Here is a 211,572-nt window from a genome sequence, read left to right on the forward strand (position 1 = left end):
TTCCAGCGCTGCCGCCGCTTCACAGTCTCCGGAAAGGCCGAGCGGCCGCGAGAAGCGGGGATCGTTGGCGCGGCTCCGCGGCCGCCGAAGGCGTCGAGCATCGCGGGCATGCCACAGCGGGTCGTCTCGTCCGGCGGCTCGCCGGCCGGCGGAGGATCCGAGCGTCGTGCGCCGAGACGTCGGTCACCGGTGGACGGCGAAATTCACGACCAAGCTGCGGCTAATCACACGGACGGCGAAAACGGCCAGGCAAAGGGGGCGGAAAATTAGCTCTGCGATCGAAGTCTGCCAAGAATGCACTTGGTGAAGATGGCCACCGAACCATACGCCTGCGGAATGGGCCACGGCAATTTGTTTGGCGGCGTCGAATGGAGTCACATCAGCGGGCTCGTGCTCGCTGGCCGGGGGCCTGGGCCAGCAGGCGCAAGGCATAGGGGGCGTCGTGTCGTAAGTAGCGGCCGGCCAAGCGGCGGGGCTCGGTGCCGAGGCGGTGAGCCCACTCGAGGCCGGTGCGCTGCATCCAGCGTGGGGCCCGTTCGATGTCGCCGGCTACGAAGTTGACGGCGGCGCCGCAACCGATGAACCAGGCCTGGGGCAGCAGGGCGCGGAGGCGGGTGATCATGCGTTCTTGTTTGGGGTAGCCGAGGCCCACGAAGACCAGGTCGGGGTCGGCGCCGGCGATTTTGGTGCAGTAGTCCTCGTACAGCAACGGGTCCCGGTCGAAGCCGAACGGCGGGCAGAGCGTGCCCGCTACGCGCAAGCCCGGGCATTCGCCGGCCAGCTTGTCGGCGGCCCGGGTGGCTCCGTCCTTCTCGTTGCCTTCGGCGGGGGCGCCGCCGATCACGTAGATCGAGCGGTGGTCGCGGCCCAAACCCTCCGACAGCGACCAGATCAGGCTGCTGCCGGCCACCCGCTCGGGGAGCGGCTGCCCTCCGAGGCGGCTGGCCCACACCAGGGGCATGCCGTCGGCGACGATCAGGTCGGCGTCGTTGAGGTGGCGGCGGCATTCGGGGTCGCCTTGGGCGCGGCGCAGGATGTCGATGTTCGGCGTGATGATCCGGCCGCCTCGGCCCCGGGCCAGGCAGTCGCGTACGACCGCCACGACCTCCGCCTCCGTGATCCGGTCGATGCCCGTCCCGTCCAGGTGGACGCGGTCGAATGCCTCGATTGTCACGCAACGCCTCCTTCGCGCTTGTTCGCTCGTTATAGGAGCGAAACGAGCGAAGGTGGGCAAGAGTGGCACGCGTGGTATTTCTGGGTGGATTAGGACGAAGTGGGACAACGCTCGTCGAACGTCTGCTCGGTCAACTGCCCGGGGTGTGCGCGCTCGGTGAGGTCGTCCACCTCTGGCAGCGCGACATCCGCGACGACGAGCGGTGCGGCTGCGGCGCCCGGTTCTCGGGCTGCGCGTTCTGGCGCCGGGTCGGCGAGCGGGCCTTCGGCGGGTGGAACCACGTCGACGTCGACCGGGTGCACGCCCTGCGCGACGCCGTCGAGCGCACCCGGCACATCCCCCGGCTCGCCACCGCCGCCGAGGCACCGCCGGAGGTGCACGAGTACGCGGACTTCTACGCCCGCGTCTATGCCGCCGCGGCCGAGGTGTCCGGGGCCGAGGTCGTGGTCGACTCCTCCAAGCATTCGGCCCTCGCCCACGTGCTGCGCTGGGCCGGCGACATCGACCTGCGGGTGGTGCACGTCGTTCGCGATGCGCGCGGGGTGGCGTACTCCTGGACCAAAAGGGTCTCCCGGCCGGAGACCGACGGCGCCGAGGAGATGACCCGCTACTCCCCCGGCCGCTCGGCGATGCTCTGGAACGCCCACAACGCCGCGTTCGGGCTGCTCGCCAAGCGTGGCGTGGCCGTGCACCGGCTGCGCTACGAGGAGTTCCTCGCCCACCCGCGCTCGGAGCTGCTGAAGATCGGCGACTTCGCCGGGCTCCGGCTCCGCCCCGGCGATCTGGCGTTCCTGGGCAACGGCTACGCCGATCTGGGCGTCGGGCACAGCGCGGCCGGCAACCCGATGCGCTTCACCGTCGGGCGCCTGGAGCTGCGCCGCGACGACGCGTGGGTGAGCTCCCTGCCCGCCAAACAGCGTCGCCTGGTCGGAGCGGTGTGTGCGCCGATGCTCCGGGCGTACGGATATCCGCTTCTGAAAGAGGAGAGTCGATGAACTGGCCGTCCGTCGGTGTCGTCATCCCCACCCGGAACCGGCCCGAGCTGGTCCGCAAGGCCATCGCCTCGGTGCGCGACCAGCGCTATCCGGGCGAAATCAAAGTCTTGGTGGTGTACGACCAGACCGAGCCCGACTACCTGCTCGCCGCGACCGAGGGCGTGCAGGTCCTGGTGCTGACCAACTGGCGTACGTCCGGCCTGGCCGGCGCCCGCAACACCGGCATCCTGGCCCTGGACACCGAGTACGTGGCCTTCTGCGACGACGACGACCAGTGGCGCCCGGACAAGCTGCGCCGTCAGGTGGCCGCGCTGCTGGCCGACCCGGACGCCGAGTTCGCGACGTGTGCGATCGAGGTCGAGTACGAGGGAAAGACCACCGCCCGGCTGGCCGGGCGCAGCCGGGTCACGGTCGACGAGCTGGCCCGCTCGCGGATGGCCATGCTGCACTCGTCGTCGTTCCTGATCCGCCGTACGGCGCTGGCCGAGGACGCGATCGGCCTGGTCGCCGAGGACGCGCCGGGCAGCCAGAACGAGGACTGGGATCTGCTGCTGCGGGCCGCCCGCCGGGCGCCGATCGTGCATCTGGACGAGCCCCTGGTCCGGGTGTTGTGGGGCCGGACCTCGCATTATGCGTACGAGTACGCGACGAAGATCAGCTCTCTGCGCTGGATGATGCAGCGGCACCCGGAGATCAGCGGCTGCCGTCCGGGCGCGGCCCGCGTCTACGGCCAGCTCGCCTGCTGGTCGGCCGCGACCGGCAATCGCAGTCAGGCGTGGCAGTTCAGCAAGGAAGCCGTGCGGGCGAACTGGAAGGAGCCACGCACCGCGATCGCTCTCGCGGCCATGACCGGTGCGGTCAAGGTCGAGAACGTCCTCTCGGCTCTGCACAAGCGCGGCCGAGGTATCTAGCAACACTCTTTCGGTCACGCCCGATCACAAGGTAGTGTTCGGGCGTGTTCGAATTAGTGCGGATCCTCTGATGCTGGCGCAGCAGCGCCAGGCCGCCATCCTCGACCGGGTCCGGGCCGCCGGCGGCGTGCGGGTCAGCGAGCTGGCCTCCGAGTACGGCGTGTCCGACATGACGATCCGCCGTGACCTGGAGTCGCTGGCCGATCGCGGCCTGCTCGCGAAGGTACACGGCGGGGCGACCACGGTCAGTCCCGGCTCCGCGCACGAGCCCGGCTTCGCCGCCAAGAGCGTGCGCCAGCGCGCCGAGAAATCCGCCATGGCCATGCGCGCCGCCGCCATGGTCTCCCCCGGCGACGCCATCGCGCTGTCCGCCGGCACCACGACGGCCGAGCTGGCGCAGCGCCTCGTCGACGTGCCGGAGCTGACCGTGGTCACCAATTCGATCCCGGTCGCCGACGTCTTCTACCGCGCCGGCCGCCCCGACCAGGCGGTGATCCTGACCGGCGGCACCCGCACCCCCTCGGATGCCCTCGTCGGCCCGGTCGCGGTGGCCGCGATCGGCGCCCTCCACCTCGACATGCTCTTCCTGGGCGTGCACGGGATGAGCGAGCGCGCCGGATATACGACGCCGAACCTCATGGAGGCCGACGTCAACAAGGCCCTCGTCAAGGCGGCCGAGCGTCTCATCGTGCTCGCCGACCACACGAAGTGGGGCACCGTCGGCATCAGCTCGATCGTCCCGCTGGAACGGGCCCACGTGCTGATCACCGACGACGGGCTGGACGAGGAGGCCCGTGCATTGCTGAGCGAAACAGTTCCAGAACTTGTGATGGTGAGTGGCCAGTGACCTTCAAGAGCCGCACGGCGATCCGTCTCTCCGACGGCCGTGAGCTGATCTACTTCAACGAGGGGGAGGGCTCGTACCGGGCCGAGCACCCGGACACCCGCACCCTTCCGGCGCCGCCGCACACCTCGCATTTGCGCTACGACCCGCTGGTCGACGAGTGGATCGCGATCGCCGCCCACCGGCAGACCCGCACCTTCCTGCCGCCGAGCGACGCCTGCCCGCTCTGCCCGACCACGCCGTCGTTCGCCAGCGAGATCCCGGCTCCCGACTACGACGTGGTGGTCTTCGAGAACCAGTTCCCGTCGTTCAGCGACCGGGTCTCCCCGGACGAGGTTCAAGAGATCAACCCCATGGTTCCCGTACGCCCTGGCGTGGGCCGTTGTGAGGTCGTGTGCTTCACCAGCGACCACAACAGCTACTTCGGCGCGCTCACACCGGCCCGCGTTCGCACGGTCGTGGACGTGCTCGCCGACCGTACGGCCGAAATCTCGAAGTTGCCCGGTGTGGCCCAGGTCTTCCCGTTCGAAAATCGGGGCGTCGAGATCGGCGTGACGCTGCACCACCCGCACGGGCAGATCTACGCGTACCCGACCGTGCCGCCGCGCACGAAGCTGATGCTGGCGGCGGCCGCCAAGCACCTCTCCAGCACGGGAAATGATCTCTACACCGACGTGCTGGCGGCCGAGCGCGAGCAGGGCACGCGGATCGTCGGCGCCAACGAGCACTGGACGGCGTTCGTGCCGGCCGCGGCCCGCTGGCCGTTCGAGGTGCAGATCGCGCCGAACCGCAAGGTGGCCGACATCCCGGCCCTGTCGGACGCCGAGCGCGATGCCTTCGGCCCGCTCTACCTGGAGATGCTGAAGCGCTTCGACGGTCTGTTCGGCAAGCCGATGCCGTACATCTCGGCCTGGCACCAGGCGGTCGTCGGCGAGGGCCGCGACCTGGGATATCTGCACCTTCAGCTGTTCAGCATCCGGCGCGCCGCCGACAAGCTGAAGTACCTGGCCGGCTCCGAGTCGGCGATGGGCTACTTCGTCAACGACATCGTCCCCGAGAGGGCCGCGCAGCTGCTGCGCGAGGCCGCGTAAGTCTTCCCTTCCTCGCTCTCGCCTTCTCGTCTTCACAGGAGAACGAGGCCTTCGGGGCGGGAGAAGAGGGGCGGGGGTCCCGGGACAATGGGACCCCCGCTGGGAAGGGACGGCAGGCGCAAAGGTGGGTGCGCCTACGTGGCCGCATCGCCGACGAGAGAACCGATCGGCGCCCGGGACAAGGCAGCCGGATCGGTGGGCGACCCCTCGGCGTCGCGCGGCCCATCCGTTCTGTCAAGAGAAACGACGCCCGTACCCACTGGTTACGGATCTAAACATCACAGGGCCGCCCGCGTTTTGCAAAACGCGGGCGGCCCTGTGATGATGCGAGATCAGGCGAGCTTGCGGGCCAGGTTCTCGTCGAGCGCGTTCATGAACTCGTCGGTCGAGAGCCACGGCGCGTCCCGCGAGATGAGCAGCGCCAGGTCCTTGGTCATCTGACCGCCCTCGACGGTCTCGACACAGACCTTCTCCAGCGTCTCGGCGAACTGGGTCACCTCGGGGGTGCCGTCCAGCTTGCCGCGGTGCTTGAGGCCACCGGTCCAGGCGAAGATCGACGCGATCGGGTTCGTCGACGTCTTCTCGCCCTTCTGCCACTGCCGGTAGTGCCGGGTGACCGTGCCGTGCGCGGCCTCGGCCTCGACGGTGTTGCCGTCCGGGGTCATCAGCACGGAGGTCATCAGGCCGAGCGAGCCGAAGCCCTGGGCCACGGTGTCGGACTGCACGTCACCGTCGTAGTTCTTGCAGGCCCAGACGTAGCCGCCCTCCCACTTGAGCGCGGCCGCGACCATGTCGTCGATCAGCCGGTGCTCGTAGGTGAGGCCGGCCGCCTTGAACTGGTCGGCGAACTCGGTCTCGAAAATCTCCGCGAAAAGATCTTTGAAACGGCCGTCGTACGCCTTGAGGATCGTGTTCTTGGTGGACAGGTAGACCGGGTAGTTGCGAGCCAGGCCGTACCGGAACGAGGCGCGCGCGAAGTCGCGGATCGACTCGTCGTAGTTGTACATCGCCATCGCGACGCCACCACCCGGGTAGTCGGCGACGTGGAACTCCATCGGCGCCGAGCCGTCCTCGGGGGTGAACGTGACGGTCAGCTTGCCGGCGCTGGGCACCACGAAGTCGGTGGCCTTGTACTGGTCGCCGTGGGCGTGACGGCCGATGATGATCGGCTTGGTCCAGCCCGGCACCAGCCGCGGCACGTTCTTCATGATGATCGGCTCACGGAAGACGACGCCGCCGAGGATGTTGCGGATGGTGCCGTTGGGCGACCGCCACATCTTCTTGAGGCCGAACTCCTCGACGCGGGCCTCGTCCGGGGTGATCGTCGCGCACTTGACGCCGACGCCGTGACGCTTGATGGCGTTGGCCGCGTCGATGGTCACCTGGTCGTCGGTCTCGTCGCGGTACTGGATCGACAGGTCGTAGTACTCGAGGGGGACATCGAGGTAGGGCAGGATCAGCTGCTCCCGGATCTGCTTCCAGATGATCCGGGTCATCTCGTCGCCGTCGAGCTCCACCACCGGGTTAGTGACCTTGATTTTCGCCATTCGGCCGGCGCTCCTCTCCCATGTTTTTAGCAGTACGAGCGTACTGCAGGGCCGTCGAAGATCATCTGTCGCCCCCGGACCGGGATTTACCCCGATCGCCCCAACCAGTTTGCCCGCTTGTCGGCGGCCTGTATCGCAAACCCGGTGGCATCGAAGAATGTCATTGAATCAGCCGATCGGCCGTCGACTGCTCCTCTCCGCCGCTGCGGGCGCCGTCGCCACCGGACCACTTCTGGTCAACCCCACGGCGGGGTACGCCCACACGAGCACCACGCTTCCTTCGGACGTCTTCGGGCTCGGCGTGGCCTCGGGCGACCCGCTTCCGGACGCGGTGGTGCTGTGGACCCGCCTGCACGGCGCCATCCCCGACCGCGCCGTGCCGGTCGAATGGGAGATCGCGGCCGACCCGCTCTTCCGCCGGTCGCGCCGCTCCGGGGTCACCGCCGCCCGGCCCGCGCTGGGCCACTCGGTGCACGTGGACGTACGCGGGCTGCGGCCGGACACCGAATATCACTACCGCTTCCGCGTCGCCGGCCAGATCTCGCCGACCGGGCGCACACGCACCGCGCCCGCCGCGGCCTCGAAGCTGCGACACCTGCGGTTCGCCTTCGCCAGCTGCCAGGACTACCAGGCCGGCTTCTACACCGCCTATCAGCACCTCGCGGCCGAGGACCTGGCGTTCGTCGCGTTCCTGGGCGATTACATCTACGAGGGACCGAGCAACCCGGCCGCGGTGCGCCAACACGAGGGCAGCGACGAGCCGTACACATTGGAGCAATACCGCAACCGCCACGCCCAGTACAAGACCGACCCGGACCTTCAGGCGGCGCACGCCGCCTTCCCGTGGATCGTCACCTTCGACGACCACGAGGTCGACAACAACTGGGCCGACGAGATCCCGCAGGACCCCGCGCTGCAGACGCCGTCCGCGTTCCGAGCTCGGCGGATCGCCGCCTTCCAGGCCTATTACGAGCACATGCCGCTGCGCCGCTCGTCGCTGCCGCACGGGCTCGACATGCAGATCTACCGCCGGTTCCGGTTCGGATCGCTGGCCAGTGTGCACGTGGTCGACACCCGGCAGTACCGCAGCGACCAGCCGGCCACGCTCGAGGCGGCCCAGGACCCGGCGCTGAGCATGACCGGCCCCGAGCAGGAGAGCTGGCTGGTCAACGGGCTGCGCCACTCCGGCGCCCGGTGGAACCTGCTCGCCAACCAGGTGATGTGGGCCCAGAACGACCGCAAGGCCGGCCCCGAGCAGGTCTTCGACTTCGACAACTGGGACGGGTACCGCGCCCAGCGCACGCGGCTGCTCAAGCTTTTCCGCGAGGTCGGCAACCCGGTCGTGCTGACCGGCGACCGGCACTGCACGTGGGTGAGCGACCTGCGGCCGAACTTCGACGATCCGTCGACACCGGTCGTCGGCGCCGAGATCACCGGCACGTCGATCACCTCGGGCGGCAACGCGAACACGGCGTCGTTCCATGCCACCTACGACCCGATCATGGCGGAGAGCCCACACTGGCGCTACATCGACAACCAGCGCGGATACGTGGTCTGCGACGTCACTCGCGAGCGCATGGTGAGCAGCCTCCGGCTCGTGGACACCGTCTGGGCCCCGACCGCCACGGTCCGCACAGCAGCGGATTTCGTGGTGGAGTCGGGCCGCCCGGGCATCGCCGAAGTGATCGAATCCGCGACCTCCACGCCAAGGGCCGCCTCCTCCCCCACCCAGGGTGGGACACCGCGCGCCTTCGACGTTACCGACGACCAGGGCCTCGATCGCTAGCTGTCCACAGGGCCGGAAGTTATCCACAGAGGGGGCGCGGGCCGGCCCGCGTCCCCGGCAGAATCGCGGGCATGCCTGTCACCCACGCCGTCGGACGGCTCACTGTCATCGCCCTCGAGGACGCTGAAGGGCCCTTCTTCATGCCCCGGGCCGAGGCGTTTCCCGATGCCACGGCCGAGCAGTGGGCGGCGGCCGACGCGGCCGATCCGGCCGCGGTGACGGCTGAGGGCGAGTGGTGGCTGCGCTTTCGGAGTTATGCGGTGCGGGCCGGGGACGGGCCGGTCACGCTGGTCGACGCGGGCATCGGGCCGGCCGGGTCGCTGGCGGCCGACTGGGCGCCGGTGCCGGGGCGGCTGCCCGGCGAGCTGGCCGCGGCCGGCATCGATCCGGCCGAGGTCGAGACGATCGTGCTGACCCATCTGCACAACGACCACATGGGCTGGGCCGTCCCACGCGACTCGCCGTTCACGGCGGCGCGGGTGGTCGTGCAGCGGGCCGACGTCGCTCTCTACGAGGCCAACCGCGACCAGGCCGGCCAGTTCGACCTGCTGGTCGAGCCCCTGCGAGCCGAGGGTCGCCTCCACGAGCTCGACGGCGACCTGGCCCTGGCCCCGGGCATCCGGGTGGTGGCGACACCCGGCCACACCCCGGGCCACCAGTCCGTCCTGGTCGAGGACGGCGACGACAGCCTGCTCGTCGCCGGCGACATGCTCGTCCACGCCATCCAGCTCCTGCATCCGGAGCTGGCCTACGCCAGCGACTTCGACCCGGCCCAGGCCCGAGCCACCCGTCAGCGTGCCTTGAAGGCGGTGAAAGCGGTCGCCGTGTCGCACTTGGGCGAGGCGTTCCGGCAGGCGTGAGCGCGCCCAGGTCCGCGCGGTCGAAGCCCGAGCGGCAGCGACCGTGAGTGGACCGCTCGGGTCGGACCACTGTTGCTCGCGCGCCAGGGGCGGCGCCGGTGCGGTTGGGCCGGTCAGACGCGCGTACAAGAAAAAGCCGGGACCAAAGACGGCCCCGGCTTTATCGCAACGATGGATCAGAGGGTGGCGACGTCCGCCTGCTTGGCGCGAACGGCCTCGGCGGCCTCCTTGAGGCCGGCGATCTCGGAGTCGGTGAGCTTCTCCTCGACGACCTGCTTGATGCCCTCGGCGCCGATCTTGGCCTCGACGCCCAGGTAGACGCCGGAGATGCCGTACTCGCCGTCGACCCAGGCGCAGACCGGGAGGACCTCGCCGGAGTCCTCGACGACGGCCTTGGCCATGCGGGCGGCGGCGGCCGACGGGGCGTAGTAGGCCGAGCCGGTCTTGAGCAGGGCGACTACCTCGGCGCCGCCGTTGCGGGTGCGGACGACGAGCTCCTCGATCTTGTCCGCCGGGAGCAGGTCGGACAGCGGCTTGCCGTCGACCGTGCAGCGCGACGGGACCGGGACCATGGTGTCGCCGTGCGAGCCGAGGGTGAGCGCCTTGACGCTCTTCACCGGCACGGCCAGCGTCTCGGCGATCGAGTTGGTGAAGCGGGCGGTGTCGAGCACGCCGGCCTGGCCGAAGACCCGGTTCTTGGGGAACTGAGTGGCGAGCTGGGCCAGCGCGGTCATCTCGTCGACCGGGTTCGAGACCACGATGACGACGGCGTTCGGCGCGTACTTGGCGATGTTCTCGGCCACCTGGCGCACGATCTTGGCGTTGACCTCGAGGAGGTCCATGCGGCTCATGCCGGGCTTGCGGGGCAGGCCGGCGGTGACCACGACGACGTCCGAGCCCTCGATGGCCTCGTAACCCTCGCCGTTGGGGCCGGTGGTGACGCCGACGACCTTGGTCTCGAAGCCCTCGATCGGCCGCGACTGGTTCATGTCGAGCGCCAGACCGGCCGGCTTGCCGTCGATGATGTCGGTGAGCACCACGGTGTCGAAGATGTCGTACTCGGCCAGACGCTGTGCAGTCGTGGACCCGTAGAACCCGGCACCTACGACGGTTACCTTCTTGCCCATAGCTCTATCCACTCCCAATGAGGATTGTTCGCGACGGTGGAGACCAGGGAGTCTCACCTACGCACGTAGAGGGTTGCGGTGGGTCGCGAACAACCCTCAGTCTCGGGACACTTTTTGCGAACGTATCAGTCGGTTAACGCCACGTTTCGGCCTGGTCGGCTTAACGCGAAGTAAGCCACTCTTCTCATTCCCCCACCACGGCGCCGTACGCGGCGGCGAACTGGACCGCCTGCGCGATATCGATCTTGGCGCCGGTGAGGTCGACGCCTCTGAGCTGCACGCCGTCGAGGTCGGCGCCGCGCAGGTCGGCGCCCTTGAGCACGGCGTCGGTGAGCCGGGCGTTGGACAGGTCGCAGCCGCGCAGGTCGGCCCGGGTCAGGTCGGCGCCCATCAGGTCGGCCTCCCGCAACCGTAAGCCGGACAGGCCGGCGCCGGTGAGGTTCTGGCCGCGCAGGTTGACGAACCCCCAGTCGCCGCCCTCGACCCTGATCGGCCGCAGGCCGCAGTCGATGAACTGGGTGCCGGTCAGCTTGCAGCCGGTCAGCGTCGCGTCGAAGAACGAGCAGCGCCGCGCCGTCGACTGCATGATGGCCACGCTGTCGAGCACGGCCGCGTTGAAGCGCACGTTGCCGAAGGTGCAATTGGTGAAGACGCAGCCGACCAGGCGCGCCTCCGACCAGTCGACGTCGTGGAAGGCGCAATCCTCGTACCGGACGCCGACGACCTCCTCGAGCGCCCAGTCGGCGCCCGAGAAGGTCCGGTCCTGCACGAGGTCCGTCACGAAGACTCAGCCGTGGTAGAAGTGCCGCGTCCCGGTCAGGTAGACGGTCATCCCGGCCTTCTCAGCGGCCTCGATGACCAGGTTGTCGCGGATGGAGCCGCCCGGCTGCACAACCGCCTTGACGCCGGCCGCGATCAGCACCTCGAGCCCGTCCGGGAACGGGAAGAAGGCGTCGGAGGCGGCCAGACTGCCCTTGGCCCGGTCGGCGCCGGCCCGGTTGACCGCGAGGTGGGCCGAGTCGACCCGGTTGACCTGGCCCATGCCGACGCCGACGGTGGCGCCGTCCTTGGCCAGCAGGATCGCGTTGCTCTTGACGCTGCGGATCGCCCGCCAGGCGAACGCCAGGTCGGCCAGCTCGTCCGCGGACAGCGCGGCGCCGGTCGCGAGCTCCCAGTTGGCCGGGTCGTCGCCGGGCGCGTCGATGCGGTCGGGCTGCTGCACGAGCGCGCCGCCGCCGACCAGCTTGACCTCGGCCGGCGCCGGGCTCCAGGCCGGGGCGACCAGCACGCGCAGCTTCTTCTTGCCCTTGAAGATCTCGAGGGCGCCCGCCTCGTACGACGGCGCGACGATCACCTCGGTGAAGATGCCGTCGAGCTGCTTGGCCATCGCCTCGGTGACCTCGCGGTTGACCGCGATGACGCCGCCGAACGCCGAGACCGGGTCGCAGTCGTTGGCCTTGCGGTGAGCCTCGGCCACGTCGGCGCCGACCGCGATGCCGCACGGGTTGGCGTGCTTGATGATGGCCACGCACGGCTGGTCGAAGTCGTTGGCGCTGCGCCAGGCGGCGTCCGCGTCGACGTAGTTGTTGAACGACAGCTCGCCGCCGTGCACGAGCTCGGCCTGGGCCAGCCCGGCCGGGGCGCCCGCGTCGACGTAGAGGGCCGCCTGCTGGTGCGGGTTCTCGCCGTAGCGCAGGGTGTTCTGCTTCTTCAGCGCGATGCCGGTGAACTCCGGCCAGCCGGTCTCGCCGACCAGGGTCGTCGCGGTCCAGTTGGCCACCGCCACGTCGTACTCCGCGATGTCGGCGAAGGCCCGCGCCGCCAGCGCCTTGCGCTGCGTCAGGGTGAAGCCGCCGACTTCAAGAGCTTCGACAATGAGGGGGTACGCCTCGACGGCCGTCACGACCGCGACGGACGGGTGGTTCTTGGCCGCGGAGCGGACCATGGCCGGGCCGCCGATGTCGATCTGCTCCACGCACTCGTCGACGCTCGCGCCCGAGGCCACCGTCTGCGTGAACGGGTAGAGGTTGCTGACGAGCAGGTCGAACGGCTCGATCTCGAACTCGGCCAGTTGATGCTCGTGTGACGGCAGACGCAGGTCGGCCAGCAGGCCGGCGTGCACCCGCGGGTGCAGCGTCTTGACCCGGCCGTCCAGGCACTCGGGGAAACCGGTCAGCTCCTCGACCCGGGTCACCGGCACGCCGGCGCCCTCGACGGTCGAGGCGGTCGAGCCGGTGGAGACGATCTGCACCCCGGCCGCGTGCAGCGCCTGGGCGAGCTCGACCAGCCCGGTCTTGTCGTACACGCTCAGCAGCGCGCGACGGATCGGGCGGCGCCCCTCGGCAGTCGAACTCATGGAATGCGTACCTTCCTGTCCTGGATGGTCCAGCCCTCGCGAACCAGTCGGCCGACCCACTCGACGAGCTGGGCCCGCTCGGCCACCTTGATGCGCTCGGTCAGCGCCTCCTCGGTGTCGCCGTCGAGCACGGGCACCGCGACCTGGGCGATGATCGGGCCGGTGTCGACGCCGGCGTCGACGAAGAAGAGGGTCGCCCCGGCGATCTTCACGCCGTAGGCGAGCGCGTCGCGCGGGCCGTGGATGCCGGGGAACGACGGCAGCAGCGCGTTGTGCGTGTTGATGTAGCGGTCGCCGAAAGCGGCCAGGAACGCCGGGCCGACCAGCTTGAGGAAGCCGGCGGAGACGACCAGGTCGGGCTTGAACTCGGCGACATGGCTGGCGAGGGCCGCGTCCCAGTCGTCACGCGTCTCGTACGCCTTCACCGAGTCGACGAACGTCGGCACACCGGCGGCGGCCGCACGGTCGAGGCCGGCGATGCCGTCACGGTCGGCGCCCACCGCGACGACCTGCGCGCCGTAGGCGGGATCGGCGGTGGCCTCGAGCAGAGCCTGAAGGTTGCTGCCCGAACCGGAGACGAGGACGACCAGGCGGGCGGGCGCGGGGTCGGTCACCCGAGGAGCCTATCTCCGTGGTTGGTGCGCACCGACAACGGGTAGTGCCACCGGCACACGAAACCCCTGATCATCGGTTACGCTGCCGATTCTCAGGAATGCGAATCCGTCGCTTGCCAGCGCCATCTGTGACACTGGAGGACGCGTGACAACCCCACCCCCCTACTACGGCCCCCCGGCCGGTGACCCGGTCGGACCGCCGGCCGGCAACCAGAACACTCAGGGTCTCGTCGGCATGATTCTCGGGATCGTCGCGATCCCCCTGGTCTGCTGCGTATATCTCGGCATCCCGCTCGGCATCGCCGCCGCCATCGTGAGCTGGCTCGGCCTGCAGAAGGCGAACGCGGGCCGCGCCACCAACCGCAGCCAGGCGCTGACCGGGCTGATCTGCGGCGCCGTGGCCGCCGTGCTCGGCATCGGCCTGCTGATCTGGGCGCTCACCGCCGGTCAGAACATCAACTGGGAAGACTTCCAGAACAGCAACAACTGACCGTCGTACGAGAAAGGGCGCCCCGTGGGGCGCCCTTTGTCATGCCTCGGATCGTTTGAAGCGCCGGGCCGCGGCCGCGCCGATCGCCGCCGAGACGCCGACCACGGCCGTCGCGACCAGGCCGACCTGCCACGCGTCGGGCCCGATGGTGGCCATCCGGCCGTCGCCGAGCGGGCCGCCGGAGAAGTCGGCCAGCACGCCCAGCACGATTCCGGCGGCGGGACCGGCGATCAGGCCACCGCCGAGCAGGAGCGACCACGGAATGTCGGGGGTCTTCGGCTTGGGGGCGGGGCGGGTCGATCCGGGGCGGCGGCGGGCCTCGGGCGGCGGGGTCTGGTCGGCCTCGCGGTAGACCCGCAGGGTCAGCATCCAGCCGGCGGCCAGGCCGGCCAGCACGGGAATCGAGAGCAGGAGGGCGCCGACCGCGCCCATCGGGCCGTTCGGCAGGCCGGCCAGCAGCGGCAGGGTGGGCAGCGGCCCGACGGTCACCTCGGTCAGCCGCACCACCGATCCGGTGCCCAGGGCGAAGCCGGGACCGAGCAGATAAGCGGCCGCCCAGACCACGCCGTTGACCCCGTAGGCCAGGCTCACCAGGGTGATGCCGGCCTGACCGGCCACGCCGGTGTTGTACGCGGAGATCATGTCGGCCGCCTGACCGCCGCCGACCGCGACGGCGAGGCCGGTGACCGCGGCGCCGGCCGCGAGGATCAACAGCGCCGCGAGGACGCCTGTACGCAGCCCCTGCCGGAGAACCGCGGGCATGCCCCGCGCCCAGCGGGCCAGCGCCCCGGTGCCGCGCACGGAACCGGCGAAGGCGGCCAGGCCGCCGAGGACGAAGAAGTTGATCGCGGCCCGGCCGGGCGTGACCTCGGTGCCGCGGCCGTCGACCGCGAGCGCGGCCAGCGAGCCCAGCAGCGAATAGGTCAGGGCGATGGCGAACGCGACCGACAGGGCGCCGGCCGTGGAACCCGAGCGGCGGGCGCCGACGGCCCGGGTGACGTGCAGCCCGGCGCGCTCGAGCCGCCACAGGATCAGCGCGGTGAGCAGCAGCGGGGCCAGGCCGAGCGATCCGATCGAGGTGCCGATCGGCACGCCGTGCCCGAGCATCCAGCCGGCCAGGCCGGCGTGCGCGGCGCCGGCCAGGCCACCGGAGCCCTCGAGGGTGCGGGCGAGACCGATCACGGCGGCGACCGGCAGGTACGAGATCAGCGCGGCCCAGATCGTGGCGAAGCCGGCGGCCACCGGCAGCGGGGCCCGGCGGACCCGCTCGGGCGGCGGGCGGCGCTGGGTGGGCAGCTTGACGGTCTCGCGGTTGCCGAGCGCCTTCTCGTCGACCAGGACGGTTTTCTGCTCGACCGGCTCGGCGTGCTCGTCGTCTTCGCGCGCCGGATCGAAAGCTTCCGTGTGCCGCTCGATCGGCTCCGTGCTCCGCAGGATCGGGGCGTCCTGAACCGCCTCGGCGACCTTCGGGTCGTCCGAGTTCTCCGGGCGGTCGGGTGGCGTCGACATCGCGAACTACTTTTCCACGCCGGAGGCGGACCAGCGCTGTAGATACGACGGCGCGCCGTCAATCAATTGACGGCGCGCCAACATGCGTACAGAAAAATCAGCTCATGACTTCGCGCATGAGGCGGGCGGTCTCGCTCGGCGTCTTGCCGACCTTGACCCCCGCGGCCTCGAGCGCGGCCTTCTTGGCGTCCGCCGTGCCGGCCGAACCCGAGATGATCGCGCCGGCGTGACCCATGGTCTTGCCGGGAGGCGCGGTGAAGCCGGCGATGTAGCCGACGACCGGCTTGGTGACGTTCGCCTTGATGAACTCGGCGGCCCGCTCCTCGGCGTCGCCACCGATCTCACCGATCATGACGATGGCGTCGGTCTCCGGGTCGTCCTGGAACGCCTTGAGAGCGTCGATGTGCGTGGTCCCGATGATCGGGTCGCCACCGATGCCGACGGCGGTCGAGAAGCCGAAATCGCGCAGCTCGTACATGAGCTGGTAGGTCAGCGTGCCGCTCTTGCTGACCAGGCCGATGCGGCCGCCCGGGGTGATGTCGGCCGGGATGATGCCGGCGTTCGAGGCGCCGGGCGACGCGATGCCGGGGCAGTTCGGCCCGATGATCCGGGTCTTCTGGCCACGGTCGATGTTGTACGCCCAGAAGGCGGCCGAGTCCTGCACCGGCACACCCTCGGTGATCACCACGGCGAGCGGGATCTCGGCGTCGATCGCCTCGACCACGGCCGACTTGGTGAACGCCGGCGGGACGAAGATGACCGACACGTCGGCACCGGTCTCCTTCATCGCCTCGGCCACCGTCGCGAAGACGGGGAGCTCGGTGCCGTCGAAGTCGACCTTGGTGCCGGCCTTGCGCGGGTTGACACCGCCGACCACCTGGGTGCCGGCGGCGAGCATCCGCTTGGTGTGCTTGGAGCCCTCCGAGCCGGTGATGCCCTGGACGATGACCTTCGAGTCCTTGGTAAGCCAGATCGCCATTACGTCACTTCCCCGCAGCCGCGAGCTCGGCGGCGCGCTCGGCCGCTCCGTCCATCGTGTCCACCCGCTGCACCAGCGGGTTGTTCGCTCCGTCGAGGATGGCCCGGCCGGCCTCGGCGTTGTTGCCGTCGAGGCGCACCACGAGCGGCTTGGTGACGGTCTCGCCGCGCTCGGCGAGCAGGGCCAGGGCCTGGATGATGCCGTTGGCGACCGCGTCGCAGGCGGTGATGCCACCGAAGACGTTCACGAAGACCGACTTGACGGCCGGGTCGCCGAGGACGATCTCGAGGCCGTTCGCCATCACCTGGGCGCTGGCGCCGCCGCCGATGTCGAGGAAGTTGGCCGGCTTGACGTTGCCGTGCTTCTCACCCGCGTAGGCCACCACGTCGAGGGTGGACATGACCAGGCCGGCGCCGTTGCCGATGATGCCGACCTCGCCGTCCAGCTTGACGTAGTTGAGGTTCTTGGCCTTGGCCGCCTGCTCCAGCGGGTCGACCGCGGACTGGTCGACCAGCGCCTCGTGGTCGGGGTGCCGGAACCCGGCGTTCTCGTCCAGGGTGATCTTGGCGTCGAGCAGGAGCACCCGGCCGTCGCCCACCTTGGCCAGCGGGTTGACCTCGACCAGGGTGGCGTCCTCGGCCACGAAGGCCTGCCACAGCTTCACCGCGATGTCGACGATCTGCTCGGCGACCTCGGCCGGGTACTGGGCCGCGGCGACGATCTCACGGGCCTTGGCCTCGTCGACACCCTTGCTGGCGTCGATCGCGATCTTGGCGACCCGCTCGGGCTGCTCCTCGGCGACCGTCTCGATCTCCATGCCGCCGGCGACGCTGGCGATGCAGAGGAAGGTGCGGTTGGCCCGGTCGAGCAGGTAGGAGAGGTAGTACTCCTCCTTGATGTCGGCCGTCTCGGCCAGCATCACCTTTCCGACCGTGTGGCCCTTGATGTCCATGCCCAGGATGTCGGTCGCCCGGGCCTCGGCCTCGTCCGCGCCGTCGGCCAGCTTGACGCCGCCCGCCTTGCCGCGGCCGCCGACCTTGACCTGCGCCTTGACGACGACCTTGCCGCCGAGCCGCTCGGCGATCGCCCGGGCCTCCTGCGGGGTCTCGGCGACGCCGCCGCCCAGCACGGGCAAACCGTGCCGTTCGAACAGGTCACGCCCCTGATACTCGAACAGGTCCACGTGTCTCCTTTCGCTCGCGACGCCAAGCGCCGGCAAGCCGCACCGTTGCGTCCCGACCTGTGTGCGCGCGGCGAACTTCTCGACGTCGCCGGCGTGAAGAATGTCCGGCCCTGCGGGGCCTTCATTCGCAGACTAGCGACCTGAACGGGTGCTCCGAAGGCGCGGGTGCGCGGTGTGCAAGACCACACACCCGGGGCACGAGTGGCTTGTGTTACGCAGTCATGCCAGCGGTACCCGTTGGTTCGCGAAATAGGCGACCGCCCGGAGGATCTCGGCCTCTTTCTTGTCCGCGAAGGTCAGCGTGGCGGTGAGCCCGCTGCCGAAGAACAGGTTCAGCTGGCTCGCGTCCACCGCCGTGAACGAGCCCAGGCGGTCGTTCAGGCGCGGATCACGTGGGTGCACGACCAGCATCTTCTCGAGGAACCAGCGCCGCCGGCTGATCAGCCCGATGTGTTCCCAAGGCAGCCAGACGGCCTGCCCCCGGGTCGGCCGGGTCTTGATCCAGAGGCCGGCCGGTCCGGCCGCGAGCACCGGGCCGCCGCTGGCGACGAGCCAGACGATGCCGCCGACCAGGAGGAAGTAGAGGATCCCGATCACGACCGGGACGGCGACCAAGGCCCCCCAGTTGACGTCGTCCTCGCCGAGACCCGCCAGTCCGAACAAGCAGAGCGTGAACAGCCAGATGAAGACGCTGGAGGCGCCGGCGAGGCCGAGGCGCTTGGCGAGATGAGGGCGGACGACGAAGGGCTGGTCGTCGGGGATGCGCTTGACGACGGGGTACGGGGTGGTCACACGAGCCTCTTGGAGCGGGAGCGGGGTGGGGCCGCGACAGGCTAGACCACTCGGGTGACGCCGGCGTGATTTCCCCCGTAACCCCCTTTTGGGGGCGTCGTTGATTGTGGTGTCGGAGCGCTACGGCGCACCGGCGCGAAGGCGGCCGATGCCCTGTCGGTCGAGGGGTGGCGGCGGGGCATCGTGCATAGAGAGGCCGGACGTGTGAGGGGTGCGTCCGGCCTCTCCCCTTGCCTTGGCTGCTGCTACCATTCCCCCTGGTCAAGCCACCGGGGATGAGACATTGGCGCGTACCCATTCGACGATGGACGCGGTAGTGGCTCCCGGAGTGAAGATGTGCGCCACTCCCAGCTTTTCCAATTCGGTGATGTCATCGGCCGGAATGATGCCTCCGCCGAATACGACGACATCGCTTGCGTCACGCTCCGCCAGCAGTTCGATTACGCGGCGGAACAATGTCATGTGCGCGCCGGACAGAACGGACAAACCGATCGCGTCGGCGTCCTCCTGAATGGCGGTCTCGACGATCTGCTCCGGCGTCTGGTGCAGGCCGGTGTAGACCACTTCCATGCCCGCGTCGCGCAGCGCGCGAGCCACCACCTTGGCCCCGCGGTCGTGCCCGTCCAGCCCGGGCTTCGCTACGACGACCCTGATCCGTGCCTGCATCCTGACCCTCCGTGCCGCTGACCGCGATGTCACCTGAACGAACGGTAACCCGCGCCGGGGCCGCGGGGTAGCGGCGGTCACATAACGATGATCACCCGGCGTGATGGGAAATGTATTCTGCGTCACCTTACTTTGTGCTTCTCAATCAATCACACCGCGTGTGCGAACAGTTCACCAGGGAAAGACCACGAATTCGGACATTCGCTGCGCAATACGGACCGGGAACTGTCAGCGAATTGGCGCTGCGACTTGTGACACGGCTGCCGTTTGGCTACCGTGGCTCCCGGCTGTCAACCGGTTAACGCCGATCCGACAGCACGGAAGACCTGGCCCACCGGCAATTAGGTGGGCACCGGGACGCCGACGTTTTGCCACCGACGGAGGGTTGTTCGTGCGCCAGCGCTTGTCGTCTGAGCCCGATCGCTATCGCGGCCGACGCCGCGTACCCACCCCTCCCCGCAGCCGCTACGCCGTCGCCGTCACCTCGGCCTTCGTCGGGGCCGGAGTCGTGGCCCTGGGCGCCGCGGCCAACATGCCGGACACCAAGCAGGTCGACACCGAGGTTCTCAAGAGCCTCCAGAGCGCGCAGGTCGCCGACGCCGTGGCCGACCGCGCCGCCGACGAGACCGCCGCCTCGCGAAGCGACAGCCGCGACTCGGCCGCCAAGCAGAACGTCAGCGCCGAGCAGGCCGCCGAGGACGTGTGGCTGCTCCCCCTCGACGACTACGTCTTCACCTCGCCCTACGGCGTCCGGTGGGGCAAGCTGCACGCCGGCATCGACCTGACCGCCCCCGAGGGCATGCCCTACAAGTCGGTGCACGCCGGCGAGGTCACGCAGGCGGGCTACAACGGCGGCTACGGCTACTCGGTCACGGTCAAGAACGACGACGGCACCGAGGTCATCTACGCGCACTCGCGCCGCGTCCTGGTCAAGGCGGGCGACAAGGTCAAGGCGGGCCAGGTGCTGGGCGAGGTCGGCAACACCGGCGCCTCGTACGGCGTGCACCTGCACCTCGAGATCCACGTGGGCGGCGCCCCGACCGACCCGATCCCGTTCCTGCGCGAGCGCGGCGTCGACATCAAGCTCCAGGTCGAGTCGGTATATGCCGGCATGGCCGCAGCCTCCTGAGGTTCTGACCTCCTACCCCGGAGTCACTCTCCTTAACGTCCAGGTGCCGTGTGGTTGCCGGCCGGTAGGCGTTGCGTTCCCAATCAGCACGGCGGCTCAGTGCCCGCCCCGGTGGGCCGACAGGCAGATGTCGGTCACCAACTGGGGAGGTCTTGCCGCGTGCCGAATCGAGCTGAGTCCCTCGGCGGACGTCACCGCCGGGAGACGGTCCGCCGGCACGTCGCCCTGCCCCTCGCCCTCGCCAGCCGCCGTACGCGCAACGCGGCCCTGACCGTGGCCCTGGGCGTCGCCCTCGCCACCGGCATCACCGGCGGGGTGGCCGCCGCGGCCTCGTCCTGGCAGGACAAGCCGGCCGACCGGGTCTCAGCCGCCGACTTCGGCAGCGGCGACCTCGTCACCGGCGACCTCGGCAGCGGCGACCTCGTCACCGGCGACCTCGGCAGCGGCGATCTCGGTAGTGGAGACCTCGGTAGCGGCGATCTCCTCGCCGGCGACCTCGGCAGCGGTGACGATTACGCGCCGGGCGACATCGCTGTGCAGTCGGCCGGGCAGAAGACGCGGCCCAAGCCGGTCGTCGTGGCCGCCGCGGCCCCGAAGGTGGCCGCCGCGCCCGGCGCGGCCTGGGTCAACCCGAACCCGGCGGGCCGGGTGACCTCCTGCTACGGCCAGCGCTGGGGCCGGCTGCACGCGGGCGTCGACATCGCGGGCCCGCACGGCTCACCCATCCTCGCCGCCGGCGCCGGCGTGGTAGTGCGCGCGGGCGCGGCCGCCGGATACGGCAACGCCGTGCTCATCGACCACGGCAACGGCTATCTCACCCACTACGGGCACATGTCCGTGATCGCCGTGCGGGCCGGCCAGCACGTCGCAGCCGGCGAGCGGATCGGCGACGAAGGCTCGACCGGGCACTCCACCGGCCCCCACCTGCACTTCGAGGTGCACGCGGGCAGCTACAAGAACCCGATCGAGCCCACCCGCTGGCTGCACGAGCACGGCGTACAGCTGCCCGGCTGTTAGATCTTCTCGATCGGGGCGTGCCGGAGCACGAGCCACATCACCTGGTCGCCGAAGTCGATCTGGGCCCGGGCGCCCGGGCCCTGCCCCTCGACGGTGACGACCCGGCCGAGGCCGTAGCGCTGGTGGTTGACCCGGTCGCCGGCCGACACCTTGGGCGCCTGGGGCAGCTCGCTCGCGGTCGAGAGCTTGCTGCCGTCGATGCCGAGGCGGCTCGCGAGCTGCTGTGCCTTCGGGGTGCCACCGGAGAAGCCGCCACCGCGGGAGCGGTCGCCACCGGACCGGCCGCCCACGCCGCCGCCCGTGCCGGACCATGAGGTGTAGTTGCCGGCGGTGCGCTCCCAGCGGATCAGCTCGGGCGGAAGCTCGGCCGTGAAACGCGACGGCGGGTTGTACTGCGGCTGGCCCCACGCGCCGCGGGTGACCGCGCGGGAGAGGTAGAGCCGCTGGCGGGCGCGGGTGATACCCACGTACGCCAAACGCCGCTCCTCCTCGAGCTCGTTGTTGTCGCCCAGGGCCCGGGTGTGCGGGAAGACGCCGTCCTCGAGGCCGGTCAGGAAGACCACCGGGAACTCGAGGCCCTTGGCCGTGTGCAGCGTCATCAGCGTGACCACGCCCTGATGGTCGGGGTCGTCGCTGGGGATCTGGTCGGCGTCGGCCACCAGCGCGACCTGCTCGAGGAAGCCGGCCAGGGTCGCCGCCGGGGCCTCACCCTCCTCCGCGTCCTCGGCCTGGGCCTCGACGCGCTCGGTGTACTCGCGGGCGACGCTGACGAGCTCCTGAAGGTTTTCCACCCGGCCCTGATCCTGCGGGTCGAGGCTCTCCTCCAGCTCGGAGAGCAGGCCGGAGCGCTGGAGCACCGACTCGAGCACCTCCTCGGGCGGCGCCGTGCGCGACAGCTCACGCAGGTCGTCGAGGAGCTGGACGAAGTCGCCGATGCTGTTGGCGGCGCGGGTCGAGATGCCCGGCGCGTCCTTGGCGTGGCGCAGCGCCTGGCCGAACGAGATGCGGTCGCGGGCCGACAGCGCCTCGACGCAGGCCTCGGCGCGGTCGCCGATGCCGCGCTTGGGGGTGTTGAGGACGCGGCGGATGCTCACCGTGTCGTCGTCGTTGACCACCGCGCGCAGATATCCCAGCGCGTCGCGGACCTCCTTGCGCTCGTAGAAACGCACCCCGCCGACCACCTTGTAGGGCAGGCCGACCCGGATGAACACCTCCTCGAACACACGCGACTGCGCGTTGGTGCGGTAGAAGACGGCGACGTCGCCCGGGCGGGCCTCGCCGCGGTCGGTGAGGCGGTCGATCTCGCGGGCCACCCAGTCGGCCTCGGCGTGCTCGGTGTCGGCGACGTAGCCGACGATCTGCTCGCCCGCGCCCTGGTCGCTCCAGAGCCGCTTGGGCTTGCGCGACGTGTTGCGGTCGATCACCGCGTTGGCCGCCGACAGGATCGTCTGGGTGGAGCGGTAGTTCTGCTCCAGCAGGATCGTGCGGGCGTCGGGGTAGTCACGCTCGAACTCGAGGATGTTGCGGATGGTGGCGCCGCGGAACGCGTAGATCGACTGGTCGGCGTCACCGACCACGCACAGCTCCCCGGGCGGGACGTCCCCGTCCTTCTCACCGACGAGAGCCTTCACCAACATGTACTGCGCGTGGTTGGTGTCCTGGTATTCGTCGACGAGCACGTGGCGGAAGCGGCGGCGGTAGGTCTCGACGACGTGCGGGTGCGACTGGAACAGGTGCACGGTCGCCATGATGATGTCGTCGAAGTCGAGCGCGTGCGCCTCGCGGAGACGGCGCTGATAGAGCTCGTACGCCTCGGCGATCGCTCTTTCGTTGGGGCCCTTGGCCTTCTCCTTGAACTCCTCGGGCTCGATCAGCTCGTTCTTGAGGTTGGAGACCTGGGCGGCCAGGCCGCGGGCCGTGTACCTCTTCGGGTCGAGGTCGAGCTCGCGGACCACGAGCTGCATGAGCCGGCGCGAGTCGTCGGCGTCGTAGATGGAGAAGGTGCTCTTGAGCCCGGCGTGCTCGTGCTCGGCGCGCAGGATGCGGACGCACGCGGAGTGGAAGGTCGAGACCCACATCAACCGGGCACGTGGGCCGACGAGGTGGGCGACCCGCTCTTTCATCTCGCCGGCGGCCTTGTTGGTGAAGGTGATCGCGATGATCTCGCCGGGGTGCACGTCGCGCGCGGCCAGCAGATAGGCGATGCGATGGGTCAGCACCCGGGTCTTGCCCGAGCCGGCGCCGGCCACGATCAGCAGCGGCGAGCCGGCGTGGGTCACGGCGTCGCGCTGAGGGCCGTTGAGGCCGGTCAGCAGCGACTCGGGGTCGAGCCCGCGCGGTTTGGGGCGCGGGGGTCTCGGCGCCTCGGGCTCCCGCACAGCGGGCATCGCGAACAGGGCACCGTCGGAGGTTTCAGAGGAAGGTCGCATCGCGGGGGCAAGTCTATGCCGACCCACCGACAAGAATCGCCGTCGTCCACCGGGGGCCCGAGTTATCCACAGGTTTCGGCGAAGCGGTAGCGCGCACGACCGTCGATGCACCAGGCTGTCGGGGTCGGCCGCCTCTCACCTTGATCGGGAGTTGAGCACTATGGACCGTTTACGCCATCTCGCCATCCCGGCCCTGGCGCTCGCCGTCGTCGCCGGCCTGCCCCTCGCGCGGCCCACACCGAGCGCCGCCGCGCCGCCGGAGTTCGCCCCGGTGAGCGTCTCGACCGGCCTGCACAAGGGCGCGGCCGTCAAGGGACAGTTCCTCAGCTACAACGACTTCCACGGCGCGATCGACCCGCCGAGCGGGAGCGGCGCCGTGGTCAACGCGTCCGGCACGAGCACGCCCGCCGGCGGCGTCGAATATCTGGCGACCTATCTCAAGAAGCTGCGCGCCGAGGCCAAGGCCGAGGGCCGCCAGACGCTGACCGTCGGCGCGGGCGACCTGATCGGCGCCTCGCCGCTGGTGAGCGCGGCCTTCCACGACGAGCCGACGATCGAGCTGATGAACCAGGTCGGCCTCCAGGTCAGCTCGGTCGGCAACCACGAGTTCGACGAGGGCGTCGACGAGCTGATCCGCATGCAGCGCGGCGGCTGCCACCCGGTCGACGGCTGCCAGGACGGCGACGGCTTCGGCGGGGCCAAGTTCACCTATCTCGCGGCCAACACCATCGACAACAAGACCGGCCTGCCGATCCTCCCGCCGATCGACATCAAGCTGGTCAACGGCGTGCCGGTCGGCTTCGTCGGCATGACCCTCGAGGGCACGCCCGGCATCGTCAACCCGGCCGGCATCAAAAACGTGCACTTCACCGACGAGATCCAGACCGCCAACAAGTGGGGCAACGTCCTCAAGCTGTTCGGCGTGAAGGCCCAGGTGCTGCTCGTGCACGAGGGCGGCTCGCAGGGCACGGCCACTCCGGCGCCGGGCGTCTCCGACTGCACCAACTTCTCCGGGCCGATCGTGCCGATCGTGGCCGGGCTCAACCCCGAGTTCGGCCTGGTCGTCTCCGGGCACACGCACCGCTTCTACTCGTGCACGCTGCCCAACAAGAACGGCACGTCGGTGGTGACCAGCGCCGGCACCAACGGCCAGCTGATCACCGACATCGACTACACGCTCGACAAGCGCAGCGGCCGGTTCGCCGAGATCACCGCGAAGAACGTGATCGTCGAGAACGGTGTGGCCGACGGGCAGGGCGGCTGGAAGAAGGACGCGAACGGCGTCTATCTGAAGAACCCCGACACGGTCGACCCGGGCGCCAAGAAGATCGCCGACAAATACCGTACGGCGGTCGCGCCGATCGCCAACCGCGTCGTCGGCTCGATCACGGCCGACATCACCCGGGCCGCGACGCCGGCCGGTGAGAGCCCGCTCGGCGACGTGATCGCCGACGGTCAGCTGGCGTACACCAAGGCGGCCGGCGCGCAGATCGCGCTGATGAACCCGGGTGGCATCCGGGCCGACTTCGACGCCGAGGCGTCGAGTGGGGGCGAGGCCAACGGCCAGGTGACGTATGGCGAGGCGTTCACCGTCCAGCCGTTCAACAACCTGGTGGTGACGCAGACCTTCACCGGCGCCCAGATCAAGACGGTGCTGGAGCAGCAGTTCGCCGGCTTCCAGGGGCAGACGACGAACAAGATCCTGCAGGTGTCGGCCGGCTTCACGTATACGTGGAGCGCCTCGGCCGCGCTCGGCTCGAAGGTCTCGAACCTGGCCCTCAACGGCACGCCGATCGACCCCGCCGCCTCCTACCAGGTCACCACGAACGACTTCCTGGCCAACGGTGGCGACGGCTTCAGCGCCCTGACCGCCGGCACCGGCCGCACGACCGCCCCCGGCTTCGACATCGACGCCCTGGTCGCCTACCTGGGAGCGGCCCCGGTCGCCCCCGGCCCGGCCAACCGCATCAGCACCACGGCCTGACCCGGGCCGGTCAGAAGAGCTCGAGGCCGCCGCCGGCGGTGGTGGCCTCGAGCTGGGGCTGGGCGGGGGCCAGCTGGTCGATCTGGGCGATGGCCGCCTGGACCTGGGAGATCAGGCCGCTGATGCTGTGCTGCTGGTCGTCGGCGACCGAGCGGACCTGGTCGATGGCGGCGCGGACGCTGGCGATGCCGTCGGTCATGGTGGCCACGGCGCTCGAGACGTCGGTGGCGCTCGTGGTCAGGGCGCCCAGGGTGGTCGTGATGCGCTCGGCCGAGGTGGACGTGTCGTCGGCCAGCTTGCGGACCTCGTCGGCCACGACCGCGAAGCCCTCGCCCGCCCGGCCGGCGCGGGCGGCCTCGATCGTGGCGTTCAGGGCGAGCATGCGGGTCTGGCCGGCGATCTGCGCGATCACCGCCACCATCTCGGCCGCGGCGGGCAGGCTGACGCCGAGCGCCTCGGCCGCCCGGTCGGCCTGCGCCGCGTGATCGGCCATCTGCTCGGTCGCCGAGTGGGCGGCGGCCGCGCCCGCGTTGATGTTCTGCACCGACTCGCGGACCGTGTCGACCTCGTGGACGGCGTCGCCGAGCTGATAGGCGATGCCGCCGATGATCTGTTCCGACTCGGCCTGGACCCGGTGGAGCGTCTGGTCCCGGGCCTCCTCTTCGGCCGACTGCTGCCGCCGCCGCTGCTCCTCGGCCCGCTCGCGCTCCCCGGCCAGCTCGGCCTGCTGCGACTCGAAAGCGGCGAGCATGCCGTTGGCCGCCGCGCTCAGCGCCCGCAGGTCGGGATGGGCCGAGTCGGGAAGCCGCTCGCTCACGTCACGGGACTCCATGATCCGCTCGGCGGCCTGGCGCAACGGCAGGACCTGCTCGCGCACGCTGCCGCGCACCACCCGGCCGATCGCCACCTTCAGGAAGATCATCATGACCACGACGGCGACCGCGATCGCGGTCAGCGCCCGGACCGCCGCGTTGTGCACCGGCCGTTCCTCGAGGTTCTCGAGAGTGACCTGCACCCCGTCCACGCCGGTCACCGTCGTCTGCACGGCCACTTGGGTCCCGGCCACCGCGGTGTTCACCACGAGCGTGCCGATCAGGCTCGACATGTCGTCGTGGCGCACGCTGCCCTCGCGTGGGGCGCCGAGCAGCCGGGTCGTGTCGTCGGTGTTCTGATTGATCAGGCCCAACCCGGCCGCGTCCAGAGTGCGAAGCATGACGAGCGAACCGGACGACGTGCCACCGCCGCCACGCTTGTAGACGGCCAGACTGCAGAACATGGTGGGCGCCCCGACGGCCGAGGTGACGCCGCACGTCGCCGAGCCGGGGGTGGCGCCGGTGTCGATCAGGGTGTTCAGCACGGTCGTGTCGCGCAGCTCGTCCGGCAGGCTTTCGTAACCGGTCGGACCGAGCTTGCCGCCGACCTGCTTCTTCCCGTCGCGGCTCACGCCGACCACGCCGGACAGCCCGTAGAAGGCCCGCAGCTGCTCGGCCGGGAAGTCCGCCTCGAAGCCCGCCTGGTCGCCCCTGGCCACATCGGTGTAGGCGCTGGTCCGCATCGAGTTGGTGATCCCGAAATCGACCATGCTCGCGGCGTGGTCGCTGAGCGCGGTCCGTAACTCTTCCGCCTCTTTGGTCAACATGCGCTGCTCGGCGCTGCCGAAAGCCCGCAAGGTGATCACCCAGACGGGCACCATCAGGACCACGAGCACCGTCGCCAGCAGGGCGAGGATGCGCAGCCGGCCCGGCTCACGCAGCCAGCTCCGCTTCACATGATCACGTTAGGCGGCCGTTTCCCCTGGCGAGGGGCGTCCCACGGATCGGGCGCTTTTCTTGCGGAGTCGTTGCAGGCGGGGGCATACTCGGCAGCGTGATCCAGCAGGCGCGATTTTTCTATGGCAGCGGGTGCCCCGCGGCCGTAGGACGCGTCTGAACGACAGACCTCCATCAAGCCCCGGGCCTCACCGCCCGGGGCTTGATGCTGCCCGGGCCGGGTCGACCGGGGCGCAAGCACCCGAGGAGCACGACATGACCGCCGACGTGGTGGACAACAAGACCGGTGACAGCGCTGCCCAGGCGAGCGCGGCCGGGATGGACCTCAAGACCGGCGCCGCCGAGCCGCTGGCCGCGCACGAGATCAGCGCGATGCGCGAGCGGATCGACGAGATCGACCAGGCCATCATCGACCTGTGGCTGGAACGGGCCCGCCTCTCGCAGGAGGTCGGCCGCACCCGCATGGCCAGCGGCGGCACCCGCCTCGTCCTCTCCCGCGAGCGCGAGATCGTCGAGCGCTTCCGCGAGGCCCTCGGCGCCGACGGCGCCCAGGTCGCCCTGATGATCCTGCGCGCCGGGCGCGGCCCTCTCTAGTAACGCCGCGCCAGGTCGAGCGTCTCCGCGAAATGGCAGGCGCTGGGGTGCGGGGAACGCTCGCGGACCTCCAGGGTCGGCTCGTGGTCGGCGCAGCCGGGCTGCGCCTTCCAACAGCGCGTGCGGAAACGGCACCCCGACGGCGGGTCCGCCGGTGACGGCACGTCGCCCTCCAGGACGATGTGCCGGCGGTGACCTCGCAGGCGGGGGTCCGGCACCGGGACCGCCGAGAGCAGGGCCTGGGTGTACGGGTGGGTCGGCTGGTCGTAGATGGCCACGTGACTGCCCGTCTCGACCACCTTGCCCAGGTACATCACGGCGATGCGGTCGGAGATGTGCCGGACCACCGACAGGTCGTGGGCGATGAAGACGTACGAGAGGCCGAAGTCGCGCTGGAGGCGCTCCAGCAGGTTGATCACCTGGGCCTGGATCGAGACGTCGAGGGCGGAGACCGGCTCGTCGCAGACGATGATCTCGGGGCGGAGGGCCAGCGCGCGGGCGATGCCGATGCGCTGGCGCTGACCGCCCGAGAACTGGTGCGGATAGCGGTTGATGTGGTCGGGGTTGAGGCCGACCGTGTCGAGCAGCTCCTGCACCGCGCGCTCGCGGCCCTGCCGGGGCACCGCGTCCGGGTGGATCTCGTACGGCTCACCGACGATGTCGCCCACGGTCATGCGCGGGTTCAGCGACGTGTACGGGTCCTGCATGACCATCTGGATGTTGCGGCGGGCCTGGCGCAGCGCCGGACCGCGCAGGCGGATCATGTCGTCACCGCGTACCCGGATCTCGCCGCTCGTGGGTTTCTCCAGGCCGACCAGCATCTTGGCCAGCGTCGACTTGCCGCAGCCGGACTCGCCGACGATGCCGAGGGTCTCGCCGCGGCGCAGGTGCAGGTCGACGCCGTCGACCGCCCGCACGGCGCCGGTCTTCTTCCGGACGACGACGCCCTGGGTGATCGGGAAGTGCTTGACCAGGCCCCGCGCCTCGAGAACGACGTCAGACACCGAGGACCTCCCGGATGAAGTGGCAGCTGGCGATGCGCCGCGGCGCGATCTGATAGGCGGGCGGCGGCGGATCCTGCCGGCAGACATCGCGGGCGTAGGCGCACCGCGGGTGGAACGGGCAGCCCCGCGGCACGTCGGTCAGGGCCGGCGGCAGCCCGCGGATCACGTTGAGCCCGCGGCCCTTGAAGTCGAGGCGCGGGATCGATTCGAGCAGCGCCTTCGTGTACGGGTGGGCCGGGTGCGCGTAGATGTCGTAGACCGGCGCGTATTCGACGACCTTGCCCGCGTACATCACCGCGATCGTGTCGGCGACGTCCGCGACCACGCCCATGTCGTGCGTGATCAGCACCAGGCCCATGTTGCGCTCGCGCTGGACCTCGGCCAGCAGCCCCATGATCTGGGCCTGGACGGTGACGTCGAGGGCCGTGGTCGGCTCGTCGGCGATCAGCACGTCCGGGTCGAGGGCGAGCGCCATCGCGATCATGACGCGCTGGCGCATGCCGCCGGAGAACTGGTGCGGATAGTCGTCGACCCGGTTCTTGGCGTCGGGGATGCGTACCTGGTCGAGGAGGTCGACGGCGCGGCGCTTGGCCTCCTGGCGGGACAGGCCCCGATGCGTACGGAAAAGCTCGCCGATCTGATATCCGACGCTGTAGACCGGGTTCAGGGCGCTCAGCGCGTCCTGGAAGATCATCGCGATCCGGTTGGCGCGGACCTGGCGGCGCTCGTCCTCCGGCAGCTTCAGCAGGTCGACGCCGCGGTAGAGCACCTCACCCTTGGTCACGTGAGCCGGCGGCGTGTCCAGAATGCCCATGATCGCCTGCGCGGTGACCGACTTGCCGCAGCCGGACTCGCCCAGCACGGCGAGCGTCTCGCCGGGCCGCAGGATCAGGTTGACGCCGGTCACCGCGCGGGCCACGCCGTCGCGCGTGCGGAACTCGACGTGCATGTCGTTGACCTGCAACAACGGGGCGTTCGGGTCGAAGTTCATCTCGGTCACCGCAGCTTCGGGTCGAAGGCGTCGCGGATGGCGTCGCCGAGCATGATGAAGGCGAGCACCGTCACCGCGAGGAAGACCGAGGGCCAGATCAAAGGCGCCGCGGTCGTACGGATGTAGGGCCCGGCCTCGGCGATCGCGATGCCCCAGCTGATCGCGTCGCCCTTGAGCCCCACGCCGAGGTACGACAGCGTCGACTCGCTGGCGATGTTGATGCCGAGCAGGATCGTCAGCACCACCAGGAACGGGCCGATCGAGTTGGGCAGGATGTGCCGGAACATCTGCCGGGACGGGCTCGCACCGAGCATGCGGGCCGCGGCCACGTAGTCCTGGCCCTTGGCCGAGATGACGGCCGAGCGCATCACCCGGGCCGAGGTCGTCCAGCCGAGCAGCCCGAGGGTCAGGATCACCGGGACGATGTTCGTGGCGTCCGGATCCGTGGAGAACCGGTTGGCCAGCACGATCGCCGCGAGCAGGAACGGGACGCCGAGCACCACGTCGATGAAGCGGGACAGCACCGCGTCGAGCCAGCCGCCGTAGTAGCCGGCGGTGAGGCCGAACAGCAGGCCGATCACGCCGGCGAGAAGGGTGGCGAACAGGCCGACGATCAGCGAGTCGCGCGCGCCGTAGATGGTCTTGGCGTAGACGTTGCAGCCCTGGAAGTCGAATCCGAAGGGCGCCCCACTGGCCGCGCCGGCGTTCTTGTTGGCCAGCACGCAGTCGCGCGGGTCGGCCGAGGTGAACAGCGACGGCCAGACCGCCATCAGCAGGATGACCGCGACCAGCACCACCGCCACCCAGAAGATCTTGCTGGAGCGCAGGTCGAGCCAGGCGTCACCGGCCAGGCTGCGCGGCTTGGCCGGCGAGCCGCCGTGGCGAGGCCCGGTCGGGGCCGGGCCGGGCGCCTCGACCGCGCTGACGGCGTTGAGGTCACTCATAGCGGATCCTGGGGTCGAGGGCGGCGTACAGCAGGTCGACGATCAGGTTGATCACCAGGAAGACGATCACCAGAACGCTCACGAAGCCGACCACCAGCGGGCCGTCCTCGGCCCGGATGCCGCGGAACAGGTTGAAGCCGACACCGGGGATGTTGAAGACGCCCTCGGTGATGATCGCGCCCGACATGAGGGCGCCGATGTCCACGCCGATCAGCGTGATCACCGGGATCAGCGAGTTGCGCAGCACGTGCGCGCCGATCACCCGTTTGTTCGTCAAACCCTTGGCCCGGGCCGTACGCACGTAGTCGGCCCGCATGTTCTCGGCCACCGAGGAGCGGGTGACCCGCAGCTCGGTGGCGATCACCAAAGTGCCCAGCACCAGGGCGGGCAGCAACAGATCCCACAGGCCGGCGTCGCGGGTGACGGTCACCGGGAACCAGCCGAGCTGGACGCCGAAGACCACCTGGGCCACCGGAGCCAGCACCACGACCGGCATGGCCAGCACGATCAGGGTGATCACCAGCGTGACGTTGTCGAACACGCCGCCGCGGCGGATGCCGGAGAGCACGCCGGCCGAGACGGCGATGACGGCCGCGATCAGGACCGCCAGCAGCGCCAGCTTGATCGTGATGGGCCAGGCCTCGGCCAGCATCTCGCTGATCGGGCGGCGCTGGGTCAGCGAGGTGCCGAGATCGCCGGTGAGCAGGCCGCGCACGTAGTGCCAGTACTGGACGAGGAAGGGGTCGTCGAGGTGGTACTGCGCGTTCAGGGCGATGCGCTGGCTCTCGCTGAGCGGGCGCTCGCCGACCAGGGCCTGGTAGGGGTCGTCCTGGTTGGCGAACATCAGCGCGTACACGAGGAACGTGGCCCCGAAGAAGGTGAGCACCATCTGGAGCAGGCGCCGCACGATGTAGCGGAACATGTGGGTGAAGCCTCTTGGGCCGAAGGGGTGGAACACAGCGGTGGCGCCACGGTTTCACCTTGATCCGTGGCGCCACAACCGTAGAAATGGTCAGACTAGCTGGCGATATCGATCTGGTAGATGTCCACCTTGGCGAACAGGTCCATGGTCACGTCGGTGACGCGCTCCGAGTGGCCGAAGAGGTTCTGACTGAACCGCAGCGGCAGCACCGGCATGTCCTGGGCCAGGATGTCCTCGGCGTTCTGCCAGTACTTCGTGGCCTGCGCGACGGTCGGCGCCTCGGAGCCCTGCTTGACCAGGCTGTCGAACGTCGCGTTCTTGTAGCCGCCGTAGTTCGAGGAGCCGTCGCTGGTGTAGAGCGGGCCGAGGTAGTTCTCCATCAGCGGGTAGTCCATCGACCAGGCGAGCCGGTACATGCCGACGTCCTCGTGGGCGCGGACCTTGGCCAGCAGGTCGGTCAGCTTGGGCACGGTCGCGCCGACGCAGTTGACGCCGAGGGACGACTTGATCTGGTTGCACATCGCGTCGATCCAGGGCTTGTGGCCGCCGTCCGCGTTGTACGTGATCTTGATTTCGGACGGGCCGCCCGCCGCGTCGTACATCTGCCTGGCCTTGACGGGGTTGTACTCGCAGTTCTGCTTGCAGGTGTCCTTGCGCGCGGCCTGCAGCACCGGCGAGACGAACGAGGTCGCGGCGGTCTCGGAGCCGAGGAAGATCTGCTCGGTCATCTCCTGGCGGTTGATCGCCATGGAGATGGCCCGGCGCACCTGCGGGCTCTTGTACTTGTCGTCGTACATCGGGAAGGCGACGAACGCGAAACCCGAGCTCGGGCTCTTGAGGAAGCGGTCGCCCAGGTCACCGGAGGCCTGCGAGAGGCTCTCGACGGGGATCTGGGTCTCGACGTCGAGGTTGCCCGCGACCAGGTCGTTGTACTGCGTGGTCAGGTCCTGGTAGATCCGCCACGTGATGCCGTTGACCTTGGGGACGGTGCCCTTGAAGTCGGCGACCTTCTCGACCTGGATCTGCTGGTCGTGCTGCCACTTGCCCTTGATCTTGAAGGGCCCGTTGCCGATCGGCGCGTCGGCGAAGTCCTTCTTGAGCACACCCTCGCTCTCCCACGCCGCCTTGGGCAGCGGGAGGAAGGCGTCGTAGCCCATGACCGACTCCCAGCCGGCGAAGCCCGCGGAGAGCGTGACCGTGAAGGTCGTGTTGTTGACCTTCTTGAGGCCGCTCAGCGCCTTGGCCTTGGGCTCGGGCGCCTCGGCCGGGCCGTCGTCGTCCGGGTCCTTGGACTGGAGGTCGGCGAAGCCCTGGATCCGGCTGTAGAAGTACGACGCGAGCTGGCCGTTCGGGCCGTACGCACCGTAGTTCCAGGCGCTGATGTAGTTGTCCGCCGTGACCGGTTCGCCGTTGCTGAAGGTGAAGCCCGGCTTGAGCTTGATCGTCCAGACCCGGTTGGCCTTGTCATGCGTGATCGACTGAGCGGCGACCACGTAGGGCTCGCTGTTCTTGTTGAACCGCACGAGCGGGTAGTACAGCGACGCCAGCACCTGCGAGCCGCCCGTTTCCACCACATTGGACGGGATCAGGCTCGTCGGCTCGACGATGCCGATGCTGATGCTGTTCGGCAGAGCTTCGGCGTCGTCCGAGGAACTACCGCTGCAGCCGGACGCCAACAAGACGATGGCGGCCGCTCCGGCCGCCATCTTCCATGGCATTTTCCCAGGCATGGGGTGGGTGCCTCCTTCAGGGGCGCTCACGGGGGTCGTGTGAGTCGCCAGCAACTGTGACACAGAGCCAACGACAGCCAAGGCCCCGTTACCAAGCCGATATTAGACAGGCCCGGTGCCACGCTTGCTCCCCGACCGGTTCTTCGATATAAGCAACCGGCCCTACCAGGGAAAACGCCGTTCGGTACGCACACGACAACCCACCGCAGCGCCCGCGTGAAGATCAATCAGACGAGCCTGCGGTCGGCCGCCCAACGTGACAATTCGTAACGGTTGCTCATCTGGAGCTTCCTCAGGACGTTCGAGACATGCGTCTCGACGGTCTTGATCGAGATGAACAATTCCTTGGCGATCTCCTTGTACGCGTACCCGCGCGCCAACAACCGCAGGACCTCGCGCTCGCGGTTGGTGAGCTGGTCGAGCTCCGGGTCGGCGACCGGCACGTCGGGCCGCGAGGCGAAGGCGTCCAGCACGAAACCGGCCAGGCGGGGGCTGAAGACGGCGTCGCCGTCGGCCACCCGGCGGATCGCCGCGGCCAGCTCGTCCGGTGAGATCGTCTTGGTCACATAGCCCCGGGCGCCGGCCCGGATCAGGCCGATCACGTCCTCGGCCGCGTCGGAGACGGACAGCGCCAGGAAGCGCACGTGCGGGTGGGTGCGGCGCATCGCGTCGAGCACCGCGCGGCCGCCGCCGTCGGGCATGTGCACGTCGAGCAGCACGACGTCGGGCTCGGCGGCCGCGATCTTGGTGACCGCCTCGGCCACCGTGCTGGCCTCGCCGATGACGTCGACATGCGCGCCCAGCTCGGCGCGCACCCCCGCGCGGAACATCGCGTGGTCGTCCACCAGGAAGACGGTGAGCCGCCGGCTCTCGCTCGCGGGCTCGGTCATCGTGCTGCCTCCTTACCGGCCGTCACGCTGTCCCGCGACACGGGAAGCGTCAGCCGGACCTCTGTGCCGTCGCCGACGGCACTGCGGATCTCCGCCTTGCCGTCGTGACGCTGCATCCGTCCGATGATCGAGCCTCGCACGCCGTGCCGCGACTCCTGCACACCCTGCAGGTCGAATCCGGCGCCGCGGTCGCGGACGAAGACGCTCAGCTCGTCCGGCTCGACCTCGGCGTAGAGCGACACCGTCTGCACGCCGGCGTGGCGGGCCGCGTTGACCAGGGCCTCGCGCGCCGCCGCGACCAGGGCCGCCACCCGCTCGTCGCACTCGGTGTCGCCGACCACCACGGTCTCGACACTGATCGCATAGGTGTCCTCGACCTCGGCCGCGGCCTGCTCGAGGGCGGCCGCGAAGCGCTCGGTGGGCGACGCCGTCGGCTTGTAGAGCCAGTTGCGCAGGCTGCGCTCCTGGCCGCGGGCCAGCCGCTGCACCTCTTTGATGTCGGCCGAGTTGCGCTGGATCAGGGCCAGCGTGTGCAGCACCTGGTCGTGGATCATGGCGGCCACCTCGGCCCGCTCCTGCTCACGGATGCGGCCCTCGCGCTCGGCCCGGAGCTGGTTGAACATGCGCCAGAGCAGCGGCGCGGCCACCACGCCGACGCCGAGCAGGCCGACCAGCGCGAAGATCACGCCGTTGATGACCGAGGTGAGGCTGCCGGCCGGCGCATAGACGGCGACCACACCGATGACGCCGGTCGCGACCAGCACGCCACCGCCGATGAAGCGCAGCAGGAAGAAACGCCTGTCGCTCTCGGCCACCACGGCGGCCAGCCAGGGCGTCTGCGGCATGTTGGCGCCCCACTGGCGCCGCGTCGGGTCGGCCTGATGCCAGATGATGCCGGCGCCGACCGCGACCACGGCGATCAGCCAGCCGACCGTGCCGGCCACGTTGTCCTTGAAGACCAGGGCCTGCAGGAGAATGACACCGAGGCCGATGGCGCCGAACGGCAGCAGCATGGCCAGGTCGCGCCGCTTGGCCGGCTCGCCGGCGGCGGGCACCTGCTGCGGCAGGACGGCCCAGAAGGCCGCGTAGAGAAGCAGGCCGAGGCCGTTGAAGCCGAGCAGGACGACGAGGGCGATGCGCACGGCCAGCACGGACACGCCGAGGTGCTGCGCGAGCCCGGACGCGACGCCCGCGATGATGCGGTGGTCGCGCGGCCTGGACAGGCGGCGGGTGGGCGGTGCGGCGGCGGCGCTGATGGCTCCTCCTCGGTTGTGTCCTTCGATCGTCACACGTTCCGGCCGCGCGGACCACGGGGAACTTCCCCTGGTATCCGGCGGCCCGGATCTCAGGGTGGCCTCAGGGTCGCCGCCGGAAGCGTCTCGGGTGCACGAGGGGCGAGGATCGATGCCATGAACGAGGAAGCTGCCGAACCGCAGGGCACCCAACAGGCGCCCCCCGCTGCGGAGAGGAACGCCCCACCGTGGGCCGGTGGGCCGCCCTTCTCCCGTGACAAGCTGGTCCGCCCGCGCCAGGGCCGCTACCTGGCCGGCGTCTCCGGCGCGCTGGCCCGGGCCACCAACACCGACCCGGTGCTGTGGCGCGTGCTGTTCGCCGTGCTGGGCGTGATCAGCGGTGTCGGTGTGCTGCTCTACCTCATCGGCTGGCTGATCATCCCGGCCGAGGGCGACACCGCCTCGCCGATCGAGTCGCTGCTCGGCAAGGGCCGGGCCGGCATGACCCCGCTCTCGGTGGTGGTCCTCGGTGGCGCGGCCGTGCTGTCGTTCGCCTTCATCGTGCAGGACGGGGTGCGGGCCAGCCTGCTGGCGTGCGCGGTCATCTTCGGCGCGATCATCCTGATCAAGCGGTCGAACTCCCACCCGGGCCCCACGCCGCCGCCGGACGCCTTCCCCACCGCCGAGTTCGCCACGGCGCCCACGCCCGGACCGGCCGCGACCTCGACCACCCCGGCCACCGAGCCGCCGGTCGAGCCGGTGACGGCTCCCTTCGAGCCGGTGACGGCTCCCCTCGAGGCGGCCTCCGCCCCGCCTTCCGCCCCGCCTTCCGCCCCGCCTTCCGAGCCGCCGACGGCTCCGTTCGCCCCGCCGCCGGCAGCCCCGTTCGCCCCGCCGCCCGGTGCCTACCGGCCGCCGTTCGCGCCGCACGGGCCGTTCGCCCGGCCCACGCCGGCCACCTATCCGCCGGCGCCGCCCGCCCCGCCCGCGGCCAAGCCGCCGAAGAAGCCGAAGGAGCGCTCCAAGCTGGGCCGCCTCACCTTCTTCGCGCTGATCGTGGTGATGGGCGTGATGGCCGCGATCGACACGGCCGGCGCGAGCATCGCCGTCTCGGCCTACTTCGCGGCGGCGCTGGCCACCATCGCGGCCGGCCTGATCGTCGGCACCTGGCTCGGCCGGGCCCGCGGCCTGATCGCGCTCGGCCTGATCGCCACTCTCGGCCTGTTCGCCGCGACCGGCTCCGAGCGCTGGGGCGACGACGTGGCCAACAGCGTCTACCGGCCGACCACCCTGGCCCAGGTCGCGGACCGCTACGACTTCACCCTCGGCGACGCCACGATCGACCTGCGCCAGATCGATTTCGCCGGCCAGCAGCAGACGATCACCGTCAACATGAAGTTCGGCCAGGTGCGGGTGCTCCTGCCGCCGACTGTCGACACGACCGCCTCCCTGCAGGTCCAGAACGGCCGGGCCGAGATCCTCGGCAAGACCTTCGAGGGCGAGTCGCTGAACAACGAGAATCTGACCGACCTCGGCCCGGACGGCGCCGGAGGCGGCACGCTCAAGCTCGACCTGCGGCTCGACGCGGGCAACCTGGAGGTGCACCGATGAGGCCACACCGCGCCGACGGCGTCTCGCTCAGCTTCGGCATCCTGTTCCTGCTGGTGGTCGCCTGGTGGGCGGTCTCGGCGGTGGTCAACGTCCACCTGCCCGCGGTGGGCTGGCTGGTCGCCGGCGGCCTGATCGTCTTCGGCGTGATCGGCCTGCTCGGCGCGCTCCGGTCGGCCCGGGGCGGCACCCCCGAGCCGGCCATGGCGACCGCCGTGCCCGCTCCGGCCCCCGACCCGGAGATCCCCGGCGACCTCCCGCCGGAGATGCACGCGTCGATCGTCCGGGAGCTCCTGGAGGAGCCGTCCGAGCGGTTCACCAAGGAGCACCCCGCGTCACCGGAGAAGTAGCCCCATATGCTCGTGGCCATGACGTACCCCGTGGTGTCCAACGCTCCGATCGCCGGGGTCGGCCCCGTCGCCGCCCGGGCCCTGACCGCCGAGTTCGCCCGGCACAACGCGCCCACCACCGCCCTGGTGTTCGCCGCCGACCACGCCACCGAGGTGGTGGCGGCCGCCGTCGAGGCCCTGCTGCCGGCCGACAAGCTCACCCTGGTGGCCGGCGAGCGCAGCACGGCCGACCTGCTGCGCGACCACATCACCGGGCTGGGCAGCTGGATCGCCGACCGGGTGCGGGTGGTCGACGCGCTCGAAGAGGCCGAGCCGGCCGACGTGGTGATCGTGGGCGAGCCGCTGACCGGCACCGCCGACGAGGTCCGGGTCCTGCTCGACCGCCTGGGGAAATATCTGAACGAGGGCGCCGTGCTCACCGTGGCCACCCCGGCCACGCCGGGCCGCACCGGTGGCGCCGCGGCCGAGCTGTTCCGGCAGGGCGCGCTGTTCGGCGTCGGCTCCGACCTGGTGCTGCGCAACCAGCCGCCGCTGCGGGTGCACAAGCTGCGGTTCACCGCGGCCGACCCGCGGGTGGCGGCCACCCTGGCCCCGGCCTACCGGCCGTCCAGCGTGCCGGTGACCCGCTCGATGCACATCGACTCCAACGGCGTGGCCGCCGCGGGCATCGCGCTCGGGCTGGCCGCGCTGGCCCGCCGGGCCCGGCCCAAGTCGAAGCTGTGGCTGCTGCCGGCGCTGGCCGCGGCGCCGGTCGCGGCGTTCTTCCGTGACCCCGAGCGTGACGTGCCCAGCGACCCGTCGGCCGTGGTGGCGGCGTCCGACGGCCGGGTGCTGTCGGTCGAGCGGATGACCGACGAGCGTTTCGGCAGCGGCGAGTTCCTGCGGATCGCGGTCTTCCTGTCGGTCCTCGACGTGCACGTCAACCGGGTGCCGGTGGCGGGCCGGGTGTCCGACCACTTCGTCGAGGAGGGCGGCTACGCGAACGCGATGACGGCCGCCGCCGAGCACAACGTGGCCGCCTACACGGTGCTCGACACCGAGCACGGCACGGTCGTGGTGGCCCAGCGGACCGGTCTGATCGCCCGCCGCATCGTGCAGCGCACGCCGGTCGGCACGCTGGTCGCCAAGGGCGAGCGGATGGGCCTGATCCGGTTCGGCTCGCGCACCGACGTCTACCTGCCGGCCGGGGCGGCCGAGCCGCTGGTGGCCGTCAACGACAAGGTCATCGGCGGTTCCTCAGTGATCGCCCGCTGGCTTTAGACAAAAATGGCCGCCCCCACCGGGGCGGCCATTTTCTTTCGCTTACGCGGTTCGCCTCTCGCGCATCCAGAGGACCGGGCCGCTGAGCAGGTACGTCACCACGACCATCACGAAGGTCAGGCGGGCGTCGACCAGGGCGCCGACGATCGGGAGCAGCCACAGCCAGGCCGGGAGCCGCACGAGGCGGGCCAGCTTCGCGTACGGGAAGCTCGAGACCATGGCGAAGGCCAGCAGGGCCACACCGCCGAGCAGGGCCAGGCCGGGAAGCGGCAGGCCGATCAGCACGGACACCGCGAGGACCGCGGCCACCATCGTGGTCGGCACGCCGCAGAAGAACTTGCCGTCCTTGGGTGAGACGTTGAAGCGGGCCAGCCGGATCGCGGCGCAGGCCGCGACGAGCACGCAGGCCACCGCGGCGGCCGGGGTCGGCACCGAGTGGGCCAGCGAGGCGTAGACCACGACCGGCGCGGCCAGGCCGAACGAGCACATGTCGGCCAGCGAGTCCATTTGGGCGCCGAACGGGCTGGAGACGCCGAGCTTGCGGGCCAGAGCCCCGTCGAGGCCGTCGAACGCGACGCAGGCGACCAGGCAGGCCGCGGCCAGGCGGACGTCGCCGTGCATGGCCAGGAAGATCGCCGTGAGGCCGAGGGCCAGGCTGGCGATGGTGCAGCCGTTGACGATCGCGAAGCGCACCTTGCGGGCCGCGGTGTGCTCACCGGGCAGCAGGGAGGCCGGCGCGGCCTCTTCGACGACGGCTGGGATCGCCAGATGCGGAACGGAGGGGCCGAGGGCCCGACCGTGCTCGGCACCGGTGTAGATGACTTCTGCCCTGGTCGCGGTGGCGGCCCGGCCGGACTCAGCGTTCCGGCGGCCGACCCGCACCATCAGGGCCTGCCGCGCGATGGTTCCTCCGCGGCGCAGACGGCCTGCCCAACGACGACCGGCGGGACGGGGGCTATCCGTCGATCGACGCCGGCGCCAAGGGGTTCTCGGCACGTGCTTCCTCCATGGGATGAGATGGCCCACCTGCACGTTTGCGGTGGGTTAGGTCCCGGTAGCCCGCCGCACACGCGGACCGGGGAAATTCGCGGTGTACACCATCGCACAGCCGGACGACCTTGGCGAGAAGTCGATCGACCGTCGTTGGCAGGTGCTCCTCCGGGTCTTTCCTTGGCCGGGCGGTCGGGACGGGGCCATCAGAACTCCCCTCCCGCGTAACGATTCTAACTCGCCCGTTCCGCCCCGATTCGGGCTACGGCGACGGCCGCCGGCTCGGTGAGCGCCAGCCGCCCGGCCTCGGCCAGCGTGAACCACCGCGCCTCGGCGGTCGAGCCGTCCACCTCTTTGACCACGGGCTCGGTCGGCGTGTCGACCTCCACCCGGAACAGGACACGAATGACATGCCAGTCGATCGGCGTCCCTTCGGGCCCCACAGCCGCCGGGTCGTACCGGTGCGAGATCTCCACCAGCCCAGTCACCCGCCCGTGTTGCCCGGTCTCCTCAAAAACCTCCCGAGCCAGCGCCGCCTCCGGCGTCTCCCCATGATCGGTCCCCCCACCGGGCACGTGCCACCGCCCGGCCCCGGGATAGCCCGAGGCGATCCGGGTGAGCAGAACCCGCCCCGAGGAGTCCGAGGCCACCGCATACGCCCCAAACCGCTGCACCGGCCCCCGCGGCGCGGTCTCCCCGCCCTCCGCAGAGCGCTGCACCACCTCCGCCCGCGCAGTCTCTCCGCCCTCTTCCGAGCGCTGCACCGCCTCGGCCCGCGCGGTCTCCCCGCCCACCTCCGAACGCTGCACCACCTCCGGCCGCGCAGTCTCGCCACCGTCACCAGAGCGCTGCAACGCCTCGGCCCGCGCAGTCTCCGAGCCCACCACACCACCACCCTTTTCGCCTGACTTTTCGGAAATGTCAGGTGAGGAGGAGGGGGAGCGTCCTAAGACGGCTGCGGCCTCGGAGGAGGGGAAGGACTGGGAGGCGGGGCGAGAAGGCTCGGAGGCGAGGCGAGAAGGCTCGGAGGCAGCGCCGGAGGCGGGGTGAGGCTCGGAGACGGCGCCGGGCGCAGGGTGGGCGCCGCGCGCGGAGTGAGGCTCAGAGACGGCGCCGCGCGCGGGGCGAGGCTCAGAGACGACGCCGCGCGCGGGGCGAGGCTCAGAGACGGCGCCGCGCGCGAGGTGAGGCTCAGAGACGGCGCCGGGCGCGGAGTGAGGCTCGGAGGCGGCGCTGGAGGTGGGGTGGGGCTGGGAGGCGGCGCTGGAGGTGGGGGCATTGGGGGTGAGGTTGAGGGCGGCGGCGGTGAAAGGCATCAGTGGGAGGGCGGCCGGGTCGGCTACCCACTCGACGAGCTCTGTGGTGCCCTCGGCTTCGTTTCGCAAAGTGCCGGCAAGAGCCGTGACGTCGTAGATGATTCGGTCGGTGTGCTCCAGGGCGCCGCTCGACAGGGGGAAGACGTCGGCGGTGACGGTGTTGAGGCCGTCGATCCGTACGGCCAGGCCCGTCTCCTCGGCGAACTCGCGCACCACCGCGTCGTTCGGGTGTTCGCCCCGCTCGACGCCGCCGCCGGGCAGGGTCCACAGGCCGGGGAACTCGCTGCGTGGCGAGTTCCGGGCGAGCAGCACCCGCCCGGTCTCGTCGCGACAGATTCCGTAGGCCCCGACGCGTCTGATCTTCACCAGATCAGATTAGCCGCGCCTTTCGCAGCGCCTCGGCCGTCACTTCGGTCAGCTGGTCCTCGGGGAGGTCGGCGACCTCCTTGACCGGCATCCAGCGCGCCTCGGAGGTGGAGCCGCCCACATCCTTGACGATCACCTCGGTCGGGGCGTCGACGATCACCCGGTAGAAGGCACGCACGCCGTGCCAGTCGATCGGGTAGCCCTCGGGGCCGAGCGAGGCCGCGTCGCGGTGGCTGGCCACGCCGAGCAGCTCGACCAGCCGGCCCTCCTGGCCGGTCTCCTCGACCAGCTCGCGGATCAGCGCCGTGCCCGGCTGCTCGCCGTAGTCGGTGCCGCCGCCGGGCAGGTGCCAGCGGCCCTCGCCCGGATAGCCGGGGGCGATGCGGGTCAGCAGCAGGCTCGTGTCGTGCGGGTCGGTGGCGATCGCGTACGCCGCGAAGCGCTGCGCCCGGTGCAGCCCGTCCGGACCCGGATAGGCGTAGAAGGACGGGAAGGTGGGCGCCGGCTCGGGCCGCAGGTCGGCCGAGGCGCTGCCCAGCCCGAGCGCGTCCGCCGTGAACTGGCGCAGTTTGAGGCGCCCGGCCTCCTCCAGCGTGTGCCAGCGGGCCAGGTCGGTGGGGTGGCCGATGCGGTCGACCAGCGTGCCGCCCCGTATCGACACCTCGTAGATGAGGCGGTCGGTGTGGATGGTGACGCCTCGGTGCGGCAGGGAGCGCATGTCGGCCAGGACGTCCTGCAGGCCGGTGACGGCCACGGAAAGGCCGGTCTCGGCGGCCGTCTCGCGGACGACGGTGTGGTTGGGATCTTCGCCGTGGTCGACGGCGCCACCGGGCAGGGACCAGACGCCCGGCGTGCCGGAGCTGGTGGAGGCCCGGACCAGCAGCACGCGGCCCTCGTCGTCGCGGGCGACGGCGTAGGCGGCGATCCGGCGGAGCGGTTCGAGTGCGGGGGTCACGGGCGGCATTCTGCCCGGAATATGTTAACTGCAGAAAACATCTGTCGGATTCCTGACAGGGTGCTCGCGCTGCGTAATCCCTGATCAGAGCGTTGCCAGGGACAACGTGCACTAGATCGACCACGGCCCGTAACCATCATTTCAGGGTACGTATCCGGGCCTTCACCGAGGTCGTAGGGCCCCGCCCAGTCCCACCATAGAGACATGAACGAGGCACCCTACAAGCTCCTCCGCCGCCCCAAGGACGACCGTGTCGGGGCCGGCGTCTGCAGCGGCATCGGCCGCTACTTCGGCATCGACCCGGTGCTGGTCCGGGTCGCCTTCGTCGTGCTGGCCGCCGCCACCTGGGGCGCGGCCCTGCTCGCCTATCCCCTGATGTGGTTCCTCATGCCGGAAGAGTGGTGAGCGGTCACTCCCACTCGATGGTGCCCGGCGGCTTGCTCGTCACGTCGAGCACGACCCGGTTGACCTCGCGGACCTCGTTCGTGATCCGGGTCGAGATCTTGGCGATCACGTCGTAGGGCAGGCGCGACCAGTCGGCGGTCATCGCGTCCTCGCTCGACACCGGCCGCAGCACCACGGGGTGACCGTACGTGCGGCCGTCGCCCTGCACGCCCACGCTGCGCACGTCGGCCAGCAGCACCACCGGGAACTGCCAGACGTCGCGGTCGAGACCGGCCGCGGTCAGCTCCTCGCGCGCGATCAGGTCGGCCGCGCGGAGCAGGTCGAGCCGCTCCCGGTCGACCGCGCCGATGATGCGGATGGCCAGGCCCGGCCCGGGGAACGGGTGCCGCTGGACCATCTCGTCGGGCAGGCCCAACTCCGTACCCAGAGCCCGCACCTCGTCCTTGAACAGCGTGCGCAGCGGCTCGATGAGCGCGAACTGGAGGTCGTCGGGCAGACCGCCCACGTTGTGGTGCGACTTGATGTTGGCGGTGCCGGTGCCGCCGCCGGACTCCACCACGTCGGGGTAGAGCGTGCCCTGCACGAGGAACTCGATGTGCCGCTCGGCGTCGAGCTCGCGGGCCGCGGCCTCGAACGTACGGATGAACTCGCGTCCGATGATCTTGCGCTTCTGCTCGGGGTCGGTGACCCCGGCCAGGTGCCCCAGGAACGACTCGGCCGCGTCGACCACCTTGAGCCGGATGCCGGTGGCGGCCACGTAGTCTTTCTCGACCTGCTCCGCCTCGCCCGCGCGCAGCAGGCCGTGGTCGACGAAGATGCAGGTCAGCTGGTCGCCGATGGCCTTGTGCACGAGGGCGGCGGCAACCGCCGAGTCGACACCGCCGGACAGACCGCAGATCACCTGCTTGTCGCCGACCTGCTCGCGGATGGCCGCGACCTGCTCCTCGATGATGTTCGACGACGTCCAGGTCGGCTCGAGGCCCGCGATGTCGTACAGGAAGCGCTTGAGCATCTCCTGTCCCTGCTCGGTGTGCGCCACCTCGGGGTGGAACTGCACGCCGGCCCGCTTGGCCGTGAGGTCTTCGAACGCGGCCACCGGAGCGCCCGGCGTCGACGCGGTCACCGCGAAGCCCTGCGGGGCCACGGCCACGCTGTCGCCGTGGCTCATCCAGACCGGCAGGTCGTCGGGGAGCTCGCGCAGCAGGGTGCCGCCCTGGGCGCTGAGCAGGGTGCGCCCGTACTCCCGGGAGCCGGTGTGCGCGACCGTGCCGCCCAGCGCCTGCGCCATGGCCTGGAAGCCGTAGCAGATGCCGAAGACGGGCACGTCGTTGTCGAACAGGCTCGGGTCGAGCACGGGCGCGCCCGGCTCGTAGACGCTGGACGGGCCGCCGGACAGGATGATCGCGGCCGGGTCTTTGGCCAGCATCTCGGCGACCGGCATCGAATGCGGGACGATCTCCGAGTAGACCCGCGCCTCGCGGACGCGGCGGGCGATCAGCTGGGCGTACTGGGCGCCGAAATCGACGACGAGGACGGGTCGGGGAGTACTCACCGGCAAAGTTTACCGGAGGGCCTGGAGGGCCTTCAGAGCGTCGACCCGGCCCGACGGCGACGACTTGGTGCCGACGATGGCGGCCCGGATCTCACCCGCGGTGGGCTGCAGAGGGCTGGAGGCGAGCAGGCCGGCCACGCCGGCGATGAACGGGGCGGCCGACGAGGTGCCGCAGTACTGGCCGATCGCGCCGGACGGGCCCTGGGCCGGGTTGCAGCCGGGCGCGGTCACGTCGACCCACGAGCCGTAGTTGGACCAGCTGTAGCGGGCGCCGGTGGAGGTGACACCGCCGACGGCCAGCACCGACGGGATGGCCGCCGGGTAGTGCGGGGCGGAGACGCCCTTGTTGCCGGCCGCGGCGACGATCAGGGCGCCCTTGGCCTCGGCGTACGTCACGGCGTCGCGCAGGACGCCGCTGTCGGCGTTGCCGCCCAGCGACAGGCTGATGACGCGCGCGCCGCGGTCGGCCGCGAACCGGATGCCCTGGGCGATGGCGGTGTAGCTGCCGCTGCCCTTGGCGTTGAGCACCTTGACCGGCAGGATGCGGCAGTTCCAGCAGATGCCGGCGATGCCGGTGCGGTTGGCGCCGCCCGCGGCGACCACGCCGGCCGCCATCGTGCCGTGGCCGTTGTCGTCGGCCGGGTTGCTGTCGCCGTTGACGAAGTCGTAGCCGGGCAGCATGCGGGTGCGCAGGTCGGGCAACGGGTTCACGCCGGTGTCGAGCACGGCGACGATCACCCGGGTGTTGCCGCGCAGCGTGTTCCACACCTGGTCGACGCGGGTCTGCTTGAGGCCCCACTGGGTCGAGAAGCCGGGGTCGTTCGGCTTCGACCAGCCGTCGGCCGAGGCCATCGCGGCGTCACCGGTGGGCGCCACGAACATCGCGGCACCGGCCAGCAGACCTGCGAAGAGCTTTCCGACCCGACCGAGCACGCGAGGACCTCCAAAGCGAAAAGGAGCCGGCCAGAGTGGCCGGCTCCCTTCACTTCGGTTCGCTCACTGACCGTTCCGGTCCCTCCCGGTTGCGGTCAGGTTGTTCACCTTTTGTACGTGTACTTCGCCGACAGGCCCGCGTTGCCGGCCTTGTCGTACGTCCGCAGCTGCACCGTGGTGTTGTTCGGCACCGAGGTCGCCTTGAACGTGAACGGCGTGGTCGTCGACCGCACCTGCGACACCTTGCCGTTGATCAGCAGCTGGGTCACCTTGACGCCGCGGGCGTCCGAGGCGGCGAACTTGACCGTCACCGTGCCGGTGATCTTCGAGCCGCTCTTCGGGGCCGAGGTGATCTTCACGACCGGTGCGATGTTGTCGACGATCACCGTGCGCTCGGACGGCTGGAACGAGTTGCCGGCCTTGTCCCAGACGACCATCCGGACCTTGATCGGGCCGTTGTACGCGTTCGTCTTGAGCGCGACGCTCCACGGCGCCTTGGCCGCGTAGCCCTTGTTCACGCCGTTGACGAAGAGCTGGACCAGCCGGACGCCCGACTTGTTGTCGCTGGCGCCGCCCGCGGTGAAGGTGGCCGTGCCGCGGACCAGCGCGTTCTGCGACGGGATGATGCCGGTCGACTTCGGCTTGACCGTGTCGGTGGCGTAGGTCAGCGCGTGCGGAGCGTCGATCTTGCCGTAGTTGACGCCGGTGCCGCTGATCTTGTGCTGCGCGGCCGAGTTCTGCAGCGCGTTCATCAGCGACCAGCCGGTGAAGCTCGGGTTCTTGGCCTTGATCAGGCCGGCGATGCCGGACACGATCGGCGCCGCGAACGACGTGCCGTCGACCTTGTTGTTGTAGTTGCCGTACCGGTCCATGGCCGTCACGGTGCCGGGCGCCGCGAGGTCGACCCAGGTGTCGCCGGCCTTGTTCCGGTAGGAGTACGAGGCGAGCGCGTTCGACCGCTGGGCGGTGGCGGCCACGGACACCACGTCGCCGTAGGCGGCCGGGTACGAGCGGTTGGTCAGCGGGTCGCCGGCGCTGACCCGGTTGCCGGCCGCGGCCACGACCAGCACGGCGTTCGTGTTGGCGTAGGCCACCGCGTCGGAGAGCACCTTGGAGGAGGTGGGGCCGCCGAGCGACAGGTTGATGATCTTGGCGCCGTGCTGGACGGCCCAGGTGATGCCGGCCGCCACGTCGCTGTCCCAGCCGCTGCCCTGGCTGTCGAGCACCTTGACCGGGATGATCTGGCAGGTCCAGCACAGGCCGGCCATGCCCCTGGTGTTGTTGCCGCGAGCGGCGATCAGGGAGGCGACCTCGGTGCCGTGGCCCGCGTCGTCGGCCGGGGACGCGTCGCCGTTGACGAAGTCGTAGCCGGCCAGCACCGCGCCGCCGGCCAGGTCGCCGACCGCGTTCACGCCGGTGTCGACGACCGCGATCTTGACGGGCGAGGCGCCGCCGGTCGTCTGGTCCCACGCCAGCGGCGCGCGGACCTCGTCGATCTCGGGCTGCTCGCCCTCCTGGTAGGCCTCGTCGTTCGGGACCAGCGTCGCCTTGCGCTGCTGGTCGACCTCGACGTAGGCCACGTTCGGGTCGTTGCGCAGGGCGGCGATCGTGGCGGCGCTGCGCGCGGCCGGCACCTGCACGGTCGACGCGCGGATCTGGTCGAGGGCCGCGCTGTCGGCGGCCGCGTCGAGCTTGCGCGCTCCGGCCGCGGAAAGAGTGTTGGTGGCCGCGACCCGGTTGGCGCCGTCCTTGTAGCCGACGACCAGCCGCACGGGCGAGCCGGACTGCGGAGTCGTCGCCTTGGTGTCGGCCAGGGCCCAGGTGGTCACGCTCGTCATCGCCACGACGACGGCCGTGGACAGTGCGCCGACGGTGATCCGTCGTTTGGTGAGCTTCATCGAAGCTGCCTCCCCCGTTGATGGCGGCGGCCAGCGTACGGCCGTTCGGGTGAATCGCAATGACCTGTTTCACACTGCGGGAAAGGGCCCTCGTTGAGCTGGTGATCATCCTCAATTAGTGTTCCGGCATGCGGAACAGCAGGCTTGGTCTATGGATCGGCGCGGCGGTCGTGCTGATCCTGCTCGTCGGCGGGGGCATCGCCTGGGCGGTCCGATCCGATGACGAGCCCGAGGCCGCACCGGCCCCGCCGGCCTCGGCCCCGCCCACGACCGCGCCGCCCACGACCGCGCCCACCACCGCGCCGCCGTCGCCCGGGGCCGACATCACCGGCCCGCTCGACCTGCTGCTGATCGGTGTGGACACCCGGGTCAGCATCCCCGACTGGCAGCCGCACGCCGACGCGATCATGCTGCTGCACGTCGAGCCCGGGCTGAAGAAGGCCTACCTCTACTCCCTGCCCCGCGATCTGCGGGTCAGCTACAGCGGCGGCACCCACAAGCTCACCGAGGCGATGAGCCGGGGCGCCGGCGACAGCCGCGACGTCAAGAAGGGCTACGCGCTTCTCTCGAAGACGATCAGCCAGTACACCGGCATCAAGGAGTTCCAGGCCGGCGCCGTCCTCAACTTCGGCGGCCTGGAGCGGCTCACCGCCCGGCTCGGCGGGGTCGACCTGGTGATCGACCAGACGGTCAAGTCGCGACACCGCAAGCCGGACGGCACCCTGCGGCCGCTCTCCGGCGGCGACTACATCGGGCCGCAGGCCGTCTATCAGGCCGGCAAGCGGCACCTGAACGGCTGGCAGGCGATCGACTACGCCCGCCAGCGCTACGGCCTGCCCAACGGCGACTACGACCGGCAGCGCCACCAGCGGCAGCTGGTCTCGGCCCTGTTCGACAAGGCGCTGAGCCGCGACCTGGCCGACGACCCGGCCGCGCTGGAGGGCATCGTCGAAGCGCTCGGCGACACGCTGGTCTATCTGGGCGGACGGCGGCCGGTCGAATACGCGTACGCGCTGAGGAATTTGACCGCGAAGAACATCACTCGGGTCACCCTGCCCGGAGACGGGGTCTCCGGCGGCAGCGGCTATCTGGGTGAGCGGCTGACCTCCGAGGGCAAGGGTTTCGTCACCGCCGTCGCCCAGGGCAAGGCCGCCGGGTATCTGGCGAGTCACCCCAAATTGGTGGACAAGTAGGACCTACGGCTTCGGCGGCTTGGCCTTCTCGTAGAGCCACTTCTGGAAGAAGGCGTCGAGCTGCTTGCCCGAGACCTGCTCGGCCAGCGCGATCAGATCGTCGGTGGTGGCGTTGCCGTCGCGGTGCTCGGAGGTCCACTGCTTGAGCAGCTTGTCGAACGCGGCGTCCCCGATGGTCTTGCGCAGCGCGTAGACGGTCATGCCGCCACGCTGGTAGACGGCGTCGCCGAAGATCCGGTTGGCGCCCGGGTCGCCGGTCGTCTCGTTCGTCTGGAGCCAGCCGTAGTTCTCGTAGGTGTCGTCGAAGGCCTGCTCGACGGTCTGCACCTTCTCGTGCTCGTCCCACAGCCACTCGGCGTACGTGGCGAAGCCCTCGTTGAGCCAGATGTCCTGCCAGCGGTCGAGGGCCACGCTGTCGCCGAACCACTGATGGGCCAGCTCGTGGGCGACGACGGTCTCGTTCTCGCCGCCGTTGAAGAACGACGGCCCGTACACCGGCCGGGACTGCGTCTCCAGCGCGTAGCCGATGCGCTGCTCGTCGACGACCACACCGCCGTTGGCGTCGAACGGGTACGGACCGAACTTGGTGGCCAGGAAGTCGGTGATCTCGCCGGTCCTGGCGATCGACACCGCGGCCGGCCCGTCCGCCGGCAGCGAGTCGGCGACCGCGGTGATCATCGGTTTGCCGCCGTGCGTGGCCGTGGTGATCCGGTACTGGCCGATCACCACGTAGGACAGATAGCTGGCCATCGGCGACCTCTCGGTCCAGGTCCAGGTGGTCCAGTCGCCCTCGTCGCGGGTCGCGCCCCGCACGCCGTTGCTGATCACCTCGAGGCCGGACGGCACGGTCATCTCGAGGTGCCAGGTCGCCTTGTCCGACGGGTGGTCGTTCACCGGGTACCAGGTGCTCGCCGACTCGGGCTGGCCCAGCGCGATCGCCCCGGTCGGCGTCTCGAGCCAGCCGCCCTCGCCGAGTGTGGAGTTCGCCAGACGGGACGGCTGACCGCCGTACTGGATGACCGTGGTGAACTCGCGCCCGCGGGCGATGCCGCCGGACGGCTTGACGGTCAGCTCGGCCCCGGAGACCGAGGACGTCGCCTTGGCGCCGTCGACCGTCACGTCGCTCACGGCCAGCTTGGAGAGGTCGAGGTTGAACGACGACAGATCCTGCGTGGCGGTCGCGCTGATGGTGGCCGTGCCGGTGAGCTGATCCGTCTTCGGGTCGAACTTCACCTTCAGGTCGTACGCGGCGACGTCGTACCCGCCGTTGCCGTATTTCGGGAAGTACGGGTCGCCGGCACCGTCGGCCCCGGCGGTGAACGAAGAACTCGCCGCCGGCGCGGCTTTGCCGCCGTCGTCGCCCGAACACCCGCTCGCGGCCACCAGGGTGACCGCGAGCACCATCGCTGCACGCCTCATGGCGCGAGGTTAGCGGTCGAGGACCAGCGCGACTTTCTGGAACTCCTTGACGTCGCTGTAGCCGCACTTGGCCATCGCGCGCCGGAGCCCGCCGAACAGATTGAGCTGGCCGTCGGGACGGTCGGCCGGGCCGAACAGCAGCTCATCGAGGGTGCCGTCAGGCTCACCGGCGATGCAGAAGCCGCCCCGCGGCAGCTGCGGGTGGCTCGCCGAGGAGTGCCACCAGGCCCCTCCGGCGGGTGCTCCCTCGGCCAGCGAGAGGGGCTCACCGAGCATCACGGCGTCGGCGCCGCACCCGATCGCCTTAGCGATATCACCCGAAGTGGAGATGCCACCGTCCGCGATCAGGTGAACGTAGCGGCCGCCGGTCTCGTCCAGATAGTCGCGGCGGGCGGCCGCGGCGTCGGCGATCGCGGACGCCATCGGCACCCGGATGCCGAGGACGGTGTCGGTGGTGGACCACTCGTCCGCGCCGACGCCGACGATCACACCGGCGGCGCCGGTGCGCATCAGGTGCAGGGCGGTCTTGTAGTCGGTGCAGCCGCCGACGATGACCGGCAGGTCGAGGTCGGCGATGAACTCCTTGAGGTTGAGCGGCTCGTCCGTGGTGGACACGTGCTCGGCGCTGACCAGGGTGCCCTGGATGACGAGCAGGTCGACACCGGCGTCGAGCACCACCGGGGCCAGCGCCAGCGTGTGCTGCGGCGACACCCGGACGGCGACGGTGATGCCACCCTCGCGCATGGTCCGCACCCGCTCGGCGATCAGCTCGGGCCGGATCGGCTCGGAGTAGACCTCCTGGAGCCGCTTGGTGGCGTCGGCGTCCTCATCGAGCGAGGCCAGCTCCTCCAGGATCTTGGTCGGGTCCTCGTACCTGGTCCAGAGGCCCTCGGCGTTGAGCACGCCGAGGCCGCCGAGGCGGCCCAGGGCGACCGCGGCCTCCGGGCTCATGGTGGCGTCGGACGGATGCGCGACGCAGGGGATCTTGAAGGGGTACGCGTCGAGGCGCCACTCGGTGGACACGTCGTCCACGTCGCGCGTGCGCCGGCTCGGGACGATCGCGATGTCGTCCAGGTGATACCCCCGCTGGGCGGTCTTTCCGAGACCGATCTCCACTACGTCGCGCATGCTCTGACTTCCTTAACGGGAGTGGTAGTTAGGGGCCTCTACCGTCATCTGGATGTCGTGCGGGTGGCTCTCCTTGAGGCCGGCCGCGGTGATCCGGATGAGCTGGCCGCGCTCCTGCAGGTCAGGGATCGTCTCGGCGCCCGCGTAGCCCATGGCCAGGCGAACACCGCCGACGAGCTGGCTGACCACCCGCGACAGCGGCCCACGATACGGCACCTGACCCTCGACGCCCTCGGGAACCAGCTTCTCCTCCGGCACGTCGTGCTGGAAATAGCGGTCCTTGGAGTACGACTTGGCCTGCCCCCGCGACTGCATGGCGCCGAGCGAGCCCATCCCCCGGTACGACTTGTACTGCTTGCCGTTCACGAAGATCAGGTCGCCCGGGCTCTCCTCGGAGCCGGCCAGCAGGCCGCCCAGCATGACCGTCTCGGCCCCGGCCACCAGGGCCTTGGCGATGTCGCCGCTGTACTGGATGCCGCCGTCGGCGATCACCGGGACGCCGGCCGGGCCACAGGCCCGCGCCGCCTCCATGATGGCGGTGATCTGCGGGACGCCCACGCCCGCGACGATGCGCGTCGTGCAGATCGCGCCCGGGCCCACGCCCACCTTGACCGCGTCGGCGCCGGCCTCGGCCATCGCCTTGGCGCCGGCGAAGGTGGCCACGTTGCCGCCGATGATGTCGGTCGCGGTGTCGCGCTTGAGCCGCGCGATCATGTCGAGCACCTGGCGCTGGTGACCGTGCGAGGTGTCCACGATGATCACGTCGACGCCGGCGTCGATCAGGCCGCGGGCCCTCTTGTACGACTCGTCGCCGACACCGACGGCCGCGGCGACCCGCAGCCGGCCCTGGTCGTCCTTGGTCGCGTCGGGGAACTGCTCGCTCTTGGTGAAGTCCTTCACCGTGATCAGACCGCGCAGGCGGCCGCTCTCGTCGACCAGCGGCAGCTTCTCGATCTTGTGCTTCTGCAGGAGGCCGAGAGCCTCGTCCTTGCTCACCCCGACCGGCGCGGTGATCAGCGGCGACTTGGTCATCACGTCGCGGACCTTGGCGTCCTGGTCGGTGACGAAGCGCATGTCACGGTTGGTGACGATGCCGACCAGCGTGCCGTCGGCGTCGGTCACCGGCACGCCGGAGATGCGGTAGCGCCCGCAGAGCTGGTCGACCTCACGCAGTGTGGCGTCGGGGCTGCAGGTGACCGGGTTGGTGATCATGCCGGACTCGGACCGCTTCACCAGGTCGACCTGGGCCGCCTGGTCCTCGGGCGAGAGGTTGCGGTGCAGCACGCCGATGCCGCCCTGGCGGGCCATCGCGATGGCCATGCGCGCCTCGGTGACGGTGTCCATCGCGGCCGAGAGCAGCGGGATGGTCAACTCGATGTTCCGGGTCAGGCGGGTCTTCGTGTTCACCCGGCTGGGCACGATGTCCGACTCACCGGGCTGGAGCAGCACGTCGTCGAAAGTCAGACCGAGCGGAACCGTACGAGCGGAATCTGTCTCCACGGAAAGCATCCCTAACTGCAAGAGGACGGATGGTTCATCGTACCTATCCACCTCGCGACACCCGGGCGGACGGACCGGCCGTGCGGGCCAGCACACATCTACCGAAGGTGAGTACGGTATGGGGGTGCAAGAAGAGCCGATCGACCCGTTCAACGGCGACCCCACCGACCCGGCCGCCGAGCTCGACGACCTCAGCGAGGACGCCGAGCCCGAGCCGCTGTCCGAGGCCGAACGGCAGGACGTCCTCGAGGACCTCTCCGACCTGGAGATCTACCAGGCGCTGCTGAGTCCGACCGGCATCCGTGGCCTGGTCATCGAGTGTGAGGACTGCCACGAGCCGCACTACTTCGACTGGGATCTGCTGCGCGGAAACCTGCGGCATCTGCTGACCAACGGGCGCCCGCGCGTGCACGAGCCGGCCTACGACCCGGACCCCGATCACTACGTCACATGGGAGTACGCCCGCGGTTACGCCGACGGCGTACACGACACCTTGACCGAGGGAACCGACGAAGGCAAAGAATAAGCCGGGGGTTTAAGGCCCCCGGCTCAGATCTTTAAGCAACCAACCCGGCTCTGAAGCCGGCCGCCACCGCATGGGCCCTGTCCCGGGCCCCCAGCTTGCGGAAGAGCCGCCGCGCGTGGGTCTTGACGGTGTCCTCCGAGACGAAGAGCTCCCGCCCGATCTCGGCGTTGCTCTTGCCGTCGGCCATCCCCCGCAACACCTGCAACTCCCGCTCGGTGAGCGTGAGCCGCCGTCCGGCGGGCGCCGGGTCGGCCACGCCGACCTGGGTCTCGTTGCCCGGCCAGGCCACCATCGGCCGGCCGGTCGCGGGGTCGATCGGGGCATCACCACGCTGCGCCGGCACCATCGGCGAGTTCGGCAGCATGGCCGGCACGGCCGCCGCGTTGGGCGAGCCCACGCTGAGACCGTTCTGATAGGCGGCCCGGGCCGCTGTCGAGTTGGTGTTGCGAGCGCCGCCGGCGACGGTGGCCGGCTGGGCGTTCGCCCCGTTCATCGGCATGCCCTGCGGGCGCACCGGGAGCAGGAGCAGTAGCAGCGCCTTGGCGACCACACTGACCAGGTCGTGCTCCACGCCGCGGATGACTCCGCGGGCGCCGGCGGCCACGGCCGCGGCGGCGACGCGCGGGTCCTCGGCACCGAAGAGGACGACCTGTGCCTGCGGGGCACGGGCGAGGACGCGCCGGGTGAAGCCGACGCTGTCGGGACGGGTCACGGCGGTGTCAGCCAGGACCACTTCAGCCGGCCGTTCAGCCAGGCGGATCATGGCCTCGGTCTCGCTGACCGCCGTCCGGACGACGCCAGTCATGCCGAGCCGGGCCGCGGTGGACGCGACGGTCTGGGCCGCCAACGGGGTACGGACGCACACGAGGACGGTACGCACAGTGATCCTCCTTCTCTCTCAGAGGAGATCACGCGAGGGCCGCAGCATTACGCGCTTTAGATGGAAAAAATGGGAAAGATCGGTATGAGTTGCTCGACCGATGTCATGCGGCTTCAGAAGACATCGACATGGTGCGTGTGAGTCAGGGATCACCGGGGTAACACCGCGGCAGGCCTGAGCAAGGGCCCTCATGACCGCACTCCGCGTGGCCACGCGGGAGGAGGGTGTTTCATGTCGAACGTTCGTAGACTGCCCGGGCCCATCGCCGATCTCTGGGATTGGCAGAGACTGGGACTGTGCCGAGGCCGGGACAGTGCACAGTTCTTCCACCCGGACGGTGAGCGCGGTTCGTCCCGCAACCGCCGGGAGGCCAAAGCCAAGGCCATGTGCGGCGCCTGCCCGGTTCGGGCCGAGTGCGCCGCCCACGCCCTCGCGGTACGTGAGCCGTACGGGGTCTGGGGAGGCTTCAGCGAAGCGGAGCGGCTGCGGCTGCTCGCTGTCGGCTGGGAGGACCTCGCCGACCGTCATCACGGACGTGTCGACCTTGCTCGTCTCGAGGCCCGCCTCGGGCGGCCCCACAAGTCGGCGGTTCCGGCACAGCGGCAGGCGCCGGCGGCCTGACGCCGGCCCACACCCGGCATGATCATGACGATCCGGTCCCCCTCAGGGGGCCGGGTCGGGTTGTTCGACGGCTCTTCAACAACCGCTTCGGTGGACATGCAAGCCACCGTATGAGCGACTTGCGCTTTCAAGACGGACCGGTAGTGCGGCCTTCAACGAAGTGGCACGCGGACGTTCTCATCAGCTGATTTTCACTTTGATCGCATGCCAGCCGGTGGCACCGTCCGGTGCCGGCGGCGCCGGAGTGCTCGTCTGGGTCTGCCCGTTGCGGTCCGTGGCCCGTACCCGCAGACGATGCTCCCCCGGGCTCGCCTGCCAGGTGTAACTCCACTGCCGCCACGTGTCCACCGAGACCGTGGCGGCCAGGGTCGCCTCCGCCCACGGCTCGTCGTCGACCTGCACCTCGACCTTCGCGATGCCGGTGTGCTGGGCCCAGGCCACCCCGCCGATCACGACCGGTCCCGCCTCGCGCTTGGCGCCGTCGCGGGGCGTGTCGATCCGCGACTCCGTCTTGATCGGCCCCTGGGCCGACCATCCGCGCGGCACCCAGTAGGCGTCGAAGTCCTCGAACCGGCTCAACTCGATCTCGGTGATCCATTTGCACGCACTCACATAGCCATACAGACCGGGCACGACCATGCGCACCGGGAACCCGTGGTCGACCGGCAGCGGCTCCCCGTTCATGCCGATCGTGAGCAGCGCGTCGCGCCCGTCGCGCAGCACGGCCGTCGGTGTCCCGCAGGTCCACCCGTCGATCGAGCGCTGCACCACCTGATCGGCGCCGGGCAGCGGATCGGCCTCGTCCAGCAGCTCCTTGATCGGCGTGCCCAGCCACAGCGCGTTACCGATCAGATCGCCGCCGACCTCATTGCTCACGCACGCGAGCGTCACGTACCGCTCGATCATCGGCCGCTGGAGAAGCTGCTCCCAGGTCAGCGTGATCGGGTTCCGCACCATCCCGTGGATCCGCAGCTGCCACGTCGCCGGATCGACCTGCGGCGGATAGAGCGCCGTATCGATGCGATAGAAGTCAGCATTTGTCGATACATAGGGCGTGACACCAGAGACCTGCACTCCAGCCGGAACTACCGGTGGCGTCTGCCTCGGCGCCGGCAGCACCACCTCGCTGCGCGCCTGCCGCACCGCCTGCCGCCCGGTCAGCAGCCTGCCCGCGACGCCACCGACGAGCGCGACGCCGCCGGCCAGCCCCAAAGCCTTCAAAAACCGCCTTCGCTCACTCTCGGTGAGTCTTTCGGGCCCTTTGAAGTACGCGTCCTGACCGGCACCGGGCTCCACGTACTCGGGTCCGTCGTGGTCCGGGCCGTCCGCCCGCTGCGGGCTGTGCTGCCCACTCACGCTCAGACCGGCACCCGCGGGACCACCCGCCGCGCCCACGCCGACCGGCGTCGCGGCGGCCGTCCGCGCGCTGCCGGCCGTGGCGATCGACGGCGCCCCGGCCATACCGAGAAGCAGGCGCAGCACCCACACGGCCAGCGCCGCCCCCGCCACCGTCGGCAGCCAGGCGAACACGCCCGCGTCGTGCCGCGTCATCGCGGCCGCCACCCCGATCGCCGCGAACAGCCCGATCCCCGCGACACCGGCCCACCAGCGCCGGGCGGCCAGCAGCCCGACCCCGTACGCGTAAATCGCCAATAAAACGGCCGTCCCCACGATCAGAGCCGTCTTGTCGTGCACCCCGAAGACCTGGACCCCGAAGTCCTTGACCGGCCCCGGCACGTTGTCCACCACCACGCCACCCACCGCCAGCAGCGGCGCCGACAGCGGCCCGGTCAGCACCGCGACCACCTCGGCCGCCCCCACCGCCACCGCGGCCGCCGCCACACCGGAGAGCCCGGAGCGCACAGAAAGATTCACCTCCCCATCCTGCTCCCCCGCCGGCGTCCGCGACGACGCCGTAAGCACCTTGTAAGGAGGGTGGGCCCTCAGGTTCGTCTGATGCGGCGGAGGAAGCGGCGGACGCCGAGTACGGCGCCGGCCCCGATGACAAGGCAGACGATGACCACGAACACCGCCAGCCGGTCCGACGCGGTGAGGCTGCCGTCGGTGACGGCGAAGCTCAGGGCGACCGGGACTCCCATGAGGACCAGCGCCATCAGGCCCAGGCCGACCGCGGCCCGCTTGGTGAGCACGCGCCCGCCGGGCCGCTGCGGCGCCGGCCATCCGGAGACGTCCGGCTGCGGAATCTGTGCCGGGTCGCGCGGTGGCTGGTCGACGCGGAGCGCGGCCGGGATGTGCGAGTCGAGCCAGGGCAGCGCGGCCGCCACGCCGGCCCACAGGGTGGGCTCGATCGACACCGCGATGCCGTCGTGGCCGACGAAGTACCGCGCGCCGTCAGGCCACGCCCGGACGATGGCGCAGGCGTCGAAGCGTACGGTCGCCGCCTCCCCACCACGCATGAAGCTGACGCCTTCCGGCCCGATCACCAGGGCCTCGTCCGGGCCTTCGAGGGAGGCGTACGTCGTGCCCGGCACCGCCGTCTCCGACCGGTTGGGCGCGGCCGCGAAGCCGGCCCAGTCGGCGCGAGTGCGCGGGGCCATGAGCAGACCGTTGGCCGAGGCCGTGACCGCCACCTCGGCCACTTCGGCCGGGCCGACCGCGCGCATCTCGGCGATCGCCTCGTCGGCGGTCTGCACGGCCCGGCCGGCCAGCAGGTTGAGCGCCTGGCCGGGCAGCCGGGCGCCCTGCTCCTCGGCGTGGTGCAGGGCCTCGGCCCGCTGCTTCACCACGGCCGTCACGTCCGCCTCGTCGATCCGGCCCACCCGCAGCGCGGCCAGCACGTCGACGAAACCGCCGAGGACCGCGCCCTGCTTGTCCGGCAGCGAGTCGGCGACGGCCGTGACCAGCGCCCGGTCCGCGCCGAGGGGCTCGTAGTTGGCCTGCGCCGTGTAGGAGAGCCCGGCCTCCTGCCGCAGCTCACGCCGCATCGCCCGCTCCAGCACGCCGGCGAAGACCGACGAGCGCGCGGCCCGCTCGACCTCGGCGTCCCAGACCAGCACCCCGGAGTTGGCCGTGAAGTAGGCGGGCGTGACCGGCAGCGCCGACGACGGCGTGGGCGCCGGTTGCCGGGTGCCGCTGGGCAGGTCGAGCCGCAGGCCCTCAGGCACGCCCTCGCCGGCCAGCCACAGCACCGCGTTCTCCCGGGTGAAGTAGCGCTGCACCCAGGCCCGCAGGTCGTCCTCGGTGATCGCGGGCAGGCCCCACTCGGGATAGCTGGGCATGCCGAAGTCGCGGGCGCCGTGCCGCCACAGCGACATGCTGTCGGCCGCGCCCTGGTTGCGGCCGTTCGCCTCGGCCTGGAGCAGGTCCTTCTCGACGGCCAGGCGCTGCATCGGCAGGTCACGCAGCGAGGAGCACACCCCGGTCAGGAAGGCGGCCAGGTCCTCTTCGGAGCCCTGCATGTGGAAGAACGTGTACTCGACCCCGGTGGCGCCGTTGTAGTGGTAGTCGGCGACCCCGGTCGAGTACAGGGCGAGATGTTCGACCAGGTGGGTGATGCCCCGGCGGTAGAGCGGCTCGTCCGCGAAGCCGACCCGGAAGGCCAGCCCGGCGTGCGCGGGCCCGGTGGTCGGCGCGAGCAGGGTGGGTACGCCGTCGACGTCCAGTTGCCTGATCATTGGGCACCTCCGAGGGCCCAGGCACGGCGCTGGCGAATCTGAGTGGCCGGGTCGCCGAGGTAGTGCCACGGATACTCCTCGGCGTAATCGCCGAGCATGCGGAACATGGCGGCGGCCGAGGCCCGGTCGCCCAGCATGCTGAAGACGAGGGCGAAGCTGCTGGCCGCCCGCACCCAGCCGTAGTCGCGGCCGAAAGCGGGATGGAGCACGCTGCGCCGGGCCGCCTCGTAGATCTCGTTTCGTACCGGCTCGCTGGAGAGGAACCGCTGGTCCTCGCCTTCGGCAAGGTCGATCCAGTGCTCGAGGTACGCGTCGACGACCAGGAAGCCCTGCACCGAGCCCTCGGGCGCGGCCAGCACCGCCTCCCGGGCCCACGGGTGCAGCAGCTCCCAGCTCCCGCTCCACTTCGGGCAGAGCGACTGGAGCAGGGCGTTCTGCGCCGGCAGGTGGTGCGGGGCGAGGGCGATGACCTTGTCGTAGCGGCGGCGGATCTCGGCCAGGCCCACCTCCAGGCCACGTCCGGAGGTCAGCCGGGCCGTCCACAGGGCCGGGTCACCGGGGTTGCGGGCGACGCCGTCGATCAGCACGGCCTCGGCCCGGCGCAACCGCTCGTGAAAGGTGGCGAACTGGTCGGCGCTCACATGCTCGGCGCGGGCCGAGGTACGGATCTTCCAGCCGATGCTGGTCCACCGTCGGCCGAGTGCGGCGGCGGCCGTGCTGTCCTGCGGGTCGTCGGCGAGGACCTTCTCGAGGGTCTCCTCGGCGCCCGGAACCTCGGCCACGACGCCCAGGAGCATCGAGCGGCCGGTGGGTGGCAGGGGGTCGACGACGGTGCGGACCTGGACCCAGTCGCGGGCGGTCATAGCTGTCCGGACGACGCGGGCCTCGGGGTAGTGATCGGCCACATCGAACAGCACTTCGGCTGGCATGGCGGGCAGCATAGATGATTTTGATCTTCACCATGTGCCCGCCTTTTCAGCCGACGGGATCGCTCAGCAGATGTTCGAAGGCGAGCTCGGCGGCGCCGATGAGGGCCGCGTCGTCGCCCAGCTCGGGAGTGCGCAGCCGGATGTGCTCGCGGCAGGCGGGCAGGGCGATCGAGGTGAGACGGCTGCGGATCTGGGCGGCGGCGACGAGGTAGACGTCGCGCAGCGTGCCGCCGAAGATCACCGCCTCCGGGTTGAAGATGTTCACCAGGTTGCCCACGCCGAAGCCGATCCAGTCGCCCACCTGCCGGACGGCGAACTGGGCCTGGCTGTCGCCGCGCATGGCCGCGTCGACCACGCCCAGCACGGCCTCGCGCCCGCTCCGGTCACCGCGGCCCGCGTGCTTGAGCAGCGCGTACTCGCCGATCTCGGTCTCCCAGCAGCCGCGCGAGCCGCAACTGCACTCGCGGCCGTACGGGTTGACGACCATGTGGCCGACCTCGCCGCCGTACCCACCGTGACCGGCCACCCGGTGACCGTCGGCGATGATGCCGGCGCCGACACCGACGTCACCGTAGAGGTAGATGACGTTGTCGCAGCCGACGGCGGCGCCGCGGCTGTGCTCGACCAGGGCCGAGACGTCGGCGTGGTTGCCAACAGTGATCTTGCCGGCGTCGCCGAGCTCGGCACCGAGCGCCTCGCCGACCGGCTCCTCGACCCACCCGATGGTCGGCGCCAGCCGCACCACGCCGTCGGCGCGGCGGACCATGCCGGCCACCGCGACCCCGGTGCCCACGTAGCGCGCGTCGTCGGGGACGTCCTTGCGCATGTCGTGGACGAAGCCGGCCAGCGGCTGCACCGCGTCGAGCACCTGCATGCCGCGCGGACGATCGGTCTCGCGCCGGTCCAGGATGCGGCCGCCGAGGCCGACCCGGGCCGCACGCAGCCGGTCCACCTCGATGCTGAGGGCGTACGCGTAGACCTTGGACGACTCGGGCCGGACGACCAGCGACGGTCGCCCGGCCCGGCCGGTCTCACGTGGTGCCGCCTCGCTGACCAGCCCTGCGGTGGTCAGCTCGGCGGTCAGGGCCCCGATGGTGCTGCGGTTGAGACCGAGCAGGCTCGTCAGCTCCGCCCGGGACGTGGCGCCGTGCACGTGCACGTAACGCAACAGGGTCCCGAGGTTGTGCCGCCGCACCTCCTCCTGGCTGGGGCCGGCCCGCATCAGCGTGCCGTCCCCGTACCCAGGATGGTCCGGCTCATCGGTTGCCGGTAGCGGCCGCTCTGCGCCGGGCGAGGGCGTCGACGCTGGCGGCGACGAGCAGGATCAGACCGGTCACGATGTACTTGGTGCCGGAGCTGAAGCCGAGCAGGCCCATACCGTTGTCGATCACGGCGATCACCGCGCCACCGATGACGGCGTTGATGACCTTGCCCTTACCGCCGAAGAGGCTGGTACCGCCGATGACGGCCGCGCCCACCGAGTACAGCAGGATGTTGCTGCCACCGGTGTTCGGGTCGACCGAGCTGGCCCGGCTGACGGCCATGATGCCGCCGATCGCGGCCATGAACGAGCCGATGACGAAGACCGAGATGCGGATCCGGTCGACCTTGATACCGGCCCGGCGGGCCGCCTCGGTGTTGCCGCCGACCGCGTAGACGTGCCGGCCGTAGGCCGTGCGGCCGAGGACGAACGTCCAGATGACCAGGAAGATGCCCATGATCGGGACGACGATCGGCACGCCCTTCAGCGAGTTGATCGCCGGGTTGATCGCGCGCTCCTGGCTGAGGATCGCGGTACCGATGATCAGCAGCGCGGCCAGGCCGCCGATGCGCATCGCCACGATGCCCATCGGGTCGGTGACCAGACCCCGCTTGGCCCGGCTGCGCACGTTGTTGAGCTGCACACCGGCGTAGCCGACGATCGCGACGATGGTGAGGATCCAGCTCCACACGGGCGACAGGTTGTCGTTGTTGAGGGAGTTGAAGAACTCGTCGCGGGTCGAGATGTTCGTGCCGCCACCGAGCAGCACGAGCAGCAGGCCCTGGAAGCCGAGGAAGGCGGCCAGGGTGACGACGAACGACGGGATGCCGATCTTGGCGACCAGGAAGCCGAGCACGAAGCCGATGACCAGGCCGGTGACCAGCGCGGCCGGGATGGCCGTGTACCACTCCCAGCCGTGGTTGGTCAGCAGGATCGCGACGACCGCGCCACACACGCCGGAGGCGAAACCGGCGGACAGGTCGATCTCGCCCAGGAGCAGGACGAAGACCAGGCCCATGGCGATGAAGATGACCTGCGCGCTCTGGTTGAACAGGTTCGCGAAGTTCAGGCCGGAGAAGAACGTGTCAGTCGAGATGCCGAAGATCAGGCTGAGCACGATGAGGCCGAGGATGGCCGGCAGGGTGCCCAGGTCACCGCCGCGGACGCGGCCCCAGTAGTCACGGATGTAGCTGTTCACGGTCGGCTTGATGACCTTGACGCCGCCGGCCGTGGTGGTCGTGGTGGTGCTCACTTGTCGCCTCCCGGCGTGATGTCGACGGCGTCGCCGTTGAAGTCCGCGGGCTTCTCGGGAGGCAGGCCGATGTTGCCACTGCGGCCGGCAGTGATCAGCTCGACGACCTGCGAGTGGGTCACATCGGTCGTCTTGACCTGGGCCGCCATGCGGCCGAGGTAGAGCGCCGCGATCCGGTCGGAGACCGCGAACACGTCGTTCATGTTGTGCGAGATCAGCACGACGCCGAGGCCGTTGTCGGCCAGGCGGCGCACGAGCTCGAGCACCTGGGCGGTCTGCGCCACGCCGAGGGCGGCGGTCGGCTCGTCCAGGATCACGACCTTGGAGTTCCAGAGCACGGCCTTGGCGATCGCCACGGTCTGCCGCTGCCCACCGGAGAGGCTGGCGACCAGCTGCCGCAGCGACTTCAGGGTGCGCACCGACAGACTGGCGAGCGCGTCGCCGGCCATCTGCTCCATGGTGGGCTCGTCGAGGACGATGCCGCGCTTCTTCTCCCGGCCCAGGAACATGTTCTGGACCACGTCCAGGTTGTCGCAGAGCGCGAGGTCCTGGTAGACGACCTCGATGCCGAGGCTGGAGGCGTCGCTCGGACCGTGGATCGACACGGGGTTACCTTCGAAGGTGACCGTGCCGGAGTCGATCTGGTAGATGCCACTGATGCATTTGACGAGCGTCGACTTGCCGGCGCCGTTGTCACCGACAAGAGCGGTGACCTCGCCGGGGTAGACGCTCAAACCGACGTCGTGCAGGACCTGAACGGGACCGAAGCCTTTATTGATCCCGTTGAGCTCCAGGAGGGGTGTCGCGGCCACGGTGTTTCTCCTTCGCTGAGTGACCGGTTTTGCCGCCCACGGCGGGGGTTGCCCGGGGCGGCAGGGTGGGGGGCACCTGACTCTGGCGCCGCCCGCTTCCTTTATCGGAAGCGAGCGGCGCCGTCGTCAGGATTTCGGGGCAAGCCCGATATCAGCTGGGGTCAGCTGATGCCCGCTTCGGTGCAGGCCTTCGCGAAGTCGGCGGTGCAGACCGCGTCCTTGGTGACGAAGCCGTCGGCGATGACGTCCTTGACGCTCTCCTTGGTGATGGAGACCGGGGTCAGCAGCACGGACGGGACCGAGGCGCCCGACTCCGGGTCCTTGGTGGTGCCGGTGGCCGTGGTCGGCTTCTCACCCTTGGCCAGCGCGATCGCCAGCTCGGAGGCCGCGTCGGCCTCCTTCTTGATCGCCTTGTAGACCGTCATGCACTGGTCGCCGGCGAGGATGTTCTGCAGACCCTGAACGGTCGCGTCCTGGCCGGTGACCGGGACCTGGCCGTTGAGCTTGTTCTTCTTCAGCACCGAGATGGCCGCGTTGCCGAGACCGTCGTTCGCCGCCAGAACACCCTTGATGTTCTTGTTCGACGTCAGCATCTGCTCGAAGATCGTGCCGGCCTGCGCGTTGTCCCAGTCCGGAACGTCCTGGTTCGGGCCCTTGGTGAAGGTGCCGTCGGCGTACTTCGGGTCGAGGACCGAGTTGTAGCCCTGCGCGAAGAGGGTCGCGTTGTTGTCGGTCGGGGAGCCGTTGAGCTCGGCGACGACCGGCTTGGTGTACTTCTTCGCGGTCAGGCAGTCGACCAGGCCCTGGCCCTGCAGCTCGCCGACCTTCACGTTGTCGAACGACACGTAGTAGTCAGCACCGCCGCTCAGCGTGAGGCGGTCGTAGTCGATCGTCGCGATACCGGCCTTCTTGGCCTTCTCGAGGACGGCCTTACCGGTGCCGGAGTCGAGGTTGACGATCATCAGAACCTTGACGCCGCTGGAGATCATGCCGTCGGCGATGGTCTGGAACGCGGTCTTGTCACCCTGCGCGTTCTGGATGTCGACCTGTACCCCGGCCGCCTCGAACGCCGCCTTGAGGAACTTCGGGTCGTCGGTGCCCCACCGCTGCGAGCTCTTGGTGTCGGGCAGGATCACGCCGACCTTGCCGGCCGAGCTCGAGCCACTGCCACTACCGGAGTCGCTGCCTTTGTCGTCGCCACAGGCGGCAACGCTGCCGGTGGCCAGCAGGCCGACCGCGGCAAGGGCGAACAGTCCCTTACGCATTCCTTGTGTCCTTTCGGGTAAATCCGGGCCTTCGATCGGATTCGATGTTCTGCGCTGTCGGGAGTGTCGCTCCCCGAGACGCCGTGTGATCAGGATCTAGTTTGTTGTGTCCGGCAACGTATTCCCGTTGCGACCGGTAGCACAAGCGGTGGCGCCAGCCGATCTCGTAACCGGGGATAACAATCCGGCAACACGGCGGTGATACAGGGACTTCGGCCCTGGTGAGGGCCCGGAGACCAGCTGAGCAAGATCGCTAACGACGCTCACCACGTGACGCTAAGTCACCCCGATGCCCGATCTGGACCGTTCTCGGGAGAAAGATCCACCCGGCGCGTAACGTTGTCGTAACGGCGCGCGCTCGCCGGGCGTTATGTCCGGATCTGAGCGGTTGTCCCGCCGGTGAGGCGAATGAGATCGGCCGGGGCGAGACTCACCTGGAGCCCGCGGCGGCCCGCCGAGATAAACATCAGATCAAGCGCGAGCGCCGAGTCGTCCACCACGGTGGGCAGCTTCTTGCGCTGCCCGAGCGGGCTGATGCCGCCGCGCACGTATCCGCTGCTGCGCTCGGCCGCGGCCCGGTCGGCGAGGGTGGCCCGCTTGCCGCCAGCGGCATGCGCCAGCGCCTTGAGATCGAGGTCGCCGGTGACCGGCACGACCCCCACGACCAGCGCACCCTCGACGTCGGCGACCAGCGTCTTGAAGACCTTGGCCGGCTCCACACCGAGCGCCTCGGCCACGAGCGCGCCGTAGTTCGGCGCGTCCGGCGACACGTCGTAGGGGTGCAGCGTGTGCTCGACCTTCTGAGAGGTCAGCAACGCGGTGGCCGGGGTGCCGGCAGCGGCCTTCTTCGCCATGCCCGGAACGCTACTACCGTGACGAATCTCCCTGAGTGACTCCTTGATCACATCCCATTCGTGCCCGTTGGGGTCAGATCTCCCGGCACAACAGGGCAGTCGGAGCCCCCGCGACCCGGGTCAGCACGAGGGAGGCGCCGTGCGGCCCGGAGAGCCGCAGATCCTTGCGAAGCTGCTCGGGCTCGAGCGCGGACCCGCGCTTGCGGATCTCCAGCCGCCCGATCCCGCGCTCGCGCAGAAGCGCCCGAAGCCGCTTGAGCGAGAACGGCAGCACATCAGTGACCTCCAGCCGCCGAGCAAAGCCCGTCTCCACCGGCTCATCGGTGTAGAGATAGGCGATCTCGGGGTCGCCGAGGCGGGCACCGAGCCGCTCGGCGAGCTCGGCGACGAGGTGCGACCGGACGACAGCGGGGTCCGGGTCGTACAGGAAAGCGCCCACCGGCCCCACCGGAGCCTTCTCCGTTCCGGTACCCGTCAGTTCGGACGTCTGCTCACGGACCAGCACTGCTCGGCGGGGCACTTCGGCCAAGGGGCCGCACCAGAAGGCCGCCTCCACCAGATCGCCGTCGACGCTGGTCCACTCGCCCTCGGCGCCGGGCGGCAGCAGGTCGTGGTCGATGCCGGGGGCCAGCTTCAGGACCGTGCGCGGCACGCGATCGGGCAGAGAAGCGATGAAATCCCAGGGCGGTGAGTACGACTTCGGGTCGAAGACACGCCCACGGCCGGCCTTCCGGCGGGCCGGGTCGGCGAAGACCGCGTCGTATCTCTCCACCGGCACCGACATCGCGTCGGCGCACTCCACCCGTACGTCCAGCCCCAGCGCCTCCGCGTTCGCGGCGGCCATAGCCGCCGTCTCCGGGTCGGCTTCCACGGCGTACACCGAAATCCCGAACCGCGCCGCCGCCAGAGCGTCCGAGCCCAGCCCGCACCCCAGATCGGCCAAGGTCCTGACCCCGGCCGCCGCGAGGCGCCTCGCCCGCCTCTCGGCGACGACGGCCCGCGTCGCCTGTTCCAGACCGGCCCGGGTGAAGAACATCGACGCCGCGTCCGCGCCGAACTTCGCCACCGCGCGCCGGCGCAGCTCGACCTGGGTCAGCGCGGCCGAGGCCAGCTCCGGCGACAGCCCGCGGGCCCGCAACGCCGAAGCGGCCGCCAGCGGGTCGCTTCCGGCGACCTCCATGGCGCTGTCCAGCGCCTTCACCCCTTCGGGGGTACGCAGCAGGACCGTCGATTCCCAAGTCACGCAGGCATTCTCCCCCGCGCGACTTCATTGGCACTCTGGTTGACGGAGTGCTAGTTCCGGCCTAATCTCCGATTAGCACTCTCATCACGAGGGTGCCAGCCGCGCGACCATCCGGGCGCGTGGTGAGGCACCAGGCGGACCGGCACCCGCGACGACGGCCCCGCCCGGTGGCATGAGGCATCAGACCGGCCATCACCTTGACCGGCGAAACCTGTACCCAGGAGGGTATGCCCGTGACTACCGCGACAAAGGTTGCGATCAAGCCGCTCGAGGACCGCATCGTGGTCCAGGCGAACGAGGCTGAGACGACCACGGCGTCGGGCATCGTGATCCCCGACACCGCCAAGGAGAAGCCGCAGGAGGGCACCGTCCTCGCTGTCGGCCCCGGCCGCATCGACGACAAGGGCAACCGCATCCCGGTTGACGTCAAGGTCGGCGAGACGGTCCTCTACTCGAAGTACGGCGGCACCGAGGTCAAGTACGCCGGCGAGGAGTACCTGGTGCTCTCCGCCCGCGACGTCCTCGCGGTCATCGAGAAGTGACCTACTGACAGTGCTGACCGCCCTGGCCCGTGATCACGGGTCAGGGCGGTGGTGCGTGAAGGGACCTTAAACATGGCGAAGATTCTCAGCTTCTCGGACGACGCCCGTCACCTGCTCGAGCACGGGGTCAACTCGCTCGCCGACACGGTCAAGGTCACCCTCGGCCCGCGCGGCCGCAACGTCGTCCTGGACAAGAAGTTCGGCGCTCCCACGATCACCAACGACGGTGTCACCATCGCCAAGGAGATCGAGCTCACCGACCCGTACCAGAACCTCGGCGCCCAGCTGGTCAAGGAGGTGGCGACGAAGACCAACGACGTCGCCGGCGACGGGACCACCACGGCGACGGTGCTCGCCCAGGCGCTGGTGCGCGAGGGCCTGCGCAACGTCACCGCGGGTGCCAGCCCCATCTCGCTCAAGCGGGGCATGGACAAGGCCGCCGAGGTCGTCTCGGAGGCGCTGCTCGGCAAGGCCGTCGAGGTCGCCGACCACAAGGCGATCGCGAACGTGGCCACCATCTCGGCCCAGGACGCCACCATCGGCGAGCTGATCGCCGAGGCGATGGACCGGGTCGGCCGCGACGGTGTCATCACCGTGGAGGAGGGCTCGGCCATGGCGACCGAGCTCGAGGTCACCGAGGGTCTGCAGTTCGACAAGGGCTTCATCTCGCCGAACTTCGTGACCGACGCCGAGTCGCAGGAGGCGGTGCTGGAGGACGCGTACATCCTCCTCACCACCCAGAAGATCTCCAGCATCGAGGAGCTCCTCCCGCTGCTGGAGAAGGTGCTGCAGAACAGCAAGCCGCTGCTCATCGTGGCCGAGGACGTCGAGGGCCAGGCGCTCTCGACCCTGGTGGTCAACGCGCTGCGCAAGACCATCAAGGTCGCCGCGGTGAAGGCGCCCGGCTTCGGTGACCGCCGCAAGGCGATCCTGCAGGACCTGGCGATCGCGACCGGTGGCGAGCTGATCGCCCCCGAGCTCGGCTACAAGCTCGACCAGGTGGGCCTCGAGTCGCTGGGCAGCGCCCGGCGCATCGTGGTCGACAAGGAGAACACCACCATCGTCGACGGTGGCGGCAAGTCGTCCGAGGTCGCCGACCGGGTCTCGCAGATCCGCAAGGAGATCGAGGCGTCGGACTCCGACTGGGACCGCGAGAAGCTGCAGGAGCGGCTGGCGAAGCTCTCCGGCGGCGTGGCGGTCATCAAGGTCGGCGCCGCGACCGAGGTCGAGATGAAGGAGCGCAAGCACCGCATCGAGGACGCCATCGCAGCGACGAAGGCGGCCGTCGAGGAGGGCACCGTGCCCGGCGGTGGCGCCGCCCTCGCCCAGGTGGCGAAGGAGCTCGACGGTGGCCTCGGCCTGACCGGCGAGGAGGCGATCGGCGTCTCGATCGTCCGCAAGGCGCTGGTGGAGCCGCTGCGCTGGATCGCGCAGAACGCCGGCCACGACGGCTACGTCGTGGTGGGCAAGGTCGCCGAGCTGGGCTGGGGCCACGGCCTCAACGCGGCCACGGACGAGTACGTGGACCTGGCCGCGGCCGGCATCCTCGACCCGGTGAAGGTGACCCGCAACGCGGTCTCCAACGCCGTCTCGATCGCCGGCCTGCTGCTGACCACGGAGAGCCTCGTGGTCGACAAGCCGGCCGAGCCGGAGCCCGCCGCCGCCGGCGGTCACGGCCACAGCCACGGTGGCCACGGCCACCAGCACGGCCCGGGCTTCTGACCCGACAGCAACACAAAAGGGCGCACCCTCCGGGGTGCGCCCTTTCGCTTTTCGGCCCGCGTCGCTCCCCGGCCCGCCCGATCCGGCCCCGGCGCCGGGCCGGACGGCGCGCGTCAGCGAATGGCGGTGGCGGCCTCTTCGTCGAAGGGGTCGGGGACGCGCTCGCCGTGCCATGAACGCCACAAGGCGGCATAAGGGCCGTTGGCCGCGACCAGCTCGTCGTGGGAGCCGAGCTCGGTGATGCGGCCGTCCTCGACCACGGCGACGCGGTCGGCGTCGTGGGCCGAGAAGAGGCGGTGGGCGATGGCCACGACCGTACGGCCGTGCAACACCGCCGCCAGCGACCGTTCCAGGTCGCGGGCCGCGCGCGGGTCGAGCAGGGACGTCGCCTCGTCGAGGACGAGCGTGTGCGGGTCGGCCAGGACGAGCCGGGCCAGCGCGAGCTGCTGCGCCTGCGCCGCCGTCAGCGCCTGCCCGCCCGAGCCGACCACCGTCCCGAGCCCGTCGGGCAGGGCCTCGGCCCACTCCAGCGCCCGCACCGCCGCCAGCGCCGCCCGCACCTCTTCCTCGGCCGCGCCCGGCCGCACCATGGCCACGTTGTCGTGGACCGTGCCGATGAAGACGTGATGCTCCTGGCTGACCAGCGCCACCTCGCGGCGCAGCCGGTCGAGCGGCAGCTCACCCAGCGGCACCCCGCCCACCGTGATCGTGCCGCCGGTCGGCTCGTGCACCCCGGCCAGCAACCGGCCGAGCGTCGACTTGCCGGCCCCGGACGGCCCGACGATGGCGAGCCTCTCCCCCGGTTCGAGCGTCAGATCGATGCCGTGCAGCACTTCCCGTCCGGCCACATAGGAGAAGCGCACGCCGGCGACCTCGATGCGCGTGCCCACCGGTTCCTCGGTCGCGGCCGCCTGGACGGTTTCCCGCGCCTCGTCCTCGACGCCGAGCAGACGGGCCAGGGAGGCGCCGCCGATCTGGAGTTCGTCGAGCCAGCCCAGCAGGCGGTCGAGCGGGTCGATCAGCATCTGCACGTAGATGACCGCGGCCGTGAGCTGCCCGAGCGAGACCGTGCCGCGCAGGTAGAGCCAGCCGCCGAGGACCAGCGTGGCCACCACCGGCAGCACGTAGGCCGCCTCGACCACCGGGAACCACACCATGCGCAGGAAGAGCGTGTACCGCTCGGCCACCCAGCTCTTGCTCAGGTCGGCGTCGGAGCGCTCGGCGCGCTGCCGCTGGCGGCGCAGCGCGTCGACCGTGCGGGCACCCTCGACCGTCTCGGCCAGCCCGTCGGTCACCGTCGAATAGGCCGCGTTCTGCTTCAGATATCCGGCCGGGGCCCGGCGGAGATACCACCGCGTGCCCACGACCAGGATCGGCACCGCGACCAGCAGCGACACCGCCAGCACGGGGGTGACCACGACGAGCGCGCCCACCACGAGCACCACGGTGATCAGCGCGATCATCGTCTCGGGCACCGCCAGCCGCACGCATCGCGACAGCGCGTCGACGTCGCGGGTCGTGCGGGTCAGCAGGTCGCCCGAGCCGGCCTGCTCCACTGTGGAGAGCGGCAGCGCGAGCACCCGGTCGACGAACTCCTCGCGCAGCCGGGCCAGCACCCGCTCGCCGAGCCGGGCCGAGGCCAGATAGGCGAACCGGACCAGAATCGCTTGCAGCACGACGAATCCGGCGATCAGCGCGGCCAGCTTGTCGACCACGCCGACGCCCTCGCCGTTGCGGATCGCCTCGACCAGGTCACCGAGCAGGCGCGGGCCGACCAGCCCGGCCAGCGCGCCCAGCACGTGCAGCCCGACCGCGACGGTCAGGGCGCGCGGGTAGCGCCGGAACAGATCGCGGGCGTAGCGCCGCACCTGGGCCGTGTCGGCCACCGGCAACAGGTTGCTCACGCGGCGTCCTCTCGCAGAACCGTCCGGGCATAGCCCGGCTCGGTCTCCAGCAGATCGCGGTGGGTGCCCGTGGCGACCACCCGGCCCTCCTCCACGTAGAACACCCGGTCGGTGCGATCGAGCACCAGCGGGCTGGACGTGCAGATCACGGTCGTCCGCCCGGCCCGGGCCACGACGAGCCGGTCGGCTATCCGCGCCTCGGTGTGCGCGTCGACCGCGCTCGTCGGCTCGACCAGCACCAGCGTGTCGGGATCGGCGACCAGGGCGCGGACCAGCCGCAGGCGTTGTTGCTGACCGCCGGAGAAGGAGCGCCCGCGCTCGGCGACCTCGCTGTCGAGGCCACCGGGCAGCGCCTCGACGATGTCGGTGGCGGCGGCCGCGTACAGCGCCGCGGGAAGCCGGTCGCCGCCGGCCGGGTCGAGATCGGCACGCAACGGGCCGGTGAACAGCCGGGCGTCGTTGTCGCCGACCAGGATCCGCTCGCGGACCGTGGCCAGGTCGAACGACGACAGCGCCTGACCGCCCGCGGTCGCGCCCTCGGCATATCTCCCGAGGCGGTCGGCGATGGCGGCCGCGTCGGCCGGCACCGCCGCGACGATCGCGGTGACCTCGCCGGGCCGGACCGTCACGCCGGAGGCCGGATCGGCCAGCTCACCGGCGAGCTCGCTCGCCGGCCGGGGCTCGGCCGGGTCGGGCAGGTCGGTCCGCGCGGCCAGCATGGTGACGACCCGCCGGGCCGAGACGTGCCCGCGGGTCAGTTTGTCGATCGCCTCGGTGAGCTGCCGCAACGGCGTGACGAGGAACGCGGCGTACGCGTAGAAGGAGACCAACTGGCCCACCGTGATGTGGCCGGTGAGCGCGAAGCGCGCGCCGAGCCACGTGACCAGCACCAGGAAGATGCCGGGCAGCAGCACCTGCGCCGCCTCGAGCAGCGACTCGACCCGGGCCGTGCGCACGCCGGCCCCGCGCAGCCGCTGCGACTCGGCCCGGTAGCGCTCGCCCATGACCGCCTCGCCGCCGATGCCGCGCAGCACCCGCAGGCCACCCACCAGATCGGCGGCGCGGCCGGTGAGCAGGCCCTGCTGGTCGCGGGAGGCCTGCTGGAGGCGGTGCAGCGGGCGGATGAGCAGGCCCACGATCGCCGTCAGCAGCGGCACGCCCAGCACCACCACGAGCCCGAGCGGCACCGACGTGGTGAGCAGGATGACCGTCACCGCGACCACGGCGATGAGCGAGCCCGTGCCGCGGGCGGTGATGTCGATGGCGGACCCGATCTGGCGGATGTCGGACGTGCCGATCGCGACCACCTCGCCGGTGTCGAGCCGGCGGGGGAGCGCCGACCCGAGCCGCCCGGCCTGGCGGACCGTGACCTGGACGGTCCGGAACATCGCGCCGAGGAAGTTGATCACCGCGAACCGGTGCCGCACCACGCCGAAGAACGCCTGGCCGAGGCCGGCCGCCAGCAGCACCAGCGACCAGATCACCAGGTCGCGCCGGTCGCGATCGGTGGCGGCGTCGATCGCCTTGCCCACCACGGCCGGAACGACGGCCTGGCAGAGCATCCAGAGCACGGCCATGACGATCGCCACATAGACCGAGAACCGGTCGCGCCGGATCAGCCATCGCAGATAGCGGACCGGTGACCGGCCGTCGGGGATGCCGGGATCGGCATCGGGTAGTTGTCGCATCAGGGCCCCGACGTTACGGCGGGGGTACGACAATCCGCGACGCGTTTTCCCCTTAACGATCGACGGGTGTGAAGTCCCACACGTGGGCGGCACGGGCGATCAGATGAGGCGGTGGCGCGGGCATGCTCTCGGGCGTGTTCCGCCACTTCGAGATGACCACGATCCGGTTGTCGGTGGACGAGTAGACGTCGCTCGACACGTGCTGCGGAAGCACCTCGATCCGCGGCACGGCCACGTCACAGACCCAGGCCAGCAGCTCGTCGAAGCCGCTCTTGGAGGCCCGTATCTCCCACATCCGCGCGATCATGTTCGCTTCCTACCCCGCCACGCTGACCGAGGTCAATGGCATCGCGGAATCGGCAGGCAGATCGAGACGGCTGGGCGCGACACCGGCCGCGACCAGCCTCGAACCGAGCGCGGCGACCATCGCGCCGTTGTCCGTGCACAGCTGCGGACGCGGCACCCGGACCTCGATGCCGTGCTTGGCCGCCCGCTCCTCCGCCAGCACCCGCAGGCGCGAGTTCGCGGCCACTCCCCCGCCGATCACCAGGGTGCGGACGCCGTGGGTCAGGCAGGCATCGATCGCCTTGGCCGTGAGGACGTCGCACACGGCCTCCTGGAAGGAGGCGGACACGTCGGCGATCGGCACCGGCTCGCCGTCGCGCTGCCGCGCCTCGACCCAGCGGGCCACGGCGGTCTTGAGCCCGGAGAAGGAGAAGTCGAAACGGTGCGCCGCGAGGTCTTTGGCCGCCGTCAGTCCACGGGGGAAAGCGATGGAGGCGGAGCCATTTCCCGCCGTACGGTCGATGATGGGTCCGCCGGGAAAGCCCAACCCCAGCAGACGGGCCACCTTGTCGAAAGCCTCGCCCGCCGCGTCGTCGATCGTGGCACCGAGGGGCTTGACGCCGTTGGTGAGGTCGTCGACCAGCAACAGCGACGAGTGGCCGCCGGAGACGAGCATGGCAATCGCGGGCTCGGGCAGCGGACCGTGCTCGAGGGTGTCGACGGCCACGTGCGCCGCGAGGTGGTTGACCCCGTAAAGCGGCTTGTCGGCCGCCACCGCGTACCCCTTGGCCGCCGCGACCCCGACCAGCAGCGCTCCGGCGAGACCGGGCCCGCTGGTCACCGCGATCGCGTCGATGTCGGCCAGGGTGACCTTCGCCTCGTCGAGCGCGCGCTGCATGGTCGGCACGAGGGCCTCGAGGTGGGCGCGGCTGGCCACCTCGGGCACGACGCCGCCGAACCGCGCGTGCTGCTCCACACTGGACGCCAGCGCGTCGGCCAGCAGAGTGTGCCCGCGGACGATGCCGATGCCCGTCTCGTCGCAGGAGGTCTCGATGCCGAGGACCAGGGGCTCGTCAGGCATTGCGCATCATCACCAGTGCGTCCGTGTTGCTGGGTTGGTAGTAGCCGCGCCGGATGCCGACGGGCTCGAAGTCGTAGGTGGCGTAGAGCCGCTGCGCGGGCGCGTTGTCGACCGCGACCTCCAGCAGCGTCTGCTTGATGCCGAGCCGGGCGGCCTCGGCGAGCAGCGCCTCGAGCAGGGCCCGGCCGGTGCCGCGGCGCTGGCCGTCGCGCTTGACCGCGATGTTCTGCACCCAGGCCTCGTCCGGCGTGGTGGACAGACCGGCGTAGCCGATCACCTCGTCGTCCCCTTCCAGTGCGACCCGGTAGAAGTGCCGCTGGGCGAGCTCGTTCCAGAACATCGCCGGCGACCATTTCTCGTCGCCGAACAGGTCGGCCTCGATCGGCATCACGTCGGCGATGTGCCACCAGCGGAAACGCTCTATCCGCATCAGGTGAGCACCGGCTTGCGCCCGGCCGGCTCGACCGCGTCCGGCCGGCGGAGATAGAGAGGTGTCAGCTGCTCGCTGGGCGCGCCCGAACGGATGCGCTCGGCGGCCAGCGCCACCAGCGCGGCGCCGGGCGGATAAAGAAGGTGCTCTTCCACGGGTACGCCGAAGATGTCCCCGTATTTGAGCGCGCCCTCGCCGGCCGCGCGGTCGAACGCCCGGAGCTTCTTGGCCCAGTAGCCGCGATCCTCGTCGGGGTCGTCGACCACGGCGTCGATCTCGGCGCGGGCCAGGACGGCCGCGAGCCGGGCGGCCTCGACGCCGGCCAGCGCCGTGGCCGACTCGATGATCTCGGACTCGGACAAGGCGGCCGACTCGGCCGCCTCGCTGGTCCTCTTCCGGTACGCCTGCCCGAGCACCTCGGCCACGTCAGCCGGCTTGGCCACCTCGGGACCGAACAGCCGCACACCGTCCACATAGGTCGCGAAGTACACCTCGCGGCGCCGCGCGTCGGTGGCGACCAGCACCCGTCCCGGCCCGGCGGCGCGGCCGATCCCGTCGAGCGAACACACCCCGTACGTGGGAATGCCCAGAGCCTGTCCCATGCTCGCGGCGGTGGCCAGGCCGACCCGCAGGCCGGTGAACGGCCCCGGCCCGAGCCCGGCGACTATCGCGCCGAGGTCACCCGGCCGGACCTCCGCCTCGGCGAGCGTGGCGGAGATCTCGGGCGCGAGCTTCTCCCCGTGGGCGCGAGGGTCGACGGTGCGCCGCTCGGCGACCCCGGTGAGGCGGTCGGCGGTGACCTCCACCAGGGCGGCCGTCGACGCGGGGGTCGCGGTGTCCAGAGCCAGTACGAGCACGTCCCCGACCCTAACGCGCCGCCGTCTCCGTTATCCGGCGACCGGCTCGGCTCGCGGATCCCAGTCGATCAGCGGGCGGCCGCCGTCGGCCAGCGCCTTGTTGGCCGCGCTGAACGGGCGGGCGCCGCGGAACCCCTTCGGGTTGAGCGGGCTGGGGTGGCCGGCCTCGAGCACGGCGTGGGCCGGATTGGTGATCAGCGCGGCCTTCTTGCGCGCGTAACCACCCCAGAGCAGGAAGACGACCCGCTCGTTGCGAGCGTTCAGCGCCTTGATCGTCGCGTCGGTGAAGGCCTCCCAGCCCTTGCCGCCGTGCGACGCCGCGGCGCCGGCCCGGACGGTGAGGACCGCGTTGAGCAGCAGCACACCCTGCCGCGCCCAGCCGGTCAGGTCGCCGCTCTTCGGCGGCGCGACGCCGACGTCCTCGGCCAGCTCCTTGAACACGTTGCGCAGCGACGGCGGGATCCGCACGCCCTCACGCACGCTGAAGCTCAGGCCTTGGGCCTGGCCGGCGCCGTGGTAAGGGTCCTGGCCCAGGATCAGCACGCGGGTCTGCTCCGGCGGGCAGAGCCGGTACGCCGCGAACAGATCCTCGATCGGCGGATAGATCGTGTGCTCCGCGTACTCCGCCGCCACGAACTCGCCCAGCGCGGTGGTCTCTTTCTCGTCGAGAAAGCCGGCAAGCTCGGCCCGCCAGTCGGCCGGCAGCAGTTCCGCCAGATTCACGGTTGTCCCTTCGTCATGGTTTCTACGCGCCTTGCCCAGTCGCCGCCGTGCGGGACCAGCTCGATCACCCGCGTGTCGTCGTCCAGCCGATCGATGCGGACCTGCAGATATTCGTCGTTCAGTTGCTCGACCATCCCGGCGCCCCACTCGACGACAGTGACGGCGTCGTCGGCCGAGGCGTCCAGGTCGAGGTCGTCGATCTCGGCGCGCGGGTCGGGACTGTCGCCCAGCCGGTACGCGTCCGCGTGCACCAGCGGCGTGCGCCCGCGATGGACCCGGGCGATCACGAACGTCGGCGACGTGATGGCGTCGGTCACGCCCAGGCCGGCCCCGATGCCCTGCACCAGGGCCGTCTTGCCCGCGCCGAGCGGACCGGTGAGCAGCAGCAGATCACCCGCGCGGAGCAGACCGGCGAGCCGCTGCCCGAACGCGTGCGTGTCCTCGACCGTCGGCAGCTTGATCACGAGATCTTCTCCAGGAAGGGCACGAGCACGGCGTCGACCTCGTCCGCCTTCTCCAGCATCACCACGTGACCGCTGTTCTCAATCTTGACCAGCTCGGCCTCGGGCAGATATTTGAGGATCTGCTCGGAGTGGGCGACCGGCGTCAGATAGTCCTTGGTGCCGACGATGACCAGCACGGGAACCCCGCGCAGGGCGGACAGCGCCGGGAAGCGGTTGTGCGTGTAGAGCGTCTGCAGATACTTCGTCAGCGTCTCGGCCGAGGTCTTCGAGTTCATGCTCTCCACGAACGTGACCAAGGACGGGCTGGGCTTCGGCTCACCGAAGCCGTACCGGCGGGTCAGCAGCCAGGAAAGGTCGGACGACACCATCCGGGCCCGGTCGATCCGGCTGCCGCCGAGCTGGGCCGCCTTGCCCCACAGCGGGAAGAACGGCGCGCTGGCCCGGGCGACCAGCGACGGAATGCCGATCTTGGCCTTGTCGATCAGGCCGGCCGAGGTCGACATCAGCACGACGCCGGTGACCCGTTTGCCGAACCACTCCGGATATTGCTCGGCGAAGGCCATGATGGTCATGCCGCCCATCGAGTGGCCGACCAGAATGATGTGCCCGTCCGGCACGGTCGCGTCGAGCACCGCGGCCAGCGACTTGCCCAGCGCGGCGATGTCGTAGTCGCCCGACTTGAGCCGGCTGGACTTGCCGTGCCCGGGCTGGTCGTAGAAGACCAGCCGCTGGTCGCCGCGCGCGGTCAGCGCCTTGCGCTGGAAGTAGAAGGTGCCCATGTCGAGCGCGAAGCCGTGCACGAAGACGATGGTGGGCTTGGCGCTGGGTTTCCGCGGCTCGACGATCTCGACGTGCAGGTCGGTGCCGTCGGCCGCGGTCACGGTCAGCTCGCGGTCGAACGGCTGGTCGCCGAAGGGCTCGTCCACGTGGGGGTCGCCGGGCGCGTTGACCGAGCGGCGCACGAGGGCCCGCTCGACGGCGAACGCGGTGGCGAGACCGGCCGCGACGACGCCGACGGCGGCGCCCGCGATGCCGACCTGCTTGGCCCGGCTCATGAGGCGCCCCCGTCGTCGACCCGCGGCTCCCGCATGCTGCCGTCGTGGACCCGCGGCTCCCCCGTGCTGCCGTCGTAGACCCGCGGCACCCTCGCGCTGCCGAACCTGGTCACGATCTCGTAGTTGATCGTGCCGACCACCTCGGCCCAGTCGTCGGCGGTCGGCCCGCCGTCGTCGCCCGGCCCGAACAGCGTGGCCACCTCGCCCGGCTCGACCGGGTCGTCGCCGATGTCGAGGACGATCTGATCCATGCAGACCCGGCCGGCGATCGTCCGCCGCTTGCCGCCGAGCTGCACCGGGCCGGCGTTGGAGGCGTGGCGGGGCACGCCGTCGGCATAGCCCAGCGGCACCAGGGCCAGGGTCGTCTCCCGCTCGGTGTAGTACGTATGCCCGTACGACACGCCCTGACCGGCCGGAACGCGCTTGGTGAGCGCCACCCGGGCCCGGGCGGTCATCGCCGGCCGCAGCCCGAAGGTCTCGCCCGCGATCGGCGACAGTCCGTAGACCGCGATGCCCGGGCGGACCATGTCGTAGTGGGTGTCGGGCCTGGTCAGCGTGGCGGCGGAGTTGGCGATGTGGCGGTAGCGCGGGGTGATGCCGAACCGCTCGGCCGTGGCCAGCCCCTCGGCGAAGACGGCGAGCTGGTGATCGATGGTCTCGTGGCCGGGCTCGTCGGCGTAGACGAAGTGACTCCAGATGCCGACCACGTCGATGTCGCCGTCGGCCTGCGCCTTCGCCGCCGCCTCGAGCAGCGCCGGCCACTCGGCCGGCGTCGCGCCCCCACGGGACAGGCCTGTGTCGATCTTGAGGTGTACGCGTGCGGGCCGCTCCGCCCGCCGCGCGGCCGTGACCAGCTCGGCGAGCAACTCGAGACTGCCCGCGCTCAGGTCGATGTCGGCCGCCACGCCCTCGTGCAGCGGCATGCCCGGGGAATGCAGCCAGGACAGCACCGGCGCGTCGATGCCGGCCCGCCGCAGCTCCAGGCCCTCTTCGAGGGTCACCACACCCAGCCAGGTCGCACCGCCGGCCAGCGCGGCCCGGGCCGCCGGCACCATGCCGTGCCCGTAGCCGTCGGCCTTGACGACCGCCATGACCTCGGCGGTGGTGCGGGCGCGCAGCAACGCGACGTTGTCCCGGATTGCGTCCAGATCGACCCGGACCTCGGCCTGCCACATGATCCCAGCCTACTTATTCGGTATGACGATTTCCCTTACGGCGTACCCCGCATCTCGCTCACGGCGTACCCCGCATCCCGGTCACGGCGTACCCCTCAAGAGGTCGCCGACGACCGGGCGCAGGGCGGCGGCCACGTCCGGCGCGGTGACCGGGCCGTCGAGCGCGGCCCGGCGCCCGGCCAGCCCGTGCGCATAAGCCGCGGCCACGGCGGCCCGCTCGGGCTGCAGCCCACCGGCCAGCAGCGAGCCGAGCAGCCCACCCAGCACGTCGCCGCTCCCGGCGGTGGCCAGCGCCGACGAGCCGGTCGGGTTGACCCAGACCTCGCCGGCCGGGGTGGCCACGATCGTGCGGTCGCCCTTGAGCAGCACCACCGCGTTCATCCACGAGGCGAGCCGTAGGGCACTGCCCACCCGGTCGGCGCCGGGCGCCTCGCCGGCCAGCCGCTTGAACTCGCCGTCGTGCGGCGTGATCACCAGAGGCGCGTTGCGCCGCAGGTCTTTGGCGTGCTTGCCGTCGACCAGCAGGGTCAGCGCGTCGGCGTCGAGCACCACCGGAACCGAGGTCGCGAGCACACTGCGCAGCGCGGTGCGCGCCTCCTCGTCGGTGCCGAGACCCGAACCGCACACCCAGGCCTGCACCCGGCCGGCGTCGTTGACCTTGGGCACGGCCACGACGGAGGGATGGGCGCGGACCACCTCCTGATGACCGCTGCCCGCATAGCGGACCATGCCGGAGGGGCCGGCCAGCGCGCCGGTCGTCGACAGGACCGCGGCACCCGGATAGGTCGCCGAGCCGGTCGCGACGCCGACGACACCACGCGTGTACTTGTCGGAGGCCGGGCCCGGCTGAGGCCACCAGCCCGCGATGTCGCCCACGTCGGGCACCCGCAGGGCCGGATCGGCGCGCAGGACCGGGCCGAGACCGATGTCGACCAGCTCGACCTGCCCGCAGCGCGGCGCCGCGGCCCCCACGAAGTGGGCCGGTTTGTAGCAGCCGAAAGTCACGGTGACATCAGCGGTCACGGCCTCGCCGGGCACGTCGCCGGTGTCGACCGCGACCCCGCTCGGCACGTCGACGGCGACGATCGGGGCCCTTGCGCCCGTACGCCCCCTCAGGCTGCCCAGCGCATCGACGATCACCGTGGCCGGCGGGCGCAGACCACCGGTCGCGCCGATACCGACGATGCCGTCGAGCACCAGGTCGGCGCCGTCGGGCAGGTCGCGCACGGTGAAACCGCCCGCGGCCCGCAACGCGGACAGGCCGGCCAGATGGACCCGCTCGGGCCGCAGCAGCAGCGCCCGCACCTGGGCGCCCCGCCGGGCCAGGGCAGCGCCGGCGTAGAGCGCGTCACCGCCGTTGTCGCCGCTGCCGACCAGCAGCAGCACCCGGGAGCCGTAGACGCCGCCGCTGTCCTGAAGCAGCAGCGCGCACCGGCGGGCCAGCCCGGCCGCCGCCCGCTGCATCAGCGTGCCCTCGGGCAGCGTGGCCATCAGAGCCTTCTCGGCCGCCCGCACATCGGCGACCCGCCATGCCTGCCGCATCTCGTCCTCCAGCCGCTGGGGTGTGCCGAGAGTTCTATGCCGTGGGTACGACAATTTCGCATCGGCGCTGGTCAGGACTCGGCGACCACCATCGCCGAGGCGATTCCCCCGTCGTGCGACAGGGAGAGGTGCCACCGGTTGATCCCTCGCTCGGTGGCGGCCGCGGCGACCGTACCGGAAACCGTCAACCAGGGCCGCCCGTCGGGATCGGAGACGATCTCGCAGTCGTGCCACCGGAGCCCGGCCGGGGCGCCGAGGGCCTTGGCCACCGCCTCCTTGGCCGCGAAGCGCGCGGCCAGCGACTCGGCCGAGCGCGGGCTGCCGGAGCCGGTCAGCCGCTCGTCCTCGGTGAAGAGCCGAACCCCCAGCAGCGGTGTCCTGTCGAGGGCGCGCGCGAAGCGCTCCACCAGAACCACGTCGATGCCGACAGCCACGATCACTCGCCCACCCTAACGGTCCGCCCATGCGGTCGCCTTTAGCACCAGGCAGGGCCGCGCTCAAGGCCCTGTGGACGGGTCCGCGGCGGTTGTCCACAGGGCCGCCCACGGAGGTCGCGAGGCCCCTAACGTCGGCGCATCCCTTCGCACCGCCTGGAGGCTGCCGATGCAACCCGATCTCGAAGTCGACACCGAAGAGCTGCGCCACGACGCCTCGGCCGTGGCCGGCACAGCGTCCCGGATCATCGTGGGGGCGGCCCAGGCGCCGTCCCCCGACACCACACCGAGATGGGTCACGGCCGACGCGGCCATGCTGGCGGCCCTGGCGGCCCGCCAACAGCTCGGCCTGATCGGCGCCGAGGTGGCCGACACCGCCCGCCGGATCACCACAGCCGCCGCCGACTACGAGCTGGCCGACGCCCGGGCCGTCACCCGCCTGAGGCTGAGCCGATGACCAGCGACCCCAGCCGTGCCCACGAGCAACCGCAGGCCACAGACCCCGGCCGGACCTACGGACAGCCGCAGGCCACCGACCCCGGCCGGGCCCACGAGCAGCCGCGGGTTGCCGACCCCGGGGTGGTCCACGCCCGGTTGCGGGTCACCGACCCCGGCCGGTGGCGGGCGCTCGCCCTCTCCTGGCGCCGTTGGGCCGACCTGGCCGGCCGTCTGGCGGCCGAGCTCACGGCACGGCTCGTGGCGCTCGGCCGCTCATGGACGGGCGCGGCGGCCACCGCCGCCACCCGCCGGCTCGCGGGCCTGCAGCGCCGGCTCGTGCTCTTCCGCCTTCATTGCTGGCGGGCCGACCAGATCGTCAGCGAGTTCGCCGCGGCCCTGGAACGCGCCCGGCGCCTCCTTTCCCGCGCCTCTCCCGCCGACGGCGGCGCGGCCGCAAGCACCGCCGCAATGGGCGGCGCAGGCACGGGCGGCGCAGGCACGGGCGGCGCGGGTGGCGCTGGCGCGGGCGGCGTGGGTGGCGCTGGCGCGGGCGGCGCAGGTGTGGGCGGGACAGGCGCGGGCGGGGCCGCTGATGGGCCGCTGATCAGCGGGGAGCTTGCCGCGGCGATCTCGGTCGCCGCGCGTGCTGATGCGCAGGCAGCGGGTGCCCTTAGCCGGCTAACCGACGGGCTTCAGACCTCGGCCGCGCCGCCCGGTGCGGCCAGGCCGGACTGCACGGCGTCGCCCGCCGAGGTGCGCGGTTGGTGGGCGGCCCTGCCACCCGCCCAGAGGCAGTGGCTTCTGGTCACCGAGCCGGGAGTGCTGGCCGGGCTCGACGGCGTTCCGGCCGCCGACCGCGATGTTGCCAACCGCCTCCTGCTCGACAACCGGCGCGCCGAGATCGACCGGGCCATCGCCGGCTCTCGCGGCGACGATCGGGATCGGCTGCGTCACGTACGCGACGGGCTGGCCGCCCTGAGCGACCGGCTGGCCGACGGTGATGGTCCGCGGGCCTATCTACTACGGCTCGACCTGGCCGGTGAAGGGCGCGCGGTGGTGGCCCTCGGCGACCCGGACCGGGCCGGCAACGTGCTCACCCACGTGCCCGGGATGACGGCCGACCTGGCGTCCTTCGGTGCTGAGCTGACCCGGGCCGAGCGGGTCGCGACCCGGGCCGCCGAGCTGGGTCCCCAGGTCGCGTCGAGCGCCGTGCTGTGGCTCGACTACGACGCACCCGACTTCGTCGACGAGGCCGCCCGCTCGGGCCAGGCCGAGGCGGCGGCTCCGGTGCTGCGGCGGTTCCAGGAGGGTCTCCGGGCCGGCCACGACGGAACGCCGGGACGGCAGACGGTGCTCGGCCACAGCTACGGCTCGCTCGTGGTGGGCCGGGCCGCGACCGGCCCGGGGCTCGATGCCGACAGCGTCGTCTTCGTGGGCTCACCAGGTGTCGGCGTCGACTCCGCAAACGACCTGCGCCTGCGGACCGGGGAGGTCTGGTCCTCCACGGCCCGCGACGACGTCATCCAGTGGGCTCCCGTCGCGCCCGGCGGCCTGGCCCGCGACCTCGCCGTCGCCGCCGCGGTCCCTTTCGTGGGGCCGTGGCTCGCCTTCGGACGGCCGGAGGACGATCTGTGGTTCGGCCACAACCCGAGCGACCCCGGCTTCGGCGCCCGGGTCTTCCCGAGCGCCCCGAAAGGCCACGTCGGCTATTGGGACCCCGGCAACCCGGCCCTCGACACGATGGCCGCCATCACCCTTGGCACAGCCCGATGACACCGCCCGCCTCAGACCGGCCGCCGCCCACCGGACGACACGAAGGCCGCCCCGGCGCGGTGGGCGCTGGGACGGCCTTCGCCAGGCGGGGCCGGTTACTCGACAGTGACGGACTTGGCCAGGTTGCGGGGCTGGTCCACGTCGTGGCCCCGGGCGGCGGCGATCTCGCAAGCGAGGATCTGCAGGGGGACCGTGGTCATCAGCGGGGCCAGCAGTGTGGGGGTGTGCGGCACGGTGATGAGGTGGTCGGCGTAGGCGCGGACGTCCTCGTCGCCCTCCTCGGCGATCACGATGGTGCGGGCGCCCCGGGCCCGTACCTCCTGGATGTTCGAGACGACCTTGTCGCGCATGACGCCCCGGCCGGCCGGCGAGGGGACCACGCAGACGACCGGGGTGCCCTGGTCGATCAGGGCGATCGGGCCGTGCTTGAGCTCGCCCGCCGCGAAGCCCTCGGCGTGCATGTAGGCCAGCTCCTTCAGCTTCAGGGCGCCCTCCAGGGCCACCGGGAAGCCGACGTGGCGGCCGATGAAGAGCACCGTCGAGGCGGTCTTCAGGTCGCGGGCCAGGGCGCGCACGTCCTCCATGGAGTTGAGCAGCTCGCGGAGCGCGTCCGGGGTGCTGCGCAACTTCTCGACCACGGCCGCGACCTCGTCGGCGTACATGACGCCGCGGATCTGGGCCAGGTGCAGGCCGATCAGATAGGTGGCGACCAGCTGGGTGAGGAACGCCTTGGTCGAGGCCACCGCGATCTCCGGGCCGCCGTGCGTGTAGAGCACCGCGTCGGACTCGCGGGGGATCGTCGAGCCGTTGGTGTTGCAGATCGCCAGGACCCGGGCCTTCTGCTCCTTGGCGTGGCGCAGCGCCATCAGCGTGTCCATGGTCTCGCCGGACTGGCTGATCGCGATCACCAGCGTGGAACGGTCCAGGATCGGGTCGCGGTAGCGGAACTCGCTGGCCAGCTCGACCTCGCACGGGATGCGCACCCAGTGCTCGATCGCGTACTTGGCGACCATGCCGGCGTGGTAGGCCGTGCCGCAGGCGACGATGAAGACCTTGTCGATGTCGCGCAGGTCCTGGTCGGTCAGGCGCACCTCGTCGAGGACGATCTCGCCGCGGTCGGAGAGGCGGCCCAGCAGGGTGTCCGCGATGGCCTGCGGCTGCTCGGCGATCTCCTTGAGCATGAAGTAGTCGTATCCGCCCTTCTCGGCGGCCGACGCGTCCCAGTCGATGTGGAACTCCTGGCCGAGGGCGGGGGAGCCGTCGAAGCCGGTGATCTCGATGGCGTCCGGGGTGATCAGGACGACCTGGTCCTGGCCCAGCTCGATCGCCTCGCGGGTGTGCTCGATGAACGCCGACACGTCGCTGGCCAGGAAGTTCTCGCCCTTGCCGCGGCCGACGACCAGCGGCGAGTTGCGGCGAGCCGCGACGACCGCGTCCGGCACGTCGACGTCGACGGCGAGCAGCGTGAACGCGCCCTCCAGGCGGCTGACCGTGCGGCGCATGCCCTCGGCCAGCAGCTGCGGGCCGTCCACGGCGCCGGACTCGCGCAGCTTGCGCACCTCGGCGGCGAGCAGGTGGGCCGCGCACTCGGTGTCGGTGTCGCTGGCGAACTCGACGCCGGAGGCCTCCAGCTCGGCGCGAAGGCGGCCGAAGTTCTCGATGATGCCGTTGTGGATGACGGCGACCCGGCCGTCGGCCGACAGGTGCGGGTGCGCGTTGCGGTCGGTCGGCCCGCCGTGCGTCGCCCAGCGGGTGTGCCCGATCGCCGTACGCCCGGTGGCGATCTCGTCGGACGGCCGGTCGGCCAGAGCCTTCTCCAGGTTGGCGAGCTTGCCGGCCTTCTTCTCGGTCAGAACCTTGTCGCCGTCGATGACCGCGACGCCGGCGGAGTCATATCCGCGGTACTCCAGCCGGCGCAGGCCGTCGAGAACGATGCTGAGCGCCGGACGACCGCCGACGTACCCCACGATGCCACACATGACGGGCACTGTAGCCGACGTCCGCTCATCCGTCATGCGCGAGAAGCACCCTTTCGAGCACACGCTATGCGCAAAACGGTCCGAACGGAGGGTGGCGGCGCCGATCGGCTGGCGTCACGGGCGTACCGTCGGCTGACGGACATCTGACCAGCGCTCGCCCCGGGAGAGACGTTGAGCAGCAATACTCAGCCCGACCAGTCGCGGCCGGACCCCGGCCGGACGACGCCGGGTGACCCGACGTTCAGCCCCGGGTACGCGTCTCTTCCGCAGCCGCCGGACCCGGACTACCCGCCCACCTCGGAGTTCCCGGCCACCGCCTCCGACAACGTTCCGCCCGGCTACCCACCGCCCGGCTACGGCACCCCGTACGACCCGTACGACGGCGGATATCCGCCGCCCGCAGGCCCCACGCAAAGGCCGCCGCGGAAGAGCAACGTGCCCATCGTGGCGGTGATCATCGCGGTCACGCTTCTGCTCTGCGGCGGCGTCGGCACGGCCGGCGTGCTCATCGCGCGCAACGTCACAGAAAAGGCAAAGGAGGCGGTGGCCCCGATCACCGGCCTTCCCTCGGTCAAGCCCGAGCTGCCGGCCGCGCCGACCGGCGGCCCGGGGTTCGGCGCCAAGGTCAGCGTGACGTACGAGGTGACCGGCGACGGCCCCGCCTCGCAGCTGCTCTACGTCGAGTCGCTCAGCGAATCGCCCCAGCGGCTCGAGAGCGTGCAGCTGCCCTGGAAGTTCACCGGCGAGATCGACACCCCGACCGTGCTCAACGTCACCGCCTTCCGCCTCGGCGACCCGGACGGCACGATCAGCTGCCGGGTGCTCGTCAACGGCGAGGAGGTCGCGCGGAACACCTCCGATCCCGGTACGTTCGGCACAGTCACCTGCAACCACTTCGCGTTTGAATAGGGACGATGACGAGCGACCCCCTCGTCGAACGGATGCGCCCGTTCGGCACCACGATCTTCACCGAGATGTCCGCGCTGGCCGTCCGCACCGGCTCGATCAACCTCGGGCAGGGTTTCCCGGACACCGACGGCCCGGCCGAGATGCTCGACGCCGCCGCCCGGGCTCTCCGCGAGGGCGCCAACCAATATCCGCCGCTGCCCGGCATTGCCGCCCTCCGCCAGGCCGTCGCCGCCCACGAGCAGCGCTTCTGGGGCCTTTCCCGCGACCCCGACTCCGAGATCGTGGTCACCGCCGGCGCCACCGAGGCCGTCGCCGCCGCGATTCTCGCCCTCTGCGAGCCCGGCGACGAGGTCGTCTGCTTCGAGCCCTACTACGACTCGTACGCCGCCTCGATCTCTCTGGCCGGCGCCGTCCGACGCCCGGTGACCCTTCGCCCCGGCCCCGGCGGCCGCTACGGCTTCGACGAGGATCAGCTCCGCGCCGCCTTCGGCCCCCGCACCCGCCTGGTGCTGCTCAACTCGCCGCACAATCCCACCGGCAAGGTCTTCACCCGCGCCGAGCTCACCCTGATCGCCGATCTCTGCCAGGAGTACGGCACGTACGCCGTCACCGACGAGGTCTACGAGCACCTGGTCTTCACCGACGCCGCCGAGCCGCACGTGCCCCTGGCGAGCCTGCCCGGCATGCGCGAGCGCACGCTGCGCATCTCCTCGGCCGGCAAGACCTTCTCCTGCACCGGCTGGAAGGTCGGCTGGGCCACCGGCCCGGCCTCGCTGGTCTCCGCGGTCATGCGGGTCAAACAGTTCCTGACCTTTGTGAACGCCGGCCCGCTGCAACCGGCCGTCGCCGTCGCTCTCGGCCTGCCCGACGACTACTTCACCGGTTTCCGCGCCGCCCTCCAGGCCAGGCGCGACCGGCTCGTGACCGGGCTGACGGAGGCCGGCTTCGACGTTCAGCCCTCCGAGGGAACTTACTTCGTTACGGCCGATATCACCCGATCGGGTGGCACGAGCGGCATCGAATTCTGCCGCGCCCTGCCCGAGCGGTGCGGTGTCGTGGCCGTACCCACCGAAGTCTTCTACGACGACAAGGCGGCGGGCCGCCACTTGATCCGCTTCGCCTTCTGCAAGCGCGAAGAGGTCATCGAAGAGGCAGCCCGCCGCCTGGCGAAACTGAAGCAGAGCTAGGCGGGGCTGGCCGCCCGCACCTCGTCCGCGATCCGGGACGCCACCGCGCGCGCCTGCTCCTCGGTGGCGGCCTCGACCATCACCCGGACCAGCGGCTCGGTGCCCGACGGGCGCAGCAGCACCCGGCCGGTCTCGCCCAGTTCGTCCTCGGCCAGCGCCACGGCCGCCTGCACCGTCGGGGCGGCCGCGCCGGCCTCACGGTCGCCGACCTTCACGTTGATCAGGACCTGGGGCAGCGTGTGCACCACCGAGGCCAGGTCGGCCAGCGACTTGCCGCTCGCCGCGAGCTGGGCCATCAGGTGCAGCCCGGTCAGCACGCCGTCGCCGGTGGTGGCGAAGGCCGGCATCACGATGTGCCCGCTCTGCTCGCCGCCCAGGGCCAGGCCGTCCGCGGCCAGCGCCTCCAGCACGTACCGGTCGCCGACCTTGGTCTCGAGCAGCTTGATGCCGTTCTGCTTCATCGCGATGCGCAGGCCCAGGTTGCTCATCACGGTCGCGACCAGCGTGTCGTCGGTCAGCGTGCCCGCGTCGCGCATGGCCAGGGCCAGGATCGCCATGATCTGGTCGCCGTCGACGACCTCGCCCGAGGCCGTCACGGCCAGGCAGCGGTCGGCGTCGCCGTCGTGCGCGATGCCCAGGTCGGCGCCGTGCTCGACCACGGCCGCCTGCACCTTGTCCAGGTGGGTGGAGCCGCAGTCCTCGTTGATGTTCAGGCCGTCCGGCTCGGCGTGGATCGCGATGACCTCGGCGCCGGCCTCCTCGTAGGCCACCGGGGCGACCTCGCTGGCCGCGCCGTTGGCACAGTCGACCACGACCTTGATGCCGGCCAGCGAGTGCGGCGTCGAGCCGACCAGGTGCTTGATGTAGTGCTCGGCGCCGTCGAGCAGGTCGTTGACCCGCCCGATGCCGGCGCCGGTGGGACGGCCGATCAGTCCGTGCCCGTCCTCGATCGCCTTTTCGATGCGCTCCTCCAGCTCGTCGGGGAGCTTGGTGCCACCCGCGGCGAAGAGCTTGATCCCGTTGTCGGGCATCGGGTTGTGCGACGCCGAGAGCATGACGCCCAGGTCGGCGCCGGTCTGCGCCACCAGGTAGGCCACGGCCGGGGTGGGCAGCACGCCGACCCGCACCACGTTGGCGCCGGCGCTGGTCAGGCCGGCCACGACGGCCGCCTCGAGCATCTCGCCGCTGGCCCGCGGGTCACGGCCGACGATGGCCAGCGGAGGGTGGCTGCCGTCGCTCTCGACCAGCACACGGGCGGCCGCGACCGCGACGGACAGGGCCAGTTCGGGGGTGAGGTCGCCATTCGCGAGCCCGCGTACGCCGTCGGTACCGAAGAGTCGCCCCATGGCGGTTTCCTTTCGCCGGCGGCCCAGGGAAGGGAGGGGCCGATCCGGGGTGCGTGCGTCGTTGAAGGGGAGGGAACGCAAACGGCCGGGCCGCGGCCCCGCGAGGGGCGCAACCCGGCCGTGTCAGACTCGGCGCAAAATCAGCGCTTCGAGTACTGCGGAGCCTTACGGGCCTTCTTGAGACCGTACTTCTTGCTCTCCTTGACGCGGGCGTCACGGGTGAGGAAGCCGGCCTTCTTGAGAGCCGGACGGTCGTCGGGCTCGTTCGTGATGAGCGCCCGGGCGATGCCGAGGCGCAGCGCGCCGGCCTGACCGGTGATGCCGCCACCGCGCAGGTTGGCGATCACGTCGAACTGCTCTTCCTTCTCAGCGGTGACGAGCGGCTCACGGATGAGCTGCTGGTGCACCTTGCTGGGGAAGTAGCTCTCCAGCTCACGGCCGTTGCACGTGATCTTGCCGCTGCCGGGCACGAGGCGCACCCGGACGATGGCCTCCTTGCGGCGGCCGACGGTCTGGATGGGACGGTCACCGGGACGCGGGGCGCGGACCGGGGCCGGCGCGGGCGTCTCGACCACGACGACCGTCTCAGCGGGCTCCTCGACGGTCTCGACGACCTCGGGCTCGATGATGTCGGACATGCTGCTGCCTTCTCCCGCGCTCACTGCGCGATCTGGGTGATTTCGAACGGCTGGGGCTGCTGAGCGGCGTGCGGGTGCTCGGCGCCCGGGTAGACCTTCAGCTTCTTGATGATCTGCCGCGCGAGCTTGTTGTGCGGGAGCATGCCCTTGACGGCCAGCTCGACCGCCTTCTCGGGGCGCTTGGTGAGCAGCTCCTCGTAGCCGACCTGCTTGAGGCCGCCCGGGTAGCCCGAGTGGCGGTAGGCGACCTTGGTCTGCCGCTTGTTGCCGGTCAGGGCCACCTTGCCGGCGTTGATGATCACCACGTAGTCGCCGGTGTCGACGTGCGGCGCGAAGATCGGCTTGTGCTTGCCGCGCAGAAGGTTCGCGGTGTGGGTGGCCAGGCGGCCCAGGACGACGTCAGAAGCGTCGATAATGTGCCACTGACGCTCGATCTCACCCGGCTTCGGGCTGTACGTACGCACAGAATTACCTTGTCTTGTCGTCGGTCTGGGGTCGCGCGCTGGTCGCGGCGAACGCGAACATCAAGCCTACCCCGGGGGGCGCGCTCGCAGCTGTCGCACAACAGCAGGCAACAATACCCGGCCGCGCGGCGCGTGGTCAAAACGTGCAGGGTCACAGCGATCGGCGGTCGCGCCGATTGCCCGCAAGGACTTCGCCCCGCAAGGACCTAGGCCGACGTGACCTCCAAACATATGCGTGTCAAGCATACCCGGCCCTTTGAACACGCCCGGCACCGGGATCCAAGGTCACCGAGGTCACAACCCGGCGACGGTTAGCAGGCTCGAAACAAACGGGACGCGAGGGCGAAATTCCCGGAAGGCACGCTTCCGGCATGGCCATGGGTGCGGGGACCTCGACGAAGCGGGCCGGTGGAAGCCGGTACGCCGCGGGCGGGCGCACTATGGAAGAGCCACCGTCAGGGTTGAGGACGGACCTGACGGTGTCCGCCGAGCCGGTCATCCGGTTCGGCGAGGAGGAGTCGCGGCGCGCGCCGGCCGGAGGTACGGCGGAGAACGCAGGCGTGACATGGGAGCGGGTCGACGCTGAGGACGGCGGGCTCCGAGCGTGCCCTTCGGTGGACCGGCCGGCCGCGTCGCGACTTCTTCGGAAAACATGACCAGCCAGGTGGCGAGCCGGTCCGAACTGTCCGGCTACACGGTGGGCGTCACCTCGGACCGCCGCCGCGACGAGCTCGCGAGCCTGCTCGAGGGCCGCGGTGCCCGGGTGGTGCTGGCGCCGGCCCTGCGCATCGTCCCGATCGCCGACGACGCCGAGCTCAAGGCCGCGACCAGGGCCTGCCTGGAGACCCCACCCGACGTCGTGCTGGTCACCACCGGCATCGGCATGCGCGGCTGGCTCGAGGCGGCCGAGGGCTGGGGCCTGTCCGAGCCGCTGCGCACGGTCCTCTCCCGCGCCTATCTGATCGCGCGGGGCCCCAAGGCGCGGGCCGCGGTCCGCGCCGCCGGCCTGCACGACCAGTGGTCCCCCGAGGGCGAAAGTTACGAGGAGGTCGTCGAACACCTCCGCGCCCGCGGCCTGACCGGGCGGACCGTGGCCATGCAGCTGCACGGCGAGAGCCAGCCCGAATACACCGAGGCCCTGCGCGAGGCCGGCGCCCGCATGATCGAGGTACCGGTCTACCGCTGGGCCCCGCCGGCCGACCCCGCTCCGCTGCACCGCCTGGTCGACCTGATCACCGGCCGCCTGGTCGACGCGGTCACCTTCACCGCCGCCCCCGCCGTCACCGCCCTGCTCCGCGCCGCCGGTCCCGCCGCCGACCCCGTTCTGGAAGCGCTGCGCACGGACGTCCTGGTCGCCTGCGCGGGCCCGGTCACCGCCGCTCCCCTGCGCCGCCACGGCGTTCCGGTCGTGGCCCCTCCGCGCGCCCGCTTGAGCGCCCTGGTCCGCACGATCGCCGGCGAGCTCCCCAAGCGCGCCGTCTCACTGGAGGTAGCGGGCCACAACATAACGTTGCGTGGCCACGCAGCGATCGTGAACGGAGAGCTACGCCCCTTGGCGCCGGCTCCGATGGCCGTCCTGCGGGCGCTGGCCTCAGCCCCCGGCCGCGTCCTTTCCCGAGCCGCTCTACTCCACTCACTCCCCCGAGGCGCCGACGAACACGCGGTGGAGATGGCCGTCGCCCGCCTGCGGGCGGGCCTGTCCATTCCAGGAGTCGTCCAAACAGTGGTCAAGCGGGGCTATCGCCTGCCGGCTTGAACGTTCGGCGATGTCGTGGCGGGTTGAGGCGCTTACAAAGACTCAAAAGACGATGTCGCAGCCGGGTGGGGTGTACGCCCCACCCAGATGCGACATCGCCTTCAAGAGGTCAGCCGACCGGCGCTGGGTAGCCGCCTGACTGCTCGGCCACCAGCGTTGCCATGGCGTGCTCGACAACTCCTACCAGCACCTGCTTGACCGACTCGCGATGGCGGGCGTCGCACATGATCAGCGGGACGTGTGGCGGGATCGCCAGCGCCTCGCGGACCTCGTCGGGCTCGTAGCGGGGCGCGCCGTCGAAGCAGTTCAGCGCGACCAGGTACGGCAGGTGACGGTTTTCGAAGTAGTCGAGCGGCGCGAACGCGTCGGCGATGCGCCGCGTGTCGACCAGCACTGCCGCACCGACGGCGCCGCGGATCAGCTCGTCCCACATGAACCAGAAACGGGTCTGACCTGGGGTGCCGAAGAGGTAAAGGATCAGGTCGTCGGCCATGGTGATGCGACCGAAGTCCATGGCGACCGTCGTGGTCCCCTTGCCGGGCACCTTGGACGCGTCGTCGATCCCCTGGCCGGCCGAGGTCATCACGGCCTCGGTCGTCAGCGGCTCGATCTCGGAGACCGCACCGACCAGCGTCGTCTTGCCGACGCCGAAACCTCCGGCGACGACGATCTTCGCGGAGGTGATCTCCTTGGGTTGCGCCCCCGCCCGCTCAGAGCTTGCGAAGTCCACCTAACACCCTTTCCAGCAGGTCCATCCGCTCCGTGAACCCAGTCTTGGGAGCGGCGCTGTGCAACGACAGCAGCCCGTCGGCCACCATGTCCGCGACGAGCACCCGCGCGACACCCAGCGGCAACCGGGAGAGCGCGGAAAGCTCGGCGAGGGACTGCGCTTTCGCCTCGCACAGAACAGCGATGCGGTATTTGTCATGCCCGGCGAACCGGGCCTCTTGCAGGCCGGCCTGGCTGGCTACCAGGACCGCTTCGATCGGGATGTCCCGGCGTGGTTCCGTCCGCCCGCGGGTGACCGCGTACGGGCGCACAAGGTTGCCTCTCGGGTCCTGTGGCTGTCCCATCCGCTCCTCACCCCGTTCCGGCGGTCCGGCCTCTAATGACTGACTGCTTCACGCGCGACCGGCGAGAGCGCCGCGCCGACCCGCTCGACCAGCAACGCCATCTCGTATCCGACCTGGCCGACGTCGCAGCTGCGGGCGGCGAGCACGGCCATCGCGGAGCCGTCGCTGATCGACATGAGGAAGAGGTATCCGCTCTCCATCTCGATGATCGTCTGCTGGACGGTGCCGGCGTTGAACATGCGTGAGGCGCCGTCGGTCAGGCTGACCACGCCGGAGGTGATGGCGGCCAGCTGGTCGGCCCGGTCGGCGGGCAGGTCGCGTGAGGCGGCCAGCAGCAGCCCGTCGGCGGACACGGCCACGACGTGGGCGATGCCGGCCACGCTGTTGGCGAAGTTGTTGAGCAGCCAGCCCATGTCCTGCATGGTGGGGGGCCTGGTCACTAGTCGGTCTCCTTAGCCTGGGAGGCGGCGGACTCGGCGGTGCCGTCCGTCCGCCCGCGTTGCACTCCCCGGTGGTACGCGGACAGCAACCCGCGGACCTCGTCGGGGCTGCGGCGGTTCTGCGCCTTGGGTCCCGGCTGCACGCCGCCGGGCACGAGCTGTGCCTGCGGGACGCGCTTGGGGAGGCCGGATCTCGTGGTCCCGGCGTCGACCGGCTCAGCCGCCGCCATGGCCCGTTTCCATCCATCGTCCGCCGCTGTCTTCCACCGGTCCTCCTCAGCAGGACGCTGTCTCGGAACCGACGGTCCATTGTGCCCGGTGGCCGTCGGCGCCGGTTTCTCGGGCTTGGGAGCGGGCGGCGGCGGTGGCGACACGGGCGCCGGAGCGGCCGGAGCCGGAGCCGGAGCCGGAGCCGGGGACGCCGGGGCGGCGGCCGGGGCCGGGGCGGCGGCGGCCGTCGGCGCGGCGGGGGCCGGGGCCGCGTTGGGCGGGGGCGCGTAGCCCGCCGTCGGCATGCCGAACTGCTCCTGGCTCGCCCCGTCGTGGTTGCGGAACCAGCTCTGCTGCATCTGAACGAAGATCGGGGAATCGTTGCGGTCCTCGACCGGCGCCGCCATCGGCTGCGCCGGCACCGGGGGCATCGCGGCGAGCGCCGCACCCCAGCCACCGGTCGGCGCCGAGACGGGCGGAGCGGAGACCGGCGGGGCCGAGACCGGAGGGGCCGAGACCGGAGGCGTCACGGTCGGCGTCTGCATCGTCGGGGTGAAGCCGTTCATCGTCGGCGCGTTCTGCGTCTGCGAGATCGTCTTCGAGACCCGGGTCGGCAGCGGCGGGCGGTTCGGCGTCGGCCGCACCTCGGGGTCGCTCGGCGGGCGCTGCGACGGGAAGACCGGCAGCTGCGGGTGCGACGGCATCTCCTGCACCGGCTCGGGGGCCGGCGGCTCGATGGTCGGCAGCGTGGCCGTGGCCGCGCGAGAGGCCCGGCCGTCCCAGCCACCGGACGGGGCCGCGCCCAGCTCCGGGCGCGGGCCGCCGCCGAACGTGTCGTAGCGGCGCGGCGTGACGACGATGCTGCTCGGCAGCGTGACCTGGGCGACCGTGCCGCCTTCGAGGTTGGCCCGCAGCTCGACCTTGATGCCGTAGCGCGAGGCGAGCCGGGACACCACGGCCAGGCCCATCAGGCGGAACGCCGCGACGTCCACGCTGGGCGGCTCGGCCAGGCGGCGGTTGAGCTGGTCCATCTGCTCCTCGGACATGCCGAGACCGCGGTCCTCCACCTGGATCACGACGTAGTCGCGGATGCGGCGGCCGTCGGCGACCACGACGGTGGTCGGCGGCGAGAAGCGGGTGGCGTTGTCGAGCAGCTCGGCCACGAGGCGGACCACGTCGTTGACGGCGAGCGCGGCGATCGAGACGTCGGTGTCGACAGTGCCGAACTCGATGCGGTTGTAGAGCTCGACCTCGGACTGCGCGGCGCGCAGCGCGTCGACGACCAGCGCGTCCTCGCGCCGCGGCGGGCTCGAGTCGGCGCCGGCCAGCACGAGCAGGTTCTCGTCGTTGCGGCGCATCCGGGTGGCCAGGTGGTCGAGCTCGAACAGCTGCGCGAGCCTCTTCGGGTCCTCCTCGTTGCGCTCGATCATGTCGAGCTCGCCGATCATCCGGTCGACCAGCGACTGCGAGCGGCGGGCCAGGTTGAGGAACATGGTCGAGACGCTGGTGCGCAGCGCGGCCTGCTCGGCCGCGATGCGGACCGCCTCGCGGTGCACCACGTTGAAGGCCTGGGCGACCTGGCCGATCTCGTCGCGGTTGGGCAGCTGGATCGGCTCGCGCACCTGGCGGACGATGTCGTCGGCGCCACCCTCGCCGAGGTTCTTGGCGTCGCGGAGCTTGGTCACGGCGTCGGGCAGGTCGCGGTTGGCCACGGCGAGCGCGCCCTCACGCAGCCGGCGCAGCGACATGTTGAGCGAGCGGGCCAGGATCACGGCGAGCGCGATGGCGATGATCAGCACGATCACGACCAGGGCCGACTCGATCGCGGCCTGGCGGACGACGGAGTCGCGGTCGTCGCCGGTCGCCTTCACGATCTTCGCCTCGAGCTGCTGCTCGGCCCAGCGCATCAGGTCGACCACGGCGCCGAACGCCTCGGTGATGTCGGCCGCGGGCACGCTCTCACCGCGGCCGAGCTGGGTGGCGACGCCGTCGACCAGGTTGACCGCGTCGCCGCTGACCACCTTGTCGGCCAGGGCGCGCTGCTCGGCGCTGGCGACCAGGGAGAAGGTGGTCAGCGCCTCCTGCTGGCTGGTCTGGGTGGCGATGAAGGTGACCCGCTGCTCCTCGCTGAGGTCGTCGGCGACCCGCGCGGCGTACGAGACCGCCTCCTGCTCGGCCGTGCCGGCCTTGGCCCGGGCGAACGCGGAGAGCGCCCGCAGGCTGTCGGCGATGTCGCCGTCGCCGGCCAGCTGGCTGACCGAGTCGCCGTACGCGACCAGGTCGGTGATGACCACGCCGTAGCGGGAGACCGCCTCGGCCACGGCGATGCCCTCGTGCTTGCTGACCGCCGTGCGGGTGGCGTCCATCGTGTTGAGGTGGTCGTCGATGCGCGCGAGACGGTCGGCCACGGCGCCGGGCGAGTCGTCGACGCCGGCCCGGTGCGAGCGGTAGACGGCGATCTGGGCGTCGCTGTTGCGCACCGCGGCGTCGTAGGCGTCGGGCTTGGCGCCGGCCGGTGCGGCCAGATAGGCCGCGGCGGCCATGCGCTCGGTGTGCAGCAGCTGCGTCAGCGCCGAGATGTCGGTGTCGAGCTTGGTGAGCTCCTCGACCTGACCGGCGGCCGACGCGCGCTGTCCGATGTCGACAAGGCGCGTGGTGGCGAGAACGATTACTGCGGCCAGGGGCACGAGGAGGATCAGCGCCAGCTTCGAACGGATGCGCGCATCCCGAAGCCGGGGGAAGACACCACGGCGTGCCACCTGGGTCGAAGATCCGGTGCTCACGACTTCTCCTCCGTGGTCATCCCCGTGTCTCCGTGCCCGCCTGAGCGCTGCGGCCCGGGAATTTCATCAGAACGGACATTGGTTTGGGAAGTCCGGAAACTCCTCGAAACGAACTCCCCGCCCGACTGTTGGATGCATTGCCAGTTCCACAATCGACATTCACACCTCTTTGACGTGCACGAATATGCCGACCACGACAATCCGTGATGACCCGGTCACGATCAAACTGCAAGATTCCAACCAATATGTGAGACAAGCGTCTCGCTCCATCGATGGACCTCTGCTTGACCAGGGGCCCTCACGTTGGCAAGGTTTGGCGCGTTCGAACGGACATCTTGTCCGTATCGCCTTTCTAGGAGGCACCGCAGTGCGGCTCCCCCGCATCACCGCGGCATATGCCGTGGCCTCGATGCTCCTCGTCGCCGGTGCGGCCGGCTGCTCCTCGGACGACGGCAAGCCGGCAGCGTCCGAAGTGATCACGATCGCCGCCGACCTCGACAACTCGTCGCCCGTCGACATCGCGTACGCGCGCGCCCTTCAGCTGCGGATCGAGCAGGTGAACGCCTCGGGCCAGCTCGGCGACCGGCAGCTGCGACTGACCACACAGGACAACCGGAACGACCCGACGTCCTCGATGCGCAACATCGGCGCGTTCGCCGACGACCGCTCGGTCGCCGCGATCGTCTCCGGCGCCTGCGACCAATGCGTGGTCGGCGCGGCCAAGACGATCAACGACAAGAAGGTGCCGACCATCTCGCTGGGCGCCTCCGAGGAAGTCGTCAACCCGGTTTCCAGCCGTCGGTACATCTTCAAGATCGGCCCGAACTCGGCCGACAACGCGTCGGCGATGGTGTCCGAGCTGCGCAAGGCGAAAACCAAGAACATCGGCGTCCTGTACGCCGACGACCTTTACGGGCGCGGCGCCCAGAAGGCGCTGTTCACCAAGACGACCGGCACCGGCATCACGTCGGTGGGAGCCCGCGCGGTCAAGCCGACCGCCACCGACATCACCCAGGCGATCGGCACGCTGGCCGCGCGCAACCCGAGCGCCATCGTCGTGCTGACCGCACCCGACCTGGCCCAGCTGGCCGCGGTCAACCTGAAGCAGGTCGGATACAAGGGCCGGGTGTATTTCGACGCCGCGGCCGCCGGCGACCTGTTCATCCCGGCCACCGCCTCCTCGGCCACGAACAACGTCCGGATGGTCTTCACCCAGATCCTGGCGATCGACGACGTCATCGCGACCACGCCCGCGAAATCCTCGCGCAAGCAGTGGTTCCGCGACTACACCTCGCGCTACGGCAGCTACTCGGGCGTCGCCGCCTTCGCCGCGGACGCGGTCGACCTGGTCGCCGACGCGGTGGCCCGGGTCGGCGCCGACCGCGAGGGCATCCGCGACATCCTGGAGACCTCGCAGGTCGACGGCCTCTCCGGGCCGCTGCGCCTGACCCCGGACAACCACTCCGGCCTGATGCCGCAGGCGCTCACCGTGCTGGTGGCCCGGGCCGGCCGCTGGCGGCTCGCCTCATGATCCGCATCGAGAACGTGTCGCGCACCTTCACCGGCCGCTCGGGCACGGTCGAGGCGCTGCGCGACGTGAGCCTCACCGTGGCCGACGGCGAGTTCGTGGCCGTGGTCGGCCGCTCCGGCTGCGGCAAGTCGACGCTGCTGCGGCTGATCGCCGGCCTGCTCCCCGCGACCGGCGGGCAGATCGAGGTGTCCGGCGAGCGGGTGGTCAAGCCGCGCCGCGACGTGGCCATGATGTTCCAGCGCCCGGCCCTGCTGCCGTGGCGGTCGGTGCTCGACAACGTGCTGCTGCCGGTGCAGATCTTCGGCTGGCGCAAGGCGGAATACGTGTCCCGCGCCCACGATCTGCTGGCGCTGACCGGCCTGACCGGCTTCGAGAAAAGGCTGCCGCACGAGCTCTCGGGCGGCATGCAGCAGCGGGTGGCGCTGTGCCGCGCGCTGATCGGCCGCCCCCGCGTGATGCTGATGGACGAGCCGTTCTCGGCGCTCGACCCGCTGATTCGCGAGGAGCTGTCGGTCGAGCTCCAGCGCATCCACATGGAGCAGGCGCCGACCACGGTCTTCGTCACCCATTCGATCGACGAGGCGGTGCTGCTGGCCGACCGGGTGGTGGTGCTGAGCCCGCGGCCGGGCCGGGTCCGCGAGATCCTCGACGTGCGCATCCCGCGCCCCCGCACGCTGGGCCGCACGGCCAACCTCGAAGAGGTCGCCCGCTGCAGCGCCCAGCTCCATGATCTCTTGATGGCGTGACGAGATCACGCTGCGTACAAGAGTGTTCTAAGCGGGATTTTGGACTGCCTTAAGAATCGGACGTCCCAGTGGCGTTCACGGGAGAGGATTCCGTAACGTGCCGGGCATGACTTTCCGCACCTGGGCGAAGTTGTTGGGAGCCTCGTTCGGCGTTGCCGCGCTGGCCGGGGCTTCGCAGCTGGGCCTGGCCTACGGGTTGGGCGTCCTGCGCTTCTCCCGCGTCGTCGAGGTCACCGCGCGTGACGAGTGGATCGCCCAGCTGGCCTGGGTGGCGTGGTTCGCGATGACCGCCGCCGCGATCGGCGCCGTCGTCGCCCGCACGCAACTGCCGAAACGCGCCCCCGCCGGCGCCCGCTTCGTCCCGGCGGTGGTGGCCGGCTTCGGCGCGGCCGCGATCCTGCCGCTCACCATGCAGCCGGCCCGGGCGGCCGAGGTCACCGGCGTCGACCCGGTCTTCGTGGTCGGCGCGTGCGCGGCGCTCGGTGCGGCGGTGGGCATCTTCGCGGCGTACGCGGCCCTGCGCAGTGCCGTCGCCCGCTGGAGCATCCTGACGCTGACGGTCGCGACGTGGGTGATCGCGCTGGTCTCGGTGGCGCCGTCGCTGAGGCCGGGTCAAGAGCCTGCTTCCGTACGCCTCGGCGTGCTCGACGTGAGCGTTCTGCCGGACAAGGTGGTCGATCAGGCCGCGCTGTTCACGATGCCGGCGCTCGCCCTGATCAGCGGCCTGGTGATCGGCCTGATCGCCCGCCGCGGCCGGCACTCGCTGGTCGCGATCGCGCTCTCCGGCCTGCCCGGCCCGGCGCTGCTCACGGTGGCCTACCTGATCGCCGGCCCCGGCGCGGGCGCCGACCGCTACCAGGAGGTTCCGTACTGGGCGGCGATGACCGCCGCGGGCGCCGGCGTCTTCGGCTCCGTGCTGGCCGCGGTCTTCCGGCGCGGCCCGGCCGGCTCGGCGGCGGAGGCTCCGCCCACTCCCGACCGCCCGCCGCTGCCCCAGCGCGACGCCCAGCCCCACTCGGCGATCGCCCAGGCCGCCGGCGGCCCGTCGGCCAATGCCCCCACGGGCCCGCTGCCCGGCGCGGGTGCCGCCCAGGCCATCACCGGCCGCGCGAACGTCGCCGCGGCCCGGGCCTCCGTGGCCGCCCGCGCGTCGGCCGCCGCCCAGCGCCCCGAGCACGAGCTGCGCCCGTCCGACACCGGCGTGCTGCCGACACCGTCGTTCGACGGCTTCACTCCGCCCCAGCCCCGCCCGGGCAAGGAGAACGAGCTGTCCGACTGGGTGGGCGGCCTCGGCCGGTAACGCATAGGCAAACGTCAATGGAATGATGCGGCCGGGAGGTACCGCGAGGCCCTCCCGCCGTCGCACGATGTCGTCCATGACCGCTGACCGGTACCCTCGCCTCCGCCGGTTCCTCACCGGCCTCGCCCTGGTCGTCGCCCTCTCCGGCACCGCCCTGGTGGCGCCGGCCGTGGTGGCGCCCACGACCACCGACGCGGCCCAGGCCGCCGTCCACTCGACCTGCACCATCTCCCGCTGCTCGGCCGCCCGCACGACCCGCACGGGATGGTCCACCCTGGGCTGGCCCACGAGCAGCGGCTGGTACGCGTGGCCGTACGGCCAGTACAACTACACGGGCGGCACGTTCCAGAACCGCGAGAAGCAGCTCCCCGTGAACGCCACCTACAGCGAATACGACGTCTACGCCCGCACCCGCGGGGCGGCCCGGGACGCCTACCGCATCGTGGTCAACCGCTCCACAAGGGAGACCTGGTTCACCCCCGACCACTACGTGACGTTCTACAAGCTCTAGCCCCGGATGCACGCTGTGGCTGGGTGATTTCGGCGGACATGTCGGTCCTTTCTCGGTGGTGATGGGGAGACGTCCGGCACAGGGAGCGCTCTAGCTTTTCTCGTCGCGGACCGGTTATGGTCCGAGCACAACCCCACGGGAGTCCGGTGCACCGGGCTGAGAGGGGGGCTGGGAGCCCCCGACCGTCGAACCTGATCCGGGTCATGCCGGCGCAGGGAGGAGCGTTCGTTGTTTCCTCGATTGCATGTAGTCACCGACTCGCTCGATGTGGTGCGAGGGGTGGTCGGCCACGGGCCGGTCGCCGTGCAGGTGCGGGTGAAATCGTCCGATCGGGCGGCCTACGAGCTGACCGTGGCCGCTCTCGACGTGTGCCGGCGTGCCGGTGACGCGCTCTGCCTGGTCGATGACCGGGTGGGTGTGGCTCTGGCCGCCGGCGCCGACGGTGTCCACGTGGGCGCCGAGGATCTTCCCGTGGCCGTCGTGCGGCGGGTGCTGGGCGCCGGTGCGGTTGTGGGGGCCACGTGCCGTACACCAGAAACCGCTTTGAAAGCCGTCGCCGACGGCGCGTCCTATCTCGGCGTGGGGCCGGCGTTCGCCACCGTCAGCAAGGCGGGGCTGCCCGAGCCGTTCGGGCCTGAAGGGGTCGCGAAGGTCGTCGCCGCGGTGCCCGGCACGCCGGTCGTCGCCATCGGCGGGGTCACGGTCGAGCGGGTCGCGTTGCTCGACTCGTACGGGGTCGCGGCCATCTCGGCGATCGCCGGTGACCCGTCCGGCGCCGCGGCCGCCTTCCAAAGGGCGCTGGCATGAGCGACGTCGCGGTCGTGGGTGGCGGGATCATCGGCCTGTCCATCGCCTGGCGGCTGGTCGAGCGCGGCCGGGACGTCACGGTCTTCGACGACGGTGACGAGGGCGCCTGGCATGTCGCGGCCGGCATGCTCGCGCCGGGCGGCGAGTCGGCGTTCGAAGATCCCAAGCTGGTGCGGCTGATGGAGCGGTCGGCCGATCTGTGGCCCGGCTTCGCGGCCGAGCTCGGCGTGGACGTCGGTTACGACGACACCGGCACGTTGAGCCTGGCCATGACTGCTGACGACGTGGCCGAGGCGGCCCGCGTCTGGACTCGGCAGCAGTTGCCGCTGCTGCGCCCGACGGAGCTGCGGGAGCTGGAGCCGGCTCTTTCCCCTCGGGTACGCGCCGGCGTCCACTCGCCGCGGGAGCGTCAGGTCGACCCGCGCCGCGTGGTCGCCGCCCTCCGCGAAAAACTGCACGACCGGATCGTGCCGAAGCGGATCGAGTCGTTGTCCGATGTGGATGCCACGACGGTCGTCGTGGCGGCCGGTTGCGGCACCGCGCGGCTCACCGGTCTCCCCGTACGGCCGGTCAAGGGTCAGGTCCTGCGGTTGCGGGGTGAGCCCGGTCTGCTGCGGCACGTGCTCGACGCGACGGTCGACGGCAGATCGGTCTACGTCGTGCCCCGGCGGGACGGTGAGATCGTCGTCGGCGCCACCCAGGAGGAGCGCACCGACCGGCTGGTCACCGCGGGCGGCGTCTACGACCTGCTGCGGGCCGCGATCGAGCTGGTGCCGGGCCTGGCCGAGCTGGAGCTGGCCGAGACGACCGTGGGCCATCGGCCCGGAACACCGGACAACGCACCCATGATCGGCTTCTTCGGGGACGGACACATCGTCGCCGCTGGACACCACCGCAACGGCATTCTCCTCGCCCCGGTGACCGCCGAGCTCGTCGCCGATCTCGTCGTGGAGGGCAGGGAATGCCCCGACTTCGATCCGAGGAGGTTCTGATGCGGCTGACGGTCAACGGGCGCAGCTTCGAAGCCGAGACCAAACTGTCGGTCCTGGCCCTGGTCGAGACGCTCACCGAGGCCCGGCGCGGCGTCGCGGTCGCCGTGAACGGCGAGGTGGTGCCCCGCTCGACGTGGAGCGCGGTGCCGCTGGCCGAGGGCGACGCGGTCGAGGTGCTGACCGCCGCGCAGGGGGGCTGAAGATGTTCGAGAAGTCGAGGCTCATCCTCGGTACCGGCGGCGCCAACAGCCTGGCCGCCCTCGAGGAGGCGATCGTCGCCTCCGGGACCGACCTGGTCACGGTCGCCCTGCGCCGGGTCGACGCGGCCGGTCCGGGCCTGCTGCCGATGCTCGACCGGCTCGGTGTGCGGGTCCTGCCCAACACGGCCGGCTGCTACACCGCGGGCGACGCGGTGAAGACGGCCCACCTGGCCCGCGAGGCCTTCGAGACCGACCTGATCAAGCTCGAGGTCATCGGCGACGACCGGACCCTGCTGCCCGACGGTGTGGAGCTGCTGCGCGCGGCCGAGACGCTGGTCGGCGACGGGTTCACGGTGCTGCCGTACACGAGCGACGACCCGATCCTGGCCCGCCGCCTGGCCGACGTGGGCTGCGCGGCGGTGATGCCGGCGGGCTCGCCGATCGGCTCCGGCCTCGGCATCTCCAACCCGCACCACATCCGGCTGATCCGGCAGAGTGTCGACATCCCGGTGGTGCTGGACGCGGGCATCGGCACGGCCTCGGACGCGACGCTGGCGATGGAGCTGGGCTGCGACGCGGTGCTCATCGCGAGTGCGATCACCCGGGCCGACGATCCGGCGGCGATGGCGGCGGCGATGCGCCACGCGGTCCTGGGCGGAAGGCTGGCCTACACGGCCGGGCGCATTCCGCGGCGCTTCCACGCGGTGGCGTCCACATCGGACGAAGGGCTGGCCCGATGGTGATTCCGGGCGGGCTCGTCGTACTCACCGATCGGCGGTCCGCCGCCGGGCCGCTGGTTTCGGTGGTCGAGGCGGCGATCCGCGGCGGCGCGGCGTGGGTCATCCTCCGGGAGAGAGATTTGCCGTACGGCGAAAGGGCCGCGCTCGCTGGGGAACTGCGCGCGCTGCTGCCGCCGGGCCGGTTGATCGTCGCGGGGCCGGATCCGCTCGGCGGCGACGCCGTGCACCTGGCCGAGGCCGATCCGCCGCCGCGCGCCGGCGTCAAGGTGGTCGGGCGGTCGGCGCACGGGACCTGTCAGACGTCCACTGAGGACTATGTGACGCTGTCGCCGGTTTTCCCGACCAAGACCAAGCCGGGGTACGGGCCGGCGCTGGGGCCGGAGAAAGCGGCGGCGCTCGCCGGTGACGTGCCGTGGCTGGCGCTGGGCGGCATCGACACGCCCTCACGGGCGGCCGCCTGCATGGCCGCCGGGGCGCGGGGCATCGCCGTGCTCGGGGCCATCATGCGCGCCGACGATCCGGAACGGGCCGCGGCGGACCTGGCGGCCGCACGATGACGCCGCCCGTCGTGCTGACCATCGCCGGCTCGGACTCCGGCGGCGGCGCCGGCATTCAAGCCGACCTCAAGACCTTCGCCGCCCTGGGCGCCTTCGGCACTTCCGTCATCACCGCCGTCACCGCCCAGAACACCCTGGGCGTCACCGCCATCCACCCCATCCCGATCGACATCGTCGCCGCCCAGCTCGACGCCGTGCTGGCCGACTTCCCCGTCGCCGCCGTGAAGGTCGGCATGATCGGCGACCCCGCCGTGGCCGCCCTGATCGCCGGCAGGGCCACCCAGCTGCCCAACCTTGTCATCGACCCCGTGCTGGTCGCCACGTCCGGCGCCCGGCTCGCCGACACCGCGGCCGTCGCGCCCCTGGCCTCGTACAACTGTGTCCTGACCCCGAACCGGCAGGAAGCCGCCGCCCTCACCGGAAGCCCGGTCGAGACGGCCGAGGAGATGGTCTTCGCGGCCGAGAGTCTGGCCAAGCGGGGCGCGCGCGCCGTGGTGGTGACCGGCAGCGAGACCGCCGCCGACGTCCTCTGGCATGACGGCACCGTCGAGACGTTGCACGGCGAGCCGGTGCCGACCGCGAACAACCACGGCTCGGGCTGCACCTTCTCGTCGGCCATCGCGGTCCGTCTCGCGGCCGGCGATCCGGTGCCGGTGGCCGTGCGGGCGGCCAAGCGTTACGTCAGCGCCGCGCTGGCCGGCGGTCGCGACTGGCGGCTGGGCGCCGGGCCCGGCCCGCTGCACCACTTCATTTAAGAAAGCCGCAGCGCGGGTCCCGTGCTGCCGTTCGCCGCCGGTTTTGTCACTATCTGGGAGGAAAAGCATGAGGCGCAAGGTGTACGTCGAGGGACCACGGCCCGACATGAAGGTGCCCTTCTCGGAGGTCGTGCTGAGCGACGGGAACGACCCCGTGCGGCTCTACGACACCTCGGGTCCGGGCAGCGATCCGGCCGTCGGGCTGCCGCCGTTGCGGAAACCGTGGGCCGGCGGCCGCACCCAGCTCGCCGCCGCCCGGGCCGGCGAGACGACACCCGAGATGGAGTTCGTCGCCGTCCGCGAGAACGTCCCGGTGGAACTGGTCCGCGATGAGATCGCGGCCGGCCGGGCCGTGATCCCGGCCAACGTCAACCATCCCGAGTCGGAGCCGATGATCATCGGCTCCCGCTTCCTGGTGAAGGTCAACGCCAACATCGGCACCTCCGCGGTGACCTCGTCGGTCGCCGAGGAGGTGGAGAAGATGACGTGGGCGACCCGCTGGGGCGCGGACACCGTGATGGACCTGTCGACCGGCCCGCGCATCCACGAGACCCGTGAGGCGATCATCCGGAACGCGCCGGTACCGATCGGCACGGTGCCGATCTACCAGGCGCTCGAAAAGGTCAAGGGTGACCCGGTCAAGCTGACCTGGGAGCTGTTCCACGAGACCATCATCGAGCAGGCCGAACAGGGCGTCGACTACATGACGATCCACGCCGGCGTGCTGCTGCCGCATGTGCCGCTGGCCGCCGACCGGGTCACCGGCATCGTCTCCCGCGGCGGCTCCATCATGGCCGCCTGGTGCCTGGCCCACCACGAGGAGAACTTCCTCTACACCCACTACGACGAGCTGTGCGAGATCTTCGCCGAGTACGACATCACGTTCTCCCTGGGCGACGGCCTGCGCCCCGGTTCGATCGCCGACGCCAACGACGCGGCCCAGTTCGCCGAGCTGCGCACGCTGGGCGAGCTGACCCACCGCGCCTGGGCGTACGACGTGCAGGTCATGGTCGAGGGCCCCGGCCACGTGCCCATGCACAAGATCAAGGAGAACGTCGACCTCCAGGTCGAACTGTGCGGCGGCGCCCCGTTCTACACGCTGGGCCCGCTCGCCACCGACATCGCCCCCGCCTACGACCACATCACCTCGGCCATCGGCGCCGCGATGATCGGCATGTTCGGCACTGCGATGCTCTGCTACGTCACCCCCAAGGAGCACCTGGGCCTGCCCGACAAGGACGACGTGAAGGCCGGCATGATCGCCTACAAGATCGCCGCACACGCGGCCGACCTCGCCAAGGGCCACCCCGGCGCCCAGGCCTGGGACGACGCCCTGTCCAAGGCCCGCTTCGAGTTCCGCTGGGAGGACCAGTTCGAGCTGGCCCTGGACCCGGAGACGGCCCGCGCCTACCACGACGAGACTTTGCCGGCCCCGGCCGCGAAGACCGCACACTTCTGCTCCATGTGCGGCCCCAAGTTCTGCTCCATGAAGATCAGCCACGAGCTGAAGGCCATGGGCATGCAGCAGAAGTCCACCGAGTTCGTCGAGTCCGGCGGCAAGGTCTACGTCCCCCTCACCGCACAGCCCTAGCGGACGTCCCAGACCGGCTCCGGGGTCTCCACCACCTCGCCGTCGCCCTGGAAGAGGACGAAGCGGTCGAAGGAACGCGTGAACCAGCGGTCGTGGGTCACCGCTATCACCGTGCCCTCGAAGGAGCGCAAGCCCTCTTCCAAGGCCTCGGCCGAAGCCAGGTCGAGGTTGTCGGTCGGCTCGTCGAGCAGCAGGACCGTGGCGCCGGAGAGCTCCAGCAGCAACACCAGGAAGCGGGCCTGCTGGCCGCCGGACAGGGTGCCGAAGCGCTGGTCGCCCTGTCCGGCCAGCTCGTAGCGGTTCAGCGCCTTCATCGCGCCGGCCCGGTCCATGCCCGAGCGGTGGTCGTCGCCTCGCCAGAGAATCTCGACCAGGGTGCGTTCCTGCAGCTCGGGGCGGTCGTGGGTCTGCGAGAAGTGGCCGGGGCGCACGCGCGCGCCGAGCCGGGCCACCCCGTTGTGGGCCACGTGGGCCAGCGGCGCGCCGTCGACCGGCTTGTTCTCCGCCTCGGGGTCGGTGCCGCCCGCGGCCAGCAGGCGCAGGAAGTGTGACTTGCCGGTGCCGTTCGCGCCGAGCACGGCCACCCGGTCGCCGTACCAGATCTCCAGGTCGAACGGGAACGTCAGGTCCTCCAGCTCCAGCTGTTCGAGGATCACCGCTCTTTTCGCGGTACGGCCGCCGCGGAGGTTCATGCGCAGCGACTGGTCCTTCGGGGGCAGCGGCGGCGGGCCGGCCTCTTCGAACTTGCGCAGCCGGGTCTGCGCGGCCTGGTAGCGCGAGGCCATGCCGGAGTTGTAGGCCGCCTTCTGCTTGTACATGAACATCAGCTCGCGCAGCTTCTGATGCTCCTCGTCCCAGCGGCGGCGGTTTTCCTCCAGTTTGGAGTGGCGGTGCACCCGCGCCTCATGCCATGAGGCGAAGCCGCCCGGATGGGTCCACGCGCTGCCGCCCTCGACCGCTACCACGCGGTCGGCCGTCTGGGCCAGCAGCTCGCGGTCGTGCGAGACGTAGAGCACCGATTTCGGCGACTCGCGCAGCCGCGACTCGAGCCAGCGCTTGCCGGGCACGTCGAGGAAGTTGTCGGGCTCGTCGAGCAGCAGGACCTCGTCGTCGCCGCGCAGCAGCAGGTCGAGCGCGAACCTCTTCTGCTGCCCGCCGCTGAGGGTCCGCACCGGACGGTGCCGCACGTCGTCCCACGGCTTGCCGAGGATCGCCACGGCCACGGTGTCGAAGAGCACCTCGGCGTCGTAGCCCCCGGCCCCACCCCAATGGGCCAGGGCATTGGCGTACGCCAGTTGGCTGCGCTCCGATTCACCGAGCGCCGCCGCGGCCTTCTCGAGCCGCTCCCCCGCCTCGGACAGCGCCGGTTTCACCAGCGAAAGAGCGAGGTCGGCCAGCGTACGGTCGTCGCCGATCATGCCGATGAACTGGCGCATCACGCCGAGCCCGCCGGAGCGCGCGATGCTGCCTTCCGGGGTGGACAGATCGCCCGCGACCAGCCTCATCAGCGTGGTCTTGCCCGCGCCGTTCGGCCCGACCAGGGCGACTTTCGCCCCCTCGCCGACCCGGAACGAGACGTCGGCGAACAGCCGCCGCCCGTCGGGCAGCACGAATCCGGCGCCGGCGACATCCACGTACCCCATGGCCGACATCCTCCCTGGCGCCCAGCCGGAAGTCAGGCGGTTTTCTCCGGGGACGTGACGCGCAGCACCCGGAAGCCCTTCTTGCTGGCGACCCGCGACACTTCCCAGCCCTCCGCGACGAGCCAGGCGTGCAGCGAGTCGCCGCCGAGGTTGCGGTTGATCACCAGCCAGGCCACGCCGCCGGGGGCGAGCCGGGGCAGCCAGCGCTGCATGATCGCGTGCAGTTCGGCCTTGCCGACGTGGGTGGGCGGGTTGCTCCAGATCTCGTCGAACGTCACGTCGGCCGGCACCTCGTCGGGCGCGGCGACGTGGACGGTCAGGCCGAGCGAGGCCGCGTTCTCCACGGTGAGCTGCCGGGCCCGCGAGTTGACGTCGACGGCGTGCACGACCGCCCCGGGCGCCGTGCGGGCCAGCACGCACGCGATCGGCCCGTAGCCGCAGCCGAGATCGAGCAGCACCCCGCCGGTCGGCAGGTCACCTTTCTCCAGCAGTACGGTCGTGCCGGGGTCGAGCCGTCCCGACGAGAACACCCCGGCCGCGGTGGCCAGCTTGTAGTCCTGGCCCGAGACGCTGAACCGGATCTCGCGGCGCTGGTCGGGCGTGGTCGGCTCGGCGCTGAAGTAATGGTCGGCGGTCACCGGTCAAGTCTGCCGGTTTTCACCGCGTCACCAACCTCCGGGGTGCCGCACAAACTGTGCGTTCATTGATCACCATGCGCTCCTAGCGTGGCCGCATGCGGTACGGCACCCCTTCCCGACCGGCCCACCGCGCGACCGCCGACGGCGGCCTGGCCCTGGTCGCCCGCGGCCTGGGGCCGGCCGGGCAGCACCGCCCGGACCCGCCCCGGGCCCGGCGCCGCGCCCGTGCGGAGCCGTTGCGCCCGTTTCAGCTGCTCACCCGCGGCCTGGCCGCCCTCATCCTGTTCGCCCTGCTCGGCATGTTCGGTTTCCTGGTCTTCGCCGACCGGTTCCGGGACCGGGCGCCGGCCACCACCCTCGCGCCGGCCGAGGTGGCCCAGCCGCAGACGCTCTCGCTCGGCTCGGTCTTCGGGGAGCGGGACGAGGTGCGCCCGGAGGGCGCGGCCGGTCCGTACGCCATCGATCTGCGCCACATGAGCGCCGACTGTGCCGAGGCGACCACGGGTGAGCTGGGCGCCCTGCTCGACCGATACGGCTGCCGCGAGGTGGTCCGGGCCGGCCTGATCGCGCCCTACCCGGGCTACCGGGTCACGGCCGGCGCCTTCGACCTGGCCGACGCGGCCGGCGCGACCGAGGTCGAAGATCTGCTCCGCGGCCTGGTCGAGGGCGGCGACGGCGGGTTCGCGACGCTGCCCGCCGCCGAGGCCGGCACGACCACGCCGCAGGTGGGCTGGCACGCCCGGGGCCACTTCCTGCTCTACTGCGTGATCACCCGGGCCGACGGCCGGCTCGTGCCCAGCGACGATCCGGTGGCCGTCCGGATCACCGCCGAGATCATCGACACCCACCTGGCCGAGTCGCTGCTCAGGCCCGTAGTCGCCGGGTAGCTTCGGCCCGTACGGCGTAGTCGGCTTCGGCCGGATAACCCACCTCGACCAGCGTCAGCCCGTGGGCCGGGGCCACCGTGACCTCGCTGGAGCGTTCCGTGCGGGTCAGCAGGGTGGCCGGCCAGCCCGGGTCGCGGCGGCCGTCGCCGACCGTCAGCAGGGCGCCGACCAGGCTGCGGACCATCGACTGGCAGAACGCGTCGGCCTGCACCGTGGCCACGCAGACGCCGTCCGGGTCGCGCCGCCAGTCGAGCCGGTTGATCGCGCGGATCGTGGTGGCGTGCTCCTTGCGCTTGCAGTACGCGGCGTAGTCGTGTTCGCCGGTGAGCCACTGCGAGGCCGCGTTGAGCCGGTCCAGGTCGAGGGGGCGCACCCAGCCGATGGTGTCGTGCCGGCGCAGCGGCTCCGGCCCCCACACGGTGTCGGCGACCCGGTACTCGTACCGGCGGAAGGTGGCCGAGAAGCGCGCGTCGAAGGTGGCCGGCACCGGCCGGATCGCGCGGACCCGCGCGTCGGGCGGCATGAGCGCGGCCAGCCGCCGCATCAGCGAGGCCTCGAGTTCCTCCCACGCCGGCACGGGCAGGTCGATGTGGCAGACCTGGCCGGAGGCGTGCACCCCGGCATCGGTCCGTCCCGCGACCGTCAGGCCCAAAGAAGAAGCGTCGACGAGCCGCCCGAGCGCCTCGACCAGCACGCCGGCGACGGTCCGGCGCCCGGGCTGCGCCGCCCACCCGGAGAAGTCGGCCCCGTCGTACGACACGTCCAGCCGCAGCCGGATCGATTCCATCTCTCCCCCACACACACAAAGAAAAGACCCGGTGCTCCCGCAGTGGGAGCACCGGGTCTTTCGCGTTACGTCACGCCTTGGTGTCGTCGCCCTCGGCCTGGTCGCCCGGGCCCTCGGCACCCTTGTCACCGGACGCGTTGACCGGAGCCTCGGCGTCCTGGTCGGCGTCGGTGTCGGCCTTGGCGGCCGGCGCGGCGGCCGGAGCCTCGTCCTCGCGGGCCAGGGCCTCGACCTTGTCCTGCTGCGCGGTCGCCTTGCGGGCGGCCTTCTTGGCCGGCGCGGTGGTCGCCGCCACCTGGAGCTCCTCGACCAGCTCGATGACGGCCATGGGAGCGGCGTCACCCTTGCGCGGGCCGGTCTTGGTGATCCGGGTGTAGCCGCCCGGGCGGTTGCCGTAGCGCGGCGCGATCTGCTCGAACAGGGCGTACACGACGTCCTTGTCCTTCACCGTGGCCAGCACGCGGCGACGGTTGTGCAGGTCGCCGCGCTTGGCCTTGGTGATGAGCTGCTCAGCCAGGGGGCGCAGCCGACGGGCCTTGGCCTCAGTGGTCTTGATCTTCCCGTGCCGGAAAAGCTCGGTGGCCAGGTTGGCCAGGATGAGCTTCTCGTGCGCCGGGCTGCCGCCGAGGCGGGCTCCCTTGGTGGGCGTGGGCATTCCTAATGCTCCTTGTAAAAGGCGGCCGGGCTACTTAGAGCTGCTCGGTCTCGCGGTAGTCGTCGGTGTCGTAGTCCACGTCGCCGAACGAGTCCACGACGTGCGCGGGGTCGAAGGACGGCGCGCTGTCCTTGAGGCCCAGGCCCATTCCGGCGAGCTTCATCTTGACCTCGTCGATGCTCTTCTGACCGAAATTCCTTATATCCAGAAGGTCGGCCTCCGTCCGCCCGATGAGTTCACCAACGCTGTTGATGCCCTCACGCTTGAGACAGTTGTACGACCGGACGGTCAGGTCCAGCTCCTCGATCGGCAGAGCCAGGTCGGCAGCGAGCTGCGCGTCCTGCGGCGACGGGCCGATGTCGATGCCCTCGGCGGTCTCGTCCAGCTCACGGCAGAGCCCGAACAGCTCGACCAGGGTCGAGCCGGCCGAGGCCAGCGCGGTGCGGGGCGAGATGGACGCCTTCGACTCGACGTCGATGATGAGGCGGTCGAAGTCGGTGCGCTGCTCGACACGGGTCGCCTCGACGCGGTAGGTCACCTTCATGACCGGCGAGTAGATCGAGTCGACCGGGATGCGGCCGATCTCGGCGCCGGCGCTCTTGTTCTGCGCCGCCGTGACGTAGCCACGGCCCCGCTCGACGGTGAGCTCCATGTCGAGCCGGCCCTTGCTGTTGAGCGTGGCCAGCTTCAGGTCGGGGTTGTGCACGGACACGCCGGCCGGGGGCTGGATGTCACCGGCGGTGACGTCGCCCGGGCCCTGCTTGCGCAGGTACATGCTGACCGGCTCGTCGTGCTCGGAGCTGACGGTGAGCTCCTTGACGTTCATGACCAGCTCGACCACATCCTCCTTGACACCGGGGATGGTGGTGAACTCGTGCAGAACACCGTCGATCTTGATGCTGGTGACAGCAGCACCGGGGATGGACGACAGCAGGGTACGCCGCAGCGAGTTGCCGAGGGTGTACCCGAAACCGGGCTCCAGGGGCTCGATGGTGAACCGGGAGCGGGTCTCGCTGATCGACTCCTCGGAGAGGGTCGGCCGCTGGCTGATGAGCACGCTACTTCTTCTTTCTGTCGGGCCACCCACTATTTGATGGCCTTCGGTGATGCACCGGGGGCGCCGAACGGCGCCCCCGGTAGAGCACTACTTGGAGTAGAGCTCGACGATCAGCTGCTCCTGGACCTGCGTGTCGATGACAGCGCGGGCCGGGAGCGAGTGCACGAGGACCTTCATCTCGCTCGGGATCGGCTCCAGCCACGCCGGAACCGGACGCGAACCGGCCTGAGCCTGGGCGACGACGAAAGGAGTCATCTCCTTCGACTTCTCCCGGGTCGTGATGATGTCCTTCTCCTTGACGCGGTACGACGGGATGTCGACCTTCACGCCGTTGACCAGGAAGTGGCCGTGCTTGACCAGCTGCCGGGCCATGTCCCGGGACTGCGCGAGGCCGGCCCGGTAGACGACGTTGTCGAGACGGGACTCGAGGATCTGCAGGAGGACCTCACCGGTCTTGCCCTGCTTGTTGACCGCTTCCTCGTAGTAACCGCGGAACTGCTTCTCGAGCACGCCGTAGACTCGGCGGGCCTTCTGCTTCTCGCGGTGCTGCAGCAGGTACTCGGTCTCCTTGGTCCGGCCACGGCCGTGCTGGCCGGGCGGGAAGGGACGCGACTCGAACGGGCACTTCGGCCCGTCGCACTTGCTGCCCTTGAGGAACAGCTTCATCTTCTCGCGGCGGCAGCGCTTGCAGTCCGCACCTGTGTAACGAGCCATTGCTTCTGTCTCTCCCTTAGACCCGGCGGCGCTTCGGCGGACGGCAACCGTTGTGCGGCTGCGGCGTGACGTCGGAGATCTGCCCGACCTCGAGGCCGGCGGCCTGCAGCGAACGGATGGCGGTCTCACGGCCGGAGCCCGGACCCTTGACGAACACGTCCACCTTGCGCATGCCGTGCTCCATGGCACGGCGAGCGGCGGCCTCGGCGGCCAGCTGCGCGGCGAACGGGGTCGACTTGCGGGAGCCCTTGAAGCCCACCTGGCCGGAGGAGGCCCAGGAGATCACAGCACCGGTCGGGTCGGTGATCGACACGATGGTGTTGTTGAAGGTGCTCTTGATGTGCGCCTGCCCGTGGGCGACGTTCTTGCGTTCCTTGCGCCGGACCTTCTTTACTGCGGCCCCTGCGCGTGCCTTCGGTGGCATAAGTCAGTGCGCTCCTATTACTTCCGACCGGGCTTCTTCTTACCGGCGACCGTGCGCTTCGGGCCCTTGCGGGTACGAGCGTTGGTCCGGGTCCGCTGACCGCGGACGGGGAGACCCCGGCGGTGGCGGATGCCGGCGTAAGAGCCGATCTCGACCTTGCGGCGGATGTCCGCGGCGACCTCGCGGCGCAGGTCACCCTCAACCTTGAAATTGCCCTCGATGTAGTCGCGGAGCTGGACCAGCTCCTCGTCCGTGAGGTCCTTGGCGCGCTTGTTCAGGTCAATCGCGGTGGCGGTCAGTGCCTCGACGGCACGGGTGCGACCGATCCCGTAGATGTAGGTGAGCGCGATCTCCATGCGCTTTTCGCGTGGGAGATCGACGCCGACGAGTCGTGCCATGAAAGGGCGTACTCCTCAGAATCGTTCGGAGGTCTAAGCCCGTCCCACCCCGCCTGCCCGGGCGGGCCCCGGCCTCCGCGCCGGGGGTGTAGCCACTAGGTGGCTGGAACGAGCTCTTGCAGTTGACGGATCTGGCAGCGAGCCGGGGCTCAGCCCTGGCGCTGCTTGTGGCGCGCGTCGGTCTTGCAGATGACCATGACGCGGCCGTGCCGCCGGATGACCCGGCAGTTGTTGCAGATCCGCTTGACGCTCGGCTTGACCTTCACGGTTTGCCTTAACTCTCAGCGGGACGGGATACGAGGTCCCCGCGCCCAGTCACTTGTAGCGGTAGACGATTCGCCCACGGGTGAGGTCGTACGGCGACAGCTCGACGACGACTCTGTCCTCGGGAAGGATGCGGATGTAGTGCTGCCGCATCTTGCCGGAGATGTGTGCAAGTACCTTGTGACCATTAGCGAGCTCAACGCGGAACATGGCGTTCGGCAGGGGCTCGATCACGCGGCCCTCGATCTCGATGGCTCCGTCTTTCTTAGGCATGTCCTCCGCTACCTGACACTGGGAATCGGGGCTAACGCGCCGCACGTCTTTACCGGGCCGTGAAGGCCCGGGCCAGCCGCGGCACCCGGCAGTCCTCGAAGCGCTGAGGACATGCGGGAGTGGACGCAGGCGCGCCAGCTAGCCAGTGTACGCCCGCTCAGCAGCGACACCAAACCGAGGTCTCCGCTACCCGTGGTCGGGTGTGTCGGCGACCTTTGAATCGGACATATCCCACTTTTGCGGGGGCGATGGAGGGAGCTGGGTCTGCTTTTCGGCCTTGAGGGCCGCCCGACGCTCACGCTTGCGTTCCTTGCGCTCGCGTTTGCGCTCCCGCTCCTCGACCATCTTGCGGGGCGCTCCACCGGCGAGGCCGCCGATGGTGGCGAACAGCTGCAGCAGGCCCCACGGGCCGGCCACCCAGATCGGCCAGAAGTAGCCCCACTCGTTGCCGGCCAGGCTCGTGATGAACCAGATGGCCGTGGTCAGCAAGGTGACGAAGGCCCACGAGCCCCACACCTGGCGGATCCACTCGGCCGTCGCCTCGCGCCCGGCGGTGGCCGCGACCTTGGCCACCGGCGCCGGCTGGGCCGGTCTGCTGCCGGGTAGATCGGCGATCAGAAGATCGAGTTCGGCGTACGTCTTCGCGGCGTACGCCGACTGGAGGCGCTCGTCGTACTCGGCCAGGTCGAGCCGGCCCTCGTCCAGCGCGGTCTTGAGCGTGTCGGCGATCTGCCGGCGGTCATCGTCACCGGCGCGCATCTGGTCACGGCTCATACCACCCAGAGTGCCAGCCCGGCACCAGAACCGGAAGCTTCGGCCTCAGGGCTGTCGAGAGGTCACCAGATCGCCGAGGCGGGCCCGGCCACCGTCCGGCGCCGTGGTGACCCACACACCGTCCTCCAGCAGCGCCATGGTGTGCTCCACGTGGGCGGCGTACGAGCCGTCGCGGGTCACCACGGTCCAGCCGTCGTCGAGCTCGGCCGTGCGCGGCGAGCCCATCGTGATCATCGGCTCGATGGCCAGGCACAGGCCGGGCACCAGCCGCGGGCCCTTGCCCGGCTTGCCGTGGTTGAGCACGTGCGGGTCCTGGTGCATCTCGGTGCCGATGCCGTGGCCGCCGTAGCCGTCCACGATCCCGTAGCGCCCGCCCTTGCGGACGGCCTTCTCCACGTTGAAGGAGATGTCGGTGAGCTTGCCCCGGCCGTTGGCCGCGCCCCGGGCGGCGGCCGCGATGCCGGCCCACATGGCGTCCTCGGCCACCTCGGCCATGCGCAGCAGCGCCGGGTCGGTCTCGCCGACCCCGACCGTGATGGCCGAGTCGCCGTGCCAGCCGTCGAGGATGGCACCGCAGTCGAGCGAGATGAGGTCGCCCTCTTTCAGGATCTGCTCGTTGCCCGGGATGCCGTGCACGACCTGGTCGTTGACCGAGGCGCAGATCGAGGCCGGGAAGCCGTGGTAGCCCTTGAAGGACGGGATGGCGCCGGAGTCGCGGATGACCTTCTCCGCGATCGCGTCGAGATCACCCGTCGAGACACCGGGCGCCACGGCCTCACGCATCGCCTCGAGCGCCGCGAAGACCACGAGCCCGGCGGCCCGCATCCTCTCGATCTGCTCGGGCGTCTTGATCTGGATGTCGAGTTGGGGGCGGCGCACGTCAGCCCCCGTACGACCGCAGGGCGTCGATGGCGCGCACGGTGACGTCCTCGACCGGCCCGGTGGCGTCGATGCCCACCAGCTTGCCCTGAGCGCCGTAGAAGTCGACCAGAGGAGCGGTCTTCTCCGCGTACTCGACCAGGCGGTTGGCGATCGTCTCGGCCTTGTCGTCGTCCCGCTGGAACAGCTCCGACCCGCAGCGGTCGCAGATGTTCTCCTTGCTGGTCGGGTCGAACTCGACGTGCCAGATCTTGCCGCAGCCGCGGCAGGTCCGGCGGCCGGAGAGCCGCCGGATGACCTCGTCGTCGTCGACCACGAGCTCCATCACCAGGTCGAGCGCGGTGCCCAGATCGGCCAGGAGCTTGTCGAGCGCCGACGCCTGGGGAACCGTGCGCGGGAAGCCGTCGAGCAGGAAGCCGTCGCCGGCGTCCGGCTCGGCCAGCCTGTCCCGGACCATGTTGATGGTCACCTCGTCCGGGACGAGCTGGCCCGCGTCCATGTACCGCTTCGCCTCGACACCGAGCGGCGTTCCCTGCGACACGTTCGCCCGGAAGATGTCGCCCGTCGAGATCTTCGGTACGGCGAGATGGGCGGCAATGAACTCAGCCTGGGTCCCCTTGCCGGCCCCCGGAGGGCCCACCAGCACCAGCCGCACCTACATCGCCTCGCTTTGAGTCGTTGAGATCCTCGACGCAAGAGCCCCCCGGCTCCCGGTCGCCACTACCGGAGGAATCCTTCGTAGTTGCGCTGCATCAGCTGGCTCTCGATCTGCTTCACCGTCTCCAGACCCACACCCACCATGATCAGCACGGCCGTACCACCGAACGGGAAGTTCTGGTACTGCTGCTGGTTCAGCCAGATGAAGAAGAAGTTCGGCAGGACCGAGATCAGACCCAGGTAGAGCGCGCCCGGCAGGGTGATCCGGCTGAGGATGAAGTCCAGGTAGTCGGCGGTCGGCTTGCCCGGGCGGATGCCCGGCACGAAACCACCGTACTTCTTCATGTTGTCCGCGACCTCGGTCGGGTTGAACGTGATCGAGACGTAGAAGTACGTGAAGAAGATGATCAGCAGGAAGTAGACGCCGATGTAGATCTCGCTCGTCGGGTCGGCCAGCCACTTCTGGATCCAGACCTGGTAACCCTTGAGGTTGTTCGGGTCGAAGAACTGCAGGTACAGCTGCGGCAGGTAGAGCAGCGACGACGCGAAGATGACCGGGACGACACCGGCCTGGTTGACCTTGAGCGGGATGTAGGTCGACGTGCCGCCGTACATCCGCCGGCCGATCATCCGCTTGGCGTACTGCACCGGGATGCGGCGCTGGGCCTGCTCGATGAAGACCACCAGGCCGATGATGACCAGGACCAGGACGATGACGAGGACGAACTTGCCGACGCCGCTCGACTCCTTGATCGTCCAGCCCTCACCGGGGAGGCGGGCGGCGATCGAGGTGAAGATCAGGACGGACATGCCGTTGCCGACGCCGCGGTCGGTGATGAGCTCACCGAGCCACATGACCATGCCGGTGCCGGCGGTCATCGTCAGCACCAGGACCGAGAGCGTGAGCCACATCGGCAGCCCGGTGTTCTCCGGGATGATCTGCGTCGAGGGGTCGTTCTGGTCGCACGCGTTGCCGAACAGCTGGCCGGTCCGCGCCAGGGCGACGAACGCCGAGGACTGCAGGACCGCGAGGCCGAGCGTCAGGTAGCGGGTGTACTGCGTGATCTTCGCCTGGCCGGACTGGCCCTCCTTGCGGAGCTGCTCGAGGCGGGGAATCACCACGGTCAGCAGCTGCAGGATGATGGAGGCGGTGATGTACGGCATGATGCCGAGCGCGAACACCGACAACTGGAGCAGCGCGCCACCTGAGAACAGGTTCAGCAGGTTGAGGACGCCGCCGGAGTTCTGGTCGTTCACGATCTGGATGCACTTCTGCACGTTGGTGTACGAGACACCGGGGCTGGGCAACGTAGCGCCGAGCCGGTACAGAGCGATGATCGCGACCGTGAACAAAAGTTTCTTGCGCAGGTCAGGCGTCCGGAACGCACTGGTAAAGGCGGAGAGCAACTTCTTCCTCCTGCGCGAGGTTTTCCGCCGCGTCGGGCGGGTGGGGGAAGGCATCGGTCCGGACGACCGATATCTCTAGCTGGCAACGGACTCTAACAGTCTTGTCGCCCCACGGTGGAGCACGGTAGCCGTCACCGCGGGTAGGCATTTCACCCGGTTATGAAACCCCAGGTCAGACGCCAGAATGGGGATGCCGCCCGAACGACGCGTTTCGCGTCGCCCGGGCGAGCACCCCCACGAGCATCACAGCTCGGTGGCGGAACCACCAGCAGCGGCGATCTTTTCCTTGGCCGACTCGCTGAACGCGTGAGCCGAGATGGTCAGCGAAACGCCGTCCAGCTCGCCCGAGCCCAGCACCTTGACCAGCTGGCCCTTGCGGACCGCGCCGGCCTGAACCAGCTCGTCCGGTCCGACCTCGCCGCCGTTCGGGAACAGCGCGGCGAGACGGTCCAGGTTCACGACCTGGAAGACGACCTTGTTCTTGTTCTTGAAGCCCTTCAGCTTCGGCAGCCGCATGTGGATGGGCATCTGCCCACCCTCGAAGCGGGCCGGAACCTGGTAGCGGGCCTTGGTGCCCTTGGTACCGCGACCGGCGGTCTTACCCTTGGAGCCCTCACCACGACCCACGCGGGTCTTGGGGGTCTTGGCTCCGGGCGCCGGGCGGAGGTGGTGGACCTTGATCGCCATTACTCGACCTCCTCAACAGTGACGAGGTGGTTCACGGCGAAGATCATGCCCCGGATCTCGGGACGGTCCTCCTTGACCACCACATCGTTGATCCGCTTCAGGCCGAGCGAACGCAGCGAGTCCCGCTGGTTCTGCTTGCGCCCGATCTCGGACCGGATCTGGGTGACCTTCAAACGTGCCATTATCGCACCGCCGCTTCCGCACGCGCCGCCAGCATGGCGGCCGGCGCGACGTCCTCGACCGGGAGGCCACGGCGAGCCGCGACGGCCTCCGGCGACTCCAGGCCCTTCAGAGCGGCCACGGTCGCGTGCACGATGTTGATCGGGTTCGACGAGCCGAGGCTCTTCGACAGCACGTCGTGGATGCCCGCGCACTCCAGCACGGCACGCACCGGGCCACCGGCGATGACGCCGGTACCGGCGGAGGCCGGCTTGAGGAGCACGACACCCGCGGCGGCTTCACCGGTGATCGGGTGCGGGATCGTGGCGCCGATCCGCGGAACCTTGAAGAAGTGCTTCTTGGCCTCCTCGACACCCTTGGCGATGGCCGCGGGCACCTCCTTGGCCTTTCCGTAGCCGATGCCGACGGTGCCGTCGCCGTCGCCCACGATCACCAGAGCGGTGAAGCTGAAGCGACGACCGCCCTTGACGACCTTGGCGACACGGTTGATCGCGACGACCCGCTCGAGATGCGGGGTCTTCTCGACGGGCGCGTTGCCGCGACCGCCCTCACGGCGGTTGTCCCTGCGGTTGCCACCCTCGGTGTTACCGCCGGACCCGCCGCCTCGGCGCTGCTGACCAGGCATTGGTCAATTCCTCCTAGAACTCGAGTCCGGCTTCGCGAGCGGCATCGGCCAGCGAGGCGATCCGCCCCGCGTACTTGTTGCCACCGCGGTCGAAGACGACCTTGGACACGCCCGCGGCCTTGGCCCGCTCGGCGAGGAGAGCGCCGACCTTGCCGGCCTGCGCGCTCTTGTCACCCTCGCCACCCCGCAGGGAGGTGTCGAGCGTGGAGGCCGAGGCCAGCGTGTGGCCCTTGAGGTCGTCGATGATCTGCGCGGTGATGTGCCGCGCGGAACGGGTGACGACCAGACGCGGCCGCTCGGCGGTGCCGAAGACGTTCCGGCGGACTCGGAAGTGGCGACGCGCCTTCCCGACAGCCCGCTTGGCGGAGACACCCGCGCCATTGCGACGCTTGAGAAGCGTGGCGGTCACTTCTTACCTGCCTTTCCAGCCTTGCGGCGGATGACCTCGCCCTGGTACTTGACGCCCTTGCCCTTGTAGGGCTCCGGCGGGCGGATCTTCCGAATGTTGGCGGCAACCTCGCCGACCAGCTGCTTGTCGATGCCCGAGACCGTGAACTGGGTCGGCTTCTCGACCGAGAAGCTGATACCCGCCGGCGGCACGATGTTGACCGGGTGCGAGAAGCCCAGGGCGAACTCGAGGTCCTTGCCCTTGGCGGTCACGCGGTAGCCGGTGCCGTTGATCTCGAGCGTCTTCTTGTAGCCCTCGGTGACGCCGACGATCATGTTGGCGACGAGGGTACGCGACAGGCCGTGCAGCTCCTTGGCCTTGCGCTCGTCGTTGGGGCGGTTGACGTGCAGCTCAGCGCCCTCCTGCTCGACCGTGATCGGCTCGGAGACGGTGTGCGACAGTTCGCCCTTGGGGCCCTTGACCTTGATGGTCTGGCCCGAGATGGTGACGTCGACGCCGGCCGGGACCGGGATCGACTTACGTCCGATTCGCGACATGGTTTCTCAGTCTCCCGTTACCAGACGAAGGCGAGGACTTCCCCGCCAACGCTCCGCTTGCGGGCCTGCCGGTCGGTCAGCAGCCCCTGGGACGTCGAAATGATCGCGACGCCCAGGCCGCCGAGCACCCGGGGGAGCTCCTCGGACTTGGCGTACACCCGGAGACCGGGCTTGGAAACGCGCTTGATCCCGGCGAGACTGCGCTCGCGGTTCTGGCCGTACTTGAGCTCAACGACCAGACGCCGTCCGACAGCGCCTTCCTCGGGCTCCTCGGCCGACCAGGAGGCGATGTAACCCTCGCTCTTGAGGACCTCGGCGATGTTCGCCTTGATCTTCGAGAAGGGCATGGTCACCTTGTCGTGGTACGCCTGGTTGGCGTTACGCAGACGCGTCAGCATGTCTGCGATCGGGTCCGTCATCGTCATGGGTGTTCGTCAACCTTTCTCGCCGGGGTTCCCGCAAGCGGGCCTACGGCGAAGCGGTAGTACAAAAAGTCGGGTTACCAAGAAGCCTTCGACACGCCGGGCAGCTCGCCCCGGTGCGCCATGTCCCGCACGCAAACGCGGCACAGGCCGAACTTGCGGTAGACCGAGTGCGGGCGACCGCACTTCTGGCAGCGGGTGTAGGCACGCACGGCGAACTTCGGCTTCGCGGCCGCCTTGATGATCAGCGCCTTCTTAGCCATGCTCAGTTCTCCTTGAACGGGAAGCCCAGGAGCTTGAGCAGCGCCCGGCCCTCGTCGTCGGTCGTCGCGGTGGTGACCACCGTGATGTCCATGCCCCGCGGGCGATCGATCTTGTCCTGGTCGATCTCGTGGAACACCGACTGCTCGGTCAGACCGAAGGTGTAGTTACCGTGCCCGTCGAGCTTGCGCCCGTCGAGGCCGCGGAAGTCACGGATACGCGGGAGGGCGATCGACAGAAGCCGGTCGAGGAACTCCCACATCCGGTCGTTGCGCAGGGTCACCTTCGCGCCGATCGGCATGCCCTCACGCAGCTTGAACTGCGCGATGGACTTGGTCGCCCGCCGCACGAGCGGCTTCTGACCGGTAATGGTGGTCAGGTCACGCACGGCGCCGTCGATCAGCTTGGCGTCGCGGGCGGCCTCGCCAACACCCATGTTCACGACGACCTTCACCAGGCCGGGAACCTGCATGGGGTTGCCGTACTTGTACTGCTCCTGAAGGCCGGCGACGACCTCCGAGCGGTACTTCTGCTTCAGGCGCGGAAGCGCCTTGGTCTCGGTGGCGGCAGTCATCAGATTTCCTTACCGGTCGTACGCGCGATACGGACCTTGGTGCCGTTCTCGTCGACCTTGTACCCGATGCGGGTCGGCTTGCCCTGGTCGTCCACGATCTGCACGTTCGAGATGTGAACGGGGGCTTCCTGGGTCACGATGCCACCGGTCTTCGAACCACGCTGCGTGGTGCGAATGCGTTCGTGCTTCTTGACGCGGTTGACGCCCTCGACGAGGACCTTGTCCTGCCGCGGGTAGGCCGCGATGACCTTGCCCTTGGCACCCTTGTCCTTGCCGGCGATGACGACGACCGTGTCGCCCTTCTTGATCTTCACGGTCAGAGCACCTCCGGCGCCAGGCTGATGATCTTCATGAACCGCTTGTCGCGCAGCTCGCGGCCGACCGGGCCGAAGATGCGGGTACCGCGGGGGTCCCCACCGTCCTTGATGATGACGGCGGCGTTCTCGTCGAAGCGGATGTACGAGCCGTCGGGACGGCGCTTCTCCTTCGCGGTGCGGACGATGACCGCCTTGACGACGTCACCCTTCTTCACACCGGCGCCGGGGATGGCGTCCTTGACCGTGGCCACGATGACGTCGCCGATGCTCGCGTAACGGCGACCGGAGCCGCCGAGCACACGGATGCACAGGATCTCCCGGGCACCAGTGTTGTCGGCGACGCGCAGTCGCGACTCCTGCTGGATCACGTCTGTCTCCTATGTCTGCCAGTTCTTCAGCCGGGGGCCGAAGCTTGGCGGAACGATGGTGGGCTGGGCCGGCCCGTCAGGCCGGCCCAGCGCACTCACTTGGCCTTTTCGAGGATCTCTACGACACGCCACCGCTTGGTGGCCGACAGCGGACGGGTCTCCATCAGGAGAACCCGGTCACCGATGCCGCACGCGTTCTGCTCGTCGTGCACCTTGAGCTTGCGGGTGCGACGCAGAACCTTGCCGTAGAGGGCGTGCTTCACGCGGTCCTCGACCTCGACGACGACGGTCTTGTCCATCTTGTCGCTGACCACGAGGCCCTCGCGGACCTTGCGGTTCGCCCGGGCCGTGGTGGCCGTGCTCTCGTCACTCATGCTGTCACCTCGTCCGGCGCAACCGAGAGCCCGAGCTCACGTTCACGCATGATCGTGTAGATCTTCGCGATGTCCTTGCGGACGACCTGCAGCCGACGGTGATTGTCGAGCTGGCCGGTCGCGCCCTGCACGCGAAGGTTGAACAGCTCCGCCTTGGCCTCCCGCAGCCGCGAAACCAGCTCCTCCTCGGAGAGTTCGCGCAGCTCGGATGCCTTAACGCCCGCTGCCATCAGCTTTCACCCACTTCGCGTGTCACGATGCGGCACTTCATCGGGAGCTTGTGGATCGCGCGGCGCATCGCCTCGCGCGCGATCGTCTCGTTCGGGAAGGACATCTCGAAGAGAATCCGGCCCGGCTTGACGTTCGCCACCCACCACTCGGGAGAACCCTTACCGGAACCCATGCGGGTCTCGGCCGGCTTCTTGGTCAGAGCGTTGTCGGGGAAGACCGAGATCCAGACCTTGCCACCACGCTTGATGTGACGGGTCATCGCGATACGAGCCGACTCGATCTGCCGGTTCGTCACGTACGCGGGCTCCAGCGCCTGGATACCGAACTCACCGAAGACGACCCGGTTGCCGCCCTTGGACGCGCCGTGGCGGTCCGGGTGGTGCGGCTTGCGGAAGCCCTTCGGGGGCTTACGCGGCATCAGCATCTGTCAGCCCTCCTGCTGCGTTTCGGCCTGAGCCGGAGCCGCGGCGACCGCGGCGTCGTTCGTGTTCTCGCCGGCCGGAGTGTCGCCACCCCGAGCCTGCGCGGCCGCGCGACCGGCCTCGGTGCCACCGGCCGTCGTACCCGACGAACCGGAGCGGCCACGACGCGGACGGTCGGGGCGGTCACCACGGTCACGGCGCGGGCGCGCCGGCGCCTCGGTGACGACCTCGCGACCCGGAACGGCGTCGCCCTTGTAGATCCAGACCTTCACGCCGATGCGGCCGAACGTCGTGCGGGCCTCGAAGAAGCCGTACTCGATGTTCGCGCGCAGCGTGTGCAGCGGAACGCGACCCTCACGGTAGAACTCCGTGCGGCTCATCTCCGCGCCGCCGAGACGGCCGGAGACCTGCACACGGATGCCCTTGCAGATCGGGTTCTTCATCGCGGACTGCATGGCCTTGCGCATCGCCCGGCGGAAGCTGACCCGGGAGGACAGCTGCTCGGCGACGCCCTGCGCCACGAGCTGAGCGTCCGACTCCGGGCTCTTCACCTCGAGGATGTTGAGCTGAACCTGCTTGCCGGTGAGCTTCTCGAGCTCGCCGCGGATCCGGTCGGCCTCCGCGCCCTTACGGCCGATGACGATGCCCGGCCGGGCGGTGTGGATGTCGACGCGCACCCGGTCACGGGTCCGCTCGATGTCCACCTTGGAGATGCCGGCACGCTCGAGGCCCTTGGACATCATGCGGCGGATCTTGACGTCCTCGCCGATGTAGTCCTTGTAGAGCTTGTCGGCGAACCACCGCGACTTCCAGTCGGTCGAGATACCGAGGCGGAATCCGGTGGGGTGAACTTTCTGACCCATTACTCGGACTCCTCCGTGGTCTGGGACTGGGCAGCGGGCGCGGCCTTGGCCGGCGCCGCCTTCTTCGCCGCGGCCGCCTTCTTGGCGGGCCGTGCGACCTGGACCGCCTCGACGGCGATCGTGATGTGGCAGGTGCGCTTGCGGATCCGGTAGGCCCGGCCCTGCGCCCGCGGACGGAACCGCTTGAGCGTCGGGCCCTCGTCGACGAACGCCTCGCTCACGAGGAGTGCGTCGGGGTCGAGCCGCTCGTTGTTCTCCGCGTTCGCGATCGCGCTCGCGAGCACCTTGTAGACCTGCTCGCTCGCCGCCTGCGGGGCGAACTGCAGGACGATCAGAGCCTCCTTCGCGGGCAGACCGCGGACGAGGTTGACCACACGGCGTGCCTTGCTCGGCGAGATGCGGACGTGCTTGGCAACCGCACGACTGCCCGGAAGCGCCGGTGCGTCGTTCTTGACTGGCATCGCTGTGACCCCTTTCTTATCCGTGGACTGACTAGCGACGACGGCTCTTGCGGTCGTCCTTCTCGTGACCCTTGAACGTGCGGGTCAGAGCGAACTCGCCGAGCTTGTGACCGACCATGGCCTCGGTGATGAACACCGGGACGTGCTTGCGGCCGTCGTGCACGGCGATCGTGTGCCCGAGCATGTCGGGGATGATCATCGAGCGGCGCGACCACGTCTTGATGACGTTCTTCGAGTTCTTCTCGTTCTGGACTTCCACCTTCTTGAGCAGGTGGTCGTCGACGAACGGGCCCTTCTTCAGGCTGCGTGGCATCTTCTAACTCCCGTTACCCGCGCTTGCGGGTGGCGTAGCGGCGGCGAACGATCAGCTTGTCGCTCTCCTGGCCCTTGCGGCGGGTACGGCCCTCCGGCTTACCAGCCGGGTTGACCGGGTGGCGACCACCCGAGGTCTTACCCTCACCACCACCGTGCGGGTGGTCGATCGGGTTCATGGCGACACCGCGGACGGTCGGGCGCTTGCCCTTCCAGCGCATACGGCCGGCCTTGCCCCAGTTGATGTTCGACTGCTCGGCATTGCCGATCTCGCCGACCGTCGCGCGGCAACGGATGTCGACCCGGCGGATCTCACCGGAGGGCATACGCAGCGTGGCGTACGCGCCCTCACGGCCGAGCAGCTGGATGCCGACACCGGCCGAACGGGCCAGCTTGGCGCCACCGCCGGGACGAAGCTCCACACCGTGGACCGTCGTACCGACCGGGATGTTGCGCAGGGGAAGGTTGTTCCCCGGCTTGATGTCGGCGCCCGGACCGGACTCGACCCGGTCGCCCTGCTTGAGGTCCTTCGGCGCGAGGATGTAGCGCTTCTCGCCGTCGGCGTAGTGCAGCAGCGCGATGCGCGACGTGCGGTTCGGGTCGTACTCGATGTGCGCGACCTTGGCCGGCACGCCGTCCTTGTCGACCCGCTTGAAGTCGATCAGGCGGTACTGCCGCTTGTGGCCGCCGCCCTGGTGCCGCGTGGTGATGCGGCCGTGGACGTTACGTCCACCCTTCTTGGGCAGCGGGACCAGCAGCGACTTCTCCGGCGTGGACCGGGTCAGCTCGGCGAAGTCGGCGACGCTGGAGCCGCGACGGCCCGGCGTGGTCGGCTTGTACTTACGGATAGCCATTGTCTTCTAACCCCTTAGCTGACCGGGCCGCCGAAGGCCTCGATACGGTCGCCGTCAGCCAGCTTGACCATCGCGCGCTTGGTCGCCTTGCGCTGTCCGAAGCCGGTCCGGGTGCGCTTGCGCTTGCCCTCGCGGTTCGCGGTGTTCACCGAGAGCACGCGGACGTTGAAGATCTGCTGGATCGCGATCTTGATCGCGGTCTTGTTCGCGTCCGGGTGGACCTCGAACGTGTACCAGTTCTGGTCGAGGACGCTGTAGCTCTTCTCGGAGACCACCGGGCGGACGATGATGTCGCGCGGGTCAGCGATCGTGGTCACTTGTTCCCCTCCTCGGCCGTCGCCGGGGTGCCCAGGAACTCGTCGAGCGCGTCCTTGGTGAACACAACCTCGTCGGCGACCAGCACGTCGTACGTGTTGAGCTGTCCGGCCTCGAGCAGGTGAACCGTGACCTCGTTGCGCAGCGAGAGCCAGTTGAGCTCGTCGGTGCTGCTGAGCACGACCAGAACCTTGGTGGACTCGGCCACCTTGCGCAGGGTGGCGATGGCGGCCTTGGTCGACGGCGTCTCGCCGCTGACGAAGGACTCGACCACGTGCACCCGGCCGTCGCGGGCCCGGTCGGACAGGGCGCCACGCAGGGCGGCGGCCTTCATCTTCTTGGGCGTCCGCTGGCTGTAGTCGCGCGGCACGGGACCGTGCACGACGCCACCGCCGGTGAACTGCGGCGCGCGGATCGAGCCCTGACGGGCGCGGCCGGTGCCCTTCTGCTTGTAAGGCTTCTTGCCGCCGCCGGCGACCTCGCCGCGGGACTTCGCCTTGTGCGTGCCCTGGCGGGCGGCCGCGAGCTGGGCCACCACGACCTGGTGCATCAGCGGGATGTTGGCCTGGACGTCGAAGACCGAGTCCGGCAGCTCGACCGAGCCGGCCTTGTTGCCCTCAACGTTGATCACGTCAACCGAGCTCACTTGGCACCGCCCTTCTTCGCCGCGGTACGGACCAGGATCAGCGCGCCCTTGGGACCGGGCACCGCGCCCTTGACCAGGATCAGGTTGTTCTCGGTGTCCACCGCCTGCACGGTCAGGTTCTGCACGGTGAAGCGCTGGCTACCCATGCGACCGGCCATCCGGACGCCCTTGAAGACGCGACCCGGGGTCGCGCAGGCGCCGATCGAGCCGGGCGAGCGGTGCTTGCGCTCGACACCGTGGCTGGCCTTGAGGCCGTGGAAGCCGTGCCGCTTCATGACACCGGCGTAGCCCTTGCCCTTGGTCTTACCGGTGACGTCGATCGGCGTGCCGACCGGGAACGTCTCGACGGTGACCTCTTGGCCGAGCTCGTAAGCGTCGGCGTCGCTGGTGCGCATCTCGACGACGTGCCGCCGCGGCGACACACCGGCCTTCGCGAAGTGACCGCCCTCGGGCTTGTTCACCTTGCGCGGGTCGATCGCGCCGTACGCCAGCTGGACGGCGGTGTAGCCGTCCTTCTCATTGGTACGAACCTGGGTCACGACACAAGGGCCGGCCTGGACCACGGTCACGGGGACAACCTTGTTGTTGTCCCAGACCTGGGTCATGCCGAGCTTGGCGCCCAGGATCCCCTTTACTTGCCTGTCCATTAGTCGCAGATCCCTACAGCTTGATCTCGATGTCGACGCCAGCCGGCAGGTCGAGGCGCATGAGCGAGTCGACCGTCTTGGGAGTCGGGTCGATGATGTCGATCAGCCGCTTGTGCGTGCGCATCTCGAAGTGCTCGCGCGAGTCCTTGTACTTGTGCGGCGAGCGGATGACGCAGAAACGGTTGATCTCCGTGGGCAGCGGCACCGGGCCGGCAACCGACGCCCCGGTACGCGTCACAGTCTCGACGATCTTCCGAGCCGAGGAGTCGACGACCTCGTGGTCATAGGCCTTGAGCCGGATGCGGATCTTCTGTCCCGCCATAGTGGCTTCTGTTTCCTTCTCTCGATGCCGCTACAACTGCGAGAGGGGTGCCTCTCGCATGCCGCAGGCTCCACCGGCCAGAACTGGTCGATCCTGCGTTGTCCGACCCCCGCGGTCGGGCGTGTCGCGCCTGCACTCAGAAATCTGCGCACAGCAGCAATCCAGATCACGGGGATCTTGGAGTGTCCAGCGGGCGGCTCAAAAACACACCCCAGACACCCGGCGAGGGTGGGCAGCTGCCAAGGCAGCTACCCACCCCGCTCGGACGCAACCTGACTAGTATGCCGGAAAGAAGCCGGCAATGCTAATCGGGGTACCTCGTCAGACGTTGATCTTCGTGACCGTGCCGGCGCCGACGGTGCGGCCACCCTCACGGATCGCGAACTTCAGGCCCTGCTCCATGGCGATCGGCTGGATCAGCTTGACCGACATGCTGGTGGAGTCGCCCGGCATGACCATCTCGGTGCCCTCGGGCAGCGTGACGACGCCGGTGACGTCCGTGGTGCGGAAGTAGAACTGCGGGCGGTAGTTCTGGAAGAACGGCGTGTGACGGCCGCCCTCCTCCTTCGAGAGGATGTAGACCTGGCCCTCGAACTCCGTGTGCGGAGTGCTGGTGCCGGGCTTGACCACGACCATGCCGCGCTCGACGTCCTCGCGCTTGATACCGCGGAGCAGCAGACCGACGTTCTCACCCGCGCGGGCCTCGTCGAGCAGCTTGCGGAACATCTCGATGCCGGTGCAGACGGTCTTCGTCGACTTCTCGCGGATGCCGACGATCTCGACCTCCTCGTTCGGCTTGAGGATGCCGCGCTCGGCGCGACCCGTGACCACGGTGCCACGACCGGTGATCGTGAAGACGTCCTCGATCGGCATGAGGAACGGCTTCTCGGTCTCACGCTCGGGCTGCGGGATCGCGGTGTCGACCGCGTTCATCAGCTCGAGGAGCTTGCCGGTCCACTCCTTGTCGCCCTCGAGCGCCTTGAGCGCCGAGACGCGCACGACCGGCAGGTCGTCGCCCGGGAACTCGTAGGTGCTGAGCAGCTCGCGGACCTCGAGCTCGACGAGCTCGAGGAGCTCCTCGTCGTCCACCATGTCGCTCTTGTTCAGGGCGACGACGATGTACGGAACGCCGACCTGGCGGGCCAGGAGCACGTGCTCCTTGGTCTGCGGCATCGGGCCGTCGGTCGCGGCGACCACCAGGATCGCGCCGTCCATCTGGGCGGCACCGGTGATCATGTTCTTGATGTAGTCGGCGTGGCCGGGGCAGTCCACGTGCGCGTAGTGACGCGCCGCGGTCTGGTACTCGACGTGTGCGATCGAGATCGTGATGCCGCGGGCCTTCTCCTCCGGCGCCTTGTCGATCTCGTCGAACGGGGTGTACGGGTTGAGGTCCGGGTACTCGTCGTGCAGGACCTTCGTGATGGCCGCAGTCAGCGTCGTCTTACCGTGGTCGATGTGACCAATGGTGCCGATGTTGACGTGCGGCTTAGTCCGCTCGAACTTCGCCTTCGCCACTGGTGTCCTCCTGTGGACTGTGGTTTTTCTTTCGCCCGGCACGCCCGATAAGGCGATGGGGACTCTGTCGACTGCTCGCGCGCGTGCGGCCCTCGACGGACCGCACGCGCCTCAACGCTACGGCGGGGACTAAGCGCCCGTCGCCTTGGCGATGATCTCCTTCGCGACGCCCTGCGGGACCTCGGCGTAGGAGTCGAACTGCATGCTGTAGCTAGCCCGGCCGGCGGTCTTCGACCGGAGGTCGCCGACGTAGCCGAACATCTCGGAGAGCGGGACCAGAGCCTTGACGACGCGGGCGCCGGAACGCTCCTCCATCGACTGGATGATGCCACGCCGCGAGTTGAGGTCGCCGATCACGTCGCCCATGTTGTCCTCGGGCGTGGTGACCTCGACGGACATCATCGGCTCGAGCAGCGCGGGGTCGGCCTTGCGGGCGACCTCCTTCATCGCCATCGAGCCGGCGATCTTGAACGCCATCTCGGACGAGTCGACCTCGTGGTACTGACCGTCGACCAGCGTGAACTTCACGCCGACCAGCGGGTAGCCGGCGAGAACGCCGTACTGCAGGGAGTCCTGCGCGCCCGCGTCCACCGAGGGGATGAACTCCTTGGGGATGCGACCACCGGTCACCGCGTTGACGAACTCATACGTGGGGCCGTCCGCCTCGAGCGGCAGCGGCTCGACGTTGACGACGACCTTCGCGTACTGGCCCGAGCCACCGGTCTGCTTCTTGTGGACGTACGTGTGCTTCTCCACGGTGCCGCGGATCGTCTCACGGTAGGCCACCTGCGGCTTGCCGATGTTGGCCTCGACGTTGAACTCGCGGCGCATGCGGTCCACCAGGATGTCCAGGTGGAGCTCGCCCATGCCGGCGATGATCGTCTGGCCGGTCTCCTCGTCGTTGAAGACCCGGAACGTCGGGTCCTCCTCGGCGAGGCGCTGGATCGCGGTGCCCAGCTTCTCCTGGTCCGACTTGGTCTTCGGCTCGATGGCGACCTGGATGACCGGCTCCGGGAAGGTCATCGACTCCAGGATGACCGGGCTGGCCGGGTCGCTGAGCGTGTCACCGGTGGTGGTCTGCTTGAGACCCTGGACGGCGATGATGTCGCCGGCCTGCGCGGTGGCGCGCTCCTCACGCTTGTTCGCGTGCATCTGGTAGATCTTGCCGATCCGCTCCTTGCGGTCCTTGGTGGAGTTGACCACCTGAGAACCGGACTCGAGCGTGCCGGAGTAGACCCGCACGTACGTGAGCTTGCCGAGGTGCTTGTCGGTCTGGATCTTGAACGCCAGCGCCGAGAACGGCTCCGAGTTCGACGGCTTGCGCAGCAGCGGCGTCTCGCCGTCCGTCGCGGTGCCCTCGATGGCCGGGATGTCCAGCGGCGACGGCAGGAAGTCGATCACGGCGTCGAGCATGGGCTGAACGCCCTTGTTCTTGAACGCCGAGCCGCACAGGACCGGGTTGGCCTTGCTGGCGATCGTGGCGCGCCGGATGGCGGCCTTGATCTCGTCCTCGGAGAGCGGCTCGCCCTCGAGGTACTTCAGCATGACCTCGTCGTCCACGTCGGCCAGCGTCTCGATCAGCTTCTCGCGCCACTCGTTCGCGGAGTCGACCAGGTCGGCCGGGATCTCCTCGACTGCGTAGTCCTCACCCTTCTGGGTCTCACCACGCCAGGTGAGCGCGCGCATGCCGATCAGGTCGACGACGCCGATGTGGTCGCCTTCGAGGCCGATCGGGATCTGCAGGACGAGCGGCGTCGCGTTGAGCCGGTCGATCATCATCTGCACGCAGCGGAAGAAGTCCGCGCCGGTCCGGTCGAGCTTGTTGACGAAGCACATCCGGGGGACGTGGTACTTGTCCGCCTGCCGCCACACGTTCTCGGTCTGCGGCTCCACGCCGGCGACGCCGTCGTAGACCGCCACCGCGCCGTCCAGCACACGCAGCGACCGCTCCACCTCGACCGTGAAGTCGACGTGGCCGGGCGTGTCGATGATCTGGATCGTGTGGCCCTTCCACTCGCACTTGGTGGCGGCGGAAGTGATCGTGATACCGCGCTCCTGCTCCTGCTCCATCCAGTCCATGACGGCGGCGCCCTCGTGGACCTCACCGATCTTGTACGTGATGCCGGTGTAGAACAGGATTCGCTCAGTAGTCGTGGTCTTACCGGCATCGATGTGCGCCATGATGCCGATGTTGCGTACGTTGGCGAGCGCGTCTGCGGCGGCCACTTCAATCCCTACTTTTCTTCGTCGTCGTCTCGTGAACCGGTCCGACTTGCGTCCCGGCCCGGTTGTCACCGGGCCGGCAGCGGGGTCTTACCAGCGGTAGTGCGCGAAGGCCTTGTTGGACTCCGCCATCTTGTGGGTGTCCTCGCGCCGCTTGACGGCGGCACCGAGGCCGTTGCTGGCGTCGAGCAGCTCGTTCTGGAGACGCTCGATCATGGTCTTCTCACGGCGCGCCTTCGAGTACTGGACGAGCCAGCGAAGGCCGAGCGTGGTCTGACGCGGGGTGCGGACCTCGACCGGAACCTGGTAGGTCGCGCCACCGACGCGGCGGCTGCGGACCTCGAGGGTCGGCTTGACGTTGTCCATGGCGCGCTTGAGGATCACCACGGGGTCGGTGCCGCTCTTCTCGCGGGCACCCTCGAGGGCGCCGTACACGATGCGCTCAGCGAGCTGACGCTTGCCGCCGACCAGGATCTTGTTCACCAGCTGAGTGACCAGCGGCGAGTTGTAAACCGGGTCCGCGACCACTGGGTGGCGCGGAGCGGGGCCCTTACGCGGCATGTCAGCTCTTCTCCTTCTTCGCGCCGTAACGGCTGCGGGCCTGCTTGCGGTTGCGGACACCCTGGGTGTCCAGCGAACCACGGACGATCTTGTAGCGGACGCCCGGGAGGTCCTTCACACGACCGCCACGCACGAGCACGATCGAGTGCTCCTGCAGGTTGTGGCCGACGCCCGGGATGTACGCCGTCACCTCGATCTGGCTGCTGAGCTTCACACGAGCGACCTTGCGCAGCGCAGAGTTCGGCTTCTTGGGGGTAGTGGTGTACACGCGCGTGCACACGCCGCGCCGCTGAGGGCTCCCCTTCAGCGCCGGCGTCTTGGTCTTGCTCGTCTTAGCCTGGCGGCCCTTTCGGACCAGCTGCTGGATCGTGGGCACCGGGTTCTCTCCGCTCCCTTCGGCCGCCTTTCACCGCGACCGCACCGTCTTAGATATGCCTCTGTGTGCCGAAGGCTCCCCATGCCCGGGGGGCTTCCGGCACCCGCGGTCGGGCGTGTCGTCCGGCTCACGGTCCCGCCGCGCGTTTGTCAACGCGCACCGGGTCTTGTCTGTGTCGGCGCCCTGAAAAGGCGCCGCGCTCGGCCTGTCGACCCCGTCGTAGTACTACCGACTCGGGCGCACGCACGAGTTGCCCTGGCAAGCCAGGGCACGAGGGGAAAGAGTACCCACCCCAAGCATCCAGGTCAAAATGAGCACCTAGTCCTCGTGACGGATACCTCCGAGACAAGTGTACCGGGTGCGTAAACGAACCGGCGCCGCGGTGCCCGATCCGCTGCGGGAAGAGCACACGGGTCACTCAGGATGACAACTGCAACACCAGGGTCAACGTCAGTGACAGCAGAGCAATTCCCGCCCCGGACGATCCGCAGATGATCCCCGCCATACCGAGGCCGGCGCCGGTGAAGCGGACCTGGCCGACCTGGCCGGAACGGCGGATCTGCCGCCGGGCGACGATGCCGACGATCACCGCGCCCGCTCCCGCGAGAACGCTCAGGACGGTGAAGGCACCGCCGACCCACCCGCCCCAGCCGCCGGAGGCGCCGATGATGCCGAAGCAGAGGACCAGCGTGGAGACCAGGATCGAGCCGATGCCGGCGAGCAGCGAGCCGATGGCCAGACCCGAGGTGATCGGCTCGACACGCAGCTGCACCAGGCCGAACTCGGTGCCCGGCAGGGGGTCGACCCGCTCCGGCTGCCAGCGCCCGTTGGGCGGCGGAGGCGGGGGCGGATAGGGCATGGCCGCCGGCGGCTGCGTCATGACATGAGCATGTCACCCGAACGGGGTCAGTCGGTACCCGGGGCGAAGTCGGGGCCGGTCGGCGAGCCGGCCAGATGCAGCAGGCCGGCGATCGCGGCGATCACGAGCGACGTGAGGGCCAGCACGAGGCCGGCCCAGGCGAACCGGCGGCCGCGGCGGATCCACGCGGAGCCGGTCAGATAGCCCTGCGCCTCGTACGCCTGGCGTGCGGCCTGGCGGGCCAGCACGAGGGCCAGGGTGGCCGGGATGACCCCGCCGACGAACGGGCCGGTCAGGAAGCCCACCAGGCCCAGCGCGAAGACCGCCCGCGCCTTCGACGACGGCGCCGGGTCGGGATCCATCGGGTGGCGGGTGAGGGCGGGAAGCGTCACCAGCCCATAGTAGGTACGCCGAAGGGCGGCCGCGCATTCGCGCGACCGCCCTTCAGGCGTTCAAGAACCCTTAGCGGTACGACCCGAAGTCGAAGTCGTCCAGCGGCACAGCCTGCCCGCTGGCCGGCCCGAAGCCGTAGTCGGTCTCGGGGTACCCGGTCATCGAGTACACCTTGGCCTTGGCCTCCTCGGTCGGCTCGACCCGGATGTTGCGGTACTTGCTGATGCCCGTACCGGCCGGGATGAGCTTACCGATGATCACGTTCTCCTTGAGGCCGACGAGCGAGTCGCTGCGCGAGTTGATCGCCGCGTCGGTCAGCACCCGGGTGGTCTCCTGGAAGGAGGCCGCCGAGAGCCAGGAGTCGGTGGCCAGCGAGGCCTTGGTGATACCCATCAGCACCGGGCGACCGGCGGCGGGCTCGCCACCCTCGCCCACGATCCGGCGGTTCTCCGACTCGAAGAGCGCCCGGTCGACCAGGACGCCGGGGAGGAACTCCGCGGCACCCGAGTCGATGACCGTCACCCGCTTGAGCATCTGGCGGATGATGATCTCGATGTGCTTGTCGTGGATGAGCACACCCTGCGAGCGGTAGACCTCCTGGACCTCCTGGGTCAGGTGGACCTGGACCGCGCGCGGGCCCATGATGCGCAGGAGCTCGTGCGGGTCGATGGTGCCCTCGGTCAGCTTCTCGCCGACGCCGACGTGGTCGCCGTCGTGCGCGCGCAGCTTCACGCGCTTCGAGATCTTGTCGTACACGATCTCGTCGCTGCCGTCGTCCGGCACCACGATGATCTTGCGCGACCGCTCGCCGTCCTCGATGCGGATGCGTCCCGGGGTGTCGGCGATGGGCGCCTTGCCCTTGGGAACGCGGGCCTCGAAGATCTCCTGGACACGCGGCAGACCCTGGGTGATGTCCTCACCCGCGACACCACCGGTGTGGAAGGTACGCATCGTCAGCTGCGTGCCTGGCTCACCGATGGACTGGGCCGCGATGATGCCGACGGCCTCGCCGATGTCGACCGACTTGCCGGTCGGCAGCGAACGGCCGTAGCAGGCCGCACACACACCGAGCTTCGACTCGCAGGTCAGCACGCTGCGGACCCGGACGTTCTCGACGCCGGCGGCGACGAGCTTGTCGACCAGGATCGAGTTCAGGTCGTCGCCACGCGACACCACCCGGTTGCCCTGGGCGTCGTCGATGTCGTCGGCCAGCGTGCGGGCGTGGACGCCGGTCTCGGCGTGCACGTGCACGACCAGCGTGCCGTCGGCCTCGCGGTCCGCCACCTGCATCGGGATCGCGCGGTCGGTGCCGCAGTCCTCCTCGCGGATGATGACGTCCTGCGAGACGTCCACCAGACGACGGGTCAGGTAACCCGAGTCGGCGGTACGCAGCGCGGTGTCGGCCAGACCCTTACGGGCACCGTGCGTGGAGATGAAGTACTCCAGCACGGTCAGACCCTCGCGGTAGGACGAGGTGATCGGCCGCGGGATGATCTCACCCTTGGGGTTGGCCACCAGGCCGCGGATCGCGGCGATCTGCCGCAGCTGCAGCAGGTTACCGCGGGCGCCCGAGTTGATCATGACCCAGAGCGGGTTCTCGTGCGGCAGCGAGTTCTCCATCTCCTTGGAGATCTCGTTGGTCGCCTTCGTCCAGATCTCGATGAGCTCGCCGCGACGCTCCTCGGCGGTCATCAGACCACGCTGGTACTGCTTGTCGATGCGGTCCGCCTCGACCTGGTAGCGCTGCAGGATCTCCGGCTTGCGCGGGGGGCCGATGACGTCGCCCATGCCGATCGTCACACCGGACCAGGTGGCCCAGTGGAAGCCGGCCTCCTTGAGCGCGTCCAGGGTCGCGGCCAGGGCGACCTTGGGGAAGCGCTCGGCGAGGTCGTTGACGATCGCCGACAGCTGACCCTTGCGGATCTCGTAGTTCACGAAGCGGTAGCCCGGGGGCAGCGTCTCGTTGAAGATCACGCGGCCCAGGGTGGTCTCGACCAGGAGCGGCTCGCCCTCGGTCCAGTCCTCCGGAGCCTCCCACTTCGCGCCCTTGGCGCCGTTGTCGACACCGATGACGCCCTGGAGACGGATCTTGACCGGCGCCTGCAGGTGCAGCTCGCCGTTGTCATACGCCATCCGCGCCTCGGCGTCCGAGCTGAACACCCGTCCCTCGCCCTTGTTGCCGGGCGTCTCGTGGGTCAGGTGGTACAGGCCGATGACCATGTCCTGGGTAGGCATGGTGACCGGCTTGCCGTCGGCCGGCTTGAGGATGTTGTTCGACGACAGCATCAGGATCCGGGCCTCGGCCTGCGCCTCGGCCGACAGCGGCACGTGCACCGCCATCTGGTCACCGTCGAAGTCGGCGTTGAACGCCGTACACACGAGCGGGTGGATCTGGATCGCCTTGCCCTCGACCAGCTGGGGCTCGAAGGCCTGGATGCCGAGGCGGTGCAGGGTCGGCGCGCGGTTCAGCAGCACCGGGTGCTCGCTGATGACCTCTTCGAGGACGTCCCACACGACCGGGCGCTGACGCTCGACCATCCGCTTGGCCGACTTGATGTTCTGCGCGTGGTTCAGGTCGACCAGGCGCTTCATCACGAACGGCTTGAACAGCTCCAGGGCCATCTGCTTGGGCAGACCGCACTGGTGCAGCTTGAGCCGCGGGCCGACGACGATGACCGAACGGCCGGAGTAGTCGACGCGCTTGCCGAGCAGGTTCTGACGGAAACGACCCTGCTTGCCCTTGAGCATGTCGGACAGCGACTTCAGCGGGCGGTTACCCGGGCCGGTGACCGGCCGGCCGCGGCGGCCGTTGTCGAACAGCGCGTCGACGGCCTCCTGCAGCATCCGCTTCTCGTTGTTCACGATGATCTCGGGCGCACCCAGGTCGATCAGGCGCTTCAACCGGTTGTTCCGGTTGATGACCCGGCGGTACAGGTCGTTGAGGTCGGAGGTCGCGAAGCGGCCACCGTCGAGCTGCACCATCGGGCGCAGGTCCGGCGGGATGACCGGGACGCAGTCCAGCACCATGCCGAGCGGCTTGTTGGTGGTGTTCAGGAACGCGGCGACGACCTTGAGGCGCTTGAGCGCACGGATCTTGCGCTGGCCCTTGCCCGTGCGAATGATCTCGCGCAGGTTCTCGGCCTCGGCGTCCAGGTCCATGTTCTCGAGCAGCGCCTTGATCGCCTCGGCACCCATGCCGCCGGTGAAGTACTCACCGAAGCGGTCACGCAGCTCGCGGTAGAGCAGCTCGTCGGTGACCAGCTGCTTGGAGTCGAGCTTGCGGAAGGTGTCGAGCACCTCGTCGAGCCGGTCGATCTCGCGCTGCGCCTTGTCACGGATCTGGCGCATCTCGCGCTCGCCGGCTTCCTTGACCTTGCGGCGCACGTCAGCCTTCGCGCCCTCGGCCTCGAGCTCGGCGAGGTCCTGCTCCAGCTTGCCGGCCCGCTTCTCGATCTCGGAGTCGCGGCTGTTCTCGGACTGGCGCTTCTCGGCGAAGATCTCGTTCTCGATCGTGGACATGTCGCGGTGACGCGACTCGGCGTCAACGCTCGTGATCACGTACGAGGCGAAGTAAATGATCTTCTCGAGGTCCTTGGGCGCCAGGTCGAGCAGGTAGCCCAGGCGGCTCGGCACACCCTTGAAGTACCAGATGTGCGTGACCGACGCGGCCAGCTCGATGTGGCCCATGCGCTCACGGCGGACCTTGGACCGGGTCACCTCGACGCCGCAGCGCTCACAGATGATGCCCTTGAACCGGACCCGCTTGTACTTTCCGCAGTAGCACTCCCAGTCCCGCTGAGGACCGAAGATCTTCTCGCAGAAGAGTCCGTCCTTCTCGGGCTTGAGCGTGCGGTAGTTGATCGTCTCGGGCTTCTTGACCTCGCCGTGCGACCACTGCCGGATGTCGTCAGCGGTGGCCAGGCCGATGCGCAACTCGTCGAAGAAGTTGACGTCGAGCACTTGGTCTATCCCTCGTATTTCTTGCTCGGGTGAATTCCAGGCCGGCGGTGGCGTCCCCGGGCCCGCCTCAGGAAGGCGACGGCCCGGGGACGCTTCCGTCAGATCTCTTCGACGCTGCTGACGCCCTCGTTCGGGCGACGGGACAGGTCGATGCCGAGTTCCTCCGCGGCCCGGAAGACCTCGTCGTCGGTCTCGCGCATCTCGAGAGCCACACCGTCGCTGGAGAGCACCTCAACGTTGAGGCACAGCGACTGCAGCTCCTTGAGCAGCACCTTGAACGACTCCGGGATTCCCGGCTCCGGGATGTTCTCGCCCTTGACGATGGCCTCGTAGACCTTCACGCGGCCGAGCACGTCGTCGGACTTGATGGTGAGCAGCTCCTGCAGCGCGTAAGCGGCGCCGTAGGCCTGCATCGCCCAGCACTCCATCTCGCCGAACCGCTGGCCACCGAACTGCGCCTTACCACCCAGCGGCTGCTGCGTGATCATCGAGTACGGGCCGGTCGACCGAGCGTGGATCTTGTCGTCGACCAGGTGGTTCAGCTTCAGGATGTACACGTACCCGACCGAGATCGGGTCCGGGAGCGGCTCGCCGGAGCGGCCGTCGAACAGCTGCGCCTTGCCGTCACCGTTGACCAGCCGCTTACCGTCGCGGTTGACCAGCGTCGACTCGAGGAGACCCTTGATCTCCTCCTCCTGCGCACCGTCGAAGACGGGGGTCGCGACGTTCGAGTCCTTGGGGGACTCGTGCGCCTCGATCGCGCGCAGCTGGCGCTTCCACTCGGTGTCGTCGCCCTCGACCTCCCAGCCGGTCTTGGCGATCCACCCGAGGTGGGTCTCCAGTACCTGGCCGATGTTCATACGCGAGGGCACACCGAGCGGGTTGAGCACGATGTCGACGGGGGTGCCGTCCTCGAGGAACGGCATGTCCTCGACCGGGAGGATCTTGGAGATGACGCCCTTGTTGCCGTGGCGGCCGGCGAGCTTGTCACCGTCCTGGATCTTGCGCTTCTGGGCCACGTAGACGCGGACCAGCTCGTTGACGCCCGGAGGAAGCTCGTCGCCGTCCTCACGCGAGAACGTGCGGACGCCGATGACCGTGCCGGTCTCGCCGTGCGGCACCTTCAGCGAGGTGTCCCGGACCTCCCGGGCCTTCTCACCGAAGATCGCGCGGAGCAGGCGCTCCTCGGGGGTCAGCTCGGTCTCGCCCTTGGGCGTGACCTTGCCGACCAGGATGTCGCCGGGTACGACCTCGGCGCCGATCCGGATGATGCCGCGCTCGTCCAGGTCGGCGAGCATTTCCTCGCTGACGTTGGGGATGTCGCGGGTGATCTCTTCCGGGCCGAGCTTGGTGTCACGGGCGTCGACCTCGTGCTCCTCGATGTGGATCGAGGTGAGGACGTCCTGCTGGACGAGGCGCTGCGACAGGATGATCGCGTCCTCGTAGTTGTGACCCTCCCAGCACATGAACGCGACGAGCAGGTTGCGGCCGAGGGCCATCTCCCCCTCGTCGGTGCACGGGCCGTCGGCGATGACCTGGCCGGCCTCGACCCGGTCACCCTCGAACACGACCGGCTTCTGGTTGACGCAGGAGCCGGCGTTGGAGCGGCGGAACTTGTGCAGCAGGTAGGTCCGGCGGTGGCCGTCGTCCTGGTGGACCGTCACGTAGTCGGCGCACAGGTCCTCGACCACGCCGCCGACCTCGGCGACGACGACGTCACCGGCGTCGACCGCGGCGCGGTACTCCATGCCCGTACCGACCAGCGGGGCCTCGGCCTTGACCAGCGGCACCGCCTGACGCTGCATGTTCGCACCCATGAGGGCACGGTTGGCGTCGTCGTGCTCGAGGAACGGGATCATCGCGGTCGCGACCGACGTCATCTGCCGCGGCGACACGTCCATGTAGTCGACCTGCGTGCCGGGCACGTAGTCGACCTCACCGCCCTTCCGGCGGACCAGGACGCGGTCGTCGGCGAAGGTGCCGTCGCTGCGCAGCGTGGCGTTCGCCTGCGCCTTGATGTACCGGTCTTCCTCGTCGGCCGTGAGGTAGTGGACCTCGTCGGTGACGACGCCCTCCTCGACCTTGCGGTACGGCGTCTCGATGAAGCCGAACGGGTTGACCCGCGCGAACGTCGAGAGCGCGCCGATCAGGCCGATGTTCGGGCCCTCGGGCGTCTCGATCGGGCACATGCGGCCGTAGTGCGAGGGGTGCACGTCACGGACCTCGAAGCCGGCGCGCTCACGCGACAGACCACCCGGGCCGAGCGCCGACAGGCGGCGACGGTGGGTCAGACCCGCGAGCGGGTTGGTCTGGTCCATGAACTGCGACAGCTGCGACGTACCGAAGAACTCCTTGATCGCCGCCACCACGGGACGGATGTTGATCAGGGTCTGCGGCGTGATCGCCTCGACGTCCTGGGTCGTCATGCGCTCGCGGACGACGCGCTCCATCCGGGACAGGCCGACGCGGACCTGGTTCTGGATGAGCTCGCCGACCGTGCGCAGACGCCGGTTGCCGAAGTGGTCGATGTCGTCGGCCTCGTAGCCCTCCTCACCGGCGTGCAGCCGGGCGAGGTACTCGACGGTCTTGACGATGTCTTCCTCGGTCAGCGTCCCGCGGTCGATCGGCAGGTCGAGCTCGAGCTTCTTGTTGAACTTGTAACGGCCGACCTTGGCGACGTCGTACCTCTTCGGGTTGAAGAAGAGGTTGTCGAGCAGGGTCTGCGCGTTCTCCCGGGTCGGGGGCTCGCCAGGGCGGAGCTTGCGGTAGATGTCGAGCAGGGCCTCGTCCTGCCCGGCGATGTGGTCCTTCTCGAGGGTGGTCATGAGAAGCTCGGACCACCCGAACCGCTCACGGATCTGGTCGGCCGACCAGCCGATCGCCTTGAGCAGGACCGTGACGGCCTGCCGGCGCTTGCGGTCGATCCGGACACCGACCGTGTCGCGCTTGTCGATGTCGAACTCCAGCCAGGCGCCCCGGCTGGGGATGACCTTGACGCTGGAGAGGTCGCGGTCGGAGGTCTTGTCCGGCTCCTTGGTGAAGTACACGCCCGGCGAGCGGACGAGCTGACTCACCACGACGCGCTCCGTGCCGTTGATGACGAACGTCCCCTTGGGGGTCATCATCGGGAAGTCACCCATGAACACGGTCTGGCTCTTGATCTCGCCAGTCGTGTTGTTGGTGAACTCCGCGGTCACGAACAGCGGCGCGCAGTAGGTCAGGTCCTTCTCCTTGCACTCCTCGATCGAGGCCTTGACCTCGTCGAATCGGGGAGACGAGAAGGACAGCGACATGGTGCCGGAGAAGTCCTCAATGGGACTGATCTCTTCGAGGATCTCTGCGAGGCCCGACTGGGCATGCGGGTCGTCCGTCGACCGGGCCTGCCAAGCCTCGTTCCCGACCAGCCAGTCGAAGGACTCCGTCTGGAGGGCGAGGAGGTTGGGGACCTCTAGTTGCTCGGTGATCCTGCCGAAAGAGACACGGCGGGGTGCGTAAGCGCTCGACGTACGGCTGGTCTTCGCAGGGCGGGAAGCTGCCAAGATGCGTCCTTCCGAGGACCGGTGCTGCTGATGCGGCTGCAGCTGCGGGTATGCAACTGTCTGCGTGCACTCTGACGAGCCCCCCAAAGAGTTAACTTGGCAGGGCTCAAGGCAGAAGGCAGCGCAAACTAGCAGTGTAGCCGCTCGGCTAACCGCTGTCCAGCCCACACCGGAGGAAACCTGCGGAGCGTGGCCCTCGCGGCCTCTGACCTGCGCCTCTATCGGGCCAGGGCCTTCGTGCGGGGCCGCTCGACGCGGCGGTCTTTCCTCGGGTGCCGGCCGCAGGACCGGCTAGACCCGGATTACCCACGGAGTGGCTGTCGCAAGCGCGGAAACTTGCTGCCATCAGCGTGCCTGTCAGCGGACACACAGTCAAGGGCCTCCGAGCGGGTCGGGCCCGAAAGCACGAACGGCGAGGGCCCTTGAGCAGGGCCCTCGCCGTCACGAGGTGAAACTGTGGAGCGTCAGATCACTTGAGGGTGACCTTGGCGCCCTCGGCCTCGAGCTTCGCCTTGGCGGCGTCGGCCTTCTCCTTGTTGACACCCTCGAGGATCGCCTTGGGGGCGGACTCGACGGCGTCCTTGGCCTCCTTGAGGCCCAGGCCGGTCAGCTCACGCACGACCTTGATGACCTGGATCTTCTTGCCACCGTCACCCTCGAGGACGACGTCGAACGAGTCCTTCTCGGCCTCGGCCTCGGCCGGAGCCGCGCCGCCGCCACCAACGGCCGCCACGGCGACCGGAGCAGCCGCGGTGACCTCGAAGGTCTCCTCGAACTGCTTCACGAACTCGGACAGCTCGATCAGCGTCATCTCCTTGAACGCGTCGAGCAGCTCGTCGGTGCTGAGCTTCGCCATATCTGGCAACCTTTCCTAGGTACTGATGAAAAAGTCTTGCTGGTGCGCGGTGGCTCAGGCCTCCGCGGGACCGTCCTTCTCGCGCTTCTCCTGAAGAGCGGCCGCGAGGCGCGCCACCTGCGACAGCGGGGCCTGGAAGAGGCCGGCCGCCTTGGACAGGTTGCCCTTCATGGCGCCGGCCAGCTTGGCCAGCAGAACCTCACGCGACTCGAGGTCAGCGATCTTGTTGACGTCGTCAGCACTGATCGCCTTGCCCTCGAACACACCGCCCTTGATCTTCAGGACGGGGTTGGCCTTGGCGAAGGCACGAAGGCCCTTGGCCGCCTCGACCGGGTCGCCGCTGATGAAGGCGAGCGCGGTAGGACCGGCAAACAGGTTGTCGAGGCCCTCGATGCCCGCGTCGGTGGCCGCGCGCTTCGCCAGGGTGTTCTTGGACACCGAGTACTTGGTGTCCTTGCCCAGCGAACGGCGCAGCTCCGTGAGCTGCTTCACCGTGAGACCGCGGTACTCGGTCAGCACGGTGGCCGACGAGTTACGGAAGTCGTCCGTGAGCTCGGAAACGGCGCTGGCCTTATCGGCCCGGACCGGCTTGTCCGCCATGTCCCTCCTCTCTCAATGCTCGAGCCACTGGCCGGAACGAAGGAGGGGCCGGAATGAGAAACGCCCCGGCGCAGGGCGCACGGGGCGGAGCTTGGCAAGAATCTTTCACCTGGCTCACGAACCGTTCTCCCCTGCGCGGGCCGCCCGCACTCAGCGGGGCCTTCGACCGCGACCTTCGTCTCGCGACGGTGGTTGCGGCGACCAGCGGTCTTTGGGTGGAACTTCGAGAAGCAACTGTACGGGCTGAGACGGCCAGCGCCAAATCGGCTTCCTCACGCCCGTGATCGGCGCAGCCATCCGTAGCCGCCGAGGGCGGCCGCGCACCACAGCGCGGCCCAGCCGGTGATCAGCAGGAGGGTGGCGGCCGGGGGTGGATCGGCGTCGTTCAGGGCCCGCGCGGTGGCCATGACCGGCGGGACGAGCCAGGGCGCGATCGAGCCCTGGAGGCCGAGCACGACGACCAGAATGGCGGCGACGACGAGGACGGCCACGCCGTTGCGGACGCCGCCGGTCACGGCCCGGCTGGCCAGGCCGCCGACGGCCACGGCGGGCACCAGGGCCAGCAGGTGGGCCAGGACGCCGAGCACCGAGCCGGTCAGGGCGTTGTCGCCGGTCTCGATGCCGCCGAAGAGCCACGGCGCGAGCATGGCGACGGCGCAGACGGCCAGCGCCAGCAGCGCGGCGGCCAGCAGGCCGGCGATCGCCTCCCCGCGGCCGCCCACCGCGGTGCGGGCCAGCCGCCGTTGGGTGTCGGGCTCGGTGTCCAGCACGAGCTTGGACTGCCAGGCCAGCACGGGGAAGAGGGCCGCGGCGGAATAGCCGTAGGCCACGGAGGCCGGCGACGCTCCCCCGCCGTAGATCACCCCGAGCACGACCAGCACAGCGATCAACGGCGCGAGGGCCCGCCCGCCGCGGACAAATGCGGCGAGCCGCATGCTGACGAGGGCCGTCATAGCGACCCGCCCTTTGTGGGCAGGTCGGCTCGCGACTGCGGTGTCGCGGAGGACGCGTCAGGCCCGGAAGGGCCGTGGTGCGGTTGGGGTGGGGCGAGGTCTCGTACATCTAGGACGCGGTGACCCTCGGCACGCAGCCGGACCACCGCCTGGTCGGCGTCCGCCCGGCGGACGGCGACCTCGATGATGACCTCGTCGGCCGGCGTGGTGGGCTCCTCGAAGCGCACTGACGACTCGGTGACCTGCCAATGGGTGGCGCCGGGCAGGCCGGCGATCTCGTTGCGATGGTCGCTGACCAGGACGATGCCGCCGGTCGCGGTGACCTCGGCGACGATCTCGGGGATCAGCGTGCGGGCGGCGGCGTCGAGGCCCTCCCAGGGCTCGTCGAGGACCAGCAGGCCGGGCCGGGCCAGCAGCGCCTGGGCGACGCCGACCTTCTGCGCGGTCCCCTTGGAGAGATCGCCGAGACGGGTGCCGGCGTGCTCGGCGAGCAGCAACCGCTCCATCCACTCCCCCGCCGCGCTCTCGGCGACACCGCGCAACCGGGCCATACGCCGCAGATATTGCTCCGCGGTGAACGGCTGGTCGGCCGGGAAACGCTCGGGCACCCAGCCGACGATCGGCGGGCGATCGCGCACCGAGCCCCGCACCGGGCGCAGGACCCCGGCCGCGAGCTGGAGCAGCGTCGACTTGCCGGCGCCGTTGCGGCCCAGCACGACGACGGTCTGGCCGGGCTCGACCGTGGCGTCGATCTCGCGCAGCGCCCACGGCAGGCGGCGCCCGTAGCGGAACCACACCCCGTCGAAACGCACGAGCCGAAGCCTCCCACAGAAAACGCCCCCGGGAGGTACCCCGGGGGCGTTCCTGGTGACTGCTGTCGATCAGCCCTCGGCGCCGGCGCGGAGGTTCTTCACGACGTTCGGGTCGATCTGCACGCCCGGGCCCATCGTCGTGGTGACGACGACCTTCTTGAGGTACTTGCCCTTGGCCGCGGACGGCTTGGCCCGCAGGATCTCGTCGAGCACGGCGGCGTAGTTGTCCACCAGCTGGTCCTCGGAGAACGAGGCCTTGCCGATGATCAGGTGCAGGTTCGAGTGCTTGTCCACCCGGAAGGTGATCTTGCCGCCCTTGATCTCGTTGACGGCCTTGGTCACGTCCATGGTGACCGTGCCCGTCTTCGGGTTGGGCATGAGGCCACGCGGGCCGAGGATCCGGGCGATCCGGCCGATCTTGGCCATCTGGTCCGGCGTCGCGATCGCGGCGTCGAAGTCCAGCCAGCCACCCTGGATGCGGGCGACGAGCTCGTCCGTGCCGACCTCGTCGGCGCCGGCCGCGACGGCCTCCTCGGCCTTCGCGCCCTGGGCGAACACGATCACCCGAGCAGTCTTGCCGGTGCCGTGCGGCAGGTTGACCGTGCCGCGGACCATCTGGTCGGCCTTACGCGGGTCGACGCCCAGCCGCATCGCGACCTCGACGGTCGCGTCGAACTTGGTCGGGCTCGCCTCCTTGGCCAGCTTGATGGCGTCGGAAGGCTCGTAGAGCTTGTTGGCGTCGATCGACTCGGCCGCCTTGCGGTAGCCCTTGCTGCGCTGCATGTTCTTACTCCTGTGGTAGATGGCGGGCCTCTTGGATCAAAGGCCCTCCCACTGACGTACTTGTCAGATCTTGGTGACCTGGTTGAAGTTCAGCTCCACCGGCGTCTCGCGGCCGAAGATGGAGACCAGAACCTTCAACTTCTGCTGGTCGGCATTGATTTCGCTGATCGAGGCCGGCAGCGAGGCGAACGCGCCGTCGGTGACCGTGACCGAGTCGCCCACCTCGAAGTCGAGGACCTTGACCTCGGGCTTGGCCTTCTTCTCCTCCTGCTCGACGGCAGGGGCGAGCCACTTCAGCACCTCGTCGAGCGAGAGCGGAGCGGGACGGTCGACCCGGTCGGTCGCGCCCACGAAGCCGGTCACGCCGGGCGTGTTGCGCACGCACGAGTACGACTCGGGGCTCAGGTCCATGCGGACCAGGATGTAGCCCGGGAAGACCTTGTTGTTGACCTGGACGCGCTTGCCGCTCTTGACTTCGATCTCTTCGCGGGTCGGCACCTCGACCTGGAAGATGAAGTCCTCCATGTCGAGGCTCGTGATGCGGGTCTCGAGGTTGGTCTTCACCTTGTTCTCGTAACCCGCGTACGAGTGCACCACGTACCAGTCGCCCGGGGCGTAGCGCAGCTTCTGCCGCAGCTCCTGCACCGGGTCGTAGTCCTCGTCCTGCTCCGGGGCCGGCGCCGCGGCCTCCGGCTCTGCGGTTTCCGGCTGGGCGGCCTCGGCCGACTCGTCGTCGCCCGCCGTCGCCACCGACGACTGCTCGTCGACGGACTCCGCGGTCTCCTCGTCGTACTCAGGCACGCTCGCTCACTTCCAGGTAAGTCATGGTCTTGATGCGGGCGCTCACGCCCTTGCCGGCCGTCGGGCCGGGCCCGGCGGCGATCAGCCGCCGAACGCCCAGAGGACGGCCTTGCCCAGGCCGAGGTCCAGAAGGCCGACGATCGTGGTCATCACGGCCACGAACACGATGACGATCGTGGTGTAGGTCAGCAGTTCCTTGCGCGTGGGCCAGATGACCTTACGCAGCTCGCTGACGACCTCACGGAAGAAACCACCGATGCGACCGAAGAAGCCGGTGCTGCGGGCTTCCTTCTTCGACTTCGGCGTCCGCTCGGCGACAGCTGTTCCGCCGCGGCCTACCGGCTCGGCGTCGTCGTCCGGGACGTCCTTGTCGTCGTCAACGGCATCCGCGAACACCTCGTCGTCGGCCGGGTCGCCGGCGTCACCGGGTCGGTTCCTCTCGGCCATGGCGCCCTACTTCCGTCATCGGTGGTGATGGGTCCCCGCCACGCTGCGTCCGGCGCGGCGTCGTGCGGACCGCGCACCGGGCGGGCACGTCTCGAGGGCTTGCGCAGGGGTGACAGGACTTGAACCTGCAGCCTGCGGTTTTGGAGACCGCTGCTCTGCCAATTGAGCTACACCCCTTCGCGGGGCGGCTGAACCCCGAATCCTCCTGCTCCAGGCAGGCGGGCTCGGGGGGTCACTGCCCCACGGCGCACCAGTGTACGGGTTCACAGGCGGATCGCCCAACCCGGGCTCGCCCTAGCGTTTGCGGATGACCGCCTGAGCGAGTGAGAGCACCTTTTCGCCCTGGCAGGTGGCGGTCAGGGCGAGCTTGGTGAGCCCGTCGTCGGCGCTGTCCTTCACCGTGGCGGTGACGACCACCTCGGTGCCCTCGTCGGTGTCGGGCACCGGCACGGGGCGCGAGAACCGCACGCTGAACTCGACGACCGCGTCGGGCGCGCCGGCCCAGGCGGTCACCGCGCGGCCCACGAGGGCCATGGTGAACATGCCGTGCGCGATCACGCCGGGCAGGCCGACGCCGGTGGCGACCCGGTCACTCCAGTGGATGGGGTTGAAATCGCCTGAGGCGCCCGCGTAGCGCACCAGATCGGCCCGGGTCACCCGGAAGGTCTGCGGCTCCATGCTCATGCCTCCCCGCCCCGCTGGACCAGCTTGGACCAGACGGTCACGACCTGCTCGCCGGACTCGGTGGTGACCTCGGTGCGGGTGGTGATGAAGTCGTGCCCCCCGCGCGAGGTGATCTCGTCGACCGAGTTGACGCAGACGAGCGCGTCACCGGCCACCACGGGCCGGGTGTACGCGAACTTCTGGTCGCCGTGCACCACGCGGCTGTAGTCGAGGCCGAGCTCCGGGTCCTCGATGATCTGCCGGCTGGCCGACATGGTGATCGTGACCGGGAAGGTCGGCGGGGCCACCACGTCGGCGTAGCCGAGGGCGCGCGCGGCCTCGGGGTCGTGGTACTCGGGGTCGGCGGCGCCGATCGCGCGGGCGAACTCGCGGATCTTCTCGCGGCCGACCAGATAGGGCTCCGTGGCGGGCCAGCTACGGCCCTGGAAAGACTGGTCGAGGGGCATGGCCCACAAACTACTCTGCGCCGCTCGATCGATGACCGAGCGGCGCAGGAGTGGAGCTTGGAGGTGCTGAGATCAGCGGGTCTCGCGGTGCAGGGTGTGCTTGCCGTCCCGGGGGCAGAACTTCTTCAGCTCGATGCGGTCCGGGTCGTTGCGGCGGTTCTTACGGGTGATGTAGTTCCGCTCCTTGCACTCCGTACACGCCAGGGTGATCTTCGGACGGACGTCGGTCGCCTTGGCCACGACGGATTGCCTTCCTGCTAACGGGAAACTTAACGACGCTCCAGCGTACGCGCTGGAGGTGCCGACATGCAAAGTGGGACCCCGGGCGGGATCCCTCACTTGCAAGTAGCGGTGGCCGGACTTGAACCGGCGACACAGCGATTATGAGCCGCTTGCTCTGCCAACTGAGCTACACCGCCGAGCCAGGCTCAAGTCCAGCGCCTGCGGCGGGAACGAACCCGGTAGAGCCCCCTTACGGAATCGAACCGTAGACCTTCTCCTTACCATGGAGACGCTCTGCCGACTGAGCTAAGGGGGCCTCGCACTTCAAGCCCAGCGCGATCGCTCGCTTGTTGCGCAGGAGTAAGACTACACGGCCCCGCAGCGGGGGTGAAATCGACTCCCCCATCAGCTCGAAAGCGCAGGTCAGAGCGTATTTATCCGACTGCTCGGAGCTTGCGGACCTCGCCCGCGGGAGTGGTGGCCGGCTCGGTCTGCGCCGAGAACCAGGCCTCCAGGCGCTCGTACGGCAGCGGGCGGCTGAACAGATAGCCCTGGCCGATCTCGCACCCCATCTCCTCGAGCAGGTCGAGGGTGAGCTCGCTCTCGACGCCCTCGGCGACCACTGTGAGACCGAACTCGCGGGCCAGGCTGACCACCGCCCGCACGATCGCCAGGTCGCCCGTGTCGGTGGCCATGCCCTGCACGAAGCTGTCGTCGATCTTCACCTCGTGCACCGGCCACTGCCTCAGGTAGGACAGGGAGGACGCGCCCGTGCCGAAATCGTCGACGCTGAGCCGCACGCCCAGATCACGCAGCCTGTAGAGAGTCGGCAGCACCCGCTCGATGTCGCCGAGCATGCCCGGCTCGGAGATCTCGAAGGTGACCTGGGCCGCGGCCACGCCGTAACGCTCCAGCAGCGAGGCCACCTGGTCGGGGAAGCGGGAGTCGAGCAGGGTCCGCACCGACAGGTTCACCGCGATGGAGAGCGGCCTGTCCTGGTCGGCCCACTCCCGGCAGCGGCGCAGGCCCTCGGTGAGCACCACCTCGGTGAGCCGCGACAGCTGACCGGTGTGCTCGGCCACGGCCACGAAGTCGTCCGGCGCCACCTCGCCCTGCGCCGGGTGCTGCCAGCGGGCCAGGCACTCCACGCCCACCAGGTGCCGGTCGGTGAGTGTCACCTTGGGCTGGAAGTAGACGTCGATGGCGCCGGTGTCGAGCGCCACCCGAAGGTCGGCGGCGATGCCGAGCCGGCGCACGGCCCGCGACTCCAGCGCCGGGTGAAAAAGCTGAACGCCGTACGGCAGGACCTTGGCCGCGTTGGCGGCCAGCTCGGCCCGCTGGATCAACGTCTCGGGGTCGGTGCCGTGGTCGGGGTAGACGGCCACGCCGACCGCGGTGTCGAGGTCGAGGGTGAGCGTGCCGACGGTCATCGGCCCGCGCAGCTGCTCGCGCATCTCGGTGGCGAGCTGCACGGTGGCGTCGGTGCTCTCGGCCCGCAGGGTCACCACGAACTCGTCGCCGCCGATCCGCCCGACCAGCGCACCCGGCCCGGCGATGCCGCGCAGCCGGCCGGCCACCTCGGCCAGCAGCTTGTCGCCGGCCGCGTGGCCCATCGACTCGTTGACGTCGCGCTGGCCGTCGACGTCGAACAGCAGCACGGCCACGACCTCGTCCTCGGCCCGCACCTTGACCGACTCGGCGAGCGCGTCGGTGATCCGCCGCCGGTTGGGCAGCCCGGTGAGCCGGTCGTGATAGGCGTCGTAGCGCAGCCGGTCGACCAGGCGCGTGTTCTCCACCGCGACGGCGACGTGGGCGGCGATCGTCTCGAGCACCTGAACATCGGCCGGGCGGAACGTCCTGGTGTCGCCCAGCCGATTGATCACCTCGAGGCTGCCGATCGGCGTGTGCCCCGATCGCAGCGGCACGACGATGACGTCTTTGACCTTGGTGTCGCGCAGGGCCTGTCGCAGTTGCTCGGACTCGGGGAACTGGTTGCCGACGGCCACGGTGTGCCCGTCGCTGATGCCTCGCTCGCGGATCACGGCCGGCGTCGGTGAGAGGTCGAGCAGGCCTTTGTTCTCCACCCGGGCGGTGAGCAGCACCTCGGGGTGCCGGCCCTGCGGCGAGAGCCAGAGCGTCGCGTATTCGGAGCGCATGAGCGCGCGGACCCGCTCGAGCATGACGTCGGGCAGGCCGGCGTCGGTGCCCTCGTCGCGCACGGCCTTGGTGAGCTCGTAGACATCGGCCAGGGTGCGGTGCTGACGGAAGAACTCCGCGTACGACCGGAGCATGACCATGATCGCGACGACCAGCACGGCCAGCAGAGTGGCCGACCACGCGGTCGCCTCGAGCGCGACCAGGAAGATCAGGCCCACCACCACGTTGACGCCGGCCGTGATCCAGAGCGGCAGCGAGCTGCGGATGACATCCTGCCCGGCGCGGGCGCCCTGCACGACGGCCATGACGGCGGCCAGGCTGAGCAGCTCGACCAGCACGCTGGCACCGACGGCGGCGGTGAGGATGGCCCATGTTCCCGGGCCGGCGCCCCGGATCGGCGGCATGGCGGCCAGCACGAGGACGGCCGCGGCGGCGCCGGCCGAGGACTTGGCGACGTTGAACCAGAACTTGCTGGGCACCAGCACGGCGCCGCGCGTCAGCTTGGCGACCAGCGCGGCCAGGGTCATCACGACGATGACGGCGACCGGCGGCAGGTAGAAGAGGGCGAGCAGGAACGGGACTTCGGTGATGTAGAAGCTGATCGTGTTCCGGCGGATCACCACGTTGATCACGCCGATGTAGGACACGATGATGCAGACCAGAGCGACGAGCGCGCCCAGCCATTGCTTGTACCAGTCCGGATCCTGCAGCCAGAAAGCGACAGCGCAGAGGAAGGCGAACAGCGCGAGGGGATTCGTAATCAACCAGGCATATCGCCCGGAACGCCGCCTAGGCCGCGGTCGCCCGACCATTGCACTCCCTCGTCAGTCGACGCGGTCCCGCAACGCCAGGTGGATGCGCGGCTGAACCCGTTATTCCCAGTCGATAACGTTGTTCGTGGTTTGCACTGCCCCCGAGCCGACGGCCGAGGGGTGCCCGCTCAGGCCGGCCACCCCGCCGAAGACAACGGCGAGGGCCAAAACCAAGCCGGCGAAGCGGCCCAGCTTCCTTGCAGACATATGTGGCTCCTGTGAGGTGTAACAGGCTGCGGCGGGGGGTCACATGATGGTGCCACACCTGGTGTGCGACAGGCAGTGTCCATGGGCGAGTCGAAACCGCACATTCCGAAATCCTGACCGAACGGTTGAGCTTCTCCCCCCAAGGACGAGCGCAAAATTGACGACTTTATGACCGAAATAACGGGAGAAGTGAGGGCAATTCGCGTCGCTCACGTCAGGTCGTCTTGACGTCAAGGGACCCTGACGCCAAGCTGTCGCGCGTGACCGCGTACTCCTTCTCCCCCGACGATCTGGAGCGCCAGCACACGCTGTCCTCGGCTACAACGCGATACGACGAGCTGAGGATGCGCACCGCCCTGGCCTCGATGGCCGGCGAACGGGCCGAGCCGCTGAGCCGCGCGGAAGCGCTGGAACTGCTCGCGCTCAACGAAGTGGTCATCCGCAAGGCCGGATACGGGCGGCAGGCCATGGTGCGCGCGGCGCGCGACGCCGGTGCGTCCTGGACCCAGATCGGGGCCGCGCTCGGCAGCACCAAACAGGCCGCCTGGGAGGCACACAACCGCTGGGCGGAAGAACAGGCGCTATGAGCCCGTGGCGGCGGGGCGCTCCGTCGCCGCGTACTGGGACCAGGAACCCGGATAGAGACGCCCCGGACCGAAACCGGCGAGCTCGAGCGAGAGCAGGTTGTGGCAGGCGGTGACGCCCGAGCCGCAATAGGAGACGACGTCGGCGCCGTCGGTCACCCCGGCCGCGGCGAACCGCTCGCGCAACACCTCGGCCGGCAGGAAACGGCCTGTCGCGTCGACGTTCTCCCGGCAGGAGACGTTGCGGGCGCCCGGGATGTGGCCGGGCCGGGAATCGATCGGCTCGGACTCGCCGCGGAAACGCTCCGGCTGGCGGGCGTCGATCACCACGCTCGCGCCGCCGGCCGCCTCGTCCATGGTGGCGAGCCGCTCGGCCGGCCAGGGCCTCGCGGTGAAGGTCTTGACCTTCGGCCGGGGTACGGCGGTCTCGAGTTCCTCGTCCCACACCCCGATGCCGCCGTCGAGCAGGGCCGCGTCGTGGCCGAGGACCCGCAGCATCCAGACCAGGCGGGCGGCCATCACGCCGCCGGCGTCGTCGTACGCGACGACCGTATCGCCGTCGCCGATGCCGAGCTCACCCATCCGTACGGCGAAAGCCTCGGAATCTGGCAGTGGATGACGCCCCTCGGCCGCAGTGGGCGCGGCCGCGAGGTCGTGATCGAGGTCGGCGAAGACGGCGCCCGGCAGATGGCCGCGGTGGTAGGCATCGCGGCCCGAACGGCCGTCCAGGTAGGCGCGGACGTCCGCCAGGACCAGGCGGTCCCGATGCGCCCTGACCCACTCGACATCGACGACCGGCTCGATCAACGCTGTTCCTCTCCGCTATTTGCCCACCTGGTGCTCCCGTCGCCGGGCGCGCGGCCGGAATCGGACCAGGGCCACGCCGACCATGGCCACCGCCAGGATCGTGACGGTCATGGTGACCACGGGATTGTCGAGCGCCGTGCCGATCGACACCAGCCCCAGACCGACCCCGAAGAGCAGGTGGTAGAAGCCGGCGTCCCGGAGGCTCCGGAAGGCACGGGCGGTGGCCTGCGGGGCCCGGCCGGTGATCAGCATCGACGCTCCGAAGATCGCCAACACGGCACCGGCCACCCCGCCGACCACCAGGGTCCACGTACTGGTGCTCATAGGCCCAGTCTGGGCCTGATTTGCGCCTTTTTAGCGGTAATTGGTGAACTGGAGGGCCACACCGAAGTCCTCGGCCTTCAGCAGCGCGATCACAGCCTGCAGATCGTCACGCTTCTTGCCGGTCACCCGCAGCTGGTCACCCTGGATCTGGGCCTGCACGCCCTTGGGGCCCTCATCGCGGATCTTCTTGCTGATCGCCTTGGCCTTGTCGGTCTCGATGCCCTCGATGACCTTGCAGTCGATCTTGTACGTCTTGCCGGACTGCCGGGGCTCACCCGCGTCGAGGGACTTCAGCGAGATGTTCCGCTTGACCAGCTTCTCCTTGAAGACGTCGAGGGCCGCGACGGCCCGCTCCTCGGTCTCGGAGGTGATGGTCACCCCGGAATCACCCGACTTGGCGAGGCTCGTGCCCGTGCCGCGGAAGTCGAAGCGGGTGCCCAGCTCCTTCTCCGCCTGGTGGAACGCGTTGTCCACCTCCTGCTGGTCGACCTTGCTCACGATGTCGAACGACGGGCTGGCTGCCATGAAAGACTCCTGCGAAGCTGGCGTACGTCAATGGGAGGAGGAGACCGCCGAGCGGCCTCCGACATGCCGACCGTACCCGGTTGCAAGAAGGTCCGGCGGTGTGGCTATTCTGTTCTCCGCTGCTTCGGGAAACCGAGGCGGTGTGCCCAGGCGGGTTGCCCGAGCGGCCAATGGGAGCGGACTGTAAATCCGTCGCGAAAGCTACAGAGGTTCGAATCCTCTACCCGCCACAGGTAGCAAAGAACGGCCCCTCACCTGCTGAAACAGAGGTGGGGGGCCGTTCTCGTTGGTCCCACTGAGTCTCACTCAGGACCGCTTGATCTCACTGGTCGTGTCGTATGCGTGTCGGCATCAGGCAGTGGTCAGGTCGATCGTCCCCGGCGTCGCGAGAGCTGCTTCGATCCGCCTGCGGGACGCCTCATCCTGGCCGTAAATGCACTTCGCGTAGACCCTCATCAGCACGTGCACGCTGTGTCCGGCCCACTCGGCGACCTGCGTCGCGGGAACGCCTGCGTTCAGCCAGAGCGACACGGCAGCGTGCCGCAGGTCGTAGGGGCGCTTCGCCAACGGCGACCGGAGTTGCGCGGGCGTGAGGGTGGCCTCTCGGGCGTCACGCCAAGCCTTGCCGTAGGAGTTAGCCGGGATGGGCTGGCCGAGCGTCGGCACGTACCGGCCGCCGGGTCCGCGCCGGGTGACGAACAGCCTGCCGTCCGGCGCAGGGGTGTACTCGGCGATGTGGTGGTCGAGCAGGGCGCACAGCGGCGGCGGGGCGGGCACCGGGCGCGTCGCTGTCTTCGCTCGGTGTTTGAGTCCGCGTCGCTCGATCGTGCCGTCGTCGTCGCCCCATCCGTGCCCGACCGCAACGGTCGAACCGGTGAGGTGAAGAACGCCCCACCCGCCCTCGACCTTGGGCCGCTCGTACTCGTCCTCCCGCAGGTTCAGGACTTCCTCGGGGCGTAGCGCGGCGTAGTACATGCAGCCGAAGAACGCCTCCAGCTCGGGCGCGCGATCACGGACGGCGGCTAGTAGCATGCGGGCCTGCGTCGGGTTGACCACGGCCTTACGGTCGACCTCGTCATCGTGCTTCGGGGCAACCCAGCTCACGAGGGACAGCGGGTGCACCTCCAGTAGGCGCAGCTCGACCGCATACTTGAGCGCACCGGAGAAGATCGCACGCTTGCGGGCGACGGTGCTCGCGGACGCGGCCCCGCCATCCTTCAGGAGCGCGATCGTGTCGAGAGCCTTCCTGATCAGGGCGGCGTCGACCAAAGCGGACAGATCAACGGTGTTGGACTTCAGCCACCGGACGGCGGCCGCAAGTTCGGCCGGCGGATCGCCCGCATCGCGGCGGGCCTTGTTGAACGACCAGCCGTAGAGGGCGGCACGGATCGCCGAGCCGCTCGGCGCTCCCCTGCTGGTCGAGAGAAGGGCCGGGGTGACGGTGGCGAGCGCCTCGGCGATGCCCTTCCGGTGCTTGGCCGAGGCGCGTGGCCACTTGACGTCGACGTAGGCGACCGCGTGGTCGTACCAGGAGCGGGCGACGCGGGCCATCGGCTCGGGCAGGCCGCACGTCTCGTCGAACGCGACGCCTTCCCGCTGGGCGACGACCAGCTTCGACCGGAAGCTGTCAGCCAGTGCTCGCGTGGCGAACGTGTCTCGGAACGGCTTTCCGGCAACGACCCACCGGACGGTGTAGGACTTGCCCTTGGCGAGGTTATTGATCAACACACTGTGGACGCGGACGTCGAAGGTGCTCATGCGGCTTGCGGCTCCTCACGGCTCGATAGCCAGGCGTCGAAGTCGGTGCGGCGTATGCGGAGCTGCCCGTTCGGCAGCTTGTAGGTGCGGGGTGCTTCGCCGAGGGCCTTCCAGCGGAAGAATGTCGACTTGGGGACGTCCAGCTCGGCGAGGAAGTCAGCAAGGGTGAGGAAGTTGCGTGCCATCGGGTTCCGGCCTCCCTTGGCGAGGTGCGGGGACGCTGCTGAGTTGTGCGGAGACAGGCGTTTGAGGCTCTGGACGTATCCGGCAAGGGCGGGCGGGCCACGTCGACAGAGAGGCGTAGGGCGGCCCGCTGAGAGCCGCGCTGAGCCAAGATCTCGGCCACCCTGGTGTCTTTGTATGCGTCTGAGCTGAAACAGCCGCATAGCTCCCTGTTTCAGCATGTGCGGGCCGGTCATGGCCATAGCCCGGCTGTCCCCCGGGTGTCCCCCTCGTTTCCGCTGGTCAGAGCAGGTTGGGGGACAGCGGGGACACCGGGGACGCGGTACCGGCCGCCGGTATCGGCGGCGAGCTGCCCGTCGGCGAGCATCCGTTGGCAGGTCCGCTTGACGTTGTCGTACGCGAGGCCGATCCCCTCGGCGATGACCTTGGGTGTGCTGCCCGGCGCGCCGCGCAGGAAGCGCAGGATGGTCGCGCGGGTTTCGCCGATCTGGTGGTCTTCGGCCGGGCCGTCGAGCATCTGCCACGCACCGATGGCGGGGTCGAAGCTCAGGGCGTACTCGTTCTCGTCGACGTCGCGGCCGGTCACGTGCAGCACGCCGTCGCCCTGGTTGCGTGCCCGCTTGAGGACGAGGGTCGCGTCGGCGGCCCCGGCGAGGCCGTTGGTGCCGGACACCTCGGTCAGGAAGTCGTCGGATCCGGCCTTGCGCACGTGGTGGACCAAGACGAACGCGACGCCGTAGTCGTCGGCGACCTTCTTCGCCCGGCCCACGGCCTTGTAGTCCGCATCGTAGGCCGAGTCGCCCGGCGCGGAGTTGCCGCGCAGCTTGGCGAACACGTCGATGATGACCATCCGCGCGTTCGGGTGGCGGTCGAGCCACGCGGCGATGGCCTGGTCGCCGCCCTGGGGCAGCGGCGGGCACTCGGTGGCCAGGGTCAGTCCGGCCGGGGCCTGGCGCTGGCCGAGGACCTTGCCGAGCCGCGATTGCAGCCGCCGGGCGGTGTCCTCCAGGGCGAGGTAGAGCACCGGGCCGGGCTCGACGGGGATCGAGCCGAATGCCCGGCCACCGAGGGCGACATCGACGCCGAGGCCGAGCGACATCCAGGACTTGCCGACCTTGGGCGGCCCGCAGAGCAGGTTGACACCCTCGGACAGCACGCCGGGCACGGCCCACTTGGGCGGGGCGAACTCCATTGCCATGATGTCGGTCGCGCTCCACGAGGTGCGGATGCGGGCGGGCCGTTCCTGCTCGGGTGAGAGGACCTCGGCGGCGGTGTCCGGTCCGGCTACGCGCAGGTTCGGCCGGTCGGCCGGCACGGCGCTCATGCGGCCACCGTCCGAGGGCGCCGGGCACCGGCGGCGAGGCCGGAGCGGATCGTGCGCAGCGTCTCGAACCGGGTGAGGCCGATCGAGAGGGCGGCTTGTTCGAGCAAGTCGGCGGCCTGTTCGGCGGGCAGCGCTCCCCCAGCGGCGAGCTGGCCGAGGGCAACCGCGGAGACGTAGAGCGTGTGGTTGCGCTCGCCCTCGGCGGCCCGGCGGAGGTGGTCGAGCTGGCGGCCGATCGCGGCGTCCAGGTAGGCCCCGGCCCGGCCGGTCGGCAGGTCGACCGAGACCGGGCGTTGCGGCGGCAGCGGCGCGGGTGCGAGGCGAGCGGCGAGCCAGCCGGGCAGCTCGGCGGGCGGCAGGTCACGGGCGACGGTGTACGGGCGTCCGGCGACGGTGCTTCCGGCCGCGACGACGTAGCCGCCGTGGGCGCGGGTGTCGACTAGCCAGCCGAGGCCGTTGCCGCGCTCCCCGGCCGTGTTGCGCAGGGCCGCACCGGCGGCCGGGTGCCGGAAGTAGAGGTGTGTGCCGCCCCGGCCGGTCGTGACGGTGTAGGTGCTCCGCACCTCGGCAGCGCCGTCCGCGTCGTGGCCGGAGCAGAGCAGGCCGAACACGTCCGATCCGTTGCGGCACAACGGATCCGACCACTCGGCGGGTGCGCTCTGCCCGTCCTTCGGCGTGTCCAGGTCGACGACGACTAGCCGGGACGGGCCGCAGGCGATGCCGACGCCGTAGGGCGTGCTGGCCCACCCGCGCCGGATCCGGTCGGGGTCGGTGGTGGCGCGGGCTTCCCACCCAGTGTGCCCGTCTCGGCAGCGCGGATCCGTGCGGGTGCAGGCGTCGGCCGGGTGGTCGGGGAAGGCGGGCCGCTTGTCGTCGGGCCGCAGCGGGAAGACGTGCCAGCCGCGCTCGGCGGCGGCGAGGGCCACGTCGCGCAGGGATCCGTTGTCGGGCATGGGTTCCGGCCTCCTGGTGTCGGGAGTGGACGGGAAGATTTCCGGTGAGGGCGGTGGAGCTCCACGGGTTCGGCGGGAAAATTTGCGGCCCGGCGCGGCCTCGGCGCACGCGGCGCAGTAGCGTGGCCTCTCCCACCGGGCGACCTGCAACGGCTCGCCGGAGACCGTGTCCTCGGCCGCGACGGTCCGGTCGCAGATGTGCGGGTACGGGCCATCGGCCGGCACGCGGCGGCCGAGGGCCTTGCTCGCGGCGATCCAATGCCCGCCGGTCATCGGCCCGGCCGCCCGTCGTGGCAGGTCAGGCACTCGCCGAGCGAGCGCGGGATGTAGTAGGGCCGAACCTGGCCGCAGGCCGGGCAGGTCCGCCGGGCGCGCAGCGCGGCCGAGATCGCGCGGCGTTGCGCTGGGCTGGCGGTGCGCTTCGGCCGGGCGAGGTCGAGCCGGTACAGGTAGGCGGCGCGGGTGCCGCCAACGCCGCGCCACAGGATCTGCGCGGCGATCGGCTGGCCACCGGGCCGTAGGCCGCGCGCCCGGAGCTGCCTGCGGGTGGCGTAGGCAGCCGGGGCACCTCCCCACCAGAAGGTAGGCAGGCCGTACCGGGTGCCCTCGGGATCCCAGTAGGCGGCCCGGACGCGCGACATCAGACGGCCCCCCGGTCGATCGCGCGCCGCCCGGCCCGGGCGGGCAGCACGTGCGGCCGGGCGATGACCGCGTCGAGCAGGTCGCCGAGCAGCCGGAGCAGGGTGGCGAGCTGGGTCCGGGCGGTGTCCTCGCGTCGGCTGAGCGGGATCCGGATGTGCACCTCGGCGTACTCGACGTCCCCGGCGCGGACGCGGGTCACGACGGCCCGGCCGGTGCCGCGCGCGGTGACCTTGGCCGCCGAGCGGTGCTCGTTCAGGCCGCAGCGGTGGTCGCGGGCGCACCAGTCGGTGTGCGGCGTCTGGGTTCGGGTGAACCGGCCCATGGTCCGGGCGGCCATCAGCGGGCGTCCCTGCGGATGCCGGACAGGTGGTTGTAGATCCAGCGCCCGGCACGCAGGCGGCGGCCGGTGCCGTCGCAGCGGCGGCAGAGGCGGAACGCGCGGCCGGACGGGGAGCGGCGCTTGCCGGTGCCGTCGCACTTGCGGCACGCCTTGAACGGCCAGATCCAGCACGCGGCGGCGTAGCAGAGCGTGACGGCGGCGAGAGCCAGGGCGAGGGTTATAGCGGCGGTGACGTGGGGGTCCACAGCAGCCTCCAGGGCCGGTTTTTGGGTGTGAGGCACCGTGAGCTGCTATCCGCTAGCGGGCAGCTCAGAATCTTGATCGGGTGCTAGCGGGTCTGCTAGCGCTAGCAGGGGCCGGTGCTAGCGCTAGCAGCCCTGGTGGGGTCAGTCGACGGAGCGCTTGCGGTCACGCTCCGCAATCGCGGTCAGGAGGTCGGCGTGGCGGATGCCGCGCCGGGTGACCGACTTGCCGTCGACGCGGCGGCCGACGTCGGCGACCTTGATCGCGGTGTGCGGCTTGAGCGCGGCCGTGAGCTGCGCGGCTTCCCAGCCCTCGTACGCGTCGGGCCGCAGCTCAGCCAGAGCGGCGCACAGGGTCTCGTTCCAGGCCGACTTGTCGCCCTCGGGCCACACCCGCGCCAGGTCGTCGAGCAGGGTGGACGCGGTCACCTCACGCTCGGCGGGGAAGGTCGGGATGTTGCCGGCCGCCGTGCGCAGCGCGACCGCGCGGGCCACGATCCGCCCGGCGCTGATGCTGTTGACGTTGTAGGTCTTGCGGGCTCCCGGCGCGCCGAGGCCGCGTGCGATGCCCCACCCGGCGTCCTTGCCGGGCTCGAAGATGGTGGCGCGCAGGCCGAGCTTGTAGGCCGACGTGCCGAGGATCATGTCGTTGGCGACCTGGTCGAGCACGGACAGGCAGAACCGGGTGTTGACGTTGCGGGTGATGCCGGTCGGCAGGCTGTCCTTGTCCGGGATCTGCGTGCCTAGCAGCAGGATCACGCCGAGCGCCCGGCCGAGCTTGATGATTTTCTCCAGCTTTTCGCCAGCGGCCTTGCCGTACTTGCTGGTGATCAGCTCCTGGATCTCGTCGATGAACGCGACCAGCGGGTGCAGGCCAGAGCCCTTGAGCGAGGCGAGTTCGGGCGTGACCTTGTTGTCCGGGGCCTTGCCGAGCCGGGCATAATGGCCGATCTTCTTCGCCCGCTGCTGGCACTCGTCGTACAGCCAGTCGATGAACGCGGCGGCCCGGGCGAGGGTGTCGTCGTCGAAGCCGCTGCCGTACTCGGCCATGACCGGCTCCAGCACGTTGAAGTCGCCGGTGCCCTTGAGTTCGTAGCCCCGGATCTCGGCGCGCGGGTCGAGCGCGGCGGCCAGCACCAGGTTGCGCAGCGCCACCGACTTACCCGAGCCCGGCTGACCGCCGATCAGGTAGTTGCGGAACATCAGCTCCGCGTCGATGCCGTCGAGCTTCGGCGTGGTCAGCCACGGGAACGACTTGAACAGGTCCACCCGGGCGTTCTCGGCCAGCAGCGCCCACGGCGGCTGCTGCATCTGCGACGCCGGTTCGTAGCCGACCCACAGCGCCAGGCGACCGGTGTGCCCGGGCGCGACCTCGGGCCACACCTGGTCCATCGGCAGCCGCAGCGCCGACGCGAGGCGACCGCGCCGAGCGACCACCTCGGACGCCTCCACGCCGTACGGCAGGTCCACGATCGCGATGTGGCCGGGGCCGTCGCGGTGGATGTCGACCGGGAAGCTGATGGCCTTGGCGTCCTTGGCCACCGCCGAGTTGATGGCGGCCATCTGAAGCGAGGTCAGCGCGCGCCGGACAAGCTCGGCGGTGAGCTTGCGGTAGCGGGTGCCTTCCGACACGCGGTCGGTCAGCGGCTTGTCGGCCGGTCGGCCTCGGGTGGCCAGGAACGGCACCACAGCGGCCAGGGCCAGCCACCGCCACCACGCCGGGCCGAGGGCGAGCACCACCAGGCCGGTGATGATCAGGGCAGTAGCGAACGCCAGGACCCACCAGCGCCACGCGGTCTGCCGCTGGCGGCGGGCGTCGAGCTTGAGCCACACGTCAGCCTCGCCGCGCTGCGCGGCGGCCTGCCGAAGGTGCCAGTTGCCCTCCTCGGCGGTCGCCCAGTGCAGGGCCTGACCGAGCCCGCGGAACAGGCCGACCGGCGCCCACACGGCCGTCTTCGCCGCGTACTTCGGCGACCGGACCGCGTGATAGGCCAGCACGTACCCGGCGTCCTTGCTCTGGTGCTTGACGGCCGCTTTGAGGCCACGCCACGAGCGAGCCCAGTCCGCCAGGATCGGCCGGCGCTCTCGCTGCCGGAGCTGGACCTCGTGCGGGATGTCCTCGGCCATGTCGACCGGGCCGCCCTCGGCGGCCGGGCTGTCGTCGACGGTCTCAGCGTCGTCCTGGTCGTCGTCGACCTCGGCCGGGGCCGTCTCGGCGGCCGCGCCGATCCGGCGGGTGCGGGCCTCGGTCAGGTCGACCACCTCGGCCTCGGCGACCTGGTCGACGTCGTAGGCGTCGTTCAGCGGATGGATGCTCACGGCTGGTCCTCCGTCCGGACGTTCGTGATCAGGGCGACGAACTTGCCGGGCCGGTTACCGGCGAGCCACGGCTCGATGCGGGTCAAACCCAGCTCGGCGAGGCCCCGGTCGGCGGCGGCGAACTCGGCGTCCGTCGGGACCTCGTACTCGTCGAATCGGATGCCGAGGTCGACGTCGGCGGCGATCTGGCGCTGCGCGTAGTCGATGAAGAGCAGGAAGCCACCGCAGGCGGCCGGGGCGATGATGGCGCGCACCGGTGCGCCGTACGGCGAGGGAGTCGGCTTGTCGCGGCGGCCGGTGAGGAAGGCGAACAGGTTGCGGGGTCGCATCAGGATCTCCGTTCGGTCAGGCGATCACGAGGGCGGCGACGAACAGGAACAGGTAGTGGAAGGACTGATCGAGGGCGTACGAACCGGTGCCGATCGACGGGTTGTCGTCGCGGCCCGGCCGAGGGCAACCGAGCACGTAGAACCGGCCCGCGCCGAGCAGGTCGGCGAGGCGCTTGAGCGGCGAATACGGCGGCGAACGTGGCCGCGTGGTCGGCGGCGGTCATCGCTTGCTCCCGATCGAGCGGCGGTCGCGGCCAGCGGCAGCGGCGGCGCGCTGCCGCTGCGCGTCGGCGGCGCGGGCGGCGTCCTGAGCGGCCTTGATGTCCTGTGCGCTGCGCTCGGCCTTGTTGCCCGGGCCGAAGAGACTGCTTGCCATACTGGGTGCTCTCCTGACGGTTCTCGTGACTGGTGGGAGACCGGCGGTACGGCGCTGCTTTGGTCGGTTGAGCCGTACCGCCGGGCAGATCAGAAAGGGCGCTTCGGAAGCGGGTTGCCGGTCGCCAGCGCGGCGACCGCGTCGGACAGGTGCTCGGCGATGTACTGCCGGTCGTGCTCGTCGTTCAGCGCGTTCTCGGCCCAGTGGCGCAGGTCGGCCAGGTCGGTGCGCAGGTTGTGCAGCTCGGCGTGCGCTTCGTAGATCTCGACCTCGGTCATCGGTCTGCCTCACGCGGCCACGAGGTGGGGCGTTTCCGCAGGAACCGGGGCAGATGGTGACGCGTCGGTGACCCGCAGGGTGGCGAGATGGCGGCGCGCGGTCGAGGTCGAGACACCGGCCTTGGCGGCGATCTCAGAGACGGTCGCGCCGGGCAGCTTGGCGGCGGCCTTGGCTACCTTCTCGGCCGACGCGGGACGCGGCGTGACGCGCTTGGCGGGCGTCTTCTTGACCGCCGGAACCGGCGCGGGAGCCTCGGCCGCGATGGGCTCGGCGGGCGTCTCGGGAGTGGTGGTCACCTCGGCGGCGACCGGCGCGGGCGATTCGGCCGGCACGGTGTCCTCCGCAGTCGCGGCCCGGTGGGCGGTCGCCAGCAACGCGGCCGAGGCCATGACCATCAGGCCGTCCACCGCCAGCGGCCCGAGGTGCGCGGTCAGCGCGTCTTCGCCGTAGTAGCTCAGCAGGCCAGAGCCGTGCTTGTAGGACACGATCGCGGCGACCAGGGCGACCGGTAGCAAGCCGAGGAACCGAAGCGCGGACCAGCGCAGGCCGCTCGGCCACGCGACACGGGCCAGGATCTCGGTGGCGACGAACAGAGCGACCGGCCAGAAAATCGCGCCGATAACCGCGCCGGTCTGCGGCGACCAGTCGGCCGAGGCGTCGGCGGGCGGGACGTAGGAGTGAGCGACGTTCGCGGCGATCGAGACCGTGCCGCCGAGCGCGGCACCGATGTAGGCCCACCCACGGCCCGAGACAGACGGCTTACGCATCACGCGACCGCCTTCCGGGCGGCGGGACGCGTGGCCAGCTCAGCGGCAACGCGGGTGACGCGGGCCTCGGCCCGGCGAAGTCGCCGCCAGTCGAGCGGCGACGGACCGCCCTGGTCGGCGGCGTTAATGAGAGCGATCTCCGCGTCCAACACCGACAGCTCGGCCTCGATCAAGGGCCACTCGGCCTCGATCGCGGCGAGGTCGGCCGAGGTCGGCCTCGCTTCCCTGATGCTTCTCACGATGAATCCTCCACGAGTTCGGTCACTTGGTACCCGAAGTTCGGTACCGAAGTTCTGCGGTCAGTAGAGCATCCGTCGGGACCGAGGCGCAAGAGCTTCGGTACCGAAGTTGCAAAGTCGCTGGTAAAGTCGCGTGTCGTGACGAGTCGAACTTCACGGAGCAGCGCGCTTCATGACCGGATCGCGGACGACCTACGAACGCGCATAGGCGCTGGCGAATACGGGCCAGGCGCTTCGCTTCCGCCAATGCGGGAGTTGCAGGCACAGTGGAAGTGCTCCGATGGGCCTGTGCGAGACGCACTAGCAATCCTCAAGGGGGAAGGCCTTATCACGGTAAGCAGGGGCGCTCCTGCTCGCGTGCGGATTCAGCCAGACCGCAAAGAGCATTCGATCGCCGTTACGCCTGAAGTGGCACAGGCGTACAAAGACCTTGCACTTAGGTCGGAGGCAGAGCGCTCGTCCACAGGAACCGTTGAACTGTCTATCGGAGTACCGCTAAGCGAGACCGAATTTTCCGTCACATACGAGCACGTCGCAGCGAACGCCGAGCTTGCCAATGAGTTCAAGGTTAAGGCCGGAACCGATCTTTTGCGACGCACCTACCGCACATCGCGCAAAGAGACCGGGAAGCTCATGCTTTTCAGCGTCTCTCATATTCCGACCTTCCTGATCGAAAGTAATCCGGCTCTTCTCGACCCAAAGAATGAACCGTGGCCGGGAGGGCACTGGCATCAGCTATACACGGTAGGCATCGAGATTGACCGACTCGAAAACGTCATTACGGCAATACAGCCCACCACAATCGAACGCCAGGACTGGGGAATGGACCACGGCGTTCCACTCCTTTGTCTACGCAGCCTTTCAATAGACATCTTGGGACGAGTCGTGGAAGTGGCATATTCGACGTATCCGGCCGATCGAACAGAGATCCGGTATACGCAGCAACTCACACGATGGCCTGACGTGCCGGCCAAGAGCCCCGAGGAGAGCTAAGTGCCTACCGTCTCAGTCATAACCGCAGCGTACGCGCCGAGCGCGGCGTATCTTGCCGAGACAGTCGCGAGCGTGGACGCCCAACGGCTGCCGCACGGTTGGGACCTGGAGTGGATCGTCCAGGAGGACGGGGCGGCCCCCTCTCTTGCGCATCACTTCGCGCGGGCACCTTATGTACGCTACGAGGCGAATGGCGCGCAGCTAGGAATCGCCGCCACTCGGAACCTCGGGCTTTCACGGGCGACCGGCGACCTAATCCAGGTTCTCGACTCGGACGACATGCTGTTACCCGGCGCACTTGAGTCGCTTATTCCAAAGTTCGACGAACATCGAATCCACTGGGCCATAGGCCAGGCTGACGACTTAATGCCGGATGGGTCAAGAGTGGAATGGCCGTCTGCATTCCCAGATGGAATCGTTCCGGCCGGAAGCGTCAATAGGCACGCGGAGGAGCACGGCGGAAATTGGCCGATTCACTGCGCCGGGCTACTCCTCAGGGCAGTTACTCTGCGCGCTATCGGCGGATGGGTCGGCCTGCCGAGCGATGAAGATATAGCCATGTTTGCCGCGCTGTCTCAGATATCCGACGGCTACAACTTAGACGGTAAGACTTGGCTCTACCGCCAACACCCTCAGCAGATCACTCGGGCCAGCACAACGCGGCACCTCAGCGAAGATTGCCGACGATTTGCTCTCCAACGGGCTAAAGCCATTGAGGCGACCGGATTGAAGTTCGACGGTAACGGACAGTTCAGATTCGATACGTCCCTTCATCAAGTTGCGGTTGGCGAGGCTTCCAAGGAGCATTTGCGTTGAGATCAACGGGCCTGTCTACCGGCCCGGCGTCCCTGCTGTCCCCGCTGTCCCCGCTGTCCCCCTCGGGGCACTGAGCAGGGAAATCATGGGGGACAGCACGGGGACACCCCCCACTGTTTCAGCATCCCCGGTCGCTGCGACCTACGTCCGGCCCCCCGCCAGGCTTCTTGTCGGATCCGTGTCGGCCAGCATGGCGGGTACGACGTTTTCCCTGGTAGGACCCGCGTGTTACGCGGACTGTAAATCCGTCGCGAAAGCTACAGAGGTTCGAATCCTCTACCCGCCACAGGCAGGAAGTACGGCCCCGGTACCAGCGGAAACGCGGTCCGGGGCCGTTCTCGTTGTGATCACGCTTGTCCGGCCGCCGAGACGACCGCTCGGGATCTGACCCCCCGGGAAAGCGCCTGCTGCTCTATCTACGGCTTCACCTTCGACCCGGGCGACGCAGGTCTCCGGCTGGAGATCACAGCCCCGGACACACAGGTCGATGTTCTGGACGCGCTGCACCAACGGGCCGCCGACCGGATGCGGTCGTGACCGGCCTGTGCAGCGGCCAGCTCGCCGACGCGGCCAGGGTAAACCTGCAAACCCTGCGTTACTACGAACGACGTGGCCCGCCGGCCCCACCTCAGCGCAGCCTCGGAGGCCATCGGCTTTGACTCAGCGGATCAGCTACGGTTCGCCCGCACGATCGCGGCGTGCATGCCCTCGGCGTAGCCGCCGGTGAACTCGACGCTGACGTCCGAGAAGCCAGCGGCAGTGAGTCCGTCGATGTACTCGGACCGGGACAGGGCGCCTGCGATGCAGGACGACCAGTCCCCCACCACTCCCCGCTGCTCAGGGGTGAGGTGATCCTCTGCGACGACGTCCGAGATGCCGATCCGGCCCCCGGGACGGATGACCCGGTGCATTTCAGCGAAGACGGACGGCTTGTCAGCGGACAGGTTGATCACGCAGTTGGAGATCACCACGTCGACTGACGCGTCCGGCAACGGGATCTCCTCGATGTGGCCCTTGTGAAACTCGACGTTCGTCACGCCTGCCTCGGCGGTGTTGCGGCGTGCCAGCTCCAGCATCTCGTCGGTCATGTCCAGGCCGTGAACGTGGCCGGTGGGGCCGACGCGGCGGGCGGACAGCAGCACGTCGATGCCACCGCCGGAGCCGAGGTCAAGGACCGTCTCCCCCGGGTTCAGGTCGGCCACCCGGAGCGGGTTGCCGCAGCCCAAGCTCGCCCTGAGCGCGGCCTCGGGCAGCTCGCCCTGCTCGTCCTCGGCGTAGAAGGTGCCGCTGCCGCAGTCGCCGCCCTCGGCGGCCCGGGTGGCGGCGTCGGCGTAGCGGGCACGGACCTGCTCGCGGATGCTGGTGCCCTCTTCGGCGACGGCAGGCGTGCCGCAGCAGCTCGGCGCGGCCTGGGTCTCGGCGGCCTCTTTGGCGCTGATGATGGTGACGGGCTCGGTCATGGCGGACCTCCGATGCGATTTCGATGAATGTCGAATCGGCGCCAGCTTGCACCGTGGTTTCGATGTCTGTCAAACTCGACGGGTGTCGAATCAAGAACTCGTAGTGCTCGCCGGACCGGACTGCTGCGCCCCCATGGTCGCGGAGCCCCTGGCCGAGATCGATGCGGTCGGGCTGGCGAAAGGCTTCAAGGCGCTCGGGGATCCGGCGCGGCTACGGCTGCTGTCGATGATTGCGGCCCGCGCCGGCGACGAGGTCTGCGTCTGTGAGCTGACCGACGCGTTCACCCAGTCGGGGCCGACGATCTCGCACCACTTGAAGGTGCTCCGTGATGCCGGTCTGGTCACCTCTGAGCGGCGAGGCAGTTGGGTCTATTACCGCGTGGTGCCATCCGCCCTGGCCGCGCTGTCGAAGCTGCTCGACACCTCGGCGATGGCCGTCGCGGCTGAGGCGTGAGCCTGGCTCGTCGGCTGAGTGCCGAGTTCGCCGGTACCGGCCTGTTGGTCGCCGCGGTGGTCGGCTCGGGCATCGCCGCTTCTCGTCTGTCGCCGCGGGACGTTGGGCTTCAACTGCTGGAGAACGCGATCGCCACGGCGTTCGCCCTGGGTGCGCTGATCCTGATGTTCGGCCCGGTCTCCGGCGCGCACTTCAACCCGGTCGTCTCGGCCGTCGACTGGTGGCTCGGCCGTCGCGCCGGCGCCGGCCTGACCGGACGGGAACTGGCGGGCTACGCGGCGGCGCAGACGCTCGGGGCCATCACCGGTGCGGTGCTCGTCAACGCAATGTTCGGCCTGTCCGCCGTCACTTCGTCCCACACCGAGCGCGATGGTGGGAGCCTGTGGCTGGCGGAGGTCGCGGCGACGGCGGGCCTGATTCTGCTGATCGTCTCGCTGGCTCGCTCGGGCCGGACCTCGACCGCTCCCGCCGCTGTCGGCGCTTACATCGGCGCTGCCTACTGGTGGACGTCGTCCACCAGTTTCGCCAACCCGGCCGTGACCGTCGGCCGCATGTTCAGCGACACGTTCGCCGGCATCGCACCGGGTTCGGCTCCCGGCTTCATCATCGCCCAGGTCGCGGGCGCCATCGTCGCCCTCGCGGCTATCGCGTGGTGGTTCCCGACCGCTGCGAACCACGCCGCCGATGTCGTCGTCCCAGCATCCCCATCAACTGATCGCCGGAGTGAACCATGACCGCCAAGCCCAGCGTCCTGTTCGTCTGCGTCCACAACGCCGGCCGCTCGCAGATGGCCGCCGGCTGGCTGCGTCACCTTGCCGGGGATCGCATCGAGGTCCGCTCGGCCGGCTCCGAACCGGCTGACCAGATCAACCCAATCGCGATCCAAGCCATGGCCGAGGTCGGCATCGACATCACCGCTGAGGAACCGAAGAAACTCAGCGACGCCGCCGCTCAAGCCAGCGACGTCATCGTCACCATGGGCTGCGGCGACACCTGCCCGCACTTCCCCGGCAAGCGCTACGAGGACTGGGAGCTCACCGACCCGGCCGGCCAGCCGATCGAGGTGGTCCGTGGTGTGCGCGACGAGATACGCGCCAGGATCGACAAGCTGATCACTGAGCTTGACGGCTAGGTCAGACAGTGGGCGGACGGCGCCGATCCTGATCGCGAGCACCGCGACGTCGTACGCGTGCTCGCCGCTCATGGGTCGATGAACATCGACTGTTGCCGGGTCGGCCTGGCGTAGTGGATCGGTCCGACCATCTCGCACCACCTGAAGGTGCTCCGCGACGCCGGCCTGGTCACCTCGGAGCGGCGTGCCACATGGGTCTACTACCGCGTGGTGCCGTCCGCCCTGGCCGCCCTGTCGAAGCAGCCCTGAAGATCGCCAAGTGGCACGAATCGGCGCCGGAACCGACAGGCTCTTCGGCGGCCCCGGCCGCAACACGATCAGCCAGTGACCGCACCGAAGTAATTGATGTGACCCCCATCACTTCTACGACTCCTGAAGATACCCCCTTGGGGTATCTTCGTCACATGACTACGGCATCGAAGGAATTGACTCGGTCGGCTGTCTCGGCGACTCTGCACTGCCTCACCGGCTGTGCCATCGGGGAGATCCTGGGCATGGTCATCGGGACGGCGCTCGGCTGGGGCAACGGGGCGACCATCGCGCTCTCCGTCGCCCTGGCCTTCCTGTTCGGCTACTCGCTGGCCATCCGGCCCGTCCTCAAGGCCGGCCTGAGCTTCCAGCAGGCCCTCGGCGTCGCCCTGGCCGCCGACACCGTCTCCATCGCCGTGATGGAGCTCGTGGACAACGCCGCCCTACTCGTCATCCCGGGCGCGATGGAAGCCGGCCTCGCTGACCCGCTCTTCTGGGGCAGCCTGGTCGCGGCGCTCGCCATCGCCTTCGTCGTCACCGTGCCGGTCAACCGGTGGATGATCTCGCGGGGCAAGGGGCACGCCGTCGCGCACCACTACCACCATCACCACTGAACGGGGCGGACCAGCGTCAGCGACTGATACCGGACGCCCGCCGCGTACACATGGAAGTCGAGAATCTCGAAGTGGCGGGCCGCCTGTTCCAGCAGCTCCTGGTCGGAGCGGAAGGCGAAGAATCGCGGCGGCACATGGTGGTCGTTCGCCGCGACGCCCTCCTCGTGCTTGCCGCCGTAGACGCCCCGGTGGAACAGCCCGCCGGGGCGCCTTGGCCTCGGTGACGGAGACCATCGACGGCGACAGGTCGACCGCCGTCACGTCCAGGCCCGACGACTGGAACCAGGCGCTGTCCTGGCCCGTGCCCGAGCCGACCTCGAGCAGCGTGACCGCCCGGGCCGCCCGGAGCCGGTCGAGGAACGCCGCCCTCTCGGCCAGCTTCCACGGCTCTTTGGTGAACCTGTCGCGGTCGGCGGCCGCGCGCGGACCGTAGGCCTCGCGGTTGCGGGCCGCCACGTCGCTGTATCTCATAGTGGTCTCACTCCGCTAGCCTGACCCGGTCGGCAGGGGTGCGTAAAGGGAGTGTCCGATGACGAAAGAGGTCCGGACCGACATCGAGACGATGCGTGCCGCCGACGCCGATCGGCACAAGGTCGCCGAGCAGCTCAAGTCCGCGCTCGACGAGGGCCGGCTCAGCCTCGACGAATACGACGACCGCGTGCGCTCGGCCTACAACTCCAAGACGTACCAGGAACTGCTTCTGCTCCTCACCGACCTGCCGCGTCCCGGCCTCAGCGCGACCGAGGTCCGCGCCCGGCGCGAGGCCGAGGAGCGCCGCGAGGCGCGCCGGCTGCCGACCGCGATGATGGTGCTCTGGACCATCTGGGCCGCCCTGGCCACCGTCAACCTGGTCGTCTTCGGGCTGGTCGCCGCCACTGTGGACGGCGACGTCTACCCGTGGCCGGTGTGGCTGCTCGCGCCGGGCGCCGCCCTCGCCGCGGTGACGGTCGGCGTCCAGGCCATCCGTCACCAGCAGCGGCGTTAGCGCCCGGCCGGGAAGAGCGCCTGGCCGAGCACCGGGGCGAGCGCCTCCGAGTAGGCCAGCGACATGTGGTTGTCGTCCTTGTAGACCAGCGTGTTGCCGACCAGGATCGGGCACTTCTTGTTCGCGCAGAACCACGGCGTCGGGTCGATCACCCGGATGCCGTTCTTGGCGGCCTGCTCGGCGACCATCGCCCGGCGCTGCGGCTCCTGGATGGCCCGGACCTGCGAGCGGTCGCACTTGAAGATCTGTCGCGGGTTGGTCGCCGCGCACTCCGGGACCACGTCCACCGGGTACGGGGTGTCCTGGAGCAGCACCTTGTTCTTGATGCCGCCCAGCTTGGTCCACGTCTTCTGCCAGGCCTGCACCCAGGCCGGGTCGTCGGCCAGGCCGGGCCGCTCGATCAGCTTGCCGTCGGCGTCGTAGATGCCGCCGTTGTCGAGGTCGTTGGAGGCCATGACGACCAGGTCGGGCTTGGCGGCCACGACACGGTCGACGATCTGGTCACGCCAGGCGACGCATTCGGTGTACGGCTTGTTGAGCACCACGTTGAAGTTGAGCACCGCCGGCAGCTGGCAGGCCGCCTTGGTCAGCGCGACCAGCTTCCAGCCCTGCGCGCGGGCCACCCCGTCGACCGCCGCGAACCACTGGGCCGCGTGCGAGTCGCCGATCAGGTACATCGTCTTGGCGCCGTTCGGGTCGCCGTAGACGCAGGGCCGGTCCTGCTTGCTGTCGCCGTATCCGAGGTGGCAGAGGTCCTTGTAGATGACCGGGTTCTGCCCCTGTGCCTCGGTGAGTTTCGGCGTCAGGTTGTCCGGCAGGCGGGAGCCGCGGATCGAGCCGGTGATCAGCTGGGTGAGCCGGGCCTGCGGATCGCCGGCCTTGGCCACCTCGGCCGCGGTGTCGAATGTGGCCGGTCCGGTCGGGATCGGCGGCGTGAACTGGCCGGCGATCAGCGACAGCGCGGCCACCCCGGCCGACAGGATCAGGCCCAGGGCCAGACCGCGGCGGGCCCGCGAACGCAGCCAGGGCCGCATCCGGACCGGATTTTCGACCAGGTGGTACGTGATGAAGGCGAGCCCGAGCGCACCGACTGCGAACACCAGGTTCGACTTGACGCCGGCGTCGCGCATGAAGGCCAGCGGCCAGATCATCAGGACCGGCCAGTGCCAGAGGTACCAGCCGTAGGACAGCTTGCCGATGAACCGGAACGGCGCCGTGCCGATCACGCGGCCCGCGCCCCAGCCCTCGGCCGACGTGCCGCCGGCGATCACGGCGGCGGTGCCCAGCACCGGAAGCAGGGCGGCCGAGCCGGGGAAGGCCGTCGACTCGTCGTAGGTCACGGCCGCGATGACCACGGCGACGAGGCCACCCCAGGTCAGGACCGCGGCCAGAGCTTTGGGTGTACGGCTGAGACGGGCGGCCGCCAGGGCGACCAGCGCCCCGATGCCGAGCTCCCAGGCCCGGGTGTGCGAGCCGAAGTAGGCCCACGGCGCCGCGTTGGCCGTCTGCTGGACGCTGACGATCAGCGAGACCACGACCAGGGCGCTCAGCGCGATCGCGGCCCGGCGGTTCTTGCGGGCGCCGGCCCAGACGGCGAGCAGCAGCAGCGGCCAGACCAGGTAGAACTGCTCCTCGACGGCGAGCGACCACAGGTGCTGCAGAGGCGAGGGAGCCGCTGTCGCGTTGAGGTAGTCCGTCCCCTCGTACGCCAGACGCCAGTTGATGCCGTAGAAGGTGCTGAACAGGCCGTCGAGCGTGATCGACTTGAAGCGTGTGGCCGGAACGAAGAGCCAGGCGGCCACGATCGTGGCGACCACGACCACGGTCGAGACCGGCAGCAGGCGGATCGCGCGCCGCGAGTAGAAGCCGGGCAGCGAGATCTTCCCGGTCTTGTTCAGCTCCTTCAGCAGCAGCGTCGTGATGAGGAAGCCGGAGATGACGAAGAACACGTCCACGCCGACATATCCGCCGGCGAAGGTGCTCAGGCCCGCGTGGCTGAGCACGACCAGCGTCACGGCGATGGCCCGCAGACCCTCGATGTCCGGACGGAAGCCGATGTGGGCTCCCTCCGCCCGGCGTGCGGGCGGGGTGGCCGGGGCTTCCCGGACTTCGATGGTGGAGGACACCATGAGTTGCTGCTCCAGTCGAGGGTTGACAGTCACCGCACGTCGAGGGTTCATGGTCGTCGCACAAGATACCGATGACCTGGGCACAGGTCGACCCGGTAGCCGACGCGCTAGGGTCGGATCGTGACCACCGCGGACCGTGTCCCACTTTCCGTCCTCGACCTGGCCACGGTGCGTGAGGGGCATTCCAGCGCGGATGCCCTGCGCGGCACGGTCGAGATCGCGCAGACCGCCGACCAGTTGGGCTACGCCCGCTTCTGGGTAGCAGAGCACCACAACATGCCGGCCGTCGCGTCCACCTCACCGCCGGTCCTGATCGGTGCGATAGCCGCACAAACCACAACGATCCGTGTCGGATCGGGTGGCGTCATGCTGCCGAACCACATGCCGTTCGTGGTCGCCGAGCAGTTCGCCATCCTCGAGGCGCTCTACCCGGGGCGCGTCGACCTCGGCATCGGCCGCGCCCCCGGCACCGACCAGGCCACGGCGGCCGCGCTGCGCGGCGTCTCGCCCTACCTGACCGTCGAGCAGTTCCCCGAGCATCTCCAGACCGTGCTGTCCCTGCTCGGCGACGACCGCATCGAGCCGTCATCCCTGCGGGCGACACCGGTGGCCGAGACCTACCCCGAGGTGTGGATGCTGGGCTCCTCCACGTACGGGGCTCAGGTCGCGGCCGCCCTCGGCCTGCCCTTCTGTTACGCATATCACTTCGCGATGAGCTCCGATGTGGACAAAGCGCTGCACCTCTACCGGGCCGGGTTCAAGCCGTCGCCGCGCTACCCCGAGCCGTGGGCCATGGTCAGCGCCTCGGTGATCGCCGCCGAGACGACCGAGGAGGCGCAGTGGCTGGCCGGCCCCAGCCGGATCATGGCGCTGAGCCTGCGCACCGGGCGCCTCGGCCCGATCGTCTCGCCCGAGACGGCGGCGTCGGTCGAGCTCAGCGACCTCGACCGGAGCATGCTCGAGTCGCTGCCGGGCACGCAATACGCGGGCACCGCCGAGGAGGTCGTGGCCGCCCTCGACGAGCTGGTCGAGCGCACCGGGGCGCAGGAGCTGATGCTGGCCGGCACGGTCTACGACCCGGCCACGCGGCAGGACTCCCTGGCCCGGATAGCAAAGGCGTGGGGCCTGTAATTAGGGTGCGCGCCGGGCGGCCACTGACGAGGATCGCTGCATGAGCTGGCGGCTGACCCACGACATCGACGAGTTCGCCGCGGCCGCGGGAGACTTCCTCGCTTCGCGGCCGGTCCGGCACACCGTCTTTCTCACGGTGATCGACGCCTTGCGGCGCCGGGGGCTCCGGGCGTTCGGGCCGTCGGATCCGATCTTCGGTTTCTGGCGTACGGCGTCAGGCACCGTCGACGGGGCGCTCCTGCGAACACCGCCGCACCCGATGATGATGAGCGTGCTGCCGCCCGAGGCCGCGGCGGCCGCCGCTACGGACGTACCACCAACTCCGCAAGTGAATCTCCTGGCCGAGTCCGAGGAGATCTTCGCTGCCGCCTGGCGGCGGCGCACCGGAAAAGCGCCGTCGGCCCGTCGCCGCACGCGTCTCTACCGGCTGGAGGCCCTCGCCGACCCGTCGCCGCCCGGCCGGGCCCGCCTCGCCACCGCCGGCGACCGTGACCTGCTGGTGGAGTGGCAGAAGGCGTTCTACGCCGAGATCGGCGAGGAGGGCTTCGGCGACATCGGCGCGGTGATGGACGACCGGATCGGGTACGGCGGCGTGCTGCTCTGGGAGGACGGCGACGGCCCGGTCTCGATGGCCATCCGCTCCCGCCCCGACTCCGGCATGGCCCGCGTGCAGATCGTGTACACGCCGCCGGCTTCCCGCGGTCACGGCTACGCGGCCGGCGTCACCGTGGCCGCCACCCGATCGGCCCTGGCCCTCGATGTCGGCGAAGTGGTGCTCAACACCGACCTGGCCAACCCGACCAGCAACCGGCTCTACCAGCGGCTGGGCTACCGTCCCGTGGAAGATCGAGTGATCCTGGAGTTGGCGGCATGACAGACGGCAAGGTCCTTTCGGTGAGCGTCGGCGCAATGCGCCCGAACCCGGCGAAAAAGGTCGGAAAGACCGGCATCTACAAGGAGCCGGTCGCTCACCCCGTCGACGTGCGCGCCCCCGGCCCCAAGCGGACCGGCCTGCACAGCGGCGTCGTGGGCGACGAGATCGGCGACACGAAGCACCACGGAGGCGACGACCAGGCCGTGTACGCGTACTCCCGTGAGGACTACGACTGGTGGGAGGCCGAGCTGGGCCGCACCCTGCCCGACGGCATGTTCGGCGAAAATCTGACCACGGAGGGCCTGGACCTCCTGGCCACCCAGATCGGCGAGGTGTGGCGGATCGGCGACACGCTGGAGCTCTCACCGACCTTCGGCCGCATCCCGTGCGCCACGTTCCAGGCGAAGATGGGAGAGCAGAAGTGGCTGAAGCGCTTCGCCCGCGAAAACCGAACCGGCACGTACCTGCGAGTGGTCACCCCCGGCCAGGTCCGCGCGGGTGACCCGATCGACATCATCCACCGCCCCACCCGCGGCATGACGGTCACCGAGGCCTTCGCCATCTACATGTTCGACCCGGCCTCCCTCCCCCGCCTCCTGGAGGCCGACGGCATGTCCGAGCATTTGCGAGCCGAGGTGGAGGAACGAATCGCCCGCCTGTGACCTCGCACGCACGAGCCGTTCGCGTCGACCAGGCCCTGCCGCCCGGGAGGCTCGGCTGCGATCTGCATGCGGAGACCCTCACGCTGTGGACGGTGCAGTCGGCCGCCGCATGGGAGACGCTGACCCGCGAAGGCACGATCAGCGGCCGCGAGGACCTCATCTACCCGTACTTCCTGCGCGCCTACACCTGGCTCCGCGCCGCGGCCACCCGCCGCGGTGCTCATTACCGCCCGCATCCCCCGAGAGCAACTGCTGCTGTCGGAGTTCGCCGAGTGGCGTTCCGTTCTCAACAACGGCCTGGTCTGGCCACCGTCCCCGAACTGCAGCGGGACGACATCATCGACGTAGTCGTTGCCAGTGATCGACCCAACCGGCGCAGACCAGCCTTAGGTAGCCGGTGAGGTGCGCAGTTGCTGGTGGAGCTGGCCGGCCAGGTTGACGACGACGGAGAAGGGGAACACCTGGATCTCGTCGGCGGCGAAGCTGCCGGTGATGATGGGGGGCGGCGCGTAGGCGTACACCTCGTCGTCGCTCAGGCTCAGGCCCCGCCGGTGGAACGCGGCCATCGCCAGTGCGCCCTGCAGGAACTCGTCTTGGCCGTCTTCTGTTTCCAGGGTGGCGATCAGTTCGGCGCGGCTGGGCCAGCCAGGACCAGGATTCCAGCGCGACGGCGTATTGATCGTCACTGAACTGCTTGGTGAGCTCCATACGAGCATCTGATCACGCCGGCTCGGTGGCCAGGGCCTGGCGGAGGCGGTCGGTGGCGCGGCGGTCGGCCTGGGCGATGGAGCCGTGTGGGATGGCGGCGACCAAGGCCGCGACCATGAGGACCACCGCGGCGAAGACGAACGCCCACGGAAGGCCGCCGGGGCGGTCGACGATGGCGCCGGCCACGGCGCCGCCGGCTGCGCTGCCCGTCACCGAGACGGTGACGATCCAGGTGTAGGCCTCGTTCAGCATCGATGGTGGGGCCAGGCGGCCCACCAGGTTGCTCTCCACCGTCAAGGCCGGGGCGATTGTCGCGCCGCCCAGCACCAGGGCCGCACCCAGCCAGAGTGGGCTCGGCATGAAGGCCAGGATCAGGAAGCTCAAGGAGACGCTGCCCAGCAGCCAGGCGAACTGGCGCGGGAGGGGCATCGCGGGGCGGCGGGTGCCGAACCAGATGCCGCCGATGGCGCTGCCCACGCCCCAGATGCCCAGCAGGACGCCGCCCAGGCCGTCCCCGCCGCCGTGGTGGGTGGCGTAGGCGGGGACGATGACGCCGGCCGCGCCGAAGGCCATGCCGAGGGCGACCACGCACAGGAGCAGGGCCGGGAAGCCGGAGACCTTCAGCGGGCCCAGGCCGCGGGCGGCGTCGATCTCCTCGTGGCGGTGCCAGCCGCGCATCACGGGCAGACGGGCGATCACCAAGGTGCCGAGCAGGGTGGCGCCGGCGGCGCCGAGCAGGGCCGTGGCGGGATTGCTGGTGATCACGACCAGGGCGGCCACGAGCATCGGGCCGAGGACGAAGACCAGCTCGAACAGGGAGGTCTCGGCGGCCATGGCGGCGCCGCGCAGGTGGTGGTTGCCGCCGCCGATCTCGGTCATGTCGGTCCAGGCCCGCCGGATGGCCGCGGTCAGCGGCGGGTACGTGGCGCCGGCCACCGCCGACGCCACGAAGATCCAGGGCAGGGCGGACTCGCCGGAGCGGCTGACCAGGACCAGGGCGACAAGAGCCAGAGGGTGCAGGACCGCGGTGGCGAACAGGATCGGGGACGGGCCGATGCGATCGGCCAGACGGCCGGCGATCGGGCTCACGGCGGCGCCGGCCAGGGCGTACACACCGCCGGCCAGACCCGCCGCGGCGTAGCGGCCGGTCTCCTGCTGGACGAGAAGCAGCAGGGCCAGCGGGGTCATGCCGATGCCTAGCCGGGCAAGAATCCCCACGCTGAGTAGGACCCGTCCGCCCGGCAGGTGCCAAACGCCCAGGTACTGACGCAACGCGGTCACTTCTTCGCTCCTTCGAAAGGTCCCACCAAGTAACGACCGATACGGTCCACGACCCTAACGCCGGGGCCGGGCGTGACACATCCGAAATCCCGGCGCCGGTGTCCGGAAACACAGCGGAGGGCCGCCCGCTTACGCGGACGGCCCTGGCGGACTGACGGGTCAGCGGTACTGGATGGCACCGGCCTGCTGGCGCAGGCGCGCGACGCGCTGCTCCATGGGCGGGTGGGTGGAGAAGAGCGAGGCGATGCCGCCGCCCTTGAGAGGGTTGGCGATCATCAGGTGCGCGGCGCTGGTGAGCCGGTTGTCGGCCGGCAGGGGCAGGCGCTGCGCCCCGTACTGAATCTTCTCGAGAGCACTGGCCAGAGCCAGCGGGTCACCGGTCAGCGCGGCGCCGTCGGCATCCGCCTGGTACTCCCGGTTGCGGCTGATCGCCAGCTGGATGATCGTCGCCGCCATCGGGCCGAGGATCAGCATCGCCAGCAGCGCGGCCGGGTTGGGGCTGTCGTCGTCGTCCGAACCGCCCAGCGGCAGGAAGATCGCCAGCTGCGCGATGCTCGTGATGATGCCGGCCAGCGCGGCCGCCACACTCGAGATCAGGATGTCCCGGTTGTAGACGTGGGAGAGCTCGTGGCCGATGACGGCCCGCAGCTCACGCCGGTCGAGCAACTGGGTGATGCCGGTGGTCACGGCGACGGCGGCGTGCTGGGGGTTACGGCCGGTCGCGAACGCGTTCGGCTGCATCGTCGGTGAGACGTAGAGCCGCGGCATGGGCTGACCGGCGGTGGTCGCCAGCTCGCGGACGATCTGGTGGAGGGCCGGGAACTCGGCTTCGCTGACCGGCTGCGCGCGCATCGCCCGCAGGGCCAGCTTGTCGGAGAAGAAATACGAGCCGGCGTTCAGGGCCAGCGAGATGAACACCGCGAACACCAGGCCGCCGCTGCCGCCGAGCCAGTAGCCCGCGCCCAGGATGAGGGCGGTGAGCAGACCCAGCAGAGCGGCCGTCTTGAGGCCGTTGTGATGGCTGTGCACAGATACTCCTTCGGGATGCGGATCCGGTAGGACCCGCATCCCATGGAACATCGCCCACCAGAGAATTCATCCGTCACGGACTGTGAGTTAGCTGAGCGCGTCGAAGAGCAACTGCGGGGCGAAGCCGAGGGCCACGGCCACCAGCGAGGCGGCGGCCAGGACGAAGCCGACGGCGCGGGAGACCGGCAGGCGCGGGTGTGTGGCCGCCTCGAGCAGAGCCGGATCGACGACCGAAATGCCCGGCGCCTCGGGCTTCGTGTAGAGCAGTGCCGACACCCGTACGTAGTAGGCCAGACCGATCACCGCGTTGAGCGCCACCACCCCGGCCAGCCACCCGTGCCCGTTGTCGATCAGGGCGTCCACCACGGTGACCTTGGCGAACAGCCCGGCCAGGCCCGGCGGCAGACCGGCCAGGCCGGCGAAGGCCAGCACCAGCGCCGCCCCCAGCCACGGCGAGCGCCTTCCCGCCCCTCGGTAGGCGAGCAGCGATCCGCCGTCCGCGCCCGGCGGCCGCAACGCCACCACCACGCCGAAGGCGATCAGCTCCAGGACCACGAAGAAGACGGAGTACGCGGCCGCGGCCGCCACCCCGGCGCCGCCCAGCGCCAGCGCGGCCAGGATGTAGCCGGCCTGGGCGATCGACGACCACGCCAGCAGGCGGACCATCCGGGTCTGCCGGAGGGCGACGAGGTTACCCACCGTCATCGTCAGCACGGCCAGGACGCCGGTGAGCGCGGCCGCGTCGACCCGGGCGACGATCGCCGCGAGGGCCAGCACACCGCCCAGTTTCGAGGCCGTCGACAGGTAGGCGGCGACCGGCAGCGGCGCGCCCTCGTACGTCGCCGGGGCCCAGGCGTGCAGGGGCACGGCCGCCACCTTGAAGGCCAGGCCGATGACCAGCAGCGCGACTCCGGCGTTGGCCACCGGAGCGAACGGGCCGACGCCGTCGACGAGGCGGTCGAGGTGCAGGGCGCCGGTGGCCGCGTAGTTGAGGGCCGCGCCGAGCAGGGCGATCGCCGTCGAGATGACGCTGATCAGGAAGAAGGTGACCGAGGCGGAGGCGGAGGCCGTGCTGACCTTCTCGCCGGGCACGAAGCGGCGCAGGCCGACGAGAAGGTAGAGCGGCAGGGTCAGCGTCTCCACGCCGACGATCAGGGTGATGAGGTCGCCGGCGTAGCCGACCACGACGCCGCCGGTCATCGAGCAGGCGAGCAGGAAGCAGAACTCCCCCGCCGGGGCGGTGCCGAGGCGTAGTGACGGCACGGAGAGTCCGAGCACGCCGACGGTCAGGCCGGCGAAGACGACGGCGGCCACCATGGCCAGCGGGCTCGGCACCCACGAGCACGAGGACGCGGCGCAGAACGTGCCCACCCGGGAACCGCCGACGACGATCGCGCCGGCCGCGGTGGCGATGCCGCCGGAGGTCAGGGCGCCGAAGATCGCGGCTCGGGAGGCGAAGAGCAGGTCGGCCAGGAGTACGAGGACCGCGGTGCCCGCCGCGGCGTAGAGCGGCAGCAGCGAGACGTGGTCGACTGTCTGCGCCGTCATGGCAGGGCCTCCGTCAGGGCTCGCACGGGTGCGCTGGTCGCGATCAGCACCAGGGCCGGCGCGAGGCCCACGGCCAAGGTCAGCGCGGCCAGCGGCGACCAGGCCAGCCATTCGACCGTCGTGACGCCCGGCAAGAGGTGGCCGTTGGCGCCCGGTGCGAGGGCGGTCGAAGCAACGGTGGCCGGGACACGAGCGGGACCGTGGGTCACTCGGCGGAGAAGGCGGAGGAAGTACGCCGCGGTGAGCGCCCCGCCGATCGCCGCGAGCACGGCCAGCGTCGTCCACAGCCCGCCGCCGCGCTGGACGGCGGCCACGACGGCGAAGGCCTCGCCCCAGAAGCCGGCCAGCCCCGGCAGCCCGAGGGAGGCGATCGCGGCGAAGCCGAGCACGCCGGCCAGCCGGGGCGCCGTCTCGCGCAGGCCGCCGAGCTCGGACAGCTCGCCGGTGTGCGCCCGGTCCTTGATCGCTCCGGCCAGGAAGAACAGCAGGCCGGTGATGAGGCCGTGCGCGACGTTGCCGAGCAGCGCCGCCTGCAGGCCGGTCTCGCTCAGGGTGGCGATGCCGAGCAGCACGAACCCCATGTGCCCGACGCTGGAGTAGGCGATCAGCCGCTTCAGCTCGGTCTGCCGCAGACAGATCAGCGATCCGGCCAGGATCGCGGCCACGGCCAGGATGCCCAGCACCGGCGCCGCCTTCTCGGCGCCGAGCGGGGCCACGCCGACACCGACCCGGACCAGGCCGTAGGTGCCCATCTTGAGCAGCACCCCGGCCAGGATCACCGAGCCGACCGTCGGGGCCTGGGTGTGCGCGTCGGGCAGCCAGGTGTGCAGCGGCCACAGCGGCGCCTTCACCGCGAACGCGATGGCCAGCAGGGTGAACGCCGCGTACTGGGTGGTGCGGTCGAGCCCGGCGCCACCGGCGAGCTCGGCCAGGTCGCCGGTGCCGGCCGACACCGCGACGGTGACGACGCCGAGCAGCAGGAACACCGAGCCGAAGAGCGTGTAGAGCACGAACTTGCGGGCCGCCCGGCGCCGGTCCTCGCCGCCCCAGCCGGCGATCACGGCGTACATCGGAAGCAGCACGACCTCGAAGAACAGGAAGAACAAGATGAGGTCGAACGACAGGAAGGTGCCGGCTATGCCGGCTTCGAGGACCAACAGCAGGGCGGTCAGGGCACGGCCGGAGCTTTTCTGGAGGTACGCCGTGCAGAGCACCGTGAGAAGGCCGGTCAACGCGACGAGCGGATAGGAGACGCCGTCCACGCCGAGGTGGAAGTCGAGGTTGAGCGCCGAGACCCAGGAGACGTCCACCTCGGTCCAGAGGCCGCCGTCGGCCGAGGACCGCGCGAACGGCAGCAGGATGATCGGCAGGAGCGTGACCGCGGCGAAGCCGGTACCGACGAGGCGGGCCGTGCGGTCTTTCAGCAGCGCGACGACGGCCGCGCCCAGGGCGGGCAGCGCGACGACGGCGACCAGCGCGACTTGGTAGATCGTCATGTGGCGGCTCCGAACCAGACGGCCACGGCCCCGAGCAGCAGGGCGCCGGCGAGGACGGCCACGGCGGCGGTCGGCAGCGGCACCCGGTGGGCCACGGCCAGCGCGTTCCCGACGCCGGTGGTTCCGGTGCCGGTGCCTTCGACGGCCGCGTCCACCACCTTTTCGTCGGTGGCGGTGACGACTTTGGCGATCGCACGCACCGGCCGTACCACCAATCGGTCTTGAATGGTGTCGAGGTGGAAACCGGAGGCGAACAGATGCCGGGCCGGGCCCAGCGCCGCGGCCGGATCGGCGCCCGGCACCGCCTGCCAGAGCCACCACGCCGCGCCCGCACCGGCCGCCAGCAGCACCAACGGCAGCACGAGGGCGACGCTCAAGTGCGGATCTTCCATCTCGAGGGCGGTCCGGAAGCCCGGCGCGTACGCGACCAGGCCGAGCAGAGCGGCCGGGATCGTCAGGATCAGAATCGGCCAGCGCATGGCGCCCGGCGGGTCGTGCGGGACGGCCGGCGCGGTGTAGCGGGCGTCGTCGAAGCCGATCTCCCAGTCCGGGCCGTCGGGTCCGTGCTCGCGCGAGATGCCGAAGAACGCGCAGAGCAGGAGCCGGGTCGCGTACCAAGCGGTGATCAGGACGGCGAACAGGGCGGCCAGCCAGACCACCCAGCCGACCCACACCGGCGCCGTCCCACCGCCCTCGGTGGCATGGGCGGCCGCGGTCAGCACGTTCTCCTTGGACCAGAAACCCGAGAGTGGGGGTACGCCGGCGAGCGCACCCAGGCCCACGACGAACGACCAGAAGGTCACGGGCATGTGCTCGCGCAGCCCGCCCATCCGGGAGAGGTAGTTGGTGCCGACAGCGTGGATCACCGCACCGGCCGCGAGGAAGAGCAGCGCCTTGAACGCGGCGTGGGTGAGCAGGTGGAACAGCGCGGCGGCGGGCGAGCCGACGGCGAGCGCGCCGGTCATGTAACCGATCTGGCTGACCGTCGACCAGGCGAGGACGCGCTTCATGTCGTCCTGGGCGGTCGCGCTGAGGGCGCCGAGCAGGATCGTGATCGCGGCCATGACACCGAGGGTGGCGAGCGCGGCCGGCGACTCGTCGTAGAGCGGGTAGAGCCGGAAGACGACGTACACGCCGGCGGCGACCATGGTGGCCGCGTGGATCAGGGCCGAGATCGGCGTGGGGCCGGCCATCGCGTCGGGCAGCCAGGTGTGCAGCGGGAACTGGGCGCTCTTGCCGGCCACCCCGGCCAGGATCAGCAGCAGGGCGGCGGTGAGGGTGCCGCTGGAGTAGTCGTGGGTGCGCAGGTCGGCGATCCGCGAGGTGCCGGCGCCGGCGATCAGGACGGCGACACCGAGCAGGAAGCCGACGTCACCCACCCGGGTGACCAGGAACGCCTTCACGGCGGCGGCGGGCGCCTCGGGCAGGCGGCGGTCGTGGCCGATGAGCAGGTACGAGCAGGCGCCCATCACCTCCCAGCCGACCAGCACGCCGATCAGGTCGCCGGACGTGACGACCAGCAGCATGGCGCCGGTGAAGAGGCTGACCTGGGCCGCGTACGGGGCATAGCGCGGGTCGTCGTGCAGATAGGCGACCGAGTAGATCTGCACGAAGAGGGCAACCGTGGCGACGGCGAGCGCGACATAGAGGGCGGCGACGCCGACGGTGAAGCCGATCGTGAGGTCGATGCCGCCGATGCTCACCCAATGTGTGCTGACGTCGATCGGCTTGTGCGCGAAGAGCAACAGGCTGAGCGTCACGAGGAGTGAGGCGGCGGCCCCGGCGATACCGAGCGTGGCGGCCGGGCGGCGCCGGTCGCCGTCGCCCGGGGGCAGCAGCAGACCGATCAGGCCCAGCAGCAGCGGCACGCCGGGGATCAGGGCGGCAGTCACCCGGTCACCTGCTCTTCGTCCTCGTTCTCGTGCTCATGCAGCGCGACGTCGTCGAGCACGACGGCGCGGCGCAGGCGGTAGTACTGCAACACGATGGCCAGGCCGACGCCGACCTCGGCCGCCGCGATGACGATGATGAAGAGCGCGAAGATGGCGCCGGCCTTGGGCTCGGCGGCGGGATAGGCCCAGGCCTCCGGTTGTACGCCGGTGAGCGTCGACTTGATCGACGCGTCGGCCGCGACCAGGATCAGATTGACGGCGTTCAGCATGAGCTCGACGGCCATCAGGACGAGGATCGCGTTGCGCCGGCGCAGGACGCCGTAGACCCCGAGCGCGAAGAGCAGAGCGGCGATGACGTACGGGATGACGGCGTGCATCAGGCGTCGTCCCCCTTCGGAAGCTCCCGCTCTTTCGGAAGCTCGCGCGGCGCGGCGTCGTCGCTCTTCGGAAGCTCACGTGGCGGGGGCGGCGGCAGGGCCGGCTGTTCCTCGTCGGGGATGGGCTCGCCGACGGTGTTCTCCACCTTGCGCGGGCCGGTGTCGGGCGGGGGTGGATCCTCACCGCCGAGGGTCGGGCCGGCCTCGCGGGCGCGGAAGACGACGTCGTGGGCCTGCTGCCGGAGCAGCTCGTCGCGGGTCATCTCCGAGGGGTCGCGGCGCTCCCCCGGCCGGGTCTCGACGGCGGTGGCGGTGCCGGTCTCCGCGGCCACGTTTTGCGCGGCGCCGTTCTCCGCGGCGGCGGCCTGGTTGGCCGCGGCGACCTCGGCCGCGTGCTGGGCGCGGACCCGGGCCTGGGCGGCGGCCTGGCGGGCGGCGATCCGCTCCAGGCGGGCGACCACCTCGGGCGACTCGTCGATCGGGCTCGGCGGCGGGGCCACATCGGCGGTGCCGGCGCCGGGGCGGGCGCCGATGTCGGGGCGGGAGAGGACGATCGCGCCGACCAGGGCGGCCAGCAGCAGGATCGAGAGGACCTCGAAGGGCAGCACCCAGGCGCCGAAGATCTGCTCGCCGACGCGGCGGCCGGTGCCGGGCGGGGGCAGCTCGTAACGGGTCCAGCGGAAGGCGTCCATGAGCAGCACGGACAGCCCCAGGCCGACACCGGCGCCGATCAGGGCGGCCGGGCCAGCCGGACGGTCGAGGTCGGGCGAGGGCCCGATCGGGGCGCGGGTGAGCATGACGGCGAACAGGAGGAGCACGACGACAGCGCCGACATAGACCAGGACCTGCACCCAGGCGACCAGCTCGGCGCCGAGCACCAGGTACAGGCCGGCGATCGCACCCAGGCTGACGACCAGGTAGAGCCCGGCGCGGACGAGATGGGTGCTGGTGACGACGAGGGCGCCCGAACCGACCGCGATCACGCCGAGAGCCAGCATCAGCGCGTCGGCGACGGTCACTTCTCCGGCTCCTGCTCGGCGGGGCGCTGCTCGGCGGGGCGTTGTGCGGTTGGGCTCCCAGTCCGGCGTACGGAAGGCCTCGCGGTCTTGGCGGCAGTGGCCGCACCCGGACCGGCGGCCTTGCGTTCCGCCGTAGCCTCCTCTTTCGAAGGCTCCCCGAGCACGTCGTGGGCCGGCGGCGGAGGCACGGTGCGCATCCACTCACCCAGCCGGTCCTTGTCGTGCAGCAGATCGAGGACGTCGACCTCGGAGTATTCGAACTCGGGCGTCCAATGCAGCGCGTCGAACGGGCAGACCTCGATGCAGATGCCGCAGTACATGCACAGCGAGAAGTCGATGTCGAACCGGTCGAGCACATTGCGCTGACGAGCCCGCGCGGCGCCCGGGACGACGACCTCTTCCTTGTGCGAGTCGATGTAGATGCACCAGTCCGGGCACTCCCGGGCACAGAGCATGCAGACGGTGCAGTTCTCCTCGAGCAGCGCGATCACACCACGGCTGCGAGGCGGCAGATCAGGCTCGACATCCGGGTACTGCTGAGTGGTGGACCGCTGGGTCATCGTCTTGAGCGTGACCGCGAGCCCTTGGACCAGACCCTTGCCGGGCGTGCCACGCTCCCCGTCGTCACTCACAAAGAGACATCCTGCCCCGTCCGGCCGAGTGACGCGAGCACACCCCCACCAGATCTTCCGGTACGGTGAACGCGGCAGGAATACCGGGAGGCGATTCATGAGCGCTATGACCAGCGACATGCCTCCGAAGGACGACTGGACTTCCAGCGATCTCGAGAAGTTCCCCGAGGATGGCGTGCGCCGCGAACTATTCGACGGAGTACTGCACGTGACCCTTCACCATCCAGCGTCCACCAGTCCTTGGCCGCCTTCCTGACCGTCGCGTTGGCCGGAAGTTGCCCCGACCACCTGTTTGTCAGCCAGTCCAATGAAGTCGAGCTGACCTCGGACCGGGTCTACATCCCCGACATCCTGGTGGTCAGATTCGAAGCGGCGAAATCCGGGCGTGGGAAGTTTCCCGCCTCCGACGTCGTGCTCGCCGCCGAGATCGTGTCTCCCAGCACGAAGGGCACCGACCGGGTGACCAAGCCAACCGGTTACGCGCACGCCGGAATCCCTCACTTCTGGTTGATCGAAACCTTGAACGGCCTCGAGATCACCACCTTCGAGCTGAACTCGGAAACCCGGAGCTACGAGGAAACCGGATTCTTCTCAGGGGATGACTCCATCCGCGTCGAGCAGCCCTGGTCGATCGAGATCGCACTGGCCTCCGTTCGCCCGCGCAACCTCTAGCGAGCACCGCGGTGAGCAGCCTTCCTCCCGAGGACGGTTGGACCACAGACGATCTCAACGCTTTTCCGGACGTTGGTGTGCGGCGCGAGTTGCTAGATGGCGTGCTTCTCGTGCCGCCCTGCCGCACCGACATCCATCAGATCATCGCTATGCGCCTCATGGTGGCTCTGGAGGGCTCCTGCCCGATCGCCTTCCAGGTCACGCAAGGTATGGAGGTGCGGATGGGCCGGCAGGCCCTCTACGCCGCCGCCGGGATCCCCCACTACTGGGTGATCGATACGGACAACGGTCTCGTCGTCCACGTGCACAAACTCGATCCGCAGGCTCGCACCTCTCTCCCGGCCACGTTGTTCGACGACGAGATCCAGACGGCCGAGCCGTGGCCGATCAAGCTGCCGGTCAAGCGGCTTACGCCCCGCTATCTCTGAGTCAGGTGAGGACCTTGACTGTGGCGGTCAGGACCAGCTGGGCGAGTGAGACGGGGACCAGAATCAGCCAGCAGAGGCGCTGCAGCTGGTCCTCGCGCAGGCGGGGGTAGCTGACGCGCAGCCAGATGATGACGAACGAGACGGCGAAGATCTTTACCAGGGTCCAGAGCCAGCCGAGCTGGTCTTCGAAGGGGCCGTGCCAGCCGCCCAGGAACAGGACGGTCGTCAAGGCGGCGATCACGACGATGCCTACGTACTCCGCAAGCAGGAAGAACGCGAAGCGCAGGCCGGTGTACTCGGTCATGTAGCCGAAGACCAGCTCCGAGTCGGCGATCGGCATGTCGAACGGTGGGCGGCGGATCTCGGCCAGGCCGGCGATGAAGAAGACGATCGCGGCCGGCGCCTGCCACAGCAGCCACCAGGGGCGCCACGCCTCGACGATGCCGGGCAGGCTGAGCGTGCCGGCGGCCATGGCGACGCTCGCCGCCGCCAGCACCAGCGGAAGCTCGTAGCCGAGCAGCTGGGCGGCGCCGCGCAGGCCGCCGAGCAGGCTGTACTTGTTGGCCGAGGCCCACGCCGACATCAGCACGGCGACCACGCCCACGCCCAGCACGGCCAGGACGAAGAACAAACCCACGTCCAGGGCCTGGGCGACGAGGCCGCCGGGTCCGAGCGGGATGACGAGCAGGACCAGGAGGTACGGGAACAGAGCGACCAGAGGCGCAAGGCGGAAGACCCGCCGGTCCGCGTCGCGAGGGGTGATGTCCTCCTTCTGGACGAACTTCACCCCGTCGGCGACCAGCTGCGCCCAGCCGTGATAGCCGCCCGCATACATCGGGCCGAGCCGGCCCTGCATGTGGGCCATCACCTTGTGCTCGGTCTGGCCGACGACCAGCGGCAGCACCAGGAAGCCGGCCACGACGGCCAGCACCCTGATCGTGAGATCGAGCCAGAGTGGCATCAGGCTTGGGGTCCCCACTCGTTGGGGGCGGGCACGCCCGGCGGCCGCATGGGTGCGCGTTTCGCCGTACCCGCCTCGGACTCGCCCGGCTCCTTGGCGCCCGGCCAGGCCTTGGCGACCCGGGAGGCCAGCACGAACTCCTTGCGCAGCGGGTGGCCCTCGAAGCCGGGCGGCAGCAGCAGCGGCCGCATGTCGGGGTGGCGGGCGAACGTGATGCCGAACATCTCGTGCGTCTCCCGCTCGTGCCAGTCGGCCCCGGCGAACAACTCGGTCACCGACTCGATGACCGGCTCGTCGCGGGGCACGAGGGTGCGCAGCAGCAGCGCGTGCCGGCGGCGGGTCGAATAGAGGTGGGCGACGACGCGGAACCCGTCGGCGCCCTCGTCGACGGCGGACAGCCAGTCGAAGAAGTCGCAGCCGAGGGCGCCGTTGTGCTTGGCCGTGCCGACCGTCTCCCACCACCGGGCGACGGGCACGTCGAGGACGGCCCGCTCGTGGCCGGGGCCGCCGCCGGAGAGGCCGGCGACGATCTCGCCCGGAGGCGCGTCCGGGGAGTCGTCCGTCAGGAGCGCGACCAGGCGCTCGCCGACCTCTTCAGGCGTCATGGCGTCATCTTATGGGGGCTTTTACAGCCCCGGCAGCCGCCCGTTGCGGAACACGTCCACGAAGTCCTGGTGATCTTCGCGGGCCTGGTCACCGTAGCGGTGAGCGAATTCGACCAGATGCCGTACGAAGCCGGCCTCGTCCTTGTCGATCTCGGCCACGATCGCCTCCTCAGTGGAGAAGTCGACGAGGTCGTGGCTGGATTCGTCGTCGGCGACCGAGTGCATGCGGGCGACGGCCCGGCCCAGGTCGGACAGGACGCCGGTCAGCTCCTCGGGCTCGTTGACGTCGGCCCAGTCGAGGTCGGCCGCGTAGGGCGACACCTCGGCGACGAGCTGGCCGACACCGTCCAGGGTGGTGTAGCCGACCCACGGGTCGGCGTGCGCCTGCAACGCGTGCTGCGACTCGGCCGTACGGTGACCCTGGTGTTGGAAGTAGGCCTGGACGCGCTCGTCGTCGATCCAGCGGGCGACGGCCGGCACCTGCGCCTGCTTCATGTAGATGATCACGTCGTTCTCGAGTGCCTGGGTGTGCCCTTCAAGCAGCAGGTTGTAGCTGGGCAGCCCGGCCGAGCCGATGCCGACGCCCTTGCGCAGCTTGATGTCCTTGATGTGGGTGGCCACCGGGCGCGTGGCCTGCGGAAGCGTGTTCAGGTACTGCTCGAAGGCGGCCTTGACCGTGGCGTCGGTGGCCTCGTCGGTCTCGTAGACGCCGTCGAGCAGCGCGAACCGGCGCTCGTAGTCGTCGATGACGGTCTGCCCGTTGAGCAGGTCGACCCGCGTGTTGAGGCGCGCCTCCTGAAGCACCCGGCGCAGCACACCGTCGGCGTTGTCCAGGGTGATGGAACCGATGGCGTCGTCGCCGCCGGTGGCGATGGCCCGCAGCTCGGTCAGATAGGACCGCGCGAACGTCGTGACCAGGGCGGAGATGTTGTCGTCGGAGAGCGCCTTCTGATATCCGATGAGCGCCACGCTGGCCGCGAAACGCTTCAGATCCCAGGAGAAGGGTCCGACGTACGCCTCGTCGAAGTCGTTGACGTTGAAGACGAGCTGCCCGGACGAGTTCATGTAGGTGCCGAAGTTCTCGGCGTGCAGGTCACCGTGGATCCAGACCCGGCTGGTGCGCTCGTCGAGGAAACTGTCGTCCCGGTACGTGTCCGACAGGTCGGCGTAGAAGAGCGAGGCGCTGCCACGGTAGAAGGCAAACGGGGACGCGGCCATCTTGCGGAACTTGCGCCGGAAGGCAGCCGGATCGACGGCGATCAACCCGCCGAATTCCCTGGTCAGGACTTCGATGATGAAGTCCGCGCGGTGCTCGGTCATACCTGCGGAGACTAGTCCCCGTTTGCACCCTGCGGGGTCACGATCGGAGCGCTGAGTGACGAGACGTCCCGTTTGCCCGCCAGCGGATCGGGCCGCGACACTCCGCCGGGCCCGGCCTGCTCGGCCGCGATCTTCTCCTGCAACCGCAAAATGCCGTGCAGCAACGCCTCGGGCCGCGGCGGGCAGCCCGGCACGTAGACGTCCACGGGGATCAGCTGGTCGACACCCTTGGTGACCGAGTACGAGTCCCAGTAGGGCCCACCGCAGTTCGCGCAGGACCCGAACGAGATCACATACTTGGGCTCGGGCATCTGGTCGTAGAGCCGCTTGATGGCCGGCGCCATCTTGTCGGTGACCGTGCCCGACACGACCATGAGGTCGGCCTGCCGGGGCCCGTGCGCGAACGGGATGACCCCCATCCGCATGAAGTCGTGCCGGCTCATGCTGGACGCGATGAACTCGATCGCACAGCACGCGAGCCCGAAGTTGAACACCCAGAGCGAATAGCGCCGCCCCCAGTTCAGCACGAACTTGATGGGCTCTCCGACAACACCTGGCAGACCGGACACAGCCTCAACCTACTCCCTGCGCTCCGGCGCCCGGCCGCTGGAGCAGGCTCAAAAAGCCGGTCAGCAGCGCTTCGCGCAGGGCGGCCGGGGCCACGTTGAGCAAGGAGTTGACGGCGGCCATCTTGGTGAAGTCGCCCCCGCCGAGCCCCATCGTCTCGGCCAGACCGGCGATGAGGTCGGGCGTGACCATCTCGGGCGTCAGGGCACCGGCCGCCTCGAGCAGAGGCGCGGGCAGGACGACAGGCCCGGCGGCCCGAGCCGCGGCGACGGCGTCGGCCAGGTCGCCCGCGAACTCGAGTGCCGTCGCGCGAACCGAGGCGGTCACGGTCAGGTGGATCGTGGGCGGCATGCCGGCGTACGCCATCTGGGGTTGGGTGTGCCACCCGCGCGCGGCCAGCTCGTCCGCGAGGACGAAGAGGTCGACGCCGCTGCCCGCACCGCCGCCGCCCGCACCGCCGGCGCCGCCGCCGTCGCCGTCGGGAGCGCCGCCGTCGGGAGCGCCGGCATGGAGAGCGGTGGTCGGGGTGCTGTCGTCGGAGGTCAGGCAGACGACGCTGGTCTCGGGTGGGGCGAAGAGGCGGAGGCCTGGCGTGGCCGTCACCGCGTCGGCCAGGAGCTTCACGGCCTCGCGCGTGCGGCCGGCCAGTTCGAGGTAGCCCGCGTCGCCGATGTGGCGCAGGGTGGCCAGGGCGGCGGCGATCGGGCCACCGGAGCGGGTGGACGAGATGATCGGGTTGATCATCGTGTAGCCGGGCCAGCCCGCATACGCGAAGTACTGCGGGAGCCGCAGGGCCTCGTCGCGGTGGAGCAGAATCGACACACCCTTGGGGGCGTACGCGTATTTGTGCAGGTCGACCGAGATGCTCGTGACGCCGGGGACCGAGAGGTCGAAGGGCGGCAGGTCGGCGCCCAGGCGCTGAAGATAGGGCAGGACCCAGCCGCCGAAACAGGCGTCGACGTGGAAGCGCACCCCGCGCTCGGCGCAGACGGCGGCGATCTGCGGGATCGGGTCGACGACGCCGTGCGCATAAGAAGGGGCGGACGCGGCGACCAGCACGGTGTCGGGGCCGATGGCCGCGGCCAGGGCGGCCGGGTCGGCCCGGAGGTCGTCGCCGACGGGGACGACGTCGAGGGCCACGCGTAGATAGTGCGCCGCCTTGGCGAAGGCGGCGTGTGCGGTGGACGGGATCACCAGGCGCGGGGTCGCCAGGCTGGGCCGGGAGTCGCGGGCCGCTTTGACGGCGAGGATCAGCGACTCGGTGCCGCCGCTGGTGACGCTGCCGACCGTCTGCTCGTCGCCGCCGAGCAGCCCTGCAGCGGCGCCGACCAAGGCGTTCTCCATCGCGAGCAGCGAGGGGAACGCGGTCGGGTCGAGGCCGTTGACGTGCGCGGAGATGGCGTAGGCCGCGCGGGCCAGGTCGTCGAGGCCGTCCAGCGCCGGGTCGTAGACATAAGCGAACAGGCGGCCGCCGTGTGTCGGCAGATCGGCCGACCGCAGCTGCTGGAGCTCGGCGAGGATCTGGTCACCTGGAACGCCCTTGGCGGGCAGTGCCTCGAACATGCCGCTGACGGTAGTCCACGGTCCACTCGGCGATAAGCGACCAAAGGATTGCCCGGACCCCTACCAAAGTATCTATCGCTCGATGTCCCGGTAGGCGCGTAATAGCGGGACCGCGGCAGCGACCAGCACGGCCGGCACCACGGTGAAACCGAGCAGCACGCCCAGCCGGGCGGTGTCGTCCTGGGTGGCGGCCTCGCCCGTCGACGACGACACATATCCGAAGACTTGGAGGACCAATGCGAAAAGGCCCGGCCCCAGCGCGAGGCCCAGCGTCTCACCCGCCGTCCAGAGGCCCGTGAAGACGCCGGCCTGCCTCTTCCCGGTCCGCTCGGTGTCGTGGGCGATGCAGTCCGGCAGCATGGCCATCGCGAAGACCTGCTGTCCGGCGTAACCGACGCCGATCACCGCGACGATCAGATAGATCGGCAGCGGGGGCAGCGCCGGCGCGGCGAGCAGCACGAGCGCGCCGGCCGCGAAGAGCAGCGAGCCGGCCACCAGCGAGCGCAACTTGCCATATCGGCGGCCCGCAAGGGTCCACAGTGGCATGACGAGCAGCGCCGGCCCGACGAAGGCGGCGAAAAGGAAGGTGGCGCCCGAGTCGCGGTCCACGACGTGGTCGGCGAAGTACTGCACGCCGGCGAGCATCGTGCCGATCCCGACGGCCTGGACCACCCAGCAGAGCAGCAGCGCGCGGAAAGGGCGGTTCGCCGCCGCGACGCGCAGTTGGGTCCGCAGATCGGGCTCGGCGGCCGGCGCGGTGCGGGTGGCGGCTCCGCGCGTACCGAAATAGACACCCAGGGTGCCCACGATGATGAGGAGGCCGACGAAGATGCCCGACCACCGATGGCCCACCAAGCCGCCGCCCGTCTGCTCGACGACCAGCGGGGCCAGCGCGCCCGAAATCAGGATGGCCAGCGCCAGGACGGCGACGCGCCACGTCATGAGCCGGGTCCGCTCGCCGTAGCCGTCGGTGAGCTCGGCCGGCATGGCGACGTAGGGCACCTGGAAGAAGGCGTACGCGGTGGCGGCCACCAGGAAGGCCACCGCGACGTAGGCGCCGGCCGGGGCCCCGCTGCGGAACGGGCCGGTGAAGATCGCGGCGAAGAGCACGCCCAGGAACAGGCCGGCCACGAGCAGAAAGGGCCGGCGGTCGCCGCTGCGGTCGGAGATCCGGCCGGCGACCGGGTTGACCAGGACGTCCCACGCCTTCGGCAGCAGCACGAGGAGGCCGGCGACGCCAGCCGCCACACCTAACGTATCCGTCAGATAGGGCAGGAGGAGCAAACCCGGCACGGTGCCGAAGGCCCCGGTCACCAGCGAACCCACCGAATATCCGGCTAAAACACGACGAGGCAGCGGGGGCGCCGGCCGTACGTCGGGAGAGGGACCCGCAGTCGTCATGAACGCGGATGGTAACCATGATCATGCGCTTGGCTCTACGCTTCGCGAAATGAAAAGGGTTCCTGCGGGGGTCGCCGCCAGCCATCCGGCGACCGCGGAGGCCGGGCTGCGAATCCTGCGCGAGGGAGGCAGTGCGGCCGATGCGGCGGTCGCGGCCGTTCTCGCCTGTTGCGTGGCCGAGACCATCTATACAGGGCTGGGCGGCGGCGGGTTCGCCACCTACTTCGACGCGGCTACCGGTGAGGTCACGTGTCTCGACTTCTTCGTCGCCGTGCCGGGGACGGACGGGGACCGGGAAGCCGGGCCGATGCTCGCGGTCGACGTGTTCTTCGGCGGGATGCCGCAGGTCTATTCGATCGGCGGGGCCAGCGTCGCGGTCCCGGGAGTGCCGGCGGGCTGCGGCGAGGTGCACCGGCGGTGGGGGCGGCTGCCGTGGGCCGACGTGGTGGCGCCGGCGACGGCGATCGCGCACAGCGGGGTGGCCGTGCCGGCGGCGCACGCGCAGACGCTCGACGCCTGCGCGCCGGCGCTGGCCTGGGGTGAGGGCGCCGACGTCTACACGCCCGGTGGGCGGCGCCTGCAGGGTGGTGATCTGCTGCGCCACGAAGGGCTCGGCACGGCTATGGAGAAACTGGCGGCGGCCGGGCCGGCGATCTTCTACACGGGCGAGTACGCGGAGCTCATGGTCGACACGGTTCGGGCCGCCAACGGGAGCCTGGGGCCGCGGGATCTGGTCGACTACCGGGTGCTGGAGACGCCTGTCGACCACGCGATGCTGGCGGGGCACCGGGTGCGGGCGCGGCACGATCTCAATCGGACGGTCGACACGATCGCCGGGCTGCCGGACGATCTCGGCCAGCCCGGGCGGGCGGTCGGGGTCGCCACGGCGCTGCGCGATCAGGGGCGGCAGAAGATCGGCGACACCACGAACGTGTCGGTGGTGGACGCTGACGGGAACGCCTGCGTGATCACCACGACGCTGGGGCTGGGGTCGGGGGTGTGGCTGCCCGGGCTGGGCATCAACCTCAACTCGATGCTGGGCGAGGGCGAGCTGATCACCAGCGATCTGGCGCCGGGGCGGCGGATGTCGTCGAACATGTGCCCGCTCGTGGTGATCGACCCGGAGGGCGATCTGGCGGTCGCGGCCGGGTCGGCCGGGGCGTCGCGGATCAGGACGGCGCTGATCAATACGTTGCTCGGCGTGCTGGTCGATGGTCTCGACATGGGTGGGGCGATCGGGCGGTCGCGGTTCCATGTCGTGGACGACACCGTGCACGCCGAGCCGGGGTGCCGGCGGGACGAGCTGGCCGCGCTGGCCGGGGCGGGCTTCCAGATCCGGCAGTGGCCCGACAAGAACCACTACTTCGGCGGCGTGACCGCCGTCGGCCAGGCCGGCGCGTCCGGCGATCCCCGCCGCGACGGCGTCGGCCTGCTCCTCTGAAAGGCGCCGCCCGCCGCGCATGGGGTCACATCGTGCGGGCGGCGATGGACTTGGCGTCGTCGGCCGTTTCCTGGATGGCGATGTCCAAAGGGGTGGGGGTCAGGCCGAACGTGTGCTCGGTCAGGGAGCTGTCCAGGTGGAAGGGGGCGTAGAACTGGTAGTCCATTTCGGCCAGTTCGCGGCTCATGGGGTGGACCAGGCCGGCCGTGCGCATCATGAAGCGGGGCATCTTGTGCAGGGTCAGGCGGGGCTTGCCGGTCAGGGCGCAGTAACGGTCGGCCAGCTCGTTGATGGTGATGGCGGGGTTGGTCGGGGTGTGCCACGCCTTGCCCCAGGCGCGTGAGTCGGCGGCCAGCGTGACCATCGTGCGGGCCATGTCGCCGGTGTAAGTGAAGCTGTGCGGCATGGTCGGGTCGCCGGGAACCCAGGCCGACGAGCTGCCCTTCTCGATCGCCGGGAAGAGCACCGCCGAGAAGACGCCCACCGCGCCCGCGCCGATGTAGTCCGAGCCGCGCACCTCGACCGTGCGGACGCCGCTGGCCAGGGCGTCCTGCCACATCTTGATGCGGACCTTGCCCTTGCGGCCGACCGCCGCCATCGGCGTGTTCTCGTTCATCTGGCCGCCGGGCTGGGGGCCGTAGACGTACAGGTTTCCGGTGATCACGTAGGTCGCGTCGTTGGCCTTGGAAGCGGCGATCATCGCGTCGTTCATCGGGAACCAGAGCTTCTCCCACTCCGTGTACTTCGGGTTCGCGCAGTTGTAGAGCGCCTGCGCGCCCTCGGTCAGCTCGGTCAGCCGGCGGGCGTCGGAGGCGTCAGCGGCGACCCTCTCGATCAACGGATGCGACGGGCCGCCACCGCTGCGGGTCACCATCGTGACGCTCTCGCCGCGGTCGGCGAGCAGGCGGGCGACGGAGGAGCCGATCGGGCCGGAACCGACGATCACATGCGAAGCCATTAGGTGTTCTCCTTTGCGAGCAGTGCTCTCTGACAGGATCAACGATTGCACGAGCGCTGAGCAAAAGCAAGAGCACTGCTCTCGTTGTGGCACACTGGTCTGCATGAGCGCCTCAGGAGTACGGGCCCGGGTGCGGGCCGAGATGACCGAAGAGATCAAGGCGGTGGCGAAACGTCACCTGGTCACGGACGGTGCGAACCTCTCCCTGCGGGCGGTCGCGCGGGACATGGGCATGGCCTCGTCCGCGGTCTACCGCTACTTCGCGAGCCGCGACGAACTGCTGACGGCGCTGATCATCGACGCCTACAACGCGGTGGGCGACGCGGCCGAGCGCGCGGCCGCCGCCGAGAAGGGCGACCTCGATCGCTTTCTAGGTGCGACTCATGCCGTACGCGATTGGGCGCTGGCCAATCCGCACGAGTGGGCCCTGATCTACGGCAGCCCGGTGCCCGGATACGAGGCGCCGCAGGACACGATCGGCCCCGCGACCAGGGTGATCCTGCTGATCGCGGCCATCGTGCGGGACGCCTACCTGGCCGGCCGGGTCGCCGAGCGCGAGCCGATCACCGGCGGGTTCGCCGAGGAGCTGGGCCGGGTCGCCGAGCAGTACACCCCGGGCGCGCCGCCCCGCCTGGTCGCGGCCGCGATGTCGTCGTTCCTGCACCTGGGCGGGGCGATCAGCGCCGAGCTCTTCGGCCAGCTCAAGAACTCGGTCGACGAGGACCGCCGCGGCTTCTTCGACTACCAGATGCGCGGCGAAGCCGACCGGATCGGCCTCACCTGACGGTCCGCAGGCGCACCGGCCAGACCGCGCCGCCTCCGGACGGCAGCGGGGGGGTCACTGGACGGCAGCGGGGTCACCGGACGGCAGCGGCGTCACCGGACGGCGTGCAGCACGTGGCCGCCCGCAGTTGAAGGCGGCACATCGGGGCGGCCGAAATAGCGTGCGGCCAGCGCGGACGGGCCCAAATCGGTGATCGCCGAGAAGCCCAGGGCGGTCAGCTCGGCCGCGATCTCCGGCGGTTCGGAATACGTCAGCCACGGCTCCCCCAGCTTCGCCACCCGCGAGGCCCGCGCCTCGAGCTGCTCGCGCCGGTCGGGCGGCATGGTCGCCGGCGACTGGGCGTAGTCGAAGACGACCTCGTTGCCCTCACGCTCCGCGATGAACCTCAGGGTTTCCAGGCAACTTTCCCTGGTCAGATAGGGCACCACGCCCAGCCAGAGGAAGAACGCCGGGCCGTCCGACTCCAGGCTCAGCGGCTCATGCTCGAAGTCCACGCCCCGATACGTCACCGACGGTGGGATCTCGATGCCCGCGGCGGCGAGCCGCTCCCGCTTCCACCCCTGGGTGTCCGGATGGTCGACCTCGGTCACTCTGAGTCGGGGGTACGGGTTGCGGTACGCGAACGTGTCGAGGCCGGCCCCGAGCACCACGAGATGCCGCACGCCCCGGCCGACGGCGGCCGCGAGCGCGTCCTCGGCGAAACGGTGGCGGGCCGCGATGAAGACTCGCATGGCCCGGCGCGGGGCGTCGGCCAGCAACTCCTCTTCCGGGAGCCCCAGGACGCGTACGGCCAAATCGTCTTTGAAGATCTTGCCTTGCTCGAGGATCTGGTGAGCCGCGCGGTAGCGGGCCGCGCTCATCGCCGTGCGACTCGGCTCCCCGGTCCTCATGACGGCAGCCAGCCGGCCAGGGCCATGTTCACGCGGTCACCCTTCAGGGGGACGCCCTCGGAGAGCAGGCGTTGCCGCGCCTCCTGCTCGTGACCTGGTGGCATGCGGCCCGCGCTGGTGACCACCCGATGCCAGGGGACCCCGCCGCCGTGCCGGGCCATGATCGTGCCGACCTGGCGGGCCGAGTTGCGGCCGGAGAGGTCGGCGAGGACGTCGGCGATCGCGCCGTACGACATCACGCGGCCCTCGGGGATCCTCTCCACGAGTGAAAGCACCTCTTCGACGTACTCCTGCGGTGTCACTCGGGCCACGATATGGGATCTCGCCCAGGTTCCGGGCGCCCGTCCGAGCAGAATTGGCCGGGTGCGTGATGAAGTGACCGATGCTCGGCGGATCGTGGTCAAAGTGGGGTCGTCCTCGCTGACCACGGCCTCGGGCGGTATCGATGAGCAGCGTGTCGACGCGCTGGTCGACGCGCTCGGCGGTCTGGCGACCGGCGGGCGCGAGGTGGTGCTGGTGTCCAGCGGCGCGATCGCGGCCGGGCTGGCCCCGCTGCGGCTGCCCCGGCGACCACGCGACCTCGCCACCCAGCAGGCCGCCGCCTCGGTCGGGCAGGGCCTGCTGATCGGGCGGTACACGGCCGGTTTCGCGCGGCACGGGCTGACCGTCGGGCAGATCCTGCTCACCGTCGACGACGTGACCCGGCGCGCGCACTATCGCAACGCCTACCGCACGCTGCGCAAACTGCTCGACCTGGGCGCCCTGCCGATCGTGAACGAGAACGACACGGTCGCCACCGAGGAGATCCGCTTCGGCGACAACGACCGGCTCGCGGCGCTGGTGGCGGCCCTGGTCGACGCCGACCTGCTGGTGCTGCTCTCCGATGTGGACGCGCTCTACACAGGCAGTCCTTCAGACCCTTCAAGCCGCAAGATTTCGTACGTCGGTGACGACTCCGACCTCGAAGGCATCAGCATCGCCGCCCCAGGAAAGTCGGGCGTGGGCACCGGCGGCATGGTGACCAAGGTCGAGGCGGCCCGGATAGCGACCGGCTTCGGCATTCCGGTCGTGCTCACGGCCGCCCCGCAGGCGGGCGCGGTGCTGGCCGGCGAGGAAGTCGGCACGTTGTTCCGCGCGGCGGAGCACCGGCCGGCGGCCCGGCTGTTCTGGCTGGCCCACGCCACGGCGCCGCGCGGGCGGCTGCATCTCGACCCGGGCGCGGTGGCCGCGGTGGTGGCGCGCCGCAAATCGCTGCTGCCAGCCGGCATCACGGCGGTCGACGGCTCGTTCGCCGCCGGCGACCCGGTCGACCTGGTCGACGCCGGTTCCGGCGCGCCGGTCGCCCGCGGTCTGGTCAACTACGACGCCGTCGAACTGCCGGCGCTGCTGGGACGCTCCACCCCCGAGTTGGCCGCGGCGCTCGGGCCAGGCTATGAACGTGAGGTAGTCCACCGTGACGACCTCGTACTCCTCTGAGAGGGCCACCATGAGCACCGTCTTGCAGCAGGCCACCGACGCACGGGTGGCCTCCATCGACCTGGCCGCCGCGACCCGTGCCGAGAAAGACCGCGCCCTCCTGCTGATGGCGACCAGGCTCGAGGAGAGCACCGGCGACATCGTCAAGGCCAACGAGATTGACGTACGGAACGGGCGCGCGGCCTCGCTGTCCGACGCGATGATCGACCGGCTGACGTTGACGCCGGCCCGGATCAAGGCGATGGCCGACGGGCTGCGCGAGCTGGCGGCGCTGCCCGACCCGGTGGGCGACGTGGTGCGCGGCTCGACCCTGGCCAACGGTCTCGAGCTGCGGCAGGTGCGGGTGCCGTTCGGCGTGGTCGGCATCGTCTACGAGGGCCGGCCCAACGTGACGGCCGACGCGGCCGGCATCTGCCTGAAGTCGGGCAACGCGGTGCTGCTGCGCGGCTCGGGCTCGGCGCTCAGCTCGAACGCGGCGATCGTGGCGGTGCTGCGCGAGGCGGTCGCCGACACCGGCCTGCCGGCCGACACGATCCAGCTGCTCGACGCGACGACCCGCGACTCGGTGAAAGAGCTGATGCGGGCGCGCGGCCTGGTCGACGTCCTGATCCCCCGCGGCGGCGCGTCACTGATCAAGGCAGTGGTCGAGGAGTCGACGGTGCCGGTGATCGAGACGGGCGTGGGCAACTGCCATGTGTACGTCGATGAGGCGGCCGACCTGGAAAAGGCGCTGGCGGTGGTGCTGAACTCCAAGACGCAGCGCCTGTCGGTGTGCAACACGGCCGAGTCGCTGCTGGTGCACAGCGAAATCGCCGACCGCTTCCTGCCGCTGGTCCTGGCCGAGCTGGGCGACGCCGGGGTGACGGTGCACGGCGACGCGCGGGTGTCGTCCTACGGCGACAGTGTCGTGCCGGCCACCGAAGAGGACTGGGCCACGGAATATCTGTCGGCCGACATCTCGGTCGGCGTGGTCGACTCGCTCGACGACGCGCTGGACCACATCCGCCGCTACGGCACCGGCCACACCGAGGCCATCATCAGCGAGTCGCTGGCGGCCACCCGCCGCTTCGCCGCCCGAGTCGACGCCGCCGCGGTAATGATCAACGCCTCGACCCGTTTCACCGACGGCAGCGAGTTCGGCTTCGGCGCCGAGATCGGCATCAGCACGCAGAAACTGCACGCTCGCGGCCCGATGGGCTTGCCGGAGCTCACCTCGACGAAGTACATCGTCACGGGCAACGGCCACACACGCGGATAGCACAGGCCCGCCGGGTCCGCGCGGTTGTCCACAGTCACCGGATATCCACAGGCACCCGACATGACCTCCCCCGATTTCGCGATAATGGCCCTGGGTTCAAGGGATCGTTGCGACGCCCGAGCTCATTAGGGGGTTTGACGGGTGTTGGAGGATCACGCGCAAGACCGGGTGCCAGGGTCGCGGCGGCAGGCATTCTTTGATCTTGTGGCGCAGGGTGCCGGAACAATTGAGGCGTGCCGGCGGGTAGGGATCAACCGCGGGATCCGCCGCCCTGCGCACCGGCCGGGCCATGCGCCGCCCACATCGCACACGGCGGGCTCCGCGGGTGGTGGCTTGCGGCTTTCGTCAGGCGGCGGGGGCGGCCTCGGCTGACTCGGGCGACTCCGCCGGCGCTGGTGACGTCATCAGCTCCGCGAGTGAGGGTTTGCGCCTTTCGTCAGACGGCGGGGGCGGCCTCGGCTGGCTCGGTCGACTCCGCCGGCGCTGGTGACGTCATCAGCTCCGCCGGTGTCTCGGGCGACGCGGATTGCTCGGGCTCGGCTGACGGCGACGGCTTGACCGATTTCGACGGCTCCGGCGACCTCGACGGCTCCGGCGACTTCGACGGCTCGGGCGGCCTCGACGGCTCCGGCGACTTCGACGGCTCCGGCGGCCTCGACGGCTCCGGCGGCTTCGACGGCTCGGGCGATCTCGACGGCTCCGGCGGCTTCGACGGCTCGGGCGATCTCGACGGCTCCGGCGGCTTCGACGGCTCGGGCGATCTCGACGGCTCCGGCGACTTCGACGGCTCGGCCGACTCCGACGGCTTCGACGGCACGGGTGACTTCGACGGCTCAGGCGATACAGCGGGCGTCGGCCTGTCTGCCATGGGCGTGTCGTCGATGACCGTCACCGGTGCGCCGATGCTTGGCGGGGAGGTCCAGCTTTTTCCGGCGACGGCGACGATTTCGTACGACCAGAGGCCGGCCCCGACATGACGGTCAGTGCAACTGCTCTTCGTCACCAGGCCGCGGCAACTGCCGTCCGCGCTGACTGTGCGTCCCGTCGACCGATCGGTGCGTGTCACCCGATAGCCGCTGACCGGTACTCCGGTCGTGTTTGGCCAGTTGACCTTGATCTTGTGGCCTTGGGCTGTTGCCGTGGGGACGCCCGCTTGCGGCAGCCGGGCGGCGCGGGCCACGACCGCCCCGTCGTCGGTGGCGGTGTCCCACGCGGCCAGTGCGGCGGTCTGGCCGGCGATCAGAGTGGCCCCGATCAGGGTGGCCGGGATCAGGCCGGCGGCGCTCACGGCGTACGGCAATCTCATGAATGGCCTTTTCCGAGGGAACGGGCACCGGCGGCGAGCCGGGAAGCTCGCCGCCGGTCCGGGATCACTTGTCGGCGCTGGCGCCGCTCACGGCGACCTTGATGGTGAAAGCCGCGCCCTGGCACTCGTTCTGCGAGTTGTTGGTCATGTGGACCGCGTCGGCCAGGGTGAAGGTCTTGGTCTCGCCGCCGGCCAGACGCAGGTTCAGCTTCGACAGCAGGCCGTTGCTGCCGATGTCGTTCTTGCTGAAGTCACCGAAGTAGACGCCCGTGTTGTTGCAGTCCTTCTTGTCGGCCTGCACGCCGTCCTTGTCGTTCCACTTGATGTCGGTGACCGTGACCGGGTATTTGTTCGGGTTCTCGATGGTGACGGCGGCGTCGCCGGTGCCGGTCGGGTAGAGCAGGCCGCTCGTGACCTTGGCCGCGCTGACCTTGAGCTCCTGGGCGGTGGTGGCGTTGGCGCCGGCGACACCCGAGCCGTTGGCGTTCCAGGCGGCGTAGGCGGCGGTGGCGGCACCACCAACGGCGACGACGGCCACACCAGCGATGACGGCGCGCTTGATTGACTTACGCATGATGGCGTTCCTCCAGAGAAAGGAGGCGCCGGTTTCGCTACTGACTCCCCGCCGGACTGGAGCGACCATCTTCATCGCCCAGCGGATCTTCGTCTCGCCTCGGCCCGCGCTGGGCCTGCCATCACTATGCCGGGGTTGTCCGGGACAGCCCATAAGCCGTTATTACAGAGCGTGATGTCGGTCGGGTAGCGGGACGGTAGCCGAGCAGGCACATTGGGGTGCAGCTCGGTTGCAGCTATTGACGCTGTGTCAGGCCTGTGCGGGTGCTGAGAGTTGTCAGCGGCAGGCGCGGAGCACGGTCAGGGTGGTATTCACGTCGAAGATCGGGCCCTCGGCGCTGTCCCAGCCGCCGTCGGTGCGCTGCGTCTCGCCGAGCCTCTTGCGGGCGCTCTGCAACAGCCAGTCGTCGCCCAGGTTCATCCGGCGCAGCGCCGCCGCCATCGAGGCGATGTCGGCCGGTGACATCTCGGGCAGCCGGTCGCCGAGGACCAGCTGGAGCCGGGCCGCCTCGTAGAAGTACTGCTGGCCGTGCAGCAGGCCGGCCGCGTGCCAGCCGGCCGCCAGGAAGGACGGCCACGTGCCGTCCGGCCGCAGCTGGGCCACGACCCAGCGGGCCGCGGCGGCCAGCGCCGAGCCGTAGCGGGCGGGCACGTCGAGGTGCGGATGGGCCTCGAACTCGGCCACGGTCATCCAGAAACCGGCCAGCGCGGTCAGGTAGAGGGTCGCCTCGGGATCGCCTGGCATCGCCCAGGCCGGCGCCTCGCCGGCCAGCGACTCGTCCTCCTGCCAGGTGCCGTCCTGGCGTTGCACGGTGGCCAGCCAGGCCAGCGCGCGGTCGACCGGCTCGCCGCGCAGGCCGCCGAGGTCGTCGAGCTCGTTGAGGCGGAAGGCGGTGGCGTCGATCGAGGGGGTCGCGGCGTCGGCCGCGGCGGGCCAGCCGCCGCTCTCGGTCTGCCCGGCGACGATGCGCTCGATCACCTGCGGGTCGGGGCGCTGCCCGGTGCGCAGGTAGGACAGCCGCGCTCGCTCCACCGGGTCTCCGTGCGCCACGACATACCCGATGGCGGCGTCGATATCTACCACTCCGGTGACGCTACAACCACGCGATGCATTCCGCTGTGCCGTATTGACAGGTAATCACGCTGGGGAATCGATGGATGACTCCCCAGCGTGACACCCGAGGGGCGTATCAGTACGACGGCTGTGACGGGTCGACCGTGTTGACCCACGACACGATGCCGCCCTGGACGTGCACGGCGTCCTTGAAGCCGGCCGCCTTGATCGCGGCCAGCGCCTCGGCCGAGCGGACACCCGACTTGCAGTGCAGCACGATCTGCCGGTCCTGCGGGAAGCGGGACAGCGCCTCGCCGGACAGGATCTCGCCCTTGGGGATCAGGACCGAGCCGGGGATCCGGTTGATCTCGTACTCGGCGGGCTCGCGCACGTCGACCAGGAACACGTCCTTGCCGGCGTCCTGCCAGTCCTTGAGCTCGCGGGCGGTGATCGTGGCGTCGAGCGTGGCCTCCTGGGCCTCGTCCGAGACGGCGCCGCAGAAGTCCTCGTAGTCCTCGAGCAGGTCGGTGACGGTCGGGTTGTCACCGCAGAGCGCGCAGTTCGGGTCCTTACGGACCCTGATCTTGCGGTACTCCATCTCGAGGGCGTCGTAGACCATCAGCTTGCCGACCAGCGGCTCACCGATGCCGGTGATCAGCTTGATGGCCTCGTTGACCTGGATCGAGCCGATCGACGCGCACAGCACACCGAGGACGCCGCCCTCGGCGCAGCTCGGCACCATGCCGGGCGGCGGGGGCTCCGGGTAGAGGCAGCGGTAGCAGGGACCGTGCTCCTCCCAGAAGACCGAGGCCTGGCCGTCGAAACGATAGATCGATCCCCAGACGTACGGCTTGCCGAGCAGCACCGCGGCGTCATTGACCATGTAACGCGTCGCGAAATTGTCGGTGCCGTCGACGATCAGGTCGTACTGGCTGAAGATCTCTTTGACGTTGTCGCGGTCGAGCGCGGTGTTGTGGATGACCACGTTCACCAGCGGGTTGATCTCCGCGATGCTCGCCGCGGCGGACTCGGCCTTGGGCCGGCCCACGTCGGAGACGCCGTGGATGACCTGGCGCTGCAGGTTGGACTCGTCGACCGTGTCGAAGTCGACGATGCCCAGCGTGCCCACACCGGCGGCGGCCAGGTAGAGCAGCGCCGGCGAGCCGAGACCGCCCGCGCCGACGACCAGGACCTTGGCGTTCTTCAGCCGCTTCTGACCGTCCATCCCGACATCCGGGATGATCAGGTGCCGCGAGTAGCGGCGGATCTCATCGATCGACAGCTCTGCGGCCGGCTCGACGAGCGGGGGCAGTGCCACGTTAACTCCCCGGGTTGAGGTAAGGATCGGGACCCATTGTCGCTCGCGACCGCCGGTGACGGCCATGACAATCACCACCGGCCCGACATGCGGGATGCGGGAATTTTAGATGGCCGGCCCGGTGAAGATCTTTCCGTTGCGGGTGGGCCACGCGTAGGCCGTACACCCTCGCAAGGTCAATGTCTGTTGCACCATCACCGGAGCCGGTCCGCCGGCCTTGGGGCAGTTCTGGTGGTGATGCCCGAGTTCGTGGCCGACCTCGTGGTTGATGACGTACTGCCGATAAACGGCGAGAGAGATCTTGGCTTTGAGGTACGGGGTCGAGGAGAGCCGCCAGCGGTCGAGGTTGATGATCGCGCGGCCGGTCGTGCGGCACGACGTGTACGGGACGCCGCCGACCCGGATGTTCGTGCCGCCCTGCAGGCACATCTTGCCGGCGGTGTCGCGGGTGGCCAGGAAGACCGTGAAGTCGGCCTTCTCGGCGCCGGGTACCTGCTGGAGCCGCAGCTGGCCGGTGCCGGTCCAGCTGCGCTTGTCACCCAGCGTGGCGGCGACCGCGGTCGCGAACGCGGTCACGTCCTCACCGCTGCCCCGTTCGACGGCCACCTTGAAGCGGCGCAGCGGCCCCTTCGTGCCGCTCACCGGGCCGCGCGTGGCCGCGTACGTGAAAACGCCCGGACCGTGCGTGGGCGGAGGAGCGGCCTTGGTCGGTTTCGGCGCCGGTTTTGTGGTCGCCTCGATCGAGGGCTCCGGAGAGGAGGAAGGCGATGAGGAGACGACAGGCGCCGAGGAGACGGACGGTGCGGCCGAGGCCGGGTTGCCCTGCTCGATGCGGCGACCCACCGCGAAGCCCGCACCGACCACGATGACCAGGGCGAACAGCACGAGCCACCAGCGCCGCCACCCATCCGGGCGGGACGGCGGACGGTCGGTTCGGGTGGCCGGGCCTTCGTCGATCATCGCCAGTCAGCCTCGCACACGGCGCGAACGCTGTCGCGCCCTATGGATCTTGTGTAATCCGTTTCGCTACCGGGCGACCGCGGCGGCGACGTCGTCCAGCATGCCCACGACGGCGCGGGCCACCAGGCGCGGCACCTCCATCTGGGCCACATGGCCGACGCCGGGCAGGATCAGCAGGCGGGAGTCCGGGATCGTGCGGGCCACCTGCACCGGCACCCGGGCGTCGACCAGCTTGTCGTTCAGGCCGCCGATGACCAGCGTCGGCGCCTCGACCCGGGCGGCGAGGCGCCACTGCGAGTTCGGCCCCGGCAGATAGGCCCGCAGGAAGCTGGAGACCAGGCCGCGCAGCGTACCGAGGTAGGCCTTCGGATAGTGCGCCACGGTGTAGCGGAGCTTGATCTCCTCCATCGCCTCGGCCCGGCGCTGCGGGGTGACCTTGCTGGTGTCGCCGAAACACGCGGCGAGGACCTGCTCGGCCATCTCCTCGGCGGTCAGCCGGGCCATCCCCCACGCCAGCAAGCGGTCGGCGCGAGGCAAGGCAAGCAAGGGCAGGACCGGTCCTTGAGCCGTACGCCGGGGGTCGAGGAACGGCATCGCGGGAGAGATCAAAGTGAGGGTGCGGACCAGGTCGGGACGCAGGGCGGCCACGCGCACGGCGATGGAGCCGCCGAGCGAGTTGCCGACCAGGTGGACCGGCCCGCGGCCGTCGTGCTCCAGGTAGCCGATCAGGGTCGCGGCGAACGAGGGGATCGAATAGCGCGGGCTCGGGTCGCTGTAGCCGAAGCCGGGCAGGTCGACCGCCTGCGCGTCGAACCGGTCGGCGAGCAGGCCGGCGACGTCGGTGAAGTTCTGCGACGAACCGCCGAGACCATGGACGTAGACGGCCGGCTCGGCGGTGGAGCTGGTGCCCGGGGTGTCCCGGACGTGCAGCATCGCCCCGCCGATCGTGACCCGGCGGGCGGGCCAGGGTGCTGGTGCTTCGCCCTCCGGCAGCAGTGCGCTGTCGGGGGCCAGGATCGCGCCTCTCATCGAGTCAAGAGTGCCTCAAGCCGGCGATTGACCGCGGCCAGAGTGGCCCGGACCATCGCGTGCCGGTCGTCGCTGGTCACCACGGCCGACCCGGCCAGCTGCTCCACCCAGCCGCCGCACGACAGCAGAAGCACGACGACGGCGACCTGGGAGGCTCCGAACGGGACGGCGGCGGCATGCTCCACGAAGCACCGGGCCGGGCCCTCCGGGTGATCGGAGGCGGAGAGCAACTCGTCGACGGCGCCGGCGGTCGCCATGGCGCACAGGCGCAGCAGATAGCCGTCCACGGCCGGGCCGGTGGCCACACCGGACGCGGCGCGCGGGCCGACGGCCAGCTTGACCTCGACCGTGGCGTCGGCCCCAAAGGTGTTGACCTGGACATTCTCGATGACGACGCGGGGCCCGGGATGCTCACCGGGGTAGAGCGGCCGGGGCGGCCCGCAGTCGACCTCGGCGCCCTCCAGGGTCTCGGAGCTCTCCGGCTTGGAGTGCTGCGCCGAAAGCTCGGCCCGCTGGGACTGCGACTCAGCCGGACGCGCCGGCGCCGAGGTGGTCGCGGCGTTCCGCCCGCCGGATCGCGCGGCCCAATCCGAGCGCGCCGCGTCCGGGCCTGCCCCCGCATCCGAGCGAGTCGCGTCCGAGCGCGCACCCGCATCTGAGCGAGTCGCGTCCGAGCGCGCACCCGCATCTGAGCGAGTCGCGTCCGAGCGCGCACCTGCATCTGAGCGAGTCGTGTCCGAGCGCCCACCCGCATCCGAGCGAGTCGCGTCCGAGCGCGCGCCCCGAGCCGAGCGGACCGCGTCGGGCCCCGCCCCAGAATCCGAGCGTGTCGCGTCCGAGCGTGATGCCGTCTCCGAGCGCGCCGCCGAGTCCGAACGCTCCAGGGTGTCGGGGCGGGTCAGCGAGTCGGGGCGCGCCGGCCCGGATGGAATGGAAGCGGCCGGCGGAACGGAGACGGGCGCCTGCGGCTGCGGCGGCGCTGAGGTGGGGGCGGAGAGGCCGCGAGCGGGAGACGTCGGCGCCGAGGACGAACCCAGGTCAGCGGAGGACCGGGCGGGAGACGTCGGCGCCACGGAAGCGCGGGAGGACGAACCCGAGTCAGCGGAAGACCAGGCCGGAGAGGTAGGCGCACTCGAAGCACGCGAGGACGAAGCCGGATCGGTGGACGACCAGGCCGGAGAGGTAGGCGCACTCGAAGCACGCGAGGACGAAGCCGGGTCGGCGGAAGACCGGGCGGGAGACGTCGGCGCCACGGAAGCGCGAGAGGACGAACCCGAGTCGGCAGAAGACCAGGCCGGGGAAGTCGGAGCCGAGGCGGAGTGGGCCGGGGAGACCGGGGTGGTGGAGGTCGCGGCCTGGGAGGTGGTCGGGGCGTGCGGGGCCGCGGGCACCTGTGGGCGGGCGCGAGGGACCAGTGCGGACGGTGAGACCGGCGCGGGGGCCGGGGACTCGGCCGGTGGCTGCTGGGCCGGCGTGGGCGGGGCGGGCGTGAGCGGGGCCGGCGTGGGCTGGCCCTCGCCCTGCATGGCGGCGTCCAGGCCCATGCGGTCTTGCAGCAGGCGGGCCACCTGGCGGCTGACCTCGGCCGGGTCGGCGCCCTCGGCCAGGTCGAGGCGCAGGCTGTGTGCGCCGGCCGGGGTGGAGCGCAGCGAGGCGTCCCGCACGCCCTCGACCTCACGGACGGCGGCGAGGATCGCTCGCACGTCGAAACCCTCCTGGCGTTCCTCGACGGGCAGCACGTCACCGCGGCGCAGATGAGTGGCGATCCGCGCCAGCGCGGGCGTCTCGGCGGTGGGCTCCACCAATGGCGGCTCCGGAACCTGGGGCACGTCCGGCTGGGCCGGGACGCGCTGGGGCAGCCCTCGCGGGTCGGGCTCGCCGGAACGGTTGCCGAACCCGGCGAAGGGCGGCTCGTAGGCGGGCGGCTCGTAGGGCGCCGGGACGGGCGACTCATAGGACAGGCGGCGCGGGAAGCTCGACGGGTCGTACGCCGGGCGGGACGGCTCGGGCTCCTCGGCGGCGGCCTCGGGGCGGACCCGCTCGACCCGGGGAACGCCCTGGACCGGGGTGTTCAGGGCGTGCCGGGCCGGCTCGCCGCCCTCCCGCTCGGGGCGCCGGGCGTCGGGCGCGGCCGGGCGGACCATCGGCACGGCGGAGCGCTGCCGGGCGATCGAGGGCGGGGGCGGGGCGTCCGGCGTCTCGTCGAGGTCTCCCTCGTACGGATAAGGGGGTGCGCTGTTGGGTGTCGGCACGTCGAAGCGGCGCAGGGACATGAGCGGGTCGCCGGTGCGCAGGCCGGGCTCGCGGATGTCGCCGGTGGTCATGCCGGGGTGGGCGGGCGCGCTGGTCTGCGCGGCGGGCGTCGGCGAGTTGGACAGGCTCTGCGGGCGGGTCTCGGACGACGGGACGGCCGGGTCGGACTGCGGGCCCCGGTGGGAGAGCAGGTCGCTGTAGCGGGGGCGGTTGTCCCAGCGCGGTGCGGGTGACTCGGGCGCCACGGAAGGGGGAATCTCGCCGGTCCGGCCGGCGTCGAAGCTGGGCGGGGCGGAATCGAAGCCGGGCGGGGCGGAATCGAAGCCGGGCGGGGCGGGGTCGAAGCTGGGCGGGGTGGCGTCGACGAAGCCGGGCGGGGCGGGCGCGGGAGAGGGCGCGGGAACACTCGAAGCGGGGACGGCCGATGACGGAAATGCCGGATTGCGCGGGAACGCTCGGCTCTCGGCGGCGGGACGGCGCCACGCCGGCACCTCGGACTCCGGCTCGGCCGCGGGACCTTGATAGGACCAGGGGCTGTCGGCGGTCGCCCAGCCGTTCACCCTGGTGCGCTCACGCGACTCGCCACCGTCGCCGCCCTCCGCGGCTCCGGTGTCTCCGGAATGTCCTGTTTCATCCACCGCGCGCTCCTCGCTCCGCCCCCGCTGAGGCTACCGTGTGGTTGCAGTGGCGATAAGTTGCAGCGGCGCGACAATTGCCCGACGACAGCATCACACGCCGATCCGGGCAATCCGAGCAGGCTCCCCCTGGAGGTTCGACAGATATGACCGCTGCATCCGGCGGGGCCCAGACGGCACGGCCGACCCGGCTGCCGCGCTCCGCGCGCCGTAAGCAGCTGCTGGCCGCCGCCCAGCAGGTCTTCGTGGCGCACGGCTACCACGCGGCCGCGATGGATGACATCGCGGAGAAGGCCGGCGTCTCCAAGCCTGTCCTCTACCAGCACTTCCCCGGCAAGCTGGAGCTCTACCTGGCGCTGCTGGACACGCACTGCGACGCGATAATCGCCAAGGTTCGTGACGCCATGCTCGCCACCGCCGACAACAAGGAGCGGGTCAAGGGCGCCGTCCGGGCGTACTTCGACTTCATGGACCACGAGAGCGAGGCGTTCCGTCTCGTCTTCGAGTCCGACCTGCGCAACGACGCCCAGGTGCGGCAGCGGGTCGAGCGGGTCGAGCAGGGCTGCATCGCGGCCGTCACCGACACGATCATCTCCGACACCAACCTCAGCAGCGACCAGGCCGAGCTGCTCGCCTCGGGCCTGGTCGGCGCGGCCGGGCAGTCGGCCCAGTTCTGGCTGGCGAACGGCCGGCGTACGCCCAAAGCTGAAGCCGAAGCGCTCGTAGCTGCGCTGATCTGGCGCGGGATCGCCAGCTTCCCGCTACAGGGCGGCACATCGGGGGGCGCGGCGTCGGAAATCGGATAGCCTTGCCAGCGGTAGACCCGCGAAAAGGGAGGGCCCCGTGGAGGTCAAGATCGGCGTGCAGCACACGCCGCGTGAGCTGGTGCTCGAGAGCGCGCAGACCCCGGCGGAGGTCGAGCAGGCCGTGACCGAGGCGATGGCCAAGGACAGCGTCCTGTCGCTCACAGATGAAAAGGGCCGCAAGGTGATCATTCCGATCGCCAAGGTGGCGTACGTGGAGATCGCCGAGTCGAGCAACCGTCCGTTCGGCTTCACCACGCGCTGAGATCCGCTCGCTGGATTCGCTTCAGCACCGCCGAGGGCGCCCCTTCATCGCAGGGGGCGCCCTCGGCGTATATCCGCTCTGAGGTGCACGATCGTGTAGTCAGGTAGAATGGCGAAGTTGCCGTCGACGTCGATCTCCTCCGATCGCCGCGGCCAACGCGCGCGCGGCCCGCTTTTCCAGCGTGTGGCCCGCGCCCTACCCATACCGCGCCCCAGACTTCCACGGGCGCACCACGAGAGGCACCCGTAAAACTTCATGACCGACATCGAGTCCAACGAACCCGCACTGGTACCAGTCACCGATCGCGCTCCGGTCCGCGTCGACAGCCCCACCTTCGCCGAGCTGGGCGTCCGTGCCGAGACCGTCGAGGCGCTGGCCAAGGCCGGCATCACCCGGGCGTTCGCCATCCAGGAGTACGCGCTGCCCATCGCGCTGCGCGGCACCGACCTGATCGGCCAGGCGCCGACCGGCACCGGCAAGACCCTCGGCTTCGGCCTGCCCATCCTCGAGCGCGTCACCGCGCCGTCCGAGGGCGCCGACGGCAAGCCGCAGGCCCTCATCGTCGTGCCGACCCGTGAGCTCGGCATCCAGGTCGCCCGCGACCTGGCCGCGGCCGGCAGCACCCGGGGCGTTCGCGTGCTCCCGATCTACGGCGGCGTCGCCTACGAACCGCAGGTCGACGCGCTCAAGAAGGGCGTCGAGATCCTGGTCGGCACGCCCGGCCGCCTGCTCGACCTGGCCAAGCAGAAGCAGCTCAAGCTCACCTCGATCAAGGCGCTCGTGCTCGACGAGGCCGACCGCATGCTCGACCTGGGCTTCCTCGAGGACGTCGAGAAGATCCTGGCCATGCTCCCCGAGCAGCGCCAGACCATGCTCTTCTCGGCCACCATGCCCGACCCGATCGTGGCGCTGTCGCGGCGCTTCCTGCACCACCCGGTGACGATCCACGCCGGCCACACCGCCGAGAGTGCCGCGTCCCCGCTGACCAAGCAGGTCGTCTACCGCACCCACCCGCTGAACAAGCTGGAGATGGTCGCGCGGATCCTGCAGGCCAACGGCCGCGGCCTCACGATGATCTTCACGCGCACCAAGCGGGCCGCCGACCGGGTCGCCGAAGACCTCGACTTCCGCGGGTTCGCGGTCGCCGCGGTGCACGGTGACCTCAACCAGGGTGCTCGCGAGCGCGCCCTGCGGGCGTTCCGCACCGGCAAGATCGACGTGCTGGTCGCCACCGACGTCGCGGCCCGCGGCCTCGACGTCTCCGGCGTCACCCACGTGATCAACTACGACTGCCCGGAAGACCCCGAGACGTACACGCACCGCATCGGCCGCACCGGCCGCGCGGGCGCGACCGGCGTCGCCGTGACCTTCGTCGACTGGGAGGACATGCCCCGCTGGGTCCTCATCGACAAGTCGCTGGGCCTCAACATGCCGCAGCCGCCGGAGACGTACCACACGAGCCCGGCGCTCTACAGCGACCTGGACATCCCGGCCGATGTGTCGGGCACGCTGCCGACCGCCGACCGCAGCCGGGCCGGCCTGTCGGCCGAGGTCGAGGAGGACCTCGGTGGCGGCCGCCGTCGCCGCGAGGGTGGCCGGGGCGACCGGGGTGGGCGCGGCGGCCGGTCGTCGCGCGGCGGATCGGCGCCGTCGAGCTCCGGTCCCTCGAGCTCCGGACCTTCCCAGGGCGACGACGACGCCGAGCGCCCGAAGCGGCAGCGCCGTCGCCGCCGGGTCACGGAGCCGGGCGACGCCGAGGCCGTGACCGGCGGATCGGTCGCCGAGAAGACCGAGGTTGACGGCTCGGACGCGCCCAGCGCGGACCAGGCCGAGGCCAAGCCGCGCACGCGGACCCGTCGCCGGGTTCCCGCACCGCTCTTCTCAGACGGAGCCGAGGGAACCAGCGGAGCCGAGGGAATCGGCGCCGCCGACCGTACCAACGCCGCCGACATCGCCGACACCAAGTCCGGCCCTTCCGACATTTCGGAAATGTCGGGCTCGGGAGCCGCGGACGGTGGCTCGAGGGCTGCGGATGGCAGCTCGGGGGCCTCGGACGGCGACGAGGACGGTCAGCCGCGCCGCCGCCGTCGTCGCGGGGGCCGGGGCAACCGGGGATCCGGTTCGGGTTCCGCCGCCGCCGAGGCGTCGGACGAGCCCGCCGCGGCCGCCGCACCCGCCGAGATGACCGGGGGCTCGGAAGCTGGGGTCGGTACGACCGCCTGACCCCGTACACCCCAATGGTCTTGGAGCCCCGTCACCTAGTGGCGGGGCTCTTCGCCTAAAGCGGCACAGGCGTCGCGGTACATCCGAACCGCCTCGGCGCGCACCTGGCGGCGCTCGGTGAGGTGCTCCGAGAACCGGATGCGCACCGGCACCTCGATGCCGTCGACCACCGCGGCGAACTCCATCGCGTCGGCGTCCAGGCCAGACACCCGCGCCGCCGTCGCCGACGGCATGCCGCCGAGCGCGCGCACGATCAGCACGTTGTCGTCGGCGTGGTCGCCGTTCATGTGCCGGGCGATCTGCTCCACGACCTCGGGCGTGAACGGATCCGTCATGTCAGCTCCATTTGTGATGCAGCTCGGTGAGCACGCCGATGTTGAGGCGGTACGCCTCGGCGACCTCCGCGATGAACTCGTTCTGCTGCGGGTACGACCACGGCACGCCGTCGAGCAGGCCGCGGTAGTGCGCCTTGAACGAGGCCGGTTCGACGCCGGCGAAGTGGAAGAACCGGTGCCCGTCGGGGCTCGGCAGGCCGTACGCCCGGGCGATCGCCGGTCCCAGGTATTGCCCGCCGGAGAGATCGCCGATGTAGCGGGTGTACTGATGCGCGACGAAGCCCGTGGCGGCGCGGAAGGCCACGTCACGCAACCGCGTGCAATAGACCGTCGTGGCCGGCAGCGCGGTCGCCTGGTCGAGCCAGTTCGCCCCGTACAGGAAACGCAGGTCGGCTTCGAGCGACGGCAGGCGCCGCAGCTCGGGGAAGAGGAAGGTGGCGACGACCGGATCGTCGGCCATGGTCGTCGCGGCCGACTCCAGCGCCTCGTAGACGAACCAGTGCTGCGCGGTCAGATCGGCGTAGGCCTCCCAGCCGAGCCGGCCGGCCGCGAGGGCGTCGAGGAAGCCGCTGCGCTGGGCGGCGTCATGCCAGGCACTGGTGCCGCGGCGCACGCGGACGGAGAGCCGGTCGGCCCCGGGCGGGTCGGCCATCAACGACATCGACGTGGCACCTCGCTTCTCGCGCCGACAGCGTAGCTTTTCCGCTCCGAGGCATCATTGAGGGATGCCCTCATCGCTCGACGACGCCCTGGCCGAGGTCCGGGACATGATCCTTGCTCCCGGTCTCACCCGTGCGGTGGCGGCGGGCAAGCGTCGTGGTCACACCCCTTCCATCGTTCGTGCCGAGGTACGGCCGGTGACGCTCAAGGCCGGACCGAAGTTGCAGATCGTCACCAACGACGGTTCCCGGCCGTTCACCCGCAACGTCGATCCCGGCTCGCCGGTCATCGACGAGCTGCTCGCGGAGCCGTTCGGCAACTGGCACGTCGAGTCGGCGACGGGCACGCTGCAACTGCGTGTCACCAAAAAGGGTGACGCTCAGCTGCATCGGTCGGCCGCGGTCGTGGCTCCGGCGGCCGGCGATCACGACCGGGCCAAGCAGTGGCTGCTCGATCCGGGCGACCCGCTCTTCAAGGTCATCGGCGGCAACGCGGCCAAGCGCCGCCAGGTCGACGCGTTCCTGAGGTCCCTGGCCGCCTCACTGCCGGCCGAGCTGCCGTCGCCGCTGCGCGTCGTCGACCTGGGCTGCGGAAACGCTTATCTGACGTTCGCCGCCTACCGCTATCTGGCCGGCCGGGGCGTGAAGGTCCAGGTCGTCGGGGTCGATGTCCGGGAGGATCAGCGCGTACGCAACACCGAGGTGGCCGCCGAGCTGGGGTGCGCCGAGGATGTGACGTTCGTGGCGGGCACGATCGAGGACGCGCGGGTGCCGTTCGACCCCGATCTGGTGCTGGCGTTGCACGCCTGTGACACGGCCACCGATCAGGCGCTGGCCCGGGCCGTGGACTGGAACGCCGAATGGGTGCTGGCGGCGCCGTGCTGCCACCACGACATCGCGGCACAGCTGAAGGGACGCCCGGCGCCGGCACCGTTCGGCGAGCTGACCAGGCACGCGATCATGCGCGAGCGGTTCGCCGACGTGCTGACCGACTCGCTGCGGGCCGGCCTGTTGCGGCTGCGCGGCTACAAGGTCGAGGTGGTCGAGTTCATCGACTCGGCTCACACGCCGCGCAACCTGCTGCTGCGCGCCCGGAAGACCACGACTCCGCCCACCGACGCGCAGCGGGCGGAGTACGAGGCACTGACGACCCAGTGGGGCGTAACGCCGGCGCTGGAGAAGATGCTCGCCGGCTAGGGCCTGTCCTGCCGATCAAGCGAGTGCGAGGCGAGGTCCAGGTGGTGGCTGGCGTCGGGCGCGGCGCGCCGGCATCCCGGTGCTGGATGTCGGTGTGTCGCGGCTGCCGTCAGCCGCCACCTGGGCCACGCCGCAGCCCCGCTTGATCGGCAGGACAGGCCCTAGCTTGATTTTTAACCGGTGCGGCGTGGGCGGGGAGTGGTTGATTTCTTCGGTTTTTTGTTGCTGTTGGCGGGTTTCGTGCTGGTGACGGTGTGGACGTCGTGGCGGGTCGTGGGGTGGGTGTTGCGGCGGCCGGGTGGCCGTCCGGGTCCTGGCTGGGAGGGTTTCGGCGCGGCG

Annotated in this window: 218 protein-coding genes, 5 tRNA genes, 3 pseudogenes and 1 riboswitch; of the genes and pseudogenes, 64 read left to right on the top strand and 162 right to left on the bottom strand. The window is 70.1% G+C overall.

Annotated features, from left to right (window positions below; translation table 11 throughout):
* Positions 1–379: 379 nt before the first annotated feature.
* A complete protein-coding gene (locus tag CRP55_RS25535; protein ID WP_097322674.1) occupies positions 380–1,174 on the bottom strand; it encodes a WecB/TagA/CpsF family glycosyltransferase in 795 nt (264 codons plus the stop codon).
* Positions 1,175–1,236: 62 nt separating this feature from the next.
* Between CRP55_RS25535 and CRP55_RS25540 the strand changes: the two genes are divergently transcribed.
* The 4 genes from CRP55_RS25540 (at position 1,237) to galT (ending at position 5,015) form a co-directional block, all read left to right on the top strand.
* Positions 1,237–2,169 (top strand): sulfotransferase family protein, encoded by a 933-nt coding sequence (locus tag CRP55_RS25540; RefSeq protein WP_097322675.1) that lies wholly within the window; start codon positions 1,237–1,239, stop codon positions 2,167–2,169.
* The gene (locus CRP55_RS25545; protein ID WP_097322676.1) at positions 2,166–3,080 is read left to right on the top strand and encodes a glycosyltransferase family 2 protein; all 915 of its coding nucleotides are present in this window, start codon (positions 2,166–2,168) and stop codon (positions 3,078–3,080) included. Before CRP55_RS25540 ends, CRP55_RS25545 begins: the two co-directional genes overlap by 4 nt.
* A 70-nt stretch (positions 3,081–3,150) precedes the next feature.
* Complete coding sequence (locus tag CRP55_RS25550; protein WP_097322677.1) at positions 3,151–3,927, top strand: DeoR/GlpR family DNA-binding transcription regulator; 777 nt, start codon at positions 3,151–3,153, stop codon at positions 3,925–3,927.
* Entirely contained in the window at positions 3,924–5,015 is a 1,092-nt protein-coding gene (galT, locus tag CRP55_RS25555) for a galactose-1-phosphate uridylyltransferase (protein ID WP_097322678.1), read from the top strand. Before CRP55_RS25550 ends, galT begins: the two co-directional genes overlap by 4 nt.
* Before the next feature lie 332 nt (positions 5,016–5,347).
* On the opposite strand, the gene CRP55_RS25560 is transcribed toward galT, so the two are convergent.
* On the bottom strand, positions 5,348–6,562 hold the full coding sequence (locus CRP55_RS25560; RefSeq protein WP_097322679.1) for an NADP-dependent isocitrate dehydrogenase: 1,215 nt from the start codon (positions 6,560–6,562) through the stop codon (positions 5,348–5,350).
* 157 nt (positions 6,563–6,719) lie between these two features.
* Between CRP55_RS25560 and CRP55_RS25565 the strand changes: the two genes are divergently transcribed.
* A complete protein-coding gene (locus tag CRP55_RS25565) occupies positions 6,720–8,348 on the top strand; it encodes an alkaline phosphatase D family protein (RefSeq protein ID WP_097322680.1) in 1,629 nt (542 codons plus the stop codon).
* A gap of 71 nt (positions 8,349–8,419) precedes the next feature.
* On the top strand, positions 8,420–9,208 hold the full coding sequence (locus CRP55_RS25570; protein WP_097322681.1) for an MBL fold metallo-hydrolase: 789 nt from the start codon (positions 8,420–8,422) through the stop codon (positions 9,206–9,208).
* A 176-nt stretch (positions 9,209–9,384) separates the two neighbouring features.
* On the opposite strand, the gene mdh is transcribed toward CRP55_RS25570, so the two are convergent.
* From mdh to purN, 4 genes are all read right to left on the bottom strand, one after another.
* Positions 9,385–10,335 (bottom strand): malate dehydrogenase, encoded by a 951-nt coding sequence (gene mdh, locus CRP55_RS25575; RefSeq protein ID WP_097322682.1) that lies wholly within the window; start codon positions 10,333–10,335, stop codon positions 9,385–9,387.
* A 184-nt stretch (positions 10,336–10,519) separates the two neighbouring features.
* Positions 10,520–11,116: a pentapeptide repeat-containing protein gene (locus CRP55_RS25580; protein ID WP_097322683.1), complete on the bottom strand. Its 597-nt coding sequence runs from the start codon at positions 11,114–11,116 to the stop codon at positions 10,520–10,522.
* A gap of 6 nt (positions 11,117–11,122) precedes the next feature.
* Positions 11,123–12,691, bottom strand: coding sequence for a bifunctional phosphoribosylaminoimidazolecarboxamide formyltransferase/IMP cyclohydrolase (gene purH / locus CRP55_RS25585; protein ID WP_097322684.1), 1,569 nt, complete (start codon positions 12,689–12,691; stop codon positions 11,123–11,125).
* Positions 12,688–13,305, bottom strand: coding sequence for a phosphoribosylglycinamide formyltransferase (purN, locus tag CRP55_RS25590; protein ID WP_097322685.1), 618 nt, complete (start codon positions 13,303–13,305; stop codon positions 12,688–12,690). The genes purH and purN overlap by 4 nt, the downstream gene beginning before the upstream one ends.
* 145 nt (positions 13,306–13,450) lie before the next feature.
* On the opposite strand from purN, the gene CRP55_RS25595 reads away from it, so the two are divergent.
* Positions 13,451–13,795 (top strand): DUF4190 domain-containing protein, encoded by a 345-nt coding sequence (locus CRP55_RS25595; protein ID WP_097322686.1) that lies wholly within the window; start codon positions 13,451–13,453, stop codon positions 13,793–13,795.
* Positions 13,796–13,834: 39 nt separating this feature from the next.
* Here CRP55_RS25595 and CRP55_RS25600 read toward each other — a convergent pair whose 3' ends face one another.
* From CRP55_RS25600 to icmB, 5 genes are all read right to left on the bottom strand, one after another.
* Positions 13,835–15,304, bottom strand: coding sequence for a cell division protein PerM (locus CRP55_RS25600; RefSeq protein WP_245923370.1), 1,470 nt, complete (start codon positions 15,302–15,304; stop codon positions 13,835–13,837).
* A 97-nt stretch (positions 15,305–15,401) separates the two neighbouring features.
* Positions 15,402–16,283 carry a succinate--CoA ligase subunit alpha gene (gene sucD / locus CRP55_RS25605; RefSeq protein WP_097322687.1) on the bottom strand — a complete coding sequence of 294 codons (882 nt, stop codon included), beginning with the start codon at positions 16,281–16,283 and terminating at the stop codon, positions 15,402–15,404.
* A gap of 4 nt (positions 16,284–16,287) precedes the next feature.
* On the bottom strand, positions 16,288–17,466 hold the full coding sequence (gene sucC / locus CRP55_RS25610; RefSeq protein ID WP_097322688.1) for an ADP-forming succinate--CoA ligase subunit beta: 1,179 nt from the start codon (positions 17,464–17,466) through the stop codon (positions 16,288–16,290).
* Between the two features lie 219 nt (positions 17,467–17,685).
* Positions 17,686–18,258, bottom strand: coding sequence for a hypothetical protein (locus CRP55_RS25615; protein ID WP_097322689.1), 573 nt, complete (start codon positions 18,256–18,258; stop codon positions 17,686–17,688).
* A gap of 261 nt (positions 18,259–18,519) precedes the next feature.
* Entirely contained in the window at positions 18,520–18,924 is a 405-nt protein-coding gene (gene icmB, locus CRP55_RS25620) for a coenzyme B12-dependent isobutyryl CoA mutase small subunit (RefSeq protein ID WP_097322690.1), read from the bottom strand.
* Positions 18,925–19,315: 391 nt separating this feature from the next.
* Between icmB and CRP55_RS25625 the strand changes: the two genes are divergently transcribed.
* Both CRP55_RS25625 and CRP55_RS25630 read left to right on the top strand, forming a co-directional pair.
* Positions 19,316–20,053, top strand: a complete 738-nt coding sequence (locus CRP55_RS25625) for a M23 family metallopeptidase (protein WP_097322860.1) — start codon at positions 19,316–19,318, stop codon at positions 20,051–20,053.
* 159 nt (positions 20,054–20,212) lie between these two features.
* Positions 20,213–21,070 (top strand): M23 family metallopeptidase, encoded by an 858-nt coding sequence (locus tag CRP55_RS25630; protein WP_179855335.1) that lies wholly within the window; start codon positions 20,213–20,215, stop codon positions 21,068–21,070.
* Here CRP55_RS25630 and pcrA read toward each other — a convergent pair.
* Positions 21,067–23,457, bottom strand: coding sequence for a DNA helicase PcrA (pcrA, locus tag CRP55_RS25635; protein ID WP_097322691.1), 2,391 nt, complete (start codon positions 23,455–23,457; stop codon positions 21,067–21,069). The two genes, CRP55_RS25630 and pcrA, sit on opposite strands and share 4 nt — an antisense overlap.
* A 202-nt stretch (positions 23,458–23,659) precedes the next feature.
* Here pcrA and CRP55_RS25640 point away from each other — a divergent pair, with 202 nt between their 5' ends.
* Positions 23,660–25,483, top strand: coding sequence for a bifunctional metallophosphatase/5'-nucleotidase (locus CRP55_RS25640; RefSeq protein WP_097322692.1), 1,824 nt, complete (start codon positions 23,660–23,662; stop codon positions 25,481–25,483).
* 10 nt (positions 25,484–25,493) lie between these two features.
* Here the strand turns inward: CRP55_RS25640 and CRP55_RS25645 are convergent, their stop codons facing one another.
* Positions 25,494–27,251 (bottom strand): methyl-accepting chemotaxis protein, encoded by a 1,758-nt coding sequence (locus CRP55_RS25645; RefSeq protein ID WP_097322693.1) that lies wholly within the window; start codon positions 27,249–27,251, stop codon positions 25,494–25,496.
* A gap of 256 nt (positions 27,252–27,507) precedes the next feature.
* Between CRP55_RS25645 and CRP55_RS25650 the strand changes: the two genes are divergently transcribed.
* Positions 27,508–27,846: a chorismate mutase gene (locus tag CRP55_RS25650; protein ID WP_097322694.1), complete on the top strand. Its 339-nt coding sequence runs from the start codon at positions 27,508–27,510 to the stop codon at positions 27,844–27,846.
* On the opposite strand, the gene CRP55_RS25655 is transcribed toward CRP55_RS25650, so the two are convergent.
* The 7 genes from CRP55_RS25655 to CRP55_RS25685 form a co-directional block, all read right to left on the bottom strand.
* A complete protein-coding gene (locus CRP55_RS25655) occupies positions 27,843–28,850 on the bottom strand; it encodes an ABC transporter ATP-binding protein (RefSeq protein ID WP_097322695.1) in 1,008 nt (335 codons plus the stop codon). The genes CRP55_RS25650 and CRP55_RS25655 overlap by 4 nt on opposite strands.
* Positions 28,843–29,841, bottom strand: coding sequence for an ABC transporter ATP-binding protein (locus CRP55_RS25660; RefSeq protein ID WP_097322861.1), 999 nt, complete (start codon positions 29,839–29,841; stop codon positions 28,843–28,845). Before CRP55_RS25660 ends, CRP55_RS25655 begins: the two co-directional genes overlap by 8 nt.
* A gap of 5 nt (positions 29,842–29,846) precedes the next feature.
* Positions 29,847–30,785 (bottom strand): ABC transporter permease, encoded by a 939-nt coding sequence (locus tag CRP55_RS25665; RefSeq protein WP_097322696.1) that lies wholly within the window; start codon positions 30,783–30,785, stop codon positions 29,847–29,849.
* Entirely contained in the window at positions 30,778–31,707 is a 930-nt protein-coding gene (locus CRP55_RS25670; protein ID WP_097322697.1) for an ABC transporter permease, read from the bottom strand. Before CRP55_RS25670 ends, CRP55_RS25665 begins: the two co-directional genes overlap by 8 nt.
* 95 nt (positions 31,708–31,802) lie before the next feature.
* On the bottom strand, positions 31,803–33,437 hold the full coding sequence (locus CRP55_RS25675; protein ID WP_245923371.1) for a peptide ABC transporter substrate-binding protein: 1,635 nt from the start codon (positions 33,435–33,437) through the stop codon (positions 31,803–31,805).
* Between the two features lie 227 nt (positions 33,438–33,664).
* Positions 33,665–34,327: a response regulator gene (locus tag CRP55_RS25680; RefSeq protein ID WP_097322699.1), complete on the bottom strand. Its 663-nt coding sequence runs from the start codon at positions 34,325–34,327 to the stop codon at positions 33,665–33,667.
* On the bottom strand, positions 34,324–35,583 hold the full coding sequence (locus CRP55_RS25685) for an ATP-binding protein (RefSeq protein ID WP_097322862.1): 1,260 nt from the start codon (positions 35,581–35,583) through the stop codon (positions 34,324–34,326). Before CRP55_RS25685 ends, CRP55_RS25680 begins: the two co-directional genes overlap by 4 nt.
* 153 nt (positions 35,584–35,736) lie before the next feature.
* Between CRP55_RS25685 and CRP55_RS55735 the strand changes: the two genes are divergently transcribed.
* Genes CRP55_RS55735 through CRP55_RS25700 form a run of 3 tightly spaced genes read left to right on the top strand, consistent with a single transcriptional unit; the run spans position 35,737 to position 38,777 of the window.
* Positions 35,737–37,170 carry a PspC domain-containing protein gene (locus CRP55_RS55735; protein WP_097322700.1) on the top strand — a complete coding sequence of 478 codons (1,434 nt, stop codon included), beginning with the start codon at positions 35,737–35,739 and terminating at the stop codon, positions 37,168–37,170.
* Positions 37,167–37,517, top strand: coding sequence for a hypothetical protein (locus tag CRP55_RS25695; RefSeq protein WP_097322701.1), 351 nt, complete (start codon positions 37,167–37,169; stop codon positions 37,515–37,517). Before CRP55_RS55735 ends, CRP55_RS25695 begins: the two co-directional genes overlap by 4 nt.
* Before the next feature lie 18 nt (positions 37,518–37,535).
* The gene (locus CRP55_RS25700; protein WP_179855338.1) at positions 37,536–38,777 is read left to right on the top strand and encodes a phosphatidylserine decarboxylase; all 1,242 of its coding nucleotides are present in this window, start codon (positions 37,536–37,538) and stop codon (positions 38,775–38,777) included.
* Positions 38,778–38,819: 42 nt separating this feature from the next.
* Here CRP55_RS25700 and CRP55_RS25705 read toward each other — a convergent pair whose 3' ends face one another.
* From CRP55_RS25705 to CRP55_RS25715, 3 genes are all read right to left on the bottom strand, one after another.
* Positions 38,820–39,698, bottom strand: a complete 879-nt coding sequence (locus CRP55_RS25705) for a CDP-alcohol phosphatidyltransferase family protein (RefSeq protein ID WP_097322863.1) — start codon at positions 39,696–39,698, stop codon at positions 38,820–38,822.
* Positions 39,699–40,000: 302 nt separating this feature from the next.
* Positions 40,001–41,449, bottom strand: a complete 1,449-nt coding sequence (locus CRP55_RS56035; RefSeq protein WP_342751572.1) for an NUDIX domain-containing protein — start codon at positions 41,447–41,449, stop codon at positions 40,001–40,003.
* 4 nt (positions 41,450–41,453) lie between these two features.
* Positions 41,454–42,404, bottom strand: coding sequence for an NUDIX hydrolase (locus tag CRP55_RS25715; RefSeq protein ID WP_097322865.1), 951 nt, complete (start codon positions 42,402–42,404; stop codon positions 41,454–41,456).
* Between the two features lie 204 nt (positions 42,405–42,608).
* Between CRP55_RS25715 and CRP55_RS25720 the strand changes: the two genes are divergently transcribed.
* On the top strand, positions 42,609–42,809 hold the full coding sequence (locus CRP55_RS25720; protein WP_097322703.1) for a PspC domain-containing protein: 201 nt from the start codon (positions 42,609–42,611) through the stop codon (positions 42,807–42,809).
* Between the two features lie 4 nt (positions 42,810–42,813).
* Here CRP55_RS25720 and guaA read toward each other — a convergent pair whose 3' ends face one another.
* From guaA to CRP55_RS25735, 3 genes are all read right to left on the bottom strand, one after another.
* Positions 42,814–44,361 (bottom strand): glutamine-hydrolyzing GMP synthase, encoded by a 1,548-nt coding sequence (guaA, locus tag CRP55_RS25725; RefSeq protein WP_097322866.1) that lies wholly within the window; start codon positions 44,359–44,361, stop codon positions 42,814–42,816.
* Between the two features lie 9 nt (positions 44,362–44,370).
* Positions 44,371–45,294, bottom strand: coding sequence for a S8 family serine peptidase (locus CRP55_RS25730; RefSeq protein ID WP_097322704.1), 924 nt, complete (start codon positions 45,292–45,294; stop codon positions 44,371–44,373).
* Between the two features lie 104 nt (positions 45,295–45,398).
* Positions 45,399–47,192: a S8 family serine peptidase gene (locus tag CRP55_RS25735; protein WP_097322705.1), complete on the bottom strand. Its 1,794-nt coding sequence runs from the start codon at positions 47,190–47,192 to the stop codon at positions 45,399–45,401.
* A gap of 128 nt (positions 47,193–47,320) precedes the next feature.
* Here CRP55_RS25735 and CRP55_RS25740 point away from each other — a divergent pair, with 128 nt between their 5' ends.
* On the top strand, positions 47,321–48,385 hold the full coding sequence (locus tag CRP55_RS25740) for an LCP family protein (RefSeq protein WP_097322706.1): 1,065 nt from the start codon (positions 47,321–47,323) through the stop codon (positions 48,383–48,385).
* A 3-nt stretch (positions 48,386–48,388) separates the two neighbouring features.
* On the opposite strand, the gene CRP55_RS25745 is transcribed toward CRP55_RS25740, so the two are convergent.
* The 3 genes from CRP55_RS25745 to guaB are packed head-to-tail and all read right to left on the bottom strand — an operon-like array spanning position 48,389 to position 52,432.
* The gene (locus CRP55_RS25745) at positions 48,389–49,804 is read right to left on the bottom strand and encodes a M1 family metallopeptidase (RefSeq protein WP_245923372.1); all 1,416 of its coding nucleotides are present in this window, start codon (positions 49,802–49,804) and stop codon (positions 48,389–48,391) included.
* A gap of 9 nt (positions 49,805–49,813) precedes the next feature.
* Positions 49,814–50,932, bottom strand: coding sequence for a GuaB3 family IMP dehydrogenase-related protein (locus tag CRP55_RS25750; protein ID WP_097322708.1), 1,119 nt, complete (start codon positions 50,930–50,932; stop codon positions 49,814–49,816).
* 12 nt (positions 50,933–50,944) lie between these two features.
* Positions 50,945–52,432, bottom strand: a complete 1,488-nt coding sequence (gene guaB / locus CRP55_RS25755; protein WP_245923373.1) for an IMP dehydrogenase — start codon at positions 52,430–52,432, stop codon at positions 50,945–50,947.
* 124 nt (positions 52,433–52,556) lie between these two features.
* Between guaB and CRP55_RS25760 the strand changes: the two genes are divergently transcribed.
* Positions 52,557–52,958 carry a DUF5319 domain-containing protein gene (locus CRP55_RS25760; RefSeq protein WP_097322867.1) on the top strand — a complete coding sequence of 134 codons (402 nt, stop codon included), beginning with the start codon at positions 52,557–52,559 and terminating at the stop codon, positions 52,956–52,958.
* Between the two features lie 31 nt (positions 52,959–52,989).
* Here the strand turns inward: CRP55_RS25760 and CRP55_RS25765 are convergent, their stop codons facing one another.
* Complete coding sequence (locus CRP55_RS25765) at positions 52,990–53,838, bottom strand: response regulator transcription factor (protein ID WP_097322710.1); 849 nt, start codon at positions 53,836–53,838, stop codon at positions 52,990–52,992.
* 231 nt (positions 53,839–54,069) lie between these two features.
* On the opposite strand from CRP55_RS25765, the gene CRP55_RS25770 reads away from it, so the two are divergent.
* Positions 54,070–54,459, top strand: a complete 390-nt coding sequence (locus CRP55_RS25770; RefSeq protein WP_097322711.1) for a WhiB family transcriptional regulator — start codon at positions 54,070–54,072, stop codon at positions 54,457–54,459.
* Between the two features lie 180 nt (positions 54,460–54,639).
* On the opposite strand, the gene CRP55_RS25775 is transcribed toward CRP55_RS25770, so the two are convergent.
* The 9 genes from CRP55_RS25775 to CRP55_RS25815 form a co-directional block, all read right to left on the bottom strand.
* The gene (locus CRP55_RS25775; protein ID WP_438865822.1) at positions 54,640–56,241 is read right to left on the bottom strand and encodes a molybdopterin-dependent oxidoreductase; all 1,602 of its coding nucleotides are present in this window, start codon (positions 56,239–56,241) and stop codon (positions 54,640–54,642) included.
* Between the two features lie 161 nt (positions 56,242–56,402).
* Positions 56,403–58,094: a M16 family metallopeptidase gene (locus CRP55_RS54920; protein ID WP_245923375.1), complete on the bottom strand. Its 1,692-nt coding sequence runs from the start codon at positions 58,092–58,094 to the stop codon at positions 56,403–56,405.
* Positions 58,091–59,023 carry a hypothetical protein gene (locus CRP55_RS25785; protein WP_097322868.1) on the bottom strand — a complete coding sequence of 311 codons (933 nt, stop codon included), beginning with the start codon at positions 59,021–59,023 and terminating at the stop codon, positions 58,091–58,093. Before CRP55_RS25785 ends, CRP55_RS54920 begins: the two co-directional genes overlap by 4 nt.
* Positions 59,024–59,069: 46 nt before the next feature.
* The gene (locus tag CRP55_RS25790; RefSeq protein WP_097322713.1) at positions 59,070–60,245 is read right to left on the bottom strand and encodes an ROK family transcriptional regulator; all 1,176 of its coding nucleotides are present in this window, start codon (positions 60,243–60,245) and stop codon (positions 59,070–59,072) included.
* 34 nt (positions 60,246–60,279) lie between these two features.
* Positions 60,280–61,536, bottom strand: a complete 1,257-nt coding sequence (locus CRP55_RS25795) for a sugar ABC transporter permease (RefSeq protein ID WP_097322714.1) — start codon at positions 61,534–61,536, stop codon at positions 60,280–60,282.
* Positions 61,533–62,348, bottom strand: coding sequence for an ATP-binding cassette domain-containing protein (locus tag CRP55_RS25800; RefSeq protein ID WP_097322715.1), 816 nt, complete (start codon positions 62,346–62,348; stop codon positions 61,533–61,535). The genes CRP55_RS25795 and CRP55_RS25800 overlap by 4 nt, the downstream gene beginning before the upstream one ends.
* Before the next feature lie 161 nt (positions 62,349–62,509).
* Positions 62,510–63,613: a sugar ABC transporter substrate-binding protein gene (locus CRP55_RS25805; RefSeq protein ID WP_097322716.1), complete on the bottom strand. Its 1,104-nt coding sequence runs from the start codon at positions 63,611–63,613 to the stop codon at positions 62,510–62,512.
* 368 nt (positions 63,614–63,981) lie between these two features.
* Positions 63,982–64,467: a Cys-tRNA(Pro) deacylase gene (gene ybaK, locus CRP55_RS25810; RefSeq protein ID WP_097322717.1), complete on the bottom strand. Its 486-nt coding sequence runs from the start codon at positions 64,465–64,467 to the stop codon at positions 63,982–63,984.
* 73 nt (positions 64,468–64,540) lie between these two features.
* Positions 64,541–65,710, bottom strand: a complete 1,170-nt coding sequence (locus CRP55_RS25815; RefSeq protein ID WP_245923376.1) for a class I SAM-dependent methyltransferase — start codon at positions 65,708–65,710, stop codon at positions 64,541–64,543.
* 233 nt (positions 65,711–65,943) lie between these two features.
* Here CRP55_RS25815 and groES point away from each other — a divergent pair, with 233 nt between their 5' ends.
* On the top strand, positions 65,944–66,252 hold the full coding sequence (gene groES / locus CRP55_RS25820; protein ID WP_015619077.1) for a co-chaperone GroES: 309 nt from the start codon (positions 65,944–65,946) through the stop codon (positions 66,250–66,252).
* A 72-nt stretch (positions 66,253–66,324) separates the two neighbouring features.
* The gene (gene groL, locus CRP55_RS25825) at positions 66,325–67,974 is read left to right on the top strand and encodes a chaperonin GroEL (protein WP_097322718.1); all 1,650 of its coding nucleotides are present in this window, start codon (positions 66,325–66,327) and stop codon (positions 67,972–67,974) included.
* A gap of 113 nt (positions 67,975–68,087) precedes the next feature.
* On the opposite strand, the gene CRP55_RS25830 is transcribed toward groL, so the two are convergent.
* The 12 genes from CRP55_RS25830 to CRP55_RS25885 all read right to left on the bottom strand — a co-directional run bounded on the left by CRP55_RS25830 (position 68,088) and on the right by CRP55_RS25885 (position 79,618).
* A complete protein-coding gene (locus CRP55_RS25830; protein ID WP_097322719.1) occupies positions 68,088–69,878 on the bottom strand; it encodes an ABC transporter ATP-binding protein in 1,791 nt (596 codons plus the stop codon).
* On the bottom strand, positions 69,875–71,566 hold the full coding sequence (locus CRP55_RS25835) for an ABC transporter transmembrane domain-containing protein (protein WP_097322720.1): 1,692 nt from the start codon (positions 71,564–71,566) through the stop codon (positions 69,875–69,877). Before CRP55_RS25835 ends, CRP55_RS25830 begins: the two co-directional genes overlap by 4 nt.
* A gap of 52 nt (positions 71,567–71,618) precedes the next feature.
* Positions 71,619–71,873 carry a hypothetical protein gene (locus CRP55_RS25840; protein ID WP_097322721.1) on the bottom strand — a complete coding sequence of 85 codons (255 nt, stop codon included), beginning with the start codon at positions 71,871–71,873 and terminating at the stop codon, positions 71,619–71,621.
* A gap of 9 nt (positions 71,874–71,882) precedes the next feature.
* Entirely contained in the window at positions 71,883–72,932 is a 1,050-nt protein-coding gene (tsaD, locus tag CRP55_RS25845; RefSeq protein WP_097322722.1) for a tRNA (adenosine(37)-N6)-threonylcarbamoyltransferase complex transferase subunit TsaD, read from the bottom strand.
* Complete coding sequence (rimI, locus tag CRP55_RS25850; protein ID WP_097322723.1) at positions 72,925–73,362, bottom strand: ribosomal protein S18-alanine N-acetyltransferase; 438 nt, start codon at positions 73,360–73,362, stop codon at positions 72,925–72,927. The genes tsaD and rimI overlap by 8 nt, the downstream gene beginning before the upstream one ends.
* Positions 73,362–74,219, bottom strand: coding sequence for a tRNA (adenosine(37)-N6)-threonylcarbamoyltransferase complex dimerization subunit type 1 TsaB (gene tsaB, locus CRP55_RS25855; RefSeq protein ID WP_097322724.1), 858 nt, complete (start codon positions 74,217–74,219; stop codon positions 73,362–73,364). Before tsaB ends, rimI begins: the two co-directional genes overlap by 1 nt.
* A 30-nt stretch (positions 74,220–74,249) precedes the next feature.
* The gene (ung, locus tag CRP55_RS25860; protein WP_097322725.1) at positions 74,250–74,942 is read right to left on the bottom strand and encodes a uracil-DNA glycosylase; all 693 of its coding nucleotides are present in this window, start codon (positions 74,940–74,942) and stop codon (positions 74,250–74,252) included.
* Positions 74,939–75,403 (bottom strand): tRNA (adenosine(37)-N6)-threonylcarbamoyltransferase complex ATPase subunit type 1 TsaE, encoded by a 465-nt coding sequence (gene tsaE, locus CRP55_RS25865; RefSeq protein ID WP_097322870.1) that lies wholly within the window; start codon positions 75,401–75,403, stop codon positions 74,939–74,941. The genes ung and tsaE overlap by 4 nt, the downstream gene beginning before the upstream one ends.
* Positions 75,403–76,461: an alpha/beta fold hydrolase gene (locus CRP55_RS25870; protein WP_097322726.1), complete on the bottom strand. Its 1,059-nt coding sequence runs from the start codon at positions 76,459–76,461 to the stop codon at positions 75,403–75,405. The genes tsaE and CRP55_RS25870 overlap by 1 nt, the downstream gene beginning before the upstream one ends.
* A complete protein-coding gene (gene alr, locus CRP55_RS25875) occupies positions 76,458–77,636 on the bottom strand; it encodes an alanine racemase (protein ID WP_097322727.1) in 1,179 nt (392 codons plus the stop codon). The genes CRP55_RS25870 and alr overlap by 4 nt, the downstream gene beginning before the upstream one ends.
* Before the next feature lie 81 nt (positions 77,637–77,717).
* Positions 77,718–79,178: an NAD(P)H-hydrate dehydratase gene (locus CRP55_RS25880; RefSeq protein ID WP_097322728.1), complete on the bottom strand. Its 1,461-nt coding sequence runs from the start codon at positions 79,176–79,178 to the stop codon at positions 77,718–77,720.
* A 71-nt stretch (positions 79,179–79,249) separates the two neighbouring features.
* Entirely contained in the window at positions 79,250–79,618 is a 369-nt protein-coding gene (locus CRP55_RS25885; RefSeq protein ID WP_097322729.1) for a holo-ACP synthase, read from the bottom strand.
* A 163-nt stretch (positions 79,619–79,781) separates the two neighbouring features.
* Between CRP55_RS25885 and CRP55_RS25890 the strand changes: the two genes are divergently transcribed.
* Together CRP55_RS25890 and CRP55_RS25895 are read left to right on the top strand one after the other, a co-directional pair.
* Positions 79,782–80,069, top strand: a complete 288-nt coding sequence (locus CRP55_RS25890; RefSeq protein WP_097322730.1) for a hypothetical protein — start codon at positions 79,782–79,784, stop codon at positions 80,067–80,069.
* Positions 80,066–81,823, top strand: coding sequence for an alpha/beta hydrolase (locus CRP55_RS25895; protein ID WP_097322731.1), 1,758 nt, complete (start codon positions 80,066–80,068; stop codon positions 81,821–81,823). The genes CRP55_RS25890 and CRP55_RS25895 overlap by 4 nt, the downstream gene beginning before the upstream one ends.
* 95 nt (positions 81,824–81,918) lie before the next feature.
* Here the strand turns inward: CRP55_RS25895 and glmS are convergent, their stop codons facing one another.
* Positions 81,919–83,802, bottom strand: coding sequence for a glutamine--fructose-6-phosphate transaminase (isomerizing) (gene glmS / locus CRP55_RS25900; RefSeq protein WP_097322732.1), 1,884 nt, complete (start codon positions 83,800–83,802; stop codon positions 81,919–81,921).
* Positions 83,803–83,973: 171 nt separating this feature from the next.
* Here glmS and CRP55_RS25905 point away from each other — a divergent pair, with 171 nt between their 5' ends.
* Complete coding sequence (locus CRP55_RS25905; protein WP_097322733.1) at positions 83,974–84,711, top strand: MmpS family transport accessory protein; 738 nt, start codon at positions 83,974–83,976, stop codon at positions 84,709–84,711.
* Between the two features lie 5 nt (positions 84,712–84,716).
* Entirely contained in the window at positions 84,717–85,898 is a 1,182-nt protein-coding gene (locus CRP55_RS25910) for a pyridoxal phosphate-dependent aminotransferase (protein WP_097322734.1), read from the top strand.
* On the opposite strand, the gene glmM is transcribed toward CRP55_RS25910, so the two are convergent.
* The 3 genes from glmM to rplM form a co-directional block, all read right to left on the bottom strand.
* Positions 85,895–87,244 (bottom strand): phosphoglucosamine mutase, encoded by a 1,350-nt coding sequence (gene glmM / locus CRP55_RS25915; RefSeq protein ID WP_097322735.1) that lies wholly within the window; start codon positions 87,242–87,244, stop codon positions 85,895–85,897. The two genes, CRP55_RS25910 and glmM, sit on opposite strands and share 4 nt — an antisense overlap.
* Positions 87,245–87,384: 140 nt before the next feature.
* Entirely contained in the window at positions 87,385–87,882 is a 498-nt protein-coding gene (gene rpsI / locus CRP55_RS25920) for a 30S ribosomal protein S9 (protein WP_245923377.1), read from the bottom strand.
* Positions 87,883–87,902: 20 nt separating this feature from the next.
* Entirely contained in the window at positions 87,903–88,346 is a 444-nt protein-coding gene (rplM, locus tag CRP55_RS25925) for a 50S ribosomal protein L13 (RefSeq protein ID WP_097322736.1), read from the bottom strand.
* 652 nt (positions 88,347–88,998) lie between these two features.
* Here rplM and CRP55_RS25930 point away from each other — a divergent pair.
* The gene (locus tag CRP55_RS25930; protein WP_097322737.1) at positions 88,999–90,102 is read left to right on the top strand and encodes a uroporphyrinogen-III synthase; all 1,104 of its coding nucleotides are present in this window, start codon (positions 88,999–89,001) and stop codon (positions 90,100–90,102) included.
* Positions 90,103–90,211: 109 nt separating this feature from the next.
* Here CRP55_RS25930 and CRP55_RS25935 read toward each other — a convergent pair whose 3' ends face one another.
* From CRP55_RS25935 to CRP55_RS25950, 4 genes are read right to left on the bottom strand one after another with little or no spacing between them, the layout of a single operon-like run.
* Positions 90,212–90,832, bottom strand: a complete 621-nt coding sequence (locus CRP55_RS25935; RefSeq protein WP_097322738.1) for a GTP-binding protein — start codon at positions 90,830–90,832, stop codon at positions 90,212–90,214.
* A complete protein-coding gene (locus tag CRP55_RS25940) occupies positions 90,813–91,175 on the bottom strand; it encodes a DUF742 domain-containing protein (RefSeq protein ID WP_097322739.1) in 363 nt (120 codons plus the stop codon). The genes CRP55_RS25935 and CRP55_RS25940 overlap by 20 nt, the downstream gene beginning before the upstream one ends.
* A gap of 32 nt (positions 91,176–91,207) precedes the next feature.
* Positions 91,208–91,615 (bottom strand): roadblock/LC7 domain-containing protein, encoded by a 408-nt coding sequence (locus CRP55_RS25945; protein WP_097322740.1) that lies wholly within the window; start codon positions 91,613–91,615, stop codon positions 91,208–91,210.
* Positions 91,615–94,608: a nitrate- and nitrite sensing domain-containing protein gene (locus tag CRP55_RS25950; RefSeq protein ID WP_097322741.1), complete on the bottom strand. Its 2,994-nt coding sequence runs from the start codon at positions 94,606–94,608 to the stop codon at positions 91,615–91,617. The genes CRP55_RS25945 and CRP55_RS25950 overlap by 1 nt, the downstream gene beginning before the upstream one ends.
* Before the next feature lie 409 nt (positions 94,609–95,017).
* Here CRP55_RS25950 and CRP55_RS25955 point away from each other — a divergent pair, with 409 nt between their 5' ends.
* From CRP55_RS25955 to thiC, 11 genes are all read left to right on the top strand, one after another.
* A complete protein-coding gene (locus tag CRP55_RS25955) occupies positions 95,018–96,139 on the top strand; it encodes an ABC transporter substrate-binding protein (protein ID WP_179855344.1) in 1,122 nt (373 codons plus the stop codon).
* On the top strand, positions 96,136–96,885 hold the full coding sequence (locus tag CRP55_RS25960) for an ABC transporter ATP-binding protein (protein WP_097322742.1): 750 nt from the start codon (positions 96,136–96,138) through the stop codon (positions 96,883–96,885). Before CRP55_RS25955 ends, CRP55_RS25960 begins: the two co-directional genes overlap by 4 nt.
* 106 nt (positions 96,886–96,991) lie before the next feature.
* Complete coding sequence (locus CRP55_RS53230) at positions 96,992–98,185, top strand: hypothetical protein (protein ID WP_097322743.1); 1,194 nt, start codon at positions 96,992–96,994, stop codon at positions 98,183–98,185.
* A gap of 76 nt (positions 98,186–98,261) precedes the next feature.
* A complete protein-coding gene (locus tag CRP55_RS25970; protein ID WP_097322873.1) occupies positions 98,262–98,696 on the top strand; it encodes a ribonuclease domain-containing protein in 435 nt (144 codons plus the stop codon).
* A gap of 125 nt (positions 98,697–98,821) precedes the next feature.
* Positions 98,822–98,931, top strand: a riboswitch (TPP riboswitch).
* Positions 98,925–99,503 carry a thiamine phosphate synthase gene (locus tag CRP55_RS25975; protein WP_245923379.1) on the top strand — a complete coding sequence of 193 codons (579 nt, stop codon included), beginning with the start codon at positions 98,925–98,927 and terminating at the stop codon, positions 99,501–99,503. It overlaps the preceding riboswitch by 7 nt.
* Positions 99,500–100,495: a glycine oxidase ThiO gene (gene thiO, locus CRP55_RS25980; protein WP_097322745.1), complete on the top strand. Its 996-nt coding sequence runs from the start codon at positions 99,500–99,502 to the stop codon at positions 100,493–100,495. Before CRP55_RS25975 ends, thiO begins: the two co-directional genes overlap by 4 nt.
* Complete coding sequence (thiS, locus tag CRP55_RS25985; RefSeq protein WP_097322746.1) at positions 100,495–100,695, top strand: sulfur carrier protein ThiS; 201 nt, start codon at positions 100,495–100,497, stop codon at positions 100,693–100,695. Before thiO ends, thiS begins: the two co-directional genes overlap by 1 nt.
* 2 nt (positions 100,696–100,697) lie before the next feature.
* Complete coding sequence (locus CRP55_RS25990) at positions 100,698–101,438, top strand: thiazole synthase (protein WP_097322747.1); 741 nt, start codon at positions 100,698–100,700, stop codon at positions 101,436–101,438.
* Positions 101,432–101,992: a thiamine phosphate synthase gene (locus CRP55_RS25995; protein ID WP_097322748.1), complete on the top strand. Its 561-nt coding sequence runs from the start codon at positions 101,432–101,434 to the stop codon at positions 101,990–101,992. The genes CRP55_RS25990 and CRP55_RS25995 overlap by 7 nt, the downstream gene beginning before the upstream one ends.
* Positions 101,989–102,747, top strand: coding sequence for a bifunctional hydroxymethylpyrimidine kinase/phosphomethylpyrimidine kinase (gene thiD, locus CRP55_RS26000; protein WP_097322749.1), 759 nt, complete (start codon positions 101,989–101,991; stop codon positions 102,745–102,747). The genes CRP55_RS25995 and thiD overlap by 4 nt, the downstream gene beginning before the upstream one ends.
* Before the next feature lie 67 nt (positions 102,748–102,814).
* Positions 102,815–104,338, top strand: coding sequence for a phosphomethylpyrimidine synthase ThiC (thiC, locus tag CRP55_RS26005; RefSeq protein WP_097322750.1), 1,524 nt, complete (start codon positions 102,815–102,817; stop codon positions 104,336–104,338).
* On the opposite strand, the gene CRP55_RS26010 is transcribed toward thiC, so the two are convergent.
* Together CRP55_RS26010 and CRP55_RS26015 are read right to left on the bottom strand one after the other, a co-directional pair.
* Entirely contained in the window at positions 104,335–105,981 is a 1,647-nt protein-coding gene (locus CRP55_RS26010; protein WP_097322874.1) for an ABC-F family ATP-binding cassette domain-containing protein, read from the bottom strand. The two genes, thiC and CRP55_RS26010, sit on opposite strands and share 4 nt — an antisense overlap.
* A 32-nt stretch (positions 105,982–106,013) precedes the next feature.
* On the bottom strand, positions 106,014–106,619 hold the full coding sequence (locus CRP55_RS26015) for a class I SAM-dependent methyltransferase (RefSeq protein ID WP_097322751.1): 606 nt from the start codon (positions 106,617–106,619) through the stop codon (positions 106,014–106,016).
* Positions 106,620–106,714: 95 nt separating this feature from the next.
* Between CRP55_RS26015 and CRP55_RS26020 the strand changes: the two genes are divergently transcribed.
* Entirely contained in the window at positions 106,715–107,506 is a 792-nt protein-coding gene (locus CRP55_RS26020; protein WP_097322752.1) for a hypothetical protein, read from the top strand.
* Here CRP55_RS26020 and truA read toward each other — a convergent pair.
* The 55 genes from truA to CRP55_RS26295 form a co-directional block, all read right to left on the bottom strand.
* Positions 107,484–108,293: a tRNA pseudouridine(38-40) synthase TruA gene (gene truA, locus CRP55_RS26025; protein WP_097322753.1), complete on the bottom strand. Its 810-nt coding sequence runs from the start codon at positions 108,291–108,293 to the stop codon at positions 107,484–107,486. The two genes, CRP55_RS26020 and truA, sit on opposite strands and share 23 nt — an antisense overlap.
* A gap of 70 nt (positions 108,294–108,363) precedes the next feature.
* Positions 108,364–108,948 carry a 50S ribosomal protein L17 gene (gene rplQ, locus CRP55_RS26030; protein ID WP_097322754.1) on the bottom strand — a complete coding sequence of 195 codons (585 nt, stop codon included), beginning with the start codon at positions 108,946–108,948 and terminating at the stop codon, positions 108,364–108,366.
* Between the two features lie 34 nt (positions 108,949–108,982).
* On the bottom strand, positions 108,983–110,005 hold the full coding sequence (locus tag CRP55_RS26035) for a DNA-directed RNA polymerase subunit alpha (RefSeq protein ID WP_097322755.1): 1,023 nt from the start codon (positions 110,003–110,005) through the stop codon (positions 108,983–108,985).
* Positions 110,006–110,092: 87 nt separating this feature from the next.
* Positions 110,093–110,719, bottom strand: a complete 627-nt coding sequence (gene rpsD, locus CRP55_RS26040; protein WP_097322756.1) for a 30S ribosomal protein S4 — start codon at positions 110,717–110,719, stop codon at positions 110,093–110,095.
* Between the two features lie 16 nt (positions 110,720–110,735).
* Positions 110,736–111,143, bottom strand: a complete 408-nt coding sequence (gene rpsK / locus CRP55_RS26045) for a 30S ribosomal protein S11 (protein ID WP_014440747.1) — start codon at positions 111,141–111,143, stop codon at positions 110,736–110,738.
* 17 nt (positions 111,144–111,160) lie between these two features.
* Positions 111,161–111,541: a 30S ribosomal protein S13 gene (gene rpsM, locus CRP55_RS26050; protein WP_097322757.1), complete on the bottom strand. Its 381-nt coding sequence runs from the start codon at positions 111,539–111,541 to the stop codon at positions 111,161–111,163.
* 149 nt (positions 111,542–111,690) lie between these two features.
* Complete coding sequence (rpmJ, locus tag CRP55_RS26055; RefSeq protein WP_015619018.1) at positions 111,691–111,807, bottom strand: 50S ribosomal protein L36; 117 nt, start codon at positions 111,805–111,807, stop codon at positions 111,691–111,693.
* Positions 111,808–111,856: 49 nt separating this feature from the next.
* Positions 111,857–112,078, bottom strand: a complete 222-nt coding sequence (gene infA, locus CRP55_RS26060; RefSeq protein ID WP_007073013.1) for a translation initiation factor IF-1 — start codon at positions 112,076–112,078, stop codon at positions 111,857–111,859.
* 186 nt (positions 112,079–112,264) lie between these two features.
* Positions 112,265–112,852 carry a DUF1707 SHOCT-like domain-containing protein gene (locus CRP55_RS26065; protein ID WP_245923380.1) on the bottom strand — a complete coding sequence of 196 codons (588 nt, stop codon included), beginning with the start codon at positions 112,850–112,852 and terminating at the stop codon, positions 112,265–112,267.
* A 45-nt stretch (positions 112,853–112,897) separates the two neighbouring features.
* A complete protein-coding gene (gene map, locus CRP55_RS26070; RefSeq protein ID WP_097322759.1) occupies positions 112,898–113,731 on the bottom strand; it encodes a type I methionyl aminopeptidase in 834 nt (277 codons plus the stop codon).
* A 1-nt stretch (position 113,732) separates the two neighbouring features.
* Positions 113,733–114,386: an adenylate kinase gene (locus tag CRP55_RS26075; protein WP_030436520.1), complete on the bottom strand. Its 654-nt coding sequence runs from the start codon at positions 114,384–114,386 to the stop codon at positions 113,733–113,735.
* A 65-nt stretch (positions 114,387–114,451) separates the two neighbouring features.
* Positions 114,452–115,795, bottom strand: a complete 1,344-nt coding sequence (secY, locus tag CRP55_RS26080; protein ID WP_097322760.1) for a preprotein translocase subunit SecY — start codon at positions 115,793–115,795, stop codon at positions 114,452–114,454.
* A gap of 243 nt (positions 115,796–116,038) precedes the next feature.
* Positions 116,039–116,482, bottom strand: coding sequence for a 50S ribosomal protein L15 (gene rplO / locus CRP55_RS26085; protein ID WP_097322761.1), 444 nt, complete (start codon positions 116,480–116,482; stop codon positions 116,039–116,041).
* Entirely contained in the window at positions 116,482–116,664 is a 183-nt protein-coding gene (rpmD, locus tag CRP55_RS26090) for a 50S ribosomal protein L30 (protein ID WP_014687772.1), read from the bottom strand. Before rpmD ends, rplO begins: the two co-directional genes overlap by 1 nt.
* Positions 116,664–117,287, bottom strand: a complete 624-nt coding sequence (gene rpsE / locus CRP55_RS26095) for a 30S ribosomal protein S5 (RefSeq protein ID WP_097322762.1) — start codon at positions 117,285–117,287, stop codon at positions 116,664–116,666. Before rpsE ends, rpmD begins: the two co-directional genes overlap by 1 nt.
* A 13-nt stretch (positions 117,288–117,300) precedes the next feature.
* On the bottom strand, positions 117,301–117,696 hold the full coding sequence (rplR, locus tag CRP55_RS26100) for a 50S ribosomal protein L18 (RefSeq protein ID WP_097322763.1): 396 nt from the start codon (positions 117,694–117,696) through the stop codon (positions 117,301–117,303).
* Positions 117,693–118,232: a 50S ribosomal protein L6 gene (gene rplF, locus CRP55_RS26105; protein ID WP_097322764.1), complete on the bottom strand. Its 540-nt coding sequence runs from the start codon at positions 118,230–118,232 to the stop codon at positions 117,693–117,695. Before rplF ends, rplR begins: the two co-directional genes overlap by 4 nt.
* Before the next feature lie 17 nt (positions 118,233–118,249).
* Positions 118,250–118,657, bottom strand: coding sequence for a 30S ribosomal protein S8 (rpsH, locus tag CRP55_RS26110; protein WP_097322765.1), 408 nt, complete (start codon positions 118,655–118,657; stop codon positions 118,250–118,252).
* A 74-nt stretch (positions 118,658–118,731) separates the two neighbouring features.
* Positions 118,732–118,917, bottom strand: a complete 186-nt coding sequence (locus CRP55_RS26115) for a type Z 30S ribosomal protein S14 (protein ID WP_014440734.1) — start codon at positions 118,915–118,917, stop codon at positions 118,732–118,734.
* Between the two features lie 2 nt (positions 118,918–118,919).
* Positions 118,920–119,489 (bottom strand): 50S ribosomal protein L5, encoded by a 570-nt coding sequence (rplE, locus tag CRP55_RS26120; RefSeq protein WP_097322766.1) that lies wholly within the window; start codon positions 119,487–119,489, stop codon positions 118,920–118,922.
* Positions 119,489–119,809, bottom strand: a complete 321-nt coding sequence (rplX, locus tag CRP55_RS26125; protein ID WP_097322767.1) for a 50S ribosomal protein L24 — start codon at positions 119,807–119,809, stop codon at positions 119,489–119,491. The genes rplE and rplX overlap by 1 nt, the downstream gene beginning before the upstream one ends.
* A complete protein-coding gene (gene rplN / locus CRP55_RS26130; RefSeq protein WP_015619002.1) occupies positions 119,806–120,174 on the bottom strand; it encodes a 50S ribosomal protein L14 in 369 nt (122 codons plus the stop codon). Before rplN ends, rplX begins: the two co-directional genes overlap by 4 nt.
* Before the next feature lie 95 nt (positions 120,175–120,269).
* Positions 120,270–120,548 (bottom strand): 30S ribosomal protein S17, encoded by a 279-nt coding sequence (rpsQ, locus tag CRP55_RS26135; RefSeq protein ID WP_097322768.1) that lies wholly within the window; start codon positions 120,546–120,548, stop codon positions 120,270–120,272.
* Positions 120,545–120,778 carry a 50S ribosomal protein L29 gene (rpmC, locus tag CRP55_RS26140; RefSeq protein WP_097322769.1) on the bottom strand — a complete coding sequence of 78 codons (234 nt, stop codon included), beginning with the start codon at positions 120,776–120,778 and terminating at the stop codon, positions 120,545–120,547. The genes rpsQ and rpmC overlap by 4 nt, the downstream gene beginning before the upstream one ends.
* A complete protein-coding gene (rplP, locus tag CRP55_RS26145; protein WP_097322770.1) occupies positions 120,778–121,203 on the bottom strand; it encodes a 50S ribosomal protein L16 in 426 nt (141 codons plus the stop codon). Before rplP ends, rpmC begins: the two co-directional genes overlap by 1 nt.
* Positions 121,204–121,206: 3 nt before the next feature.
* A complete protein-coding gene (gene rpsC / locus CRP55_RS26150) occupies positions 121,207–122,064 on the bottom strand; it encodes a 30S ribosomal protein S3 (protein WP_097322771.1) in 858 nt (285 codons plus the stop codon).
* Complete coding sequence (gene rplV, locus CRP55_RS26155) at positions 122,064–122,525, bottom strand: 50S ribosomal protein L22 (protein WP_097322772.1); 462 nt, start codon at positions 122,523–122,525, stop codon at positions 122,064–122,066. The genes rpsC and rplV overlap by 1 nt, the downstream gene beginning before the upstream one ends.
* A gap of 31 nt (positions 122,526–122,556) precedes the next feature.
* Positions 122,557–122,838, bottom strand: a complete 282-nt coding sequence (rpsS, locus tag CRP55_RS26160; RefSeq protein ID WP_097322773.1) for a 30S ribosomal protein S19 — start codon at positions 122,836–122,838, stop codon at positions 122,557–122,559.
* A gap of 13 nt (positions 122,839–122,851) precedes the next feature.
* Positions 122,852–123,691: a 50S ribosomal protein L2 gene (rplB, locus tag CRP55_RS26165; RefSeq protein WP_097322774.1), complete on the bottom strand. Its 840-nt coding sequence runs from the start codon at positions 123,689–123,691 to the stop codon at positions 122,852–122,854.
* Positions 123,692–123,705: 14 nt separating this feature from the next.
* Positions 123,706–124,008: a 50S ribosomal protein L23 gene (gene rplW, locus CRP55_RS26170; RefSeq protein ID WP_097322775.1), complete on the bottom strand. Its 303-nt coding sequence runs from the start codon at positions 124,006–124,008 to the stop codon at positions 123,706–123,708.
* Positions 124,005–124,652 (bottom strand): 50S ribosomal protein L4, encoded by a 648-nt coding sequence (gene rplD, locus CRP55_RS26175; protein WP_097322776.1) that lies wholly within the window; start codon positions 124,650–124,652, stop codon positions 124,005–124,007. The genes rplW and rplD overlap by 4 nt, the downstream gene beginning before the upstream one ends.
* Complete coding sequence (rplC, locus tag CRP55_RS26180) at positions 124,649–125,299, bottom strand: 50S ribosomal protein L3 (RefSeq protein WP_097322777.1); 651 nt, start codon at positions 125,297–125,299, stop codon at positions 124,649–124,651. Before rplC ends, rplD begins: the two co-directional genes overlap by 4 nt.
* Positions 125,300–125,312: 13 nt before the next feature.
* Positions 125,313–125,621, bottom strand: a complete 309-nt coding sequence (gene rpsJ / locus CRP55_RS26185) for a 30S ribosomal protein S10 (protein WP_097322778.1) — start codon at positions 125,619–125,621, stop codon at positions 125,313–125,315.
* A gap of 321 nt (positions 125,622–125,942) precedes the next feature.
* Complete coding sequence (tuf, locus tag CRP55_RS26190; RefSeq protein ID WP_097322779.1) at positions 125,943–127,136, bottom strand: elongation factor Tu; 1,194 nt, start codon at positions 127,134–127,136, stop codon at positions 125,943–125,945.
* Between the two features lie 129 nt (positions 127,137–127,265).
* On the bottom strand, positions 127,266–129,362 hold the full coding sequence (fusA, locus tag CRP55_RS26195) for an elongation factor G (protein ID WP_097322780.1): 2,097 nt from the start codon (positions 129,360–129,362) through the stop codon (positions 127,266–127,268).
* Between the two features lie 87 nt (positions 129,363–129,449).
* Positions 129,450–129,920: a 30S ribosomal protein S7 gene (gene rpsG / locus CRP55_RS26200; protein WP_097322781.1), complete on the bottom strand. Its 471-nt coding sequence runs from the start codon at positions 129,918–129,920 to the stop codon at positions 129,450–129,452.
* 1 nt (position 129,921) lies between these two features.
* The gene (gene rpsL / locus CRP55_RS26205) at positions 129,922–130,296 is read right to left on the bottom strand and encodes a 30S ribosomal protein S12 (RefSeq protein ID WP_014440718.1); all 375 of its coding nucleotides are present in this window, start codon (positions 130,294–130,296) and stop codon (positions 129,922–129,924) included.
* Between the two features lie 418 nt (positions 130,297–130,714).
* Positions 130,715–131,176: a hypothetical protein gene (locus CRP55_RS26210; protein ID WP_245923382.1), complete on the bottom strand. Its 462-nt coding sequence runs from the start codon at positions 131,174–131,176 to the stop codon at positions 130,715–130,717.
* A gap of 26 nt (positions 131,177–131,202) precedes the next feature.
* Positions 131,203–131,517: a hypothetical protein gene (locus tag CRP55_RS26215; protein WP_097322782.1), complete on the bottom strand. Its 315-nt coding sequence runs from the start codon at positions 131,515–131,517 to the stop codon at positions 131,203–131,205.
* Between the two features lie 100 nt (positions 131,518–131,617).
* Entirely contained in the window at positions 131,618–135,508 is a 3,891-nt protein-coding gene (locus CRP55_RS26220; RefSeq protein WP_097322783.1) for a DNA-directed RNA polymerase subunit beta', read from the bottom strand.
* Positions 135,509–135,606: 98 nt separating this feature from the next.
* The gene (gene rpoB, locus CRP55_RS26225) at positions 135,607–139,047 is read right to left on the bottom strand and encodes a DNA-directed RNA polymerase subunit beta (protein ID WP_097322784.1); all 3,441 of its coding nucleotides are present in this window, start codon (positions 139,045–139,047) and stop codon (positions 135,607–135,609) included.
* A 469-nt stretch (positions 139,048–139,516) separates the two neighbouring features.
* The gene (rplL, locus tag CRP55_RS26230) at positions 139,517–139,903 is read right to left on the bottom strand and encodes a 50S ribosomal protein L7/L12 (RefSeq protein WP_097322785.1); all 387 of its coding nucleotides are present in this window, start codon (positions 139,901–139,903) and stop codon (positions 139,517–139,519) included.
* Between the two features lie 54 nt (positions 139,904–139,957).
* A complete protein-coding gene (rplJ, locus tag CRP55_RS26235) occupies positions 139,958–140,503 on the bottom strand; it encodes a 50S ribosomal protein L10 (protein ID WP_097322786.1) in 546 nt (181 codons plus the stop codon).
* A gap of 272 nt (positions 140,504–140,775) precedes the next feature.
* Positions 140,776–141,456: a hypothetical protein gene (locus CRP55_RS26240; RefSeq protein ID WP_097322787.1), complete on the bottom strand. Its 681-nt coding sequence runs from the start codon at positions 141,454–141,456 to the stop codon at positions 140,776–140,778.
* Positions 141,453–142,268 carry an ATP-binding cassette domain-containing protein gene (locus tag CRP55_RS26245; RefSeq protein WP_097322788.1) on the bottom strand — a complete coding sequence of 272 codons (816 nt, stop codon included), beginning with the start codon at positions 142,266–142,268 and terminating at the stop codon, positions 141,453–141,455. Before CRP55_RS26245 ends, CRP55_RS26240 begins: the two co-directional genes overlap by 4 nt.
* Before the next feature lie 69 nt (positions 142,269–142,337).
* Positions 142,338–143,051, bottom strand: coding sequence for a 50S ribosomal protein L1 (gene rplA, locus CRP55_RS26250; protein ID WP_097322789.1), 714 nt, complete (start codon positions 143,049–143,051; stop codon positions 142,338–142,340).
* 63 nt (positions 143,052–143,114) lie between these two features.
* On the bottom strand, positions 143,115–143,852 hold the full coding sequence (gene nusG, locus CRP55_RS26255) for a transcription termination/antitermination protein NusG (RefSeq protein WP_097322790.1): 738 nt from the start codon (positions 143,850–143,852) through the stop codon (positions 143,115–143,117).
* 81 nt (positions 143,853–143,933) lie between these two features.
* The gene (gene secE, locus CRP55_RS26260) at positions 143,934–144,299 is read right to left on the bottom strand and encodes a preprotein translocase subunit SecE (RefSeq protein WP_097322791.1); all 366 of its coding nucleotides are present in this window, start codon (positions 144,297–144,299) and stop codon (positions 143,934–143,936) included.
* 104 nt (positions 144,300–144,403) lie between these two features.
* Positions 144,404–144,476 (bottom strand) — tRNA-Trp (locus tag CRP55_RS26265).
* Between the two features lie 117 nt (positions 144,477–144,593).
* On the bottom strand, positions 144,594–144,983 hold the full coding sequence (locus tag CRP55_RS26270; RefSeq protein ID WP_097322792.1) for a MaoC family dehydratase: 390 nt from the start codon (positions 144,981–144,983) through the stop codon (positions 144,594–144,596).
* Entirely contained in the window at positions 144,980–145,429 is a 450-nt protein-coding gene (locus CRP55_RS26275; protein ID WP_097322793.1) for a MaoC family dehydratase N-terminal domain-containing protein, read from the bottom strand. The genes CRP55_RS26270 and CRP55_RS26275 overlap by 4 nt, the downstream gene beginning before the upstream one ends.
* Positions 145,430–145,501: 72 nt before the next feature.
* Entirely contained in the window at positions 145,502–145,669 is a 168-nt protein-coding gene (gene rpmG, locus CRP55_RS26280; RefSeq protein WP_067495822.1) for a 50S ribosomal protein L33, read from the bottom strand.
* Positions 145,670–145,775: 106 nt separating this feature from the next.
* Positions 145,776–145,848: transfer RNA gene (locus tag CRP55_RS26285), tRNA-Met, on the bottom strand.
* A gap of 46 nt (positions 145,849–145,894) precedes the next feature.
* Positions 145,895–145,967 (bottom strand) — tRNA-Thr (locus tag CRP55_RS26290).
* A gap of 118 nt (positions 145,968–146,085) precedes the next feature.
* Positions 146,086–148,620 carry a putative bifunctional diguanylate cyclase/phosphodiesterase gene (locus tag CRP55_RS26295; RefSeq protein WP_097322794.1) on the bottom strand — a complete coding sequence of 845 codons (2,535 nt, stop codon included), beginning with the start codon at positions 148,618–148,620 and terminating at the stop codon, positions 146,086–146,088.
* Between the two features lie 467 nt (positions 148,621–149,087).
* Between CRP55_RS26295 and CRP55_RS26300 the strand changes: the two genes are divergently transcribed.
* Entirely contained in the window at positions 149,088–149,414 is a 327-nt protein-coding gene (locus CRP55_RS26300) for a hypothetical protein (RefSeq protein ID WP_097322795.1), read from the top strand.
* On the opposite strand, the gene CRP55_RS26305 is transcribed toward CRP55_RS26300, so the two are convergent.
* From CRP55_RS26305 to CRP55_RS26315, 3 genes are read right to left on the bottom strand one after another with little or no spacing between them, the layout of a single operon-like run.
* Positions 149,409–150,218 (bottom strand): sulfurtransferase, encoded by an 810-nt coding sequence (locus tag CRP55_RS26305; protein WP_097322796.1) that lies wholly within the window; start codon positions 150,216–150,218, stop codon positions 149,409–149,411. The two genes, CRP55_RS26300 and CRP55_RS26305, sit on opposite strands and share 6 nt — an antisense overlap.
* Before the next feature lie 15 nt (positions 150,219–150,233).
* Positions 150,234–150,542 (bottom strand): hypothetical protein, encoded by a 309-nt coding sequence (locus CRP55_RS26310; RefSeq protein ID WP_097322797.1) that lies wholly within the window; start codon positions 150,540–150,542, stop codon positions 150,234–150,236.
* Positions 150,543–150,572: 30 nt separating this feature from the next.
* Positions 150,573–151,067 (bottom strand): YajQ family cyclic di-GMP-binding protein, encoded by a 495-nt coding sequence (locus tag CRP55_RS26315; protein WP_097322798.1) that lies wholly within the window; start codon positions 151,065–151,067, stop codon positions 150,573–150,575.
* Positions 151,068–151,216: 149 nt separating this feature from the next.
* On the opposite strand from CRP55_RS26315, the gene CRP55_RS26320 reads away from it, so the two are divergent.
* Positions 151,217–151,297: transfer RNA gene (locus CRP55_RS26320), tRNA-Tyr, on the top strand.
* A 121-nt stretch (positions 151,298–151,418) separates the two neighbouring features.
* On the opposite strand, the gene CRP55_RS26325 is transcribed toward CRP55_RS26320, so the two are convergent.
* The 13 genes from CRP55_RS26325 to CRP55_RS26385 all read right to left on the bottom strand — a co-directional run bounded on the left by CRP55_RS26325 (position 151,419) and on the right by CRP55_RS26385 (position 160,818).
* Complete coding sequence (locus CRP55_RS26325) at positions 151,419–152,825, bottom strand: tyrosine-type recombinase/integrase (protein WP_097322799.1); 1,407 nt, start codon at positions 152,823–152,825, stop codon at positions 151,419–151,421.
* Positions 152,822–153,010, bottom strand: a complete 189-nt coding sequence (locus CRP55_RS26330) for a helix-turn-helix transcriptional regulator (RefSeq protein WP_097322800.1) — start codon at positions 153,008–153,010, stop codon at positions 152,822–152,824. The genes CRP55_RS26325 and CRP55_RS26330 overlap by 4 nt, the downstream gene beginning before the upstream one ends.
* A 230-nt stretch (positions 153,011–153,240) precedes the next feature.
* Positions 153,241–154,332 (bottom strand): AAA family ATPase, encoded by a 1,092-nt coding sequence (locus CRP55_RS26335; RefSeq protein ID WP_097322801.1) that lies wholly within the window; start codon positions 154,330–154,332, stop codon positions 153,241–153,243.
* Positions 154,329–155,558, bottom strand: coding sequence for a bifunctional DNA primase/polymerase (locus CRP55_RS26340; protein ID WP_097322802.1), 1,230 nt, complete (start codon positions 155,556–155,558; stop codon positions 154,329–154,331). Before CRP55_RS26340 ends, CRP55_RS26335 begins: the two co-directional genes overlap by 4 nt.
* Positions 155,555–155,926 (bottom strand): RRQRL motif-containing zinc-binding protein, encoded by a 372-nt coding sequence (locus CRP55_RS26345; protein ID WP_097322803.1) that lies wholly within the window; start codon positions 155,924–155,926, stop codon positions 155,555–155,557. The genes CRP55_RS26340 and CRP55_RS26345 overlap by 4 nt, the downstream gene beginning before the upstream one ends.
* Positions 155,926–156,264 (bottom strand): hypothetical protein, encoded by a 339-nt coding sequence (locus tag CRP55_RS26350; protein WP_097322804.1) that lies wholly within the window; start codon positions 156,262–156,264, stop codon positions 155,926–155,928. Before CRP55_RS26350 ends, CRP55_RS26345 begins: the two co-directional genes overlap by 1 nt.
* The gene (locus CRP55_RS26355; protein ID WP_342751574.1) at positions 156,264–156,548 is read right to left on the bottom strand and encodes a hypothetical protein; all 285 of its coding nucleotides are present in this window, start codon (positions 156,546–156,548) and stop codon (positions 156,264–156,266) included. The genes CRP55_RS26350 and CRP55_RS26355 overlap by 1 nt, the downstream gene beginning before the upstream one ends.
* A 105-nt stretch (positions 156,549–156,653) precedes the next feature.
* On the bottom strand, positions 156,654–158,828 hold the full coding sequence (locus tag CRP55_RS26360) for an FtsK/SpoIIIE domain-containing protein (RefSeq protein ID WP_097322806.1): 2,175 nt from the start codon (positions 158,826–158,828) through the stop codon (positions 156,654–156,656).
* A complete protein-coding gene (locus tag CRP55_RS26365) occupies positions 158,825–159,157 on the bottom strand; it encodes a hypothetical protein (RefSeq protein ID WP_097322807.1) in 333 nt (110 codons plus the stop codon). Before CRP55_RS26365 ends, CRP55_RS26360 begins: the two co-directional genes overlap by 4 nt.
* A gap of 220 nt (positions 159,158–159,377) precedes the next feature.
* Positions 159,378–159,533, bottom strand: a complete 156-nt coding sequence (locus CRP55_RS53235; RefSeq protein ID WP_179855339.1) for a hypothetical protein — start codon at positions 159,531–159,533, stop codon at positions 159,378–159,380.
* 89 nt (positions 159,534–159,622) lie between these two features.
* Complete coding sequence (locus CRP55_RS26375) at positions 159,623–159,811, bottom strand: hypothetical protein (RefSeq protein ID WP_097322808.1); 189 nt, start codon at positions 159,809–159,811, stop codon at positions 159,623–159,625.
* 9 nt (positions 159,812–159,820) lie between these two features.
* A complete protein-coding gene (locus CRP55_RS26380; protein WP_097322809.1) occupies positions 159,821–160,579 on the bottom strand; it encodes a winged helix-turn-helix domain-containing protein in 759 nt (252 codons plus the stop codon).
* A complete protein-coding gene (locus tag CRP55_RS26385) occupies positions 160,579–160,818 on the bottom strand; it encodes a DUF6284 family protein (protein WP_245923383.1) in 240 nt (79 codons plus the stop codon). The genes CRP55_RS26380 and CRP55_RS26385 overlap by 1 nt, the downstream gene beginning before the upstream one ends.
* Positions 160,819–160,956: 138 nt before the next feature.
* On the opposite strand from CRP55_RS26385, the gene CRP55_RS26390 reads away from it, so the two are divergent.
* From CRP55_RS26390 to CRP55_RS26400, 4 genes are all read left to right on the top strand, one after another.
* Entirely contained in the window at positions 160,957–161,811 is an 855-nt protein-coding gene (locus tag CRP55_RS26390) for a GntR family transcriptional regulator (RefSeq protein WP_097322811.1), read from the top strand.
* The gene (locus CRP55_RS26395; protein ID WP_097322812.1) at positions 161,812–162,627 is read left to right on the top strand and encodes a glycosyltransferase family 2 protein; all 816 of its coding nucleotides are present in this window, start codon (positions 161,812–161,814) and stop codon (positions 162,625–162,627) included.
* 192 nt (positions 162,628–162,819) lie between these two features.
* Positions 162,820–162,913, top strand: a tRNA-Tyr gene (locus tag CRP55_RS53240).
* A 247-nt stretch (positions 162,914–163,160) separates the two neighbouring features.
* Positions 163,161–163,286, top strand: a complete 126-nt coding sequence (locus CRP55_RS26400; protein ID WP_097322813.1) for a MerR family DNA-binding transcriptional regulator — start codon at positions 163,161–163,163, stop codon at positions 163,284–163,286.
* A gap of 9 nt (positions 163,287–163,295) precedes the next feature.
* On the opposite strand, the gene arsM is transcribed toward CRP55_RS26400, so the two are convergent.
* Entirely contained in the window at positions 163,296–164,087 is a 792-nt protein-coding gene (gene arsM, locus CRP55_RS26405) for an arsenite methyltransferase (RefSeq protein WP_097322814.1), read from the bottom strand.
* Between the two features lie 103 nt (positions 164,088–164,190).
* Between arsM and CRP55_RS26410 the strand changes: the two genes are divergently transcribed.
* From CRP55_RS26410 to CRP55_RS26430, 5 genes and pseudogenes are all read left to right on the top strand, one after another.
* Entirely contained in the window at positions 164,191–164,541 is a 351-nt protein-coding gene (locus CRP55_RS26410) for an ArsR/SmtB family transcription factor (RefSeq protein ID WP_438865821.1), read from the top strand.
* On the top strand, positions 164,538–165,275 hold the full coding sequence (locus CRP55_RS26415) for an aquaporin (protein ID WP_097322816.1): 738 nt from the start codon (positions 164,538–164,540) through the stop codon (positions 165,273–165,275). The genes CRP55_RS26410 and CRP55_RS26415 overlap by 4 nt, the downstream gene beginning before the upstream one ends.
* Entirely contained in the window at positions 165,272–165,673 is a 402-nt protein-coding gene (locus tag CRP55_RS26420; protein ID WP_097322817.1) for an arsenate reductase ArsC, read from the top strand. Before CRP55_RS26415 ends, CRP55_RS26420 begins: the two co-directional genes overlap by 4 nt.
* Positions 165,674–165,793: 120 nt before the next feature.
* Positions 165,794–165,922, top strand: a pseudogene (locus CRP55_RS26425) (ArsR/SmtB family transcription factor); the annotation flags it as partial.
* 155 nt (positions 165,923–166,077) lie between these two features.
* The gene (locus tag CRP55_RS26430; RefSeq protein WP_097322819.1) at positions 166,078–166,536 is read left to right on the top strand and encodes a DUF4396 domain-containing protein; all 459 of its coding nucleotides are present in this window, start codon (positions 166,078–166,080) and stop codon (positions 166,534–166,536) included.
* On the opposite strand, the gene CRP55_RS56040 is transcribed toward CRP55_RS26430, so the two are convergent.
* Positions 166,527–166,670, bottom strand: coding sequence for a hypothetical protein (locus CRP55_RS56040; RefSeq protein ID WP_342751577.1), 144 nt, complete (start codon positions 166,668–166,670; stop codon positions 166,527–166,529). The genes CRP55_RS26430 and CRP55_RS56040 overlap by 10 nt on opposite strands.
* Before the next feature lie 121 nt (positions 166,671–166,791).
* A pseudogene (locus tag CRP55_RS56045) lies at positions 166,792–167,007 on the bottom strand (SAM-dependent methyltransferase); the annotation flags it as partial.
* A gap of 58 nt (positions 167,008–167,065) precedes the next feature.
* Here CRP55_RS56045 and CRP55_RS26440 point away from each other — a divergent pair.
* Positions 167,066–167,521 carry a DUF1707 SHOCT-like domain-containing protein gene (locus CRP55_RS26440; protein ID WP_097322820.1) on the top strand — a complete coding sequence of 152 codons (456 nt, stop codon included), beginning with the start codon at positions 167,066–167,068 and terminating at the stop codon, positions 167,519–167,521.
* Here the strand turns inward: CRP55_RS26440 and CRP55_RS26445 are convergent.
* On the bottom strand, positions 167,518–169,650 hold the full coding sequence (locus CRP55_RS26445; protein WP_179855340.1) for an acyltransferase family protein: 2,133 nt from the start codon (positions 169,648–169,650) through the stop codon (positions 167,518–167,520). The genes CRP55_RS26440 and CRP55_RS26445 overlap by 4 nt on opposite strands.
* 120 nt (positions 169,651–169,770) lie before the next feature.
* On the opposite strand from CRP55_RS26445, the gene CRP55_RS26450 reads away from it, so the two are divergent.
* The 4 genes from CRP55_RS26450 to CRP55_RS52270 are packed head-to-tail and all read left to right on the top strand — an operon-like array spanning position 169,771 to position 172,718.
* Positions 169,771–170,781, top strand: coding sequence for an LLM class flavin-dependent oxidoreductase (locus CRP55_RS26450; protein ID WP_097322876.1), 1,011 nt, complete (start codon positions 169,771–169,773; stop codon positions 170,779–170,781).
* 40 nt (positions 170,782–170,821) lie between these two features.
* Positions 170,822–171,655, top strand: a complete 834-nt coding sequence (locus CRP55_RS26455; RefSeq protein ID WP_097322822.1) for a GNAT family N-acetyltransferase — start codon at positions 170,822–170,824, stop codon at positions 171,653–171,655.
* On the top strand, positions 171,652–172,317 hold the full coding sequence (locus tag CRP55_RS26460; RefSeq protein ID WP_097322823.1) for an MOSC domain-containing protein: 666 nt from the start codon (positions 171,652–171,654) through the stop codon (positions 172,315–172,317). Before CRP55_RS26455 ends, CRP55_RS26460 begins: the two co-directional genes overlap by 4 nt.
* Entirely contained in the window at positions 172,314–172,718 is a 405-nt protein-coding gene (locus CRP55_RS52270; RefSeq protein ID WP_143234881.1) for a hypothetical protein, read from the top strand. The genes CRP55_RS26460 and CRP55_RS52270 overlap by 4 nt, the downstream gene beginning before the upstream one ends.
* Here CRP55_RS52270 and CRP55_RS26465 read toward each other — a convergent pair.
* From CRP55_RS26465 to CRP55_RS26505, 9 genes and pseudogenes are all read right to left on the bottom strand, one after another.
* On the bottom strand, positions 172,704–173,003 hold the full coding sequence (locus CRP55_RS26465) for a hypothetical protein (RefSeq protein ID WP_097322824.1): 300 nt from the start codon (positions 173,001–173,003) through the stop codon (positions 172,704–172,706). The genes CRP55_RS52270 and CRP55_RS26465 overlap by 15 nt on opposite strands.
* A 34-nt stretch (positions 173,004–173,037) precedes the next feature.
* Positions 173,038–174,306, bottom strand: a complete 1,269-nt coding sequence (locus CRP55_RS26470; RefSeq protein WP_097322825.1) for an MFS transporter — start codon at positions 174,304–174,306, stop codon at positions 173,038–173,040.
* 159 nt (positions 174,307–174,465) lie between these two features.
* The gene (gene htpX, locus CRP55_RS26475) at positions 174,466–175,374 is read right to left on the bottom strand and encodes a zinc metalloprotease HtpX (RefSeq protein WP_097322826.1); all 909 of its coding nucleotides are present in this window, start codon (positions 175,372–175,374) and stop codon (positions 174,466–174,468) included.
* A gap of 48 nt (positions 175,375–175,422) precedes the next feature.
* Positions 175,423–176,883 carry an NADH-quinone oxidoreductase subunit N gene (locus CRP55_RS26480; RefSeq protein WP_097322827.1) on the bottom strand — a complete coding sequence of 487 codons (1,461 nt, stop codon included), beginning with the start codon at positions 176,881–176,883 and terminating at the stop codon, positions 175,423–175,425.
* A complete protein-coding gene (locus CRP55_RS26485; protein ID WP_097322828.1) occupies positions 176,880–178,379 on the bottom strand; it encodes a complex I subunit 4 family protein in 1,500 nt (499 codons plus the stop codon). Before CRP55_RS26485 ends, CRP55_RS26480 begins: the two co-directional genes overlap by 4 nt.
* On the bottom strand, positions 178,376–180,271 hold the full coding sequence (locus CRP55_RS26490; protein ID WP_097322829.1) for an NADH-quinone oxidoreductase subunit 5 family protein: 1,896 nt from the start codon (positions 180,269–180,271) through the stop codon (positions 178,376–178,378). Before CRP55_RS26490 ends, CRP55_RS26485 begins: the two co-directional genes overlap by 4 nt.
* Positions 180,268–180,648: an NADH-quinone oxidoreductase subunit NuoK gene (gene nuoK / locus CRP55_RS26495; RefSeq protein WP_097322830.1), complete on the bottom strand. Its 381-nt coding sequence runs from the start codon at positions 180,646–180,648 to the stop codon at positions 180,268–180,270. The genes CRP55_RS26490 and nuoK overlap by 4 nt, the downstream gene beginning before the upstream one ends.
* Positions 180,649–181,109: 461 nt before the next feature.
* Positions 181,110–181,667 (bottom strand): annotated as a pseudogene (locus CRP55_RS26500) (NADH-quinone oxidoreductase subunit J family protein); the annotation flags it as partial.
* Positions 181,664–182,299: a NuoI/complex I 23 kDa subunit family protein gene (locus CRP55_RS26505; RefSeq protein WP_097322831.1), complete on the bottom strand. Its 636-nt coding sequence runs from the start codon at positions 182,297–182,299 to the stop codon at positions 181,664–181,666. The gene CRP55_RS26505 and the pseudogene CRP55_RS26500, both read right to left, overlap by 4 nt.
* Positions 182,300–182,488: 189 nt before the next feature.
* Between CRP55_RS26505 and CRP55_RS26510 the strand changes: the two genes are divergently transcribed.
* Both CRP55_RS26510 and CRP55_RS26515 read left to right on the top strand, forming a co-directional pair.
* Positions 182,489–182,971, top strand: a complete 483-nt coding sequence (locus CRP55_RS26510) for a Uma2 family endonuclease (protein WP_281260813.1) — start codon at positions 182,489–182,491, stop codon at positions 182,969–182,971.
* Between the two features lie 11 nt (positions 182,972–182,982).
* Positions 182,983–183,399, top strand: coding sequence for a PDDEXK family nuclease (locus CRP55_RS26515; protein WP_097322833.1), 417 nt, complete (start codon positions 182,983–182,985; stop codon positions 183,397–183,399).
* 1 nt (position 183,400) lies between these two features.
* Here CRP55_RS26515 and nuoH read toward each other — a convergent pair whose 3' ends face one another.
* The 6 genes from nuoH to CRP55_RS26545 form a co-directional block, all read right to left on the bottom strand.
* Positions 183,401–184,360 (bottom strand): NADH-quinone oxidoreductase subunit NuoH, encoded by a 960-nt coding sequence (gene nuoH / locus CRP55_RS26520; RefSeq protein ID WP_097322834.1) that lies wholly within the window; start codon positions 184,358–184,360, stop codon positions 183,401–183,403.
* A complete protein-coding gene (locus CRP55_RS26525) occupies positions 184,360–184,965 on the bottom strand; it encodes an NADH-quinone oxidoreductase subunit C (protein ID WP_097322835.1) in 606 nt (201 codons plus the stop codon). Before CRP55_RS26525 ends, nuoH begins: the two co-directional genes overlap by 1 nt.
* A 21-nt stretch (positions 184,966–184,986) precedes the next feature.
* Positions 184,987–186,285, bottom strand: a complete 1,299-nt coding sequence (locus tag CRP55_RS26530) for a DUF2252 domain-containing protein (protein ID WP_097322836.1) — start codon at positions 186,283–186,285, stop codon at positions 184,987–184,989.
* Between the two features lie 11 nt (positions 186,286–186,296).
* On the bottom strand, positions 186,297–186,845 hold the full coding sequence (locus CRP55_RS26535) for an NADH-quinone oxidoreductase subunit B (protein ID WP_097322877.1): 549 nt from the start codon (positions 186,843–186,845) through the stop codon (positions 186,297–186,299).
* A 13-nt stretch (positions 186,846–186,858) separates the two neighbouring features.
* A complete protein-coding gene (locus CRP55_RS26540) occupies positions 186,859–188,415 on the bottom strand; it encodes a pyridoxal phosphate-dependent decarboxylase family protein (protein ID WP_097322837.1) in 1,557 nt (518 codons plus the stop codon).
* Between the two features lie 72 nt (positions 188,416–188,487).
* A complete protein-coding gene (locus tag CRP55_RS26545) occupies positions 188,488–189,816 on the bottom strand; it encodes an MFS transporter (RefSeq protein ID WP_097322838.1) in 1,329 nt (442 codons plus the stop codon).
* A gap of 49 nt (positions 189,817–189,865) precedes the next feature.
* On the opposite strand from CRP55_RS26545, the gene CRP55_RS26550 reads away from it, so the two are divergent.
* A complete protein-coding gene (locus tag CRP55_RS26550) occupies positions 189,866–191,257 on the top strand; it encodes a gamma-glutamyltransferase (protein WP_097322839.1) in 1,392 nt (463 codons plus the stop codon).
* Positions 191,258–191,282: 25 nt separating this feature from the next.
* On the opposite strand, the gene CRP55_RS26555 is transcribed toward CRP55_RS26550, so the two are convergent.
* Complete coding sequence (locus CRP55_RS26555) at positions 191,283–192,215, bottom strand: NAD-dependent epimerase/dehydratase family protein (RefSeq protein ID WP_097322840.1); 933 nt, start codon at positions 192,213–192,215, stop codon at positions 191,283–191,285.
* A gap of 103 nt (positions 192,216–192,318) precedes the next feature.
* Here CRP55_RS26555 and CRP55_RS26560 point away from each other — a divergent pair, with 103 nt between their 5' ends.
* Positions 192,319–192,999, top strand: coding sequence for a TetR/AcrR family transcriptional regulator (locus CRP55_RS26560; protein WP_097322841.1), 681 nt, complete (start codon positions 192,319–192,321; stop codon positions 192,997–192,999).
* A gap of 92 nt (positions 193,000–193,091) precedes the next feature.
* Here the strand turns inward: CRP55_RS26560 and CRP55_RS26565 are convergent, their stop codons facing one another.
* Both CRP55_RS26565 and CRP55_RS26570 read right to left on the bottom strand, forming a co-directional pair.
* On the bottom strand, positions 193,092–193,889 hold the full coding sequence (locus tag CRP55_RS26565; RefSeq protein WP_097322842.1) for a class I SAM-dependent methyltransferase: 798 nt from the start codon (positions 193,887–193,889) through the stop codon (positions 193,092–193,094).
* Positions 193,886–194,191 (bottom strand): MGMT family protein, encoded by a 306-nt coding sequence (locus CRP55_RS26570; RefSeq protein ID WP_097322879.1) that lies wholly within the window; start codon positions 194,189–194,191, stop codon positions 193,886–193,888. Before CRP55_RS26570 ends, CRP55_RS26565 begins: the two co-directional genes overlap by 4 nt.
* A gap of 61 nt (positions 194,192–194,252) precedes the next feature.
* Here CRP55_RS26570 and proB point away from each other — a divergent pair, with 61 nt between their 5' ends.
* From proB to CRP55_RS53245, 3 genes are all read left to right on the top strand, one after another.
* Positions 194,253–195,365, top strand: a complete 1,113-nt coding sequence (gene proB, locus CRP55_RS26575; RefSeq protein WP_179855342.1) for a glutamate 5-kinase — start codon at positions 194,253–194,255, stop codon at positions 195,363–195,365.
* Positions 195,366–195,375: 10 nt separating this feature from the next.
* A complete protein-coding gene (locus CRP55_RS26580; RefSeq protein ID WP_097322843.1) occupies positions 195,376–196,623 on the top strand; it encodes a glutamate-5-semialdehyde dehydrogenase in 1,248 nt (415 codons plus the stop codon).
* 554 nt (positions 196,624–197,177) lie between these two features.
* Entirely contained in the window at positions 197,178–197,600 is a 423-nt protein-coding gene (locus CRP55_RS53245; RefSeq protein WP_179855343.1) for a hypothetical protein, read from the top strand.
* Positions 197,601–197,993: 393 nt separating this feature from the next.
* Here the strand turns inward: CRP55_RS53245 and CRP55_RS26590 are convergent, their stop codons facing one another.
* From CRP55_RS26590 to CRP55_RS54925, 6 genes are all read right to left on the bottom strand, one after another.
* On the bottom strand, positions 197,994–198,503 hold the full coding sequence (locus tag CRP55_RS26590; protein ID WP_097322844.1) for a hypothetical protein: 510 nt from the start codon (positions 198,501–198,503) through the stop codon (positions 197,994–197,996).
* A 276-nt stretch (positions 198,504–198,779) separates the two neighbouring features.
* The gene (locus CRP55_RS26595) at positions 198,780–199,586 is read right to left on the bottom strand and encodes a prenyltransferase/squalene oxidase repeat-containing protein (protein ID WP_097322845.1); all 807 of its coding nucleotides are present in this window, start codon (positions 199,584–199,586) and stop codon (positions 198,780–198,782) included.
* Between the two features lie 106 nt (positions 199,587–199,692).
* Positions 199,693–200,874, bottom strand: a complete 1,182-nt coding sequence (gene moeZ / locus CRP55_RS26600; RefSeq protein ID WP_097322846.1) for an adenylyltransferase/sulfurtransferase MoeZ — start codon at positions 200,872–200,874, stop codon at positions 199,693–199,695.
* 105 nt (positions 200,875–200,979) lie between these two features.
* A complete protein-coding gene (locus CRP55_RS26605) occupies positions 200,980–201,834 on the bottom strand; it encodes a DUF3152 domain-containing protein (RefSeq protein WP_097322847.1) in 855 nt (284 codons plus the stop codon).
* Between the two features lie 66 nt (positions 201,835–201,900).
* On the bottom strand, positions 201,901–202,863 hold the full coding sequence (locus CRP55_RS26610) for an alpha/beta hydrolase (protein WP_097322848.1): 963 nt from the start codon (positions 202,861–202,863) through the stop codon (positions 201,901–201,903).
* Positions 202,860–205,754, bottom strand: a complete 2,895-nt coding sequence (locus tag CRP55_RS54925) for a hypothetical protein (protein WP_245923385.1) — start codon at positions 205,752–205,754, stop codon at positions 202,860–202,862. Before CRP55_RS54925 ends, CRP55_RS26610 begins: the two co-directional genes overlap by 4 nt.
* 143 nt (positions 205,755–205,897) lie before the next feature.
* Between CRP55_RS54925 and CRP55_RS26625 the strand changes: the two genes are divergently transcribed.
* From CRP55_RS26625 to CRP55_RS26635, 3 genes are all read left to right on the top strand, one after another.
* Entirely contained in the window at positions 205,898–206,557 is a 660-nt protein-coding gene (locus tag CRP55_RS26625; protein ID WP_097322849.1) for a TetR/AcrR family transcriptional regulator, read from the top strand.
* A gap of 37 nt (positions 206,558–206,594) precedes the next feature.
* A complete protein-coding gene (locus tag CRP55_RS26630) occupies positions 206,595–206,819 on the top strand; it encodes a DUF3107 domain-containing protein (protein ID WP_097322850.1) in 225 nt (74 codons plus the stop codon).
* 255 nt (positions 206,820–207,074) lie between these two features.
* On the top strand, positions 207,075–209,042 hold the full coding sequence (locus CRP55_RS26635; RefSeq protein WP_097322851.1) for a DEAD/DEAH box helicase: 1,968 nt from the start codon (positions 207,075–207,077) through the stop codon (positions 209,040–209,042).
* A 35-nt stretch (positions 209,043–209,077) separates the two neighbouring features.
* Here the strand turns inward: CRP55_RS26635 and CRP55_RS26640 are convergent, their stop codons facing one another.
* Together CRP55_RS26640 and CRP55_RS26645 are read right to left on the bottom strand one after the other, a co-directional pair.
* Positions 209,078–209,377, bottom strand: coding sequence for a DUF2470 domain-containing protein (locus tag CRP55_RS26640; protein ID WP_097322852.1), 300 nt, complete (start codon positions 209,375–209,377; stop codon positions 209,078–209,080).
* Between the two features lies 1 nt (position 209,378).
* Entirely contained in the window at positions 209,379–210,038 is a 660-nt protein-coding gene (locus tag CRP55_RS26645; RefSeq protein WP_097322853.1) for a biliverdin-producing heme oxygenase, read from the bottom strand.
* Between the two features lie 64 nt (positions 210,039–210,102).
* Between CRP55_RS26645 and CRP55_RS26650 the strand changes: the two genes are divergently transcribed.
* Positions 210,103–211,233 carry a class I SAM-dependent methyltransferase gene (locus CRP55_RS26650; RefSeq protein WP_097322854.1) on the top strand — a complete coding sequence of 377 codons (1,131 nt, stop codon included), beginning with the start codon at positions 210,103–210,105 and terminating at the stop codon, positions 211,231–211,233.
* The last annotated feature ends 339 nt before the right edge of the window (positions 211,234–211,572 follow it).

It is taken from the genome of Paractinoplanes atraurantiacus (assembly GCF_900215205.1).
GTDB classification, from domain to species: Bacteria; Actinomycetota; Actinomycetes; order Mycobacteriales; family Micromonosporaceae; genus Actinoplanes; species Actinoplanes atraurantiacus.

Bases quoted from the DNA above. Each gene is read 5' to 3' on its own strand.
- CRP55_RS25545 (WP_097322676.1), top strand. From the start codon at position 2,166: ATGAACTGGCCGTCCGTCGGTGTCGTCATCCCCACCCGGAACCGGCCC.
- CRP55_RS25550 (WP_097322677.1), top strand. From the start codon at position 3,151: ATGCTGGCGCAGCAGCGCCAGGCCGCCATCCTCGACCGGGTCCGGGCC.
- CRP55_RS25560 (WP_097322679.1), bottom strand. From the start codon at position 6,562: ATGGCGAAAATCAAGGTCACTAACCCGGTGGTGGAGCTCGACGGCGAC.
- CRP55_RS25565 (WP_097322680.1), top strand. From the start codon at position 6,720: ATGTCATTGAATCAGCCGATCGGCCGTCGACTGCTCCTCTCCGCCGCT.
- CRP55_RS25570 (WP_097322681.1), top strand. From the start codon at position 8,420: ATGCCTGTCACCCACGCCGTCGGACGGCTCACTGTCATCGCCCTCGAG.
- mdh (WP_097322682.1), bottom strand. From the start codon at position 10,335: ATGGGCAAGAAGGTAACCGTCGTAGGTGCCGGGTTCTACGGGTCCACG.
- purH (WP_097322684.1), bottom strand. From the start codon at position 12,691: ATGAGTTCGACTGCCGAGGGGCGCCGCCCGATCCGTCGCGCGCTGCTG.
- CRP55_RS25600 (WP_245923370.1), bottom strand. From the start codon at position 15,304: ATGTCGACGCCACCCGACCGCCCGGAGAACTCGGACGACCCGAAGGTC.
- sucD (WP_097322687.1), bottom strand. From the start codon at position 16,283: ATGGCGATCTGGCTTACCAAGGACTCGAAGGTCATCGTCCAGGGCATC.
- icmB (WP_097322690.1), bottom strand. From the start codon at position 18,924: ATGCAGGCACGGATCAGGGTCGTCGTAGCGAAGCCCGGGCTGGACGGG.
- pcrA (WP_097322691.1), bottom strand. From the start codon at position 23,457: ATGCCCGCTGTGCGGGAGCCCGAGGCGCCGAGACCCCCGCGCCCCAAA.
- CRP55_RS25640 (WP_097322692.1), top strand. From the start codon at position 23,660: ATGGACCGTTTACGCCATCTCGCCATCCCGGCCCTGGCGCTCGCCGTC.
- CRP55_RS25650 (WP_097322694.1), top strand. From the start codon at position 27,508: ATGACCGCCGACGTGGTGGACAACAAGACCGGTGACAGCGCTGCCCAG.
- CRP55_RS25660 (WP_097322861.1), bottom strand. From the start codon at position 29,841: ATGAACTTCGACCCGAACGCCCCGTTGTTGCAGGTCAACGACATGCAC.
- CRP55_RS25665 (WP_097322696.1), bottom strand. From the start codon at position 30,785: ATGAGTGACCTCAACGCCGTCAGCGCGGTCGAGGCGCCCGGCCCGGCC.
- CRP55_RS25670 (WP_097322697.1), bottom strand. From the start codon at position 31,707: ATGTTCCGCTACATCGTGCGGCGCCTGCTCCAGATGGTGCTCACCTTC.
- CRP55_RS25675 (WP_245923371.1), bottom strand. From the start codon at position 33,437: ATGCCTGGGAAAATGCCATGGAAGATGGCGGCCGGAGCGGCCGCCATC.
- CRP55_RS25680 (WP_097322699.1), bottom strand. From the start codon at position 34,327: ATGACCGAGCCCGCGAGCGAGAGCCGGCGGCTCACCGTCTTCCTGGTG.
- CRP55_RS55735 (WP_097322700.1), top strand. From the start codon at position 35,737: ATGAACGAGGAAGCTGCCGAACCGCAGGGCACCCAACAGGCGCCCCCC.
- CRP55_RS25695 (WP_097322701.1), top strand. From the start codon at position 37,167: ATGAGGCCACACCGCGCCGACGGCGTCTCGCTCAGCTTCGGCATCCTG.
- CRP55_RS25700 (WP_179855338.1), top strand. From the start codon at position 37,536: ATGACGTACCCCGTGGTGTCCAACGCTCCGATCGCCGGGGTCGGCCCC.
- CRP55_RS25720 (WP_097322703.1), top strand. From the start codon at position 42,609: ATGAACGAGGCACCCTACAAGCTCCTCCGCCGCCCCAAGGACGACCGT.
- CRP55_RS25735 (WP_097322705.1), bottom strand. From the start codon at position 47,192: ATGAAGCTCACCAAACGACGGATCACCGTCGGCGCACTGTCCACGGCC.
- CRP55_RS25740 (WP_097322706.1), top strand. From the start codon at position 47,321: ATGCGGAACAGCAGGCTTGGTCTATGGATCGGCGCGGCGGTCGTGCTG.
- CRP55_RS25745 (WP_245923372.1), bottom strand. From the start codon at position 49,804: ATGAGGCGTGCAGCGATGGTGCTCGCGGTCACCCTGGTGGCCGCGAGC.
- CRP55_RS25750 (WP_097322708.1), bottom strand. From the start codon at position 50,932: ATGCGCGACGTAGTGGAGATCGGTCTCGGAAAGACCGCCCAGCGGGGG.
- CRP55_RS25770 (WP_097322711.1), top strand. From the start codon at position 54,070: ATGTCGAACGTTCGTAGACTGCCCGGGCCCATCGCCGATCTCTGGGAT.
- CRP55_RS54920 (WP_245923375.1), bottom strand. From the start codon at position 58,094: ATGATCAGGCAACTGGACGTCGACGGCGTACCCACCCTGCTCGCGCCG.
- CRP55_RS25785 (WP_097322868.1), bottom strand. From the start codon at position 59,023: ATGCCAGCCGAAGTGCTGTTCGATGTGGCCGATCACTACCCCGAGGCC.
- CRP55_RS25790 (WP_097322713.1), bottom strand. From the start codon at position 60,245: ATGCGGGCCGGCCCCAGCCAGGAGGAGGTGCGGCGGCACAACCTCGGG.
- CRP55_RS25805 (WP_097322716.1), bottom strand. From the start codon at position 63,613: ATGCGTAAGGGACTGTTCGCCCTTGCCGCGGTCGGCCTGCTGGCCACC.
- ybaK (WP_097322717.1), bottom strand. From the start codon at position 64,467: ATGGCGAAGAAGGCCGCTGCCGGCACCCCGGCCACCGCGTTGCTGACC.
- groL (WP_097322718.1), top strand. From the start codon at position 66,325: ATGGCGAAGATTCTCAGCTTCTCGGACGACGCCCGTCACCTGCTCGAG.
- CRP55_RS25835 (WP_097322720.1), bottom strand. From the start codon at position 71,566: ATGCGACAACTACCCGATGCCGATCCCGGCATCCCCGACGGCCGGTCA.
- CRP55_RS25840 (WP_097322721.1), bottom strand. From the start codon at position 71,873: ATGATCGCGCGGATGTGGGAGATACGGGCCTCCAAGAGCGGCTTCGAC.
- tsaD (WP_097322722.1), bottom strand. From the start codon at position 72,932: ATGCCTGACGAGCCCCTGGTCCTCGGCATCGAGACCTCCTGCGACGAG.
- rimI (WP_097322723.1), bottom strand. From the start codon at position 73,362: ATGCGGATAGAGCGTTTCCGCTGGTGGCACATCGCCGACGTGATGCCG.
- CRP55_RS25870 (WP_097322726.1), bottom strand. From the start codon at position 76,461: ATGAGCCGGGCCAAGCAGGTCGGCATCGCGGGCGCCGCCGTCGGCGTC.
- alr (WP_097322727.1), bottom strand. From the start codon at position 77,636: ATGTGGCAGGCCGAGGTCCGGGTCGATCTGGACGCAATCCGGGACAAC.
- CRP55_RS25880 (WP_097322728.1), bottom strand. From the start codon at position 79,178: ATGCGGCAGGCATGGCGGGTCGCCGATGTGCGGGCGGCCGAGAAGGCT.
- CRP55_RS25890 (WP_097322730.1), top strand. From the start codon at position 79,782: ATGCAACCCGATCTCGAAGTCGACACCGAAGAGCTGCGCCACGACGCC.
- CRP55_RS25895 (WP_097322731.1), top strand. From the start codon at position 80,066: ATGACCAGCGACCCCAGCCGTGCCCACGAGCAACCGCAGGCCACAGAC.
- glmS (WP_097322732.1), bottom strand. From the start codon at position 83,802: ATGTGTGGCATCGTGGGGTACGTCGGCGGTCGTCCGGCGCTCAGCATC.
- CRP55_RS25910 (WP_097322734.1), top strand. From the start codon at position 84,717: ATGACGAGCGACCCCCTCGTCGAACGGATGCGCCCGTTCGGCACCACG.
- glmM (WP_097322735.1), bottom strand. From the start codon at position 87,244: ATGGGGCGACTCTTCGGTACCGACGGCGTACGCGGGCTCGCGAATGGC.
- rpsI (WP_245923377.1), bottom strand. From the start codon at position 87,882: ATGTCCGACATCATCGAGCCCGAGGTCGTCGAGACCGTCGAGGAGCCC.
- CRP55_RS25930 (WP_097322737.1), top strand. From the start codon at position 88,999: ATGACCAGCCAGGTGGCGAGCCGGTCCGAACTGTCCGGCTACACGGTG.
- CRP55_RS25940 (WP_097322739.1), bottom strand. From the start codon at position 91,175: ATGGGACAGCCACAGGACCCGAGAGGCAACCTTGTGCGCCCGTACGCG.
- CRP55_RS25955 (WP_179855344.1), top strand. From the start codon at position 95,018: ATGCTCCTCGTCGCCGGTGCGGCCGGCTGCTCCTCGGACGACGGCAAG.
- CRP55_RS25960 (WP_097322742.1), top strand. From the start codon at position 96,136: ATGATCCGCATCGAGAACGTGTCGCGCACCTTCACCGGCCGCTCGGGC.
- CRP55_RS53230 (WP_097322743.1), top strand. From the start codon at position 96,992: ATGACTTTCCGCACCTGGGCGAAGTTGTTGGGAGCCTCGTTCGGCGTT.
- CRP55_RS25970 (WP_097322873.1), top strand. From the start codon at position 98,262: ATGACCGCTGACCGGTACCCTCGCCTCCGCCGGTTCCTCACCGGCCTC.
- thiO (WP_097322745.1), top strand. From the start codon at position 99,500: ATGAGCGACGTCGCGGTCGTGGGTGGCGGGATCATCGGCCTGTCCATC.
- thiS (WP_097322746.1), top strand. From the start codon at position 100,495: ATGCGGCTGACGGTCAACGGGCGCAGCTTCGAAGCCGAGACCAAACTG.
- CRP55_RS25990 (WP_097322747.1), top strand. From the start codon at position 100,698: ATGTTCGAGAAGTCGAGGCTCATCCTCGGTACCGGCGGCGCCAACAGC.
- CRP55_RS25995 (WP_097322748.1), top strand. From the start codon at position 101,432: ATGGTGATTCCGGGCGGGCTCGTCGTACTCACCGATCGGCGGTCCGCC.
- thiD (WP_097322749.1), top strand. From the start codon at position 101,989: ATGACGCCGCCCGTCGTGCTGACCATCGCCGGCTCGGACTCCGGCGGC.
- thiC (WP_097322750.1), top strand. From the start codon at position 102,815: ATGAGGCGCAAGGTGTACGTCGAGGGACCACGGCCCGACATGAAGGTG.
- CRP55_RS26010 (WP_097322874.1), bottom strand. From the start codon at position 105,981: ATGGGGTACGTGGATGTCGCCGGCGCCGGATTCGTGCTGCCCGACGGG.
- CRP55_RS26020 (WP_097322752.1), top strand. From the start codon at position 106,715: ATGCGGTACGGCACCCCTTCCCGACCGGCCCACCGCGCGACCGCCGAC.
- truA (WP_097322753.1), bottom strand. From the start codon at position 108,293: ATGGAATCGATCCGGCTGCGGCTGGACGTGTCGTACGACGGGGCCGAC.
- rplQ (WP_097322754.1), bottom strand. From the start codon at position 108,948: ATGCCCACGCCCACCAAGGGAGCCCGCCTCGGCGGCAGCCCGGCGCAC.
- rpsD (WP_097322756.1), bottom strand. From the start codon at position 110,719: ATGGCTCGTTACACAGGTGCGGACTGCAAGCGCTGCCGCCGCGAGAAG.
- rpsK (WP_014440747.1), bottom strand. From the start codon at position 111,143: ATGCCACCGAAGGCACGCGCAGGGGCCGCAGTAAAGAAGGTCCGGCGC.
- rpsM (WP_097322757.1), bottom strand. From the start codon at position 111,541: ATGGCACGACTCGTCGGCGTCGATCTCCCACGCGAAAAGCGCATGGAG.
- infA (WP_007073013.1), bottom strand. From the start codon at position 112,078: ATGCCTAAGAAAGACGGAGCCATCGAGATCGAGGGCCGCGTGATCGAG.
- CRP55_RS26065 (WP_245923380.1), bottom strand. From the start codon at position 112,852: ATGAGCCGTGACCAGATGCGCGCCGGTGACGATGACCGCCGGCAGATC.
- rplO (WP_097322761.1), bottom strand. From the start codon at position 116,482: ATGGCGATCAAGGTCCACCACCTCCGCCCGGCGCCCGGAGCCAAGACC.
- rpmD (WP_014687772.1), bottom strand. From the start codon at position 116,664: ATGGCACGTTTGAAGGTCACCCAGATCCGGTCCGAGATCGGGCGCAAG.
- rpsE (WP_097322762.1), bottom strand. From the start codon at position 117,287: ATGCCTGGTCAGCAGCGCCGAGGCGGCGGGTCCGGCGGTAACACCGAG.
- rplF (WP_097322764.1), bottom strand. From the start codon at position 118,232: ATGTCGCGAATCGGACGTAAGTCGATCCCGGTCCCGGCCGGCGTCGAC.
- rpsH (WP_097322765.1), bottom strand. From the start codon at position 118,657: ATGACGATGACGGACCCGATCGCAGACATGCTGACGCGTCTGCGTAAC.
- CRP55_RS26115 (WP_014440734.1), bottom strand. From the start codon at position 118,917: ATGGCTAAGAAGGCGCTGATCATCAAGGCGGCCGCGAAGCCGAAGTTC.
- rplE (WP_097322766.1), bottom strand. From the start codon at position 119,489: ATGACTGCCGCCACCGAGACCAAGGCGCTTCCGCGCCTGAAGCAGAAG.
- rpsQ (WP_097322768.1), bottom strand. From the start codon at position 120,548: ATGAGTGACGAGAGCACGGCCACCACGGCCCGGGCGAACCGCAAGGTC.
- rpmC (WP_097322769.1), bottom strand. From the start codon at position 120,778: ATGGCAGCGGGCGTTAAGGCATCCGAGCTGCGCGAACTCTCCGAGGAG.
- rplP (WP_097322770.1), bottom strand. From the start codon at position 121,203: ATGCTGATGCCGCGTAAGCCCCCGAAGGGCTTCCGCAAGCCGCACCAC.
- rpsC (WP_097322771.1), bottom strand. From the start codon at position 122,064: ATGGGTCAGAAAGTTCACCCCACCGGATTCCGCCTCGGTATCTCGACC.
- rplV (WP_097322772.1), bottom strand. From the start codon at position 122,525: ATGCCAGTCAAGAACGACGCACCGGCGCTTCCGGGCAGTCGTGCGGTT.
- rpsS (WP_097322773.1), bottom strand. From the start codon at position 122,838: ATGCCACGCAGCCTGAAGAAGGGCCCGTTCGTCGACGACCACCTGCTC.
- rplB (WP_097322774.1), bottom strand. From the start codon at position 123,691: ATGGCTATCCGTAAGTACAAGCCGACCACGCCGGGCCGTCGCGGCTCC.
- rplC (WP_097322777.1), bottom strand. From the start codon at position 125,299: ATGGACAGGCAAGTAAAGGGGATCCTGGGCGCCAAGCTCGGCATGACC.
- rpsJ (WP_097322778.1), bottom strand. From the start codon at position 125,621: ATGGCGGGACAGAAGATCCGCATCCGGCTCAAGGCCTATGACCACGAG.
- rpsG (WP_097322781.1), bottom strand. From the start codon at position 129,920: ATGCCGCGTAAGGGCCCCGCTCCGCGCCACCCAGTGGTCGCGGACCCG.
- CRP55_RS26210 (WP_245923382.1), bottom strand. From the start codon at position 131,176: ATGACGCAGCCGCCGGCGGCCATGCCCTATCCGCCCCCGCCTCCGCCG.
- CRP55_RS26215 (WP_097322782.1), bottom strand. From the start codon at position 131,517: ATGGATCCCGACCCGGCGCCGTCGTCGAAGGCGCGGGCGGTCTTCGCG.
- rplL (WP_097322785.1), bottom strand. From the start codon at position 139,903: ATGGCGAAGCTCAGCACCGACGAGCTGCTCGACGCGTTCAAGGAGATG.
- rplJ (WP_097322786.1), bottom strand. From the start codon at position 140,503: ATGGCGGACAAGCCGGTCCGGGCCGATAAGGCCAGCGCCGTTTCCGAG.
- CRP55_RS26240 (WP_097322787.1), bottom strand. From the start codon at position 141,456: ATGACGGCCCTCGTCAGCATGCGGCTCGCCGCATTTGTCCGCGGCGGG.
- rplA (WP_097322789.1), bottom strand. From the start codon at position 143,051: ATGCAGCGCAGCAAGGGCTACCGCAAGGCGGCCGAGTCGATCGACGCC.
- secE (WP_097322791.1), bottom strand. From the start codon at position 144,299: ATGGCCGAGAGGAACCGACCCGGTGACGCCGGCGACCCGGCCGACGAC.
- CRP55_RS26270 (WP_097322792.1), bottom strand. From the start codon at position 144,983: ATGAGCATGGAGCCGCAGACCTTCCGGGTGACCCGGGCCGATCTGGTG.
- CRP55_RS26275 (WP_097322793.1), bottom strand. From the start codon at position 145,429: ATGCCCCTCGACCAGTCTTTCCAGGGCCGTAGCTGGCCCGCCACGGAG.
- CRP55_RS26295 (WP_097322794.1), bottom strand. From the start codon at position 148,620: ATGGTCGGGCGACCGCGGCCTAGGCGGCGTTCCGGGCGATATGCCTGG.
- CRP55_RS26310 (WP_097322797.1), bottom strand. From the start codon at position 150,542: ATGAGCACCAGTACGTGGACCCTGGTGGTCGGCGGGGTGGCCGGTGCC.
- CRP55_RS26315 (WP_097322798.1), bottom strand. From the start codon at position 151,067: ATGGCAGCCAGCCCGTCGTTCGACATCGTGAGCAAGGTCGACCAGCAG.
- CRP55_RS26325 (WP_097322799.1), bottom strand. From the start codon at position 152,825: ATGAGCACCTTCGACGTCCGCGTCCACAGTGTGTTGATCAATAACCTC.
- CRP55_RS26330 (WP_097322800.1), bottom strand. From the start codon at position 153,010: ATGGCACGCAACTTCCTCACCCTTGCTGACTTCCTCGCCGAGCTGGAC.
- CRP55_RS26335 (WP_097322801.1), bottom strand. From the start codon at position 154,332: ATGAGCGCCGTGCCGGCCGACCGGCCGAACCTGCGCGTAGCCGGACCG.
- CRP55_RS26340 (WP_097322802.1), bottom strand. From the start codon at position 155,558: ATGACCGGCGGGCATTGGATCGCCGCGAGCAAGGCCCTCGGCCGCCGC.
- CRP55_RS26345 (WP_097322803.1), bottom strand. From the start codon at position 155,926: ATGTCGCGCGTCCGGGCCGCCTACTGGGATCCCGAGGGCACCCGGTAC.
- CRP55_RS26350 (WP_097322804.1), bottom strand. From the start codon at position 156,264: ATGGCCGCCCGGACCATGGGCCGGTTCACCCGAACCCAGACGCCGCAC.
- CRP55_RS26365 (WP_097322807.1), bottom strand. From the start codon at position 159,157: ATGCGACCCCGCAACCTGTTCGCCTTCCTCACCGGCCGCCGCGACAAG.
- CRP55_RS53235 (WP_179855339.1), bottom strand. From the start codon at position 159,533: ATGGCAAGCAGTCTCTTCGGCCCGGGCAACAAGGCCGAGCGCAGCGCA.
- CRP55_RS26375 (WP_097322808.1), bottom strand. From the start codon at position 159,811: ATGACCGAGGTCGAGATCTACGAAGCGCACGCCGAGCTGCACAACCTG.
- CRP55_RS26380 (WP_097322809.1), bottom strand. From the start codon at position 160,579: ATGCGTAAGCCGTCTGTCTCGGGCCGTGGGTGGGCCTACATCGGTGCC.
- arsM (WP_097322814.1), bottom strand. From the start codon at position 164,087: ATGACCGAGCCCGTCACCATCATCAGCGCCAAAGAGGCCGCCGAGACC.
- CRP55_RS26420 (WP_097322817.1), top strand. From the start codon at position 165,272: ATGACCGCCAAGCCCAGCGTCCTGTTCGTCTGCGTCCACAACGCCGGC.
- CRP55_RS26430 (WP_097322819.1), top strand. From the start codon at position 166,078: ATGACTACGGCATCGAAGGAATTGACTCGGTCGGCTGTCTCGGCGACT.
- CRP55_RS26440 (WP_097322820.1), top strand. From the start codon at position 167,066: ATGACGAAAGAGGTCCGGACCGACATCGAGACGATGCGTGCCGCCGAC.
- CRP55_RS26445 (WP_179855340.1), bottom strand. From the start codon at position 169,650: ATGGTGTCCTCCACCATCGAAGTCCGGGAAGCCCCGGCCACCCCGCCC.
- CRP55_RS26455 (WP_097322822.1), top strand. From the start codon at position 170,822: ATGAGCTGGCGGCTGACCCACGACATCGACGAGTTCGCCGCGGCCGCG.
- CRP55_RS26460 (WP_097322823.1), top strand. From the start codon at position 171,652: ATGACAGACGGCAAGGTCCTTTCGGTGAGCGTCGGCGCAATGCGCCCG.
- htpX (WP_097322826.1), bottom strand. From the start codon at position 175,374: ATGCGGGTCCTACCGGATCCGCATCCCGAAGGAGTATCTGTGCACAGC.
- CRP55_RS26480 (WP_097322827.1), bottom strand. From the start codon at position 176,883: ATGACGGCGCAGACAGTCGACCACGTCTCGCTGCTGCCGCTCTACGCC.
- CRP55_RS26485 (WP_097322828.1), bottom strand. From the start codon at position 178,379: ATGACGATCTACCAAGTCGCGCTGGTCGCCGTCGTCGCGCTGCCCGCC.
- nuoK (WP_097322830.1), bottom strand. From the start codon at position 180,648: ATGCACGCCGTCATCCCGTACGTCATCGCCGCTCTGCTCTTCGCGCTC.
- nuoH (WP_097322834.1), bottom strand. From the start codon at position 184,360: ATGCCACTCTGGCTCGATCTCACGATCAGGGTGCTGGCCGTCGTGGCC.
- CRP55_RS26525 (WP_097322835.1), bottom strand. From the start codon at position 184,965: ATGACGCCTGAAGAGGTCGGCGAGCGCCTGGTCGCGCTCCTGACGGAC.
- CRP55_RS26530 (WP_097322836.1), bottom strand. From the start codon at position 186,285: ATGACCGAGCACCGCGCGGACTTCATCATCGAAGTCCTGACCAGGGAA.
- CRP55_RS26540 (WP_097322837.1), bottom strand. From the start codon at position 188,415: ATGTTCGAGGCACTGCCCGCCAAGGGCGTTCCAGGTGACCAGATCCTC.
- CRP55_RS26545 (WP_097322838.1), bottom strand. From the start codon at position 189,816: ATGACGACTGCGGGTCCCTCTCCCGACGTACGGCCGGCGCCCCCGCTG.
- CRP55_RS26550 (WP_097322839.1), top strand. From the start codon at position 189,866: ATGAAAAGGGTTCCTGCGGGGGTCGCCGCCAGCCATCCGGCGACCGCG.
- CRP55_RS26555 (WP_097322840.1), bottom strand. From the start codon at position 192,215: ATGGCTTCGCATGTGATCGTCGGTTCCGGCCCGATCGGCTCCTCCGTC.
- CRP55_RS26560 (WP_097322841.1), top strand. From the start codon at position 192,319: ATGAGCGCCTCAGGAGTACGGGCCCGGGTGCGGGCCGAGATGACCGAA.
- CRP55_RS26565 (WP_097322842.1), bottom strand. From the start codon at position 193,889: ATGAGGACCGGGGAGCCGAGTCGCACGGCGATGAGCGCGGCCCGCTAC.
- CRP55_RS26580 (WP_097322843.1), top strand. From the start codon at position 195,376: ATGAGCACCGTCTTGCAGCAGGCCACCGACGCACGGGTGGCCTCCATC.
- CRP55_RS26590 (WP_097322844.1), bottom strand. From the start codon at position 198,503: ATGCGTAAGTCAATCAAGCGCGCCGTCATCGCTGGTGTGGCCGTCGTC.
- CRP55_RS26605 (WP_097322847.1), bottom strand. From the start codon at position 201,834: ATGATCGACGAAGGCCCGGCCACCCGAACCGACCGTCCGCCGTCCCGC.
- CRP55_RS26610 (WP_097322848.1), bottom strand. From the start codon at position 202,863: ATGAGAGGCGCGATCCTGGCCCCCGACAGCGCACTGCTGCCGGAGGGC.
- CRP55_RS26625 (WP_097322849.1), top strand. From the start codon at position 205,898: ATGACCGCTGCATCCGGCGGGGCCCAGACGGCACGGCCGACCCGGCTG.
- CRP55_RS26635 (WP_097322851.1), top strand. From the start codon at position 207,075: ATGACCGACATCGAGTCCAACGAACCCGCACTGGTACCAGTCACCGAT.
- CRP55_RS26640 (WP_097322852.1), bottom strand. From the start codon at position 209,377: ATGACGGATCCGTTCACGCCCGAGGTCGTGGAGCAGATCGCCCGGCAC.
- CRP55_RS26645 (WP_097322853.1), bottom strand. From the start codon at position 210,038: ATGTCGTTGATGGCCGACCCGCCCGGGGCCGACCGGCTCTCCGTCCGC.
- CRP55_RS26650 (WP_097322854.1), top strand. From the start codon at position 210,103: ATGCCCTCATCGCTCGACGACGCCCTGGCCGAGGTCCGGGACATGATC.